The sequence below is a fragment of the Pandoraea sp. LA3 genome (assembly GCF_022696215.1).
Taxonomy (GTDB): Bacteria; Pseudomonadota; Gammaproteobacteria; order Burkholderiales; family Burkholderiaceae; genus Pandoraea; species Pandoraea capi.
Genome location: NZ_PTPY01000034.1, coordinates 1 through 230,686, shown reverse-complemented (window position 1 = coordinate 230,686; position 230,686 = coordinate 1). Strand labels below are relative to the sequence as shown.

Below are 230,686 nucleotides of genomic sequence, written 5' to 3'. Positions count from 1 at the left end.
CGCAGGTACGGCCTTCGACTTCACCGATGATGTTCATCACTTCCGCGACGTTGGCCTTCGGACGACGCTTGTCGATGATGGCCAGGTCGCAATGCAGTTGCTTGGCGAGCGCACGGGCACGAACCACGCCGCCGACGTCCGGCGACACCACCAGCAGGTTTTCGTGATTCTGCGCGCGCACGTCCTGCAGCAGCAGCGGCGAAGCGTAGATGTTGTCGACCGGGATATCGAAGAAGCCCTGAATCTGGTCGGCGTGCAGGTCCATCGTGATGATGCGTTCGACGCCTGCGATTTGCAGCATGTTGGCCACGACCTTCGCCGAGATCGCCACGCGCGCCGAGCGGGGGCGACGATCCTGACGGGCATAGCCGAAATACGGAATGGCAGCGGTGATCCGGCCGGCAGAAGCGCGCTTGAGCGCGTCGACCATGATCATCAGTTCCATCAGATTGTCGTTGGTCGGCGCGCACGTCGACTGGAGGACGAAGACGTCCTTGCCGCGCACGTTTTCCTGAATTTCGACTTGGATCTCACCATCCGAGAACCGGCTGGCCATGGCTTTGCCGAGCGGGATACCGAGTGTATCGACGACCGCTTGGGCCAGGGCGGGATTGGCGTTCCCGGTGAATACCATCAGGTTATCACTACTCATCTGGCTACCTGCGGGACGTTTGGATGCTGAGACTTTACGACAGAGAAATTGGCAGGGGAGGAAGGACTCGAACCCTCGTATGCCGGAATCAAAATCCGGTGCCTTAACCAACTTGGCGACTCCCCTACACTAACCGATGCCTTCGCTGCGTCGTAGGAAACGCAACAAAGTAAAACCCTTTTACGCGAAGGCGAACATTGGATGTTCGGCCAGGCTGGTGGTCACTTGACCGATCCAGCGCTCCGGCAATCGCTTGTATGCCGCTTCCGCTTCTACCTTCGTGTCGAATGCTGCAAACACGCTGGCGCCGGATCCTGTCATACGTGCAGTGGTGAAGGTTCTGAACCAGTCAATCACAGCAGCGACTTCCGCGTATTCTCGAGTGACAACCGCCTGCATGTCGTTACGGAAGATTTCATCCGTTTCGAACACGTTTTTGTTGGCGTGCTCAAGAAAGAACGCCATTGTGACGATCTTCGTATCCCTTGTCAACAGGGGATCCGTAAATATTTTGTTGGTGGCGACGTGCGTGCGCGGGTTGACCACGAGGAAATGCCGCTGCGGCAACTCGACCGCCTGCAACTGCTCGCCCAGCCCTTCGGCGAAGGCGTTGCGGCCGAAGACGAAAAACGGCACGTCCGCGCCGAGTTTGAGGGCTAGCGTCTGGAGTTCTTCTCGCGGCAGATCGAGTTGCCACATGCGATTGAGCGCCAGCAGCGTCGTGGCGGCGTCCGAACTGCCGCCACCGATGCCGCCACCGGCCGGAAGACGCTTCTCGATACCGATATCCACCCCGAAGCGCACACCGCAGTGAGCTTGCAGCAAGCGTGCCGCGCGCACGGTCAGGTCGGTCTCCGGCGGAACGCCCGGCAGCGGATTCGTATGCACGATCTGTGCGTCGTCGCGCCGCTCGAAATGCAGCGTATCGGCCCAATCGATCAACTGGAAGACGGTTTGCAGTTCGTGATAGCCGTTGGGCCGGCGTCCTACGATATGCAGGAACAGGTTCAGCTTGGCCGGGGCGGGGCAGTCACGCAGGATTTCGTACATGGCGTTGCAAGAACAAAAACGACTTGAATGAATTGGGGGCGGGCGTTTGTCTGTCGCTTATTCGTCGATCACGAGACGTACGGCGAGCGGCGCACCACCCACCTCGCGCGACAGATCGACGCGTTTGACGCGCAGCGGCGTGCCGTCGAAATACGCCTGATAGTCGATCGTCCAGCCGTCCTGCTTCAGATGCGAGGGACGTTGCGTCTGCGGATCGCGTTCGATGCTTGCCTGCGAGCCCGGCGCTCCCTGCATGCGCAACCAATAACGCATGCCGCCGACGGGGAGAGCGAAGCCGAGCGCATTACGCATCACATCGTCGAGACGCGCACCGGTCAAAGGCGCCTTGCCGGGCAGTTCCAGCGAGGCGCTGCGAGGATTTTCACGCACGATCGCCTGTGTCTGGCCGAGCGGGTCGAGCAACTGGAGCGTCGCATTGTCGCCGCTCTGCTGCCAGTCGAAATTGCCGTAGGTATTGCGCGGCTCGCCGTTCTGTTCGTAGCGCACCGAGAAGCGGCCGCGATAGTGTTCGACGCTCGCGCCCGCAGTCGGCTCGACCGGCGTGGGCGGCGCGAGGCTCGCACATCCCGTGGCGACCACGGCAGTCGAACATGCCAGCGCGAGCGCGGCGGCGCGCGACCACTGCGACCACCGTGACCATTGCGACCGTTGGGACGATCGCGGCAGCCGGGCCGACAAGGAAGACTTCACCGTCATGAGCATCCCGTGCATTCGATGCATTACGGTGCGACGTTGTAACGCTTCATGGTCGAGCGCAGCGTATCGTCGTCGCTATCGAGCTTGAGGGCTTCGCGCCAGGTCTTGCGCGCTTCGTCCTGCTGGCCCGATTCCCACAGCACCTCGCCCAGATGCGCGCCGATTTCGGCTTGCGCCTGAATGCCATAGGCGCGACGCAGCAGTTCCAGCGCCTGTTGCTTGTCGCCCAGCCGGTACTTCACCCAGCCGAGGCTATCCATGATGTACGGGTCTTCCGGCGAGAGCGACGACGCCTTTTGCAGCAGCTTGAGCGCTTCCGGCAAACGCGTATTGCGCTCGGTCAGCGAGTAGCCCAGCGCGTTGTAAGCCTGTGCATTCTCGGGCTGCGTCGTCATCACGCGGCGCATGGCCTTTTCCATCACGTCGTAGTGCTTGTTCAGTTCGGCCACCATGCCGTACTGATAGAGCAGGTCCGCATCGTCCGGATGATCCTTGACTTCGACGGCGAGCAGCTTCTCGGCGTCGTCATAGCGCTTTGCCTTGACGAGCAGGTCCGACTCGGCACGCTTGAGCGCGAGCTGCTCGCGCGGGTCGCTCGACTTGATGCCATGCAGCAGCGCGCGGCCTTCGTCGACCTTGCCCTGATCGGCGAGCAACTGGGCGCGGCCGATCTGCGCGGGCAGATAGGCGTTGCTGTCTTCACGAATCTTCGAGAGCCACTTGTCGGCCGCCGGGTAATCCTTGCGGTCCTGCGCGATCTGCGCGAGGTAGACGTAAGCCTGCGCACCGTCGGTGTTCTGTTGTTCGGCTTCCGTCGCGTATTTCTGCAAATACTGCTCGGCCTGCGCCGGATGATTGGCGTGCAGGTTGAGCAGCGCCAATGCCATGAGCGTCGACAGTTCGTGCGGGTAGCGCTTCTCGAGCGTCTCGAACTGTTTCTGCGCGGCGTCGAGCTGGTTGTCCGCCAACAGCAGCTTGGCGTAGGCGAAGCGGGCTTCCTTGGCGTCCGGATTACGATCGAGGAACGTTTTCAGGCTGGCGATGGCGCCGCTGCGCTCCGACGGTCCCATCTGCCCATAGAGCAGGGCGGCCGCTTCGTAATCGGGTTTGAGCTTGAGCGCGGTTTCGAGCGAGGTGCGCGCACCGGCCGTGTCACCGGCGTCGAGTTGCGAACGGGCGATGGCCAGTTGCGCTTCGGGGCGCTGCATGTCGTTCGCCAGCATGCGCTTGAGCGAGTCGATGCCCGTGGCGCGCTCCGGACTGCGGGCGATCATCTGCTGCAATTCGAGGATGGCCTGACCGCGGCGCGCTTCCGGCACCTTGTTCAGCTCGTCGACGAGCAGCGGTTCGGCTTCGGCCAGATGGCCGGTGCCGACTTCGAGGCTCGCAAGCAGTTGCGACGCCGGACGCCACGTCGGATCGAGCTGATGCCACAGCTTCGCGGCGACGAGCGCATCGCCGAGCTGGCGCGCACCGAGCGCGATCTCGACGGAGCGGCGCGCCATGCGCGGATCCTTCGTCCGGTTGGCCAGCGCGATGTAGGTATTGAAGGCGGGTGCGAGATTGCCTTGTTGCAGGCTCAGTTCGGCGGCCAGCACTTCAAAGACGATCTCGCTGGTGAGCGCGACGTTCGGCAGCTTCTCACGGGGGACGTTCGCGTTCGGGGCGACGTCTTCGCTATCGACGTCGGCACTCGCACCGCTCGCAGCCTTCGGCGCGCTTGCCTTGGCCGGGGCCGCAGGCGCAGCAGCCGGCGCCGGCTGTGCGGTCTGGGCGAAGGCGTTCGAAGATGGCAGAAATGCCATGATGGCGCTGGCGCAGGTCACGCCGAGCGCCGTGGCTCCGGCCCACGCCCCGCGGGCCAGGGCGCCACGCAGGCGCAAAACCACGGGTGCCGCAGTCTGGGCAGCGGCAGGAATGGACTGGAATCGGGTGTTCGGCATAGGGATCCACGGCAGGTTTCGAGCGATTGTAGCGCGCCCGATACAATAGAGTCTAAATCCTCAGCAAACGTTCGCAGGCATGCCTGAACTCCCAGAAGTCGAAGTCACCCGCCGCGGTATCGTGCCGCACGTGGCGGGCACTCGTATTGCGCGTATCGACGTTCGCAACGGCGCGTTGCGCTGGCCGGTACCCGACGGGCTCGATACCCTTTTGCGTGGCGAAACACTCGTCGGCGTGACCCGTCGCGGCAAGTACCTGCTGCTCGAATACGCGCCCGGCTGGCTGCTCGTGCACCTGGGCATGACCGGGACGCTGCGCGTCATGCCCGAGCCGATGTCGTTGCCGGCCGCCGGTGTGCACGACCACATCGATCTCGTCTTCGAGCGATGCGCGCTTCGCTATCGCGACCCGCGTCGCTTCGGCGCGGTGCTCTTCCATCCCCGTTCGGCGGGCGACGTGCTCGCGCATCCGCTGCTCGCCGGTCTCGGCGTCGAGCCGTTGACGGACGCCTTCGACGGCGCGCTGCTGTACGCGGGCACGCGCGGGCGCACCGTTGCCATCAAGCAGGCGTTGCTCGCAGGCACGAGCGTCGTGGGCGTTGGCAACATCTACGCCTCGGAGAGCCTGTTCCGCGCGGGTATCAACCCGCGCATGGCGGCAGGCAAGTTGTCCCGCCCGCGCGCCGAGAAGCTGGCGCAGGCCGTCAAGGTCGTGCTCGCGGCGGCGATCGAGAAGGGCGGCAGCACGTTGCGCGACTTCGTCGGGAGCGACGGCCAGAGCGGCTACTTCCAGCAGGAGTATTTCGTCTACGATCGTGCCGGTCAGCCATGTCGTGTCTGTGGCACGACGATCCGTCAGATCGTGCAGGGGCAGCGATCCACGTTCTTCTGCCCGCATTGTCAGAAATAATGCCAGCGTTCGCGGCGAGTTGAGTCGGCGCCATCTGCCCTCATCTTGCGCGTGACGCAACAAAATAGCGCCCCCAAAGCCCCCCATAACCCCATGAAAGACGCCTCCCACGACATCAAGACCGGCACGCTCGCGGAGACCTTCGCCGAGCGCCTGATCGCCTGGCAGGCCGAGCACGGCCGTCATGATCTGCCCTGGCAGAACACGCGCGACGCCTATCGCATCTGGCTGTCCGAGATCATGCTTCAGCAGACGCAGGTCGCCACGGTGATTCCGTACTACGGACGATTTCTGGAGCGCTTCCCCGACGTCGCCGCGCTGGCCGGTGCGCCGCAGGACGACGTCATGGCGCTCTGGAGCGGCCTCGGCTACTACTCGCGCGCGCGCAACCTGCATCGTTGCGCGCAGGTCGTCGTCGCGGAGCATGGCGGACGTTTCCCGTCCGATCCGCAGACGCTCGCGACACTGCCCGGCATTGGCCGTTCGACGGCCGCCGCCATTGCCGCTTTCGCCTACGACGCGCACGCCGCGATTCTCGACGGCAACGTCAAACGAGTGCTCGCGCGGGTATTCGGCATCGAAGGATTCCCCGGCACGCCGAAGATCGAGCGGGAGATGTGGGCACTGGCCGAATCGCTGCTGCCAGCGAGCGGATTGCCGGCTTACACGCAGGGGATGATGGACCTCGGCGCTACGCTGTGCGGACGCGGCAAGCCGCGCTGTGGCGAATGTCCGTTCGATGGCGATTGCGTCGCACATTCGACGGGGCGCGAGCGCACGCTGCCGACCGCCAAGCCGAAGAAGGCGCAGCCGGAGCGCTATGTGGACGTGCTGGTTATTCGCGCGGGCGAGCGGGTGCTGTTCGAGCGGCGTCCCGACAGCGGCATCTGGGGTGGCCTATGGAGTCTGCCGGAGCTCACACCGCCGACCGACGCGCGCGACGCCGACGATGCGGTGCTGCGCCAACGTCTGACGGGCCACGCGGCGGCGCTCGGCGCGAAGCTTGGTCCGGTGCAGTCGGTCATGCCGTTGCATGGGCTCACGCACGTCTTCACGCACTTCAAGCTTCACTTGCGCCCGTGGTTGGTGACGCTGTCGACATCGTCGACGCCAACGCTTGCGGACGATGCCAATCGTGCATGGCTGGATGGCGCAGGGCTGGCAGCGGCCGGTTTGCCGTCGCCGATCCGGAAGATCGCCGACGCGCTTTGCCTGAACACGTCGGAAGACGGTCAGTTGTCTTTGCCGGCCTGATGCGTGAGCCGTACATCGCCGGCCGCTGACAATGGGCCGGCGAATCTGGATCGGGGATTGGTGATCGGTCGAATCAGTCGAATCGATTGAATCAGCGAATGCCGACGTCGCCTACGACTTCGCCTCGGAAGGCGGCGCGAGTTCGCGGTGACGCACGAGCACACTGGCCTCGTTGCGGAAGCGCGCGCCCAGTGTCTCGGAGATGAACACCGAGCGATGCTGGCCGCCGGTGCAGCCGATCGCGACCGTCAGATAGCTACGGTTGTCGCGCATGTAACTCGGCAACCACTTCTGCAAATAGGCGGCGATGTCGTTGATCATTTCGTCGACTTCGGGAATGGCCGACAGGAAGTCGATCACCGGCTGATCGCGTCCGGTCAACGGACGCAACTGCATGTCGTAGTAAGGGTTGGGCAACGAGCGAACGTCGAACACGAGATCGGCGTCGAGCGGCACGCCATGCTTGAACCCGAACGATTCGAACATCAGCGTGAGGCCGGTCTGATCGTGCTGAACGAATTCGCGAATCCAGCGGCGCAGCGCACTCGCGCGCAGATTGCTGGTGTCGATCTGGTGACCGAGTTCGGTCACGCTGCTCAGCATCTCGCGTTCTTTCTCGATGGCTTCGACGAGCGAGCCGGTCGCCGAGAGGGTGTCGTCTCCCGTTACCGATAGTGGATGCCGGCGACGCGTCTCCGAGAAGCGCTGCACCAGTGTCTGCGTGGTGGCATTGAGGAAAAGTACACGCACATCGTGGCCGAAGCGTCGCAGTCCGCCGATGATCGGCGGCAGTTCGGCGAGCGAACTACCGCTGCGCGCGTCGATGGCGACCGCGAGGCGTGAGTAATTCTGCGTGCCGAGGTAGATGGCGAGTTCGGGCAAGAAGCGCGACGGCAGATTGTCGACGCAGTAATAGCCTGCATCTTCAAGGACGTTGAGCGCGAGCGACTTGCCGGAACCGGAGACGCCGGTAATCAGTACGATCTTCATGACATTTCCCGAATACAACCATCATGGTAAGCGATTGTGTCCTTCGGGTGTCGAGCCGCCAAAAACGAGAACGTTCCATTGGATTTCTCTGCATATTCGAGAAATCGGGGCCGTTCAACGAAAACGGCGCCCGTGAAGGGCGCCGTCGGGCAATGCGCAATGCGTGAGATCTCAGGCAGCCGGCGCGTTCGACAGACATTGCTTCATGAATGCCTTGCGATCGTCGCCCTTCTTGCCGGACGCTTGCGTGTTGCAGGTCTTCATCTTTTCCTGCTGGGTCTGCTTGGCTGCCGGGGCGGCACCGCCTGCCGACAGACACTGCTTCATGAACGCCTTGCGGTCGTCGCCCTTCTTGCCGGTGGCTTGCGAGTTGCAAGCCTTCATCTTGTCTTGCTGCGAATTGGTTGCCTTGGGGGCGGATGCCGGTGCGGCGGCCGTCTGGGCGAACACGGGCGATGCGAGCAGCGGGGATGCCAGGAGCAATGCAGCGAGTGCTTTCTTCATGATCGTCTCTCCATAAGGTCGTGACGCACGGGCACAGGGATGGACCGCGTAGCGATTACAACATGATAGAAAACGCGCCGCAATCGCGCGGCGTTGACAGAAAAACGCAAAAGTTGCGGTATACCCGGAGGGTTTGGGGCACTTCGACGGGAAACCGGGGGAGGCGCTCGACACCGGACTGCCGACGCACGCCACCCCGCGGGGAATCAGAGCAGCTTGCCCTGCATGCCGTCCGGATCCTGCATGGCCTGGCGTTGGCGCTCCATGAAGTCCTTGAGCGTATCGATGCCGCGCAACTGCAAGATCGTGTTGCGCACGGCGGCCTCGACCAGCACGGCGAGGTTTCGCCCGGCCGCCACTTGCAGGATCACCTTGTTGATCGGCAGGCCCAGCACGTCGACCGTCTGCGCTTCGAGCGGCAGGCGCTGGAACTCGCCATCGGGGCGGCGCACCAGTTGCACGATCAGTTTGAGCTTCATTTTGCGGCGTACGGCCGTCTCACCGAAGATCGTCTTGATGTCGAGCAAGCCCAGGCCGCGGACTTCCAGCAGGTTTTGCAGCAGCGGCGGGCAGCGACCTTCCACGAAATCGGGGCCAAGTCGCACGAAATCGACGGCATCGTCGGCCACCAGGCCGTGTCCACGGCTGATCAGCTCAAGGCCGAGTTCGCTCTTGCCCAGACCCGAATCGCCGGTGAGCAGCACGCCCATCCCGAGAATATCGATGAAAACGCCGTGCATCGTGCATCGCGGGGCAAACACGCGGGAGATGTACAGGCGCAGGCTGTCGATGACCGACGCCGTGGACAGCGGCGTGGTGAACAGCGGCGTCGAGGAGCGAGTACAGCGCAGCACCAGATCGGGCGGCGCTTCCAGGCCGTCTGCCACCACGAGGAACGGCGGTTCCAGTGCGATGACTTCACCCATATGACGCTTGCGGTTCTCGTCCGTGAGGCGCTGGTAATAGCGCAACTCGGCCTCGCCGAGCACCTGAATCCGGTTCGGGTGGATGAGGTTCAGGTGACCCACGAGGTCGGCGCTGGAGGTGGCCGTAGCCACGCTCTCGGGCGTGAATCCGCGCTCCCACCCCTCATGGCCCGTGAGCCACGACAGACGCAGCGTCGCCGCGTTGTCGTCGAAAATGCTTTGCGCGTTGATGCCGGTCAGTTCCACCGCGTCGCCTCGTTCGGTTGGATGTGAGAGCTATTGAAGTCGTCTGTGTTCGCGGCGGTTCGTACCGGATGGCGCCCGGATCAGGGCTGCCAGTTCGCGAGTGCGGTATGGATCTCGTTCGCGCTCGGGGCGTTGATCAGTGTCTCGCGCATTGTGCGGTCGGAAAGCAACTGCGCAATTTCGGACAAGATCTCGAGATGCTGCTGCGTGGCCTGTTCGGGCACCAGCAGGAAAAACAGCAGGGACACCGGCTGGCCGTCAGGCGCTTCGAAAGGAATGGCTTCTTCGAGGCGGATGAATGCCGCCATCGGATGCTTCAGCCCTTTGATGCGGCCGTGCGGGATCGCGACCCCTTCGCCGAGTCCGGTGGAACCCAGACGTTCGCGGGCGAACAGGTTGTCAGTGACCGTAGCGCGCAGGAGCTGGGCATTCTTCTCGAAGAGAAGGCCGACTTGCTCGAAGACGCGCTTCTTGCTGGTGACGGACAGTCCAAGCAGGATGTTGGACTCAGGTAAGAGTTTGAATAAACGGTTCATCTTGTAATGCGGGCGAACGCTTAGTCGCCCTCCAACCCCCGATTGACCTCGCATTATAGACCACCCGCCGCCGTGCTCGCGGAGTGACACCGAACTGGGCCGAACCATACAAAAGGGGCCGTACTACGGCCCCGCGGTGGGTGTTGCCAGACTTACGAGAGACGGATATACGCTCGGGTGGTTCCTTGCGGGTTTTCGTCAGTGTCAGTCAATGCGATGACCACGCCTGAACCGAGCTTATTGCAGCGGTTCCGCCTCAGGAGGGAGTTGGTGGTGCTTGATAGCCTCGCGACCGTGATCCTGAACCTTGTCCTTGTACTGCACTACCTTGCGGTCGAGCATGTCGATCAGCTTGTCGATGGCGGCATACATATTCTCGTCACACTTCTCGACGAAAATTTCCTTGCCCTTGAGATTCACCGTGACGCTCGCGTTCTGGCGTCCCGCTTTCTCCTTGGACTTGTCGACAGAAAGGATCACCTCGACACTAATGACCTGATCGAAATGCCGCAACACGCGTTCAAGCTTGTTGACGACATATTCTTTCAGTGATGCCGTGACTTCGAGATGATGTCCACTGATCTGAAGATTCATAGCTGCTCTCCTTGCTGAAATGCCGAAGTGCACGCCGCGTCATCGTTGACGCTGGCTGGCATGAGCGCGAGCCATTGACGAGACGCAATGTCGCACTGCGGCGTTATGCCCCAGTCGCCAACATGGCGCACCAGGACTGTCCTACAAAGATTTGCGCAAGTTCACTGCGGGGATTCGCATGGCCTCGCGGTATTTCGCGACGGTGCGCCGCGCCACCACAAAACCTTGCTCTGCCAGCAGTTCCGCGATTCGGCTGTCGGAAAGGGGGCTCTGCGGGTCTTCTGCTCCTATGAGTTGCTTGATGAGTGCGCGGATGGCGGTCGATGACGCAGCGCCTCCGGCTTCCGTTGCCACGTGTGACCCGAAGAAGTACTTGAGCTCGAAGGTTCCAAATGGAGTGAGCATGTACTTACTCGTCGTCACCCGTGAAATCGTGGATTCATGTAAACCCAGCGTATCAGCAATCTCGCGTAAAACCAAGGGCCGCATGCCGATTTCGCCATGCGTGAAGAAGTTCTTTTGACGCTCGACAATGGCCTGCGCGACCCGCAGGATCGTGTCGAAGCGTTGCTGGATGTTCTTGATCAGCCAGCGCGCTTCCTGCAACTGCTGTTGGAGGTTGCCGGTGCCCGGATCGTTCCGGTTGTTTCGCAGAATCCGCGCGTACATTTCGTTGATACGCAGACGCGGCATGACTTCCGGGTTGAGTTCGGCCGTCCAGCCGCTTCCCTGCTTGCGTACCAGCACGTCCGGCACGACGTAGTCGGCCTGCGGCGAGCCATACGCCGCGCCCGGGAACGGGTCCAGCGAGCGGATCAGTTGATGGGCGGCGCGCAGGCCATCCTCGGTCACGCCGAGCAGGCGGCGCAGGCGGGTGTAATCGCGCGCGGCCAGTAATTCCAGGTGATCGGTGACGATGCGAAGCGAGAGCGTACGCACGCTGCTGGCGGGCAGACGCTGAAGCTGCAACCGCAGGCATTCCGCCGGGCTGCGGGCACCCACGCCCGCCGGATCGAAGCTTTGCAGGAGGGCGAGCGCTGCGTTGATCTCTTCGGTCTCGAGCGCCAGTTCTTCGGGCATTTCCGCCTGAATTTCGTCGAGCAGGGAGCCGAGATAGCCGTCTTCGTCGAGCGACTCGATCAGAAACTCCACCAGCGCGCGGTCGCGCGGACTGGCCTTGGTCAGGCGCAACTGGGCCAGCAGATGTTCGCGGAGGTTGGGATGGTCGACGTGCAGTTGCGGGCGCGCGTTGTCGTCGTCGTCCGATGCGCTGCCCGAGCGGGCAAAGTCGTTCAGGCTCCAGTCGCTGCCGTTGTCCTGGGCGTTGTCGTCGAAGCGGGCCTCGCCGTCCAGCTCACGGGCTTCGTCGTGACCATTGGCGGGTTCCGCGCTGTCGTTCGAACTACTGGACGACGAACTCCGCTCGTTGCGCAGCGACCCGTCGGTACCCACACGCACCGAGCCGGCGAGCCAATCGTCCTCGCGTTCGAGCATCGGGTTCTGGGTGAGGGCGTGCTCGACTTCCTGCTGAAGTTCGAGCGTCGACAGTTGCAACAACCGGATCGATTGCTGCAACTGCGGCGTGAGGGTCAGGTGCTGCGAGGTGCGGAGTTGAAGAGTCGGTTTCATAGCGTGTCTCGCCTTCATTGTAGAGGCTTTGTCACGCCAACGGAACCGGCCTGACCTCCTATCGGAGGCAGGGTTTACATGCGAAAAATTTGCTTTACATCCGGAAATTTTCGCCCAGATACACGCGACGGACGCTTTCGTCCGCGACGATCTGGTCAGGTGTGCCGGCGGCGAGCACCGAGCCTTCGCTGATGATGTAGGCGTGATCGCAGATGCCGAGCGTCTCACGCACGTTGTGATCGGTAATCAGGACACCGATGCCACGGTCCTTCAGGAAGCGCACGATGCGCTGAATTTCCAGCACCGCGATCGGATCGACGCCCGCGAACGGTTCGTCGAGCAAAATAAAACGCGGCTGCGTGGCCAGCGCACGCGCGATTTCCACGCGACGACGCTCGCCGCCCGAGAGCGACATGGCCGGATTCTCGCGCAGATGGCTCACCTGAAGCTCGTCGAGCAGCGATTCGATACGGCGCTCGATTTCGTCGCGCTTGAGCGGCTTGCCGTTCGCATCGACCTGCAATTCGAGCACGGCGCGAATGTTGTCTTCGACCGTGAGCTTGCGGAATACCGACGCTTCCTGCGGCAGATACGACACGCCCATGCGGGCGCGCTCGTGAATCGGCAGTTCGCTGATGAGGTTGCCGTCGAGCTGAATTTCGCCGTCGTCGGCGGGCACCAGACCCACGATCATGTAAAACGACGTGGTCTTGCCGGCACCGTTCGGTCCGAGCAGTCCGACGACCTCGCCGCTCTTCACGTCGAGCGACACGTCCTTCACGACGGTACGCGCGCCGTACTGCTTCTTGAGCGAGCGTACGACGAGTGCGCTCGGCTTGCCGGCGAGGCCCGCGCCCTGATTGATGGTCGAGGCGTTGCTGCTGGCGGTGCTGTTGGCAGAATTACTCACGCGGATTCCCGATGGACTTGGAGGGCGACAGCGGCGACATATCGCCCTTGGGGGCTGCGGCCGGCTTGCTCGCGCCAGGCGGCGTTGCCTGCGCACCCGTGGCATTGCGCGGGGCGAGGGTGGCGCGCACACGGCCGTTCGGATTGTTGGCGTTGACCTGATCCGAGCCGCTGTTGGCGGTGTAGACCTCATTGTAGGTGTCGTACGTGATCACGCTGCCGTGAATCTCGTCGAGCACTTTGGTACCGCCGGCCAGACGCTTGAGCGTGGCTTGCGTGGTGAGCGTGGCGACTTCGGTCTTGCCGTTGTAATAGATCGTCTGGCCCCACCCGTCGATGTATTCGTCCATGCCGTCGCGCTTCTGACGCATGTAGGCGAGCGGGCCGCCCGGCTTGTAGTAAGCCGTGGCGTACTGATAGCCCTCCGGATCCTGAGTCACTTCGACGCGATCGGCCTTGAGGAGAATCGTCCCCTTGGTCATCGTCACGTTGCCCGTGAAGATGTTGACCTGCTTGAGGTCGTCATAGCTCATGTGATCCGACTCGATGTTGAGCGGCTTGTCGCGGTCGGCGCGTTCGGCGTGGGCGAGCGGCGAGGCCAGCGCGCCGAGAACGGCGAAGGCGGCGGCCAGCGCGCGCAGGGCACGAAGCGTACGCAGGGACGAGAAGGCGGGTCGCAGGTGAAGGCGATCGGTCATGGGGTCTTGGAGCCCTGTTTAGTCTGAGGTGGCGCGCTCGGCGCGGTGGGCGCAGCGGACTGACGGGGAGGCGGTTTTCCGCCCAGCTCCGCCGGCTGGATCGTGCCGTGGACATTGCCGAGCAATTGTACGGCGCGCGTGATGTTATTGAAAATCATGCCATCGCCGTACATCACGGATGCCCCGCGGAACAACTGCACGGGCTTTTCGGTACGCACGATGTCTTCATTCACGAGCACCTGAAAGTGCTCGGAGAGCGCGCGCATTTCCGGGTCGCGCGGTCCCGGCTGACGCACCACGACAGCGTCGTCGTAGAGATCGACGATCGACATGTCAGCGTTGAGCGTGCCGCGCTTGCTCGTGGCGGTCACCTCCGGCTGATCCGGGGTAAAGGCGCGCACGGCCGGCATCGTCATGGCCGTCGTCTGATCGTCTTCGAAGTGCGTCATGTGAACGGCGTTGACACGGTACTGCGTCGTGCCGTTCGGCGACAACATGGAGATCACCATGTCGTCGGCATAGTAGTCGGGGATGTGTTGCTTCACGTACGGCGCGCGATCGGCGTCCGAGGGCAGCGTGCGCTGCACCAGCCAGTACGTGCCCGCTGCCAGCCCCGCCAGAACGACGATGGCAAGCAGCGTAGACGGAGAGACGCGTTGAATGGCCATGAGTGGATCGGTTCCCTCGACGCGTCAGGCGAGCGCTTCGGCGAGCAGGGCGTCGTAACGCCCCTGCGCGCGCAGGATGAAGTCGCACAGTTCGCGCACGGCGCCTTCGCCCCCGCGCGTGTCGGCGATCCAGTGGCAGCGCGCCTTCACTTCGGCGTGCGCATTGGCCGGGCAAGCCGCGAAGCCCACGCGCGTGAGCACCGGCAGATCGGGCCAGTCGTCGCCGATGTGGCCGCACACGTCGGCCGTCACGGACACCTTGGCGCACAGGTCCTCGAACGCGGCGCGCTTGTCGTGCACCCCTTGGTAGACGTGTGCGACGCGCAGGTCCGACGCGCGTTTGGCGACGATGTCGGACTGACGTCCGGTGATGATGGCCGTGACGATACCGGCTTCGGCGAGCAGCTTCAGGCCGTGCCCGTCGAGCGAATCGAACGTCTTGATGACTTCGCCTGCCGGGCCGTAGCGCAGGCCGCCGTCGGTGAGCACACCGTCGACGTCGAACACCATGACGCGCAGACGCGCCGCCCGTGCGGTGGCGTCGTTAGCGTCGAATGGCGTGATGCTGGGATGACTCATGGACGGGAAACTCACACGACCTTGGCGGCGAACAGGTCGTGGACGTTCAGCGCACCGACGAGGCGGTCGTTCTCGGTCACGAGCAGTTGCATGATGCCGAAGCGCTCCATCAGCTCGGCGGCTTCTGCGGCGAGATGGTCCGGGCCGATGGTACGCGGGCCGGCCTTCATGACGTCGGCCAGCTTCAGCGAAGTGAAATCGAGCGTACGCTTGAACAAACGACGCAAATCGCCGTCGGTAAAGATACCGACGACCCGGTCATCGGCGTCCACGATCGCGGTCATGCCGAGGCCTTTGGCGGTCATCTCGATCAGCGCGTCGGAGAGATTGGCGTCGGAGCGCACGCGGGGGATGGCGTCGCCGGTGCGCATGACATCGCGCACGAACGTGAGCAGACGCCGGCCGAGCGCGCCGCCCGGATGCGAGCGGGCGAAGTCCTCGGCGCCGAAACCGCGCGCGTCGAGCAGCGTGACGGCGAGGGCGTCGCCCAGTGCGAGGGCTGCCGTGGTGCTGGCCGTAGGCGCAAGACCAAGCGGGCACGCTTCCTTCTCGACGTGGGCGTCGAGATGCACGTCGGACAGGCGTCCGAGGCTGGAGGCGGCGTTGCCGGTCATGGCGATGAGCTTGGCGCCGATGCGCTTGATCATCGGCAGGATGCTGACCAATTCACCCGTTTCGCCCGAGTTCGACAGGGCGACGACGACGTCGTCGGCCGTGATCATGCCGAGGTCGCCGTGGCTGGCCTCGGCCGGGTGTACGAAGAAGGCGGGGGTGCCGGTGCTGGCGAAGGTGGCGGCAAGTTTGCGGCCGATATGGCCCGACTTGCCCATCCCGGTGACGACCACGCGTCCCTTGCAGGCGAGCAGAAGCGAGACCGCTTCGAAGAAGCTGTCGTCGAGGTGCGCGGACACGCGTTCGATGGCGTCGGCTTCAGTGCGCAACACCTCCCGGGCGACCTCTAGTGCCCGGCCTGGATTGATTTTCGCTATCATGCGCGGAGTATATCAAAACGGACGTGGCGTCGAAGGACAGCCGCGCCACGCCTGGCCCAGCGCCTTTCGGGACATCGCCTGAAGCGGCCAGGTTTCCGCTCCAGGCGTGACATCCAGACGTAATCTGGCATGTGTCTTGCATGAGATGTGCCAGACCCATGCACGACAAAACACCCCGCTGACAACGTATCACTCAGGAAACCGACCCTAGCTGATGGCATCGCCGCTCGAACTCACTCTCGTCCTGTTGTTTGCCGCCTGCGTCGGGGTGGTGCTGTTTCGCATGCTCCATCTGCCGCCGATGCTGGGCTACCTCAGCGTGGGCATCGTCATCGGCCCGCATGCGCTGGGTCTGGCCTCGGATTCGCAACGCGTGCAGTACCTGGCGGAGTTCGGCGTCGTTTTCCTGATGTTCTCCATCGGCATCGAGTTTTCCTTACCGAAGCTCAAGAGCATGCGGCGGGTGGTCCTCGGGCTGGGCGTGTCTCAGGTCCTGGGGACATTGCTCGTGGCCGTCGGGCTGGGCGCGCTCGTCAACCTCTTCTGGTCGTTTTCCTGGCAGGCGTCGGTGGCGCTGGGCGGCGCACTGGCCATGTCCTCGACGGCCATCGTCACGAAGATGCTCGCCGAGCGGCTCGAACTGGAGACGGAGCACGGCCGCAACATCATGGGCGTGCTGCTGTTTCAGGATCTGGCCGTGGTGCCGCTGCTGATCGTGATCTCCGCGCTCGGCGGCAACTCGAAGGCGCTGGTGCTGGCGCTGTCGCTCGCGGCGCTCAAGATCACGGGCGCGCTCGCGCTGCTGCTCTGGTTGGGCCAGAAGCTGGTCGGCCGCTGGTTCCACATCGTGGCGGCGCGCCGCTCGCAAGAGCTGTTCATGCTGAATCTGCTGCTGCTCACGCTCGGACTGGCTTACATCACGGAGCATCTGGGACTGTCGATGGCGCTGGGCGCATTCATCGCGGGCATGCTGATCGCGGAGACGCCGTTTCGCCATCAGGTGGAAGACGACATCAAGCCGTTCCGTGACGTGCTGCTCGGCCTGTTCTTCATCACGACGGGCATGCTGCTCAACCCGACCATCGTGCTCAAGCAACCGTTGCTCGTGCTGCTGTTCTTCGTCGGGCCGCTGATCGTCAAGTTCACGCTCATCGCCGGTCTCGCGCGTCTGTTCGGCAGCCCGCCGGGCACGGCGATCCGCACCGGTCTCGGGCTTGCGCAGGCGGGTGAATTCGGTTTCGTGCTGCTCAATCTGGTGATCGACCGCAATTTGCTCGACCCGTCGCTCTCGCAGGCGGTGCTCGCCGGCATGCTGCTCTCGATGCTGTGCGCGCCGTTCCTCATCATCAACGCCGATCGCATCGCGCTTCGCTTCGTGGCGAACGAATGGATGATGCAGTCGTTGCAGATGACCAAAATCGCCACGCAGAGCATCAAAACCTCGGGCCACGTCATCATTTGCGGTTACGGCCGGTGCGGTCAGAACCTGGCGCGCATGCTCGAACAGGAGGGCATCGGCTATGTGGCGCTCGATCTCGACCCCGACCGGGTGATGGAAGCCGCCAGTTCCGGCGAAACGGTCGTGTTCGGCGATGCGGCGCGGTGCGAGGCGCTCGTCGCGGCGGGGATTCACCGCGCGGCGGGGATCGTGGTGACGTACGACAGCACGCCGGCGGCGCTCAAGGTGCTCGCCCAGGTGCAGGCGCTGGAGCCGACGCTGCCCGTGGTCGTGCGTACCGTCGACGACACGCATATCGATGACCTGATTGCGGCCGGGGCGACCGAAGTCGTGCCGGAGATCGTGGAGGGCAGTCTGATGCTCGCGTCGCACGCGCTGGTGCTCATGGGCGTGCCGATGCGCCGCGTGTTGCGCCGTGTGGCACAGGCCCGTAACGAGCGCTACAGCCTGCTGCGCGGCTACTTCCACGGGCTGGACGACGAAGACGAAGACGGCGAGCGCGAGCAGGTGCGTCTGCAATCGGTGCCGCTCACGCTCAATGCCGACGCGGTGGGCCGCACGCTCGGCGAGCTTCGTCTCGACAAGCTTGGCGTGACGGTCACGGCGATCCGCCGGCATGGCATTCGCGGCGTGGAGCCAGTGGCGGAGACGCGTCTGATGGCTGAGGACATCGTCGTGCTGCGCGGCTTGCCCGACAAGCTCGTCGAAGCGGAAATGCGCTTGCTCGGGCGGGAATAGTCAGCAATCGTCGGTAATCGTCAGCAATACGGGAATCGGTAGGGACATCGGGCCTTTTTGGCATAATGTGGCGTGTTCCCTATCAGTACCCAAAGAAGGATCCCCGTGCAGATCGACGAGTCCCCTGCCGCCTATATCAAAAGCCAGATCCGCACCGTGCCGGACTGGCCCTCGCCCGGCGTGCAGTTTCGCGACATCACCCCGTTGCTCAAGAACCCGCGCACCTTGCGGGTGCTCATCGATGTGTTCGTGCATCGCTACATGGCGCAGCGGCCTGACTACATCGCGGGTCTCGACGCACGCGGCTTCATTCTCGGCTCGATCCTCGCGTACGAGCTGAACATCGGATTCATTCCCATTCGCAAGAAAGGCAAGCTGCCGTATCAGACAGTTGCCGAAGAGTACGAGCTGGAATACGGCAGTGCGACGGTCGAGATTCATGCCGACGCGTGCGGTCCCGGCGACCGCGTGTTGCTCATCGACGATCTGGTCGCCACGGGCGGCACGATGCTCGCGGGCAAGAAACTGCTGGAGCGGCTCGGTGCCACGGTCATCGAAGGCGCGGCCATCGTCGACCTGCCGGAACTGGGCGGATCGCGCCTGATTCGCGACGCCGGTCTGGAGCTCTTCCTGCTGTGCTCGTTCGAAGGGCATTGAGTCGTGCCTGCCCCGGCCATGGCCCGGGTCATGCCTTGATCATTGCCCGGGAACGCCTTGGTTATTGCTTTGGTTATGGCCTTGGTTATCGCCGCAGTTATCGCAATACCCAACCCAGACGCTGTCTCCTGAAACTGCCGCCGGCTTGCGATTTCGCTGCCGAACTCGCCTCCGGCCCCACGATCTGAACGCTCCGATGCCCAATCTCTGGTTGTTCCTGCTGACCTCGGTGGCGATCACGCTTGCGCCGGGCCCCGACAACATGCAGGTCATCGCGCGCGGCATCGCTCAGGGGCGTCGTGCGGGTCTGGCGGCGGCTGCCGGTTTCACGTTCGGCTGCCTCTTTCACACGACGATTGCCGCCGTCGGTCTGGCAGCCGTGCTGCGCTCATCGCCGTGGGCATTCGAGGCGATCAAGCTGGCCGGTGCGGCGTACCTGATCTGGATCGGCATCAAGGCGTTGCGCGCGCGCGGCGCGCTGGCGCTCGCGAACGACGCCACGCCGCAGCCGCTCATGGCCGTGTTTCGCCAGAGCGTGTTCGCGAACATGCTCAATCCGAAGGTCACGCTGTTCTTCCTCGTATTCCTGCCGCAGTTTGTCAGTGCCGATGCGGTCCATCCGGGCTGGCAGATGCTGTTGCTCGGCCTCGTGTTCATGGGGCAGACCATCGTCGTGTTCAGCGCCTACGGCTGGTTCGCAGGCGTGCTGGGCACGTGGCTCAAGCGTCGCCCGGCCGCGGGACGCTGGCTCGATCGCGTGGCCGGTGCGATCTTCATCGGTCTGGGCCTGCGCGTCGCGTTGCAGGGGTAAGGCGGTGCGCGCCCGCACTCGCGACGCGTCTGTCGCATCTCCCGGGTGCTGAAGTCCGGTCCTCAAGAATTCGCAGTTCAATCGTTTCACTGACATTGTCCGATCATGCTCGCCGAACAACGCCAACAATACGTGCTTGAACAACTCGCCAAGACCGGCGCGCTCGCCATCAGCGATCTGGTGCGGGAGTTGGGTGTCTCGCGCGAGACCGTGCGACGCGACCTCAATACGCTCGCCGCCCGTGGATTGCTGCTCATGACGCACGGCGGCGCACTGGCGGCCGATCGCAGCGAGCCCGACTGGACGCTGCGCGAGAACGTCAACGCCGTGGGCAAGCGCGCCATCGGCGTGCGCGCAGCGGAACTGGTGCCCGACGGCGCGTCGGTGATCATCGACTATGGCACGACCACCCGTGCCGTGGCGCAGGCGCTGCTCTCGAAGCATCGCCTGCGCATCTACACGAACGACTGGCAGATCGCGCGTTTGCTCGGCCGTCACCACGACAACCGCGTCACGCTGCTCGGCGGCGAGTTGCAGGACAACGAAGACGCCGTGCAGGGCTGGGACGCCATCAACCAGATCGCCCAATACCATGCCGACTTCGCCTTCATCGGTGTCGGTGGCGTGACGGAGGACGGTGGCATCACCGACTTCAACCGGGCTGCGGCCGAACTGCGCGCGCGAATGTTGTTGTGCGCGAACGTTGCCGCCGTGGTCGCGGACCACACCAAGTTCGGACGGGTCACCCCGGTGCGCATCCGCCATTTCGAAGCCGCGCGCTACCTCATCAGCGACGCCGCGCCGCACAAGAGCATGCTGGCCCAACTGCGTGCGCGCGGTCCGGAACTGCTGATCGCCTGACGCTGGCCGACGCGCACCAACGCGCCGCAACCCGCCAGAATCTCGGCATCGGCGAGCGCGCCATACGTCGCCACACCACGCCACACGTCGCCAAGACGTGTGCGCTTCACCGCAAAAGTCTCGTCGTCTATACCTTTTGGGAAGCCTTGCGGCGCGGCCTTTTGCTGCCGTTTCTCCAGTCAATACACGTGCGGCGGTTTTTCAAAAATATGTAGACAAAGTGCCTTCGTCGCTCGAGGAACGGCGCTGCACAATCTCATCCCTCCTGACGGTCCCGTCGGCGTTGCGAAGTCCCTCGCGCGCCCGGAAACATTGGCAACTCGTTGAGTAGATAAGGGTTTTCGCCATCCCGGAAAAAGCTGATCGATTGTCACTGTGTTGTCATCCGCGCTTTTTAGACTGCGTTCACTTTTGGCACAAATTGCCACAAAACAGCTAGTCGAGCGATGCGGCACCGACACCCCGGGTGGGGATGTCGCCAGCCATCGGGCATCGGGGCCGACCGGCAATCTGACTGACAGGTGAACCGTGGACGAAGCGATTCGAATCGAGCGACTGACCAAGACTTTCGGCAGCGGCCGTCGTGCTCTGGACGAAGTGGCGCTCAAAGTCATGCCGGGCGAAATGGTCGCCCTGATCGGAGCGTCGGGCTCGGGCAAGTCGACGCTGATGCGTCACATTGCGGGCTTTGTTCCGGCCGACCAGCAGCCGGGCAGCATCGAGATTCTCGGTCGCCCGATTCAGCGCGACGGACGCATCGTGCGCGAAGTGCGTCAGATCCGCCGCGACATCGGCTTCGTCTTCCAGCAGTTCAACCTCGTTGGCCGTCTGCCGGTCATCACCAACGTGCTGACGGGCCTGCTCGCCCGCGTGCCGCTGTGGCGCAGCCTGATGTTCCGCTTTACGTCGGCCGAGCGTCAGGCCGCACTGACGGCGCTTGCGGAAGTCGGCATCGCCGATCTGGCGTTCCAGCGCGCGAGCACGCTTTCCGGCGGTCAGCAGCAGCGCGCGGCGCTCGCTCGCACGCTCGTGCAGGGCGCAAAGATCATTCTCGCGGACGAACCGATTGCGTCGCTCGATCCGGAGTCGGCACGCAAGGTGATGGACATGCTCGCGCGCATGAATCGCGATCACAAACTCACGGTCGTGGTCTCGCTGCACCAGGTGGACGTGGCCATGCGTTACTGCGTGCGCACCGTCGCGCTGCATCAGGGGCGCGTGGTGTACGACGGTCCGTCGTCGGCGCTCACGCCGGACCTGCTGCGTCGCCTGTACGGCGTGCAGGCGAGCGAGTTGCTCAACGAATCGACGGACGAAGCGGAAGGCGCCGCCGGCGACGCCAGCGCGAAGCCGGCCGAGGCCGAAGCCCCGTTCCTGACGTCGATGTCGCTGAGCCTTTCCTGAGCCTCGTGTGCGTCTTACTCATTTCGTCTCAATCCGTCTCAATCCGTCTCAATCCGTCTCAAACAGCCGTACTCAAGCCTTAGCCAAGGCCTTATCTGACCAGGAGCTTGCTCTCATGAAATTGTGGAAATCCCTGCTGGCCGGCGCGGCCATGATCGCCTCGGTGGCGGTGGTACACGCGCAGGAAATCAACTTCGGCATCATCTCGACCGACTCCAGCGCCGCGCTGCGTCAACGCTGGCAGCCGCTGATCGACGACATGGAGAAGCAAACGGGTCTGAAGGTGACGCCGTTCTTCGCCACCGACTACGCCGGCGTGATCGAAGGCATGCGCTTCAACAAGGTGCAGCTCGCGTGGATGGGCAACAAGGGCGCGATGGAAGCCGTGGACCGCTCGCAAGGCGAAGTCTTCGCGAAGATCATGTACGCCGACGGCACCGAGGGCTACTACTCGCTGCTGATCTCGAACGCATCGAGCCCGTACAAGACGCTCGACGACGTGATCAAGAACGGCAAGAAGATCAACTTCGGTCTGGGCGATCCGACCTCGACGTCGGGCACGCTGGTGCCGGGTTACTACGTCTTCGCCAAGAACAACATCGATCCGCGCACGTACTTCAAGACGGCGCGCAGCTCGAATCACGGTGCGAACCTGATGGCGGTCATCAACAATCAGGTGGACGTGGCGACGAACAACACCGAAGAGCTCAACAAGCTCGAAGCCACGCAGCCGGAGAAGGCCAGGCAGGTTCACGTGATCTGGAAGTCGCCGCTGATTCCGTCGGACCCGCTGCTGTGGCGCAAGGACCTGCCGGACGGCACGAAGAAGAAGATTCGCGACTTCTTCCTCGCTTACGGCAAGGACGCGCACGAGAAGGAAGTGCTCAAGAACATCTACAACTACGGCGGCTTCCGCGCCTCTTCGGACGCGCAACTGCTGCCGATCCGTCAGCTCGAACTCTTCAAGCAGAAGGTGCAGCTTGAGCAGGACGCCAATGTCGATGCGACCAAGAAGAAGACGCAACTGGCCGACCTCGACGGCAAGCTGGCAGCGCTCGACAAAGAACTGAACAAGACGAAGTAAGCAAGGCTTGTGATGACAGATGGTCGACCGGCAACGGTCGGCCAGCTTAATTTCCTCACCGGCGGTGTCCGAGCCGGTACGACTCGTGGTACTCGACATGAACACCAGCGCATCTATTACTGCCAATGGCCGACTGCCGGGCGAGCCGCCCAAGCGTTCGTGGCTCTCTCTCATCAGCTGGGGCATCTTTTTTCTGGTCCTGGTGTGGTCGTGGAGCGGCGCCGACATGCGTCCGCTCGATCTGATTCGCGATTCGGGCAACATGAGCCAGTTCGCGCACGATTTCTTCCCGCCCGACTTCCACGACTGGCGGGTGTACGTCCACGAGATGATCGTGACGATTCACATTGCAGTCTGGGGCACGGCGCTCGCGGTGGTGTGTTCGATTCCGATGGGGCTGCTCAGCGCGTCGAACATGGTGCCGGCGTGGGTCTACCAGCCGGTGCGTCGCGTGATGGACGCTTGCCGCGCGATCAATGAAATGGTGTTCGCGATGCTCTTCATCGTGGCCGTCGGTCTCGGTCCGTTCGCTGGTGTGCTCGCGCTGTGGGTGCACACGACGGGTACGCTCTCGAAGTTGTTCGCCGAGGCGGTCGAAGCGATCGATCCGCGTCCGGTCGAAGGCGTGCGTGCCACAGGCGCTCGCGCCATCGACGAGATTCTGTACGGCGTGCTGCCGCAGGTCATGCCGCTGTGGATTTCGTACACGCTGTACCGCTTCGAGTCGAACGTGCGCTCCGCGTCGGTGGTGGGCATGGTCGGCGCCGGCGGCATCGGCGTGGTGCTCTACGAAGTGATCCGCAGCTTCCAGTACGCGCAGACGTGTGCGGTGATGGTCATCATGGTCATCGTCGTGACGTGCATCGACGTCTTCTCGGCGCGCGTGCGCAAGATGGTGATCTGACGTTTCGCAAGTGGTGTCGTAGCGGTTGTCGTGTGGAAATGAGAAAGGGCGCTTCGGCGCTCTTTTTCGTTCCTGCGGAACAAGGCTCGCCGGCGCTGCGATACACGTGTGACCCAAAGAAAAAGGCCGCATCAGCGGCCTTTCTCATGAGATGACGTACGTGGGTCAGGCGATGCGCTGCCCGACCATATACGTTTCACGCGGAATCGGCGGCATGCCGGGGCGGGTCGCCACGCGCACCATGTCGGCGCGCAGACCCGGTGCGATGCCGCCGCGATCCGTCAGGCCGGCCGATTGCGCCGGGTTCCACGACACCGTGCGCATGGCCTTCGACAACGTCCAGCCGCAGTCGGCATGATCGTTGTGCAACTGGAACGCCGCTTGCAGCAGGCTCGCCGGCACATAGTCCGACGACAGGATGTCGAGCACGTCGTTGCGCGCGAGTTCCGCGGCCGCCACGTTGCCCGAGTGCGAGCCGCCACGCACCACGTTCGGTGCCCCCATGATTACGCCGATCGACTTCTCGTGGGCTGCGCGGGCGGCCACCAGCGTCGTCGGGAACTCGGACAGCGCCACGCCGTCGCGCTCGGCTTCTTCCACGTGTTCGAGCGACGTATCGTCGTGGCTCGCGAGCGGCAGGCCACGCGCACGGCTCATCTCGACGATGGTGCGACGATGCGGGATCGCATACTTCTCCTGCTGCGCCTTCAGATCGGCAAGCATCGCGTCCCATTGCGCGTCGGGCACCTTGCCGTTGCGTTCGTGATACTGACGATGCAGCACCGGATCGTGCCACTGACGCTGTCCCGGCGTGTGATCCATCACCGACACCAGACGCAGCAGCGGGTGATCGCACATGTCGGCGAACGTGTCCGCCGCGTCCTGCGTGGCGATCTCGCAGCGCAGATGCAGAAAGTGATCCGCACGGAATAGCCCGGCGGCAATCGTGTCGAGCAGCGCCTGACCGCACTCGGCCTGCACCTTGCGGCTGCGCAGGCCGGAGGCGTCGCGCTCGCCGATCACCAGCGAATCGAAGACCGTGGTGATGCCGGCGGCTGCGACCTGCGCGTCGTGAATGGCGAACGCGGCGTGCGTATTCCAGTACACCCCGGGGCGCGGCGCCAGATGCTTTTCCAGGTTGTCGGTGTGCAACTCGACCAGACCCGGCACCAGATAGTCGCCTTCCCAGTCGATGGCCTCGGCGGCCTGCGTGGTGCCTTCTTCCACCGAGTGGATGAGACCCTCGCGCACTTCTACGACCCCTGTGAAGGTGGTATCGGGCGTGACGATGCGAGCGTTCTTGATAAGCATGGACAAACTCCGGGGGATCAATGAGCGGGACGAAGCACGGGACGCATGGCGAGCGTGCGCGTCGCCACTTCGTCGCGGGTCGCCTCGTCGTGGAAGATGCCCACGATGGCGCTACCTGCGGCACGGGCTTCGGTAATCAGTTGCGAGACCACGGCGCGGTTCTGGGCGTCGAGCGACGCGGTCGGCTCGTCGAGCAGCAGCACGGGGGCGGCGGCAATCAGCCCGCGCGCGATGTTGATGCGCTGTTGCTCGCCGCCCGAGAACGTCGCCGGCGCGAGCGTCCAGAGGCGCTCGGGAATGTTCAGGCGCGCGAGCAGGTCGCGCGCACGCCCCGTCGCATCGGCTTCGCCGTGGCCCAGACGACGCAGCGGTTCCGCCACGATGTCCAGCGTGCTCACGCGGGGAATCACCCGCAGGAACTGGCTGACGTAACCGAGCGTCGCGCGACGCACGGACAGGACTTCGCGTGCGGTGGCGGTCGTGATGTCGACCCAGCGCTCGCCCTGTCCGGCATCGTGACGAATCTCGATGCGGCCCTCGCCGGCGAGGTAGTTGCCGTACAGACAGCGCAGCAGCGTGCTCTTGCCCGAGCCCGAAGGGCCGACGAGCGCGACACATTCGCCGCGCCGTACCGTCAGATCGATACCTTCGAGCGCGGGAATCGCGGCGCCGCCCTGCGCGTGCAGGCGGAAGGTCTTGTGCAGGCCCTGCGCCCGCAGCATGACGTCGTCCTCTCGCGTGCCGAGCGTGAGCGCTGCACCGCCGAGCGAGGTGGTGGATGGGGCGGAAGTTGCCGAAGTGGTCGAGGTGGCCGACGGCGTGAATTGAGTTCCGGAGTTCATACGGGCAGCACCGAGGAGACCAGCAATTGCGTATAGGGATGTTGAGGATCGTCGAGAACCTGATCGGTCAGCCCGGCTTCGACCACGCGGCCCGCCTGCATCACGATGAGGCGGTGCGCAATGAGTCGCGCCACACCGATATCGTGCGTGACGATGATGGCGGCAAGATGAAGGCGCTCCACGAGCGAGCGCAGCAGGTCGAGCAGACGCGCCTGCACCGAGACGTCGAGACCGGCGGTCGGCTCGTCCATGAACACCAGGCGCGGTTCGGTGACCAGATTGCGCGCGATTTGCAGACGTTGTTGCATCCCGCCGGAGAACGCGCCGGGCATTTCGTCGACCCGTGACGGATCGAGTTCGACCTGCGCCATCCAGTGACGCGCCTTCTCGCGAATGTCGCCGAAGTGACGTGCGCCGACGGCCATCAGACGGTCGCCGATGTTGCCGCCGGCGGAGACGTTCATGCGCAGTCCGTCACGCGGGTTCTGCTCGACGAAACCCCACTCGGTGCGCAGCAGGCGGCGCTTGTGCGCTTCGTCCAGCGCGCACAGATCGTGCAGCGTGCCGTCGGTGCCGCGATAGTGCAGCGAGCCCGCGTCGATCTCGTGGCGCAGGGCGAGCGCGTTAAGTAGCGTCGACTTGCCCGAGCCGGACTCGCCAACGACGCAAACCACTTCACCCGGCCACAGATCGAAGCTCACGTCGGCGCAGCCGATGCGATCGCCGTAATGCTTGCCCAGCCCCGCGACCTGGAGCAGCGGCAGCAGCGGCTCGTCCATCGGCGCCGCAGCGCGCAGTGCCGTATCAATGACCGCGTTCATGCGTTCTCCTTTGCGGCTTTCGACGCGTGGGCGGCATGGGCGGCATGCGCGACGTCGGCCATGCTGGCCGAAGCACGATCACCGCAGTAATCGCTGTCCGAGCACACGTACATGCGCGTGCCTTCGTCGTCGGTGATGACTTCGTCGAGGAAGCTGTCGGTCGCACCGCACAGGGCGCAATGCGCGTCCCACTTCTGTATCTCGAACGGGTGATCGTCGAAGTCGAGACTCTCGACCGACGTGTACGGCGGAATCGCGTACAGACGTCGTTCGCGTCCCGCGCCGAAGAGTTGCAGCGCCGGGTTCATATGCAGCTTGGGGTTATCGAATTTCGGAATCGGTGACGGCGACATCAGGTAACGGCCGTTGACGATCACCGGATAGTCATAAGTCGTGGCGATCGCGCCGTGACGCACGATGTCTTCGTACAGACGTACGCGCATGAGGCCGTACTCGCCGAGTGCGTGCAGCTTGCGCGACTCGTTGATGCGCGGCTCCAGGCGATACATGGGTTCGGGCATCGGCACCTGAAACACGAGGATCTGACCGTCGTGCAGCGCAACTTCGGGAATGCGGTGACGGGTCTGGATGACGGTGGCTTCCGACGTCTTCGTCGTGGTGGCCACGCCAGCCGTGCGCGCAAAGAAGCGGCGGATGTTCACGGCGTTGGTCGTGTCGTCCGCGCCCTGATCGATGACCTTGAGCGTGTCGTCCGAGCCGATCACGGCGGCGCTGACCTGAATGCCGCCCGTGCCCCAGCCGTAAGGCAGCGGCATCTCGCGGCTGCCGAACGGCACCTGATAGCCGGGAATCGCCACGGCCTTGAGCAGGCTGCGGCGAATCATGCGTTTGGTGTGCTCGTCGAGGAACGCGAAGTTGTAGCCGTCGGTGGTGGCCGATGCGCTCCGGGTCGCGGTGTCGGGGGTGTCGTGCAATGTGGCGGCGGGGTTCATGCTGCCTCCTGAGTGTTCTGGACGGCAGGCGTGGTGACGCTGCCCTCGGTCCGGGTTCCTTCGGTGCCGGTGCCCGTGTCGTTGGCATCGCCTGCGTCGGTATGGCTTCCCTCGACATGGCTGCCGTCGATCTGCGTGCCGTACTTCGCCGCGTGCTCGGCGCGCAGGCGGCGTACCAGCTCCAGCTCGGCCTGGAAGTCGACGTAGTGCGGCAGCTTCAGGTGCTGCACGAAGCCCGACGCCTCGACGTTATCGCTGTGGTACAGCACGAATTCCTGTTGCTGTGCGGGCGAGTTGGCTTCGTCGCCGAGTTCCTTCGTGCGCAGCGCACGGTCGACGAGCGACATCGCCATCGCCTTGCGCTCGTTGTGACCGAAGGCCAGCCCGTAGCCTTGCGTGAACTGCGGCGGCGTTTCCTGATTGCCGCCGAACTGCGTGACCATCTGGCATTCCGTCACGGCGATTTCACCGATGTCGATGGCAAAGCCGAGTTCTTCCGGCTCGATTTCAAGCGAGACGTGGCCCAGACGAATCTCGCCCGCGAACGGGTGGTCGTTGCCGTAGCCGCGCTGCGTCGAGTAACCGAGCGCGAGCAGAAAGCCTTCGTCGCCGCGCGCGAGGTTTTGCAGACGCGCCGTGCGCGAGGCCGGCGTGAACAGCGGCGAATGCACGAGGTCGTGTGGTTCGGGATCGCTGCTGTCGGTGCTCAGCGCTTCGAGCAGACCGTCGCGCTTCATGATGTCGGTGATGCGCGTCGTGGCGGCGATGGGCGGCACGTCGGGGATGTCCGACGCATTGTGTGAGTCACCCGTGGCAGCCAGTGCTTCAGTCGCGGCACGTGAGGGCGCCGGTGTCGTCGCGCTCGTCATGTCACCCGGCAGCGGGGCGTCCGACGTGACTCCTTCTGCCAGCAAGGCGAAGTCGAGCAGACGTTGCGTGTAGTCGTATGTGGCGCCGAGCACCTGACCGCCGGGCACGTCCTTGAACGTGGCGGAGATGCGGCGCGACAGGCGCATCGCGGCCGTGTCGATGGGCGTCGTGGTGCCCAGGCGCGGCAACGTCGTGCGATAGGCACGCAACAGGAAGATCGCTTCAACGAGGTCGCCCGCCGCCTGCTTGATTGCGAGTGCCGCGAGCGTTTCGTCGTACAACGCGCCTTCGCTCATCACACGCGAGACGGCAAGACGCATCTGTTCACGGATTTGCGTCACGGTGAGCGCGGGGACGTCGGGATTGCCGCGTCGCGCTTTGGCGAGCAGGTCCCACGATTGTTCGATGGCGCGCTCGCCACCTTTGACTGCGACGTACATCAGCAAACCTCCACGTGCGTGGTGCGCGGTAACCCGAGCACCGAGTCGCCTGCGACGATCAGCAGATCGAGACCGGCGGGAAAGCGCGGTGCAAGGGCGGCGCGGGCCTGCCAGAAGGCCGCCGTCAGACCGCCGACGGTGACGTCCGCGTGTGTCTGAATACCTGGGCCGCGCAGGCGCAGACGCAGCGCGTCGTTATTCGTGGCGCCTTCATGACCCTCATGAAGCGCGGGCACATCGACGATCAGCGTGGCGCTGTGCTCCGGCGACTCGGCCGTGCCGAACGCGAAGCGCTCCAGCGCCGGGCAGTTCGCGGGATCGGTGAGCAAAGCGAACTGGGCCGTTGCCAGCCCTGCTTCGTCGCCGAGCAGCGGCGCGCCGGTGTGAAAGCGCAGCGCGCTCGACACTTCGCCGAGCGGCGCCTGCAACCACACCGGTGTCGTGGCGTCCGCCAGCGCAAGGAGGATGGCGCGTGCCGCGATGCTGGCTTCGTCACTATGGGCGAGCCGCCCGCCGACACTGCGCAACTGGCCGGGGCGCGCGAGCGCATCGAGCACCGCGCGGAAGACGCCCTGCGCGTCGTGGACCGGATCGTCGAAACCGGGTTGCAGATTCGACCAGTCGGGAATCGTTGCCGTCAGCATTCAGGCCTCCCGGACCATGGTGAAGAATTCGACGCGGCTGGCAGCCGCGTCGGCATCGTTCTGCGCTGCGGTGGCAGCCAGACGTTCGGAGATGGCGGTGAGCGCACCGGCCGCGAGCACACTGCGGTGCTGGGGCATCTGCATGAGCGCGTCCAGACGCGCCACGCGCACCGCGCGTTCGGCATCGCGGCCGAGCACGTAACCCGTGCCGACCACGCCGTCCTGCTGACGCAGCGTGCAACGCGTGACGGTCGTCTCGCCGAGGTTGAAACGGTCGCCGCTGCCGCCTACGCGGCCCTGCACCAGCACGAGGCCGGTCTGCGGCGCACGCAGCCAGATGAAGGACGGGGCGTCGGGGCAACGGGCGATGGCGGCGTCGAGTTCGTCGCGCGTCGCGCGTGCAAACAACGCGAGCCACTTGGCGCGGTCGGCCCGCTGTTGCGGGGCGCCGCCGTCCTCGTCACGCGTTGTGTCGGAAGATGTGATTGGCATAATTGTCTAGTCGTATAGACGTGTGTATGATCGCAATAACTTCAGTGGGGTACTGCTCGCGGCCTCATTACAACTTTCCGGGGTGTCAATTTGATGACAGCACAACTCGAACGGGGCGGCGGCGTTGCGGTCTGGCGGCAGATCGCCCAGATCCTTGCGACGGAGATCGGCGAGCGCCGTTACGGCGAAGGCCTGCCGGACGATCGTCTACCGAGCGAGACGGATCTCGCGGTCCGCTTCGGTGTGAATCGCCATACCGTGCGACGCGCCATCCTCGGGCTCGCCGAGCAGGGGTTGGTCAACGTCGAACACGGTCGCGGCACGTTTGTGCAGGCGGCCGCGATCGGTTACGTGATCGGGCGGCGCACGCGCTTTACCGAGAACCTCTCGCAGAACAACCTGAAGACGGCACAGCAGATCGTCTCGGCGCACAAGCTCAAGGCCGAGGGGGCCGTGGCGAAGGCGCTCGGGCTGCGTGTCGGCGCTCCCGTCTATCGACTGGAACTCACGCGACGTAGCCTCGACCCGCAAGGCATCGAACTGCCGCTCGCGTACAGCGAGAACTGGTTTCCCGCAACGCGCCTTCCCGATTTTCCCGATGTCTTCGCGCAGCACGAGTCGATCAGCGCCGCGCTCGCCGTCTTCGGTGTGAAGGACTACACGCGTCGCGAGAGTCGCATCGGCGCACGTATGCCCGATGCGGACATCGCGCGGCACCTTGGGATCAACCGTCAGCAACCGGTGCTGAGCGTGGAAAGTACGGATGTGGACGAAGCGGGCAACCCGATCAAGTACGGCATTGCCTACTTCCCGGCAGACCGCATGCAACTCGTAGTGCAAGGAGGGACCGAATGAGCGAGGTGAGCGCCATGACAAGCGCAATGACCGAACAGGTGCGGGGCGCGCTCGACCTGAACGTCGCCCGTTTTGCGGTGTACTACGCGCCGCCACCGGGCTCGTGCTGGTGGAACGAAGGCAGTCGCTGGCTCGGCCGCGACGCCATCACCGGGCGCGAACTGCAAGCGCCGAACGTCCCCGGCCTCTCTCGCGCGCTGCATGACCTGAGCGTTGACCCGCGTCGCTACGGCCTGCACGCCACGCTCAAGGCGCCGATGCGACTCGCACCGCAGGCGCAATTGAGCGATCTGGCGGGCATCGCCACGGCGGTGGCCGCACGTCACGCGCCGTTCGATCTGGTCGTCCATACGGACGTGATCGGCACGGAGAATGGCAAGCGTGCGGGGTTCGTAGCGTTGCGTCCGAAAATCGGGAGCGATGGCGAGAAGGCGGTCAACGCCGTGGCGGCCGACTGCGTCGAAGCGTTCGACGCCTTGCGTGCGCCGCTCACCGACGCTGAACTGGCCCGACGCAATCCCGAATTGCTGACGTCCCGGCAATGCGAATACCTCGCGCAATGGGGCTACCCGTACGTGTTCGACGAGTTTCGTTTTCATGTGACGTTATCGGATCGCGTCGATGCCGCCGATGCCAACGTCATCACCGACTGGTGGCAACCTCGCGTGGACGCCCTCGGACCGATGCGCGTCGACAGTCTCGCCATCTTCGTTCAGCCGACGCCGGGCGAGCCGTTCCACGGCTTCGAGCGTTTCGCATTCGGGAAAGCCGCATGAATCACGCACGTCTGTACTACGTGATGGGGCCGTCCGGCGCGGGCAAGGATTCGCTGCTCGCGTATGCGCGCGCACGTCTGGACGGCGCGTCGACGAGCGACGTGCCGGTGCTCTTCGCGCATCGTTACATCACGCGTCCCCCGTCCGAAGGCGAGAATCACGTCGCCTTGTCGCATGGCGAGTTTGCGTTGCGGCATTCACTGGGATGTTTCGCGCTCGACTGGGAGAGCCACGATTGCCGATACGGCATCGGGATCGAGATCGATGCCTGGCTGGCTGCGGGGGCGAACGTCGTGGTGAACGGCTCGCGTGCGTTTCTCACGCAGGTCGTGGCCCGCTACAGCGAGCGGTTGCATCTGGTGGAGATTCGCGTCGACCCGGAGGTGCGCGCCCAGCGTCTGGCTAGCCGTGGGCGCGAGACCGGCGATGCGCTCGACAAGCGCGTCGCGCACAGCGTGTCGTGGACGCCGCCCGACGGCATCCCGTTGTCGGTGTTCTCCAACGACGGGGCGCTGGCTGAGGCGGGGGAGCGTCTTATCGGTTTGCTGACGAAGCAGCCCATCGGCTGATTGCGAGATCGGGATAGGGCATAGGGGATAGGGCGCAATGCCCCGTCCGCCGGGCGTGTCGCTTCCATGACGGTGATGTGAATGTGGCGTAGTGTGTCGTTATTTTGCAAATTATTGCAAAATGCGCACACTTTGCGTAACCTTCACTTCACCGCATACGACATTGCCCGACCGGCGCGCTGCGACGTCACGTTCGCCGCTGGCACGGGCGCCTCCCGGAGCCTTCCATGTCATCAGTTCTGCCCACACATGCCCGCGTCGTCATCGTTGGCGGCGGCATCGTCGGTTGTTCCGTCGCGTATCACCTTGCCAAGCTAGGCTGGTCGGATGTCGTGCTGCTGGAGCAGGGGCAGTTGTCATGCGGCACGACGTGGCACGCCGCGGGGCTCGTCGGTCAACTGCGTTCGCAGGAAAGCATGACGAAGCTCATCCGCTATTCCACGAAGCTCTATAGCGAGCTGGAAGCCGAGACGGGGCTGGGGACGGGCTGGAAACAATGCGGTTCGCTGTCGGTGGCGCGCAGCCACGAGCGCATGACGCAACTCAAGCGCACGGCGGCCGTGGCGCGCGCCTACGGCGTGCAGTGCGACGTGATCTCGCCGCGCGAAGCCGGTGAGCTGTGGCCGGTGATGCGCACCGACGATCTCGTCGGTGCCGTATGGCTGCCCGGAGACGGCAAGGCAAATCCGACCGATCTCACACAGGCGCTCGCGCGCGGTGCGCGCAGCCGTGGCGTGCGCATCGCCGAGAACACCTGCATCACGCAGATTCATACCGCGTCGCCGAATGGCATTCCCACGGCGACCGGTGTCTCGTGGCGCAACAAGGCGGGCGAGAGCGGACGCATCGACGCCGAGATCGTCGTCAACTGTGCGGGACAGTGGGCGAAAGCCGTGGGGCGCATGTGCGGCGTGACCGTGCCGCTGCATTCGGCCGAGCACTACTACATCGTGACGGAGCGGATCCCGGGCGTGCACACCGACCTGCCGGTCATGCGCGATCCGGACGGCTACATCTACTTCAAGGAAGAAGTCGGCGGTCTCGTGATGGGCGGTTTCGAGCCGAACGCCAAACCGTGGGGCATGAACGGCATTCCCGAGAATTTCGAGTTTCAACTGCTGCCCGACGACTGGGATCAGTTCGAAATTCTCATGGAGAACGCGCTGATCCGCGTACCAGCGCTGGAGACCGCGCAGATTCGCCAGTTCTACAACGGCCCGGAATCGTTCACGCCGGACAACAACTTCATTCTCGGTGAAGCCCCCGAGCTGCGGAATTTCTACGTGGGCGCGGGCTTCAACTCGATGGGCATCGCCTCGGCCGGCGGGGCGGGCATGGCGCTCGCCGAGTGGATCGTCGCGGGCGAGCCGACGATGGATCTCTGGCCCGTCGATATCCGCCGTTTTGCGGGATTCAACGGCAACGACACATGGCTGCACGATCGCGTGAAGGAAACACTCGGCCTGCATTACGCGATGCCGTGGCCGAATCGTGAGCTGGATACTGCACGACCGTTCCGTCGCTCGCCGCTCTATGCGACGTTGCTCGCAAAGGGCGCGTGTTTCGGCAGCAAGATGGGATGGGAGCGGCCGAACTTCTTCGCGCCGTCGCCGGAACAGGCGACCATCGAGTACAGCTTCGGTCAGCAGAACTGGCATCCGTGGAGCGCGGCGGAGCACCGGGCCTGTCGTGAGGCTGTCGCGCTGTTCGACATGAGTTCGTTCTCGAAGCTGCTCATCAAAGGCCGCGACGCAGAGCGCGTGTTGCAAACGCTGTGCAGCAACGATGTCGCCGTGCCGCCGGGACGCACCGTCTACACCGGCATGCTCAACGAGCGCGGCGGCTACGAATCGGATTTCACGCTGACGCGGCTCTCGCCCGACCGATACCTGCTCGTGACCGGATCGGCGCAAACCACGCGCGACATGGATTATCTGGAGCGTCGCATCGAGGGGATGGCTGGCGCGGCGGGCATCGATGGCGATCATCCTCATTGCACCGTCGTCGATGTCACGGGCCAATACGCCGTGCTGGCGCTCATGGGACCGCATTCGCGCGCGTTATTGCAGCAAGTCTCGAAGGCCGACTTCTCGAACGAAGCCTTCCCGTTCGGCACCAGCCGCGAGATCGATCTCGGCTACGCTACAGTGCGCGCGACCCGTCTGACCTACGTTGGTGAACTCGGCTGGGAGTTGTACGTGCCAGTGGAATTCGCCGTCGGTGTCTACGAGACGCTGCATGCGGCGGGCAAGGCGTTCGGACTGAAAGACGCGGGCTACTACGCCATCGACTCGCTGCGCATCGAGAAGGGTTACCGCGCGTGGGGACGGGAACTGACGCCGGACACGAATCCCGTCGAAGCCGGGCTGACGTTCGCATGCAAGCTCGCGAGCGGTATTGCCTTCACCGGACGCACGGCCGTCGAACTTGCCAAATCCAAGGGCGCGCGACGCCGGCTTGTCAGCGTGGCACTGGACGAGGCGAGCGACAAGATGCTGTGGGGCGGGGAGGCGGTGCTGCGCGACGGGCGACCGGTCGGGTTCATCTCCTCGGCGGCGTTCGGACACACGATCGACGCGCCCGTCGGCCTGGCGTTCCTCACGAACCCGGATGGACCGGTGACGGCCGATTACGTCGAGACCGGCCGGTACCAGGTCGATCTTGCCGGGGAACTGCTCGACGCGCGGGTGCAGTTGCGTGCGCTGTACGATCCGAAGGGCGAGCGCGTGAAGGCGTAGACCCCTGCCACGGGCGAACTCGCCGCCGCTTCTGTAAAATGCCGCTTTTGCCTCGTTTTCGCGCGCCGGGGTCTGGCGCGCGTCCGGTCTCTGACGTATGTCTTTTGCTTGTATTGCGGCGGCGCGCCGCTTCGACGACCGAGCGCATCTGCCGCTCGTGATCGGTTCGCAGCGTTATGGGTGGATTCGCCGTAGCGACGTCGAGTCGCTGTGCCGTTGGCCCGACGTGTTCGAGATCAGCTCGCTGGCGGTGCGGATTCATCCGCGACACGACTCGTGCGAGGCTCGCACGGCCGCACTTGCGCCCGTGATCGAGACGCTCGCCGCTGAAGGCCGCATCACCGGCTGGCGCAACGAGCGTTACGCCATTCGGCAGCGTCTCTACGACACACCGCTCGCCTGGATCGAGCGGGCTGCCTCGCGCTTTTTCGGCACGCGCACGTTCGCCGTGCATGTGAACGGTTACGTGCCGACGCGGTTCGTCGGCGAGGCGCCGAAGATGTGGATTGCGCGACGCAGCGTGCTCAAGGCGACCGATCCCGGCTGTCTCGACAACGCGGCGGCGGGCGGAATCGGCAACGGGATTGGCGTGGGCGACACGCTCGTCAAGGAGTGCTGGGAAGAAGCGGGTATTCCGGCATATCTGGCGAACGAAGCGCGGCCGGGCCGCACACTGCACATCCTCGCGGAGATTCCGGAGGGCGTGCAGTCCGAGCAGATTTTCGTCTACGATCTTGCGCTGCCGCGCGGTTTCGTCCCCGAGAATCAGGATGGCGAGGCGAGTGCGCACTGGTTGTGCTCGGCCGGGCGCGTGCGCGAGGTGATCGCCAGCGGCAAGATGACCGTCGATGCGAGCCTCGCGAGTCTCGACTTCCTGTTGCGTGAGGGCGCGATTCGCGCGAAGGATTGCGCCGGGATCGAGGCGCTGTTCAAGCCGGCGGACGAGTAGCGGGACAAAGATGGCGGCGAATGCGGCGAGGTCCAGCGAGAGCTCGCCACGTCGCCTGATGGGCTGTCGTGTCTCGCGATGCCCCGACAAGTCCTGACGAGTATGGCGTCGTCAGCGGGGACCGTCTGAACCTGCCGGCCATCGACCAAATTCAAGCATTCACGAATTTCAACACTGCAACGACATTGCAAGCCTTTGCCCAGGAGCAATCATGGCACCGATCGAAAATAGCTACATTCTGAAGTTGTCCTGCCCGGACCGTCCCGGCATCGTCCACACGGTGGCCGGTTTCCTGGTCGAGCGCGGCGGCAACATTCTCGACTCGGCGCAGTTCAACGATCGCTTTACCGGCGGCTTCTTCATGCGCGTGCATTTCCAGCAACTGCCGGGACAAACCGATCTGGCGACGTTGCAGCACGACTTCGCGCCGCTCGCCGAGCAGTTCGAGATGCAGTGGGAACTGGTCGATGCGTCGATCAAGCCGCGTGTGCTGCTCATGGTCTCGAAGATCGGTCACTGCCTGAACGATCTGCTGTTCCGCTACAAGACCGGCCAGCTCAACATCGAAATCCCGGCGATCGTCTCGAACCACAAGGATTTCTATCAACTGGCAGCGAGCTACAACATTCCGTTCCATCATCTGCCGCTGATGAATTCGACGCCGGAATCGAAGGCCGCGCAGGAAGCCAAGGTGTTCGAGCTGGTCGAGGACAACAACATCGACCTCGTGGTGCTGGCGCGCTACATGCAGGTGCTCTCGAGCGATCTGTGCAAGAAGCTCGCAGGCCGCGCGATCAACATCCACCACTCGTTCCTGCCCAGCTTCAAGGGGGCGAAGCCTTACTATCAGGCGTTCGACCGTGGCGTGAAGCTGATCGGGGCAACGGCGCATTACGTGACGTCCGATCTCGACGAAGGTCCGATCATCGAGCAGGAAGTCGAGCGCGTGGATCACACCATGGACCCCGAGCAACTGACGGCCATCGGTCGCGACGTGGAATGCGTGGCGCTCGCGCGTGCCGTGCGCTTTCACGCCGAGCACCGCATTCTGCTCAACGGCCACAAGACGGTGATCTTCCGTTGATGACGGCGAGGCCGCGTGGCGTGACGTAGAACGCCGCCTGACCTCATAGCGCATAAGCGAGAACGCCCGGGATGTCATGTCCCGGGCGTTCTTGTTTTATGGACGTGAGGCGTCCGATGATCGACGTCAGGAGGCGATCAACCTCATCGCTGTGCCACGACGCCACTACGCCACTACGTGGCGAGTGAATTCAACGCGACAAGACGTGTGATTGAGGACACCTCGCGGTGTGATGTTCGCAGGTGACGATCTCGCTGCGGGTTACGTACGCTGCGCCAGTTCGCTGCCCGCGTCGCGCGACAGGCGCGCAATCGAGATCGTCGAGCTGACGGCAACGAGCCCCACGACCAGAAACGCCCATGGGAAGTCGACGTTGGTCACATGATCTCGTCCGTGCAGCCACGATGACGTCTGCAATACCGCCGCACCGATCGTAATGCCGAGCGTGAGCGACACCTGCTGCGCGACACTGGCAAGGCTCGTCGCCTGACTCATGCGATGCGCCGGTACGTCGGCGTAGGAGATCGCGTTCAGACTCGTGAATTGCAGCGAGCGGAAGCAGCCACCGAAGAGCAGCGTACCGAGAATCACCAGATGCGAGGTCTGCGCGGTGAAGAGACCGTAACCGCCGATGGTTGCCGCCGCGATGAGCGCGTTCGTCATCAATACGCGACGGAACCCCCAACGCTTCAGAATGCGCAGCGAGAGTGTCTTCATGAACATCGCCCCGGCCGCAGAAATGAAGGTCAGCGCACCGGACTCCAGCGGCGTCATGCCAAAGCCGAGTTGCAGCATCAGCGGCAGCAGAAACGGCGTTGCGCCTACACCGATTCGAAACAGCGTGCCGCCCGCGACACCTGCGCGGAACGTGGGGATACGAAAAAGATCGAGTCGCAGCAGCGGGTGCGCAAGCCCCTTCGCGTGACGCAGATACGCCGCGAGCAACGCCGCACCGACCGCGACGAGTGCAAGCGCCAGAGGCGTCGGAATCAGGTGGCGACCGATGGTCGACAGTCCGAGCATCAGGATGGAAAGACCGAAGCCCGACAGCAGAAAGCCCTTGACGTCGAGCGGCGGTACCTCGTCTTCATAGAGATCGGGGATGAACTTCGTCGCCAGCACGAAGCCGAGTACGCCGATGGGAATGTTGATGAAGAAGATCCAGCGCCAGTGCCAATACGTGGTGATGAAGCCGCCGAGCGGTGGCCCGAGCACCGGGCCGACGAGGGCGGGGATCGTCAGATAGTTGAGCGCGCGCACCATGTCGCGCTTCTCGACGGACTTGAGCAGCGCCAGCCGCCCCACCGGCACCATCATCGCGCCCCCGATACCTTGCACGAAGCGCGCAATCACCAGTTCGGGCAGATTGGTCGAGATGCCGCAGCAGATCGAGCCGAGCACGAAGACACCGATGGCGGTGCGAAAGACATTTCTCGTGCCGAAGCGGTCAGCGATCCAGCCGCTGACGGGAATGAAGACCGCGAGGCTGATGAGGTAGGTCGTCAGCGCGAGCTTGAGCGTGATCGGACTCTCGCCGAGATCCTGCGCGATCAATGGCAACGAGGTGGACAACACGGTGGAATCCATGTTCTCCATGAACAGCGCACAGGCGACGATGAGCGGAACGAGCATGAGGCATGATGTCGCCATCGCGGCGACGGGAGTAAACGGGTGACAAACGAAGCCCGCCCGAAGGCGGGTATGGACAACGGCAGGTAGACCGTCAGTCGGACAATCCACCGGGCAATCGGGCAATCGGGCAGTCAGACAGTCAGACAATCGGCCGGACAGTCAGTCGTACGGTCCGTGGAACCGTCAGTCGAACAAAATGAGCGGGAAGGCTTACGAGCGTTATAGCAAATTTCAATTCCGCTCGTCTCGTCCACGCGCAAAACCAGAAAGCATGCGGTTTCCCGAGGCGTGCCTCTCGTCCCACGTCGTTTTGAGAGGCGGAATGCCGTGTTGCGTTGCGATACCTTGTTGTGTCTGGCGAACCCGTGGGGGTGTAACGGTCGGCGACGGTCAGTGCGATTCGAGAAAGTCGCGCAGGACATGCAGATGCGTAGGCGTGTCGTCGTCGACGAGACGATGCGCAGCAGTGAGCAACGTGACGGGGCCCTGGGCGAGACGTTCGCGCAGTTCCGCGAGCATCACATTGTGTTGGGCGTCGAGTGCCGCAAGCTCGTCGAGAAAGCGCTGACGGAACTCGTCGAACTGCTCGGGGTGCTGGTGAAACCACTGCCGCAGGGGCGTGCTCGGGGTGACGTCTTTCGCCCAGAAATCGATCTGCGCCTTCGCCTTGGCGAGTCCGCGCGGCCACAATCGGTCGGCGAGTACGCGTTGCCCGTCAGCGGGATCCGGCGCGTCGTAGGCGCGCTTCAGACGGATGTCCAGACGCCTGGCGCTGCGCTTGCGCGCGGGCTTGGCGGTCGCCGCAGCCGTCGCGGTCGTGGTCTTGGCCTTGGCCGATGATGCGGTATCAGTCGCTTTCGATGACGGCATGAGGGGGGCAGCCTCCGGATGGGGCGCGCGTTGTGATGTCAAACCCGGGTATGAAACCCGTGCGTAACACCGGTGTGCGATATCCGCGCGCGACACCCGCAAGCTTACCGGAGGCCGCCGACGCAAGCGAGCCCCGGCCCTTTTTCTGCGTCAATGGTTCACATCAACGGTCCACGTCAATGGACTGCGTCAACGGCATGCGTCAAAAGCGCCAGTTGACGTTGCCGAACACCGAGTTGTCGCTGACCTTGCCGCCGAACTGTCCGGCATAGCTCACGCCGAGGGTCACGGCGCGGCCAACGAACGCATCGACCCCGGCGCTGACGACCGCCGCGTCTCGCGCTATCGGCACGCCCGCCACCGTAAAGCCCGCCGACGTGCCCGAGAACGCCAATCGCATGTCCGGCGCATTCGCCCCATAAGCGTGACGCCACCCCGCCGACAGACGCAGCCGACCCGAGGCGGCGACGCCCATCCCGATGCCGAACGGGATTTCCCCACGCAGGCCCGCCGTCGAGAACGTGATGCCCTGCGTCTGCGCGTCGGCATGCAGCGCGGCGATGCTGCCGGACTCGTCGAACGCGTCGGTGCGCACGCGGGCATAAGCGACATTCGCGAACGGCTCGACGCTCACACGTCCCGCATCCATACGCCACGCCGCTTCCCCGAAGACTTGCCACACGGCAGCGTCATATTTCGCGCGGGCCGTTTGCGCGACGGCGCCGATCGCGATCGCACGCTGCGAACTGATTTGCTGCCAGCCATAGGCACCTCCGAGGGTGGCGCCAAGGCGCCCGAAGCGACGGCTCACATAAGCGCCGATCTGCGCATCGTTGCTGTTGCCCGAGGCGCTGGCGCCGGTATTGAACGTGCTGTGCCCCAGACCGCCGAAGGCGCCCGCGCGCCATGCGTCGGCGAACGGCGCATCGACCCCGGCCAGCACGCCCATGCCGCGCCGATGCAGCGTTGCGGCGCCTGAGCCGCCATCGGCGACGGATTTGTTGCGCATCTGGCTGTCGTTGCCGTAGATGGATGCCCAAGCCTGTGTCGCACGATGTTGCGACCGGCAGTCGCTGTTGCCGTCGCGGCCGGCTCCCGACGATGCCGATGCGTCGTTGGCGTCATCGGGCATACGGTCGCCGCCTGTCGAAGACGTCTCGCAGTCCAGCGAAAGCGAAAGACCGTCGCGTAACCGCTGTGAGACGGCATCGCGCGCGATTTGCGTTTGTCCCAGCAGCATCGACGATATCGACGCGTGCAAGCTTCCATCGAGACTCTCGAACGCGGCAGGCGCGGTGGCGGCCGTGAGGCCAAGCGCGGCCTGATACAGCGTGTTGCCGGTCCCCAGTGCCGAGACGGCGGCGGCCACAGCGCGCTGATTGGGTGTCACGGCACCGGCGGGCAACGGTGTACCGTTGGGCGCAAGCGTCAACAGGACGGAGGTCGGCGTGTAGCTGATCTGCGGCGTGAGATAGAGAAGATTGGTCGACGTTGCCGCAAACTGGCCGGAGACGCCCCCGGTCGCCGAGACGATGACGGCATTGACGGCATCTGCCGGTTGCGTTCCCGGCGCGGCGTTCACGATGAGATTGCTGCCACTGACTGAGGCACTTCCCGTGGCATTGACCTGACTCGGCGCGGTGCCGGGTGCGGCGTTGACTTGCAGGGTGGCGCCCGGTTGAAGCGTCAGATTGCCGCCGACCCCCAGCGTCGCGCCGGGGGTGCTGACCACGATCTGGCTGCCACCAGCACCTGTCAGCGGCCCTGTCTGCGCGCCGCCACCCGTGCCACCGGCGCTGGTTGGGGGCGGTGTTGTCAATGTAGCCCCGGTTTGCACCGTCACGGGAGAGTTGGGCAGACCACCGATGTTCAGCGTGCCGCCCGCAACGGTCGTCGGCCCGGTCAGCGGATTTTGCGTCCCTAACGTCAGTGAACCGCTGCCGGTCTTGGTGAGTCCGCCTGAGCCGGACACGCTGCCGGGGAAATTGCCTGAGCCCACCGACACCGAGCCGCCGTTGACGGTGAGACTGCCTTGCGTCGTGCCGTTCAACGAGGGCAGCACGACGTTCACGCCTTGCGTCACTACGTTCCCTTGCGAGAGGGTCAGGCCGCCGCCGGAAGGGCTGCCGAGGCCTGTTGGCGAGGTCACGGTCACGTTGCCGCCGTTTACCGTCGTGCCGCCGGTATAGCTGTTGTTGCCACCGAGCGTGATGCCTCCCGGGACACCGGTGCCGTTCAGCGAGATTGCACCGCCGCCAGAGATGGGGCCGTCCAGCGTGAGCGGTGTCGTCCCGGCGATCGTGAGCGTTGTGCCATTGCCTACGGCGATGCCGTTGCCAAGCGTGACGGATGCGCCGACCGGCGACGTCGCAGACAGCGTGCTGTTCCCCCCAACGGTCAGCCCGCCAGTGCCGAGCGCGGTGCTGTTGCCCACGGTCAACGTGCCCGCGTTCAATGTCGTGCCACCGGTGAACGTGTTGGCGCCGTTCAGCGCGGTCGAGCCGGTGCCGTTCTTGATCAGTCCGCCGGTGCCGGACACCGTGGCGCCGATCACGTGATTGCCGTTGTCGCCAGTGCTCAAGCCGCCGCTACCCAGCACCAGTTGCGTGCCAGTGTCCGCGTCGAGCGATGCGAAGGCGAGTGGGGCAGTCGATGCCGACGCATCGAACGTGGTCCCGGCGTTGCGCAGCGTTAATCCTGCGCTTTGACCGACTTGTCCCGAAGCGCCGAGGGCGAGCGTGCCGCCTGTCACCGTCGTCGTCCCTGTGAACGTGTTTTGTCCGCCCAACGTCACGGTGCTTGTGCCTTGCTTGGTGATGCTTCCTGCGCCGCCGATCACGCCGTTGAAGGCGCTGTTCGCGTTGCCGCCAAGCGTGAGCGATTGTCCGCCCAGTGACACGTTCGTGCCTGTGCCACCGGTGAGACCTGCAATCACGATGGGCGAGGTGGCTTGTGAGAGGTCGAGGGCAGTACCGGTGGCGAGCGTCACGTCGTTCGCGCCCGAGAGCGTGCCACCTGCGCCGATGGCGACGGTGCCCTCAGCCACGGCGATGCCGCCGGTGAACGTGTTCTGTCCACTCAGCGTTTGCGTTCCTGCCCCCGCCTTGACGATGCCTCCGGTCCCGGCAATGCCCGCCGTCAGCGTCTGGTTCGTCCCATTGCCGAACGTCAGCGTATGACTTCCGAGATTGACGCTGCCACCGGTGCCTGCCAGTGTGGCGAGCGTCTGGTTACCGGCCGCGCTGACATCGAAGGTGGCATTTGCGCCGGTGATCGCGACACTCGCGCCGTTTGCCAGTTGGCCCGTCGCGCCGAGTGCGAGCGTACCGTCGGCAATGGTCGTCGTTCCCGTGAACTGCTGTTGCCCGAGCAGCGTTTGCGTGCCGCTGCCTTGCTTGACGATACCGCCCGTGCCACTGATCGTGCCGCTTACAACGTGACTCGACGCATCGCCGAATGTCAGCGTGTTGTTTCCCAACGTGACGTTGGTCCCTGCCTGAGAGGTGAGTGCGCCGATGGTGCGATCGCCATTCGCGGTGGAAATGTCGAGCGTGGCCCCCGCGTTCTGCAAGGTGACGGCGCCCGACGGCGCCAGCGTGCCCGCACCGCCCAGCGCCAGCGTGCCCGCCTGCACGACCGTGCCGCCGGTGAAGGTGTTCGTGCCGGTCATTGTCTCGACACCGGTCCCCACCTTCACGAGGCTGCCGGTGCCCATCACACCGCCGCTGTAGGTTTCGTCGAGTCCGCTTGCGCCGACCTCCAGCGTATTGCTGCCCATATTGATCGCGCCGCCTCCGGTCAGCGCGCCAAAGGTCTGTGTGCCGTTACCCGCTGACAGATCGAAGACCGCGCCGGTATGGACATCGACGACACCCGCCGCGTTGAGGCTCGCGCCGGCGCCGAGCGCGAGCGTCCCGGCGTTGACGTTGGTTGCGCCCGCGTAGGTGTTTTGCCCGTTGAGCGTGAGCGTCGCGCCGCCGTTCTTCGAGATGCCGCCCGCACCGCTGATGGCGCCATTGAGTGTGAGATCGTGGGATCCCACGACATCGAGGTCGCCGCCTAGCGTGATCTGGTTGCCGAAGGTCGTCGCTTGCGTCGCATCCAGCGACGTGCCTCCTGCAAAGCTCACCGTGCCGGTGCCCAGTGCCGTGTTGCTGCCGACAGCGACGCCGCCCGCCTGCACGCTCACGCCCCCCGTAAAGTCGTTGCTGCCCGAGAGTGTCTGGACACCGCTGCCAAGCTTGACGAGGCTGCCGCCCGCGCCGTGAATGTCGGACGCTAACGCACTGCCGGAGGCATCCGCCAGCGTCAGCGTCGTATTGCCGAGATTGATGGCGCTGCCGGCCACGCCGTTGATCGTCGCGGCGGTCTGATTGGGGCCGGTCGAAATATCGAGCACCGCTGTTGCACCGGTGAGCGCGGCATTCTTGCCACCCAGTTGTGTGCCGTTGCGCAATGCGAGCGTGCCCGCGTCAATGCTCACATCGCCGCCCAGCGCCGCACCGCCACTCAGCGTTTGCGTGCCACTCCCCTGTTTGACGAGATTTCCTGTGCCGTTGATCGCACCGCTGAATGTCGCATCGGCTGCGCTGCCGAAGGTGAGCGTTTGCGTGCCGATGTCGACAGTGCTGCCCGCTGCACCGGCGAGCGAGCCGATCACAGGTGTCGTGGCGGCGCTGACGTCGAACGTGGCGCCGGAGGCCAGCGTCACGTCATTGGCACTCGAGAGTGTGCCGCCATTGCCCAGCGCGAGCGTGCCGCTGTTTACACCGACGTTGCCGGCAAATGTGTTCTGCGCACCCAGCGTCAGCTTGCCGCTGCCATCCATGATGAGCGAGCCCGTGCCCGAAATTGCGCTGGCGAGCGTGGCGTTATCGCTGTTGCCGACGGTGAGCGAACTACCGCCGCCGAGCACGACGCGGCCCCCGGTGCCTGACAGATGGCCCAACGACTGATTGCCCGCCGCACTCAGATCGAACACCGCCCCAGCCCCGGTCAGCGAGACGTTGCTGCCCGGTGCGAGCGTCGCGTTCGCGCCGAGGGCCAGCGTGCCGTCGGCAATCGTCGTCGCACCGGTGTATAGCTGCACGCCGAGTAACGTTGTCGTTCCACTGCCTTGTTTGACGAGACCGCCACTGCCACTCACGATGGCCGCGACGCTGTGACTGGTCGCATCGCCGAACGTCAGCGTGTTGGTGCCGAGCCGAATCTGTGTGCCGGCGTCGGCCGTGAGCGCACCGATGGTTCTCGCACCATTGGCGCCCGAGACATCGAACGCCGATCCGGCATTGGTGAGGGTGACGGCACCCGTCGGGGCAAGCGTTCCGGCACCGCCCAGCGCCAACGTTCCTGCCTGGATGACGGTGCCGCCGGTGTAAGTGTTGAGTCCCGTGAGCGTCTCGGTGCCGGTGCCGATCTTCACGACTGACCCCGTCCCCGTGAGGCTGCCGCTGAAGGTGTCGTTGCCCGCACCGCCGATTTCGGTGACGAGTGCCCCGATGTTCACCGTGCCCGCGCCATTGATCGTACCGATCACTTGCGTTCCGTTCCCGGCGGACAGGTCCAGCGTTGCGCCGCTCGCGACATTGACCGACCCGGACGCATTCAACGACGCGCCCGCGCCCAGCGCCAACGTACCCGCGCTGATCGATGTCGGCCCGGCGTAAGTATTGCTACCGCCAAGGGTGAGTGTCGCCGTACCCGACTTGGTGAGGCCGCCCGCGCCGGAGAGTGCGCCGTTCAGGGTGAGGTCATGCGTGCCGAGTACCGACAGCGTGCCGAGCAAGTTAACGTTGTTGCCGAGCGTGACGGCCTGTGTGCTGTCCAGCGTGACGTTATTGCCGAATGTGGCAGTCCCCGCCCCCAACGCGAGATCGTTGCCGACGACCAGACCCCCCGAGCCGACGCTGACGCCGCCGGAGAAATCGCTTGCTCCCGCGAGCGTTTGCACGCCAGGGCCTGAGACGATGAGTGCGCCGGTGCCGTGAATCGCGCCGGCGAATGCCGCGTTGGTGGCGTTGTTCAGCGTGAGCGTTTGTCCGCCGAGCGAAATCGCGCTCCCCGCCACACCGTTGAGCGTCCCGATGGTCGACGCGCCACCGCTACCGATATCGAACACGCTGTTCGCGCCGCTAAGCGTCAGCGCGTTGCCGCCTTGCAGTGCGGCACCACCGCCCAATGCCAGCGTGCCGTCGGCGATGTCGATACCCCCGGCGTAAGTTGACGTTTGCGTCAGGGTCTGCTTGCCAGCCCCTTGCTTGACGAGGTTGCCTGTCCCCGTGAACGTGGCGCTCAACGTCTGGTCGGTACCGTCGCCGAACGTCAACGTGTTGGTGCCGAGCGCGAGCGTGCCGCTGCCCGACAACGCCCCGATCGTCTGCGCAGCAGACGCGCCACTGATGTCCAGCGTCACCGCCGGACTGTTCACGCCGTTCAGCACAACGGCACCTTGCGCCGCGAGTGAGCCACCGCTGCCGATGGCGAGCACGCCGTCGTTGATCGTCGTGCCGCCGGTCCAGTTGCCCGAGCCATTCACGGTCAGCGTCGCCGGCCCCGACTTCTGCAATGCACCGCTGCCTGTCACTGCGCCGGTCAACGTCAGATCGGCACTGCCGAGAATGGCGGATGTGCCGCCAAGCGTGATGTTGTTGCCGAGGGTCAGGGCTTGCGTGGTATCGAGCGTGGACTGATCGCCGAGGGCGAGGGTGCCCGTGCCGATGGCGCTTGCATTGCCCAACTGCAAGCCACCAGCGGTGACTGTGACCCCGCCCGTGAAGTCGCTCGCACCGCCGAGCGTCTGCACGCCGCCGCCTTGCTTGATGAGTGCGCCGGTGCCGTGAATGCTGCCGTTGAACGTTTCGCCCGTGCTGTCGCCGAACGTGAGTGTGTTGGCACCGAGCTGGACCTGCGCCGCCCCGCCGCTGAGCGATCCGATGGTCTGGGCACCGGCGGCGCTGATGTCGAGCGAGGTCGAGCTATCGCCGAGCGTCACCGCGTTCTGAGACGACAATCCGCCCCCCGCACCGACCACGAGAGAGCCGCCCCCGACTACGATGCTCCCGGTGAATGTCTGCTGCGCGGTAATGGTCTGCGCGCCCGCGCCGAACTTGACGATGCCGCCACCGGTGCCGGTGATCGATCCCGCGAAGGTCTGATCGGTGTCGTCGCCGAAAGAGAGCGTGTTGTCACCCAGATTGATCGTGCTGCCCGACGCTCCGGAAAGCGCCCGGATGGTTTGATTTTCACCGCCGCCGATATCGAGCGTCGCACCGCCGGCAATGCTCACCGGATTGGCCGACAGCGTACCGGTGCCGCCCAATGCCAGCGTTCCTTGTGCGATCGCGATCTGCCCGGTGAACGCATTCTGGCCCGTTAGCGTCTGGATGCCCGTGCCCTGTTTGACGATGCCGCCCGTGCCGCCGATGCTGCCGGCGAAGGTCTGGTTGGTCGCATCGCCAAGGGTGAGGGTGTTGCTGCCGAGGGTGACCTGACTGTTTGCCGTGCCGCTCAGTGCACCGATGCTGACGGGGCCGGCGCCACCGACATCGAATGTCGCTCCATCGGCGAGCGTCACGGCATTGTTGCCCCCGAGGGTGTTGTTGCCTTGCAGGGCGAGCCGCCCTGCCGCGATGTTGATGCCGCCCGTGAACGTTTGTGCGCCGGATAGCAGCAACGAGCCGGTGCCTTGCTTGACGATTCCCCCCGTGCCCGAGATCGTGCCGCCGTATGTCGAGTTACCGGCGTCGCCGATCGTCAGCGTCTGACCGCCGATCAGGACCGTGGCGCCGGAGACGCCCGACAGCGCGCCGTAGTTCATGCCGCCCGCATTCGAAAGATCCAGCGTTGCGGTGTTGCCGGTGAGCGCGAGCGGCGAGGCGTTGGCGAACGCGCCGCCCTGAAGCGTGAGCGTGCCTGCGCGCACGGTGATGCCGCCGCCCGCCGAACTCGTGCCCGTCAGCGTCACGGTGCCGGCGCCTTGCTTGACGATGCTGCCGCTGTTTCCACCGCCGCCGGTGAAGACACCCGCAAATGACTGATTGGTGGCGTCGCCGAAGGTCAGCGTATTGGCGCCCAGCGCGACCGACGTATTGGCGACGCCCGAGAGCGCGCCGATGGTCTGCGCCGATGCCTGACTGATGTCCAACGTGGCGCCACCGCCCAGCAGCGACACGACGCCGGTACTTGCCAACGATCCCCCGGCGCCTAGCGCGATGCCGCCCGCGTTGATCGTTGTGCCGCCGGTGAACGTATTGGCCCCCGTGAGTGTCTGGGTGCCGGCATTGGTCTTGACGATGCCGCCCGTACCGCCGATCGCGCCCGCAAATGCGCTTCCGGTGCTGCCGCCAAGCGTGAGATTGTTGCCGCCAAGTGCGATCTGCGTGTTGCCGACACCGGCAAGGTTCGTGATCGTTCTGCCGCCATTCGCGCCCGACATATCGAAGACAGCGCCCGCCCCCGATAGCGTGAGTGGCGTGCCACCGGTTTGCAGCATCCCGGCGCCTGCCAGCGCGAGCGTGCCCGCCACCACGTTGACGCCGCCGCTGAACGTATTTGCTCCGGTCAGCGTGACCGTCTGTGCCCCTTGCTTTGCGAGACTGCCGCCGCCGCTGATGGGCCCGGACAACGTAAGCGCGGCACTTCCCCCTAATGTCAGCGTACTGCCCGCGCCGATGGCCATCGCGTTGGCGAGCGTGACCGGCGCACTGGCATCCAGCACGCCGGTCGTGCCGGACACCTGAACCGCGCCGCTGCCCAGCGCGGCGTTGCTGCCAGCAACCAGCGTACCGCCGGTGAGCGAAGTCCCGCCCGCATAGTCGTTGGTGCCCGCGAGCGTCAAACGTGCGGTACCCGAGAGCGATACGCCTCCCGTGCCGGTGACCGTGCTGCCCAACGTCAGGGGATTGGTGCCGGAGACCGCCAGGCCGTTGGCACCGAGCGTGGTCGGCAGCGTAATCGTCAGTCCCGCGCTGGCAGCCTGCATGGCGCCGCCGTTGACGGTCAGCGTCCCCGTGCCGAAGCTACCGGCGTTGTCGAAAATCGCGAGTCCGCCGTTGAGGGTGGTCGACGTGACGGACAGTGGCCCTTGAAGCGTCCAGGTGCCGCCGTTCACTGTCGCACGTGAGAAGTTCACGTAACTCGTGCCGCTCAGTGTTCCGGTGCCTGTCGTCGTCGCGTTGTTCGCGGAATTGCGAAGCACCAGCGAGTTGTTGCCGCCTGCACCGCCGTCCACGACGCCCGTTGCCGCGAAACCCAGATTGAACCCGGTGACGGGGAGGGCGCCGAGGCCAGGGCTTCCGCCGTCGTTGAATGTCGAGCCCGTGACCGCCGTATAGGTGTTGGTGCTGTTGGCGCCGAGCGAAACGCTGCCGCTCAAGGTGCCTTCGTTGCTGAACGTGTTCCCTACGCCTGGGGTGCCGTTCGGCGCAAATGCGATCCGTCCGAGCACCGTGCCGGTGTTGGAGAAGTTGACGGCCGCGCCGCCATACGCGGCAGCGACCGGCGCGCTGCCATTGCCGGTGAGCGACACGCCGAGAATCGGCGTGGCCCCGAGCGTGCCGTTGTTACTGATGTTGGTGGTGCCGCCGGTCGCGTTCTGCACCGTCAGCGCGAGTCCCGTCAGCCCGGGAAGATTCACGCCAAGCACACCGACCGTGCCGCGCATGAGCGCGTTGTTCGTCACCGTCTGCGTGCTGCCCCCCGCGCTTCCATTGCCGACGACGGTACCCGTCGCGAGAAGTCCGATGCCACCGAGTAATGCGGGATCGATGGTGCCGCCGTTGATCAGCGTGACGTTGCTTCCGGTGAGTGTCAGCGCCGTACCGCCCACGCCGAGCAACACGCCTACGCCCGCACCACTGTTCACGTTCACCTGCAAGTTGCTGGCCGAGTTGGCGTAAGACGGCGCCAGCGGATTCGCGGCGCCGCTGCACGTCACCACATTGCCCGCTGCCGAGCACGCGGCCCACGACGGCGTGGAAGACAGCGCCCCCAGTAACGCAATGCACGCGAGGCATACGCGAGTGAGTGAGACCGACATGGACGCGCCGATACGGCTGCCGGCGCGGCGCACGCGCGAGGCCGGTGCACCAGCGCTTTGCCGAGCCGTTTCCGGCACAGGGACGACGTCGATGCGGCAATGCCGCCAGACCAATCGATAGAGATGCTTGTTCATCGTGCTCGGGTTCCCAAAGGCGTGGAGTGCAGAAAGGGCGGGGCGCGCGATGGCGGCACACCCATGGCTGGCGGCATTCGGGGGGAGACGATGGCGGCGGTGGCTCGTGCGATCGGGGCGTCAGGCAGACGCCATCGATCCCCGTTTTCCAACGCCCGACCAGGGGCTAATGCACGGCAAATGTGCGGGCCATTCTAGGAAGCACGATGGGAAAGTGCCCGTGCGCCGGACGTGACGAGCTGCATCGAGTGACAAACATCGACGCCGGATTTGGCAGGGGAATCAAGGCCGTGCGCGACCTTGTCGTGAGGGAGACGACGCCCTTGCGGCGCCGGGAGAATCGCGAAGTTTCGGACGATTCCCTAAAGCACTTGAACCACCGAGAGGGGCAATGGCGAGTGACATCGCAGGTCACTCGCCATGCATCGATGATCGATGGAATCGCGCAGTATGCGCTACGCAGCTCGCGTCAGCGGCGCCACCTGACGAATGCCGAGCGACGCCAGCGACTGCGCGATCGCCGTGACGACATTGCGCATCTCGTTGTCGTCGATGGCGCCGATGCATCCCACGCGGAACGTTTCGATCTGCGTGAGCTTGCCCGGATAAAGGATGTACCCGCGCTCGCGCACTGCGGCATAGAACGCCTTGAAGTCGTACTTGCTGTCGGCTGGTGCATGGAACGTCACGATGACGGGGGCTTGCACGTCCGCCGCGAGAAACGGCCGGAACCCGAGTGCGGCCATGCCGTCCACCAGCGTGCGGCAGTTCGCCCGGTAGCGCTCACCGCGTACCGGTTGACCGCCCTCGGCGAGGAATTGATCGACGGCGGCACGCAGCGCCGCGACCACGTGCGTGGGCGGCGTGAAGCGCCATTGCGTCGTCTTCTGCATATAGACGTACTGGTCGTGCAGATCCATCGCCAGCGAATGGCTGTTGCCGCCACTCGCCTCCAGCACCGACTTCTTCACGATCACGAAGCCCATGCCGGGCACGCCTTCGAGGCACTTGCCGCTCGCGGCGATGAGCGCGTCGAACGGCATCGACCGGGCGTCGATCTCCACCGCGCCGAACGAACTCATTGCGTCGACGATCAGCCCCTTGCCGTGCTTCTGGCACACGCGCGCGATCTCCGCGAGCGGGTTGAGTACCCCGGCGCCGGTTTCCAGATGCACCTGCGCCACGTGCGTGATCGACGGATCGCGCGAGAGCGCTTCGTCGATGGCGGCTGCACTGGCGGCCTGATCTTCGGGGATGGGAAGGGCGACGGCGTCGCGTCCGAGATAGCGACAGATCTTGAGGATGCGCTGGCAGTACGCGCCGTTGTCCGGCACCAGAATGCGGGCACTGCGGGGCGTAAGCGTGCCGATGGCCGCTTCGACCGAGAACGTCCCCGAGCCTTGCAGCGGCACGCAGACATAGTCGTCGCCCCCATGCACCACGCCCACGAGGTCGCGGCACAACGAGGCGGTGATCTGGTTGAACTGGGCGTCCCACGATCCCCAGTCGCGCAGCATGGCCTGTCGGGTGGCCGGCGACGTGGTGAGCGGGCCGGGGGTGAGCAGAATCGGTTCCTGACCGAGAATCATGACCGTCTCCTATCGAACGAATGATGAAACCAATGAAACGAGTTGGCGAAACATCGGATATGCACAAAATTCCATGACAACACCGGCATCAATCCCCCTTGCGTGAGGTCATGCCCGAAGGGCGCCGCCACGCCTGCGTGTAGCGCTCCACGAGGATCTGCACGCCGTGATAGAGCAGACACACCAGCATCGAAGTGAGTACGACGAGCGTGGCCATCGCCGCCGCAGGGCCGATGGAGCCGGTCTCGTCCATGTTCACGATGGCGACCGACGCGAGCGAGGTATCGGCCGAGTAAAGGAACACGACCGCGGAGACCGTGGTCATGGCGTTGACGAACAGATACCGGCTGATGTCGATGATCGACGGCAGGCAGATCGGGGCGGACACGCGCCAGAACGTCCGGTAGAACGGCACCTTGAGCGACGCCGACACATACTCGAATTCCGGATCGATCTGCTTGAGGGCCGTCACCGCCGTGAGATGGCTCGACGAGTAGTAATGCACGACGTTGACGATCACCAGAATGGCCAGCGTGCCGTAAAGGTTGTGCAGCGGATTCGCCTCGGAGACAAAAAAGAAGATGTAGCCCAGACCGAGCACCAGCCCGGGCACGCCCATCGGCAGCACGGCCATCATGCGGATGAAGCCGCGTAGCCATGCCATGCCGCGCGTCTTCTCCAGCAGATAGGCGATCACGAAGATGGCGGCCGTGCCCCAGACGGCGCACCAGAATGCCATCTGCAAGCTGTTGACGTACGAATCCACGGCGCCGCTTTCGATCAGGCCGAAGCGATAGTGACCCAGCGACAGGCTGAAGTTGTACGGCCAGAATTTCACGAACGATGCGTACACCGCCATGCCGAGAATCGCGAGCATGATGGCGGCCATGCCCCAGCACATCGCCGCCATCAGCCAGTCGAAACCGCGCGACGGCTTCGGCACGTAAGGCACAGCGCGCGCCGAGAGCAAGGCCTGTTGCTTGCGTTGCACGACAGCGTCTACCAGATACGTGATGCCCACGGGCACCAGCAGCACGAGCCCGACCACGGCCCCCTTGGAGAAATCCTGCTGGCCGATCACCAGTTTGTAGATGTCGGTGGCGAGCACATTGAAGTCGCCGCCGATGACCTTGGGAATGCCGAAATCGGAAATCGCATACGTGAAGACGATCATCGCTGCGCTGATGACACCGTACTTCGCGCCTGGCAGGGTGATGGTGAAGAAGCGTCGCACCGCGCGCGTGCCGAGGGCGTCCGCCGCTTCGTAGAGCCGGGCGTCGGTGAGCGAGAGCGCGGTGATCAGAATCATCAGCGCGTGCGGGAACGTGGCGTTGACCAGCGACATGACGATGCCCAGCGGTCCGTAGATATCGACGTCGCCCATGAACGGACGCAGCAGCCCCTGATTGCCGAACCAGAAGATGAAGGAGATCGCGGGCAGCAGCGTGGGGCCGAGAATTGGAATCAGCGCGATGTTGCGCAGCAGCGTCTTGTGACGGATGCAACTGCGCGTGAGCGCGTACGCGAAGATGAAGGCGAGCGGCACCGTGATGCATGTCGTCACCATCGAGATCCACACGCTGTTCCAGATGGAGCCGAACAGGGCGGGGGAATGGAAGTACTCGCGAAAGTGCCGCAGGCCGACGAAGTGCCCGTCGTTGTCCTGCACGCTCTTGACCAGAATTGCGGCCATCGGTGCGAGCAGGAAGAGCACGCCGGCCGCCGCCGCGATCAATAGCAACGCCTGCGCGAGACGATCGGTCCAGTGCGAGGCGAGCCGCACCGGGCGCACCGCCGAGGGCGGCGGCCGGTCGGCCGTCGTGGGTGATGCGGATGAAGCAGGCGTTTGCGGCGCGCCGGTCAATGTCGAGGATACGGAACTCATCGTGGCTACCCCTGACGGAAGACGCGCACGGCGGCGCTCGGCACCGCGAAGCGCAGCGCGCCGCCGGTGGCCGGTTGCAGGGCCTGCATGTCCGCAGGCGAGAGGTCGGCATAGAGCGGGTGATCGCAGGCCTGCATGCGCAACGTCACGCGCGAGAATGCCCCGAGGAATTCGATCTTCTCGACGGCGCCGTCGAACAGATTCGCATCGTCGTCGAGGTCGTCCAGATCGCGCACGCGCACGTCCTCCGGTCGGAAGAAGACACGGATGTCCTCACCGGCACGGCATCCGTTGAGCGTGCCGCATGTCAGTTCGTATTGCCCGACGCGCACGCGTCCTGCGTCGCCAAGTCGCGCGGGCAGGATGTTGGTCTTGCCCACGAAGTCCGCGACGAACGGCGTTGCCGGATGCTGATAGATCTCGCCGGGGGTGCCGATCTGTTCGATCACGCCCTGATTCATGACGACGATCCGGTCGGCCATGGACAGCGCTTCTTCCTGATCGTGCGTGACGAGAATCGTGGTGATGCCGAGCCGCTGCTGCAACGCGCGGATCTCGCTGCGCAGACGCACCCGCACGCGCGCATCGAGCGCCGAGAGCGGTTCGTCTAGCAGCAGCAGGCCCGGCGACGTGGCAAGTGCGCGTGCGATGGCGATACGTTGTTGTTGGCCGCCGGAAAGCTGGCCGGGGAACTTGCTGCCGGCATCGGGCAGCCCGACCATCGTCAGCAACTCGGCCACACGCGCTTCGCGCTCGGTGCGAGGCGCCCGGCGATTCGTCAGGCCATAGGCGACGTTCTGCGCCACGCTCAGATTCGGAAACAGCGCGTACGACTGGAAGACGATGCCGTAATCGCGCTGCATCGGCGGCAGCCGTGAGATGTCCCGGCCGTTTTGCGACAGCGTGCCCTGCGTCTGCGCTTCGAGCCCCGCAATGATGCGCAGCAGCGTGGTCTTGCCGCAGCCCGACGGGCCGAGGAAGCAGAGCATCTCACCGCGTCTTACGGTGAGGTGAATGTCATGCAGCACCACGGTGTTGTCGAACCGCTTGTGGATGCCGGCGAGACTCAGATACGTACTTTGGCGAGGATCGTCGCTCATTCGGGGGACCTCCTGCGTTGTCACGTGAGTGCGGGGGCGTTCGTTTGCGCTGCCGCGCAAGGCAGTGCGGGCAGCGCGACGCCAGACGTCACTTCTTTTCCGATTTCGCGCCGTAGCGCTTCTGCCACTCGGACAGCACCGACTCGCGGCTCTTGGCGATTTCCGTGAAGTCGTTCTTCACCAGCAGATCGGGGTAGTTCGCAGGGATCGTCTCGAACTTCCTCGCGACGCCCGGGTACGCCACGATCGCCCAGTCTTTCGCATACATCTCGTTCGCTTCCTTGCTGGCGAGCCAGTCCATGTAGCGCTTGGCGGCGTCGAGCTTCTTAGTCGTCTTCACGATGCCCGCCGCTTCGATGTCGTAGCCGAGACCTTCCTTCGGGAACACGAGATCGATGGGGGCGCCGGCGGCTTTCGTGCGATGCGCGTTGAATTCGAACGAGATGCCGATGGGGTACTCGCCCGCGCCGGCATCGCGGCAGGGCTTGGAGCCCGAGTGGGTGTACTTGACGATGTTCTTGTCGAGGGCGTCCATGTACTTCCAGCCGCCTTCCTTGCCGAACATCTGCAACCACGCGGTCACATCCAGGAACCCGGTGCCTGACGTCGCTGGATTCGGCATCACGATCATCCCTTTGTAGATGGGCTTGGCGAGGTCTTCCCAGGACGTCGGCTTGGGCAAATTGCGCTTGGCCGCTTCGACCGTGTTGAAGCAGACCGTGGCGCCCCACACGTCGAGGCCGACCCACGACGGCGGATTCGCCTTGTCGCTGTACGCACGCGTGAGCTGATCGAAGCCCTTCGGTGCGTACGGCGTGAGCAAACCTTCCTGCTTGATGAGCTCCAGACTCGACGCGGCGAGTCCGGCAATCACGTCCGCCTGCGGGTTGGCCTTCTCCGCGAGGACCTTCGCCGTGACCACGCCGGTGGAGTCACGCACGTACTTGATCTCGATGTCCGGATTCGCCTTCTGGAACGCCTCGGCGTAAGGGCGCATCACTTCGACTTCCCATGCCGTGTAGACGGTCAGCGTGGTCTTGGCGAGCGCATGACCGGCCTGTGCGGCACAGACGAGGCCCGTTGCGAGAACAGCGGCGGCGCGCATGGCACGGCGCAAGGATGAGTTCATGGGTGGCTCCTGTGGGTCGCGATCACGGTCGCGTTGTGAGTACGGGCAAAGCCTTCTTTGAGGCGATTTTTTGCATTTTATTGGCAAATTATGTCGTTTTCTTGAAACCCTTGGCTTTTGTCATCTATTCGTCAAATACCTCCAATAGTATGGAAATCATTGATTCAGATAGGGTTTTGTCGTTGCCGCAACCGACTCACCCCGACGGTGTTGCAAAATCTGTCTGCAAAGTCGGATGTGTTTTGTTGACAATCTACAAATCGCTGTGCTTGAATGTCAACAACAAAAATAATCACGTGATGCCACAAATTGCCACGCGGCGCTATCCGGCGAAGCGATGGCGAAGGATGCCCCCGAAGTGCCGGGCGTCGCGTGATGGCGCAAGCGTTCAGAGATAAGGAAGACCGGTATGACCCCGAAGCCCACGTCGCCCACGGCGATCGAGTTGTTGCAGAGCCAGTCGCTCACCACGCTCGTCCAGCACGAGATCGAGCGCCAGATCATGGCGGGCACGCTTACGCCGGGTACCAAGCTCAACGAGATCGAGGTGGCAGGAAGTCTCGGCGTGTCGCGTGGTCCCGTGCGTGAGGCGTTTCGCGCGCTCGAAGAGGCCGGGCTGCTGCGCACCGAGAAGAATCGCGGCGTGTTCGTGCGTGTCATTTCGCTCGAAGAGGCCGAGGAGATTTACGCGCTGCGCGGCGTGCTCGACGAATACGTCGCGCGCACCCTGGCGGAGTCGATTACGTCCGAACAACTCACGCGGCTGCGCGAGTCGGTGGAAGCCATGCACCACGCGGTGGAAGCGGGCGACAGCGAGGCTTATTACCAGTTGAATCTGGCGTTTCACGACACGCTCGTCGAGATGGTCGGCAACCGCAAGTTGCTCGAGACCTACCGGCGTCTCGTGAAGGAACTGAGCCTGTTCCGTCACGAAGCGTTGACGGGCGATTCGTCCGCGCCGCCGAAGTCGGAGCGCGAGCACCGCGACATCGTGAGCGCGATTGCCTCGCGCGATCCGGAGCGGGCCACGCAGGTCACGCGCGATCACCTGGTGCGCGGCCGCACGCGGATTCGCGAGATGCTGGCCCGCGCGCCGGGAACGAGCACGCAGGCGAAGGCCGGTTGAGTGTGACTGAGCGTGACTGAGGGTGATTGAGCGTTCGACGCCAACGCTCTCGAAGATTTTGCAGGTTTCGCAGATTGCATGACTGATATTCCGGCCGCACGCGGCGTGTCGCCAGACGCGCAACGCCCGCCACGGTCAATCGAGTTGTTCTTGAGGAGAACCGACGTGAACCAGCCCGCACAGATTCAAGTGAACGGCCGTCAATACCGCTTGCCGCAGCAGCCGACCGTCATCGTATGCGTCGACGGCTGCCAGTTCGAGTACATCGAAGCTGCCGCCGCTGCCGGCGTCGCCCCTTATCTGAAGCGCCTGCTCGCCGAGGGCGCCGTCTTCAAGGGCGATTGCGTCGTGCCGTCGTTCACCAACCCGAACAACCTGTCGATCGTGACCGGCGCGCCCCCCGCCGTGCACGGCATTTGCGGCAACTACTTCTTCGATCCGTCGGCCGACGGCGGACGTGGCGCGGAAGTCATGATGAACGACCCCGCCTATCTGCGCGCCGGTACGGTGTTCGCCGCGGCCGCCGACGCGGGGGCGAGCCTTGCGGTCGTCACGGCCAAGGACAAGCTGCGCAAGCTGCTCGGCTACCGCATGAAGGGCATCTGCTTCTCGTCGGAGAAGGCCGATCAGGTCACGCTCGAAGAGAACGGCATCGACGACGTGCTCGGTCTGGTCGGCATGCCGGTGCCGGACGTCTACAGCGCCGAACTCTCGGAGTTCGTGTTCGCAGCGGGCGTGCGCTTGCTGGAAACGCGTCACATCGACCTGATGTATCTCTCGACGACGGACTACGTGCAGCACAAGTGGGCGCCGGGCACCGAGGGTGCGAACGCCTTCTACGCGATGATGGACAAGTACCTCGCGCGCATGGACGAACTCGGCGCGGTCATCGGCCTCACCGCCGATCACGGCATGAACGCCAAGCATGATCCGAAGACCGGCCAGCCCAATGTCATCTATTTGCAGGATCTGCTCGACGACTGGCTCGGCAAGGGCGTGGAAGCGGGCGGCGCGCGCGTGATCCTGCCGATCACCGACCCGTATGTCGTGCACCACGGCGCACTGGGTTCGTACGCCACGATCTATCTGCCGAAAGACGCGGACCGCGACGTCATCCGCGCGCGCATTGCTGCGCTGCCGGGTATCGAAGTCGTGCTGACCAACGCTGAAGCCTGCGCGCGCTTCGAGCTGCCGCCCGATCGCGTGGGCGACCTCGTGGTGGTGAGCGATCAGTCGGTCGTGCTCGGCACGAGCGCGAGTCGTCACGACCTGTCGGGTCTCACGGTGCCGCTGCGCTCGCACGGCGGCATCTCGGAGCAGACCGTGCCGTTGCTCTTCAATCGCAAGACCGACGGCATTCCGGGTAAGGCGCGACTGCGCAATTTCGACATCCTCGACGTGGCCCTCAATCACGTCTGATCTGATGCCGGCCCGAATGCAATGAAATGAGAGCCAGGGGCGCGCGAAACCCGCAAGGTGTGCGCCGCCCGGCCCCTGTCCCGTTGGAGACGCTGTGGAGAACCCCATGAACGCGCCGCACAAGCTGCATCCCGAGTTCCGCGCCGAAGCCCTTCGCATCGGTGGCGAGAAAGTGACCCGCGAACGGATCATCGAAGTGTTCAATCCGTATTCGGGCGATCTGGTCGGCACCGTGCCGAAGGCGTCGCTCGACGACGTGCGTCGCGCGTTCACGATCGCCAAGCAGTACCGCTCCACGCTCACGCGTTTCGAGCGCGCCAATGTGCTCGATAAGGCCGCGGCGTTGCTGCGCGCCCGCACGGCGGAAGCGGCCGCCATCATCACGATGGAGTCGGGGCTGTGCAAGAAAGACGCCGTCTACGAAATCGGCCGTGTGGCCGACGTGCTCGGCTTCGCAGCGGGCGAGGCGCTCAAGGACGACGGACAGGCGTTCTCCTGCGATCTCACGCCGCACGGCAAGAAGCGTCGCGTGGTGACGCAGCGCGAGCCGCTGCTCGGGGCGATCTCCGCGATCACGCCGTTCAATCACCCCATGAATCAGGTGGCCCACAAGGTGGCCCCCTCGATTGCGACGAATAACCGGATGGTGCTCAAGCCGTCCGAGAAAGTGCCGCTCTCGGCGTACTACCTGGCGGACACGCTGTACGAAGCCGGCCTGCCGCCGGAAATGCTGCAAGTCATCACGGGCGATCCGATGGAGATTGCCGACGAGATGATCACGAACGAGAACATCGACATGATCACGTTCACGGGCGGCGTGTCGATCGGCAAGTACATCGCGTCGAAGGCGGGCTATCGCCGTATCGTGCTGGAGCTGGGGGGCAACGATCCGCTGATCGTGATGGAGGATGCCGATCTGGAGCGCGCCACCGACCTCGCCGTGCAGGGCTCTTACAAGAATTCCGGGCAGCGGTGTACGGCCGTCAAGCGCATGCTCGTGCATCGCGACATTGCCGCGCAGTTCACCGAACTCGTGGTGGAGAAGACCCGGGCGTGGAAGTATGGCGACCCGGCTGACGGCGACAACGACATGGGCACCGTGATCGACGAGGCGGCCGCCCGTCTGTTCGAGGCCCGCGTGAACGAAGCCGTGGCGCAGGGCGCGCGTCTGCTCGTGGGCAATCAGCGCGACGGCGCCCTGTATTCGCCGACGGTGATCGATCGCGTCGATCCGAAGATGACGGTCGTGCGCGAGGAAACCTTCGGCCCGGTCTCGCCGATCCTGACCTTTGGCAGCATCGACGAGGCCATTGCCATGTCCAACGGCACTGCGTTCGGCCTGTCGTCGGGCGTGTGCACGAACCGGCTCGACTACGTGACGCGTTTTACCAACGAGTTGCAGGTCGGTACGGTGAACGTCTGGGAGGTGCCCGGATATCGCATCGAACTGACGCCGTTCGGGGGGATCAAGGATTCGGGTCTGGGCTACAAGGAAGGGGTTCAGGAGGCGATGAAAAGCTTCACGAACACAAAGACCTTTACGCTGCCATGGGGAATCTGAGGCGGATTGCCCTCGGACCGGGAGCGGATGCGGCGGCGGTGTGCGGCCGAAAAGCCATGGCTGGCGAGCCGTCGGCCGCGTCTGTTTCCCTTATGCAACAAGGCTTAGCAGAAGGCGCGCAAAAATTGTGACAAATTCATGACACGATTGTTGCGCTGGTCAATTTGGTGTACGGTGTACCGATTGGGGATACGCATGACGCGTGAACTTCATACGCATCCCGACGCCAGTGTTGGACTGACGCGGGATGCCGGTTTGGCAAACCACTGCTCGCGTCATGTTGGCGGCGCGAAGCGCTGCCTGTCCCGTCGACAATAAGATCACGGAACACTGGCATGCTGACACTGCTCAATCTACTTTCCGGCGTGGCGATGCTGATCTGGGGTACGCACATCGTGCGTACCGGGGTCCTGCGCGTCTACGGTGCCGATCTGCGACGCATTCTGTCGCACAGCATTTCGAATCGCTTCCTTGCGTTCGCGGCGGGTGTGCTCGTCACGGGCCTGGTGCAGAGCAGTAACGCGACGGCGCTCATCGTGTCGTCTTTCGGCGCACAGGGTCTCATCGCGTTGGCGCCGGCGCTGTCCATCATGTTGGGCGCCGACGTCGGCACCGCCCTCATGGCGCGGATCCTGACGTTCGACCTGCACTGGCTGTCGCCGCTGCTGATCTTCTTCGGCGTCATCTTCTTCCTGTCACGCAAGCAGACGCGCGCTGGCCAGCTCGGCCGCGTGTCCATTGGCCTTGGTCTCATCATTCTGGCGCTGCAACTGATCGTGGGCGCGACCACGCCGATGACCGAAGCGGCGGGCGTGAAAGTGCTGTTCGGCTCGCTCACGGGCGACGTGATGCTCGATACGCTGATCGGCGCGCTGTTCGCGATGATCTCGTATTCCAGTCTTGCCGCCGTGCTGCTGACGGCCACGCTCGCGTCGTCTGGCGTGATCTCGCTCAAGGTGGCCCTGTGCCTCGTGATCGGTGCGAATCTGGGCAGCGGCATGCTGGCCATGCTGACGTCGGCGGGACAGAACGCGGCGGGTCGTCGTGTGGTGTTCGGCAGTCTCATCTTCAAGTTGATCGGCTGCCTGCTCGTGCTGCCGTTCGTCGACTATGCGCCGATGCTCGTGAGCTGGCTGTCGGACGCACCGGCACAAGCCGTCGTCAACTTCCACGTGCTGTACAACCTGGTGCGCTGCGTGGTGAGTCTGGCATTCACCGTGCCGATGGCGCGCCTTTGCGTGCGTCTGCTGGCCGAGAAGCCGGAAGCTGACGGCGTCACGCGCCCTCGCCATCTGGACGAAAGCGCGCTGGAGATGCCGTCGCTGGCGCTGGCCAACGCCACGCGCGAGACGCTGCGCATGGGCGACATCATCGAGCAGATGCTCAATGGCCTGCTCGACGTCATCAAGAGCAATGACGTGGCGCGCGCTCGCGAGACGCGACGGCTGGACGACGACGTCGACCACCTCTACACGGCGGTGAAGATGTACCTGACGCGCGTGTCGCGCGAGAACCTCAGCGAGCCGGACAGCCGTCGCTGGACGGACATCATCTCCCTCACCATCAATCTGGAACATGCGGGCGATATCATCGAGCGCATGGTCGTCGAAGTCGAAGAGAAGAAGATTTCGCACAAGCTGTCGTTCTCCGAGGCGGGGTTGCAGGAGATCTGCGACATGCACGCGCGGCTGGTGACGAACCTTCAGCTCGGGCTGTCCGTGTTCCTGAATACCGACCTCAAGAGCGCGCAGCGCCTGATGGCGGAGAAGGAGAGCTTCCGGGATCTGGAGCGCGCGTATTCGTACACGCACCTGAATCGTCTGGCAGGTCAGTCGGTGCAGAGTATCGAGACGAGTTCGCTGCATCTGGACATCATCAGCGACATGAAGCGCCTGAATTCGCTGTTCTGCTCGACGGCTTATCCGGTGCTCGACGACGCCGGCGCGCTGCGCAAGAGCCGCATGCGCGACAAGCCGAAGGACGGCAAGGACGCGAAGGAAAGCAAGGATCTGAAGGCGCCGAAGGAAGCCAAGGCGTCGAAACTGGCGGCGCTTGCCGAAGTCGCGACGGCCGCCGCCGGTTCAGCAGCAAGTTCTCGCGACGACAACGAGAGTTCTCACGATGGCCCTGAGCCTGCCGGACATCCGCACCCTGTTCGATAAATTCGGTTCGATCGCGTACAGCGGCGAGCCTGTCACCCAACTGGAGCACGCGCTGCAAAGCGGCGCGCTTGCCGAGAGCGAGGGCGCCGACGAGGCGCTCGTCGCCGCCAGTTTCCTCCACGATCTCGGCCATCTGCTCAATCTTCAGGGCGAAACGCCCACCGAGCGCGGCATCGACGATCTGCATCAATACTTCGCATTGCCCTTTCTGAGGCCGCTGTTCGACGACGCGGTGCTCGACCCGATTCGTCTGCACGTGGACGCCAAGCGGTGTCTGTGTGCGATCGATGCCGATTATTACGGCAAGCTGTCGGCGGATTCGGTACGCAGTCTCGCGTTGCAGGGCGGGGTCTTCACCGACGAAGAAGCGCAGACGTTCCTCGCGCGCGAGCATGCGCCGGCGGCGCTGCGACTGCGTCGCTGGGACGACCGTGCAAAGATCGCCGGCATGCAGACGCCATCGCTGGATCACTACATGAAGGTGCTGGAGCGAGTGACGTTGCAGTAGGCGTTGATGGGCCGCAACCCAGCCGTGCCAATGGGAAATTCCTGTTCCTTGTCGAGCGCACTTCGGATTCGAAATGTCTCCGGATGTTTCGCAAAGTGATGCGGTTGATGAGTGACAAACTGAAGTCTCCTATCGTTGATGGAGGCTTACCATGAAGTGCGAATCCCAGACGACGGCAGCCGCCGCAGTGCCACTCCAGCCGGTAGAGCCGGCAACGCCTGCTCCGGTACCTTCGGACGGCTTTGCCGCGACGTTGGACACTACCCGAAACGCCGCGGGCGGTATTCCCTGGGACAGCGATGGTCCGCAGGACTCGCCACCCAAGGTGGAAGATGCATGGCCCCGTTGGAACGACAATCCCCGCAGCGCTGAATGGGACCTCGTTCTGGCGAGCGAAAATCGTTCCGAGGCGTGGTCCAGCCTTGTCTCGACCGTTGAGCAGACGCTCAACATGGATCCTCATTACGCATTGGCGCTGGATGTCCGGAGCATGGAACCCACGTCGAATCGCCTGCGCGCATGGGAGCGGTTGCTAAGTGACGTATGCCGCGCAAGTGCCGCCGCTGCCAGAAAAGTCTGGAGGGAATCACCGCCGCCGGGGTTTTTCGACAGCGGGGACGTGGCGCAGGCGCTGGCACTGCTGGAGGCGGCCGAAGCGCGGCATAACGGCTAAAGGCATTGCCTGCGAATGAGATGGGCGTCTTCAGGCACCTTCGGCATCTTGTCATTGTGTCGGCGTAGACCCATCAAACGACGAGGGCCACCCGGGCAATGTGCCGGGTGGCCCTCGTGCTATCCGATTACCCCGCCAGCGCCATCGCCTCGATCTCCACGGCGACGCCGTGACTGAGTGCCGGCACGGGCACCACGCAACGTGCCGGTTTGGCGTCGCCTGCCCATGCCGCATAGACCTCGTTGAAGGGGCCCCAGTCGTCGACGTTCGTGATGTACACGCGCACTTGCACCAGTCGGCTGATGCTCGATCCGCAGGCCGTCAGGATCGTGGCCACGTTGTCCAGCGCCTGCTTCGCCTGCACCGCGAACGGTGCACCCACGAGACGCTCGCCCTCCGGCGTGATCGGCAACTGGCCCGACACGAACACGAAACCATTCGCACAAACCCCATGCGAATAGTGGCCGCGCGGCGGTTGCATGGTCGGCACGATCACCGATTCGATACCTCGTTCCTGCGTGCTCATACGGTCTCCCCGAGCGTAAGTTTGGCGAAGCGCGCCAGATCGACGTTGCCGCCGGACAGAATGACGCCCACACGTTTGCCGCGAACGTCGACCTTACCCTGCAATGCCGCCGCCGCCGCGAGGCATCCGGTCGGCTCCACCACGATCTTCATGCGGCTCGCGAAGAACGTCATCGTCTTCACGAGTTCGTCATCGGTCACCGTGAGGATGTCGTCTGCCAACGCACGGATCACCGGGAACGTGTACTGGCCGAGATGCTGTGTCTGTGCGCCGTCGGCAATTGTGCGAGGCGTGTCGATGTGCACGATCTCGCCCTTGCGCAAGCTCTGCTGGCCGTCATTGCCCGCCTCCGGCTCCACGCCGTAAATCTCGATGTTCGGGTTCAGGGCGCGCGCCGCGACCGCACATCCCGACAGCAATCCGCCACCGCCGACGCACACGAGCAACATGTCCAGTTCGCCGGCATCTTCGATCAACTCCTTGGCGGCCGTTCCCTGACCGGCCATCACATGCGGATGGTCGTACGGCGGGATCAACGTCATGCCGCGCTCGTCTGCCAGACGTTTCGCCAGCACTTCACGATCTTCCGTGTATCGGTCGAACAGAATCACCTCCGCGCCATAGCCGCGCGTGGCGTCGATCTTCATTTGCGGGGCGTCCGTTGGCATGAGGATGACCGCGGGCACGCCAAGCTCGCGCGCCGACAGCGCAATCGCCTGCGCATGATTACCCGACGAGAACGCCAGCACGCCACCACGTCGCTGCTCTGCCGTGAATTGCGAGATCGCGTTGTAAGCGCCGCGGAACTTGAAGGCGCCCATGCGCTGGAAGTTTTCCGCTTTGAAGAACAGGCTCGCGCCGGTCATGGCGTCGGCGGTACGCGAGGTGAGCACCGGCGTGCGGTGTGCGGCCTCGCGAATCCGGTCGTGTGCTGCGACGACGTCACCGTAGGTGATCGCCAGCGTGGGGGTCGTCATGATGTGCCTTTCGGGTCGGAGAGGTAGGTGTAGACGGTCGAGCGCGCAATGCCCAGCGTACGCGCGACTTCGGCGTGCGCGTGGCGCAGATCGAGCAGCCCGCGTGCTTCGAGCAGACGGATCGCTTCGCGGCGCTGCGCGAGTGTCAGGCCCTGCGGCGTGGCGTTGCGCTGCGCCGCAAAGTCGGTAATGAGCGGGGTGATGTCGTCCAGCCGCCGGGTGGAGAGCGTTTCGCTGACAGACGCCGGGGCCTGATTCGGCACGTTCACCAACTGCTGAATGCTCGAAGCCGCCGCCGCGAGCATTGAGATGTCCATGTTCAGGCAGATGGCCGCGACATACTCGCCGTTGCTGTTCTTCAGCCCGATGGACGTACTCTTGGCCGGGCGCCCGTCCGGGAACCGGTTCGCATAGTTGGCGATGACTTCGGGGAAGGCCGGATCGGCGATACGGGCGAGGCCCATTTCCGTGACGGCATCGCCCGGCTCGCGGCCCGACAGATTGTTGGCGATGGCCACGATCGCGTGATCCGGGTCGGTCAGGTCGTGCAGCACCACTTCGACGAGCGGTGCGAACGTCTGGCCGAGCGCTTCGACGATCTTGCGCCCTTCACGCAGCAGCAGCGTGTTCTCGTCGAGCTTGCCCGTGGCAGGGGATTTGGCGGATTTCATGATTTGACATTATGTCACTGGATGACGAAATGTCAAATTGACGTCAAAAAAACGCCCGACGCCCGTTTGCCTCCTGACGGGAGGCACCGGACAGCGGGCGATCCGTTCAGACGAGTTCCTTTTCCGCCAGTTCGCTCTTCAGATAGCCGTAATAGATCGGCGCGGCGACCAGCCCGGGTAGTCCGAACGCCGCTTCCAGCACGATCATCGCCAGCAGCAGTTCCCACGCGCGGGACTGGATCTGCGTGCCGACGATCCGGGCATTCAGGAAGTATTCGAGCTTGTGGATGACGATCAGGAAGACCAGCGCCGAAATCGCCACGTACAGCGACATCGACAAGCCAAGCACCACGATGAACGTATTCGAGATCAGATTGCCGACGACCGGCAGCAGACCGACGACGAACGTCACGACGATCATCGTCTTGCGCAGCGGCAGGTGAACGCCGAACAACGGCAAAATAGCGATCAGGAAGATGGCCGTGAACAGGGTATTGATCGCAGATATCTTCAACTGCGCGAAGACGATGCGACGGAACGCGTCGCCGAACAGCGTGACACGGCGTGTGAGCGCAGCCGCCAGTGGGCGCATGTGCTGCACCGGCCGGATCGTCGAGAGCGCCACGAGCGCGCCCAGCACCAGCCCGATGATGATGTGTACCAGCGAGTTGAGCGCTTCCTTGCCGACGAACGACACCTCCTGCGTGTGATCCTTCAGGAAGCCGGTCATGGCGTCGTGAATGTCCTGACTGTCTGCCGGCAGCCGGTCCGTCAGCCACATGGGCAACTGGGCGCGCGCCTGTTCGAGCGCTTCCATCATCTTGCCGTTGATGTGCTCCAGATGCCCTGCGTCGCTGCGGAAGAAGGTGATGACGCCGAAGACCAGCGCCGTCATCAGCGCGACGATGACGGCGGAGAGTAACGCGACAGCGACCAGCCGGGCGCGCTCGCTGGAAATGCGCAATTGCAGGCGCGGCCCCAGCAGGTGAACGAGCTGATAGACCACCATGCCCGCGAGCACCGCAGAGAGCAGATGGATGCTGAGAATCAGCCAGAGAGCCACGGCGGCGAAAACATAGCTCGCCAGTTCGACCCAGAAGTTCCGGTCCGGAGTCCAGCCAGAGCGCGGTTCCATGAGATGACGTCCTTAAAAAAACCGTCTCGCGATAACGCCCGTGGGGGCGGGACGGTGCAACGTGAATCGTTACATCGCGTCCGTGTCGCCCCTGCGTTCGCCCTGCCAGCGTCGTTCGCTCGACGGGTTCCTGCGTCCTGATTACTTCCCGCGCTTGAGCAGCGGCGCGAGATACTTGCCGGTAAAGCTGGCCTTGCTCGCCGCCACTTGCTCGGGCGTGCCTTGCGCAATGATCTGCCCGCCGCCCGCGCCGCCTTCCGGCCCGAGATCGATCACCCAGTCCGCCGTCTTGATCACGTCGAGGTTGTGTTCGATGATCACGACCGTATTGCCCTGATCGCGCAGCCGGTGAATCACCGTGAGCAGCAGTTCGATGTCGTGGAAGTGCAGACCTGTGGTCGGTTCATCCAGGATATACAACGTGCGGCCGGTATCGCGCTTGGACAGTTCGAGCGAGAGCTTTACGCGCTGCGCTTCGCCGCCCGAGAGCGTGGTGGCCGACTGACCGAGCCGGATGTAGCCGAGACCGACGTCGAGCAACGTCTTGAGCTTGCGCGCCACCACAGGCACCGGCTTGAAGAACTCGTGCGCCTGCTCGACCGTCATGTCGAGCACTTCGGAGATGTTGCGTCCCTTGTACTGGACTTCCAGCGTTTCACGGTTGTAGCGCTTGCCGTGGCAGACGTCGCAAGGCACGTACACGTCCGGCAGGAAGTGCATTTCCACCTTGATGACGCCATCGCCCTGACACGCTTCGCAGCGTCCGCCCTTCACGTTGAACGAGAAACGCCCGGGGTCGTAACCGCGCTCCTTGGCCGCAGGCACGCCCGCGAACAGTTCGCGGATCGGCGTGAACAGGCCCGTGTAAGTGGCCGGGTTCGAGCGCGGCGTGCGTCCGATGGGCGACTGGTCGACGTTGATGACCTTGTCGAAGTGTTCGAGCCCGTCGATCTGCTCATACGGCGCGGGTTCGGCCGACGAACCATAGAGATGGCGCGCGACGGCGTGATACAGCGTGTCGTTGATGAGCGTTGACTTGCCCGAGCCCGAGACGCCTGTCACGCAGGTGAGCAGCCCGACCGGCAGATCCAGGTTGACGTGCTTGAGGTTGTTCCCGGTGGCGTCGAGAATGCGCAGATAGTCTTCGCCCGGCGCACGACGCTCCGCAGGCACTTCGATACGACGCGCGCCCGAGAGGTACTGCCCGGTGAGCGACTCGGCCGATTGCTCGATCTGTTCGGGACTGCCCTGAGCGATCACCGTGCCGCCGTGAATGCCCGCACCCAGCCCCATGTCGACGACGTAGTCGCTCGCGAGAATCATGTCTTCGTCGTGCTCGACTACGATCACCGAGTTGCCGAGGTCGCGCAGGTGCTTGAGCGTGCCGATGAGACGATCGTTGTCGCGCTGATGCAAGCCGATGGACGGCTCGTCGAGCACGTACATCACGCCCGTGAGCCCCGAGCCGATTTGCGACGCGAGGCGAATACGCTGTGCCTCGCCGCCCGAGAGCGTGTCGGCGCTGCGTTCCAGCGAGAGGTAATCGAGGCCGACGTTGTTGAGGAACGTCAGGCGCGCCACGATTTCCTTCACGATCTTGTCGGCGATTTCACGCTTGGCGCCATGCAGCACCAGTTCATGGAAGTAGCCGAGTGTCTCGCGCAGCGGCAGGTTGCCGATCTCGTAGATCGCGCGTGCCTGCTTGTCTTCGCCGACCTTGACGAAGCGTGCCTCGCGGCGCAGGCGGCTGCCTTCGCAATCCGGGCAGGCGCGGTTGTTCTGGTACTTGGCGAGTTCCTCGCGCACGGCGATCGAATCGGTTTCGCGATAGCGCCGCTCCAGATTCGGGATGATGCCTTCGAAGGCGTGCGAGCGAACGGAGGTGCGTCCCTTTTCGTTCACGTACGTGAAGGGAATTTCCTGCTCGCCGGAGCCGTACAGCACGATCTTCTGCGTGTCTTCCGGAAGCTCCTCGAACGCTGTGTCGACATCGAAGTCGTAGAACGCCGCGAGGCTTTGCAGCATCTGGAAGTAGAACTGGTTGCGTCGATCCCATCCCTTGATGGCGCCGGAGGCCAGCGAGAGTGCGGGAAAGGCCACGACGCGCTTCGGATCGAAGAATGTCATCTGGCCCAGTCCGTCGCAGGTCGGGCACGCACCCATCGGGTTGTTGAACGAGAACAGACGCGGCTCAAGCTCCTGCAACGAGTACGAGCACACCGGGCAGGCGAACTTCGAGCTGAAGACGTGTTCCTTGTCCGTATCCATTTCCAGCGCGATGGCGCGTCCGTCGGCCAGACGCAATGCCGTTTCGAAGGATTCCGCCAGACGTTGCTTCAGATCGGCGCGCACCTTCACGCGGTCGATGACCACGTCGACGGAGTGCTTCTCGGTCTTCTTGAGCTTGGGCAGCGCTTCGATGTCATACACCCGCGCCGTGCCCTCGTTGGCCGCACCGCCACCCGAGCGAATGCGAAAACGCACGAAGCCCTGCGCCTGCATCGATTCGAACAGGTCCGCGTGCTCGCCTTTGCGATCGACGACGATCGGCGCGAGGATCATGAGCTTGGTGTCTTCGGGCAGGGCGAGCACGGCGTCGACCATCTGCGAGACGCTTTGCGATTCGAGCGGCAGGCCGTGATCCGGGCAATAAGGCGTGCCCACGCGTGCATAGAGCAGACGCAGGTAATCGTGAATTTCCGTGACCGTGCCGACCGTCGAGCGCGGGTTGTGCGACGTGGCCTTTTGCTCGATGGAGATCGCCGGCGACAGGCCTTCGATCAGATCGACGTCGGGCTTCTCCATCAGTTGCAGGAACTGACGCGCGTACGCCGACAGGCTTTCGACGTAGCGACGCTGACCTTCCGCGTACAGCGTATCGAAGGCGAGAGACGACTTGCCGGAGCCCGACAGGCCGGTGATCACCACAAGCTGGTGACGCGGCAGGTCGAGACTGACGTTCTTGAGGTTGTGGGTGCGAGCCCCACGAATACGGATGGTTTCCATTGACGTTTCCGGGTCGTCGCCGAGGAATCCGCGCGGCGAATTGTCGCGGGGCGGTTTCCGGCCCCCAAGCGCCTGAATTTCCCGGGACGCTGGAGTGCGTCGGCACGGCGTTGGCCGGGCATCGACGTGGCTGGCGCACAGCATGCGGCGGGAGCGGTCGGGCGGGCCGCTGGGGGGAAATCCGGGCGGCTAAACCTGCTAATATACCTAAGTTTGATTGCCGGGGCTGATCCCTGCTGACGGGCTGTCTCGGGCAGCCATGCGGCACGGGGTTCAGATGGGGACGAACCGCCCGATTTCCAGAGGTGCGCGTCCAACCGTCATCCGCCCGTCCCCCGTGGGATAGACGTCGGCCGCCGGCGAACCCGATGCCTGTCTGCCGGGCCGCCGACGAACCGGACGTCCGGGCGCAATCATCGGACGATTCCGAGGCCCCACGCGCTTTTTTCATCTCTCAGGACGTAATGTCGACTGATTCCGTGACTTCCGCTTCTCCTGCCTCGACACGCGGCCGAGGGGGCCGCATGACCCCGCTAGAAGTGCGCGCCAGCGCGTCGCTCGCGGGGATTTTTGCATTGCGCATGCTCGGTCTGTTCCTGATCATGCCCGTGTTCTCGGTCTTCGCGCAGACGATTCCGGGCGGCAACGACACGTTTCTCGTCGGGCTGGCCATCGGCATCTATGGTCTGACGCAGTCACTGCTCTACATCCCTTACGGCTGGGCATCGGACCGGCTGGGTCGCAAGCCGGTGATCGTTTTCGGTCTGATCGTGTTCGCCATCGGCTCGCTGGTCGCGGCCATGGCGCATGACCTGACGTGGATCATCATCGGTCGGGCGATTCAGGGCGCGGGAGCGATCTCGTCGGCGGTCATGGCCTGCGTGGCGGACCTCACGAGCGATGCGAACCGCACCAAGGCGATGGCGATGATCGGCGGCAGCATTGGCGTGTCGTTCGCCGTCGCGATCGTGTGCGCGCCGTTCCTCTATCACTGGCTGGGCATGAGCGGCCTGTTCTCGGCCATCGGCATTCTGGCGGTGCTGGCGATTTTCGTGGTGCTGTGGGTGGTTCCTACGCCACCGGTGCATGCAAAAGCAGGGCCTGCGCCGTTCTCGGAAGTGCTGCACAACCCGGAGTTGCTGCGTCTGAACTTCGGCGTGTTCGTGCTGCATGCCACGCAGACGGCGCTGTTCGTGGCGATGCCGCGCATGCTGGTGGCTGCCGGATTGCCGGTGGCGCAGCATTGGGAGGTGTATCTGCCGGTGATGGGGCTGTCGTTCATTGCGATGGTCCCGGCGATCATCGCGGCGGAAAAGCGCGGAAAGATGAAGGCGGTACTGCTCTCGGCGATTGCGCTGGTGGCGGTGGCGCAAGTGGCGCTGGGCGGATTGCCGCCGACGGTGGGTGTGATTGCCGTGGTGCTGTTCGTGTACTTCCTGGGGTTCAATGTGCTTGAAGCCTCGCAGCCGTCGCTGGTGTCCAAACTGGCGCCGGGACAGCGTAAGGGGGCGGCGGTCGGGGTGTACAACACGACCCAGGCACTGGGCCTCTTCTGCGGTGGCGCACTAGGGGGTTTTCTTATGACCCACTACGGTCAAAACGCAATCTTCCTCAGTTGCGCGGTCGGCGCGTTCGTGTGGCTTATAATCGCCGCACCGATGAGGACGCCAGCGCCTCGTCAATCCTGATCGGATTTCAGCAATACCGGAGAAAGATTTATGGCATCAGTCAACAAAGTGATCCTGGTCGGCAATTTGGGCGCCGATCCCGAAGTCCGCTACATGCCGAGCGGCGATGCGGTCGCGAACATTCGTCTGGCGACGACCGACCGTTACAAGGACAAGCAGTCCGGCGAGTTCAAGGAAATGACGGAATGGCACCGCGTGTCGTTCTTCGGTCGCCTCGCGGAAATCGTCAACGAGTACCTCAAGAAGGGCTCGTCGGTGTATATCGAAGGCCGTATCCGCACGCGCAAGTACCAGGCGCAGGATGGCACGGAACGTTACAGCACGGAAATCGTGGCAGACCAGATGCAAATGCTGGGTGGCCGCGGCGGTAGTGGCGGCGGTGAAGGCGGTGGTGGCGGTGGTTACTCGCGCGGTGGCGATGAAGGCGGTGGCGGCGGCTATTCGCGTGGCGGTGGCGGTGGTGGCGGCGGCGGTGGCCGTCAACAAGCCCCGGCCAAGCAATCCGGCGGCGGTTTCGACGACATGGACGACGATATTCCGTTCTAATTCCTGCCAAGTCCGTTATTGGTTAGTTGAGGCCCGTATCCCGTTTGGGATGCGGGCTTTTTCTTTGCCAACACTTTTTTTACCCGCGATGAACGAGCACTGCGAGTCCGAGCGCCAGCGCAGACACGGTTGCCGAGACAAGCAACAAGGCAAGCAGGTGCGCGAAGGCGAAGCGTAGCGGGGTCATGTCGACTGTCCCTCGGGAAGGGTATGCAGCAATGGCTGGGACAGATGCACGACCTCATACGCGATGGCGACATCGCTGGGCCTCGCCTGCGCATGTTCGGCCAGCAAATATCGCGAGACACGCCAGTTCAGCGTATCCAGTGACACCACGGCAGCCACGACGCCGGGGCGAGTCACCGCCGCCTTGTTTTGCACCACTTCGGCGGCAAACACTTGCCCCAGATCCGCGTCGCGCGCGATATCGGACGTCTCTTCGAAAACAAACTGCGTCTGCTGTGCACGACCCCGGTGTGCGTCGAGTACAAGACGCGTCTCGATCTGCGCCCGTCCGAAGCTGTTGGTGACGTTGCGATAGCGATCGGCCAGCAGGAAATCGGCAAACGCCTGATCCGAGCGCCACAGGTAGAGCGAGGAATAACTGTTCTCGATCGCGCCGTGCTTGCCCGCCTCGCGGAGCAGGAACCCCTTGAAGTACAGCTCAGGTGCGGCATCCCACAAGGCGCCACGCGCTTTGCCGCGGGTGCGGATGGCGTTCAGATCGTAGTCGGCGGGCAAGCGATGCAGATAGTGAGCGGTAAGCATATGGAAACCCCGGAAAAAGACATCGAGTGCTTACCGTAACGAAAGATCATTCATTGAAAAATAGAATGATCTATATTTCAGTCATTGCAATCTGAAATGAATTGACGCATGAAGACGCTGGACATCGAAGCCGTACAGGCCTTTGTGCTGACCGCCGACCTGCAAAGCTTTACGCGTGCTGCCGAAGTGCTCGATACCACGCAATCGGCCGTCAGCCTGAAGATCAAGCGACTGGAGGACGGCTTGGGGCGCAAGTTGCTGGAGCGCACGCCAAGGCGTGTCCGGTTGTCAGCGGACGGGAGCGCTTTTCTGAGCGGGGCCCGAGCGCTCGTTGCGGCGCATCAGGGCGCCATGACGGCGTTTGTCCCCCGGCAGCGGCAATTGCTGGTGGGCATCAGCCATCACATTGTGGGCGCCGACTTGCCGCAACTCCTGCGGCACATCGGCGACGCCGAGCCGGGCCTGACGCTCGACGTCCGTATCGCCGCCTCCCGCGAACTGCTGGAGGCCTTCGATGCCGGCACGATAGACGTTGCAATCGCGCTTCGTCATGACAGCCGGCGTCAGGACGGCAAAGTCATCTTGCGCGAGACCTTCGGGTGGATGGGGGCGCCAGATTTCGAGCGTCGCGCCAACGAGCCTTTGCGTATCGCGACACAGCCGGCGCCTTGCAGTGTGCGTGCGATGGCCGTCAATGCGCTGGACGCGGCAGGCGTCGCCTGGACCGAGGCGTTTGTGGGTGGGGGCGTCAATACCGTAGGGGCGGCCGCTTCGGCCGGGCTGGGTGTCGCGGCGTTGGGGCGTCGGGTGGCTCCGCGAGGAACGGTGGACCTCGCGTCTCGTCTGGGTCTCCCGGCGCTTCCGTCGAGAGATGTCGTGCTGTACACGAGTCTGAGAGATCCACAGGTTAAAGGGGCGCTGCATGCGCTGACGGTGGCCCTGCGGTCGACGACACAACCCAAACGCCAGACATGAAAGCACAACGACCTCAATGCCCTGGCGACGCAAATCCCGCTTGCCCGATTTGCTCCGGCATCTGCGGCACGCGTCGGAAGCGGGAGCTGTCATAGCCCATCGCGTCGAAGCGGGCGAGCAGGGCGCGATAGGTGACGTCGTCCATCACCGGTTCACGGGAAAAGATCCAGCCGAGCGACTTGTCCGGGTAGCCAAGCAGCGTGTAGCGATAGTCGGGGTCGACGTAGAGCGTGAGTTGGGAGACGTAGATCGGCCAGAAGAGCCGGACTCGCCAGTGCCCGCCGCCACTCCCGGGCACGACGCTGTCGACGAACTGGTAATGACGCTCGGGCTGATCGAAGCCGTTCTTGCGGCCATAGTAGTGATCGTCGATCTTGCCGTCGTCGCGCAACACCCACTCTGCGCGGCTACCGACGAAATCGCGCTCGGCGAAATAGGGGATGTTCGCAATCACGTACCAGCGCCCCATGTATTTCGGCAAATCCACCGGCACCGGACGAAGCGGAACCTCTGCACGAGGGTTGGGATTCGGCGGGGATCCGGAGCATGCCGCCAGCATCACGCCCGTCATCGCCGCACCGATAAGGCGAACGACGCACATTAGCGTGCGTCGCCAAAGGCGCCCGCCACGATTCGGGGCGTATCTCACTCGACCAGGGTCTCCGAAGGCCCCTAAATCCCTGAAGGCGCTGAGGTTCATGAAGGCGGCACGCGGCATATGAATTCTCCATGAGGTCGTGGGAACCCCATCTCACTGTGATGGATACGGATGCCGCACCGGTGCGGATGCACGAAATCGGAGAAATGTGTGTCTCACAACAGCCCCACGTGCATCCGTTTGTCCGCCGCGCCCGTATTCAGTCGTGTGCAGGGAGCAAACGGCTTCTGTTTCACCCTGCCTGTCGCATTCCCCACCGCATGTCACGTCTGGATCGCCAACCGTCACAAGGAGCGATGATGGTGAACGCTTTGTTTGGCCGCCTGCTGATGGTCTTGCTGGCGGGGCTATCGCTCAGCGCTTGCAGCCCTCTCGGTCTTGTCGACGCACTCACGCCGCGCGAGACGTACCGTGCTATCGGGGCGGTTGCGTACGGCGCGTCGGAACGACAGCGGCTCGATGTCTATCTGCCATTGCCGCAGGGCGCGGTGCCCACTAGCGCCATACCGGTGGTGGTGTTCTTTTACGGAGGGAGTTGGCAGAACGGTGACCGCGCGGACTATCGATTCGTCGGCGAAGCGTTGGCGTCGCGCGGATTCATGGTGATCGTGCCCGACTATCGCACTTATCCGGAGGTCACGTTTCCGACTTTCGTCGATGATGCCGCGCTGGCGGTCCGTTGGGCGCGGCGTCACGCTCGCGAGTATGGTGCCGATCCCGAGCGCCTGTTTCTCATGGGACATTCGGCGGGCGCACAAATCGTGGCTTTGCTTGCAACCGATGCCACGTACTTGCGTGCCAATGGATTGCGTCAGTGCGAAATCGCCGGTGTGATCGGGCTCGCAGGGCCTTATGATTTTCTGCCGCTCCGGAGTCAGGTGCTGGGCCGCATATTTCCGGCATCGGTGCGACTCGCGAGCCAGCCCATTCATTTCGTGACGGGCGAAGAACCCCCGATGTTTCTCGGTGTCGGCGACACCGATACCGTTGTCGACCCGGGCAATACCGAGCGCTTCGCAGAACAGTTACGCAGCCATGGCAGTGAAGTGCAGGTACACCACTACCCGGTCGGCCACGCGATGATGATCGGTGCGGTGAGCGCTCCGCTCAGAAGCGTCGCGCCTGTGCTGGACGACATCGTCGCCTACCTGAATTCTTCCGCAGGGCACGCATCCGCTGACCGGTGTCGCTCGTAATAGAGAAGGCTTCCGCTTTGCGAAGCGCCATCAAACAGGTGATGAAATGGAGACTCGTTATGCCACCGGATTTCTGCCGGTGCTTGTGGCAACGTGCTGTGCGCTCGGCGGGGCGATCCATGCGAATGCCGCGCCGATGGACAACGAGAAGACGGTCATGGTCGGTGGAGCGCCCATGTACCCCTCGAAGAACATCGTCGAGAATGCGGTGAATTCCAAAGACCATACGACACTTGTCGCCGCCGTGAAAGCCGGCGGATTAGTCGATACGCTGTCGGGCCCCGGGCCTTTCACCGTCTTTGCGCCGACGAATGAAGCGTTCGCAGCGCTACCGGCAGGGACCGTCGACACGTTGTTGAAACCCGAGAACAAACCTGCGTTGGTCAAGGTACTTACATATCACGTCGTACCGGGAAGATTGTCAGCTCGGGACCTGATGAAGGCCGTCGACGACGGTCACGGCATGGCGTCGCTGAAGACGGTGGAAGGCGATTCGCTTATCGTGAAGAAGGACGGCGGGCACCTTAGCGTGACGGACGACAAAGGCGGCGTGGCCCACATTTCGATCAGCAACGTCATGCAGTCGAACGGCGTGATTCATGTCGTAGACAAGGTCTTGTTACCGTAAGACCTCATGTCGCACCATGGTTGGCGTTCCGCGATGCTTGCGTTCGCCTGTCTCGAAAGTACGGGGACGTTAGTTGACGATGTCCCCGTATGCGCTGTGCCGACACATTCGCCGTTGTCCGGCGACAAAACGAAACAAATCTCATCGAGACTCGACACCCTGTCGGGGCGGGTCTCCCTACCATTCGTGCAGACACCTTCGGGCCCTACCCGGATCGACACGAATGAAGATTCTTTACACCAACTTTCACGTCGGCTGCGGCGGCGGGCAAGACACTTACGTACGGGAACTCGCGCTGGCAATGCGGCGCGACCATCAGGTCACCATCGCTACACCCCCCGGTAGCTGGCTCGGTGAGCAGGTCGCACGACTGCCCGGCATTACCGCCGTCAGCATTGATTTCAAGCCGCGCTGGCACAGCTTCTGGCGTGAGACGTTGCGCCTGCGCCGCCTGATCCGCGACAACCAGTTCGACGTCGTGCATGTCAACGGCTCTCCCGATCATCGTCAGGTCATGCTCGCCGTCGCTGGGCTGGCCACCCGGCCCGAGATCGTCTTTACCAAGCACAACACGTATTCCGCCCACTCGCTCGGCAACCGGCTGCGCGCCCGGTTCGGTACGTCCCGCACGATTGCGGTGAGCGAGTATGTCCAGTCGATGCTCGAACGCGATTCGTCCTATCCGAACATCGTCGTCGTCAAACACGGGGTGCGTGCGCCGCGCACAGAGCCGCTCAGCGAGGATGAACGTCTGCGCCGCCGGGCCGCGCTGCTCGGCGCGAAGGACGATGACAGCATCGTGCTCGGCAGCGCGGCCGGCACCGGCGCGGCGAAAGGCTGGGCCGATCTCGTGACGGCACTGACCTTGCTGCCGGAAGCGACCCGCCGTCGCTTTCGCGTCTGGCTCGCCGGTACCGATCCGAGCATCGAACAACGCGCGATGGTCGAGCAATGCGGGCTCGATGCGCAGGTCCTCTTCACGGGGTCCATCAATCACGTGCATCACCTGCTTGCCGCGACCGATGTGGCGTTCGTGCTGTCGTATCACGAGAGCCTCTCCTACGCATGCCGCGAAGCCATGGCTGCCGGATGCGCCAGCCTCGTGACCAACGTCGGTGGCCTGCCGGAAAACGTCACACCGTGGGTGGACGGCTGGATCGTGCCCCCGCGCGATCCGCACGCGATTGCCAACGTCCTCATGCATATCGCGGACAAACCCGAACGCACGCGACATATGGGGCATATGGCACGGCAAAAAGGGGCGACGGAATTCGACTTCGACGATTTCGTCGCAGCCACGCACGCGGTGTATGTCGATGCGGTGTCGTCGCGCATGGCACCGATGGCACCGATGGCACTGACGGCATCTATGGAAGCGCATCGCAACAGCATCGCAAGCCCGCAGCGACGCAAACGGCGCACCGTAAAGCAAGCCGCCTGAGACCGCTCGCATGGCGCTTCCGATCCTGATGTACCACCAGATTCGCGTGGTCCCGTCGCGCGACGATCCGCTGCGCGGCCTGTGTGTCGATCCTGATACCTTCGCGGTGCAGATGTCATGGCTCAGGCGCCTCGGCTATCACGGTCTGAGCATGCGGGAGTTTCAGGCTCACCGGCGAGCGCAGGGGCGTGCGCGCGTGTTCGCCATCACGTTTGACGATGGCTTCGTCAGCGTCTTCGATAACGCTATGCCAGTACTGGATTCGTTGGGCTTCTCCGCGACCTGCTATTTCGTGGCGGGGCGCCTGGGCGGATGGAACGACTGGGACGCGCACGCCGGTCCGGCGCCCGAGCCGCTGATGTGCCGGGACCAACTGCTGACGTGGATGCGGCATGGGCACGAGGTCGGTGCACACACGCTCAACCACGTGTCGCTGCCGGATATCCCGCAGGCGGATGCCGTCGACGAAATCATCGGCGCCAAACACCGGCTCGAGACGACGTGCGCGACCAACATCGAAGCGTTTTGCTACCCCTATGGGAATGTCACCCGTGACGTGCGCGACATCGTCGAGCGCGCAGGGTATCTGCACGCCACCACCACGCGACGCGGCCGTGTCGCGCCTCACGACGATCCCTTCCTGCTGCCGCGCGTGGCCGTCGCACCGGACGTGGGGGCCTTGCGCCTCCTGTTCAAATGCCTGATGCGCTAGGCGATCACCGTTTCACCATGCCCGCGCCGGCTACCGTCGGCAGGTTCGCGACGGATCAGCGACGCGCGAAACGCACGCTTCGCGGCAAGGATATTTCCCAAACGTAATTCGCGGATACTGTGCGGCGCCACGTGCCGCCCGTCCGGTCCGTTGGGTGAAACGGAAAACGGGTATTCTTGCGTCTTTTCCCAGCCCCCCGTAAGCCATGAGCCGTTTCCCGAATCTCCAAAAGCGCCACCGGGACGGTTTTCGCTGGCTGGGTCTGTGCCTGCTGACCGGCACTGTCCTTGGGGGGCTTTGCGCTCCGATAGCAAAAGCTGCGTCGGGCGTATCGGCGGGGCAAGGTGCCAACGTCGCCCCGGCGCTCGCCACCTCCGCTGTCCCCGTCTCGGCTTGGGCTGCGCCTGCATCGCAAGCTACGTCAGCGGGTTCGGGCTCTGCCTCCGTGTCAGCGCCTGCTGGCAGCACCGTTTGCCGCGTGCAAGGCGGCGCTCCCGGCCGTCCCTCCGTCGGCCTGGTGCTGTCCGGTGGCGGTGCACGCGGCTACGCGCATCTCGGCGTGCTCAAGGTGCTCGAAGAGAATCACATCCCGGTGGATTGCGTTGCGGCGACCAGCATGGGCGCGGTCGTCGGCGGGCTTTACGCCAGCGGGCTCAGTGCCGAGGAGATGCGTGCCCGGCTGGAGCATGTGAATCTCGCGGACATTGCGTTCGACGTCACCGATCGCAGCGATTTACCCCAATCGCAACGCGAAGACGAACGCTACTACGTCGACAGCTTTTCCCTCGGTTTCGGACGTAACGGATTCCAGCTTCCGTCGGGTCTGGTCCACGGCAACAAGCTTCAGGCGCTGTTGCAGGAGTGGACGCCGGCCATCGGTGGCTCGGTGTCGTTCGACAAGCTTCCCGTGCCGTTTCGCGCGATAGCAGCCGATTTGCAGACGGGACAGATGGTGGTGCTCGATCACGGTTCGTTGCCGCAAGCCATCCGCGCGAGCATGGCGTTACCCGGTCTTTTCTCGCCGGTCGATGTCGGCGGCCGTACGCTCGTCGACGGTGGCATCGTCAGCAACCTGCCGGTGGAAACGGCGCGCGCGATGGGGGCGGACATCGTGATCGCCGTGGATATCGGTTCGCCGCTGCGTCCGCTGGATGCGCTGTCGTCCCCGGCGGATGTCTTCCAGCAGATGGTCGGCATTCTGATTCGCCAGAACGTCGCTCGCCAGCGCGAACAACTGCACGCGAGCGACGTGCTGATCCAACCGGATCTGGGGCGTCTGACCTTCACCGATTTCGAAAACGCATCGCAGGCGATCGCTGCGGGGGAAGCGGCCGCGCGGGCGGCGCTGCCGAAGCTGCGTCAACTTGAATTGAGCCCGGCGCAATATGCCGTCTGGCGCAGCGCGCATTCGACGATGCAGAGCCCGGCGGTGCGCATCGCGAAGGTCGAAGTCCATTCGCGCGGGGTGGTGCCGGCTGAGAAGATTCGCGCCGCGCTGCATGTGAAGGAGGGTGACGTATACGATCCTGCCGTCGTCAACAAGGACCTTCTCGCGCTCGTCAATGAAGACGATTTCGAGAGCGTCACGCAGCAGTTCGTCGACGAGAACGGACAGAACAAACTCGTCATCACAGCGCAGGAAAAGCGCTGGGGCCCGAACTTCCTGCTGTTCGGGCTGGGGCTGTCGGCGACGTCGAAGGAGGAGGGCAGCTTCCGTCTGCATCTCGGCTATCGTCGTCCGTGGCTGACGAGCAGCGGCCTCGAAGCACGCGTGGACACCACGCTCGGCAGCGACCTCGCGGAACTGCACGCGGAGTTGCGCCAGCCGTTCGCGAATCCGTGGGGCGCGTACATTGCGCCATATGTCGACGTGCAGCGCCGTCACGCGAATCTGTACGACGACTCGGTCGAGGTCAAACTCACCCGCTACCGGCTGACGACCGAGCGCGCCGGGGTCGACATCGGTTTCCCGGTCTCGACGCTGGGCGACTTCCGTATCGGTGTGGCCTATGCGCATGGCACGGCTGTGCCGCAATACAACCTGCCTATCGGCGACGATGACGACGACGATCCGGGCGCGTACCGGCAACTGCTGTTCCCCGACATCTCCGGACGACAACTGAGCGCGCGCGCCCGGTTGGTCATCGATCAGCTCGACGATCCGCAATTCGCGCGTCGTGGTTACTTCACCGAGTTGCGCGCCGAGCGTTCGCTGTTTGCGGGCAGCAACAGCTACACGGAGGTGTATGGCAAGGGCATGGTGGCGATGAGCTACGGGCGGCACAGCGTGAGCGCCACGCTGGAGGCAGGCAACAACTTCGGCGGCGTGAACGTGACGAATCCGTTCGGCTTTACGCTGGGCGGCTTCCAGCATCTGTCGGCGTATGCGGCCGACCAGTTGGCGGGCAACTCGATGGCGTACGGCAACATCACGTACATGAATCGCATTGCGTCGTTCACCGCCTCGCCGATTCGCCGGTTGTTCGTCGGCGTGAGTCTGGAGGCCGGTAACGTCTGGTCGGCTGATGACGCCTTTGGCAGCGGTACGCTCAAGCGCAGCGTCACGCTCTTCACGGCGCTGACGACCTCGTTCGGTCCGATCTACGTCGGTTTCGCGATGGCGCCCGGAGGACGCAACAACCTCTACTTCCAGTTGGGCCGCACGTATTGACGGGCGACGCCGGCGTATGGCGCGGCGACCGACAGCCGGTCAGGCCGCGTCAGAGAGCATTAGGGGGCGTTAGGGCGCGTTAGGGCGCGTCAGGATGCGAGGCCGGGAGCGAAGTCGCAGAGGTTGACGCGGTCACGGCAGGCCACCGGATTTCGAAGCGCGCACCACCGAGGCGCACGGGGTCGGTCGCGGCGACGTTGCCGTGGTGCGCCCGCATGACCTGCTCGGTGATGGCCAGCCCGAGGCCGTAGCCGCCAGTGCGACGATCGAGTCGCACGAAGGCGTCGAAGATCTTCGCGCGATCGGCCGGCGCGATGCCGGGGCCGTCGTCTTCGACGTAGATCTCGATGTTGCCGTGCCGCAAGGCCATGCCGACCTCGATGCGCGATCTTGCGTAACGACTGGCATTGCGCAGGAGATTGCGCATTGCATACGACATCAGCCGTTTGTCCATGACGACCTGACACGACGCATCGAGCTGACACGCGGGCGTAATCTCCCGTTCGGCATAGAGCAGTGTCGCGTCTCGCACCTGATTGGTGAACCAGTGAGCCACAGACGTCGCTTCGAGATTCGACTGGAGCGAGCTGTATTCGAGCCGTGCGAAGGTGAGGCTCATGTCGATCAGTTCGTCGAGTTCGGTCACGTCCTGATCGATGCCGACCAACGCTTGCTGACATGCGTGCGGCTCGGACGTCGGGTCACGCAGAATTTCCAGCGCGAAGCGCAGCCGCGCGAGTGGCGTGCGCAATTCGTGGGAGATGCCGTTGGTCAGATCGCGTTGCGTGGCGATCAGTTTCTCCATGCGCTCGGCCAGCGCGTTGAGCGTACGCGCCAGAGGGCCGATGATCACGCTGTACGACTCCTTGGCGCGGGTGTGAAAACGTCCGCCGCTAAAGTCGATGGCGCGCTCGCGCACCATCACGAGATCGAGCCAGACCGGGCGCATCCAGCGATACGCCACGAACGCGGGCAGCAGCAGCGTGCTCAGCACGCAAGGCACCACGAAGTGCGACGCGCTCAGTGCACCCTCCCACGCGCTTTGGGGCAAGACGATCCACAGCAGCAGCGCGGGCACGGCGAGCACCATCAGACAGAGCTGAAGCAGCTTCGAGTACGTGCGCACATACAGGCGCGACCAGCTTGGCCGCCGGTCGGCGCGTGTGTCTGTCCACGATCGTCGGAATCGCAGCCACCGCAGCCGGCAGTAGCGATAGGGCTGGAGTTTGTGGGTCTGCATCGTCAGTGCCGGCGAGGCCGGTCGTGAATGAGGTCGAGATTGAGGTCGTGAGGTAAGTCGTCAGCGAAGTTGCGCCGGGTCAGTCCCAGCACGACTTGTTGAGTTGGTAGCCTTTGCCGCGCACCGTCAGAATGCATTGCGGCGCCGCCGGATCGTCGTTGAGCTTGCGACGCAGCTTGTAAATACCGCCGTCGACGGACCTGTCGATCCCGTCGAACTCGACACCACGCAGTTGCCGCACCAGCGCATCACGCGTCACGACTTCGCCTGCGGAACACGCCAGCGCCCAGAGCAGATCGAATTCGGCCGACGTCAATTCGGGCTGCTTGCCGTTTGGTAGCGTGACCGAGCGGGTACCGCGATCGATACGACACTTGCCGAGCAGCAGGCTTTCGGGCTGATTAATGTTCGGCGCGAGATGCTCGTTGCGTCGCAATTGCGCCTTGATGCGGGCGAGCAGCACACGCGGTTCGACCGGCTTGTGGACGTAGTCGTCGGCACCGAGTTCAAGGCCGAGCACCTCGTCGAATTCCTCGTCGCGCGCCGTCACCATGATGACGATGCCGCGATACTGCGCGCGGGCTTCGCGGCAGATCTCGAAGCCGTCCTTGCCCGGCAGGTTGACGTCGAGAATCACCAGATCGGGACGCCGCCGCAGAATCGTTTGCACGGCCCGCGCGCCGTCGAGCACGCACTCGACCTGATAGCCGTGCTTCTGGAGATAACCGCTAATCAGTGCGGACAGACGGGCGTCGTCTTCGACGAGGAGAATTCGGGCAGACATTTGGGAGTTTTCACGAGATGTCGGGAGTGTAACGGCTTCGTGCGCGCCGGTATGGCAAGTCGACAAAACTCGACAATTCTCTATGGCAGCGTTGTCCCGATTTTGTTAAGCACTCCCTTAAAAGAAAAACCCCGAAGGCCGGGGCCTGTCGGGGTTGGGAGCGCGGCGTTGGAGGCCGTCGCGCCGGGGCGTTAGATCGTTACGTCGTTACGTTGTTAAGTCGTCGCAGCGAAGCAAAGCCACTTACGCTTTCGAATTGGACGAATCCGATTGAGCGAGGAGCAGCAGGAAGCCGCCGGCGATGGCGATGTTCTTGAAGAAGTTGTTCAACTGGCCGCTGAACTGCGCCGGGTCGGCGGCCCAGAAGCGGTGTCCGATGAAGGCCGTCGCCACGGTGTAGATCGCCAGGCCGAGCGCGAGCGGCTTGAGACGCCAGCCCAGAATCAGGGCGATGGCACCGCCGGCTTCGATCAGGATGACCAGCACGGCGACGACTTCACTGAACGGCAGGCCGATGGCCGCGAAATAACCGACGGTAGCCTTGAAGGCCATAATCTTGCGAATCCCGGCGATCAGGAACAGGGCCGACATCAGCACCCGTGCAACCCACTGAATATTGAAACGCTGCATGGCGATTGTTCTCATCCAAAAGCAAATGTCACCCGACGAAGATGTCGGCAATCCGTATTGACTCGTGCCTGTCGGCGTTCGTGCTGCCACAGGTGGCGCTCATCATATCGACGCGCTGCGCCGCACAAAATACGCGCTCCGGAAATTCAAAGTTGCATGGACGGAACAATCGGCACACCACCTTTGTGGTGCGAAGCGTGGTAGTCGGCCGCCGATGCCATGCGCCAAAGGCGGCCTTTGCCATGCGCTCGGCGCTCAATTCGCGGTGTCGGGGGCGAAGGTGTTTCGGTAGGCGAACAGGCCGGGCGTGCCGCCGGTCATCACGAACAACACGTCGGTATTCGTGCCGAAGCGACCGGTCTCGATATCGTTGAGCAAGCCGGAGAAGGCTTTGCCTGAATACACGGGGTCGAGCAGCAGACCTTCGGTGCGTGCGAGTCGCTGCACGGCTTCGATCATCGCGGTGGTCGGCAGGCCGTAGCCGTCGCCGCGATAGTTGCCGTCCACGATGACGTCCGACGCGGCGTCGAAGGGGGTGTCGCTTGCGCCGAGTAACGCGAGTGCGTCTTCGACCAGTTGCACGGTTTTGGCGAGCGTCGTCGGCTGATCATGGAGCACGGAGTACGCGCGCACGATCTTGCCGCGTCGTGCAGCAATCTGAAGACCGGCCGTCAGACCGGCATGCGTGGCACTGCTGCCGTTCGGTACTACGATGTGACCGAACTCGATGCCGTTCGCGGCTTCGTAATCGAGAATTTCCTGTGCGCAGCCGACATACCCTAGCGTGCCCAGCGGCGACGATCCGCCTGTTGGGATGACCATCGCTTTGCGGCCGCTCGCCGACAATGTTTTCGCTCGCGCGTTTGCGATGCCCATCGTGTCGCTGCCCGCAGGCAGAAACGTCAGCGTTGCGCCGAGAATCCGGTCGAGCAGAACGTTGCCGTTTTCGCGGTAGTCGGTCTCGTGTTTCGGCACCATGTCTGCGAGCAGCAGTTCGCAGGAGAGTCCCAGACGTGCGCAGGCGGCTGCCGTCAGACGCGCATGATTCGACTGCATCCCGCCCATGGCGATGATGGTGTCGACGTTCGTGGCGAGCGCCTCGCCCAGCAGGAACGAGAGCTTGCGCAGCTTGTTGCCGCCTCCGCCGGTGTCGCCCAGATCGTCGCGCTTCACGAAGATACGGATGCCGCGCGCCTGCGCGCTACACGCCTGTTCGAGCCGCGTGAGACGCGCAATGGGCGTTGGCTGGCTCATCAGGGAAATGGTGGGGAATTTATCGAGTGCCGATTGCAACGAAGAGATCATGCTGCCTCCTGACGCTGGCGGTCTTCAGCACGCCCGGCGTCGATGTGGGTGACTGCGGTTTGGGGGAGTCTGATGTTTTATGTCGCGTGCCGGATGCCGGAAAGTCAGGGGGAACCGGGCGGAAAGCGCGTCCAACGCGTCGACCTGAAAAAGTATACGGAATATTGAAATTGTATAATCGTCGGGTTCTTCATTCTCGCCTTGATCCACCTTTTGCCTGACGAGCTTCCGTGACCCGAATCGCCCACACCGATACTGCCGATATCGTCGATAGCCCTGATACCGCATCGCTCTCGACCGCAGAGCGCGCCTATGAGGCGATTCGCCGGCAGATCCTCTCGGGCGAGTTGCCGGAGGGGGCGCCGATTCGTCAGGACGACATCGCGGCGCAGATCGGCGTGAGCAAGATTCCGGTGCGTGAAGCGTTGATGCGTCTGCAATCCGAGGGTTGGGTATCGCTCAAGCGCAATGCCGGCGCCATCGTCTCGCCGCTCACCGTCAACGACTGCGTCGAGATGCTCGACATGCGCATCGCGCTCGAATGCCGCGCGCTGGAACTGGCGGTGCCGAACATGGCGCCGAGCGATCTGGCGCTGGCCGAACAGTTGCTCAAGCGTTATGCGAAGGCGGATACGCCGCAGTCGTGGAGCGATCTTAACCTGGCGTTCCATCAGGCGCTTTACGCCCCGGCGAATCGCCCGCGTCTGGTCGCCACGGCACAGGCTGCGCAAGAACGCATGGGACGCTTTCTTCGCGCCCATCTGTCCGCCGTCAACGATCACCAGCGCTCGACCGACGAACACATCGCCATTCACCGCGCCTGCGCTGCTGGCGACACGAAAACGGCCGTGCGCCTGCTTCGCAAGCACCTCGAACAGACGCAGCGAGAGGTGATGGCGTTCTTCCGATTGAGCGGGAAGGTTTAGAGCGACATCCCTCGTTTCCTATGCGCTTTTCATGCTTTTCGTTCGCCCAAAATCGTATACGAAAATAATAAATAATATACGGACTCATTTTTGATCGCGTATAGTCCATGTGACCGGGGTCATGCGTACCCGGCTGTTCGGGCAGTCCCGCGCGGGGCTTCGGGCCCGTCATCTGTCTCGCCTGTCGTCTGCCAGCGAGGCGCTGCGCGCGCCCGCACTGCGCTGTAGAGCACATCCAGGACACCTCGCCGCTGTGTTGTTTTCCAGGGCTAGGACTTTCCCTGATCCGACGCAACCCCTGATTGCCGGAATCGAAAAACTGGGTGTAATGTCTTTACATGTATATACAACACAGGACGAACTACTAATCAACATCCATCAGGAGGGTTTCATGTCCGAGTCCAAGAGTCTTCAGGGCGCTGCCGTCTGGCGCGGTGCCGAAATGGCGAACAACGACCGTTGGGTCAAGACGTTCCCGGCGCAGGTGCTGGCGCAGATCGACGCCGCGATCGCACTGACGCGCGACATCGACTGGCGCGACATCAATCGTCAGAACTTCCCGTTGCCCGATGCCGGCGCGTTTTTCGACGATGTGCGCGAAGAACTCGAAAACGGCTCGGGCATGGTCAAGATTCGCGGCCTCGACGTGAGCCGCTACAACGCGGAAGAACTCCGCCGCATGTGGTACGCGCTGGGCGCGCATCTGGGCACGCCGATGTTCCAGAACTACCGCGGCGAAGTCATGCGCGAGATCAAGGACGAAGGCATGGGCGTCGGCGCCAAGCTCTATGGCGCGACGGTCGACAGCTCGGGCAAGCCATTCCTCTCGTCGGGCGCCCGCACGCTGTCGCCCGGCCAACTGCGTTTCCACACGGATCGTTGTGATGTCGTCGGCCTGCTGTGCGTGCGTCAGGCATCCGAAGGCGGCGTGAGCAAGCTGGCCAGCAGCGCCACCGTCTACAACGAGATGCTCAAGCGCCGTCCGGACCTGCACGCGCTGCTGTGCCAGCCGATTCCGCGCAGCCGCTTCGGCGAAGAAGCCGGTGGCGAACACGTCGCCTACGACCTGCCCATTTTCGGCGTGCGAGACGGCAAGCTGACGAGCCACTTCTCGCTCACCTATATTGAGAACGCGCAGATGCTGCCGGGCGTGCGCAAGCTCAGCGACGCCGAGCACGAAGCCATTCAGATGCTCATGGCGCTGGCCGAAGAAGAATGCTTCCAGATGCGCTTCGCGCCGGGCGACATTCAGTTGCTCAACAATCACATCGTGTACCACGGCCGCACCGCCTTCGTCGACGACGTGAAGACGGGGCAGGACCGCATGCTCATGCGTCTGTGGCTGTCGATGCCCAACTCGCGCGCCCTGCCGGAGGATCACGCCGTGCTGTGGGGCGATGTCGGTGCCGGCAAGCCGCACGGCGGCATTGCACAACCGGCGGCCGCACTGCCCGCCAATTTGTCCGCAGCCGCTGCCTGAGCTCGCCACCTGAGCCCGACGCCTGACCCTAACCCTGACGTTCGCGCCCCCGAACCCCACACTCAAGACGCAAGGAGAGACTTCCCCATGAACCCGATCGAACGGCAAGACAAGAAACGCGCAACCCGCAAGACGACCCCGCTGCGCATGCTGCTCATTCCGCTCATGCTGGGCGGCCTCTGCGCGATGTCGACGACGGCCGCCGCCGCGCCCGACTACGGCAACTGCCAGGTCACCGGCACGCGTGGCTCGATCAAGCTCGAAACGGTCACGCCGGGTGCGCTGTCGGTGCGTCCCGTGCTGCCGGCCCCGGGCTGGTGGAACGGCGACTCGCCCGACACCATCAAGGACGGGTTCGAGTACTGCATGGCCGCGAACATGGCCTACCGCGCAGGTCTGGATCGCGTGATCGTCGTCAATCGTTCGTTTGCGCAAGTGGTGACGGGGCAGGCAAAGGGCTTCGATATCGCGCTGAGCGAAATCACCATCACGGACGAGCGCAAGAAGGTCGTGAACTTCACCGACCCGTACTTCAACTCGGATCAGGGCATTCTCGTGAAGACGGGGACGAAGGTCGATCGCGAGAGCATCAAGAAGATGCGTCTGGGCGTGAAGCAAGGCACCACGATCCTGCCGTATCTGACGGACAAGGTGAAGGTCGCCGAGCATCCGAAGGTCTACACCGATGCCGCCGCCATGTACGCCGCGCTCGCCGCCGGTCAGGTCGACGCCGTGCTGTACGACACGCCCAACGTGCTGTCCATCGCCAAGAAGTCAGAAGGCCGCTTCGAAGTCGTCGGCCGCTACGACACGAGCGAGCAGTGGGGCGGACTCGTCAACAAGGACTCGCCGAACCTCGCCGCGTTCAACAAGCTGATCGCCGAGATGAAGAAGGACGGCACGTTCGACCGTCTGGCCACACAATATCTCGTGCCGAGCCTCGGCGCCGATCCCGCCAAGCTGCCGATCCTGACGCCGTGAGGTCGCCACGACCATGAGCCAATCCACTCAAAAGGCGCCGGGGGCGATCCTCGGCAGCATGGGCCGGGAGCGTCGCCTGAACATCGGCGGCATGCCGTCGGCGCCCACGGTGCTATGCCTGTGTGCGTTGCTGGGGGCGGCGATTGCCGTCGCCAGCAGTGTCTACACGATCGCCGCGCTGCGTGATGGGCTGCTCGCCAACCAGTTGAACGGCTGGTGGGTGCCCGTAGGCACTGTCGTGCTCGGTCTTGCGTCGCTGCTCGTGCTCGTGCCGCTCGCGCGTGGTTTTGCGCGCTATCGGGACTTCGGACGCGCCACCTCGCGTCGCGACATCGTCGCGGCACGGGTGGCCAGATCCGAGGCGAGCGTGCAAAGCTGGATCACGCTGGGTTACACGCTCGCGCAACTGATCGTGGTGCTCGCGTTGCAGTTTGTGCTGGCGAACAATCTGGCGGTGGCGAAGACGTTCTTCCTCGTGCCGCTGATCGTCAACACGTTCCCGCTCGTGCTCACTGCCTTCTGGGTGAACGTGAAGATCTTCCTGATCGCGGAAGTCTTCGTGCTGATCTGGGGTCTGATCGTGGCACTGGCGATGTTCGCACCCGGCAATGCCGGCAAGCCGCTGCGCTTCATCGCCACGGCCTACGTCGACATCTTCCGCGCGATGCCCGCCGTGCTGGTGATCTATCTGGTTGGTTTCGGTCTGCCGCTCACCGGCGTGCCGATCCTGAAGGACCTGTCGCTCACCACGTATGTCGTGATTGCGCTGACGCTGACCGTCGGCGCCTACGTCGCAGAGATCTACCGCGCCGGGATTCAGGGCGTGCACTGGTCTCAGGTGGCGGCGGCGCGCTCGCTCGGCCTGTCGTACACGCAGACGCTGCGCTTCGTGGTGCTGCCGCAGGGCATCCGGCAGATCATTCCGCCGCTGCTCAACGCGTTCATCGCCTTGCAGAAGGACACGGCGCTGGTCAACGTGGTTGGGGTGATCGATGCGTTCAACCAGTCCATGGTGATTGCGTCGAACCACTACAACCTGTCGGCAGCGACCACGGTGGCCATTCTCTTCATCATCATCTCGGTTCCGCAGGTGCGTTTCGTGGAACGGATGGCAAAACGCGACCGCGCCCGCATGCGCGCCGGCGGCGTCTGAGGAGCGAACGACCATGTCATTCATCGAGATTCGCGATATCGCCAAGTCGTACGGGGACGTTTCCGTCATCAACGGTCTGGCGATGACCGTGGAGGAGCATCAGGTGGTGTGCCTGATCGGGCCGTCCGGTTCGGGCAAGTCGACGTTGTTGCGCTGTATCAACGGGCTGGAATCGATCGACGCGGGCGAGATCCTCGTGCACGGTGATCGCATCACCGGACCGGGCGTGGACGTCAACTCGCTGCGCCGCGACATCGGCATCGTCTTCCAGGGCTACAACCTTTTTCCGCACATGACCGTGCTGGAGAACGTGACGCTGGCGCCGATCCGTGTGCTCAAGCAACCGAAGCGTGAAGCTGAAGAGAGGGCGATGGCGTTGCTCGAACGCTTCAGCCTCGCGCACAAGGCCAACGAGTACCCGGATCGCATGTCGGGCGGGCAGCAACAGCGCGTGGCGATTGTGCGCGCGCTGGCGATGGACCCGATGGTGCTATTGCTCGACGAAATCACGTCGGCACTCGACCCGGAGCTGGTGTCGGAAGTGCTCAACATCGTGCGCGATCTGGCGCACGAGGGCATGACGATGCTGCTGGCGACGCACGAGATGGGCTTCGCGCGCGAAGTGGCTTCGAAAGTCTGCTTCCTGTGCGACGGCGCCGTGTGCGAGGAGGGGCCGCCGGAGCAGATCTTCGGCGATCCGCAACAGGAGCGCACGCGCGCGTTCTTGCGCAGCATTCGCCAGGCGAAGCGTCTGTAAAAGAGACCCCCTCGAACGTTCATGTGCGAGGGGGTTTTTCTTTGCACGGGGACTTCCGACCTGCGATTCAGGCCGGGCAGGGGCCGGTCGATTCCCGCAGGATCAGGCGCGTTTTCACGGTGCTGACCGATGCCGGTTGTCCGGCGCGTTTGCGCAGGAAGATGTCGACGGCGGACTCGCCGAGCGAGTGTGTCGGGATCGCTACGGTCGTCAGCGGTGGCTCCAGCAGCGACGCCAGCTCGATATCGCCGACTCCCACGACCGACACCGATTCACCGACCTTCAGTCCGCAGCGGGTGGCGGCGCGATACACCAGCGGCGCGAGCAGGTCGTCGTCGCAGACGAATGCCGTGGGCGGCGCTGCCTGAGACAGCACCGCTTCGATGGCGGCCGACGATGTCGTGCCGAAGGGCAGCTCGATTTCCCATCGCGCGTCGTACGTCAGCCCGTGCGCCTGTAATCCTTCCCGGTACGCCCGCGAGCGCACGCGAAACGTGTTCGCTTCCAGATCGAAGCCCACGCGGGCAATGCGTGTGTGCCCGAGCGACGCGAGATGATCGACCATCTCGCGCACGATGACGTCGGACGGAATGAAGACGTCGGCCGCGTCAGGGGAATCGCCGTCGACCACGACCACGGACGTCGGCATGATCTCCAGCGCGCGCGCCGTCCACGACGCCTCCCAGAAAATCATGCCGTCGAACGCATGCGCGTCGAGACTCAGCAGCAGGCGCTCGGGATCGTTGCCGTATTCGCCCGTGTTGATCAACACCGTGGCGTAACCGTTGGCGGCCGCGCTGCCGATGATCGACTTGAGCACCGCTGCGAAATACGGGTTCGACACGTTCGGCACCCCGAGTGCCAGCAGCTTCTGCGTGCCGAGCTTCAGCCCGCGCGCCGAGGAGTTCGGTCGATAGCCCAGCGTCTGGGCCGCCTGAAGAATCTGGTCGCGCCGCTCGGGCGTGATACGTCCCTCGGCCTTGCCCGAGAACACCAGCGATACGGTGGACTGGGAGACCCCGGCCAGACGGGCGACGTCGCGGCTCGTCGGCCGCTGAGCCGGTGTGGCTTCCTTCTTGTCGCTCATTGCGCTCATTCGATGCGGAAAATTCAGAATTTCCGGTTTAGTGGTTAAAATCCGTCAGTCATACGTATGACATGATCCGAAATGCATACTTCGACGCATTCGCAGTGTAATGGGAAACAGCAATGAAGCGTCGTACCTTTCTCGCCGGCACCGGACTTCTCGTGGGCGCACCGGCGGTCGTGATTCGTCAGTCGAGCGCGCGCGCCCTGGCGCACGGCACCGCGTTTCCGTTCTCGGTCGCAAGCGGCGATCCGACCTCGGACGCCGTCGTGCTCTGGACGCGCCTGGCGCGCGACACCACGGACACGAGCCCCGTCGCCACGCAGCCGGTGAGCGTCGAGTGGATGGTGGCAACCGATCGCCGCATGACGAAGGTCGTGCGACGCGGCGTGGCGCTCGCGCAACCCAGGTACGGCCACTCCGTGCACGTGGACGTCGGCGGCCTCTCGCCCGATCGCGAATACTGGTACGCCTTTCGCTGCGGCGGTGAACTCAGCCCCGTGGGCCGCACGCGGACGTTGCCGTCCGAGCAGGCCGACATCGCGCGCTTCCGGTTCAATGTCGTGTCGTGTCAAAACTGGGAGCAAGGGTATTTCGATGCTTATGACGGCATGGCCGCCGATGATCCGTCGTTCGTGATGCACGTGGGCGACTACATTTACGACGTGAGCCGTGGCGGCGGCGTGCGTGCTCACGAACGTCAGGCATTGCCGATGACGCTCGACGACTATCGCCGCCGCCACGCGCTTTACAAGACTGACGCCGCATTGCGACGTGCGCATGAAAGCTTCCCATTCGTGCTGACGCTCGACAACCACGACGCGCTCGAAGACAACACCACCGATGTCGCCATGCTCAAACGCCGCGCCGCCGCCTATCAGGCGTGGTACGAGTTCCAGCCAGTGCGTTATGCACCGTTGCCGGCCTCGCCCGCCATGCCGATTCAGCGCGGCTACGACATCGGCAATCTGATGCGTCTCACCCTGCCCGATACGCGTCAGTTCCGCGACTCGGAGACCCCGTGTGCGGCCGAGTCCGACGGCAAGTTCGCCTTCGGCGTCTACGAGCGCGCCTGTCGGCAGAGCGAAGCCGCCGAGCGCTCGATGCTCGGCAAGGGGCAGGAGCTCTGGCTGGCAGACCGGCTGCAAAAGACGACAGCGCAATGGAACGTGATCGCCTCGACGGTGAAGATGACGCCCTTCGACATGCGTCACAATGGCGAGCTGTATCGTTACCTGCAATCGTGGGACGGCTATCCGGCCGAACGCAATCGCATCCTCGATCAGATCGTGGCAGCCAGAGTGCCCAACCCGGTGTCGTTGTCGGGCGACATTCACTCGTACATGGTGTCGTCCGTCGTGCGCAACGTGGGCGATGATCCGCGCACCGCGCCGATGACCGAACTCGTGGGCACGTCGATCAGCGCCTTGTGGCCCGAGCCGCTGGCCCGGCCAATGATGCAGGGCATGCCGGACAATCCCCACGTCAACTATTTCGAGAGCGAGCAGCGCGGCTATATGCGATGCACCGTAACGCGCAACGAACTTCTGACCGATCTGCGAACGATCGACTTCACCGACAAGCCGGGTGGCGCCGTCCGGACGAGCAAACGCTTCGTCATCGAGAACGGCAGGACCGGCGCACTGGAAATCTGACCCTCATGATGCCTTCCGACAATCCGCTGTTGCAGGCCTTTCATCCGCATGGCGACACCATCGCTGCCGTACTCGACACGATGGGCGTGCAGGCCAGCCAGCAAGACAGCGACGACGGCTCGCACGACTGGTCGCATCTGATCCGTGTCTGGAAACTGGTGAAAGAGATCGCCGCCGAGGAGCCCGGGCTCGATCTGGAGATGCTCGCGGTCGCCACGTTGCTGCATGACTGCGTGGCGGTGGAGAAGACCGATCCGCGCCGCTCGCAAGCGTCGCGCCTGTCCGCCGACAAGGCCAGCGACGTGCTGCGTACGATGGGCTGGGAAGCGGCGCGCATCGATGCCACTGCCCACGTCATCGAAGCGCACAGCTTCTCGGCGGGCATTCCCCCGCGTTCGCACGAGGCTTGTGTGCTGCGCGACGCCGACCGTCTCGATGCCATCGGCGCCATCGGCATCGCTCGCACGTTCTATGTGGCAGGGCGCAACGGCTCGCGGCTGTACGACCCCGTCGATCCGTTCGCGGCCCATCGTGAGCTGGACGACCGCCGCTTCGCACTCGATCACTTCGAAACGAAACTGCTGCATCTGGCCGATGGCCTCATGACCACCACGGCGCAGCGCATCGGCGAGCGGCGTGTGGCCACGATGCGGGCGTACGTCGATTTGCTGCGCGAGGAAATCTCTCCCGACCACTAACGGTAAATGCGCTGAATCGTCGGGCGACGGATCGTCCGACGCGAAAACTCCACCACGTCGACGAATGAGAATTCGTCAACCGTTGTTCATTTAATTAGTTATGCGAAATATCATGATGAAGATGCCGATTGCGGCAGGTCTGCTGCTGGGCGCTGTCTGCGCGATGCCGTCGGTCGCGATGGCACAGAGTTCGGTGACGCTGTACGGCATCATCGACACCAGCCTGCAATATGTGAATCACGCGGGCGGCAAGCAGAGCCAGATATCGATGGTGACCGGCAACGGCCTCGGCACGCGCTGGGGCCTGACCGGCACCGAGGATCTCGGTGGCGGGCTGCAATCCGTCTTCAAGCTGGAGAATGGCTTCGATTCGACCAACGGGCGCCTGCTGCAAGGCTCGCGCGAGTTCGGCCGTCAGGCCTACGTGGGGCTGACGAGTCGTGAGTGGGGGGCGGTGCTGATCGGGCGTCAGTACGATCCGCTCGTCGATCAGGTGCTGCCCACGCAGGGCAACTTCTTCGTGGCGGGTTACTGGACGGCCCCGGGTGACGTCGACAACTCGCAGAACACGGCGCGCGTCGGCAACTCGGTGAAATGGACGAGCCCCGTGTGGCGCGGCGTGCAGATCGAGGGGATGTATGCGTTCGGTGGTGTGGCGGGGGCGACCGGCTCCGGACAGACCTACAGCGCGGCGGGTTCTTACACCTTTGGACCTGCGCGCGTGGCAGCCGGATACCTGCACGTCGACAACGGTAATGCCGGTGCGGTGGCGCGTCCGTCGAGCACCACGGACTTCTTCTTCGTCAGTGCCGTGAACCGGGCCTATGCCAGCGCGAAGTCCATCGACATCTATCGTGCCGGGGGACGATACACGTTAGGCAACGTGACGCTCGGCGGCTACTACAGCCAGTCGTACTACAACGCGGATGCCGCATCGACATTCAAGACGACGCAGCGCTACGACAGCTATGCCGTCTATGCCGTGTGGCAGATTACGCCCGCCCTGGCGGCGCAGACGGGCTACGACTACCTGAATGCCTCGGGCGATTCGTCGGCGCATTACCATCAGGTCAGTGCCGCCGTTGATTACAGTCTGAGTAAGCGCACCGATCTCTTCTGTGTGGTGACCTATGCGCATGCTTCCGGCTACAACGGCATCGGCCCGGCGCAGGCGGCCATCGCCACTGTGTATGTGGATGCCGGGGTGAATTCGCAGATGTACGTCACGGCGGGGCTGCGGCACAAGTTCTGAGTCGGCACGCTGCATTCCGTCAATCCACCCACCGCCAATCTGCCCGCGCCGTCGCAACGCTCAGTCTGCGACGGCGTCCAGCGGCACTTCCAGTCCGACCTTGACGTTGCTCATCGAGACCAGCGTCTTGAAGCGCTTCACGTTGTTGCTCTCGAAGAAGAGCGTGCGCGTGAGCGCCGTGTACTGCGCCATGTTCTGCACGACCATGATCACGACGAAGTCGCATTCCCCCGCGACGTAGTAACACTGCTGCACCTGCGGGCACGCCAGAAAGCTGCGTTTCATGGCGTCGAGCAGATCGAGCCGCTCGTTCTCGACCTCGACCTCCGTGATGATCGTGAGCGGATAGCCCACGCGCTCGGGATCGACCAGCGACACCGTCTTGCGTGTCACGCCTTCGTCGGCGAGCTTCTTCAGCCGCCGGTTCACCGCTGCGGATGACAGATTGACCTGTGCGCCCAGCGCGTGCTGGGGCGTCGTCGCATCTTGCTGAATCGCCGCGAGCAGGGCGATGTCGTAGCTGTCGAGGCTCATGGGGCGCAATAAAAGTTCGCTTGAGACGGCAAAAACGCGTGAATCGTACGCGTTGCCCGGAATATTATTCAGGCTGTCCGATGATACTCCGCTAGCGGCAACGTGCCGCCTCCCGGCGTCATCCCGGCAATATGCGCTTCCCGCTTTTCGTTTCACGCTTTTCCATACCTACAAGAACGACCGACCGCCTCATGTCCGACACGAAAACCCCCGCCCTCCGTCTGAACGGCCCCGTCCTGCTGCAACAACTGCGTGACCTCGGTGACATCGGCGCCGATCCTGTCGCGGGCGGACGCACGCGCGTCGCCCTTTCCGACGACGAGAAAGCTGGCCGCGATCAGGTCGTCGCCTGGATGCGTGAGCTCGATCTCGACGTGCAGATCGACCGCATCGGCAACATCTTCGGCACGCTGCCGTCCGCGAAGGATGCATCGGGGCAGATGCCGCGTCCGTTGATGATGGGCTCGCACATCGACACCGTCATCAACGCCGGTGCGCTGGACGGTTGCTACGGGGTGCTCGGCGGTCTGGCCGTCGCCCGCGCGTTTCGCGACGCGGGCATCGTGCCCTCGCGCCCGATCACGGTGGCAGCGTTCACCAACGAGGAGGGCGCACGCTTTCACCCCGACATGATGGGTTCGCTGGTCCACGCCGGCGGTCTGCCGGTGGAGGAAGCGCTCGACGCCATCGGCACGGACGGCGCGCGTCTGGGCGACGAACTCGTGCGCATCGGCTACGCCGGTGACATGGCGCCGGGCACGCTCGTGCCGCACGAGTACCTCGAACTGCACATCGAGCAAGGCCCGATCCTCGAAGCGGAGGGGCTGGAAATCGGCGTCGTCGAGAACTTGCAGGGCATCTCGTGGCAGCAGATCACCGTGCAGGGCAATGCCAACCATGCGGGCACGACGCCGACGCGTCTGCGTCACGATGCGGGCTACGTGGCCGCCGCGACGGTGGCAGAACTGCGCCGCATCGCTGTCGAATCGGGCACGACGCTCGCGACCGTCGGCACGATCAAGTTCGAGCCGGGTGTCATCAACGTGATTCCGCGTCGTGCCGTATTCACTGTCGACATGCGTGATCCGGACGAGCAACGCCTGAGCGAGAGCGAAGCGCGTCTGGCCGATTTCCTGATGAAGACGGCGGCGGAAGAGGGTGTGCGTGTCTCGACCGAGCGCTTCGCACGGTTCCAGCCGGTGGTCTTCGATGCGGCACTGGCAGACGCCATCGAAGCCAGCGTCAAGCGCATGGGCCTGTCGTACAAACGCATGACGTCGGGCGCCGGGCACGATGCACAGATGATCGCGCGCATCGCGCCGGCCGCCATGATCTTCGTGCCCAGCCGGGGCGGCATCAGCCACAACCCGCGCGAGCATACCGACGACGATCAGCTCGTGCGCGGCGCCGAAGTGCTGCTCGATGTCGTCGCGCATCGTCTTGGCGCCGCGCCGGCGTGATGTCGTTTGCCGTCACGTCACCCCATCGTCTTTTCTGAACATCCCGCAACACCGGAGCCCCCCATGCTTTACGTCAATCCTCACGCCACGCGTGCGCCATACCCGGCCGATCTTCAGGACATCATGAGCATTGCGCGTGCGCAGCAAAGCCGCGAGTGGCTGGCGCATTGGGACGGGCTCGCGCCCGGCAGCACGCCGCTGCGCACGTTGCCCGGTCTGGCCGCGTCGCTCGGCGTGCGCAGCATCCTCGTGAAGGACGAGGCGAAGCGATCGGCGCTCGGCAGCTTCAAGGCGCTCGGCGCGCCGATTGCACTGGTGCGTCTGCTGTTGCGCGAGTTCGGGGCGCAGGAGTTCACGGCGCAGTCGCTGCTCACGGGGGAGCACCGCGAAGCGCTGCGCGGCTTCACCGTCATCAGCGCCACGGACGGCAACCACGGTCGTGCGCTGGCGGCCGCAGCGCAGCGCATCGGCTGTCGCTGCGTGATCGTGCTGCACGCCCATGTGAGCGACGAACGCGAGCAGGCGATTGCTGCTTACGACGCCGAGATCGTGCGCATCGCCGGGAACTACGACGCATCCGTCGAAGAAGCGGCGGCGCTTGCCGCCCGTCATGGGTGGCACGTGGTTTCGGATACGTCCTACGATGGATACGAAGTCATTCCGCGCGACGTGATGCAGGGATACGGCACGGTGGCGGCGGAGGTCTCGGAAGCGCTCGACGACGACGCGTCGCGCGCGGGCGCTGCCAGCCCCGTGACGCACGTCTTTCTGCAAGGCGGCGTGGGCGGGCTGGCCGCCGGGATCGTGAGCTATCTTTGGGAGCGTTGGGGGGTGTGGCGTCCGACGTTCGTGGTCGTCGAGCCGGAACAGGCCGATTGCCTCTATCAGAGCGCCATCGCAGGGAAAGCGGCCTCGGCGTCGGGGTCGGTCGATTCGGTGATGGCCGGACTGGCGTGTGGCGAGACGTCGCCGCTCGCCTGGCGTTTCCTGCAACCGTCGGTGGACGCGTTCATGACCGTCACCGATGCGCAGGCGGTCGATGCCATGCAGCGTCTCGCGCGCGGCAGCGACAGCGATGTGCCGTTCGTCGCGGGAGAGTCCGGCGTGGCCGGGCTGGCCGGACTGGCGCTGGCAGCGGCGACGCCCGCGATGGCGGCGGCGCTCGGGCTGACGGCCGACTCGCGCGTGTTGCTCATCAATACCGAAGGCGCGACCGCACCGTCTGTGTATGCGGGGCTTGTGGGCGAGTCGGCAACCGACGTCGAGGCGCGTCAGCAGGCTTGGCTCGCACGCTGATAACGACATCATCAAGATCATCGACATCACGGGAAAAGGGCAATCGGCCATGAGTCAGGACATCGCGCAGGACACCTATTTCGCCAAGGCGCTCACCGGCTGGCGGCATGCCTTCCATCGGTTGCCGGAGACGGGATTCGAAGAGGTTGCCACGTCGCAGACGGTCGCGACGATTCTCGAGAGCCTCGGACTGGAGGTTCACCGCAACATCGGCGGCACGGGCATCGTGGCGAACCTCCGCGTGGGGACGGGTGGCGGCGCCATTGGCATTCGCGCCGACATGGACGCGTTGTCGATTGCCGAGCAGGCGCCGGGGCGCGATTACGCGTCGCAGGTGCCCGGCAAGATGCATGCGTGCGGGCATGACGGTCACATGTCGATGGTGCTTGGCGCGGCGAAGTTGCTCGCCGAGTCGCGTGACTTCAACGGCACGGTGCGCTTCATCTTCCAGCCCGCGGAGGAGCATGGCCGCGGCGCGAAGGCGATGATCGCCGACGGGCTGCTCACGCGCTTCCCCATCGATGCGATCTACGGCGTGCACAACATGCCGGGGATTCCGGCCGGACGGATCGCCACGCGCACCGGCGGCATCATGGCGAGCGAGGACAACTTCGTCATCCGGATTCGCGGCAAGGGCACGCATGCGGCGCGTCCGCACATGGGCATCGACCCGCTGGTGATCGGCGCGCAGATCGTGGTGGCACTTCAGACCGTGGTATCGCGCAGCGTCGATCCGGGGCTGTCGGCGGTGGTGTCATGCACCGAGTTCATCACGGACGGCATTCGCAACGCGATTCCGACGAACGTCGTGATCAAGGGGGACACGCGAAGCTATACCCCCGACGTTCAGCAGTTGCTCGAAGCGCGCATGCGCGAGATTTGCATGGGCGCGTGTGCGATGCACGGTGCGCATTGCGAGTTCGAGTACACGCATGAATTTGCACCGACGGTGAACTGGGCCGATAACACGGCGCTCGCCGTGCGTGCCGCGAAGGCGGTGGCGGGGGAGGCGGGCGTCGATGACGACGTCGCGCCGATGATGGCGTCGGAAGACTTCGGCGTCTTCTTGCAGCACGTGCCGGGCAACTTCGCATTCATCGGTAACGGCAGCGGCGATGTGCCGGGCGCGATCCCGCTGCACAACGCCGGCTATGACTTCAACGACGCGATTCTGCCGCTCGGCGCGCGTTACTTCGCGCAGATCGTGCGCGACAGCCTGCCGCGCTGAACGGGTGTTACGGGGCTGTGTCGTGCTCAGCGCACCGGCGTGAGCGGCACCGTCCCGGCGTTGATGACGGCGTCGGGCAGCTCGCGCACGGCTTCGAGCGTCTTGCGGATGTGCGCGGCGAGCAGCGCGGCGGCTTTATCGGCGTTGCGCGCGAGGCAGGCGTCGAAGATCGCCCGATGCTCCTCATGCACGTCGCGCGGCACCGGACGATGCGTGATCGACAGCCGTCGATACCGCTCCGACTGGCGATACAGAATCGCCAGAAAGTGATGCAGCCAGCGCGACGGACACGCACGGATCAGCACTTCATGAAACGCCCGGTTGCGCACTTCCCACTGGGCGAACTGGCCGCCGTCGCCGGTCTTGCCATCCCCCAACCGCTCTTCGGCGAGCGTGAGCAGGTGAAACGCGCTCGTCAGATCGGCTTCCCACGTGTCGTCCCCCAGCGCGACGGACTGGCGTAGCGCTTCCGTCTCCAGTTGCACCCGCGTCTCGGTGATGTCGATGAAGTCGGCCAGCGAGATCGGCGTCACCCGAAAGCCGCGATGGCCGTGCTGGACGACGAGCGCATCGGCGACCAGCAACGCGAGCGCCTCGCGCAACGTACCCGCCCCAACTTCGTAACGATCCTTCAGATGCTCGACGCGCAGCTTTTCGCCCGGCGCGAGGTGCCCCTCGACGATGTCGCTGCGCAGACGCATGTAAGCGCTCTGGGCCAGCGTGGCGTCGGCGGTCGGGGCGGCGGATGGGGTCGGGCTATGCATGCGGCGGACGGTGAGGTGGCGGGGACGATCGGGTTTCGGGATCGAGTCTTGGATCGGGTTTCGCGATCGAGTTTGGGATTATAGGCAGCTTCCGTCGAATTTTCGCAAAATCGACAAACAATCGAGATAAATAAAAATTCTCGAGAAAATGTTGACGGCCATCGGTCGCCGGATTTATCGTGTGCTCCATGCCGACGTCGCCCCTCTGTTGCGGGGGGGCGTGCGATGTCGTCCCGCAGCCATCCAGACAGAACGAGAGTGAGACATGAAGGATTTCCAGAACTTCATCAACGGTGAGTGGGTTTCCAGCGCCCGCACCTTCGAGAACCGCAATCCGGTCGACAACAGCCTGATCGGTCACGTGCACGAAGCCGGCCGTGCCGAAGTCGACGCCGCCGTGCGTGCTGCCCGCGCCGCACTGCACGGCCCGTGGGGCAAGATGACGGTCGCCCAGCGAGTCGAGCTGCTGCATGCCGTGGCCGACGGCATCAACCGTCGCTTCGACGACTTCCTCGCTGCCGAAATCGCAGATACGGGCAAGCCGCACAGCCTGGCGAGTCATCTGGACATCCCGCGCGGCGCCGCGAACTTCAAGGTGTTCGCGGACATGATCAAGAACGTGCCGACGGAGTCGTTCGCGATGACGACGCCCGATGGCGGCAACGCGCTGAACTACGGCGTGCGCACGCCGCGTGGCGTGATCGCCGTCGTCTGTCCGTGGAATCTGCCGCTGTTGCTCATGACGTGGAAGGTCGGTCCGGCGCTGGCGTTCGGCAACACGGTTGTCGTGAAGCCGTCGGAAGAGACCCCGGCCACGGCGACGCTGCTGGGCGAAGTCATGAACGAAGTCGGTGTGCCGGCAGGGGTGTACAACGTGGTGCACGGCTTCGGTCCTGAGTCGGCGGGCGCGTTCCTCACCGAGCATCCGGGCGTGAACGGCATTACCTTCACCGGCGAGACGCGCACCGGCGAAGCCATCATGAAGGCGGCGGCCAACGGCGTTCGTCCGGTGTCGTTCGAGCTGGGCGGCAAGAACCCGGGGATCGTGTTCGCCGACGCCGATTTCGACAAGGCCGTGGCGGGCATCACGCGCTCGGCGTTCGACAACAGCGGTCAGGTCTGCCTCGGGACGGAGCGCGTGTACGTGCAGCGTCCGATCTTCGATCGCTTCGTCGAGGCGCTCAAGACACGCGCCGAAGCGCTGAAGCTGGGCGATCCGTACGCCGAAGGTACGAACTTCGGGCCGCTCGTCTCGCAAGTGCATCGCGAGAAGGTGCTGTCGTATTACGAAAAGGCACGTGCCGAAGGCGCGACGGTCGTGACCGGTGGCGGTGTGCCCGACATGCCCGCCTCGATGAAGGACGGCGCCTGGGTCCAGCCCACGATCTGGACGGGACTGCCGGAGACAGCGTCTGTCATTCAGGAGGAAATCTTCGGGCCGTGCTGCCACATCGCGCCGTTCGATACGGAGGACGAGGTGATCGCGATGGCGAACGCTACGCCGTACGGTCTGGCGGCCACCGTGTGGACGTCGGACGTCAGTCGCGCGCATCGCATGGGGGCGGCGCTCGACGTGGGCGTGTGCTGGATCAATGCGTGGTTCCTGCGTGATCTGCGCACCGCGTTCGGCGGTGCAAAGCAGTCGGGCATCGGCCGCGAAGGCGGCGTGCATTCGCTGGAGTTCTACACTGAGCTGCGCAACGTCTGCGTGAAGCTGTAAGCGCTGTCGGCGTCGCCGGACGCCGGTGAGCGCCAGTGCGCGCCGTCAGCACAAACCATAGGGGCCTCGCCATTCGTCGCGCAAAGCGACGGTGGCCGAGGCCCTGTTGTCATGGCGGCAGTCTTATTTTCCCGTGGCTTCCATCGCCCGCGCCAGACGCGCCACGCCTTCTTCGATCGCGGTCACGGCAGGCGCCGCGAACGACAGGCGCAGCGACGCTTCGTCCGCATGCTCGGCGAAGAACGCCGTGCCCGGCACGAACAGCACCTTCTCGGCAATCGCATTCGGCAGCAGTTCGCTGGTCTTCACGGCGGCCAGACGCGCCCACACGAACATGCCGCCCTGCGGCGCGTGGAACTGAATCGCATCGCCCAGCTTGTCGCTGAGCGCACCACACATCGCTTCGCACTTGAGACGGTAAGCCTCGGTGATCTTCGGCAAATGGCGCGTGAGCGACCCCTCGGCGAGATACTCGGCGGCAACGGCCTGCGTCCACGGCACGCTGCACAGATCGACCGTCTGCTTGGCGACGACACAGCGACGCGCAATCTCCGGCGGCGCGACCGTCCAGCCCACGCGCAGCCCCGGCGCCACGATCTTCGACAGGCTGGAGAAGTGCACCACCCAGTCGCGCGAGCCCGGCACTTCGGCCGTCAGGCCGAGCATCGTCGGCACCGCCTCGCCTGCGAAACGCAGATCGCCGTACGGATCGTCTTCGACGATCACGAAGTGATATTCGACGGCGAGTTTGAGCAGCGCAATGCGGCGCTCGCGCGAGAGCGTTGCGCCCGTCGGATTGGCGAACGTCGGCACGGTGTACAGCAGCTTGGGCACGGCGATCTTGCCATCGCGCAGCAGCGCGCTCAGATGATCGACGTCCAGGCCGTGCGCATCGACGGGCACCGTCACGATCTTCGCCTGTTGCAGACGCAAGGCCTGCAACGTCGCGGGATAGGCGGGTTGCTCGGTCACCACGACATCGCCCGGCGCCACCATCACGCGCAGCAACAGGTCGAGTCCTTGCTGCGAGCCTGTCGTCACCAGCAGTTCTTCCGAGGCGCATGGCGAGCCGCGTTGCGCCATCAGGGCGATGAGCTGCGCCTTGAGCTCGGCGAGGCCATCGGTCGGGCCGTATTGCAGGCAGCGCGTCGGCAATGCGAAGGCGCGCGCCTGAGCGGCCGCGAGACCGTCGACATCGAACAGATCGCTCGCCGGGTAGCCGCCTGCGAACGAAATCATGCCGGGTTCGGCCAGATACTTGAACAGTTCGCGAATCGGCGAGCCGGCCGGATTGGCGAATGGAGAGGTGAATGCGTACATGAGAGCCTCGCTATTCAAAGCGTGACGTGAGAGTGCGGTCGGGGAAGCGGTGGTGCCGGACGCTTGAACACGTCCGGCACGGGCAGAATCGGTGGCAGATGCCGGGCGTCGGGCTGGGCCGGTTGCCGCGAGGATCGCAGGGACCGCCATGTCCGACGCCGGAGCGCTGCCAGCGCGACTTACTCGATCGAGAAGTCGATGCCTTGCGCGAGCGGCAGGGCGGAAGAGTAGTTCACGGTGTTGGTCGCGCGGCGCATGTAGCCCTTCCACGCGTCGGAGCCCGACTCGCGGCCGCCGCCGGTTTCCTTCTCGCCGCCGAACGCGCCGCCGATTTCCGCGCCGCTCGGGCCGATGTTGACGTTGGCGATACCGCAGTCGCTACCGGCCGACGAGGTGAAGCGCTCGGCTTCGCGCAGGTCGTTCGTGAACACGCACGACGACAGACCGTGCGACGACGCATTGTTGGCGTCGATCGCCTGAGCGAAATCGCTGTACTTGAGCACGTAGAGAATCGGCGCGAACGTTTCCGTCAGCACGACTTCCGTCTGCGACGGCATTTCGACGATCGCGGGCGTCACGTAGAAGCCGCCTTCGTTGCCCGTCACGGTGTGGCGCTCGCCGCCCGTGACCTTGCCGCCTTGCGCACGCGCTTGCTCAAGCGCACTTTGCATGCGCTTGAAGGCGCCTTCGTCGATCAGCGGACCCATGAGCGTGCCGCGTTCCAGCGGGTTGCCGATGGCGACCTTGCCGTACAGCGTCTTCAGACGCTCGACGGTCTTGTCGTACACGCTCTCGTGCACGAACAGGCGGCGCAGCGTGGTGCAGCGCTGACCGGCGGTGCCCACGGCCGAGAACAGAATGCCGCGCAGGGCGAGTTCCGGGTTGGCGCTTTCGGTCACGATGCCGGCGTTATTGCCACCGAGTTCGAGGATCGAGCGACCGAAGCGGCGCGCGACTTCCACGCCGACCTTGCGGCCCATTTCCGTGCTGCCCGTGGCGCTCACGATGGCAGAGCGCGGGTCAGCGACGAGCGCCTCACCCACGTCGCGACCGCCGATGACCAGCGCCGTCAGGCCTTCCGGGGCATCGCCGAATTCGGCGATGACTTCTTCCATCAGCTTGTTCACGGCGAGTGCGGTCAGCGGCGTCTTTTCCGACGGCTTCCACACCACGGCGTTGCCGCACACGAGTGCCAGCGCAGCGTTCCACGACCACACGGCGACCGGGAAGTTGAAGGCGGAGATGACGGTGCAAACGCCCATCGGGTGCCACGTCTCGGCCATGCGGTGGCCCGGACGCTCCGAGGCGATCGTCAGACCGTACAACTGACGCGACAGGCCGACGGCGAAGTCGCAGATGTCGATCATTTCCTGCACTTCACCCAGACCCTCTTGCAGGATCTTGCCGGCTTCGAGCGTGACCAGTGCGCCGAGTGCCTGCTTGCGCTCGCGCAGCTTTTCGCCGAGCAGGCGAACCAGCTCTCCGCGACGCGGGGCCGGCACGTTGCGCCATGCGGTGAAGGCGGTCTGCGCGCGGGCGAGTGCGGCCTGCGCGTCGGCCACCGATGCGCTGGCCACACGGCCGATGAGTTCGCCGTTGATCGGCGAATGCACGGCGATGTCGCCGGTCTCGGCCAGTTTGGCAATGCCCAGTTCGTTGAGGATGGAAGTCGCGTTCACGTGGATACCCTTATGGAATTCGGTGTTGGTTACTTGGCGTTGGCCGTCATCTTGAAAATGCCCTGCGCGTTGCCTGCGTCGAAACGCAGATCGAGCTTCCAGCAGCGCCTGGTATTGTCGTACTCGCGATGACGCGTGATGAATTCGTAGAACGAACCCGGGACTTCGCGCGTGACGAGCTCACCGTTCGCGGCGCGGAATTCGCGACGCACGGTGTCGGCACGATAGGCCGTCTGAAACACGCGACCCGAGCGCGAACGCTCGACTTCGGGCTTCATCGGGCGGCCCTTGGCCTTCTCGGCGTCCGAGAGGGCGAAGACGTCTTCCACGCGATCGGTCGCATGGTTGAAGGCGTTGCCTTCGGTGGAAATCCAGGCCATTTCGGCAGATTCCGCCAGCAGCAGTTCGTAATCGGCCTCGCTCGGTACCTCGTGCTGACGCGCGAACGCGCCCACGATCACCGGCAGCAAGGCCTGTGCGGTCTCCAGCGGCAGCGTACCGTCGCGCTCCAGTTCCCACAGTTGGCCGACGGCGGCGGGCGTGAGCGGATCCTTCGACGTGCCGACCACGCGCGATACCGCTTGCTGGAACGTCTCCGAGAAGCGCTCCGGATGCAGTTCGCTCACGAAGAATTGCGAGATTTCGTCCGGGCAGTCTTCGTGGGCGTAGGCGCGGCCCGTCATGCCCAAGCGATCGAGCGGATAGCGGCCGTTGAGCTTGAAGCCCAGCGGACGCAGGATGCGCGTGAACGCGGATTCACCCGGGGGCAGGGCGCCGTTCTGATCCCAACGCACGGTGCGCAGCGCGCCATGATCGAAGTACACGCCACCGCCGGCAGCAATGGTTTCTTCGGTGTAGGTCCGGCCGTTCGCCGAGCGCTCCAGCAGCCCTTCGAACAGGGCCATGTTCATCGCCTGCGCCAGTTCGGCGCGGGTGACGCTGCCGAACTCGAAGTCGGCCAGGATCGACGGGGAATTGAGCGTGGCGAACAGCGCGTCGGTGCGGGCCTTCCCGATCAGGGAAACCAGCAACGACTCCACATTGGCATTGCGCATCGGTGTGTCTCGCAGGGTGGACGCCATGGGGAGCGGCGTCTCAGGGTGTCAGGGCATGGCACGGAGCGCCATTGCTCCCCGCCATCTTGCAGTGACTGCATTATTGGAACGGATGCGTCGCGCGTAAAGCGAGATAAAATTGCCACTTGATGCGTTTTTGGAATCAACATGCGCAAGTTCAAGACCCCCGGCACGGCGGCGCTGCTCGCCTTCGAAGCCGCCGCCCGGCACGAAAGCTTCACCCACGCGGCCCGCGAGCTGTTCCTCACGGAAAGCGCGGTGTCGCGCCAGATCGCCACGTTGGAGACGCAACTGGGCGTGCGTCTGTTCGTACGCGCCAAGCAGCGTGTGGTGCTCACGCGCGCGGGGCGTCTGTATGGCACGCAGGTGCGTCGTACGCTGGAGCAACTGGATCGCGACACGCTCGCCATCATGGCACACGGCAGCGGGGGCGGTTATCTGGAGCTGGCGGTGCTGCCGACGTTCGCGTCGGAGTGGTTGATTCCCCGAATGAAGGACTTCGACGACCGGCATCCGGACGTGCGCGTGAATATGGGCGTTCATACCGATCTCTTCACGTTCGACGAGACACACTTCGAGGCGGCGATCCACTTCGGCCAGCCCACGTGGCCGGGCACGTCGTCGGACTATCTGTTCGGGGAGGAAGTGGTGCCGGTGTGCCGTCCGTCGATATTGAAGGGACCGGTGCGCACGGCGGCCGATTTGCTGACGTATCCGTTGCTGCACTCGACGACGCGGCCGAGCGCCTGGACGCAATGGTTTGCCGAGCAGCGCATCGAGGACCACCGGGCGTTGCAGGGCGTGCGCTATGAGCTGCATACCATGCTGATCGCCGGTGCGGCGGCGGGGCTGGGCATTGCGCTGGTGCCGAAGTTTTTCGTCGAAGGCCAACTGGCCACGCTCGGGCTCACGATCCCGTTCGATGTGAAAAGCGTGGCGGAATCGGCCTATTACCTCGTCTACCCGACGGAGCTGACCCACGGGCAGCCACTCAGTGTGTTCCGCGAGTGGCTGCTCGATCAGGCGAAGGCCTATCGACCGACGTACCGGCCGGATTATCGACCCGTGTAACGTCCCGGCTTGTGCCACGCCACGACCATCGCGCTCATGGCGACGGCCGACACGGCGGACCAGCCGACACGTCCCGCCGGAATCGTGGTGAGCGACACGAGCAGAATCGTCGTGTCGATGCACACCTGCGTGATGCCGGCATTGATGCCCCGCTGGCGTTGCAGCCACAGCGTGACGATGCCGGTGCCGCCCACGCCTGCGCCATGACGTGCCAGCGCCAGAATGCCCATGCCGCATAGCGTGCCGCCCACGAACGCCGCGAACAGCGGGTTGATGAAGGCGATGTCGACCGTCTGCGGCATGGCCGCGAGTGCGAAGGTGATGCCGAAGCTCGCGATCGCCGATTTCAGCGCGAAGCGCGCGCCCATCGTGAAATACGCGAACAGGAAGAACGGTATGTTCACCAGCGTGAAGATGGTGCCTACCGGTAGCGGAAAGACGTAAGAGGCGAGCAGCGCGATGCCTGCCACACCACCGGTCACCAACCCGGCAGCCTTGAGCAGCACCAGACCGACCACCACGAATGCCATGCCGATGACCATCGCATAGATGTCTTCGAGCACGGAGTGCGGCACACCGATTGTGTCGGCTGTCGCGATGGCACCGGATACGGTGCCCGAGTCGTGTTTCATGATCTGTAAGTCAGGAACAACAAGACGGCGCGAACGACTCTCCTGGTGTCGTCACGCGCCGCCGGCGATTTCCCGCGTCGCTGTCTCGGGCGACGCGCAGCTTCACAGCTTGTAATGATTGTCCGTACTGAAACCTATCACGCCAGAATTAGGCGACGTGGTGGACCCACTGGAACGGATCGGCAACCTTGCCACGCTGAATGCCCGTGAGCTGATCGCGGATACGCTTGGTGACCGGGCCTTCGCCGCCGTCGGCGATGTTGAATTCGCCGTTGGCATGACGCACCTGACCGATAGCCGTAACGACTGCGGCGGTGCCGCACGCGAACGTTTCCTTCACGCGGCCGCTGGCCGCATCGGCTTGCCACTGCGAGAACTCATACGGCGTTTCGTTGACCGTGAGGCCTTCGCGGCGAGCCAGTTCGATGATCGAGGCGCGCGTGATGCCCGGCAGGATGGTGCCCGAGAGCGGCGGCGTCTGGAGCGAGCCGTCGTCCATCACGAAGAAGACGTTCATGCCGCCGAGTTCTTCGATCCAGCGGTGCTGGGCCGCGTCGAGGAACACGACCTGATCGCAGCCCTTGGCGCTCGCTTCGGTCTGCGCGATCAGGCTGGCGGCGTAGTTGCCACCGCACTTGGCCGCGCCCGTGCCGCCGGGCGCGGCACGCGTGTACTGGTCCGAGACCCACACCGTGACGGCCGACTTGCCGGGCTTGAAGTACGGGCCGACCGGGCAGGCGATCACGCAGAAGATGTACTCATGCGCGGCGCGCACGCCGAGGAAGCTTTCCGAGGCGAACATGAACGGGCGGATGTAGAGGCTGCTGCCTTCCGAGCCCGGAATCCATGCACGGTCGATGTCGACCAGCTTTTCCACGGCTTCGAGGAACACGGCTTCCGGCAGATCGGCCATCGACATACGTTGCGCCGATTCGCGGAAACGCCTGGCGTTCGCCTGCGGACGGAACAGCGAAATCTTGCCGTCTTCGCCGCGATAGGCCTTCATGCCTTCGAAGATTTCCTGCGCGTAGTGCAGCACGGCGCAAGCCGGATCGATCTGGAACGGACGACGGGCTTCGACCTTCGCGTCATGCCAGCCTTTGCCTTCGGTCCAGCGGATCGTGACCATGTGATCCGTGAATACACGGCCGAATACCGGATTCGCCAGCGCGGCGGTGATCTGGTCGGCAGGGGTCGGGTTGGCGTGCGGCTCCACGACAAAACGCAATTGGTTGTCAGCGCTCATGTTTCTTCAGTGTCTCGGCAGAGGTGGCTTCAGTCGTAAGTGCCGTTAACGTAAACGGCAAGATCGCGATATTTTCCTCCTTTCGGGGCCTGCCTGTCGACTGAATTCACCGCTTCCCCCGTCACGAGGGCATTTTGGCGGTAATTGCGCTGAAAATTGTCGGAATTTGGCTGATTTTCGCAATAAATATGCGTCATTCGACGGGGTTTGCGGTGTCTTTCGTCGGCCCGAATCCCCGCCCGCCCTGGAAATTATCGAGGCGTAAGAGAGTGTAAAAAAACATTTCAGGTCACAGAGCCGTGGCACTCGACATTTACCATCGAAAGCGGATGATGACGGGAACACGGCAAGCAGCGCTGAGATGGCCCCGGACGATGGTCTTGATGACCGGGATGGCGCCACGACCCGCAGATGTTCCCGCCCGATGACAGCAAAGGGAGAGGAGACGGATGAAGTCGACAACGATTCGGATGTTGCGCGCCTATCTGCTTGTGGCCTCGCTGGGTGCGGTATGCATCGACGCCTGCGTCGTGATCGCCATGCTCGTGTTCGATGTGCCGCAGCGCATCTTTACGTCCGGTGACTTCCGGATCGCGATGGCCGGTTCACTGCTGCTGTTGATGCTGGCGGCGCGCTCGGTGGCGTCGGCGGCCTATGAGGCCGCGCTTGCCAGTCGTCATGCCGAAGTCGAGAAGGCGAACCGGCGGGGCAAGGCCGCCAGGGGTGCAACGGTCGTGGTGCGCGACGATTGCCCCCACCGGTTGCTCGTACTGCTTCACGTGCGCATCCACCGCCAGCAACTGGCGATGGTCGCGGCTTAAGAAACGATAACGCAGGTTGTCGCTCAGGCGGCCTGACCGTCCACCAGATCGCACTCGCGCGGCGGACGCGTCATCGCCGCCCATTCCTTCACCGCCGGGTGCAGGAACTGACGGCGGGCATATTCGGCGAGCGCTGGCGGCACGACATCGTCGTTGTACACGAGACGGTTGAGCATGACGGCCAGATCGATGTCGGCGATGCACCACTTGTCGAACAGCGACATGCGGCCGTCCGGCAACAGACTCTGGGCGATGGCGATCAGCTTGCTCGCCGCGGCATAACCGGCATCGCTCAACGGCTGATCGCTCGGGCCATAGAAGATCACCTGCGTCGAACGTTCTTCACGCAAGACGCCCAGATCGCTTCGCACCCAGGCCTGCACCTGACGCGCACGCGCACGCTCGCGCACGTCCGTGGGGTACACCGGCACGTTCGGCGCAATCGTTTCCAGGTATTCGTCGATGGCCGACGATTCGGACAGCATGAAGTCGCCGTGCACGAGCGTAGGCACGCGGCGCGTGATCGACATCCCGGCAAAGCCGCTCTCGTGATGCGCGCCCTGATCGAGATCGACGGTGCGCAGATCGAACGGAATCCCTTTCTCGCGCAGCGTGACGAAAACCGACAGTGCGTAAGGGCTGGTGAACTGTGCGTCGACGTAGAGCGTGAACGGTGCGGGGGCGGCTGACACGGTGAACTCCTGTAAGGAAAATGCGGGTGCGAAATCACCCGCAGATGCCTATGTTGCCGTACGCGCGTGGTGCTAAGCTACTGCACAAATCGATGGCGAGCTGTGATCTGTGTTCACACCTCGCGCAGGTCCGGCGTCCCGTCATCCGCCCCTATTTTTTCCGTCCTCCATGACTTCCGAACACCGCTCCCGCCCACCGCTGGCAAATCTCGAGACCGTGTGTCTCGTAGCGCACCATGGCTCGTTCACGGCGGCTGCCGAGGCCAGCGGACTGACGCACGGCGCGATCAGCCGACGCGTCGGCGCGGTCGAGAACTGGCTCGGCTGTGCGCTTTTCGACCGACACGGGCGAGGTGTCAGTCTCACATGCGATGGCCAGCGTTTTCTCGGGCGCATCGAGTATGCCTTCGACGTGATCGACGCGGCCGCCGATCAGTGGCATCAGGCACGCAAGGCGCCTGCGGTGCGACTGAGCGTGGTGCCGTCGTTCGCCAAACTCTGGCTGCTCGAACGCCTGCAATCGCTCCAGGCGGGACAGCCGTTCATCGACATTCAGGTCACCACCGAGCATCGCAACGCCGATGTCAGCGCCGGTGAGGTCGACATCGCCCTGCGATACGGCCGGGGCGGCTGGGCGAGCGTCGATTCGGAGCCGTTGCTGGGCGAGACGCTGTACCCGGTGGCGTCGCCGGAGGTCGCGCAACGGCTCAAGGGCGCGAGCGCGTCGGAGATGCTGGCGATGCCGCTGCTGCACGACTCCGACCTGACGGGCTGGCGCGCGTGGTGCGGTGCGCAGGGTGTGTCGCTGCGCCCGCGTGCGCGAGACCGGCGCTTCGAGGATTACACGGTCGTGCTCGCTGCCGCCGAGGCGGGGCTGGGCATTGCGCTGGCTCGGGCGCCGCTCGCGCATGACTGGATTGCACGTAGTCGTCTCGTGCGACTGTCGGACTTCGAAGTCGCGTGCCCGTTGCAGTACCACGTCGTGACGGCCAAGCGCGAGAAGCGGCCGGAGGTGCTGGAAGTGATCGCGCGTCTGCACGCGGCCGCGCGCACGTAAATACCATGAACGCGTCGCAGCGCATGGGCGGGGTTTCCCGCACTGCGCGCGCCGCAGGTCGTTGCCTAAAATGCGGGACGCTTTTGGCAGAACTGCACGGCTGGGGATGAACTTACGCTCGCTCGATCTGAATCTGTTGCTCGTGTTCGAGTCGCTGCTGCGCACGCGCAGCACGACGGTCACGGCCGAGGAACTGAACCTCACGCAGTCGGCGGTGAGCAATGCGCTCAAGCGTCTGCGTCTGGCCTTCGGCGATCCGCTGTTCGTCAAGACACCGCAGGGCATGCTGCCCACGGACTTCGCCGCTTCGCTGGCCCCGCCGGTCACCGAGGGGCTGGGGCTGATTCGCGGCGCTGTCGAGGCGCCGCAGGACTTCGTCCCTGCCAAAGCGCAGCGCACATTCCGTCTCTACCTCAGCGACATCGGCCAGTTGATCTTCATTCCGAAGCTCATGGCGACGCTCGCCGTCGAAGCGCCCGGCGTGCGCATCGTCACGGTCGACACTACTCCGCGTGAAGCCCAGAACGCCATGGCGATGGGCGATATCGACCTCACACTCGGGTTGTTCACGCGCTTCTCGTCGGGCTTTCATCAGCAACGGCTCTTTCGCGAGCATTACGTCGCACTCGTGCGCGGCGCACATCCTACGATCCGCGGCGAACTGACGGTCGAGAACTTCCTGAACGCGGCGCATGCGGTGTATCGGCCGACGGCCGGGCATCACGATGTTTTCGAGACGGCCGTGGAGCAGTGGTTTGCGCGCTCGGGGCATCAGCGTCACGTGGCGCTGCGCATGGCGCATTCGATGGGGCTCTCCGCGCTCATCGCGGCCAGCGATCTGGTCGTGTGCGTGCCGACGCGGCTGGGGCGCGCGCTCAAAGGCGCCGCCGATCTGCAAACCTACGCGCTGCCGTTCGACAGTCCCGAGTTCGACATCTCGCAACTCTGGCACGAACGCTTTCATACCGACGCCGGCCATCGCTGGCTGCGCAGCACGATCTTCCGCCTGTTCCACGGCGAAGACTGACGCGCGCATCCGCTTCATCGCGTAGCGCCTCGCTCGCTGCGCACTTACCCGAACGCCATGACTGCCTCGCTTCTGCGGCTGCGGCCTCGCACGTCCCGATGCTGCACCCTCAATTCACGACGTAAATACCGCGCATTTACGCAATTTGTTGGCGTCATGAGACGCCGGTCCTTATCGTATCTCTCACGACATTGAAGTCATCGGACGCCTGTCCGTGACACGAACAATATCCGCAGGAGACAAGCGGTGATCAATCTGCACGACATTCGTTACGTGCGGCTGGGCACTCGCGACCTGGAGGGTGCGACCCGTTATGCGCGCACCATTCTCGGGTTGCAGGAAGTGCGTCGCGAGGCCGGTTACGTATTCCTTCGCAGCGACAGCCGCGATCATTCGGTGTGCTACTTCGAGGGCGACCCCGCCGACCACACGGTGGCGTTCGATGTTGCCAGCGACGCACATTTCGACGCCGCCGCCGCGCAGCTCGACGCCATGCGTATCGAGTTTCGCCGTGGCACGCGTGACGAAGCCGACATGCGCCGCGTGGCCGACTTCCTGACGTTCCGCGACCCGACCGGCAATCAGATCGAGCTGGTGCTGCGTGCATCGCAGACCGGCCGTCGCTATCACGGCGAGCGCGACGCGGGCATCGAGTCGTTCAGCCATGTGGGGCTGTGCACGACGGATGCGCGCCGCGATGAAGCCTTCTGGACGAGCGTGTGCAACGCCCGTGTATCGGACCGTATCGGCGAAGCACCGCTGCTGCGCATCGACGACGTCCATCACAAGATCGCGCTGTTCCCGGCCAGCCGTGCGGGCATTCAGCACGTGAATTTCCAGGTGAACGGCATCGACGACCTGATGCGCTCGTGGTACTTCCTGCGCGAGCAGGGCGTGCCGATTCGCTTCGGTCCGGGACGTCACCCGACGTCGCACGCGATGTTCCTGTATTTCGCCGGGCCGGACGGCATGGTCTACGAGTACTCCACGGGCGTGCGCAAGATCGCCCCGGAAGACGAAGCGACGTATGTCCCGCGTCAGTTCCCGTTCGATCCGACCGGGTTCTGCATGTGGGGCGCGAAGCCCGAGATTCCCGAGTTTTCCAGCTGACGCTGCGCTTGCCATTCCCCCGAGAGTGTTCCCATGAAACAAGCAACATTCGACGCCGCCGTTGCGCCCGGCGCTGATCCTCTCAGTGCGCTCAGTGCGCTCGACCGCGCAGTGCGCGTGGCTGCGCGCACGCTGGCGCGTGCCGGACTCGCGCATGCCTACGGTCATTGCAGTGCGCGTCTGGACGCCGATCGCTTCGTCGTCTGCGCGGCACGGCCGATGGGGCTGCTCGGCGTAGGTGAGACGGGGACCGTCGTGCCTATCGACGGCCCGCTGCCCGACGGCGTGCTCGGCGAGGTGCGTCTGCATCAGCACATCTATCGCTCCCGTCCGGAGATCGGTGCCGTTGCCCGCACCATGCCGCCGAAGACGATGTCGCTCTCGACACTGCGTCGCACGCCGCGTGCGCTGCACGGGCCGGGCACGTACTTCGCACCGGGCGTGCCGTTGTGGGACGACCCTCAACTGATTCGCTCCGACGAACAGGCCGCTGCGGTCATCGACACGATGGGCACGAACGCGGCCGTCGTCATGCGCGGCAACGGTGCGGTGGTCGCCGCCGACACGCTCGAAGCGATGGTAGCCCTCACGTGGTACCTCGAAGACGCCGCGCGCGTCGACCTCGACGTGCTCGCACTCGAAGCGACGCTGCCCGCTGCCGTGCTGAGCGGTGACGAATGCCAGGCACGCGCCACGCGCTCGGGACGCATCATCGAGCGCATGTGGGAGTACCTGTCGGCGGGCGATCCGGAGCTGCCCGCCGCCGTCGCATCACAACCCGGTTCTTGACGTAATCGCCCCCAACCGGCGGCGGGTGACATTGCGACGCGCGATGGAAAGGCATTGCGCCACATCGCACGACGTAGCACGACAAAGAGCGTCACGGACAAACATAGACGCCACACCCGCTGCTCAGCCTGCGGCAGTCGCCGCACAGGAGACAGACATGGAAATATCCGCTTTGATGAACCGCAGGGGCATCACGCCGTTTCAATGGCGTGTGATCGCCCTGTGCTTTCTGATCGTCACGCTGGACGGCTTCGATACCGCTGCCATCGGTTATCTCGCTCCGGCCATCCGCAGCGAATGGGCGATGGCCACCACGAGCCTTGGCACGGTGTTCGGCGCCGGGCTGGGCGGGCTGATGCTCGGTTGCTTCATCTTCGGCCCGCTCGCCGATCGTATCGGCCGCAAGCGCGTGCTGATTCTCTCGGTGGTCCTGTTCGCGCTCGGCAGCGTTGCGTCGGCCTTCGTGCATAGCCCGACCGAACTGGCCGTCATGCGCTTCCTCACCGGGATCGGACTGGGCGGCGCAATGCCCAACGCCATCACGCTGAGCTCCGAATACTGTGCCGAGCGCATGCGTTCGCTGCTGGTGACGGCGACGTTCTGCGGCTTCACGCTGGGCTTTGCCATCGGTGGCGAGATCGTGGCGCAGACGCTGCCGCATATCGGCTGGCGGGGTGTGCTGATCGCTGGCGGTGTCGTGCCGCTGCTCGTCGTGCCGGTGTTGATGCGCTGGTTGCCGGAGTCGATGCGCTATCTCGCGGCGCGCGGCGACCGGGCGGACCAGTTGCTGGCGATTGCGCGTCACATCGATCCGCAGGTCGCGCGCATCGATCCCGAAGTGACACCCGCCGGTGCCGTCAATTCGGCGGTGGGGGGATTGTTCGCACGTCGTTACGTCGTGGGCACGCTGCTGCTGTGGGCGACGTACTTCTGCACCCTGTGCGCGTTCTATCTGCTCACGAGCTGGCTGCCGCTGGTCGTGAAGGACTCGGGATACACGCTGGCGGAGGCCGCACGTATCGGCGCGATGCTGCCGCTCGGCGGCACGGTTGGCGCGGTGATGATCGGTTTCGCGATGGATCGCACGAGTCCGTACCGCGTGCTGGCAGCGTCCTACGTGATGGCGGGCATCGCACTGTGCGTGCTCGGTTCGGTAACGCATCAGGCGGGCTGGCTGATGGTGGTTGTCTTCCTGGCGGGCTTCGGCGTGGCGGGCTCGCAGACCGGCGCCAATGCGCTGACGGCGGCGTACTACCCGACGCCCTCGCGGGCGACCGGTGTGGCGTGGGCGCTGGGCGTGGGACGTCTGGGTTCCATCCTCGGATCGAGCCTCGGCGGTGTGCTGATCGCCACGGCGGCGAGCACGGCGCAGGCCTTTCAGATCGTCGCCATCCCTGCGTTTCTCGCGGCGGGGCTGATGCTGGTGATGCGTCGTCGCGTGGGACGCGGCGCGTCGTCTGCCGCATCGACGGCGAACCCGGCGGCAGGGACCGTCTGACACGTCTGACAACGGTTCAGGACGAAGCTGTCGAAGCGCCGCATTCGACAACCTGATCGGCAAGCCTTCGTCCAGGAGAAGTTCCCGCTGCATGGACCGTCCCCCGACGGCCGTGCGGCGGCGCTGCAAACTGACCGGTACAGGTCAGGCCACCACACGTATCCAGGAGACATCACCGTGATCCACAAGGGACTGCCTGCGCTCGCGCTGGCTGCCGGCCTCGCATTGGCCACCACTTCCGCTTCGGCCCAGAGCGTGACGCTCTACGGCATTCTCGACACCGGCATCGAATACATCTCGCACGCCGGCGCCAACAACAGCTCGCTCGTTCGCATGCCGGCCAATACCGGATCGTTGCCGTCGCGCTGGGGTTTGCGCGGCGACGAGGATCTCGGCGGCGGCCTGCATGCGCTGTTCATGCTCGAGAACGGCTTCAACGTGCGGGCAGGCGATCTGAATCAGGGCGGCCGTCTGTTCGGACGTCAGGCGTGGGTCGGGCTGTCGAATCAGTACGGCACGCTGTCCTTGGGACGTCAATATTCGATGACGTTCTGGGTGATGACGGACGCGGACATTCTCGGCCCGGATCTTTATGGCAGCGGCTCGCTCGACAACTACATCCCCAACGCGCGCAGCGATAACACGGTCGCGTACAAGGGCGTGTTTCACGGCCTGACCGTGGGCGCGACGTACTCGTTCGGGCGCGACAGCGGCGGCACCGGTAACTCGCCGGGACAAGGCACCTGCGCGGGCCAGACCCCGGGACAGATGACGGCCTGCCGTCAGGTCTCCGCCATGCTGAAGTACGACACGGCGTGGTTCGGCGTGGCAGGTGCTTGGGACGAGCAACGCGGCGGCGCTGGCGCGGCCGCGAGCTTCTTCAACGGTGCGGCGGCCGTGCCGCTCACGAGTTCGTCCGACAAGGACACGCGCTGGCAGTTGAACGGCTACGTGAAGGGCGGTAACTGGAAGGCGGGCGGGGGCTGGTTGGGGCGTCGCGTGCAGACCGCGTCCGCGGCTGTCGCGGACGTGAATTCCGACATGTTCTACATCGGCGGCCTGTATCAGTTCACGCCGACGTTCGCGGTGGACGGCGAAGTCTTCCGCATGCTCAATGCGCGCCAGAACGCGCGGGCGACGATGGCGACGCTGCGCGGGACGTACTTCCTCTCGAAGCGCACGGCGGTGTACACGCAGGTCGCCTGGTTGGGCAACAGCGAGCATGCGGCGTACTCGGTCAGTTCCGGCGGTGCGGGCGGATCACCCACGGCGGGCACGAGTCAGTTGGGCGTGAACGTGGGCATGCGTCATACGTTCTGACGTCCGCCGCTCGATCGCCGATGTCAAAGCAAAACGGCGCACCGTAGAAGGTGCGCCGTCTTGCGTTTGGACCGCCCCGTCGATTACAGCAGACCGGCTTCGGCGAGTTGCGCGCGACGCGGGTCGCCCTGACGCGAGAGCATCCAGCCGGGGTACTCGCTCGGCAGTGCGCTGGCGGCATTGATGGCCGTGAGTTCGTGCTCGTTCAGCGTGACGCGCGTGGCGGCAATGTTGTCGTCGAGCTGATCGGCACGCTTGGCGCCGATGATGACCGTCGAGACGACCGGCTGGGCGAGCAGCCAGGCGAGTGCGATCTGCGCGACGGACACGCCCTTCTCGGCGGCGATGCCGCGCATGACGTCGATCACATCGTAGGCACGATCCACGTTCACCGGCGGGAAGTCGAAGCTCTGGCGGCGTGCACCGGCTTCGGCCTGACCTTCACGCGTGTACTTGCCGGAGAGCAGGCCGCCGGCGAGCGGGCTCCACACCATCAGGCCCACGTTCTCGCTGCGCAGCATCGGGACGATTTCGCGTTCGAGATCGCGTCCGGCAACGGTGTAGTACGCCTGAAGCGAGGCGAAGCTCGCGAGATTCAGCCGTGCCGAAATCCCCTGTGCCTTGGCAATCTGCCATGCGGCCCAGTTCGACACACCGATGTAACGCACGTGGCCCTGACGCACCAGCGTATCGAGCGCGCTGAGCGTTTCTTCGATGGGCGTGACCGGGTCGAAGCCGTGCACCTGATACAGATCGATGTGATCGAGTTGCAGGCGCTTGAGGCTGGCCTTGATGCCGTCCATGATGTGATAGCGCGACAGGCCGCGCGAGTTGCTGCCTTGTGCGCCGGTCACGCCGAACACCTTCGTGGCGACGACGACGCTGTCGCGCGGCACCTTGAGGTTGCGCAGCGCCTGACCGGTGAGGGTTTCCGACTGGCCTTCCGAGTAGACGTCGGCGGTGTCGATGAAATTGATGCCTGCGTCGAGCGCGCGGCCGACGAGGGCGTCGACATCGTTCTGCTGCAATTGGCCGATCTTGCTCCACATGTCGCCTTGTCCGCCGAAGGTCATCGTGCCGAGGCACAGTTCCGAGACGAAGAGGCCGGTGTTGCCGAGTTTGCGTTGTCGCATGGCATCGCTCCATTGAAATTGCCGCCCGTCGCAGGTGGCCGCCAAAGGAAGGTGACGGCATGCACGGGATGGGAGGCATTATGCGTCGCGGGGCATCAGGCAAGCAGTACCCGTTCCTGCACATTTCCTGCCTGATTCTGCAAGGGGGGCGTCGGGACGTCGGCGTCTTGCGGCCTCATGCTCCGGCAAAGCGTTGTCGAACATGGCGGGAAGGTGACAAACACCTGTCTACGTGAGATGGCCTGATGACGGGGTGGGCGAGCAGAACTTGCCGAATCGTCCGAAATTTCTGCCTGATCGTGTCAATGTGAGGCCGGAGGATCAGGCAATTTTTTCCGGTAGGCGTATGCTGTCGCGAATGGAGGCCGGGATGTCGCAATGCGGCGTCGGTAACCGGTGCGGATCGAGGACACCGTCATGCATCTCGTTAAAACATCGCCTCGCGAGGCACCGCCGCCGCGTGAGTTTTCCGACGACCCGTCGCACGCGGCGCGCGCCGAGCTGGTGCAATTGCTCGAACGTGCGACGCACGGTCTGGAGGGCACATCGCCGACGGCGGTCGAGGGCTTGCTCGTGCATCGCGTGTTGCACCCCGGGGGGCCGCGTCCGGCATTGCAGCAACCTGCGTTCGCGGTGATTGCGCAGGGCGAGAAGCGCTTGCAGATCGGCGAGGCGCATTACGCCTACGATCCGATGCATTACATGGTGTCGTCGGTACATCTGCCTGTTGTGGCGCAGGTGTCCGGGGCGAGCGAACAGTCGCCGTATCTGGGCATGCGTCTCAATCTGGTCGCCGAAGACGTGACGTCGCTCATTGGCGACGAGCATCTGCCGCCCCCGGCACCCGCGCCGTGCGGGCGAGGGTTGTACGTCAATCGACTGGATGCGGCGTTGCTCGACGCGGTGTTGCGGCTGTTGCGATTGCTGGAAACGCCGCGCGACATTCCGATTCTTGCGCCGATGATCAAGCGCGAGATCATCTATCGGTTGCTGATGAACGGGCAGGGCGTGTTGCTGCGTCAGATGGCATTGCAGGACAGCCAGATGAACCGCATCGCGAATGCCGTGCGCTGGTTGCGCGACCACTATGCGCAGCCGTTGCGGGTGGAGGCGTTGGCGCAGGAAGTGCACATGAGCGTGTCTTCGTTGCATCACCATTTCAAACTGGTGACGGCGATGAGCCCATTGCAGTATCAGAAGCAGTTGCGGTTGCAGGAAGCGCGCCGACTGATTTTCGTCGCGGATATTGCGGTGGCTGCGGCGGCGCAGGCGGTGGGTTACGAGAGCGCCTCGCAATTCAGTCGCGAATACGCCCGCGTCTTCGGTGAAGCACCATTGCGCGACAAACGGCGCTGGCTACAGGACGGGGATGTGGGGGCGACGCGGGGGACGTGAAGCAACACGGTCTTTGGGACTTCACGGCCACATTTGCGCGTTGTGATAAATGCGCAGCACGCGCACACGCGTAGGCAACGGTCGATAAGCCGCGATATATGGCGTTCGGGTGATGACGAGTTCTCGTGTTCCCGGCACTCTTCCGGGGCGACCGGCGCTGGGGAAACGCAACAACGTCAAGAGTTGTTGATCGATTCGTGAATCGATCCATATCGCGGCGTTTGGACTGCGTTCTTCGACAAATTCGTAGATATCGCTTCGGTCTTGAATTGCATGTGGGGACCACTCTAATCTCACGTCCTACCTTTTGTTCGTCATGCGCTTTCGTGTGGCATCACGGCGCGCCGCGAAATGCGATTCAACGTCATCGTGCGGAATCGCCGGGCGCGCGTCTTCCAGCGCTTCCAGTACCTTTTGCTTGACCCAGGCGTCATAGGCCGTTGGGTCTGCAGCGAAGCCGAAAGGTAGCGCACCTTCATTCGCAATGCGCGTAAGCAAAATCCGAACTACGTCGGAGACTGTCAACCCCAGCTTGTCGAGTACGACCGTTGCGCGTTCCTTAAGCACAGGATCGATGCGCGTTTGCACTAGTGCACTGGCTGCCATGAGGTAACTCCAGAGTGATTTGATCGCCTGAAATTGTAATTCAATTGAATGACAACCAAGGCTCGACGCGCTACCGTTGTTGCGCCGATTGGTGATCGGAGTGCGATCTGCGCTGGCTTCAATCCCCCAACCTATCCAGCATGGCCTTCGTCACCCGCTGTTGCGCGGCCGTTTCGTAGCCGGACCACGGGTCTTCTTTCAGGGCCTTCAGGTGCGCCATAGCGTTGCGCACATTCCATGCGTCAGCGCCTGACAATTCGGATAATTCCTCCCATTTCACCGGCATCGAGACGGCCATGCCTTCTCGGGCGCGGGCGGAGTAGGCGCAGACCGTCGTTGCGCCTCGGTAGTTGCGCAGATAGTCGATGAAGCACTTCCCCACGCGATGCCTGGGGCCCATCGTCGCGGTGAACCGATCCGGGAACACTTGCGCCATGCGTTTTGCGACCGCTTCCGCGAAACCCTTCGCCACCTCCCATTCGTGACGTCGCGCCAACGGCGTTACGACATGCAACCCCTTGCCGCCGCTGGTCTTCACGAAGGCGACCAGACCGAGTTCGTCGAGCAGGCCGCGAATCAATCGCGCGCCTTCCACAATCTGTTCGAACGCCACGCCCTTGCCCGGATCCAGATCGAAGATCACGCGATCCGGACGCTCGATCAGATCGCTGCGCGCATTCCACGTGTGGAACTCCACCGTCCCCATCTGCGCGGCGCCCACGAGTCCCCTGGCGTCGTCGATCTGCATCAACGGCGCATGATCGGGATCGAGCGCCGGATCCAGCATGTGCACGCCGGTCATCGTCTTCGCCGCATGCTTCTGGAAGAACATCTCGCCACCGATGCCCTCGGGGGCGCGCAAGACCGCCACAGGCCGGTCCGCCAGATGCGGCAACATCCAGCGGCTCACTGCGTCGTAATACTCGGCGAGCTCGATCTTGGTCACGCCCGAATGCGTGTCCATTACGCGCTCGCCATGGGTAATCTTCACCGGGCGTCCGGGGACGTTCGATGGCGCGGTTCTCGGCATGGAAGGTGTCTCCTTTGTCGTGTTCGCGGCGCTGTGGGGGCGGGTTTCCCGTCGGATGTCCTTAGCCGGCTTGTCGGTTCGCATGGCGACGAACGAGGCTTGTCGCACGTGGGCGTCGCGTGTCCACTCGGCGAAGCGGACTTCGGCGACCAGCGTGGGACGCAGCCAGTGCACGCGCGCCGGACCGCCGGGGCGCGGCGCGGGCGAGAGCGGGGGATCGCGCGTCTCGATGGCGGCGAATTGCTCGCGCATGCGCTTCAGCGCCCGCGTATCGAAGCCGGTGCCGACCTTGCCCGCATATCGCAACGTCTTGCCCTCGTCGTCGTAATAGCCGAGCAGCAGCGCGCCGAAACCCTGGCGTGTCCCCGTCGGCTCGGTAAATCCCAGTACCACGAACTCCTGACGCCGGAAACACTTGAGTTTGCGCCACGCCTCGCTGCGTCCCTCGATGTAGGTCGAGTCGTCGCGCTTGACCATGATGCCTTCCAGACCCGCCTCACATGCGCTGTGCCAGAGCGATTCGAGATCGCCTGACACGGGTTGCAGCACACGGACGGCGTCAGTCTGCGCATCCGTCCCCGTATCCGTTTCGCGACTCGCTTCGAAGATGGCCGCCAACATCGCCTGACGCTCATGCAATGGTTTGCCGCGCAAATCCTGACCGTTGCACCACGGCAGATCGAAGACGTACGTGACGATGTCGCTTTGCGCGTTTTCATCGAATGCGCGTTGGAGCGCCTGAAAGTCCGGCAAGCCGTGTTCGTTCGTGACGATGGCCTCACCGTCGAGCCATGCATTGGGCATGCCGCGTTCTCGCAAGGCTCGCAACATGTTGACCGTTGGCGCGAAGCGATGCGTCCAATCTTGTCCCGAGCGCGTGAAGACATGAATGTCGTCTCCCGCAATGCGGATGAGCACGCGATAGCCGTCCAGCTTGATTTCCGCATGCCATCCGTCGGATGACGGCGCGGCATCGACGAGCGTTGCGAGCATCGGACGCAGTTCGGCGGGAGGCTGCGCCGATGACTTGCGCGCCGCAATTTTCGGCTTTGCAGGCGAAGCCGGTCTTGTGGCGGTGGGCGACGCCGCATCGTCATGCCGATGGATCAGCAACCACTGCGGTTGACGCGCGGGTTTGTCGGTGCGAACGAGCGTCCAGTGTCCGGTCAGGCGCTCGCCATGCAAGGTGAACGACAGCTTGCCGTTCGCATAGTCGCGCGCGGCGTCGCCATCGGGCGTCCAGGTGCCGGTGTCCCAGATATCGACATGTCCGGCGCCGTAATTACCTGCCGGAATGCCGCCCTCGAAATCCGCGTAGGCAAGGGGGTGATCTTCGACTTGCACCGCCAGACGCGAACGACTGACGTCCGGACTCGGCTGCTTCGGCAGCGCCCACGATCGCAACGTGCCATCGAGTTCAAGGCGGAAGTCGTAGTGCAGATGACTTGCATTGTGGCGCTGGACGACGTAACGCAACGCGTTCGCGCGCGCCGCTCGTTTGCCGCGAGGCTCCGGTGTCGCAGAGAAATTGCGTTTCGCATCGTAGGCGGCCAGCGGATCGGCGGCGCGCTTGGAATTGACGGCTTTACTGCGCTTCGGCGTTGTTGTCGTTGCCGATGCACGGTCGCGGGTGGCGTCTCTTGGCATGGTCGCGCTCTCCCGGCTCATTTGGATTTCGCAGACCTGGCGCTGGACTTGGCACGTTTGGACGTCGCCTTCGCCGGACTCCCGCTGGCTGACTTCTTTGCCGTCTTTTTCGCTGTCGTCTTATCCGGCGATGCCCGGGCTCTGGATTTCGGCTTGGCGGCGGAGGTTTTCTCTTCGACATCCTCCGCGTCGACAGCGACTGCCTCGCGTTTGCCCTTCGTCCCAAGACTTTGTCTGAGCAACGCCATGAGGTCGGTCACATTGCCGTTGCTTGCGAGCTTCGGCGCACTCGCTTCGATCTGTGCGACTTCGCGTGTCTGACCGGATGCAATCTTTCGGTCGATGAGCGCCTTGAGGTCGTCCTGAAACGTGTCGTGATAATCGCCCGGACGCCAGGGCCCCGACATTTCGTCGATGAGCCGGATCGCCATGTCCAGTTCGCGTTCGCCCGGCGCCGCGAGTTTGCCGAGCTTGTCTTTCGTGAGTCCGACTTCGGCCGGGTCGCGCATTTCGTCCTGCCATCGCAGCGTGTCGAGCACGAGCGCGTCGCCAGCGGGGGCGAGCACGGCCAGATGCGCGCGCGTGTGCATCACTACGCGCGCGATGCCGAGCTTGCCCGCCCGGATCAGGGCGGCGTGCAACAGCGCATAAGCTTTCGCGCCGCCCCGTTCGGGCACCAGGTAGTAGGGGGTGTCGAGATACATGAACGACACGTCGGTCGCATCGACGAAGGCCAGAATGTCGACGGTCTGTGTCGCTGCTGGATTCGCCGCGCGAATCTCATCGTCGCTGAGCACGACATAGTTACCCTTTTCGTATTCGTACCCATGCACGATCTGATCGTGGGGCACTTCCTTGCCATTTTCCTTGTTGACGCGTTTGTAACCGACGGGCGACATCGTCCGCTTGTCGAGCCAGTCGAGATCGAGCTTGTGTGTCGTTGAAGCGGGGAACAGGGTGACGGGGACATTCACCAGCCCAAAGCTGATGGCGCCCTTCCAGATCGCGCGAGCCATAGACACTCCCATGCGCCCATTGTGGGGTTCGATGCGGGTTCAATAGCGAGATTGCGAATAACGCAGACACATCGCGAGGCATGCGGTCTTGCCAGTATAGGCGGCGACGCCGCGCCGAAGGTCTCTCCGATGGCGACCATTTTGAGTTTGCCGCCCTATCTTTGCGATTGCACCGCCATCCACAGGTTCCCTCGCATTGATTTTCTCAATGCCTATGCAGCACGCGTAAGGATTCCTTGATGAAACGAAGCCGGATCGCAGCCATCCCATAAGGATCGATGTAGGCAAACACGAATTCACCAAACAACGGAGGGAGGTTGCGATGGCGATGATCGTGGCAGGACGTTTTACAACGTTTGATCAGGCGAATCTGGTGGCGAGCCGTCTCTATGACCGCTCGTTTCGACCGTCCGACGTGTCGGTCTTCTTTCTGAACCCTACCGGGCAGCATGCGACGTTTCCCGTCGGTGGCGACGTGAATGCCGACGCCGCCGCACGGCCAGCCGGCAAGGGCGCTGCGCAGGGCGTGATCGCCGGGGGCGCGTTCGGGCTGGCGTTGGGTGCGCTGCTCTTCATCACGGTCTGGCGATTCTGGCTGGTGCCGGTCGTCGCGATGATGGCCGGTGCCTATCTGGGCGCGTTTTTCGGTGCCCTTGGACGCATGCGCAGCCGCGAGCGCGTGTCGGCGCGAGAGGCCGGCATGCGAGATGCGGGCGTGATGCTTGCCACGCACGTGAGCGAGGCGACGGCCGATACGGCGATTGCCGTGCTGCGCGATGCAGGCGCCGCAGAGATCGAACAGGCGAACGGTGTGTGGGAGCGCGGTGAATGGCGTGACTTCGACCCGGTGCAGCGGGCCCACGGTGTGCAAGGTGACGACGTCGACGCCGCACATGCGGAGCCGACAGTGGGTGTGGCCGCGAACGACCATCGCACGGCGTCGCGTCGCGAGCCGGAGGATGCCACGCGCCAAAAGCCTCGCCGTACCGACTGGCTGTAGAATCGCCGAACGCAGTCGCGCTATGAAGTCGCTCGCCGAAGTCGCTCAATGAACGCTCAGGAGGCTGACCATGCTGTCGATCCACACCGGTTTCGTCGTATGCCCCACCTGCAAGTCCCGTTTTGCCGTGGCGGCGAGCGAGCCGACGGTGCAGGCGCTCCACGACTATCTCCATTCGGAAGCCGAGGTGAAGTGTCCGACCTGCGAGACCGTCTTCACCACCGGCAGTGCGCGAAGCAGCATCGAGTTCGAGCCCGTCAATGACGGCGTGACGCTCTCGCCGTCGCCCGAACGAAGTATCGACGGGCTCGATAATCACTGACGGATGTCAGCCGCTCACAGCGGCGTCATCACCGCCTCACCCGCCTGATAACGGCGGGTATTTTCCAGGAACATCGCAATCGTCGCGGCTTCCGCTTCAGGGGAGCGGCCAGCCACGTGCGGGCTCAGCACGACGTTCTGCAAGTCGATGAGCGCGGCAGGCGGCGATGGCTCGCCTTCGTACACATCAAGCCCCGCGCCGGCAATCACGCCGTTGCGCAATGCGTCGGCCAGTGCTGCCGTATCCACCACACTGCCACGTCCCAGATTCACGAGGAAGCCATGCTTGCCGAGTGCGCGCAGGACGTCGGCATTGACCATGTGATGCGACTCCGCGCCGCCCGGCGCTGTCACGACGAGAATGTCGGCCCATTCGGCCAGCGCCGGCACGCTGTCGAAATACTGGTAATGCGCGGGCAGATCGTCGCGACGACTCCGGTTTCGGTAGCCGATCTGCATGTCGAAGCCTTCGCCGCGCCTGGCGAACTGACGTCCCACGGCACCCAGACCGACGATGCCGAGCTTCTTGCCCGCAACGCCCGGTTGCATCGGCAGGGCATCGCGCCAGACACCCTTGCGGCACGCGGCGTCGTACTCGGGGATCCGGCGGATCGCCGCGAGCAGCAGTGCGAAGCCCTGATCCGCCACGGTCGGTGCATTGGCCCCGGCACCGTTGACGGCGACGATATTGCGCGCACGCATGGCGGGGACATCCAGATTTTCATAACCGGCGCCCAGCGCACTGACCAGCTCCACGTTCGGCAGATGCGCCAGCTCGGCTGCGCTCATGCCGCGCGAACCGTTGGTGAGCACGAAGCGCGCACGTTCGCCTTCCGGTCCCCAGCCTTCCGGCGTGGGATGGTGGCTCGGGCGGTAGATCACGTCGAAACGGGTTTGCAGTTCGGACAACTGCTCGGGATGCATCGGGATGATGACCAGCAAGGGGGGCAGCGACACCTTCAATCTCCGTCGGGGGAATTTGGATTGACGGCGCCGGGGCCGCGCAGGCCGCTCGCGTCGCCGTCAGTCGACACTCTATCCCGATCCGCGACGCTTTGCGCGCTGACGTTCAGGTAGCCGCTTCGACAGCCAGCACCGCTTGCCGATGACGCAGACGCCCGAGCGTGAGCATCGTCAGACCGGCGAGCACGGCCGGTACGCCGATGGCCGCGAAGAGCGCGGGCATCGACCAGCCCATCGCGAGCATCGAGGCCCCGCCGACCGAACCGACCACCGAGCCCATACGTCCCACGCCGTTGGCCCAGCTCACGCCGGTCGCACGGCAATCCGTCGGATAGAACTCTGCCGACAACGCATTCGCGCCGACCTGACCGCCGGAGACACAGAACCCGGCCCAGAACACTGCCACCGACGCGAGCACCGGGGAACTCGCCAGCGGTCCGACAGCCGCCACGCAGACGCCAGCGAGCACGTAAGCCGCAGCGAGCACGTAGTGCGGATTGAAGCGGTCCATCAGCCAGCCGAGCACGATCGCGCCCAGCGTGCCACCGACCTGGAACATCGCCGTGACGATGGCGGCATTGCGCAGCGTGAGGCCGTTCGTGCGCAACAGCGTCGGCAGCCAGCTCGACAGCAGATAGATCACCAGCAGGCTCATGAAGAACGTCACCCAGAAGAGCAGGGTGCCGCGCAGTAACTCAGGCTTGAAGAGATGGCGCACCGGCGACGTGGTCAACGGCTTCGTCGCCACGTTGAATGTTGCTCCACGCAGATCCTCCTGCGGGGCAATGCGTTGCAGCGATGCGGCCACGCGTTCCGGGGACTTCCCTGCCATCACGAGATAGCGCACCGATTCGGGCAACGCGCGCATGAGAACGACACCGAGCACGATCGGCATGACGCCGCCCACGATCAGCACCGAGCGCCAGCCGAATGCCTCGATCAGTCCGGCAGACGCGAGACCGCCCAGCGCCGAGCCGAGCGTGAAGCCGCAGAACATCGTCGTCACGAGAAACGAACGGCGCGATTCAGGGCAGTACTCGGACGTGAGCGTGATGGCATTGGGCATCGCGCCGCCGAGACCGAGCCCCGTCAGAAAGCGCAGCGCGATGAGTTGCCATAGTTCCATCGACCATGCCGAGGCCAGACTGGCGACGCCGAAGAACAGCACCGAGAAGATGAGAATGGTCTTGCGCCCGAGCTTGTCGGCGAGCGGCCCGAACAGGAAAGCGCCGGCCATCAGGCCAGCGAGGCCTGCACCGAACAGCGGTGCGAGATGTGCGGGCGTGAGCGACCATTCGGTCCGTATCGCCGGTGCGATGAAGCCGATGGCGGCCGTGTCGAAGCCGTCGATGGCGACGATCAGGAAGCACAGGACGACGATCATCATCTGGAACGGCGAGATGCGGTGCCGGTCGATGAATGCCGTCACGTTGATGGGACTGACTGGCATGGGTTGTCTCCTCTAAGGTGCCAGACGCGGCGCGACACCGTAGTGATGTCGCACCGCAGGACCCCGCGCGATGGTTTTTTTGTCCGCTGCGGGGTTGATGCCGGGGATGCTCGGGGTGGGGCTATGCGCTCATGCCGCCACGCCGTTTGCCGTCACGCAATCACGCATTCGGCAGCCACGGTGTTTGCGACAGGCAGTTCTCGGCGCGCCAGCCGTGCAGCCATTGCAACGCGTCGTAGAACTGTGTCTGCGTGCGGCCTTGCCAGAGCGAGTTACGCACCCAGCGGTCTACGCCCTTGGCGTGGTAGACGCGTCCCATGTCGCGCGCGCCGTAAAGCACGCGGGCGGTGCGGGGAATACGGGCGTGTTCGTAACGGCGGAAGGCTTCGGTGAAGTCACCGTTCGCAGCGGCGTAGGCGGCGCCGAGCGTGACGGCGTCTTCCAGTGCCTGACACGCGCCTTGTGCGATGTACTGCGTCATCGGATGCGCGGCGTCGCCGAGGATCGTGGCGCGTCCGAAGCTCCACTGCTCGACCGGGTCGCGATCGGCCGTGGCCCAGCGTCGCCACGAGGTCGGGCGGTCGAGCATCTGGTGCGGCAGCGCGTCGATGCCTTCGAAGTACGACAGCACTTCTTCCTTGCTGCCGTCGCGCACGCCCCAGACTTCCTGCTCGCGGCTGTGGAACGTCACCACGAGGTTGTATTGCTTGCCGCCGCGCAACGGGTAGTGCACGAGGTGGCAGTGCGGACCGGCCCACACGACCGGCGCGTTGACCTGCAAGTCCTTCGGCATGTTCTCGACGTCCACCACGGCGCGATACACGACGTGACCCGTCACGCGCGGTTCGTCGCCGATCAGTGCTTCGCGCACGGCAGACTTCACGCCGTCGCAGCCGATCACGGCATCGGCCGTGTGGCGCTCGCCATGCTGATCCGTGACGGTGACACCGTTCGCATCCTGATCGAGCGAGACGACGCGGGTTGCCGTGCGGAACTGAATCAGCGGATTGCGCTGCACGGCTTCGAGAATCGACAGATGGATGTCGGCGCGATGGATTACGGCGTACGGGTTGCCGAAGCGCTCGCGATAGGGCGCTCCGACGTCGACCTCTGCGATGACGCTGCGGTCGATGGCGTCGCGCAGCGTGATGTGGTCGGTGAAGACCGAGCGTGCGCACGCGGCCTCGCCAACGCCGAGCGCATCGAGCGCGGCGAATGCGTTGGCGGCCAACTGAATGCCTGCACCGATCTCGCCGATCGTCTCGGCCTGCTCCAGCAGTTCGATGTGCACGCCCTGATTGGCGAGTGCCAGGGCAGCGGCCAGACCGCCGATGCCCCCGCCTACGACGAGCGCTTTGGGTTGATGGGTTTGCGTCATGCTTGTCTCCTCGGGCACTTTCCGCCCTTCCTGCCTTTCATCTACGGCGTGCGGCCGCTTGCGGGCCGACGACGCCGAGTTTGTGCCGCGTCATGTTCAGGCCGTGTAATCCGGCTGACGATCGGGGGCTGCCGAGACGAACGCCGGGTGCGTCGCCGCCTTGGCATACACCGCCATCGCGCGCGGATAGGTCGACAGATCGCAGCCCATGCGTTGCGCGTTGGCGATCTGCGGAATCAGGCAGACGTCGGCCAATGTCGGCGCGTCGCCGAAACACCATTCGCCGTGACCGTACCTGACGAGCAGACGCTCGACACCGGCCATGCCCTCCGCCACCCAGTGCCGATACCAGGTGTCCTTCTGCTCCGTGGACAGGCCCAGCGGGCCTTGCAGATACTTCAGAATGCGCAGGTTGTTCACCGGGTGGATGTCGCAACTGATGAGCATCGCGAGTTCGAGCACACGGGCTCGCGCCTCGATGTCTTGCGGCACCAGACGCGTCTCGGGATACTTCGCGTCGAGATAGTCGACGATGGCGAGCGACTGACCGAGCGCGAAGTCGCCGTCGACGATGGCGGGCACCGTGGCCGACGCATTGACCTCGTCGACGTAGGGCGCGGCACGGTGCTCGCCGACGCGAATGTTCACCGGGATGGTGTCGAACGCAATGCCCTTGAGCGCGAGCGCAATGCGAATGCGATACGACGTCGAGCTATTGAAGAAGCTGTAGAGCTGCATGACGATGCCTCAGACCACACGCACCGTGATCTCGCCGAGTCCCTCGACGGCCGTCACCATCGTCTCGCCTGCCTTCACCGGACCGACGCCTTCAGGCGTGCCGGTGTAGATGAGATCGCCCGGTTCCAGACGGAAGAATTGCGAGAGATACGATACGGTCTCGGCGACCGACCAGATGAGGTGCGTCACGTCGCTCTTCTGCTTTTGTACGCCGTCCACCGTCAGCGAGATCGCGGCCTTTTCGACATGACCGATGCTCGACACCGGATGGATCGGGCCGATGGGGGCCGAGGCGTCGAACGCCTTGCCGATCTCCCAGGGACGGCCCATCTCGCGCATTTTCATTTGCAGGTCGCGACGCGTCATGTCCAGACCCACGGCATAACCCCACACGTGCTCCAGCGCCTGATCGAGCGGAATGTCCGAACCGGCCTTGCCGATCACGGCGACCAGTTCCGCTTCGTAGTGATAGTTGCTCGTCTGCGCCGGGTACTTCAACTCCAATGTGTCGCCATAGGCGACCGGCAGCACGGCGTCGGCCGGCTTGCAGAAGAAGAACGGCGGTTCACGGTCTGGATCGAAACCCATTTCGCGGGCGTGAGCGGCGTAGTTGCGGCCGACGCAATACACGCGACGCACGGCGAACTGATCGTTGCTGCCGACAACGGGAATGCCAACGACGGCGGGCGGAGTGAAGACGTAGGACATGGTGTTTGACTCGTCGAATCAGAGAGAGGACAGAGAGAATGTTGACCGCGCACCGCTCGCATTCGTCGAATGCATGGCGGGGCGCAGGGTCGTCGTTTCGTTGACGTGTGCCGCTCAGGTACGCGATTCGCGCAGCAGATTCAACGCGGCGAGCACGGGGCGGTCGGAGTAGCTGAACAGCACGGCGTCTTCCAGCGCGGCGAGTTGTACCGGCGCCCATGACGGCACGACAAAGTGATCGCGCGGTTCGAACTGGAAGACTTCGTCGCCGATGCGCACGGTGCCGCGGCCCTCGACGACCGAGAAGACGGTGGCGTCGGTGCTGCGGTACGTCTTGCCCTGGAAGCCGGCGGGCAGGTACTGCATGAACGTCGCCATCGTCGGCATCGGCCAACCGCCGGTCGCCGGATTCACGTAGCGCAGCTTGATACCGTCCCACGGATCGAGTTCGCCGTTGCGGTACAGCGTGTCGAGCGCTTCGCGCGAGCGCGCGTACGGATAGCTGAAGATCGGCGACGTCGGGTCGCTGACTTTGTGATGCACCGGCAGCATGTTGAACCCGTAGCGGGCGAAGCTGTCGCCTTCCGGGCGCTGCACGGGTTGCTGCGATTCCGGGTAGTTCTCGGCGAAGCCGGCGTCGAAATACTGGACGAGCGGAATGTCGAGACCGTCGAGCCACACGACCGGCTCACCGTCCGCCGGATTGCCGTGGTCGTGCCATGTCCACGACGGCGTGATGATGAAGTCGCCCGGATGCATGGTGGTGCGCTCGCCGTTGACGGCCGTCCACGCGCCGCGACCTTCCACGATGAAGCGCAGGGCCGATTGCGTATGACGATGGCTCGGTGCGATCTCGCCCGGCAGGATCAGTTGCAGCCCGGCGTAAAGCGAGCCGGTGATGCTCGACGAGCCCGGGGTGCCGGGGTTTTGCAGAATCAGAACGCGGCGCACGGCTTCTTCGGCGCTGATGACGCGTCCCGCTTCCATCACCAGCGGGCGCACTTCGTTGTATTTCCAGATGGCAGGCACCACGCGCGGACGCGGCTGGGGCGGCACGAGGCTGTGCAGCGATTCCCACAGCGGGGCCATGTGGTTGTGACCGATGTGTTCGTAATAGGCGGCGCGTTCTGCACTCGGGGCGCGGTCGGACATGCTCGTCTCCATATTGGAAGGGGCCCGGTCTGCTTGTCTGGCAAGCGCAGCCATGCGGCGGTGCCGTGGCTTTCGGGTCTATGGATAGCGTTATACTCGGCGAGACATATTCTTTGAAATGAAAAAATCATCGGATCCATACGAAAAATCGTATGACTCGGGTGGTTTTGGGGTGCCGCACCGGCATCTGGAGACGACGCATGGATTGGACCCATCGTTTGCGTCTGCGCAACTTGCAGATGCTGCTGACCCTGGCGGAGACCGGCAACATGAGCCAGTCTGCGGCGTTGCTCAACACGACACAGCCCGGGTTGTCGAAGTGGCTGAAGGATCTCGAGGACGACATCGGCCTGCCGCTGTTCGAGCGACAGGCGCGGGGGTTGCGTCCGACGGCTTACGGGGAGGCGCTGATCCAGCACGCTCGCCGCATCGAGGCGCAACTCGACACCGCACGCGACGATCTCGACGCCATGCGCGAGGGCGGCAGCGGGCTGGTCGCGATCGGCACGTCGGGGGCGTCGTCGGCGGACACGGTGCCGCTCGCGGTGCTGTTGCTCTTGCAGCGCATGCCGCGCGTGCAGGCGCGGGTCGTCGAAAACACGATGGACCGGCTGATGAACCAACTGGCGCATAGCGAGATCGACATCGTGGTCGGACGCTCGGCGCCGGAATTGCAAGACCGGAATGTACGCACGGAGGCGTTGTATCTGGAGCCGTTGCACTTTGTGGCGCGTGCGCGGCATCCGGTGTTTTCGCGCGCGTCGGTGGATTGGTCTGACATCCGGCAATATCGATGGGTCGTGTGGCCGCGCGGCACGCCGATTCGCAACGCCTTGGAGGCGGCACTGGCGGAGGCCGGGTATCCGCTGCCGAACGACACTGTCGAATCGAATTCGACGATTCTCAACCTCACGCTGCTCAACAACAGCGACATGATCGGTCTTGCGTCTCACCGCACCGCGAGTCGTCTGCAAGCGCTGGGCGCACTGCGCATCGTGCCGCTGCGTCTCGCGGGGTTCGGCGGCGTCTCGATGTACTGGCGCGACGACGGCGCGAACCGCGCAGCAGTCGCTGAAGCACTCGAATGCCTGCGCTCGGCCGCCGCCCGCTCGACGGGGGATCTCGTTGAAGGGATCGAAGGCGATGGGTGAGGGCGGCGGGGAGCGAAAAATGAGCAAACGGCGGCGGCCCCCAAGCCGCCTCGAAAGTGCGGCGGCGCTGTTGAGGTCACCGCACGAGTTCGTGAATGGTTTCGCCTAGTCGACGCATGAAGCGGGTGAAATCAGTGGCCATCTCGCGATTGATCGGGCGCTTCGCCTGAAGGAAGTGGTGGACGTCTGCTTCGTGGGCGATGGCATTTCTTCTTCTTACTACCTCGTAGAGAAATACACGCACGGTCGCTTCGTCTTCTCCCATCGCCGACGCGATTTTCTTCCACTTGCGCTTCTCGTGCCAGATGTAGCTGAGTCCGTCGACGACCTTGTCCGGGTGCTGGAAAGACATTGCACGCAGTTTGTCGCGAATGGTTTGAGAGAAGATGTTGCTCCGGGGAGCGTCTTCAACTCCTTTCAATTGGGCAACGACACCGAGTGGAATAGGCTCGTCGAGATACTTTGGCGTGGAGGTTCGGTTGCCGGAGTAGATATCGATAATCCCGATGTGAATGATGTCGTGCATGAGTTTGTCGAACGCGCTGACAGAACAGACGATCTTCGAACGAAGCAGATCGTCGAGACTCTTCTGTCCCCGCATGTTCTCCACCAGGAAGTCATAGAACGCTGCGAAGGCTTCAACGTCGTCCATATTGGATCGAAAGGCGGCGAGAGCATCATGCATGGTTCAGTAGCGAGGCAAGGTCCGCCGCGACGGATTCAAGTTGGATGCGAAGATGGTCGCGTTGCATCTTTCCATGTGCTATCGATGCGCCAAACGCGTCGATGTCTGAATCGGAAAGCGCAAAAGCCGGGATGCCAACTTCCAGCGACCTCCTGTGGAGTTCGCTGTAATCCTCGATTTCACCAAGACGGAACCCCTCCGTCAGTAGACTGGGCGGATACTGTTCCAGTGGGAAAGTCATTCCCTTTGTCGACAGATGGGGAACAAAGTCGTTGGAAATTGCGTATCTGATTTTCTCGACATCCTCGAACGCTGGCCTTTTTATCGACCCGGTGTAATCGACAATTGGGCGGTTCAATATTCCGCCAAACTTCGGTGTCCCGTGGCCCAACGGGTATGCCGTTCTTGCGAAAGCTCCCATCGAATTTTTCTTCCAGTTGATCCATCGGGCGAGCACGTATTTCAGCGTGTGCAGCGTTTTCACCGCGAAAGGATCGGGTGTGACGGGGACAACGAAAACATCGCTATGCATAAAGAGGTTCGCACTGACGCCACCGAACCCGGCCGGGACATTGATCAAGGTGAAGTCGATGTCGTATTTCCGTTCGCACAAGGAAATCAAATGGTGGAAAGCACCCGGTGTGTTCTCCATCGACTCGAATCTCGCATTGGCATCCTGCACAAGCGTGAGTTGGAAGTCGCATTCCGCCAGATTGGCGTGTCCCGGCAATAGGCGCAAATTGGGAGACTCAGGCGGCGCAGGGCAGTCGATTTCGCGAATGAGAAAGGCGTCCAGCTCGAATGCCGCACGCGTTGCATCTTTCAGATTGTGGCGACATGTGGTTTCTGCGCGGTAGTGCTGGTCGAAACCCTCCCGCAGAACAAGGCTGGTCAAATCGCATTTCGGGTCCGCATCGACGAGCAGAACGCGGTAATTCTCGGCCAGCAGCCAGCCCAGGTGATAAATGAAACTGGTATTGCTAATGCCGGCGGTGTAGTTAATCGGTACCAGACGCTTCGCCATTTTCGTCTCCTGCATGGGTGAGCCGGGAAGCGCGATGGGATGCCCATCGAACGTTTCCGAATGGTGTTTGAACCGAGGTTGTCGTGATCGGGGGTAGGTCATGTCGAAGTGTGGTCTGCGAAACGGATGCACAGTCTCGCAAGAATCTCCAAGGGCCACTGACACTCGAAGAGACACAAGCACATCGGAATCGCATAGCTTTCAATGGCTTAGCGAAACCCGGTCAGACCCATTTATCCGACGTTCCCCAAGTCTTGCGCGTCGCCCGCACAAAGCCGCATCCCAAACCCCAAAGCGCATCGACTGGTTTGCTACACTTGCCGCCTGTCGAAGTCACTCTCTCGGGGCGTCAATGATTGGCCGCATCTCCGGCACGCTGCTGGAAAAGAATCCGCCGCACATCCTGGTCGACTGCCAGGGCGTGGGCTACGAAATCTCGGTGCCGATGAGCACCTTCTTCAACCTGCCGAACGTCGGCGAGCGCGTCACGCTGCTTACCCAGTTCATCGTGCGCGAGGACGCCCAACTGCTGTTCGGTTTCGGCTCGCCGGACGAGCGCAACACCTTCCGCGAACTGCTCAAGATATCGGGCGTTGGCGCACGCACGGCGCTGGCGATTCTGTCGGGCATGAGCGTGGCAGATATCGCGCAAGCGGTGACGCTCCAGGAGTCGGGGCGTCTGACCAAGATCCCCGGCATCGGCAAGAAGACCGCCGAGCGCCTGCTGCTCGAACTCAAGGGCAAGCTCGGTGCGCAACTCGGCACCGTGGCCGGCGCGGCCGTGCCGCACGACCACAAGAGCGATGTCGTCAATGCACTGCTTGCGCTCGGCTATTCCGACAAGGAAGCGCTGGCCGCAGTCAAGTCCGTGCCCGACGGCACGACGGTGTCCGACGGCATCAAGCACGCGCTCAAGTCGCTCTCGAAGGCCTGAGACGGCCTGAGCTTCCTGCGCGTGTATACGCAGTCATGTTGCGCGAACGCGCGACAAACGTGGGATGGTAGCGAGGAGACGGTATGCAACTGCGATGGCTCGAAGACTTCGTCGAACTGGCCCGCACGCGCAGCTTCACGCGGGCGGCGGAGAACCGGTTCGTCACGCATCCGGCGTTTGGTCGACGTATTCGCGCGTTGGAGGAGTGGGTCGGCACGCGACTCGTCGAGCGCAGCAAGCCGCTCGAACTGACGGCGGCGGGCACGGTGTTTCTCGACGCTGCCACCAATGCGCTCGATATTCTTCACAGCGCCCGCACGCAGTTGCAGGACGCCGCGCCCACGCTCGAAAACAACCTGAGAATCGCCACCGGACGTACGCTCGCCGCCACGTTCTTCCCCGATTGGTACGACGAAACCGTCTCGCGCATCGGCTTCTTTACCGCCACGCTGTCGACGGGCGGCGCAGAGGAAGCCATCCTGCGACTTGCGGCCGGTGAAGTCGATCTGCTTATCGTCTATTCCAGTGCGCACACGCGTCTTCTCATCGACCAGGAGCGATTCGACTGGTTGAGCGTGGCGCGCGAAGTGCTGGTGCCGGTCAGTGCGCTCGATGCCAAGGGCCGCGCCAGATACCGGCTCGCAGCCGGTCCGGCGTCGATACCGTGGCTGGCGTTCACCCGGACATTGACGCTGCGGGCGGTGCTCGCGCGCCATCTGGCCGAGATGCCGAATCGTCCTACGCTCAAGCCCGTCTATCAGGCGGATTCCTACGAAGCGATTCTCGCGATGGCGCGACGCGGTGCCGGCATTGCCTGGCTGCCGCAGCGTCTCGTGGCCGACGACGTCGCGCGCGGCACGCTCGCCATCGTCGGCGGCAAGGACTGGCAGATCGGGTTCGACATCGCGCTCTATCGGCGACGGCACCAGCCGCACCCCGTGCTCGACGCCATCTGGGAGGCCGCGAAGCTGGCTGCCGGGGACGACGTCTGACGTTCAGGATGAAACGGGAAGGGCAGGGAAAGCCGGGGAGGAGATCAGGCCGTCACGTGGGCGCCGGAGCGCGCCACGCGAGGTAAAGCGTCGAGGTACTGATGTGTCGGCGAAGGCGCGGCGCGAAAGTTCGCACCTCCGCCGTCAGGATCAATGTTCGTGATGCAGGTACTTTGCCTGACGCGGCAGGCGCAGGCTCACCAGGAACGCCAGCACCATCATGCCGGTGACGTACCAGTAGAACGTCGGCTCCATGCCCGCTTTCTTCAGGCCGAGCGCCACGTATTCGGCCGAGCCGCCGAAGATGGCGTTGGCGACTGCATAGGCCAGGCCCACGCCCAGCGCACGCACTTCGATCGGGAACATCTCGGCCTTCACGATACCGCTGATCGACGTATAGAAGCTCACGATAGCCAGCGCCAGGCAGATCAGCACGAACGCGCTCGTCGGGCTTTGCACCGTCTTGAGCGCCGTGAGGATCGGCACCGTGCAAATCGCACCGAGGCCGGCGAACAACAGCATGTTGTTGCGACGGCCGATCTTGTCCGAGAGCATGCCGAAGATCGGTTGCATGCACATATAGACGAACAGGCAGCCCGTCATGATGTAGCTCGCCGTCTTGATCGGCATACCGGCCGTGTTCACCAGATACTTCTGCATGTAGGTGGTGAACGTGTAGAAGATCAGCGACCCGCCGGCGGTGTAGCCGAGCACCGTGAAGAACGCGGCCTTGTGGTGACGGAACAGACCGGCAATCGACCCGGCGTCGCGGTTGTTACGGCTCGCGCTCGTCGACGTTTCATGCAGCGTGCGACGCAGCATCAGCGCCACCACCGCCGTGATCGCTCCGACCACGAACGGGATACGCCAGCCCCACGCCTTGAGTTCGGCTTCGCTGAGCAACTGCTGAAGAATCACGACCACGAGCACGGCGAGCAACTGGCCGCCGATGAGCGTCACGTACTGGAACGACGAGAAGAAGCCGCGACGGCCCTTGAGCGCCACTTCACTCATGTACGTCGCCGTCGTGCCGTATTCCCCACCGACCGACAGGCCTTGGAGCAGACGCGCGAGCAGCAGCAGCGCCGGGGCCCAGTTACCGATGCTGGCGTAAGTCGGCAGTGCCGCGATCAGCAGCGAGCCGAAGCACATCATCATCACGGAGATGACCATCGAGTTCTTGCGGCCGTTACGGTCGGCAATGCGGCCGAAGATCCAGCCGCCGATGGGACGCATCAGGAAGCCGGCCGCGAAGACGCCGGCAGTGTTGAGCAGTTGGGCCGTCGGGTCCGAACTCGGGAAGAACGCCGGCGCGAAGTAGATCGCGCAGAAGGCATAGATGTAAAAGTCGAACCACTCGACCAGATTCCCCGACGACGCGGCCACGATCGCGAAAACGCGCTTGCGGACTTCTTCGGGAGTGGGGGGCGGGTTGCTGATTCCTGCGTTGGCTGTCGCTGTCTCTCTCATTTCTACTGGCGATGGGGGCATCGCATTGATAACTACGTTTGCAACATGACGCTGATGCGCTTGCTCGCCTCGCAGGTCCTTCACATGCGAAGGAACAAGCGAATCGCGTCGCGGGGGCGGGCCAACTATAGCGGTTGTCAGCGGGGGCAGACAATGCCCGCGTGACAGATCGATTATTGTGAATATCGCAACAATCGATCGAATTGTTGCGTCGCAGCATGGTGATGAGGCCCGCCCGGCGGACGTTTGCGTGAGACGACGAGCGTTTCGGCTAACGGGACGAGGCACGCGAAATACACCGGAAATTCGAGAAATATTCTTTCGGGTGGGACGTTGCCCGGGCAGGTTTGAGCGCTTCCTGGAGGCTTATGCTCCGTCGCCACGTGCATTTCTTCCGGGCATTCATAAGCTTTTCGATAACAAATGCTTAGCCGCGCGCGGGGTGGCCGGTAGCATGGGATGCCGCTCCATCCTGAAGCCCTCGCCCCCAGGCGCGAGGCGCCATCCCCCGAAGTCATGCAAGGCGATACGTTATTGATCAAGTCGGGCGGCGTGGCCGCGCTGACCGAATGGCAACACCATTTCGCGCGGCTGATGCCGGGCCTGCGCGTCTATGGCTGGGACGACCCGTTCGTCGACGCCCGCAACGTCAAATATGCGCTGGTCTACCAGCCCGATCACGGACGTCTCGCCCATTACCCCCGTCTGCGCCTGATCCTGAGTGCGGCGGCGGGCGTCGATCACATCCTGGCCGACCCGGCACTGCCCGCCAACGTCCCCATCGTTCGCATGGTGACGGACGAGACGCGCGAGCGCATGAGCGACTTCGTGACGTTCGCGGCGCTGGCCATCGTCCGGGACATGCCCGCGCTCGTCGCGGCACAGCGCGACGGCCGCTGGGCGAACGAACTGACCGGACGCCTTGCGCGCGACACACGTGTCGGTGTGCTGGGGCTGGGCGAGCTGGGCAGTGCCGTTGCCACCCGCCTGTACGCCAACGGCTTTCGCGTGAATGGCTGGTCGCGCACGCCGAAGCGGCTCGCCGGGGTGAACGTATTCGCCGGCGACGCGCAACTCGATGCGCTGGTCGCCGAGACCGACATCCTCGTCAACCTGCTGCCCGACACGCCCGCAACGCGCGGCATTCTCGGACGCAAGCTGTTCGCGCAGTTGCCGCCCGGAGCGAGCGTCATACAGGTCGGTCGTGGTGCACATCTCGACCGACAGGCGTTGCTCGATGCGCTCGACAGCGGTCGCCTGCGCTCGGCTTTCGTCGATGTGTTCGACGTCGAGCCGCTGCCGCCGGGCGACACGCTGCGCCATCATCCGAAGGTATTCGTCACGCCACATATCGCGTCGACGGTGTCGTACGCGGCACGGGCGCGTCAGGTGGCGGAAGTGCTCGGTGCGCATCGGCGCGGCGCACCGCTGCCATTCGTCTATGACGCCGCACGAGGGTACTAAGTCATGTCTCCCGCCTCACCCGCCCCTGCGTCTTCCATACGGACGTCCGATAGCGAAGAAGCCGTCGCGCTGGCACGCGGCGACGATGCCTACGAGCGCATCCGTCACGACGTGCTGACGTGCGAGATCATGCCGGGTGCGGTGGTGAGCGAGGCGGAGTTGATGCGTCGGTACGGCATTGCACGCACGAGTTGTCGTGTGGCGCTGGTACGACTGGTGCATGAAGGCTTCGCGCGTGCGATTCCTCGTCAGGGATATCGCATCTCGCCGGTGACCCTCGCTGACGTCGAAGAGATCTTCACCCTGCGCGCCCAGCTCGAACCGATGGCGGCGCGGCTCGCGTGCGGCAACGTCGACACCGAACTGCTTGCACGACTGGACGAAGCCTGCGAGGCGCCGTTCGCCCACAAGCCCATCGACCACCAGATCGAGTGGTTCCTGCACACGAACCGCAAGTTCCATCTGACGATAGCGGCCGCCAGCGGCAATGCTCGCCTGTATCGGACGCTGGCCGGATTGATGGACGACATGGCGCGTCTCGTGTCGCTGGGCTTCGGCGTGCAGGGCGTGCGCCCGCGTATCGAACACGACCACGAGAGCATCATCGGTGCGCTCGTGACAGGCAATGCGCCGCGCGCGGAAGCGCTCGCGCGCCAGCACATCGAGACCTTCCTTGCGCAGACGAAAGAACACGTGTTCGCGAGTCTGTCGGCGTCTGGCACGTGGCTGCCGTACCTGTCGATCGCCGATCTGCGCAAATGATCAGGCGGCGGTGAGCACCTGAGCGTCACTGCCAGTTTCCCGCGCGCGCCCTGGAATCGCGTCGAGCAGTGCGCGCGTATACGGATGCGACGGCGCACGAAAGATCGTCGACGTCTCGCCGTACTCGACCACGCTGCCTGATTTCATGACGGCGAGCGAGTCGCACAACTGCGCCGCGATACGCAGGTCATGTGTGATGAAGATCATCGACAGCCCCAGCTCCGCCTTGAGCCGCGCAAGCAAACGAAGCACCTGCGCCTGTACGGAGACGTCGAGCGCCGACACGGGTTCGTCCGCGACCAGCACCCTCGGGCGCATCGCCAATGCCCGCGCCAGCCCGATGCGTTGACGCTGTCCGCCCGAGAACTCATGCGGAAAGCGATCGAGCGCATCGGCGCTCAGGCCGACCAGCTCGAACAGTTCAAGCGCATGCGCATGGGCCTCACGCGCTGGCTCGCCGCGTGCAATCGGACCCTGCGTGACGATGTCGCCCACGCGACGTCGTGGGTTCAGCGAACTGAACGGATCCTGAAACACCATCTGAATGTCGAGTGCCGTGCGCCGCGCGTCGGCGTCGAGCGAGCCGGATGCCAGATCCGTGTCGCCGTAGAGAATGCGTCCCGCGTCGGGTGTCATCAGCCGCAGGATCGAGCGCGCAAGCGTCGATTTTCCCGAGCCGCTTTCACCCACGATGCCGAGCGTCTTGCCGCGTCCGACGTCGAGGCTGACGTCGCGCAGTGCCGCAGTGTGTGCCTGCGCCTTCTTGCCGAGCCAGCCATGCTTCGCGTAGGTCTTGCGCACCTGTTCGATGCGCAGCACCGGCGGCGTGGCATCGTTGCGCTGGACCGGGGAGGCATTGGCTGCCGAGGCCGATGGCAATGCCGGGACCGCTGCGATGAGCGAGCGTGTGTATTCATGCGACGGACGTGTCAGGATCGTCTGCGCTGTGCCTTGCTCGACGATCTCTCCATGTCGCATGACGGCCACGCGATCCGCGATCTCGGCCACGACACCGAAGTCGTGCGTGATGAACAGTACGCCAGTCCCTTTGCGTTGCTGAAGCTCCCGAATGAGCGTGAGAATTTGCGCCTGCGTGGTGACGTCGAGCGCTGTCGTTGGTTCGTCTGCGATCAGCAGTTCGGGTTCGAGCGCGAGCGCCATCGCAATCATCGCGCGCTGACGCTGTCCGCCGGAAAGCTCGTGCGGATAGCGTTTCGCTGCATCGTTGGGGGACGGAATGTGCACGGCTTCCAGCCATTCCAGCATGCGCGCGCGAATCGCGCTGCCGGGCAGCCGGGTGTGCGTGCGATAGACCTCTGCGATCTGGTCGCCGATGGTGCGCAGTGGGTTGAGTGCGGTCATCGGCTCCTGAAAGATCATGCCGATGCGCGCGCCGCGCCAGCGGCGGCGCTCGGCTTCGGGCAACGTCAGCAGATTGCCCGCGCCCTCCCAGGCGACGCGTCCGCCACTGACTTGCACGCCGGGCGGCAGCAGGCCGAGCAGGGCACTCGCGGTCATCGACTTGCCCGAGCCGCTTTCGCCGACCATACACAGGATCTCGCCGCGCGCGAGCGAGAACGAGACGTCGTGAAGCGCATGCGGGCGATCGGCATTGGGCGGCAGATCGAGCGTGAGGTGTTCGACGTCGAGCAGAGTCGTCATGGTGACTGTCCGTAAGGGTCGCGAGGGTCGCGAGGGTCGCGAAGGAAGTGGCGGGAGCGTGTTCTGACCGATATCAGAGGCGCTGTCCGCCGCTCGCGTCGATGGATTGGCCGGTGATCCAGCGGCCAGCATCGCTGGCGAGGAAGGCCACGATGTCCGCAATGTCGCGCGGCTCGCCCACACGGCCGAGTGCGACCGTTTGCGCGATGACCTGACGCGCCACCGGGTCGCTCGCGCGCTTGTTCAGATCCGTGGCCGTCGCCCCCGGCAGCACGGCGTTCACGGTGATGCCACGGGCGCCGAGATCGGCGGCAAGCGACAGCGTCAACGCTTCCAGCCCGGCTTTCGCTGGTGCATAGACGCTCATTTCCGGATAGGCCGCTCGCGTGCCCATGGAGGAGACGTTGACGATGCGTCCGCCGTCCTTCACATGCCGGAGGGCATGCTGGATAAGGAAGAAAGGCGACTTGAGATTGACTTGCAGGACACGGTCGAAATCCTCGGGCGTCACCGCATCGATGCGAGCGCGCAAACCGACACCCGCATTGTTCACGAGGATGTCGAACTGCGGCGGCAGGTCGTGCGCGGTCAGTGCGCCGATGAAACGTTCCACTAGCTGCTGCGCGCCATCGGCAGACGCGAGATCCGCCTGCACCGCGAAGGCCCGCGCGCCGCTGGCGACGAGTTGTGCGACCAGTGTTTCGGCGTCGGCGGATGCCGCGTTGTAATGCACGCCGAGTGTTGCGCCGCGTGCCGCCAGCGCGATGGCGATGGCACGGCCAATGCCACGGCTGGCGCCGGTGACGAGCGCGACCTTCCCGTCGAGACGGATCGGATCGCTGGATTCGGTGAGAAGACTCATGACGCATGGGCTCCGGTGAGCGTGAGAGCGTTGGCACGGCCGTCGCTCCACCCTTGGGAGGCTTCGAGCGTGCGCGCCTGCAGCAGCAGGGCATGACGGTCGACCTTGTTGGTCCCCGCCCAGGGCAGTTCGGTGACGAAAGCCACGCGGCGTGGATGCTGATACGCCGGACCGTTGGCGAGCGCGTGCTGCTTGAGATCCTCAGCGCTCAGCGTGCTGCCGGGCTGACGCACGACGAAGGCGACCGGCACGGCGGCACGTTCCTCGTCGGGCAACGGCACCACGCTCGCCTGACGCACCTCCGGATGCGCCTCCAGCAACTTCTCGACTTCCACCGGATAGATGTTCTCGCCGGCGCAGACGAACATGTCGTCGGCGCGTCCCACGAAGTAGAAGAAGCCGTTGGTATCGCGTCGCATGACGTCGCCGCTGTAGTACCAGCCGTCGTCGAGCACCTGTGCGGACTTCTCGGGCAGTCGGTGATAGCCGTGCATCACCGCCGGGTTGCGCATGCACAGCACGCCCTGATTCGCGTCGGGGCCGTCGACGAGCTTCACCGCGTCGGGCGAGAGCGGATAGCCCAGCGCGAGCGGTGGCAGCGGGATGCCGTCAGGATGCGGACCGAAGATGCTCGGCCCCGCTTCCGTCGTGCCGTAACCGTGATGGATATGCGTCTCCGGGAACGCCGCCTGAATGCGCGCAAGCAACGCCGTGCTCATGGGGGCGGAGCCGAGCATCACACGCCTGAGCGACGAGACGTCGCGACCGGCGAGTGTCTGCGAATCTTTGACGAGCCGCGCGAACATCGTCGGCACGGCCGTCAACACGGTGATGCGATAGCGCTCCAGCGCGTCGACATAGGACGTCACATCGAACGACGGCAGGATCACCAGCGTTCCATTCACGGAGAAGGCGCGCTTGGCCATGAACAGCCCGTTCATGTGGAACAGCGGTTGCGCGAGCAGATAGCGCTCCGTCGACGGATGCTCTGGCCGCACATAGGTCGCGCCCAATGCCCACAACTGACCGGTGTGCGTGAGCGGTACGCCTTTCGGTTTGCCGGTGGAGCCGGACGTGTAGAGCATCTGGGCGACGCGGTTGTCGTCCGGCCGCACGGCATCGAAGTCGGCCGGCGGAATCTGTGCGGCGAAGCCGTCCGGCCCCGCATCGTCGAAATCGATGACGGGCACGCGTGCGGCGAGCGCCTCGTGCCGCGCGCCATCGACGAAGGCCAGCGAGATACCCGCATCGTCGATCACGTAATCCAGGATCTCGCGCGATTGCTTGATGTTGATGGGCACCGCGACGTAGCCCGCGCGCATGATGCCGAAGTAGGCGATGAGGTATTCGGCACGATTGAGCGAGGCGATAGCGACGTGTGCGCCGTCGGGCAACCCGCGAGCGCGCAATGCCGTGGCGACGCCGTTGGCCAGACGGTCGATGTCGGCGTGCGTGTAAGTGCGCGGATGCGTGTCGTCTCGCAGGTCGACGATGGCCGTCGTCTCGAGACTGAGGGTTCGGTCGACGAGGTCGCCGAGGTTGTGCCAGCGGTGAGTCATAAATTTGCGTCGGGCAATAGGGGCAATAACGGCAATAGGGGGCAATGCGCGAGGGCGCGATGTTCAGCGTTTCTTCCGTAGCGCGGGATTCAGGGCGTCGTTCAGCCCGTCGCCCACGAGGTTGAGTGCAAGTACGGCGAGCATGATGGCGATGCCGGGTTCGGCGCACAGGTACCAGGACGAGCGGATCAGCGTGCGGCCCTCGCCGATCTGGCGTCCCCAACTCGCGATGTTCGGATCGCCGAGTCCGAGAAACGACACGACGGATTCGTAAAGAATGGCGCCCGCCACGACCAGCGTGCCCATCACGAGCACGGGTGGCAGTGCGTTCGGCAGCACCTCACGCAGCGCGATACGCCACGGCGAAAGCCCGACAGTGCGGCATGCCTGCACGAATTCGCGCGACTTGAACGACAGACACTCGGCTCGTGTGAGACGCGCGATGGCGGGCCACGAGACCAACGCCACGGCAATGATGGTGTTCTCGATGCGCGGGCCGAGGATGGCGACGACCGTGAGCACGAAGACCACGTTGGGCACGATCTGGAACAGTTCGGTGAAGCGCATCAGCACTTCGTCGATCCATCCGCCCCACCACGCGGCCATCGCACCGATCGATACGCCGATGACCGTGGCGGCGACACTCGCCACGAGGCCGATGGCGAGCGTTGCGCGTGCACCGTGGGCGAGCATGGCGGCGATGTCGCGCCCGAGCGCATCGGTGCCGAGCGGGTATTGCCATTGCTCGAAGGGCCAGATCTCCGGCGCGGCCACGATACGCAGCGGATCGCCGGGATACCACCAGCCCGCACACAGCGCGACGATCACGATGACGGCGAGCAGCAGCGCACCGGCGACGGCACCGCCGTGGCGCGCGAACTGACGCCACGCATGGGCGCCGCGCCGTGCGGCGCGTGGCAGGTCGGAGGCGTTGCGCGTGGCGAGCGCATCGAGAGCGGGTTCGGCGGAAGACGTCATAAGGCAAGCCAGTTCATTACGGGAAAGCACGATACGGGCCGAGGTTTCACACGCCATGCGTGCGGATGCGCGGATCGAGTCGCGTGTAAATCAGATCGACGGCAATGTTCGCGACGATGACGAGCGCGGAACTGAGCACGAGCAAGCCCAGCACGACCGGGTAATTGCGGCTCATCACGCTGTCGAACAGCACACCGCCGATGCCGGGCCAACTGAAAACCGCCTCCACGACGATGCTGCCGCCCAGCACCGTGCCGAGTTGAAGGCCAAGCAGCGTGACGACCGGCAGCATCGCGTTGCGCACCATGTGTCGCGTGATCACGGCGCGTCGGGTGAGACCCTTGGCCTGTGCGGTGCGCACGTGATCCTGACGGGCCACTTCGAGCATCGATGCCCGCATGACCCGCGCGTAAGTCGCCGCGTAGAAGAGGCCGAGTGTGAGTGCGGGCAGCGCGAGGTGATGCAACACGTCGAGCGAGGCATGCCACGCGCCGATGAGGCCGGTGCCGTAGTCCATGCCGATGGTGGTCATGCCGCCCACGGGGAACCAGCCGAGCTTCACCGAGAACAGGATGATGAGCATGATCCCGAGCCAGAAGCTGGGCGCGGCGAAGCACACCACGGCGGCAATGGAGACGAGCGTATCGCGCCACGTGTTCACGTTCACGGCGGCGATGACGCCGGCCGCCACGCCCACGACCACGGCAATCAGCAGGCTCGCCAGCATCAGCACCAGCGTGGCGGGCAGGTGCGCCATGATCACGTCGAACACTGGCAGGTTGTGACGATACGAATAGCCGAGATCGAGATGCACCACCGAGTTGATGTAGTGCAGCAGTTGCTGCCATAGCGGCTTGTCCATGCCATACGTCACGCGCAACCGCTCGATCAGTGCGGGATCGGTCACCTGTTGCTCGGCGGTCATCACGTCGAGCAACGTGCCGGGCACCGACTGGATCAGGCAGAAGTTCATGACGATCACGCCGAGCAGCAGCGGCACGGCCTGAACGATGCGGCGCAATAGCAGACGCGTCACCATGGCAGTCGGCTCCTTACGAGGCGAGCCAGACGTCGGCCAGCGCGTCGCCCTGCACGTTGGCGCTGGTCGTCGCGTTGCGAACGTTGGTGCGCGAGAGCGTGAACGACTCCATCTCGACGAGCGGCACCAGCGGCACGTCGGTGGCGGCCAGTCGCGCAAAGTCGTGCGCGAGCTTCTGACGCTTCGCGTTGTCCGTCTCCACGGTGAGCTTGTCGACGAGGGCGTCCATCGCCGGGTTCGAGTAACCGGTCGCGTTACGGAACGCGGCGCCCTTGACGATGCCGTCGGTCGTAAAGAACTGCGTCACGACCGGCACGAGTTCCAGCGGCGCGGTGAAATTCGAGACGGCGATGTCGTAGTCGTAATCGCTGTAGATGCGCTTGAGCGCGGTGGCGCGGTCGAGTGAATCGAGCTTCACGGTGATGCCGATGTCCTGCAACGCCTGCTTGAGGTACTGGCCGAGCTTGGCGTTCTCCTCGAACCACGCGGCGGCGACCAGATTGATCGTGAAGCGCGAGCCGTTCTTGCGCGGCAGGCCGGCGGCGTCGAGCAGCGCATTGGCCTTGGCGGGATCGAACGGGTACTTCGGCACGTCGTCGGTGAAGAACAGCGGGTTGGTGCGGAAGATCGGCGAGACGGCGGGCTTGCCGCGTCCGAAATAGATCGTGTCGATGATGAACTTGCGGTCGATGGCGTGCAGGATCGCCTGACGCACCTCACGACGTTTCACGTGCTCGCGGCGCTGATTGAACTCGACGGTCACCGTCCACGCCGCGTTCTCGTAGCCACGCGTGTCCACGGCGATCTTGCCCGTCTTCACAAGGCGATCGATGTCGCGTGCGGGTACTGGGTTGGAGAAGGCCACCTGCAATTCGCCCGTCTCCAGCGCGGCGGAGCGCGATGCGGGATCGCCCCACCAGCGGATGATGAGCTTCTCCGGATAAGGCTGCGCGGCGTTCCAGTACTGCGTGTTGCGCGTGTACGAGACGTAGCTGCCGCGTACCCACTGACCATACTTCCACGGTCCGGTGCCGACCGGGGCGTTGTTCAGCGGATTCGTGATGATGTCCTTGCCTTCGTACAGATGCTTCGGCACGACCACCTGATACTGACCGGCCAGGATCGACTTGAAGAAGAACTCCGGCACCGGGGTGGAGAATTCCAGCTTGACGGTGTGCGCATCGGTCGCGCTCACGCGCTTGAGCGACTTCAGCGCAACGCCCGCAGCGATGGGCTTCCAGTGCTCCTGCACGTTGTACACGACGTCGTCGGCCGTGAACGGCTTGCCGTCATGCCACAGCACGTTCTTGCGCAGTGTGACGGTGTACGTCTTGAAGTCGGCCGACGCGCGAACGTCCGTCGCGAGGACGGGCTGGAACGCGAGCTTCTCGTCGATCTTGAGCAGACGTTCGAGAATCTTCGTCGACGTCATGAACGGGCTGGACCCGCCGCCGCCCGGCACGAAGAGCGCTTGCGGTTCCAGTCCGCCCCAGCTCGCGACGAGCGTGCCGCCAGAACGTGGTATGCGCGGCGTAGCGTCTGCCGCGAAGGCGCGTGTCGGCGACACCAGCCAGCCGGCCGTGCCCGCGAGCGTGGCGGACGTGGCGGCCAGCGCGCCGGTCGCACTGCGATAGAGAAACTGACGACGGGACAGACCCCGGGACTTACGCATGGTGAACTCCGGAAAAACACGGCGCCGGTGCGATCTTGCAGGCGCCGTCAAACGGACAAGCGGACGAGCGGTCCGGTGAAGCGAATCAGGCAGGCGGCAACGTGGCGTAGCTCGCCCGGCCGATGGCGACGAGCGCGCCTTGCGCGTTGAACAGATCGACGTCTGCCACACCGATGCTCTTGCCGAGTCGACGGACCCGCGCAACAGCGCGCAGGTCGGTATCGATGGCCGGGCGCAGGTAGTCGACGCGAAAGTTGACCGTCGGCAAACCCCGGCCGACGAGCATGCCGACCGCGAAGTCGCCGACCGTGTCGATCACGGCAGCGAGCGGGCCGCCATGCCACTGACGTGTGCCCTTGCCGCGCTCGAACGACGCCTGAAAGGGGATCTCGACTTCGATGATCTGCGCGTCGTGATCGAGCGAGACGACGCGCATGCCGAGCCAGGCGATGAACGTCGAGTTGTCGAAGGCTTGCTGAACCTGTGCGACCGAGAGGGTTTGGGTCGTCGTGCTCATGCGCCCACCAATACCTTGCCGACGATCTGGCGGTTTTCCAGCGAGGCGAGTGCCTGGGCGCCGTCTTCGAGCGGCCACTTCTTGTCGACCAGCACGCGCAGCTTGCCGCTCGCGACGAGGTCGAGCAGTTCATGCAGGTCTTCGCGCTCCCAGCCGTTCGAGCCGCGAATCTGCAACTCGAAGGTCCAGATGAAGCGCAGGTCTTCCTTGGGATCGAAACCGGCGGTAGCGCCGCACGTGAGCACACGACCGCCCTGACGCAGCGTGCGCAGCGAGCGCGTCCAGGTGTCGCCGCCGGTGAAGTTCACGACCACATCGACGCCGCCGTTGTTGGCCGCACCGCGACGTCGCGCGGCCTTGCCGTAACGCGTGCGGATCACCTCGACGAAGTCTTCTTCGGTGTAATAGATGATGTCGTCCGCGCCCAGTTCGCGCAGGCGCTCGCCTTTCTCACGCGAACCGGCGCAGGCGATGACTTCCGCGCCCGCGAGCTTGGCGAGCTGAACCGCGCACACGCCCACGCCGCCGCTCGCCCCGAGGATCAGCACGCGCTCGCCGGCCTTGATCTGACCGATGCGCTGCATCATGCGCAGCGCGGTTCCGTAAGCGACGGGAAGCGCTGCCGCGTCGTCGAACGAGACGCCGTCCGGCAGGCGCACCAGTTGATGCTCGGGCACACGGCACAGTTCGGCCAGACCACCGTGCGTCGTCTCGCCGACGAGGCCGCCGGTTACACGGTTGATCGGATCGACCAGCACGCGATCGCCGACCGACCAGCCCTGCACGCCGGGGCCGATGCTGGCGATTTCCCCCGCGACGTCGAGGCCGATGATGACCGGGAACGGCAGCTTGATGCCAGGCATGCCGCGCCGCGTGAAGACGTCGTGATAGTTCAGCGACGACGCCCGCACGCGCAGCACCACTTCGCCTTCGCCCGCAACGGGGTCCGGGAAGTCGGTTTCGAGTTTCAGCGCGCTGTTGTCGCCGTGTTCACGCAATACGATGGCTTTCATGTCGGTTCTTGAGTCGAATTCAGAATGAGCGAGCCCCTCGGGCAGACGCCGATCCTTGTTGAAAAACGGAGAGGGTGAGGCGGTGTCAGGCGCTCATGCGCGTCCGTGACCTGTTCGCCTATTGACCTATTCGCGCGTGGCGAGGCCTTGCAGCGCCTGCGCCGTGATCTGCAACCCGTGCGTGAGCACACTGCTGCGCCACACGGACGACACCGGCACGAAAGCGTCCAGCACGTCGGCGCGCAGTTGGCGATCACGCACCGGATCGGGATTGGCCCCGGCGCGCGAACGCAGCCATTGGTCGAGGCGGTTGGCCTGACTGGCATTCGAGCCGCGTGTGCCGAACTCGACCACTGCGCCGATCACCGGACGTCCCTTCGCAAACTGCTCGACACCCCGGAATACCAGCCCCTGATAGTCCGGACGTTGCAGTCCATGCGGGCGCTGATTCAGCACGCGCTCGGCGCCCCACCAGCGGGCGGCCTCGCGTTGTGCGTCGCTGTCCTCGGCGTTGAAGCACAGGAAGAACGGCTCGCCGTATTCCCCGATGCCCGTGTGCCAGTCGATCAGGCCGATGCGCTGTGCCTGCGACAGCTCGCGCTCGACAATCGTCTGCAACGTCACGTTCGACCATTCGCGCGCGCGTCCGCCGTAGATGAGGCCGTCGGCGTGTGTGTACTGACCGCTCGCGAGCGTGTTGAAGAGGGCGTCGGGACCGTGTTCGGCGCGGAACGCGTCGACGGCGCGTGCACTCTGCGCCAGTCCTTCTGTCGTCCACTCGGCAGGAATGAGATGGTCGTGCAGCGACGCGTAATGCGGATTGACCGGATGCGGCCGGTCGTGGTCGATGAAGTTGCGGTTCAGGTCGACGTTGTTTTCGGTCGTGCGTGTGGTGTGCGCGAAACCGTACGGATTGATCGCATGGACAAAGGTCACGGCGACATCCGGCGCCAGCGTTGCTGCCGCGTGTGTGAGCCATGCGGTCTGCACCGCCGATCCTGCGCCGCCTTCGAGGCCGTGCGTGCCGCTGATGGCGAGCAACTGGTGCGGCGCATGCGCCGTACCCAACCGCGCTACGTCGACCGTCAGATCACTGCCGTCCGGTGCTTTGGCGCTCGGATGGACATAGGTGCTCAGGTCCGCGCCTGCGCGGTCAGCCGCGCTGCGAAAGCGCTGACGTGCGTCGGCATAGTCGACGCCGAACGCCTGCCACCATGTCGGTTGCGTGCTCACGGCGTGTCCCCTTCGACGAACTGAAGCGCCACGTGGAAGCCGTCGGCGGCGGCCACCAGCACGGAGCCGTCGTCGAGCGTCGTCCACGGCACGCCGTTCTCGCGCAGCGTGGCTTGCGTCTGTGCGAGGGAGCGCGTGCGCAGGATGAGCGCGACGCTGCGCTCGCTGCCGTCGTCCGTCGTTTCGACCTTGCCGAAGCGTTGCGCGGCTTCGATGGGGGTGACGAAGTGCACGCGAGCGCGCCCTGCGGTGAACGCATACCCCGTCTCGCCGGCGGCGGTGAGGATGCCGGGACCGAAGACGCGATCGTAGAGCGCAGCGGTGACCGCGGGATTCGGCGACGCGATCACGAAGCCGACGATGTCCGTCGCGCCGTTCGGATGATCGCGCCATTCGTCGCGCCAGACATGCTCGGGCGTGAAGTGATGGCAGAAGAACGTGCGGCCATTGCGCACGAGTTCGGTGGCCAGCCGCACGGTGCGAAAGCGGGCGTCTTGCGTGGTGCCGTCCGGCAGACGCACCGGGCGGAAGAATTCGGCGGGCGTTTCCACGCCGATGCCGCGTTCCTGCAACGTCGCGTAAAGGCCGTGCGAATCCTGCGTCTTGAAGACGAGCCCCGTCAGGCCGAGCGGCGCTTGCGTGACGTCGGGGCGTGCGGTCGACTTGCCCGCCTCGAAGCCGAGCAGTTCGAGATAGTTTTCCCCGAAGATCGCCAGATGGTTGCTGGTGCCGAGCGAGTGATGACCGCGCTCGGTCAGGGCGAAGCCCAGACGGCGGTACGTATCGACGGACGCTTCAAGCTCGCCTTTGACGTTGATGACGACGTGATCGAGCACCGGTGCGGGAAGCTGACTCATACCTGATCTCCAGAATGTTGGCGTGGGAACGAAACGATGGAGGCAGGGTACACAAAGGAGGACGCAAGCGGTGCAAGCGCGACGGCGGCGGCAAGGCACACGCCCGGGACAGAACGACTGGACACGACAGCTCCCGACAGAGAAAGGACGACGCGTCCATTCTAGAAGCGTGCCGCTGTACGCCCAACTGATGCTTTTTGCTTTGCTTAGTGCCGGGCGTGCGGTCGTGAGGCCCTCACGTGCGCCGGGGGCCGAATGTCGGGCGCTCAGCCTTGTTTTACGGGCTTTCTCACTTGGTGAGACGGCGCTTTCGAGGCAGATTTCGGGTCTGAGGCGCCGCGCGTCTCCAGATGATCGACGAGATGGTCGGAGAACGCCTTGACCTTCGCGGTGAGCTCACGCCGTGAAGGATAGACCAGATAGAGACCGGCTTGCGTATCTCTGGTATCGCCGACGTTGAACGGCAGGTTGAGCAGCCTTCCGTTCGCGACGTCGTCGTCGCAAGTATGCGCGGGCAGCACCGCCGCTCCGGCACCATGCAACGCCAACTGCCTGAGCAGGGCGAAGCTGTTCGTCGCAACGGCGTAGTCGGGTTGTGGCGGGTGCGGCGGGTGCGTTGGAATGCGCGCAGTCGAACGCGACAATGCCGGCGACCCCGCGCGCGGGCGGAAGATGAGTTGCGGGATGTCGTGCGTGGCGCTCGGCGTGTCGTCTTTGCTGACGCGCTTGCTCCGCGACTTGCCGAACGCGGGGCTGGCGAAGCGCGCGAAGCCGAACGTGGCGATGCGTCGCGCAATGACGTGATCCCCGCCGGGGTTGCCGCCGCGAATCGCCATGTCGAGATTGTCGTCGACGAAATCGCTCACGCTGTCGTCGACCAGCACGTCGAAGCGAACGCGGGGATGCATGACCCGAAACGTCGTGATGGCGACGCTCAGTGCATCGAACGGGAAGTCGAACGGCACGCCGATGCGCAGGGAACCCGTCAATGCCCGATTGGCCGATGGACTGGCGGCGCCAGTCTGCTCAGCGTCGCGCAACGCCTGAATCGCGGGCGCCGTGCGTTCGAAATAATCGCGGCCATCGTCGGTGAGCGCGATGCGGCGTGTCGTGCGACGCAGCAGGACAACGCCCAGATGGGCTTCCAGCGAGGCCACGCGAGCGCTCACCGTCGAGCGGGGAATATCGAGGGCGCGCGCCGCTGCGGAGAACGAGCCGCGTTCGATCACGGTCACGAACGCCAGCGTTCCATTGAGATCCATCGAGATTGATTGTCCATTTGATTGGCAAGTCCTGCCAATTTTAGACGTCTTTTCTCGCAAGTGAGAGATCGCCAGAATGAAGGCATTCCCCCTGACACGAAGGAGTCGTCCGTTTCATGCAATCCGAATTCAATCCGCACGTCGATACAGTGTCGTTCGCCAACATGGATGTCCGCCTCATCGCAGGTGTGCACGATCGCGGCGAGCATCACGAGCGCGATCTCACGATCATGGACATGACCGTCAATCCGCAGGGCGGCGCGCCGATGCACCGTTCGCTCGATGAAGAGAAGACGTTCGTGCTCACGCATGGACGTCTGCGCTTTACCGTCGGTGACATGACGAGGGAAGTGATGGCGGGCGACGTGGTGAACGTCGCGAAGGGCGATGTGCACGGCTTCGTCAACGAACAACTGACGATCGCGCGCATGTTGCTCGTGTCGACGCCGGCCTGTCACGACGCGTTCTTCCGCGCCATGGCGGCGCTGCCCGTGCCGCATGACCCGCAGGCCGTGCGCGAGGTATGTCAGACGTTCCGTCAGGAGATCGTGGGTCTGTGAGGTGACGTCAGTCAGCGAGCCGGTTCCGGGTTGGATGACGGTCCGGCGCGCCAACCTTTCGCGACGTACCGCGATCAGCGGTCGAAGGGTACCCCGGCAGCACGCAGGCGTCGCATGGCGCTGTCAAGGTGAGCGCGAGCGCTGTGCGGATCGCCTGCGCGCATCTCGGCGGCGGTGCGTCGCGCGATGGCTTCCGGCACGGCGCGAAGCTCGCGGCCCGTGCTCATCGCCTTGCACTGCACTTCGCAGGCGCGCTCCAGATAGTAGAGGTCGTCCCACGCTTCGGCGATGTTGGGTCCGGCCACCATCACCCCGTGATGCTTCATGAAGACGATGTCCGCGTCGCCCATGGCGGCGGCAATGCGGTCGCCTTCCTCGTTGCCCAGCGCGAGCCCGTTGTAGTCGGTATCGACGACGGTGCGTCCGTAGAACTTGAGCGCTGTCTGTCCCGCCCACACGAGAGGGTCCCCTTCACTCATCGCGAGTGCGGTCGCCCAGGGCATATGCGTATGAAACGCAGCGCGCACGCGCGGGTTCGCCTTGTGCAATCGGGCATGGATGTAGAACGCCGTGGCTTCGGGAACCCCGTCGCCCGCGACGACGTGCCCTTCGACGTCGCATACGAGCAAGCTCGATGCGGTGACCTCTTCGAACGCCAGCCCGAAAGGATTGACGAGGAACCAGCGGTCGCTGCCTGGCAGCATTGCCGAGAAGTGATTGCAGATGCCTTCCTCGAAGCCGTGCATGGCGGCGAGCCGGAAGCATGCCGCGAGTTCTTCGCGGGCGGTGCGCACGGCGGGTGAGTCGAGATCGACGTCGTGGTCGAGGCGACGCGAGGTGTCGCCCGCGTTCAGTGAGAGCGTATGCGCCATGTCAGTCTCCACGTGAGCGACGGTACGCTTGCGCCTGCCGTCGCATCCGGTGATTGCGAGTCTTCTGCATCGTTTTCCGAGTAGCTTCCGGATTGGCTTCCCGATTACCAGCCGAACGCGTCGAACAACGGTACCACGGCATCGAGCGTGGCGACGGTCGCGTCCGGCGTGTAGTCGGGCAGCGGACGACGGCCCGTGCCACGATCCACCCAGACGCAGCGAAACCCGATGTCGCGCGCGGCCGCATGATCGAGATGCGGGCTTGCGCAGATGTGGACGACCTCGTCCTTCGTCACGCCAAGCTGCTCGTGGGCGTAGTCGAAAAGACGCCGGTTCGGTTTGTATGCGCCGGCCTGCTGCGCGGTGATGACGCGATCGATATGCCCGCCCAACTGCGCGACGTTGCCCGCGATGATGTCGTCGTCGGTGTTGGAGACGATGCACAGGCGGTAGCCGCGCGCCCCCAGCGCCGCGAGCGTCGGCACGACTTCGGGGAACGGCGGCATCGCGGAGATGTTGCCCGTCAGCACTTCGATGTCCTGCGGCGAGGCTTGCAGCCCCAGATCCTGCAACGCAAGGCGCAGCCCCTCGCCGGCAACTTCACGGAACGCGCGATGGGGCGGCGTTTGTTCGAGCGTGTGTTCGTGGTGATCGAACGTCGAGATGAGATCGGCCGTGCCGATGTTGTGCCCCGGCTTGCTTTGCAGAATGCGGGTGACGGCGTCGCGCAGGCCCTCGTCCCACTGGATGAGGGTGCCGTAGCAGTCGAAGGTGAGCCACTGCGGGCGCGGGCTGTTCTTCAGCGATTCGGAGGGTTGCGACATGACGTGGCTCCATAGCGAGGAAATGGATGGGATGCCGTCAGCGTAGTCGGATCGCCGCATATTCTGAAATTAAATTAAAATGTGACACTTATCGAATATGTAAATATGGTGCTGCCATGCTGGATCTCGGCCTGCTCAAGACCCTCGTTGCCGTTGTGGACGAAGGCAGTTTCACGCGCGCAGCGGAACGGGTGCATCGCACGCAGTCGACCGTGAGTCAGCAGATCCGGCGGCTGGAGGACGACGTCGGCCGCCAGTTGCTCATGCGCGATCGCTCCGGCGTGAACGTCACCCCGACGCTCCACGGCGAACTGCTCGCGCAGTACGCACGCAAGCTGTTGGCGCTCTCGATGGAAGCCGTCGATGCGATGGAAAACGACAGCCGGGTATCGACGGTGCGTGTCGGGCTGCCGGAAGACATCGACGCTCGCCGCATGGCCGAGATGCTGTCGCGCTTCGTGCAGAGCCACGGCGACATTCGTCTGGAGATCGTGGCAGGGATGAGCACCGATCTGCGCGAGCGTCTGGGTGCGGGCGATCTGGAGCTTGCGCTCGTGAAGCGCGAGCCGGGACAGGGCGACTGTCTGATGGCGTGGCCCGAGACGCTGGTCTGGGCGATGGGAAGCCATGCCGACGCTGACGACATGGTGCATGCCCCCGTGCCGCTGGCGCTGTTTCCCCAAGGCTGCATTTACCGACAGCGGGCGATCCGGAGTCTGGATGCGGCGCAGCGTCCGTGGCGCATGGCCTTTGGCAGCCACAGCCTCACGGGCATTCAGGCGGCGGTGTCATCCGGTCTCGGGGTGTCGGTGTTGCCCGAGACCGTGTTGTTGCCGGATCACCGGGTCTGCGAGGCCTTGCCACCACCGCCGCCGTCGGAAATCGCGTTGGTGGATGGCGGCGGCCCGGCATCGGCGTCGCGCCGTGCGCTGGCGGACTTTCTCGCCGTGACGGTGGGCGAGACGTTGGGCGTCGTGTCGGCCAGCGCCTGATCGACACCACATCGGGGAACGTTCAGGAGGAGCGTGATACCTGTGCGGCGCGCGTTTCGGGCGTTTCGCGGGCCTCGGCGCGTCCCATGCTCAGGTGCACGGCCAACGCGCACAGCACGGCGAAGACACCCGCGCCGAGGAATGCGCCGCTGAAGCCGCTCGCGTAAGCGTTGCGCCCGGCGTCGAGCAGCGCCTGACTCAGCGTCGCCGGATACAGATGCAGCGCCTGCGTGAAATCACCGGCGGAGATCGCGTCGGCAAAGTCCATGCGTGTGGCGACGTCACCCTGCGTGGCGCCCACCAGCGCCGGAACATGCGCGGCGACGCTGCGATGCACGCCCGCGCTCAGCACCGCGCCCAGTGCGGTGTATCCGAGCAGAATGCCGGAGAAGCGGAACGTCGTACTGATGCCCGAGGCCATCCCCGCCCGGTCCCGCGCAATCGTCCCCATGATGGCCTTCTGGGTCTCGCCGTTGAGCAAGCCGCCACCGCTGCCGAGCACGAACATCGCCACCATCAGCGGTAATGCCGAATGCCCGAGTCCTTGCGCCGAGACGTACGCCATCGCGGCATTACCCAGGCCGGTCAGTGTCAGCCCCAGCACGAGAATCCGATGGGACGGCAGATGCGACGAGAGTCGTTTGCCGACCTGCGGCAGCAACAGCATCGCGACCGCGAACGGCAGCATGGCGATGCCGGCGCCCAGCACCGTTTCACCGCGCGCGTTCTGAAGAAACTGCGGCAGCAGCGAAGCCATGACCTGCGCGCATGCGGCGTAAGAAAACATGGCAAGCGTTGCGCCTGCGAACGGCCACGAGCGGAACAGCGACAGGTCGAGCATGGGATGCGCGCGCGAGCGCTCCACGGCAGCGAAGATCGCAAAGAGGATGGCCCCGGCAGCGAAGCGCGTCAGAATGCCGGGGCTGCTCCAGCCGGCGGCAGGCGCGGCGATCAACGCCCACGTCACACAGAACATCGCACTCGCGAAGAGTGCGATGCCGGGCACGTCGATACGACGTTGTCCCTCGGCTTTCGACTCGGGCACGATGCGCACGACCGCCAGACCGAGCAGGGCGCAGATCGGTGCGTTGACGTGGAACGCCCAGCGCCATCCGAGCGTGTCGCCGATTACGCCGCCGATGAGCGGAGAGAGCACCATCGTCAGTCCCATCACCATGCCCCACAGTCCCCACGCGCGGGCACGCGCCTCTTTCTCATGGAAGCCGTGGCCGATGATGGCGAGCGCGGGCGCCAGCAGGAACGCAGCCCCGATGCCTTGTGCGGCGCGCGCGAGATAGAGCCACTGTGCCGTCGGCGCAAGACCGCAGGCGAGCGACGCGAGCGCGAAGCCGGTGATGCCGCAGAGGAATACGCGGCGTCGGCCGAAGCGGTCTGCGATGGACCCGGCGGGCAGGAGCAACGCGGCGAAGCACAGCACGTACGCGCCGATGACCCATTGCACTTCGGCGAAGCTCGCGTGCAGTTGCGCCGAGATGGTCGGCAGCACGACGCCGACGACGTTGGTGTCGAGCACCGTCATGGCGCAGCCGGTCGAGGCGGTGAGCAGGAGCGCGAGGCTGCCCGTCGACGAAGACGGGGTGTCGGGTGAGCCAGTTTGAAGTTGCGTTGTCATATCGAGATTCGCAAGGGCGAGTGTGTCGAAGCGTGTGTGCATTCGATCACGCGAGGGGGCGACGCGTCATTGCCGGGCGTCGGCAAACTTATTAGGTTGAACCTAATGAAACGAACAATGACGTCCGGAGCGCCGCGCGGTAGCATGGCTGACAACGCATAACAAACTGTGGGGATTCCGGTGGAATTACGGCACTTTCGCTACTTCGTGACGTTGGCGCAGACGCTGCATTTCGGGCGCGCGGCGCAGGCGCTGGACATTGCCGCACCCACGCTGACCGTGCAGATTCAGGACATCGAACGCATGCTGGGGGTGCAGTTGTTCGCGCGAAGCCGTCGCGACGTGCGTCTCACGCCCGCTGGCGAGATGTTCCTGCTCGAAGCGAAGCAGGTGCTCGCTCAGGCCGAGCACGCCGTGCAGGCGGGGCAGCGCGCCGGACGCGGCGAGACGGGGCGTATCGAGATCGGTTACATCGGCTCGGCGGTGTTCTCGGGCGTCTTGCAGACGCAACTCGCTGCCTTCCGGCAGGCGTGGCCGGGGGTGATCGTGACCGCGAAGGAAGTGTCGCAGCACGAGTCGCCGGCGATGCTCGTGGACAACCGTCTCGACGTCGCGCTGGTCCGCATGCCGATCAACCTGCATAACCGGCATCGTGCACACGTCCTGTTCCGGGACAGTTTCTGCGTGGCGTTGCCTGCGGGGCATTCGCTGGCGAATCCGTCGGGCGCGGTGGATGCCGAAGCGCTGGACGGCGAGCGTTTCATCAATCCCGAGCAGACGCTGGGGACATTCGAAGTGGCGCGTCGCGGCGGATTCACGCCGATCATCGGTTCCGCGCCGGGATCGTTGATCGCGGTCTTGACGGCCGTGGCGTTAGGCGAGGGCGTGGCCATCGTGCCCGACGTGCTCGTCGGCGCGACGGCGATCCCCGGCGTGGTCTTCAAGCCGTTGGCGGGTCCGCCGATTCATTCTGAAATCTCCGCCATCTTTCGCAGCTTCGAGCCGTCGCTGGCCGTGACGAAACTCATCTCGCAGATTACGCGCACGGCAGCGGTCACGTCGTACGCCTTGTTCGATCAGTGAGCGTCGTGCGCCGACCGACCTGTCGTCACGTCTGCTGCGTCTGTGAATGACATTGCGCCAGCAGATCCAGAAACAAATCCAGCGCCCGCGTTCTCGGGCGTGACGCCTCCGTAATCGCGCTGATCGCGTTCTCGTATTCCGGCCCGGCGGGTACCCGCACCAACGCGTGGCGCTTCGCGAACGATCCCGCGTAGTACTGCGGCAGCAACCCCACATAGTGTCCCGACAGCACCAGCATCGCCACCGCCTCCAGTCCCGAGGCCGTCGGCCCGCGCGTCAGTCCCAGCGTGTTGAGCGCTTCATGCACGAACGGCTGTGTCCGATAGACGAGCGGTAGTGTCGACGCGTCCTTGACCCGATGCTTCGCCACATACAACTGATGACGCTCGATAAACAGCGGCTGATAGTGAAACCCCGCTTCACGCCGGTACATCCCCCGTATCGCGATCTGCACACGGCGCTCGCGCAGCGCGAGATCGAGTTCATTGAAGGTCATCACCGTCAGCTCGACTTTCACATCGGGCGCCTGCGTCTTGAGCGCATCCAGCGCCTCGGGGATGTGACAGCCGACATCCGACAGGATGTGCTCGACCATCCCGATGGATAACGTGCCTGACAGCACGCCACGCACGGCATCGATTTCCGGACGGATCCGCTCCAGCGACTTCAGCGCGTCGCGCGCCAGTTCCAGCGCGACCTTGCCCGCATGCGTGAGCACGAAGCCGGACGGCCCGCGCTCGCACAGGCGCGTGCCAAGCGTCTCCTCGACTTCACGGATATGTCGGCTGATCGACGCCTTCGACATGTTCAACTGCTTCTCAGCCGCCGCAAAACCGCTCGCCTGCGCCACTGCGCAGAAGATGCGCAACGAGCGCAAGTCTCGCTCACTGAAATCCCGATTTGCCATCACCCACTCCTCGCACCCACTCCTCGATGACTCCCGCCCGTCCACGTCCGAACGCCTGCCGAACACCAAGCAAACCCCCGCCACTCGCGCACTTCAAAAGGTTTCATTTTTTGAAACCATACCAATAAAAAAATCATTTTTCATGATCTTTTTGCCCGCATACATTGAATTACAGAGGCGCATCGAACCGGGCACTGCCGGAAGACGCCCGTCAGCTACCCAACCCACATGACGCGAGGCAAGCAATGAAGACCTGGTCCAGACGATCCTTTGTAAAGGCGGCGCTTGCATCGAGCGCCGCAGTGACCCTCCCGGCCCTGCCCACGCTGGCCTTCGCCGAAGGCGGCACGCTCGCCGATATCAAGAAGCGCGGCAAGCTGACGGTCGGTACCGAGGCCGCTTACGAACCGTTCGAGTTCGTGGAAAACGGTCAGGTGGTCGGTTATGGGCACGACGTGCTCGAACTCATGGCCGCGAAGCTCGGCGTGAAGCTCGAACAGATGAATTTGCCGTTCCAGGGCCTGTTGCCCGGCCTGATGTCGCACAAGTTCGATTTCGTGGCGACGAGTGTGGGCATCACGCCGGAGCGCGCCAAACGTTTTGCCTTCAGCCAGCCGGTCGGCGTGGTGCGCTCGGTGTTGATGGTGCGTGTCGACGAAACGGCGATCAAGGGCGATATGGACATCGCGGGCAAGACCATCGGCACGCAGATGGGCTCGTCGTCGCAACCGGTGGCCGACGAGTTCGAAAAGGAACTCAAGGCGAAGACGGGCAAGGGCTATGCGGGTACGCGCCTGTTCCAGGCGTATCCGGATGTCTCCAACGCGCTCGCCAACAAGACCATCGACGTGGCGCTCATGCCGTCGAACATCGCGGCAGTGCAGATGCGCAAGCAACCCAACGCGTTTCGCATCGCCGGCACCATCGGTCAGCCGAAGTTGCTCGCGTGGGTGGCAAACCCGAACGATCTCGAAATCCGCAAGTTCATCAACGATTCGCTCGACGAGTTCCGTGCCAACGGCAAGCTCGCCGCATTGCAGCAGAAGTGGTTCGGTGGCCCGATGGACACGCCGCGCGAGAACTATCTGCCGCAAGGTGCGATTTGACGTCCGCCGCCATGTTCGCCGGGCTAGGGATGTCTGACATGGGCGGCGTGATCCAACCGTTTCTCGAAGGCGTCGTGTCGGGAACGGCGATTACGCTGGCCGCCTCGGCAGGGGCCTTCGTGATCGGTCTGGGTCTCGGGATCGTGCTGCTGCTCGCGCGCATCTCGCCGATTGCGCCGCTGCGCGCATTCGTCGTGCTGTGGGTCAGCCTGATTCGCGGCACGCCGGCGCTGATCCACATGTTGATCGCGTACTACATGGTGCCCGCGCTGCTCGATATCTCGATCTCGCCGGTGACGGCCGGTGTGGCGGCGCTGGCGTGCAATACGAGCGCCTACATCGTCGAGATCCTGCGCGGTGCGCTCGGCACGATCTCGTACGGGCAACGCTCGGCCGCGTACGCCATGGGCATGCGCGCGACGCAGGTCTGGCGGCACGTGCTGCTGCCGCAAGTCATCTATCGCGCCATTCCGCCGCTCACCAGCGAGTTCACGATTCTGCTCAAGGCGTCGTCGCTGATGTCGATCATTGCGGTGCCCGAACTGGCGACCGTCGCGCGCAACGCCACGTTGCAGACGGATCTGCCGTTGCAGGTCTTCGCGATTACGGCGGCCGTGTACTTCGTGCTTCTGTTCTGCATTTCGGCCGCGTCGCGCGTTTGCGAGCGCCGGGTCTCCAGGATGCTGCCCCATGGCCATTGATTTCTCCATCGTCCGGGAAGCCGTTCCCGTTCTGCTCGAAGGCCTGCGCATCACGGCGCTGGTGAGCGTCATCGGCATCCCCATCGGGGTCGTGGTCGGGATCGTCGCCGCCTATGCGGCGCAGTCGCGCACGCTGCTGCGTCCCATCGCGCTCGGCTACGTCGAGCTGGTGCGCAACATCCCGTATCTGATCCTCGTCTATCTGTCGTTCTTCGGGTTGCCGAAGCTGGGGGTGAGTGCCTCGGCGATGACGGTTGCGGTCGGCTGCACGGCGTTCTACACCGGCGGGTATTTCTGCGAAATCCTGCGTGCGGCATTGCGCAGCGTGGCGCGCGGACAGACGCATGCGGCGCTCTCGCTCGGCATGACGTACTGGCAGACGCAACGACACATCATCGCGCCGCAGTTGTTCGGCTTTCTGATTCCGCCGACGACGAGCCTCGTGATCATGATGTTCAAGGACTCGGCCATCTTCTCGGTGATGAGCCTGCCCGAGATGACTTACCAGAGCAATCTGCTCACGGCAAACACATTCGCTTACGTCGAAGTGCTCGGCACGACGGCGTTGATCTACTGGCTCAGCAGTGTCTTGCTGGCCGGTGTCGGGCGACGTCTGGAAACCGTTGTCGGGCGACGTACCCGCACACCTGACGTCCCCGCTTTATCGACACTCCCCGCCAAAGGAAAAGGACAACTCTCATGACGACTTACACCGTTGCCCCGCGCACTGGTCATCCGACGCTGCTGTACTCGGAGCTCGATCTCGACATCGATAACCTGAAGGCCGACATCGCCGTGCTCGGCATGCCATACGGCGCACCGTACGCTGCCTCCGACTTCAGCAACGATCAGACGAATGCGCCGTCTGCGATTCGTCAGGCGACGGATCGTGTGGTGCGTCGTCCCGAGCACTACGACTTCGATATCGACGGCCCGCTGCTGCAAGGCCGCAAGGACATTCGCTTCGTCGACTGCGGCGACATCGTTCCCGATCTGTCGAAGCCGGGCGAGCACTATGCGCGCGCCGAAGCTGCCGTGCGCCGCATTGCCGCCGGTGGTGCGATGCCCATCGTGCTGGGCGGCGATCACGGCATCACCACGCCGGTGCTGCGCGGTCTCGACCAGAAGGGGCCGATCACGCTCGTGCACATCGACGCGCATCTGGACTGGCGCGACGAAGTCAACGGCGTGCGCGAAGGCCTGTCGAGCCCGATCCGTCGCGCTTCCGAAATGGCGCACGTCGATCGCATCATCCAGATCGGCCTGCGTGCGCAGGGCAGCGGCCGTCCGCAGGATCTCGCTGCGGCGCGCGAGTACGGTGCGGAGCTGGTCACGGCGTACGAGTTGCACGACATCGGCATGGACGCCGTGCTCGATCGCATTCCCGACGGCGGCAACTACTACCTCACCATCGACGCGGACGGCCTCGATCCGTCGACGATGCCGGCGGTCGCCGGTCCGGCGCCGGGCGGCGTGACCTTCGTGCAGGCGCGCAAACTGATCCACGGTCTGGTGCGCAAGGGCCGTGTCGTCGGCATGGACATCGTCGAGATTCAGCCGGAGAAGGACGACGCCAACCTGATCTCGTGCGTGACGGCCGGCCGTCTGATCCTCAACCTGATCGGCGCGTCGATTCGCGCGGGACACTTCGACAAATGAGCAACGCACAACCGATCATCGACATTCGCGGCGTCGACAAGTGGTACGGCGCGCACCACGTGCTCAAGCAGTGCTCGACGCATGTCGGCAAGGGCGAGATCGTGGTGGTGTGCGGACCGTCCGGTTCCGGCAAGTCGACGCTGATCAAGACCGTCAACGCGCTGGAGCCGTTTCAGAAGGGCGACGTCGTGGTGGCAGGAACGTCGCTCACCGCGAAATCGACGGACCTGCCGAAGCTGCGCAGCAAAGTCGGCATGGTCTTTCAGCACTTCGAGCTGTTCCCGCATCTGGACCTCACGCGCAATCTCACGCTCGCGCAGCAGATCGTGCTGGGGCGCGATGCCACGTCGGCGCGCACCAAGGCGCGTGCGCTGCTCGATCGCGTGGGTCTCTCGGCGCACGCGCACAAGTATCCCGGCCAGTTGTCCGGCGGTCAGCAGCAGCGTGTGGCCATTGCGCGGGCGCTGTCGATGGATCCCATGGCGATGCTGTTCGACGAACCGACATCGGCCCTCGATCCGGAGATGGTCAACGAGGTGCTCGACGTGATGGTCGAACTCGCCCGCGAAGGCATGACGATGATGGTTGTCACCCATGAGATGGGCTTCGCGCGACGCGTGGCGCATCGCGTGGTGTTCATGGAGGACGGCGCGATCATCGAAGACAGTCCGACGGACGTGTTCTTCAACGACGCCGCCAGTCCTGCCGCCAAACGCTTTCTCTCGAAAATCCTCGCGCATTGAGCGCAGGACACATCGCTTTCAGACACGAGACAACATGACGCACACTCGAATCCGTAAGTTCAACACGCGTGAGACCTACCCGGAACAGAAGCTCGACAACGATCTTTGCCAGGCGGTGATCGCGGGCAACACCATCTATCTGCGCGGACAGATCGGTCAGGATCTCGACACCCGTGAGTCCGTCGGTATCGGCGATGTCACGGCGCAAACCGAAAAGGCGATGGCCAACGTGAAGATGCTGCTCGACGAATGCGGCAGCGAGCTCGCGGACATCTGCAAGGTCACGGTGTACATCGTCGATCCGCGATATCGCGAAGCCGTCTACAACGTGATGGGACGCTGGCTCAAGGGCGTGTTCCCGGTCTCGACGGGTATCGTGGTGCAGGCGCTGGCGCGCCCCGAGTGGTTGGTGGAGATCGACGTGACGGCGGTGAAGCCGACCGCTTAAGCCTTGCGCTGACGGTGCGAAACCAAATGGCCGGCGGACAACCGTCGGCCATTTGCATTGTGTGGCGAGATGTGAGGTAAAAGGCTAGGCCCAGGCTTCAGAAGCGGCGTTTGACGTAGACCGTCGCGCCGAGATCCTTCTGACGAAGAATCGGGATTTTTGCGCTCGCGGAAACGGTCCAGTCTTCCGTCTTCAGCGAGAGTCCCCGCTTGGGATCGGAGCCGAGTTTGTCGTCCGCGTTGTTCCATTGCACCAGCGACAACTGTGGCGACTGGTTCGGTCCGATGCTCAGATAACTTCGCGAGGCTTTGGCCGCAGCCGCCGCATCGGCGGCCGGCGTCGACTCGATCCAGTCGGCGGGACGATGGTCGTTGGGATGCACCGCGCCGTTGATCGCTTCGATACGCGTGTAGAGGAAGGCGTTGGTATCGGCTTGCGACATTCGGTCGACGCGCTGCGCTGTCTCCTGGCCTTCCCGGCCGAACGGATAGAGCGTGACGGGAACGGCCGGAACCGCTGCGACGGAAACAGGCGCGGGCGGTGGCGGGACATATACGGGTAGCGGTGAGGGCCCGAGATTGGCCATCATCATCTGTTCGGATGAACCCGAGTCGGCGCCATCGGCCATCGCCACGCCGCTAAGCGTGAGGACACAGGCGCCTATCATCCATTTGTTCAGGCACGTCATGGACATGCCTCCCGTGAAGGAATGGAATCGCTATTCCACTGGCCCCATTTTTACCTTCGTACGGCGCACTTCCTGCATCTGCCGGGCTCCGATGAAACCCTGGAACTTGGCATTGCGAACCGTCTTGAGCGGTCTCCATGCGCCGTATGCATTTAGGAAGTGTAGTCAGTCATTTGCAGACCGCTACCCCAATTTCCACCGGGGGCAGGCCGTAGGGGCGGATCGCGACCCGCTCAAGCCCGCCGGACATACCCGTAGCGCGTGCCACGTCCCGGAGGCTTCGGGTATATCCCGACGGTTCGCCCGGGCTCCTTTCCGGAGGATCCGGCGATTACGACGACTCGTCGCGTGCCTTCAGCCATAGGCCGAATTCCTTCATCACTTCGACCACCGGGCGCAGTCGCTCGCCATCTGCCGATAGCGCGTATTCGACCTTGACGGGGGAGGTCGGATATACCGTGCGCGTAATCAGCCCCGCGTCTTCCAGCGCGCGCAGATCCAGTGTCAGCATGCGCTGCGAGATGCCGGGAACGTCGCGACGCAGATCGTTGAACCGCTTCGGGCCGTCGAGCAGATACGACACAAGCAACAGGCGCCAGCGTCCCCCGAGAATACGCATCGATTCTTCGACCGAACAGCCGGACAGATTCTCTTTCATCGCACACTCACATCTTTAAAAGTAAGTATATTTTTTGTACTTATGTGACATTTTAATGCCTTCTTCACTTTTTATACCGAATGCCTAGAATGGTGCCGGTCGCACGCAATCCGGGCTGTGCGCCATCACGACGCTAATGCGTCGGACTTGTCGAATCTATTCGGGGAACATGAATGAAGCTCTACTACGTGCCGGGTGCCTGCTCGCTGTCGACACATATCGTGCTCAATGAGTTGGGCGACGACTTCTCGCTGGTGAAGGTCGACTACAAGACGCATACAACGGAGGACGGGAGCGACTTTTTCGCGTGCAGTCCGTTCGGTTACGTGCCGCTACTCGAACTGGAAGACGGCACCCGGCTGCGTGAAGGACCCGCCATCGTGCAATATCTGGCGGATCGGAAGCCGGCGTTGGGGCTTGTCCCGGAGAACGGATCACTGGCGCGTTACCGGCTTCAGGAGTGGCTCAATTTTCTGAGCACGGAAATCCACAAGGGCTTTATTCCGCTGCTCTATGCCGTGCTGGCGGGGAAGTACGCGACCGAGTCGGCAAAGCCGAAGCTCGCCCATCGCTTTGCATGGATCGACGCACAGTTGGCGGGGCGGGCGTATCTGATGGGCGACACCTATACCGTGGCCGATGCCTACCTGTTCACGCTGACGCAGTGGGGACAGGCGTCGTGGCTCGACTCCGTCTACAAGGCGGACATTCACTTCGACGATCTGGCGCATCTGCAACACTGGTACGAGCGCGTGCGTGCGCGCCCGGCCGTGTGCAAGGCGCTGGAGGATGAAGGACTCAAGGTGACGAGACGCGCCGCATAGTTTCCATCGTCACGACGTTCGGGCAGGTGTCGTCCCCCAGAGGCCCGAGTGCGATCACGCTATTGCGCAGGCAACCCCGCAACGCCCGCCAGCCCGAACCATTCCCTGAAGGCATCCGTGCATTCCGCGCTCGTCTCGGCAGCACGATCGAGCATGGCTTGCTCCTGCGCGTGGACGGCGGCTTGCCAGTCGGTCTGGCTCGCGATGGCTTGCGCGAGTTCGGCGGCGTCGAGCATGGCGAGGTTGACGCCGACACCCATCGGCGGCGTCACGTGCGCGGCGTCGCCGATCAGCGTGAGACCGGGCGTGGCAGGCCATCGCGTGCCCACCGGCAGGCCGACGATGGGGCGGATGGCTGCGATACGGTCGGCGTCTTCGATCAGCGTCAGCAGTGTGGGCGACCAGCCGGGAAAGCGCGCGAGAAGGTCCTGTTTCGTGAGGTTGGCGAGCGCCTTCTCGGGGCGATCGGTGTCGTCGGCATGGGTGCGGAATGCGGCATAACTCCGGATTACGGCGTTGCCGTTGCGCTGTGCAAAGAGCGCCGTTCCCGTCGCTTGCCCGGTGCCCAGCGACATGAGCGTACCGTGTCCGACCATCTTCGCAATCGCAGGATGACGGCGGTCCACATCGGTCATCCACAACTCGACGAACGTCACCCCCGAATAGCCCGGACGGACGTCGGTGAGTGCGGCTCTGACGGCCGACCCTGCACCGTCTGCCCCGATGACGAGATCGCATTCGTGTGTCCGTCCATCGTGAAGACGCACGACGCAGCGTCCGCTGGGCGTCCGGGTCACCTGTGCGATGCGCGCCCCCCATACGACCATTCCGGCAGGCAGCGGCGTGAGCAGCAGTTCGCGCAGCACGAGGCGGTCGATCTCGGGGCGATCTCCCGTGCCTGGCGCGGGGATGTCTTCGAGCAGCACCGCGCCCGTGGCCCAGTCGATGTCGCGCAGTTCCTGATCGTCGTGGCGGGCGATGGCCATGAAGGCGTCGAACAAGCCTGCCTTTTTCAGCGCGAACTGGCCGTCCGGCACGTGCAGGTCGAGCATGCCGCCCTGATCGCGCGACGTGACGGAAGCATCCGCTTCGAAGACGGTGACGTCGAAGCCGTCCCGATGAAGCATGTTGGCGGCGACCAGACCGGCGGGCCCTGCACCAGCGATGACGATGGCGGGTTTGTGCGACATTTCGATTCCCTTGATTCGTTTCATGCGCGCCACGTCGGTGGCGTTTCAGCACGCACTCTATCGGTCGCCGTGGTTGATCCGTTATCCGCATAAGGTCAAAATATGCTGAAAATCGGCCATCCTCCTGCGACCTCCACATGCCCAGCCCGACCGCGAAAACCACGACGCATCGCGCCGTTCTGAAAGGCTTCGGTCTGGATGGCGAGCGGCTGCACGGCGTCAGTCGCCTGAACCGGTGGCACCGGCATCCGCAGGGGCAACTGATCTACATCGCCGCCGGACATTTCCACATCCGCACCGAATTCGGCGCATGGCTGCTACCGCCGAAACGAGCCGTGTGGATTCCACCGGATCTGATGCATTGGGGCGAACTCAAGGGCGTGAGAACCGGCGCGAACATCCTGCTCGCGCCGGCGTATTGCGCGACGCTGCCCGATCGTCCGCAAGTGTTGTCCGTCGGGGCGTTATTCGAAGCGTTGATCGAGCGGGTGGCGGCGTGGCGCACGGAAACGGCGGCGTCGCCGGAGGACGAGCGCGTCGTGGCCGTGCTCATCGATGAAATCCGGGCGGCGCGGCATGAGCCGCTGCATCTGCCGATGCCCAGCGACAAGCGGCTGCTGAAGATGACCGAGCTCGTGTTGAGCGAGCCGGGGCGGGAGCACTCACTGGAAACGCTGTCGTCGATGGCGGGACTTTCGATGCGCACCGCGCGACGGCTGTTTGCCGCGTCGGTCGGCATGACGTTATCCGAATGGCGTCAGCAGGCGCGGCTGATGCGCGCCGTCGAGATGCTCTCCGAAGGCGAATCGGTGTCGAGCATCGCCGATGCGTTGGGCTACGCGAGTCCGAGCAATTTCATTGCCATGTTCCGCACGGCGTTTGGCGTGACGCCGGGCAAATACGTCGGCATTGGAAGGACCGGCGCTTAAACCGAATCGGCGGGCGTCGCGTTGCTGTCGTGCACGTGGAACGTGGCGGGCACACCGAGGTTCGTCAGGTGATCGACGAACTGCTGCAAGTGCCGGCTCGTCGGTTGGTAGTGGCCGCTGGTGCGCGATACGTCCGTGACCTTGCCGTTCTCGATACGGATGTCGCCCGCCGCGGCGACGGGTTGTCCCGCAAGAAAGCTCGAATGGTGAAACAGCCCTTTCCTGAAGGTCTTCGACAAGTAGATGTCGCCGTGCCTGTCCATCACGAAGATGGCGCGCTCCGGGGTTTTGCCCGGGCGACGCGATGCGTCTCGCGTATCGATGGGACGGCCGTCGGCGCCGATCATCAGGCCGTCTTGCACGGAGACCTTGAACTGGGACCGCTCGGCGGGCTTCAGGTACATCACTTTCGATTCGAACGACACCCCGCGGTCTTCACCGGCATGGCGGCCATCCAGCGGCTGAAGGTGCTTGAAAAGCGTGGGACGATCGCTGACTTCCGTTTCGACACGCGCTGCGCCGAAGACCGTCAGGTTGTTGTGATCGAGACCGGGAGCAAGCCGGTTCGGACGTCGCGCGCCGGGTGACTCGGATTGGGGCAGCGGTTCCGGCTCGACTTCCTCGATGACGATCTCGATGCTGCAATCGCTATCCGAGTGATCGACGGCATCCGGCGAGGGACTCGGCGAGCGTCGGGCCCTGACCGGCAGGCCGCTCAACAGCGGGTTGGCCGCCGCCGGCGTGGGAAGTCCCAGTGAGGCAGGGGCATGCGTTGCGCCGGGCCGGGCCTGCGTGGGCGGCGTGACCTGGAGGGACGGGAGCTGCAACCCACGGTTCGGAATCTTTTGCATATTCGCTCGAATGACTGACGTGCGGCATCGGTGCGGCATCATTGCGACGTCAGTGCCACATCACGCCGCGCACCCCCGAAGCATGCAACCGGCATTTATCGATGGCGGTGGCAGGAGCGCAGTCATGGCGACGCAGGCGAAGCCTGCGGCCAGAAGCAAAGCGAGCGGAAAAACGAACGAAATCAGCTTATTCGGCAGGCGCGACGCTCACGCCCGCGATGCCGTGACGCTGCATGGCGTCTGCCACGAAGCCCTCACGCTTCATGTCTTCCACGAACGTCTTCAGATAGGCCAGTGCGGCTTCGCCGCGCGTGATCGGCACACCCATGGCCTGACGAATCACCATGAAGCGTTCGTTGAGCAGGCGGTAGCCGCTAAGGTTCGCGACATCCTGCTCCAGTTGCTGCTTCACACCGGCCGCCACTTCGCAGCCCATATCGATGAACGTCTTGATGACGGTCGGCGACGTCGGCGCACGCACGATTTCCGCATGTTGCAGTTCGCGCGAGAGGAACAGGTCGTAAGCGCTGCCTTTACCGACGACGACACGCGTGCCGGCCTGATCGACATCGGCGTTCGTCTTGACGGGCGACGCGTCGCGCACGAGGTAATAACCCTCGATGAGGACGTACGGCGAGGTGAAGCCGATGGTCGCCGCGCGACGCGGATCGATGGCGAAGAAACCGACGTCGGCCTGCTCGTTCGTGACCGCCTCCACCGATTTGCCTGCGGCGTCGACCACCACGAGTTCGAGATCGACGCCCAGCCGTTTCGCCAGCGCACCGGCCAGATCGACGGAGATGCCGACCGGTCGGGACTGGGCGTCGGTGCCCGCGAGAATCGGATTGCCGAGGTTGATGCAGGCGCGCAGTACGCCGGTCGGTGCAAACGCTTTGAGAAGGGTCGGGTCGGGCGTCATGATGGGCGTCGGAAGTCGGGGGAAGGGATCAGGGTTCGAGCAGACCGGCGATCTTGCCGATGGCGTCGATCGTGTGTTGCAGGTGAGCGTGCAGCAATGCGGACGCATCTTCGTTGCGCTCGCGCGCCAGCAATTCGAGAATTTCCAGATGCTGCTGCGCGTGGGGACGGTAGCGCGCACGATCCTGCATCGAGCGGTACGAGAGCAGACGCCGTACGCGTGTGACGCGTCGCATCGTGTCGACGAAGAACGGATTGCCCGAGGCTTCGACCAGCGACTCGTGAAAGCGCACGCCGCGCTCATGCAACTGATCGGGCGTGTCGGTCTCGATGCCGCCATCGAGCAGATGGCGTTCCGCGGCGCGCAGACGTTCGAGCACCTTCGCATCGAGCCGGTAGCCCGGCTCCAGCAGTGCCGCCGGTTCAAGCGCGAGTCGCAGGCGATACGTCTGGATGAGGCTGTCGGGCGTTGTCAGCATCGACGAAAACTGCCAGCCGTAGCCGGGTTTGCGCTCGGCCCAGCCTTCGTCGCGAATGCGTCCGAGCACGGCGCCCAGTTGTGTCGTCGTCAATCCGTAGCGCGTGCGAATCAGTTGTTCGGAGAACTCGCCGGGCAACTGGCCGCGCAGCAGGTCGTCCGCGATCTGGAAGTAGGTGCTCGTGACGATGTCGGTCTCGTCGAGCCCGAGCGATTGCGCAGCGTCGACGTCCGATGTCGGCACCGGTTGTGCCACGAAATATCCCCGATTGCGCTCACGTACCAGAACGCCCTTGTCGTGCAGCAGCGCGAGCGCTTCGTTGATCGGCGAGCGGGAGATCCGCAGCTTGTCGGCGAGCATCTGCGCGGGCAGATGCTGACCGGCCTGCATGCCTTCGGCCTGAATCAGATCGACGATTTGTGTGGCAATGGAGCGCTCGGATTTCATCGCGAAGAAGTCGGGACCGGCATGCAGCACCTCGCCATCATGCATCCCCGGCGTGTTGCGCCAGTGTCCGTTGCAGAATCGACGGAATCACTCCGCCTTGTCGCAGCAGCGCAATTTCGAGGCGCGTTTCGACGGCAGCCGTGGCGGTGAAGCGCTCGCTGCGGCCATCGGCGCGCTCGATGCGCACTTCGACGGCGCCGCGCGGCGAGATCGTCTCGGCGTTGGCGGCGATGTGGATCGTGTCGTTCGGACGGATGGCCAACGTTACCGGGTCGATGCCTGCGGGAAAGCGCAGCGGCAGAATGCCCATGCCAATCAGGTTGGAACGGTGAATACGCTCGAAGCTTACCGCAATTACCGCGCGAATCCCCAGAAGACGCTGCCCCTTGGCCGCCCAGTCACGCGAAGACCCCGTGCCGTAGCGCGCCCCTGCCAGCAACACGACCGGATCGCCCGCCGCTTGATAGCGTTGCGCCGCTTCGAAGATCGGCATGACGTCGCCACTCGGCCCGTGCACCGTATGCGCGACCGGCAGGTCGTCGGCCAGCAGGTTCGCCAGCGTCTTGCTGTAGAACGCGGCGCGCACCATCACTTCCCAGTTGCCGCGCCGCGAGGCGAAGACGTTCAGGTCGTTGCGGTCGTCGCCCTTTGCCACGAGGAAGTCGGCGACGTAGCTTTGCTTTGGAATCGCGCTGGCTGGCGAGATGTGGTCGGTCGTGACATCGTCGCCCAGCGCGAGCAGAGGATAAGCCGTGTAGTCGCCCAGTTGCGTGCCCGCATCGAGGGAAGCGAAAGGCGGACGCCGCAATGCCGTCGAGTCGGGGTCCCAGGGGAAGCGGGCGGACTGGGGCGCGTCGAGGCTCGACCACATCGGGTTGCACGACGCGATGGCGAATGCCGACTTGAAGTCCGTCGGGCGGGTGCCCGACGCAACGAGGGCATCGACTTCCTCACGCGTGGGCCACAAGTCCTTGAGGTAGATGGCCGTGCCGTCGGCCCGGGTCTGCACCGGTGACGTGCTGAGGTCGATGGCGGCCGATCCGGCGAGCGCGTACGCAATGACCAGCGGCGGCGACATGATGAAGCCGAGGCTCAGGTCAGGATGCACGCGTCCCGGGAAGTTGCGATTGCCCGAGAGCATGGCGACGGGCGACGCCGTCTGTTCCGCGATGGCCTGTGCAATCGGCGCGGACAGCGGCCCCGAGTTGCCGATGCAGGTCGTACAGCCGAAGCCGACGATGTCGAACCCGACGGCGGCGAGATCGTCCGTGAGTCCGACACGTTGCAGATAGTCGACGGCAGCGGGGGAGCCGGGCGCCAGCGACGTCTTCACCCAGTCGGCGACGCGCAATCCCAAGGCTCGCGCACGACGCGCCACCAGTCCCGCCGCGATGAGTTGCGCAGGATCGGACGTATTCGTGCAGCTCGTGATCGCCGCAATGGCCACCGGCCAGACGGGCAGTGAGGTCGAGGTGTGCGAGGGTTGTCCTGCGACTTCGCGAAGGGCGTCGCCGGTTTTCGCGTAAGGCAGCAAATCCTGCGGACGGCGAGGACCGGCGACGTGCAATGCGACGGTAGCGAGATCGATCTCGATCACGCGCGTGTAGCGCGGGGCGTTGTCGGCGTCGAACCAGAGGCCGGCGCGGCGATAGAGGGTTTCGACGGACTCGATCAGGGCTTCGGCGCGTCCGGTGGCGCGCAGATAGTCGAGCGTGCTGTCGTCGACCGGAAAGTAGCCGGTGGTCGCGCCGTATTCGGGGGCCATGTTCGCAACGACAGCGCGCTCGCCTGCCGTCAATGTCGACACCCCCGGGCCGAAGTACTCCACGAACTCGCCCGACACGCCGATGTCGCGCAACGCTTTCGTCACGCGCAATGCGAGGTCGGTGGCGGAGGTGCCGGCAGGCAGACGTCCCGTGAGCTTCACACCGATGACGTCGGGAATGCGCTGCATGACCGGCATGCCGAACATGACCGTCTGGGCTTCCAGCCCGCCGACACCCCAGCCGAGTACACCGATGCCGTTGATCATCGGCGTGTGGCTGTCGGTGCCGATGAGCGTGTCGGGAATCAGCCACGTCACCCCATCGACCGTGCGCTGTGTCGCCACGGTGGCGAGTTGTTCGAGATTGATGGTGTGCATGATGCCGGTGCCCGGCGGGTTGATGTGCACCCCGTCGAGCGCCTTCGATGCCCAGCGCAGAAAGCGGTAACGCTCCGCATTGCGGCGCATCTCGATTTCGAGATTGAGCGTGGCCGCATCGGCCCGGCGCGTTTGCTCCACGGCCAGCGAGTGATCGACGGATACATCGACACGCAGCGTGGGATTCAGGACGGCCGGATCGACGCCGGCCTCGGCCAGCGCGTCGCGCATGGCGGCAATGTCCACGAGGGCCGGTGTGCTGGTCGTGTCGTGCATGAGCACGCGCGTGGGCTGAAATGCGATTTCCGCTTCGCTGGTGCCCTGCTCAAGCCAGCTCAACACACCCGAGACTGCGGCCTCGCGCTCAGCGCCGTCGAGATTGCGCACGGCGTTCTCGAGCAGCAGTCGCAGCACGACCGGCAGACGCGGCAGCACATCGCCGAACATCGTCGGCAAATCCACGAAGCGATAGGGCGTGCCGTCCAGTTCAAGCGACGTGTGCGGGGGAATGAGGGCATTGTTCATGCCTCGAATATTGCATTTGTTTTTGTAAAAATGCAATGATACAAAAAATCACCCTTACCGGCAGGTCATCCACCCGCCAGGGCTTTGGGCACGACATAGCGTGCGCCGTCGTATTCAAGGGTGACGTTGGCGCCCTTCGACGTGCTCTCCTTGCTCGCGCAGTCGTTGCGCGTGGGCTTGTTCGTCGTGGTCGTCGTCTTCTGACTCACGATCAGTCTGGCGTAGCCGTCTTTCCCGGCAGGGCCGACGGAGACGGCGCGAGACGTATCGTCGAAGCTGCCTGCGCAATTGCCGTCCCATTCGCCGCCACTCGATTGCGTGGCGAGGTTATCGACGACCTTGCGCAGCTTCGTGCCATCGACGACGTAGAGGCTGAGCGCCGTTTGCGAGAACGGGTTGACGCGCGAGGACCCTTCGAAGGTGGTGCGTATGCCGAACGCCAGCACCTGAGCGGTCAGCCGCCACGGGGCAGTGTCGAGCGCGATGCCGCGCAACATGACGGCATCCGAGGTGATCGCCGCCTTCTCGAAGCGGTGTGCCACGATCTTGCCGCTCTGGCTGTCGGCGACGATCACTTCGACGTCGTAGACCTTGTCGTCGTCGGTACTGCCGGGTTGCGGCATCGGCAGGACAGCGAGCGTCTGTGCCGGGTTGGCCGGCCAGACCTTGCAGGTGGCGAAGTCCGTATCGACGGTGCGCCCCGGTTGTAATGCCTTGGTCCATTCGCCGAAGCGGTCCTTGCAATCGGCGCGAGAGTCGGCATGGGCGAGCAGTGGCAGGCAGAGCAGGGCAGCGGTGAGGATTTTGCGCATGAGGGAGCGACGACCGGTCGAGTTGGGCAGGTCTGCCCATTCTAGCGGTGCCGCTCGCCCGCACGTTTCGATGGAGAGTCAGTCTGACGGACCCACGAACTCCTGTGCATCGAAGACCGTGTGAAAGACCGTACCGTCGAACATCTCCATGAGCGTGCGCGACTCGGCCTGGCTTTCCAGCCGGGCCGGTGACGCCAGTGCGGCGTCGATGTCTTCCTGCGTGTCGAAGCGGATCGCGATGCCGAGCGGCAGGTTCAGGTCGGCGGCGTCGGTGTGTCGCTGCCGCAGAATCCTGACTTCCTTCGCACCGGGAAAGCGTGTCCAGAGGGGAACCAGCTTGTCTTGCACATGGCGTGCGAAATCGGCTTCCCTGCCGGCCTTGATCTGCCCCCGGAAGAACGCATAACGGATCAGCATTGAAATGTCTCCTGATGTGGGGGCTTAGCCGCGTCCCACGAAAGGCATATGACTGGCCATGACGGTCATGAACATGACGTTGGCCTCAAGCGGAAGGCTGTCCATGTAGAGCACGGCGCGCACGACGTTGTCCATGCCCATCCGGGGTTCGACCATCGTGGTGCCGTTGGCTTGCAGCGTGCCTTTCGCCATCAGCTCGCTCATGTCGCTGACGACGTTGCCGATGTCGATCTGACCGCACGCGATATTGAACGGACGGCCATCGAGCGACGTCGCCTTCGTCAACCCGGTAATGGCGTGCTTGGTGGCGGTATAGGGCGCGGACTGTGGACGTGGTGCGTGCGCGGAGATCGACCCGTTGTTGATGATGCGTCCGCCCGGAGACGATTGCTTTTTCATCAACCGGAATGCGCCCTGCGTACAGAGAAACGCACCGGTCAGATTGACGTTCACCGCCTGCATCCAGTGGTCGTACGAAACGTCTTCGATGGAACGCTGCGGGGTAAACACGCCCGCGTTGTTGAAGAGCAGGTCGAGCCTCCCCCATTGCGATTCCACTGCGTCGAACAGTCGATGGACCGACGCCGGGTCCGCCACATCGCAACTGACGGTCAACACCCGTTGCTGCGCATCGGCACCGGCTTCGGCCGCCACGGCTTGCAGTGCTTGCGCGTTGCGCGCGGCAAGCACCACGCGATAACCCGCCGCCAGCAACCCGAGCGCGACACTCTTGCCGATGCCTGCACTCGCACCTGTCACCAGCGCGACTTTTTCATTCATGCCACTCATGTTCCTCTCCCGATGTCTGACGTGTCATAGGCTGCCTACGATACTCAATTTGACCATCCGCCGTCGATCACATGGATCGCGCCCGTGGTGAATGCCGATTCGTCGGAGGACAGATAGGTCACGAGTGCGGCGATCTCGTCGGCGCGGCCCACGCGTCCGATCGGCTGGCGCGCGATGAACGCCGCACGCACCTGAGCGATGTCCTGCCCGGTGGCGGCGGCCTGAGCGGCAATGCGATCGTTCAGCGAGGGAGATTCGACCGTGCCCGGGCAAATCGCGTTGCAGCGAATGCCCGCAGAGACGAAGTCGGCCGCAAGGGCTTTCGTCATGCCGATGACTGCCGCCTTGGAGGCGCCGTAGACGAACCGGTTCGGGACCCCTTTCACGCTGGAGGCCGCAGACGCCATATTGATGATCGAGCCGCCCTTGCCGGATTCGAGCATCGCGGGCAGCAGCGCCCGAATCATGCGGTACATCGATTTCACGTTGAGATCGAAGCTGAAGTCCCAATCCTCTTCCGAGCATTTGAGAATGCTGCCGTCGTGTACGAATCCTGCACAGTTGAACAGACCGTCGACACGGCCGATGCGCGCGGCGAAGGCAGCCACCGCTTCACTGCTGCGCACATCGAGGTGCGCGGTGTGCAACTGGCGGCCGGAAGGTAGCGCCGAATGCAGACTGGCCAGACCGGCTTCGTCCACATCCGTGGCCCAGACTTGTGCGCCTTCTGCGGCGAGCGACAGTGCGCAGGCGCGGCCGATGCCTTTGGCGGCAGCCGTCACGACAATCGTTTTATTTGCGACGCGATGACCCGTGTTGCCTGTGTTACCCATGTTCGACATTTCCATGACGGTGGCGATATTTCAGTGACGGTGGCGTGGCTTACACGGCGTCGCGCAGATCCGTGAGGTCGCGACCTCGCGTTTCGGTCGACAGCGCAACACCGACGAGCGTGAGTGCGGACAGCATGGCGGTGTACACCCCCATGACCCAGAAGCCGCCGCCAGCCAGCCCGATGAGATAGATGCCGAGAATGGGGGCGAGGCCGCCGGAGAGCACGGCGCCGATTTCGCGCGAGAGGGCGACGCCGGAGTAGCGATAGCGATTGCCGAACAGTTCGGCAAAGTGCGAACACTGCGCGCCGAGCATGCTGTTCGATCCGATCGCGAGACCGCCGAACATCGCGATGGCTACCAGAGCGGGGGTGCCGGTGCCGATCATCCACCAGGCCGGGACGGCCCACAGGAGCATGAAGATCGCGCCCCAGCGATAGACGGTCTTCCGGCCGAACGTGTCCGAGAGGGCGCCGAAGAGCGGTGTCGTGATCACGCTCGAGAGCGTGGCGATCAGGGCGCATGTCGTGCCCACGCGGGCCAGATCGCCCGGCGCCATGCCGTGTCGCGCGGCCACCGTCCCGCTCAGATACGCGATAACGATCGTGGTGTAGATGGTGGAGCCACCTTGCTCGGCCAGTCGCATCAGCACGGCGGCGAAGATGGGACGGCGCGCTTCCTTGATGACAAGTCGCATCGGCGACTTCACCACTTCCTTCTTGCCTTCGAGTGCCGCGAATGCCGGGCTTTCACGAAGACGCAGGCGAATCCAGATGGCGATGCCGATCAGCACGACGCTGGCGAGAAAGGGAATGCGCCATCCCCACGCCAGCACGGTCGCCTGATCCATGAAGTACTGCATGACGCTGAACGTCGCGGTCGCAATGCCGAAGCCCGCGAAGATGCCGACGAAGGGCAATGCTGCGAAGAAGCCGCGTTTGCGCAGCGGTGCGACTTCCGCCATCAGCGTGGAGGCACCCGCTTGCTCCGCACCCGCGCCGAATCCCTGCGCGAGGCGCAACAGCACCAGCCCGATGGCGCCCAACGGCGTTGCCGGCAAGAGTCCGACGAGCGTGGTCGAGATGCCCATGATGGCAATCGTCACGAGCAGTACAAACTTGCGCCCCTTCCGGTCTCCGAGCGAACCGAAGAACAGTCCCCCCAGCGGGCGAGCCAGAAAGCCCACGCCGTAAGTCGCAAAACTGGCGAGCAACCCCGCGTTGGCATCGAGTGTTGCAAAGAAGACGTGACTGAAGATCAGCGCCGTAGCGAGACCGAAGATGGCGAAGTCGTAATACTCCAGCGCACTGCCGACCGCACTGGTCAGAATGGCGCGACGGAGTTGCTGTGCGGATACCGGTGTCGTTGGCGATGCCTCGCTTTCGCTTCGTCCGGACGAACTCAGATACGCGCCTCCGTGTGCAACGGATGCGACTGATTCACTGCGTGACGGCATGTCTTTGTCTCCTAATGGCTGCATGATCGGCGCCTGTCTCCTTGCCTGCTGTCTCAGGCAACAGTCGCATCTATGGCGGCGCGCTCGCCAGCGAGTCAGCCAGCTTGTTATCGCGCTTTTTTTCCGAAACGCCTTACCAACGTACGCTTGTTGGGTTAGACTTGGTTACCGGTAACCAACGCGCAAAATCTAACACGAGGAGACGCAAATGCACAAGGAAGAGGTACTGGTGGTTTCCCCTTATCCGGAAGCCGACATGGCGTTACTGGGGAAGCAGTTCACATTGCACGTGTTGCCGGGCGCGGCCGACCCGCAGGCCCTGATCGCCAGTGTCGCGCCCAGAATCCGTGCCGTCGCCACGAATGGAGAAGTCGGCGCCGACGCTGCGCTGATCGACGCCCTGCCACAACTCGAAGTCATCGTGTCGTATGGGGTCGGGGTGGATGCCATCGATCTGCGGCATGCGGCGTCACGAGGGGTGCGGGTGACGAACACGCCCGACGTGCTGACGGAAGACGTTGCCGACATGGGCATGGGACTCATGCTCGCGGCGGCGCGCGAGATCCCGCAGAACGATGCGCTGGTGCGCTCGGGGCGATGGGGCAACGCGACGATCGGGCTGGCCACGCGAATGTTCGGCAAGCGTCTGGGCATTTTCGGCTTGGGCCGGGTCGGACGCGCCGTCGCGCGCCGGGCGGAGGCGTTCGGCATGCAGATCGCTTACCACGACCGGGCCAGATTCCCGGACGTTGCCTACGCCTATCACGCAAGTCCGGTGGACCTCGCACGGGACTCGGATTTTCTGATGGTCTGCGCGGCGGCCGATCAGATCCCGCGCGGCGTGTTGAGCCGCGAGGTGCTCGACGCGCTCGGCCCGCAGGGATATCTCATCAACATTGCGCGCGGCAGCATCATCGACGAACCGGTGTTGGTCGATTACCTGATCGCGGACCGTATTCGTGGCGCCGCGTTGGACGTGTTCTGGAACGAACCGAATATCGACCGTCGTTTGCTGACGATGCCGAACGTCGTGCTGCAACCGCATCGTGCGAGCGCGACGGTCGAGACACGCGGCGCCATGGCGCAACTCGTCCGGCAGAACCTGAGTGCGTTCTTCGCCGGCATGCCCCTGATGACCGAGTTCACGTCTCACCTCGCCGCAGCGTGAGCCTACAGACTTCAACGACTTCCGACATTCACCTATGACTCAGTCCAAACATCCGATCTCGCAGATGGCCAATGCGTCGGCAACCGGCGCGCAAGACGATGGCGAAGGCAAGGCACGTCTGCGCAGCCGTCGCTGGTTCGACGATCCCTCCGATCCCGGCATGACGGCGCTCTACATCGAGCGTTACATGAACTACGGCATCACGCGCGAAGAACTCCAGTCCGGCAAGCCCATCATCGGCATTGCGCAAACCGGGTCGGATATTGCGCCGTGCAACCGGCATCACATCGAACTCGCCAAACGGGTGCGCGACGGGATTCGCGACGCGGGCGGCATTCCGCTGGAGTTTCCCGTCCACCCGATTCAGGAGACTGGCAAGCGACCGACGGCGGCGCTCGATCGCAATCTCGCGTATCTCGGCCTCGTCGAGATTCTCCACGGGTATCCCATCGATGGCGTCGTGCTGACAACGGGGTGCGACAAGACCACACCGGCGTGTCTGATGGCGGCGGCGACCGTGAACATCCCGTCGATCGTGCTCTCGGGCGGGCCGATGCTCGACGGCTGGTGGAAGGGCAAGCTGGCGGGATCGGGGACCGTGATCTGGGATGCCCGCAAGCGTCACGCGGTGGGCGAGATCGACTATGAGACGTTCATGGACGAAGTGTCGTCGTCGGCACCCTCGGCGGGCCATTGCAACACCATGGGCACCGCACTGTCGATGAATTCGCTGGCCGAAGCCCTCGGCATGTCGTTGCCCGGCTGCGCGGCGATTCCGGCGCCGCATCGCGAACGCGGCTGGATGGCGTATCACACGGGGCGGCGCATCGTGGAGATGGTCGCCGAGGACCTGCGTCCGTCGGACATCATGACGAAGGGCGCATTCGAGAACGCCGTCGTGGCGGCGGCGGCGCTGGGGGCGTCGTCGAACTGTCCCATCCACATGGTGGCGATTGCGCGCCACATGGGGGTGGATCACACGCTGGAGGACTGGCAGCGTCTGGGGCCGAGTATTCCGTTGCTCGTCGATTGCCAGCCGGCGGGGCGTTTTCTCGGCGAAGCGTTCCATCGCGCCGGTGGCGTGCCGGCGGTGATGCGCGAACTGAGCCGGGCGGGCAAGCTCAACACGGCGGTTCGCACCGTGACGGGCAAGACGCTGGCCCAGGATCTGGCGGCCGTCGAAGCGCCGGATCGCGAGGTCATTCGGGCATACGAAACGCCGCTCAAGGAGGCTGCCGGTTATGTCGTGCTTTCCGGCAATCTGTTTGACAGCGCCGTCATGAAGATCAGCGTCATCGACGACGCGTTCCGCAAGCGTTTCCTGTCGGACCCGGCACACCCGAACGTGTTCGAGGGCCGTGCGATCGTGTTCGAAGGGCCGGAGGATTATCACGCGCGCATCGACGATCCGTCGCTTGATATCGACGAGCGTTCCGTGCTGGTCATCCGCAACTGCGGTCCGGTCGGGTTCCCCGGCGGCGCCGAGGTCGTGAACATGCAACCGCCGGCGGCGCTCATCAAGCAGGGGATCACGGCGTTGCCGACGCTGGGCGACGGGCGACAGAGCGGCACGTGTGCGACGCCGTCGATCCTGAACGTCTCACCGGAAGCGGCCGTCGGCGGAAATCTGGCGTTGCTGAAGACGGGCGACCGGCTGCGCATCGACCTCACGCGCTGTCGGGTCGACGTGCTGATTTCCGACGACGAGATGTCAGGGCGCCGCGAGGCCTTCGTGCCGCTCGAACTGCACAACAAGACACCCTGGGAAGAGATCTATCGATCCATGGTCGGCCAGCACGGCACCGGGGCCTGTCTGGAGCCGGCGGTGCCGTATGTAGACATCGTCAGAACGCGAGGCGAGTCTCGCCACAATCACTGAAGTCGTTCGGGCGAGGTCAGGCGAGATCAGGCGCTTTCGCGGGCGATGATCTCGTACGGAATCCGTACGAGGCCGGGTATGTCCTTTTGCTCCGGACGTACCCGGGCAATTTCGCGGCGGGACGTGTTGGGCATTTCCGACTGGTCGAGCGCGGCGAGCAGCGACTCTCCCGTCGAATGGCCGATGCCATAGGCGTCGACAGACACCGTGGTGATGGTCGGATAGCAGTGACGCGAGAGTTCGAAGTCGCCGAAACCGGCCACGGCGACATCGCCGGGCACGGACAGCCCGCGACGATGGCAGGCCATGATGACCCCGAACGCGTGAATGTCGCTCGTGCACATGATCGCGTCGGTATCGGGCCAACGGCTCAGAATTTCCTCCAGCGCAGCCCCGCCGTGGCCCATCGCGGCACCGTGGGCCATGTCCGTGGTCCATTCCGTGTGCGTGATCTCGCGCGGTGCGTGAATGCCTGCATCTTCCACCGCTTTCAGATAGCCGTCGCGGCGCGCCACGCCACGCAAATCGAGATGGGAGGCACTGCTCACGAACGCAATTCGACGATAGCCTCGTTCGTACAGGTATCGCATCATTGCCGCCGCGGCATCGGCGTTGGAAAAGCCCACGACGCGGTCGATCGGGCGAGCGGGAATTTCCCACATCTCGATGACGGGAATCCGTGCCTGCTTGAGCATCGCCCGCGTTTTTGTCGTGTGCTTGCCGCCCGTCACGACGATGCCCCGGGGCTGATGACTGAGCAACGCGCGCACGAGTTCTTCTTCCCGGTCCAGCAGGTATTCGGTGTTGGCGAGCAAAAGGCGCAGATTTCGTTGCTCGACGACATCGTTGATGCCGCGTGCGGTCTCCGCGAAGTTCGAGCTGGAGAGCGACGGCACGATCACGGCGATGACGTTGGTCCGGCCCGACGAGAAAGCGCCGGCCACGGCGTCGGCGACGTAACCGGTCTTGCGCACGGCATCCATCACGCGCGTGCGGATGTCGTCGCTGACATGTTGGCCTGTCAGCACGCGCGACACGGACATTTTGGAGACGCCGGCCAGTTGCGCGACATCGGCCATGCGCACCGGCTCGCCGGACGGCAGAGAATCGGGTTTCGAACTCATCTCACGAAGCAGACAGATAATCGAGTGACATCAATTTCGTCATGATACTTGCTTCGTCGCCGATGCCCGTGGACCGCCGCGCCGGTTCGATGCGTCGGCGGTATCGCGCGCGGGTTGTCGTCGTTAAGACGCGGGATTCACGGGTTGCCGAGGACCAGCGAGTTCCTGTCGATGGCGTCGATCGACGTCACGCCGGTCAGCGTCATCGCCACGCGCATTTCCTTGGCGAAGATGTCCAGCATGTTCTCCACGCCGCGTTGTCCGTCTGCGGCCAGGGCGTAGGCGGTGGCGCGCCCGAGCAGGCAGCCCTTCGCGCCGAGCGCCAGCATGCGAACGACGTCCAGTCCCGAGCGGATGCCCGAGTCGGCCAGCACGGTGAGGTCGTCACCAACGGCATCGGCAATGAGCGGCAGCGCCTTCGCCGTGGACAGCACGCCATCGAGCTGGCGGCCGCCGTGATTGGAGACCACGATGCCGTCCGCCCCGAAGGTCACGGCGTCCTTGGCGTCTTCGGGGTCCAGAATGCCTTTGATGATCATGGGGCCTTGCCAGAAATCCCGAATCCATTCGAGATCCTTCCAACTAATCGACGGATCGAAGTTGTTGCCGAGCCACCCGATGTAGTCTTCCAGCGATACCGGCTTGCCCAGGTACTTCGACACGTTGCCCAGATCGTGCGGACGGCCGGTCAGGCCGACATCCCATGCCCAGTGGGGGCGCGTCATCGCCTGAAGCATTCGGCGCGACGCGGCAAACGGCCCGGACATCCCCGAGTGGGCGTCGCGATAACGCGCGCCGGGCGTGGGCATGTCGACGGTGAAGACAAGGTTGCGGACACCGGCGTCACGGGCGCGCTCCAGCACGTTCTTCATGAAGCCGCGATCCTTGAGCACGTACAACTGGAACCAGATCGGTTGCGGGCTTTGGGCTGCGACTTCCTCGATGGAGCACACGCTTACGGTCGAGAGGCACAGGGGGATGCCCTTGCTCGCGGCCGCTTTCGCGACCTGGACTTCCCCGCGTCGCGCGAACATCCCGGTCAATCCGACGGGCGCCATGATGATCGGCATCGCCAGCGGCTGACCGAACAGGGTCGTATTGAGGCTCAGGTTTTCGACGTTGCGCAAGATACGCTGGCGCAGCCCGATGCCGGCCAGATCGGCCGTGTTGGCACGCAGGGTGTGCTCGGCGTACGCACCGCCGTCGATATAGTCGAACAGAAAACGTGGAAGCCTCGATTTGGCCGCTGCCCGGTAGTCGGACGCCGAAGAAATGATCATGACGCGATTCCCCATCGAATATTTTTGAGTTCGAGCCCTGACGGCTCGGGACACTGCGCTGGACGGGCATCAAGATACGGCAACCGATACCCCGATAAAATGACTTTTCGTTCTGATATTCAGTCGGATTTGGAATAGTTATGAATCTGAGAGCATTACGAACCTTCGTCGAAGTGGTACGCCAGGGCGGGTTCTCGCAGGCGGCCGAAGTGGTGTCCCTGACGCAGTCTAGCGTCAGTAAGGCCGTCAGGACGCTCGAAGACGAGTTGGGCGTGCCGTTGCTCAGTCGTATCGGGCACCGCAGCGAGCTGACGGATGCCGGGGAGATCGTCTATCGCCGGGCGCTGTCGCTGTTGGCGGAGCGTCGCGACATGATCGACGAGATCGACGATCTGCGGGGGCTCAAGCGGGGCACCTTGCGATTGGGACTGCCGCCGGTGGGATGCGGCGTGCTGTTCGCGCAGATGTTCGTGACCTATCGCGAACGCTATCCCAACATCGACATCGCGTTGACGGAGCATGGCAGCAAGCGTCTTCGCGAGTGCCTGGAGGACGGGGAGGTCGAACTGGCGGCGCTGCTGCTGCCGGTGGCCGATCATTTCCAGTATCAGGCCGTGCGCAAGGAACCGCTGGTCGTGGTGCTCCCCGCGGGGCATGCGCTCGCCAAACGAAAATGGCTCGATTTCACGGCGCTGGCGGACGCGCCTTTCATCCTTTTCGAAGCAGGTTTTGCGCTGAACGGCATCATCATGGCCGCGTGTGAACGAAAAGGCGTGGTGCCGCGCGTGACGGCCAGAAGCGGGCAAATCGATTTCATCGTGGATCTGGTCACAGCGGGACTGGGCGTGGCCTTCCTGCCGCGCATGCTGGCGCTCAAACATCGGCATCCGGGCATTGTGCTGGTTCCGTTACGCGAGCCGCAGACGGACTGGCACATTTCGCTGGCATGGCGCAGTCACACGCACCTGTCTTCGGCCGCGCGTGCCTGGCTGGAGCTGGCGCGGGAGGTGCATGGGGGGCCTGCGGCGACCCTCTGACCCCAATCAGCACCCAATCAGCACCCAATCAGCACCCAATCAGCACCCAATCAGCACCTCTGCGTGCCGAAACGGCACGAAGCGGCATTTTCCGCCGCCTACACTCCGCTTCCTGAGACTGGCAGACGGCCCGGCGTGCGCACGCGCGCTTCCGGGCGTCGACATATCGATTTTCAACGCCAGCGATCCAGAGGAGCAGGCATGACCGGTAACACCAAACCCCATAACCCGTGGCGCGAAATCTGCGCGGCGAGTATCGGCAACGCACTTGAGTTCTACGACCTGCTGATCTATGGCTATTTCGCCATCGTGATCGGCCAGTTGTTCTTCCCCTCGCACGACGCGACCACCTCGCTGCTGCTCTCCGTGGGCACGTTCGGGATCTCGTTCGTCACGCGCCCGCTGGGCTCGATCATTCTCGGCAGCTACGCCGACCGCGCTGGCCGCAAGGCGTCGCTCACGGTGTCCATCGGCCTGATGATGGTCGGCACCGCCATGATCGCGTTCGCGCCGACCTACGAGCAGATCGGCATCCTCTCGCCGCTCATGATCATCGTCGCGCGCATGCTGCAAGGCTTCTCGACGGGCGGTGAGTTCGGCGCCGCCACGGCATTCATGGTCGAGCACGCCGATGCCAAGCGTCGCGGTTTCTTCGCGAGCTGGCAGATGTCCACGCAAGGTCTCGCGACGGTGCTCGCCGCCGGTGTCTCCGCACTGCTGAGCCTGCTGCTCACCGCCGATCAACTGAGCGCATGGGGCTGGCGTATTGCCTTCGCCGTGGGCCTGCTCATCGGACCGGTCGGCCTCTACATTCGCCGCAACATCGACGAGACCGCCGACTTCAAGAAGCTCGGCGAGAAGCAACGCGAGAAGTCGCCGCTGCGCGAAGTCTTCGGCCGTGACCGCGCCAACATGCTGCTCGGCGCCGGTGTGGTTGCTGCGGCCACCGCGTTCAACTACGTGCACAAGCTGTACATGCCGACGTACGCCGTCAAGCAACTGCATATCCCGGCGACGTCGTCGTTCATCGGCGCGGTCGTGACCGGCGTGATGCTGATGATTGCCGCGCCCGTCGTGGGCCACATGTCGGATCGCTTCGGCCGTATTCGCGTGATGCTCTGGGCGCTCATCGCCGTGGGTGCGACGACGTACCCGCTGTTCGTCCTGCTCAACCGCTACCCGACGTTCCAGACGCTGCTCTTCGTGCAGGCGCTGGTTGGTCTGCTCATCGCCGTGAGCCTGGCGCCGCTGCCTGCGCTGCTCGCCGACATCTTCCCGACGAGCACGCGCGGGACCGGACTGGCGCTGTCGTACAACTTCTCGGTGACGCTGTTCGGCGGCTTCGCCCCGCTGATCGTGACCTGGCTGATCGACGCTACGCATAACAAGCTCGCCCCGAGCTTCTATGTGATGACGACGGCCGTGCTCAGCATCGCCGCCGTTACCGCGCTCGGCCGTCGCGTGCGAGCCGGCAAGATTGTAGGTGTGACGCACGGGTCGCCGCGCGCCACGAAGGCCTGAAGCGTGCCTGACGCGCATTCGCACCCCCATCCGATGCACTGATTTCAGCCGCAACGACGACGTCCGCCTCTCCCCTTGCGCGACGTCGTCACCTTTTTTGTGGCATCCCTGCGGAGCACTATCCATGACCACGCTCGAAGCGATTCGCGCCGCCTTGCCGGCGTACCCCATCGAAGTCTCGTTCCCCGACATCACCCGTTGGCGCGAGGGCAATACCGGCATCGACTATCTGCACACGTTCGATAGCGGCAAGCCCGGCAAGCACGTGATGATTCTCGCGCTCACCCACGGCAACGAAGTCAGCGGCGCGATTGCCGTCGATTCGCTGCTGGCGTCGGGCCTGCGTCCCGTTACGGGGCGCTTGTCGCTCGGTTTCGGCAATGTGGGCGCCTACGAGCAATTCAGCGCCGAGAACGCCGACGCCACGCGTTTTCTCGACGAAGACATGAACCGGGTCTGGACGGCGTCGACGCTCGACGGCGAGCGTCAAAGCCGCGAACTGACGCGCGCACGCGCCATGCGTCCGTTCATCGATACGGTCGATCTGCTGCTCGACATTCATTCGATGCACGAAGCCTCGGCGCCGCTGATGATGACCGGCCCGCTGGAGAAGGCGATTGCGCTGGCCGCCGAGCTTGGCACGCCCGAGCACGTGATCATCGACAAGGGCCATGCCAATGGCACGCGTATGCGCGACTACGGCGGCTTCGGCGATCCGGCCAGCCCGAAGAACGCACTGCTCATCGAAACGGGCCAGCACTTCGCCAGGAGCGCACGCGATGTGGCGCTCGACAGCGCCGCGCGATTCCTGCTGCATGCGGGTGTGGTCGCGCAGGCAGACGTCGCGCAGTTCCTGACGCAAACGACCGGGCCGCAGAAGTTTGTCGAGATCACGCAGCCGGTCGTGGCGCGTTCGATGGACTTCCGTTTCTCGCAACCGTTCACGGGGCTCGAAGTGATCGAGAAGGCCGGCACCGAAATCGCGCGCGACGGCGATGAGGTCATCGTCACGCCGTATGACAACTGCGTGATCGTGCAGCCGTCGATGCGTCATCTCGGCGTGAATGTGACGATGATGCGTCTGGGACGTTTGCTCGATCGCTAAGGCGTCTTGCAGGCGCCGGATGGCGCCGAAATGCATGAGATGTCGCGTGGGCCGGTATTGCACCGGCCCATTTTTTTCGTCCGCGTTGGTCTCTGCGCATTGCGAATGCTGACGGGCGTGGACGTCGTGGTTTCCGGGGACGTACGCCGTGGCGTCAGAACGTCCCGACCAATGAGCCGACGACGATGACGGCGACGAGCGCGATCAATGCGCTCACGATGCTCGTCATGACGATATCCAGATAGCTATCACGATGCGTGCTGCCACACACCGCGAGCAGCGTCACCACGGCGCCGTTATGCGGCAGGCTGTCGAGTGTGCCGGATGCGATGACCGCCACACGGTGCATCAGCGCCGGATCGATGCCGTGCTGTGCGGCGAGACTGACATACGCCGGGCCGAGCGCGTCGAGGGCGATCGTCAGGCCGCCGGACGCCGAACCCGTGATCGCCGCGAGCAGGTTCGCGGACAGGGCGAGCGAGACGAGCGGGCCGCCATCGATGGACAACACCCAGTCGCGCACGAGTTCGAAACCCGGCAGTGCGGCAATGACACCGCCGTAGCCGACGAGGCTCGCCGTGCACATGATTGGCAGCACGGAGGCATTGGCGCCGGCGTCCATCGTCTTGCGCAGTGCGGGCAGACGTCGCCATTGCAGTATCACCAGCACGACGATGGCGCTGGCCAGTGCCACGCATACGCCCCAGACACCCGCCACGCTCTGCAACGTAATGCCGCCCCATCTCGGCTCGGCGAGGAAGCTGGCGTCGAGCCGGGGGAAAACGATCACGTTCATCACGAAGTTCGCGCCGATCACCACGATCAGCGGCAACGCCGCGGTGAGGATGCCCGGCAAGGCGTCGCTGCGGTGTCCCTGCTCGATTTCGGCCGGATCGAACTCGCGCGCCACGCTGGCACGCTCGCGCACCACGGTCGGGTCGGCGGCTTTGTCCCAGACTTCCGTCTGCGCGTAGCCGTGGCCGGCGCTACGCGCTTGCGCTTCACGCCATGTGAGCCACCACAGGCCCACGCCGAGCATGATCGCGGACGCCATCAGCCCCAGTCCCGGCGCCGCGAACGGCGTGGTGCCGAAGAAAGGCATGGGAATCGCGTTCTGGATGGCAGGCGTGCCGGGCATCGCCGACATGGTGAAGGTCGATGTGCCCAGCGCGATCGCTGCGGGCATCAGCCGCACCGGAATGTTCGCCTCGCGAAAGAGGGCGTGTGCCATGGGCGCGAGTACGAAGAACGCCACGAACAGGCTCACGCCGCCATAGGTGACCAGCGCGCCACCGAGCACCACCGCGAACATCGCGCGACGTGCACCGAGTTTGTCCGTGAGGAACGCGGCGATGGCCCGTACCGCACCGCTGTCTTCCATCAGCTTGCCGAAGAGCGCGCCGAGCAGGAACAACGGGAAGAATTGCGCGACGAAGCGCGCCGCGTTCTGCATGAATGTTTGCGTCCAGTGCGCGAGAATCGGCTCGCCGGAGAGTGCGGCCGCGAGCATGGCGGCCGCAGGGGCGAGCAGCAGGACGCTCCATCCGCGATAGGCGAGCCAGACGAGTAGCGCCAGGCCGATCAGAATGCCGGCAAGCTCCATTCAGAGGGCCTCCTGGAACGGATCGAGGTCCAGCGACGACCGGCGGCCGAGATCGGCACCGTGCTCGCGCAGGAAGGTATCGGCGCAGCGGCGTCCCTCGTCGCGCAACATCACGAGGAAATCCCATTCGGCCGAGAGCTTCGACGAGTAGCCGAGCGTCGTCATCATGCTGCTGGCAATCCGGTGCATACGCATTTGCGCCCAGCGCTTGCCCTCCTCGCTCCCCGCATCCACGACCTTACGCAACACCGCAATCATGCGCAGTTCCTTGAGCAGCGTGGCGTTGAACGAGACCTCGTTCACGCGGTTCAGGATCTCGCGTGCGGAGCGAGGCACTTCGTGACGCTCGACCGGATTGACCTGCACGAGGATCGTGTCGCACGACACCGTTTCGCGCACCAGCGGCGTGATCGACGGATTGCCCGCGTAGCCGCCGTCCCAGTAGGGTTCGCCGTCGATTTCGACGGCGCGATAGAGCATGGGCAGGCAGGCCGAGGCGAGCAGCACGTCCGGAGTGATCTCGGCGTTGCGGAAGACACGGCCGCGTCCGGTGCGCACGTTGGTGGCGGTGATGAAGAGTTGGATGGGGTTCGTCTGACCGGCTTGGGAGATGCCGTCGAAATCGATGTGATCGGCCAGCAGACGACGCAGCGGATTGAATTCGAGCGGCGACAGATCGTATGGCGAGACGACGCGCGCGGCCAGATCAAAGAACATGAAGAACGGCGAATTGTCGAGCGACCAGCGGCCTAGCACGATGTCGAGCGGTGTGCGGCGCAACGGGCTGAATCGGCCCGCGTGGGCGACGTCGCGCCAGAACTGTTCGAGGGCGCCGCGTGCCGCGTCGGGACCGCCCCGGGCGTAGCCGGTGGCCAGCACGGCAGCGTTCATGGCGCCTGCGGACGTGCCCGAGATGCCTTCGATGCGAAATGGCGCGTTGGCCGTGTCGTGCGAGATCGCTTCGAGCAGACGGTCGAGCACCCCCCAGGTGAACGCGCCGTGCGCGCCACCGCCCTGAAGGGCGAGATCGATCGGGAGTGCGGTGCGGCCAGTGGCGCGCGCACCAGATGGCGTGCGGGTCGCGTTAGCGGTGCGGGTGGCGTGCTGCGCCCGCTTGGGGGATTGGGAGCGTGGCATAGTCCCTCGGCGATGCGGCACTGCACAGATAGGCGCTGGCCGCGGGGTTCGTTACGAGAGTACGGTTGCAGGGGGTACGCAGTTTGCGCTGCAACATGACCACTGTCTCAGATAAATATGAATTGGGCAACCTCGCGTCGAGTCGCCTTGGCGTCTTGGTGTCGACATGGCGGGATGTGAGCGGTGACGTCGTGCGCGTGCCTTGCGCACCGTAGGGACGGAATGACGCAATGTTCATGCCGAGCAGCGATGAAGGGAAGAACGCTGCCGTATCCGCCGATGGGAACGATGTGAGGGTTACGGGTTTGCGTAGGCGTCGATGTCGTCTTCGCTGCTCGTTTCCGCCTGCAACGGCCTGCCGCGCCGCAGACTCAGTTGCGCGAGCACGTCGGCGTGCTGGTTGCCCCAGCGGTACAGCATCTCGATCGGTTCGATGAACAGCTCGCCAAGCGGGGTGAGCGAATACTCGACCTTGGGCGGCACGACGGCGTACACCTCCCGGTGAATCAGCCCGTCGCGCTCCAGTTCGCGCAGCGTCTGGGTGAGCATCTTCTTCGAGATCCCCGGCAGCCGACGCTGCAACTCGCCGGTGCGCGTGGTGCCGCACTGCAATGCGTAGAGGACCATGCTCGTCCACTTCACGCTGAAGAGCTCCAGCACGCGACGCGGCACGCAGGTTTCCTCGAAAACGAAGGGTTCGCGATTGTTCATGGTAACCAAATGGTGACTATTCAACTAAAAGGTGCCTACTGGGGATTTCGACCCTTCGTCACTATACTTTGTGGCGATAGTGCGCGTCACCCCATGTGAGTGATCCCGGAGTCGACGGCGGGGCGATGCGCACAAGCTAACGGAGAACCCCATGAGCAGTTTGTCGAAGACAGCCCTCTCGTTGCTCGATCTGGTGCCGGTGCGCGCCGGCGGCACGGTGGCCGAAGCCCTGAAACAATCCACGGAACTCGCCCAGCACGTCGAACGTCTGGGATTCACGCGGTTCTGGCTGGCCGAGCACCACAACATGGACGGCATTGCGAGTTCGGCGACCTCGCTGCTGATCGGTCACGTGGCGGACAAGACGTCGCGTATCCGGGTGGGCTCTGGCGGCGTGATGTTGCCCAACCATCCGCCGTTGGTCATCGCGGAACAATTCGGCACGTTGGCGGCGCTGTACCCGGGCCGCATCGATCTGGGGCTGGGGCGCGCGCCCGGCGCGGATCAGGCGACGATGCGCGCATTGCGTCGTGACCGGCTGGGCAATGGCGACGACTTTCCCGAGCAAGTGGCCGAGCTGCGTGCGCTGCTCGCACCGGCCCAGCCTGGGCAGCGGCTTGTCGCGACGCCGGGCGCCGGGAGCGATATCCCGGTCTGGCTGTTGGGATCGTCACTCTATTCCGCGCAACTCGCTGCGCATCTGGGACTGCCCTACGCGTTCGCGTCGCACTTCGCGCCGCGTTTCCTTTTCGACGCGATCCGAATCTACCGTGAGCTGTTCCGCCCGTCGGCGGTGCTGGACAAGCCGTATGTCATGGTCGGTGCGCCGGTGATTGCCGCGCCGACCGATGAGGAGGCGGCATTCCTGGCGACGTCGTCGCAGCAGAAGATTCTGGCGCTTATGCGCGGACAGAGCCTGAAGTTGCAGCCGCCCGTGCACGACATGGACGCGCGTTGGGATCCGGCCGAGCAGCACTCGGTGGAAGCGTTCCTCGGCGTGGCTGTCGTGGGGGGGCCGGAGCGCGTGAAAGCGGGCTTATCCGATCTCGTCGAGCGCACGCAAGCCGATGAGCTGATGCTCGTCACCGATATGTACGACCCGGCGCTGCGCTTGCGCTCGTGCGATATCGTGGCGTCCGTCTGGAAGGATTGAGACGCCAGCGAGCGCGGCTTCCGTAACGCTTCGACGCTACGATATCGCACGATTACCGGAAGCGCCCGATAGAAAATGGCGAGAGGTCGATCGTCGGCCGCTCGCCGCTCACCAGCCCTGCGATCGTGCGCCCCGTGGACGCGGCGGCCGTCAACCCGACGTGCCCGTGTCCGAAGGCGTAGAAAGCGTTGGGCACCTTCGATGCGGCACCGAGCACCGGCAAAGAGTCAGGCGTGCTCGGACGGAAACCCTGCCAGCGCGCGCCCTCGACCGACTGCGTCGACTTCACGCCTTGCACCGCGCGGGGGAACATTTTGTGAAGCTGGCCCAGCAGCAGATCGGCACGTCGCCAGTTCGGCGGCGCCTGAAGACCTGCGAGTTCGACCGTCCCCGCACCACGCAGGCGACCGGCCATCGGCGTGGCGAACAACTTGCCCTCAGCCCACATCACCGGGCGCGACGGCACTTCGTCAGGTGCCGGGATTTCCACGTGATAACCACGCTCGGTATCGAAGACGATGCTGTCGCCCAACTGACGTACGAACGGTGCCGACCAGGCACCAGCGGCAACCACGACCGCGCTCGCGGCCTCGCGTCCCTTGTCGGTGTGCACCGCAACGGCGTGTGCGCCGTTGGTCTCGATCGCCGTAGCACCGGCATCGACGACACGACCGCCACGCGCCACCACCTGCGCCGTCAGACGGGCAAGCAACGCGCCGGGATCGGACGTGTGCCCCGTCTCGCTGATATAGCGTGCGCCGATGAAATCGTTGGATAGCGTCGGCTCGAATTCGCGCAGTGCGCTCGCATCCAGCGTTTCGATTTGCACGCCGTTGTCACGGCGCAGCGCCATGCCGCCTTCGTCGCCCGTCATGCCGCTCTGGCTGGAGTAGGCGATCAGGTAGCCGCGACGCGTGACCAGATCGTTGGCATCGGCGTCGTCGAGCAGTGGCTGATAGGCGTCGAGCGCCGGGCCGAGCAGGGCGCGCAACGCGCGGGCCTGTGCGGCAACTCGGGCCGGCTGACTGGCCGCGACGAAGCGCGCGAGCCACGGCACCATACGCGGCAAGTAGCGCCAGCGCAGCACCAGTGGTCCATCCGGTTGCATCAGCCAACCCGGCACTTGCCACAGCACGCCGGGCATGGCGATAGGAACGACCGACGAGCCATTGATACAACCGGCGTTACCGAGAGAGGCGGCCTGTCGCGCCGATTGCCGATCGACGATGGTGACGCGGTGCCCGGCACGTTGAAGATAGGCGGCGGTACATACGCCGACCAAACCGCCCCCGATAACGACGACGGGATGCGAATCGCTCATGAAGCCGTCCTGCAAAAATTCGGAAACGCCTAGTGTACTGCCTCGCGCATCTACAACCGAGCGCTTCGTAGTTTGCCGCCGATCAGATCATTTCCAGCGGCCGCTTGCGCGACGGCGCCTCGAAGTGATGATCGAGCAGCGAGAGTTCTTCGGCCGTCAGCGCGATGTCATGCGCCGCCCGGTTGGCGCGGACGTGCGCTTCCGATCCGGCTTTCGGGATGGCAATGACGCCCGGTCGGCTCAACACCCAGGCGAGCGCAATCTGCAACGGTTCGACGTGACGTTTGCGGGCGATGTCACCCAGAACGCCGCTCGTCGGCAACCGGCCCTGTTCGATGGGGGAGTACGCCATCATCGGCAGCTTTCTGGCGGCGAGCCACGGCGCCAGATCGTACTCGGGGCCGCGTCGCGAGAGATTGAACAGCACCTGATCCGTGGCGCATGCGTCGCCGCCCGGCGCGTCGAACAGCTCCTCCATGTCGTCCGTATCGAAGTTGCTCACGCCCCATTGGCGGATCTTGCCGGCGTCGATCAGGGCTTCGAAGCCGGCAATCGTTTCTTCGAGCGGTACGTCGCCACGCCAGTGCAGCAGATAGAGATCGATGCGATCGGTCTGCAAGCGGGCGAGACTTCGCTCGCAGGCGGCGATCACACCGCGTCGCGACGCGTTGTGCGGATAGACCTTGCTCACGAGGAACACTTCGTCGCGCAGCCCGTCGAGCGCTTCGCCGACGAGACGCTCCGTCGCCCCTTCGCCGTACATTTCTGCGGTGTCGACGAGCGTCATGCCCAGCGAGACGCCAAGCCGTAACGCAGCGATTTCTTCGCGGCGCCGCTCGGGCTTCTCGCCCATCATCCATGTGCCCTGACCCAGCGCCGGCACGGTGTCGCCCTGAGGGAAAGTGATGTTTCGCATGATCTGTCCTCCTGGATTTTTGTGATCATTATCAGCCTGCAAGTCGAGCGATGACCAGTGCCTTGAGGGCTTCGCGCAACACTTCGAGGTGCCGTCCTATCTTTTGACTCGGATTCGTCCTAGGCACGGTACGGACATCTCCGCTTTTGCATTCGTACCCTCGATCTCTCGGATAGTTCACAAGCTTTTTTCCGGAGCGCGGCGATAAGCTGGCTTCGCCGATGCACATTGCAAATGTTGCTCCGCAGCGAGACGGCTCGGTGATGGCTCCCGCGATGTGCATCGGCTCGCGATGTCGGTTCCGACGTGTTGGATTGTTGCGACGAAAAAAAGAAAGCCCCGCGAACGGGGCTTTAAAGGCCGGCCGGAGGCGCGCCGGCCAAGGAGGTCATCGATGAAGCGCGAAGCCCTTGCGGGCAAGCGCCGAGGGCATATTGTCGGCATGGTTCGTCTGGCCATGGGAAGGAGGAATCCGAATGTCGGTAGCGAATTCGAGTAACAAAATGTGACGATTTGCGACCTTTTCGTGACATGGGACGACCGCGATAATGGGAGATACCCCCCAAATAGCAGAGGAGTCCCCACGAGATGGCCAAAGCGATCAAGTTCAACTCACTCGGCCCGTCGCTCATGTCAGTCGAGCGTTACGCACCGCCAGCGATCTTTTTTCATTGGGCGATCGCGTTGCTGATCGTGGTTGCCTATGCCGCGGTGATCACGAAGGGATACCTGCCCAAAGGGAGTGCGCCGCGTGCGCTGGCGATGACGATTCACGAATGGGCGGGGATTGCCGTGCTGGTGTTGGCGGTGCCGAGGTTGCTGTGGCGACTTGTCAAAGGCGCACCTGCGGCGTTGCCCGGTCAGGGATGGCTGGTGCGTGCGGGGTCGTCTCTCGTGCATTTGTTGCTTTACGCGTTCCTCTTCGCGCAGCCGGTGTTGGGCTACCTGACGTTAAACGCAGGTGGGCATGTCCTCACGATTCCGGGGCTGGATATCGCGCTGCCGCAGTTCGTGGGGAAGGACGTTGAACTGCGCCGCTCCATCAAAGAGATTCACGAGACGCTGGGAAGCGCGTTTTATTGGGTGATAGGCCTGCACGCCCTGGCGGCGCTATGGCACCACTACTTCCGTCGCGACGACACGCTGCGTCGCATGATGTAACGCCAGTTGTCCTGTCGACCGAAAGCGGGCGACGTGCAACGCCGTGAACGACGTTGCACATCGCGGATGCCCTCAGCCGGCGCTTGCCGAACCAGCGCCAGCCATCGATCAAAACGCGAACCTGACACCCGCGAACACACTGCGCCCGTCACCCGGATAGAACACGGCAGTGTTGGCGGTCCGGGCATCGGTCACGGTGCTGAAGTCCGAGACGTAGCGCTTGTCGGTCAGATTGCGTGCGTCGACGTAGAACGTCACGCCGCGTTGCACCAGATACGACGCCTGCAAGCCGATCAGCGTGTACCCGGGCACGCGCATCGTGTTGGCATAGTCGACCCACGCGCCGGTCGGCACCCAGTCCAGCGATGCCGCAATCTGGAAGCGGTTCGTGAGCGCGTAACCCAGGGTCGTGCGCAGCACTTGCGTCGGCACGCCGGCGATGCGGTTGTTGCCGTATTGCGGATCGTCGCGGAAACGGAAATCGCTGTAGTTCCAGATTTGCGACAGCGTGATGCGATCGCCGGTGGCCACGACGTTCTTTAACAAATCGACAGATGCACCGACTTCAAGGCCTTGCAATACCGTCTTGTTCGCGTTGAACGTGGACGCCGGAACGTCAGGGTTCGTCGTGTACTGAAGCAGTTGATCGCGCACGAGCGAGCGGTAGGCGGTGACGTCCCACGCTACGCGATCGAGCTTGCCTCGGGTGCCGGCTTCGATCGTCCACGCATGCTGCGAAGCCAGCGGCACGAAGCGCGATGTCGCCCCGAAGGTTTGCGAGAGGTCGGTGAAGTCCGGCACGTCGGCGCTGCGCGTCACGTCGATGAAAGCCTGGATGTCTTTGCGCGGCTCCCAGATCAGGCCGATCTTCGGGTTGACGCCGGAGTAGGCGGCGCTTGTCGACCGGTAATTCGCATCCCCCGGCAGACCCCCGTAGTCGATGTACTGACGAACGTCGCGATAGGCCTTGGCGCCGACCATCAGGCCCAGCGTGGGCAGGAAGAACAGACGGTTCTCGAAATACGCTTCGTAGTTGTAGGCACTCTGACGGGAGTCGAGCGTTTGCGCGCCGCGATTACCGTTCACGTTCACATACTGATCCGCCTTCGTGTTGCCACCGAAGAAGCGCGCGCCCACGATCAGGTCGTTGCGCATGCCCGCAAGCGTCAGGTTGGCGGTGTAGCGCGGTGCGACGCCGTAGGTCCAGCCGTCCTGATCGATGACCTGGAAGATCGGGTGGTACAGGCTCTTGTGAATGACCCACGAGGCGATGTCGAGTTGGCCGACGTCGAACCGGATGGTCGTCAGGTTGCCGAGCCGCTCGGTGCGGGTGTTACGCGCCTGATCCCCGGAGACGGCCGAAGCGGCGGCCTTCGTGGGATTGTTGAGCGCGTCGAACAGAGACAACGTGCCGGGCAGCTTCTGATCGACGATGTACGCGCCGAAGAAGAATCGCGTCTCCACGCGTGGCGAGAACTTATAGCCGATGTTGGCGTTGATCTGGGCGTAGTTGCCTTTGGCGTGGTCACGGTAACCGTCCGAGCGGTTGAGCGTGACGGTGGCCAGCGCGTCGAGCGGTCCGAAGATTCGCGACATCTGGCCACTGGCCCGCACGGTGCCGAAGCTGCCGCCTTCGAGACGGAACTGGTTGGGCGCCTCTGCGGTGTAGGCCGTGGGGGTCACAAAGTTGAGTGCGCCGCCGAGCGTCGTGGCGCCGTAGGTGAGGCCGTTGCCGCCCTTGTAGATCTCGGTCGAGCGCAGCCCCATCGGGTCGATCTGGTAGTAATCGCCGCTGCCGTCGGCCGAGTTCGTTGGAATGCCGTCTTGCAGGATTTCGAGGCCACGGACATGGTAGCCGCGTGCAATGCCCGAGCCGCGAATCGACACGCGCAACTCCTGGCCATACCGGTTCTGCACGAACACGCCGGGACTGTCCTTCAACACGTCGCGCAGGTTGAAAGCGTAAGTGTTCTGGTAGCTGTCGGCGTCGACGAAACCGACCGAACCCGCCGTCTGGAAAAGGTTGGCCCTCTGCTCCTCGACGCTCGGTGACGTGAGCGATTCCGCGGGCGCTACGACGTTTGTGGCGGGCAACGTCGCCACGGGGGCAGCGGCGCTTCCCGGAGCGGCCGGGACGGTCGTCTGCGCCAGTAGTAGCGGGGACGCTTCCGTCGGCGCAGCCGCTGCTGCGCCGGGTACGAACGCGGTCGTGTAACTGTCAGTGTGTTTGCCGGTGTGCGTCGAGGCGTGCGTCGCATCGACGGCGACGCTCAGACCGGTGGTTGCCGGATCGTTAGTGAGTGCGTGTGCGGTGCTGCCCAGCGAGGCCAGGGCGAGCGCGATGGCCGTTTGCAACGGCTTCTGCGTCGTGGAACGTGACATGAATGTCTCTCTCGCGACCGTACGACGGTCGCCTGATGAACGTGGGGTGACGAGCGCAACTGATGTGTCCCTGGCAGGCGCGGCATGCGGCACATCCACGCGGGATGCGCGCACGACAACGCGAGCTATCGGAACTCAGTGCGCACGACAGACGCCACCGGCATCGACAGGCAATGCGCGGAGGCAGTAACGATCAGGCGGAGAGAGACGGCGGGGCACGCGCTAAGGCGTCGGAGAAACGGGCGCGCGGATCGTGCGACACCGGTGCCCGGGGGGCGGCAGCGATGCCAGTCTGCGCGGCAGGCGGGGGGGTATGAAAATCGGTTGTGACGAGCGGTTGATGCGCCCAGAGCGCGCAATAGCCGCACTTTTCCCAGTGGTCTTCGGAGGCGAGGGAATGGTCTGCGCCACCGTGGCTGCTATGCAGGCCCGCCGGTTGGGCCTGTGCGGGCGGCGCCTGGGCGTCGTCGTGACCAGTGTGCCCGTCGTGCGTCGGCTGACGTTGGGCGTCAGCACGCGGCGTGGTCTTCGTCCCGAGCGCCGTTTGTGCCGTTTGCGTGCCCTGCACCGTGCAATAGACCGCAAACGGGTCCTGCTGCATGGCGGCACGCCATTGCGCAATCGCAGGCATGAGCGCGGCCAGCAGGATCGCCAGCAGGGCGATCCCGATTGCGACGCGATGCTGACGGAGCTTGCGCATGCCTTGGCCGGGTTCAGGGAAATTGGCGAAACCGAAGGCGTCGCGCGATGACGCGATAACGTGATGACGCTATCGGATAAGCGCGGCGCTCAGGGAACCAGGCATTGTAGGTGCTGTCGTCTTGCGGCGTAAATGCTTTGCGTTCGCATGTAGGGAGGACGCGACAATTTGACGCATCGACGCCCGGAACCAAAAAAGAGGGCGCCACGGCCCCCCAGCGCGTGGCGCCCTACACCGGCTATCAGAACTTCATCCCGACACCGACGCCGACGATGAGCGGATCGATGTGAAGGGTGCCGAGATCAGTGCCTGCGAGCGAGGTATCCGTCTTCATCCAGATTTTCTTGATGTCGATGTTGAAGAACAGGTTTTTCGTCATCTGAATATCGACCCCGGCTTGCAGGGCCGGACCTACGCTGTGGTTCTTGATGTCGATGGGCGTGCCGCCCGCGTTCAGATTGCTATTCCAGAAGCGCGTGTAGTTGATCCCCGCGCCGACATACGGACGGACCTTGCCTGCGTGATTGAAGTGGTACTGCAACAGCAGCGTCGGCGGCAGGACGTTGACACCGCCCAGATGCCCGAGGTTCGACGTGAGCTGGTGACGCGACATGCCCAGAATGAGTTCGACGCCGACGTTGTCGAGAATCATGTACGTGAAGTCGAGCTCCGGCACGATGGCATTGTTCACCGTGACGCCGAGCGTCGGCAGCACGCTGCCGCTTGCGTGGGAGTCGGGCATGATGCCGATCGCGCGCACGCGGGCGAGGATGTCTCCGGCGTAAATGCCTTGTGAACTGTCCTTGATGAAGCCGAAGGTCTTCGGGGTGTCGGGCGTGGGGCTTTGCGCGGCGGCCGGTGCGCTGAACAGGCCGGCCCCGGCAACCAGTGCGGCTGCGATGGCCGCGGCGCCGAGTGAGTGCTTCATGATGTTTTCCAAAGTCGTGAGTGAGCACGAGCGATGGTAGAAGCCTGCGGCGTTGCCGAATTTGATGCGCGTCAAGCAAGGGGAAACGCGAGCGCCGTGTGCGACAAACTGTCGCGAACGCGGTGAGGTGCGGCGTTGTGACACGTGATTCCGACCCACGACAATGTCATGGCGATGGTCGACGTGTGTCGGCGAGAGACATCGGTCCCGGCCGATGCCGACACGGCCCTCATCGCTCGTCCGCCGGGCAGGCCTGCCGGTTTTGGTAGGATGCGGACTTTGCCACGCTGTCCCTCATCGTGAAGCGCCCGATTTCGTCGCTGTTTTCATCGTTGTTGCAGACCGTCGCCCAGGCGGGCCGGTATGGTCTGCGACTGTTGCAGCCGCTGCATCCTTACGCCGCACGCGGCTGGTATCACCTGCGTCACCCCACGCGCCGCGGGGTGCTGATCGCCATTGCCGCGTTGCCGTGTCTGCTCGTCGCCTACACGCTGATCCTGATTCCGTTCACGCCGAGCATTCGCGATATCCGGCGCGCGAAGATCGACCAGCCCGCGCAAGTGTTGTCTGCCGACGGCAAAGTACTCGCCGAATTCCGGCCGTCGAATCGCGAATGGGTGTCGCTCAAGGATGTGTCGCCCAATGTCGTGAAGGCGCTGGTGTCGACCGAAGACCATCGCTTCTACGAGCACCACGGCATCGACCTCAAGCGCACGGCAGGGGCGGCGCTTCGTACGTTCTCCGGCGATCGTCAGGGCGGCTCGACGATCACGCAGCAGCTCGCGCGTAATCTGTACCCCGACGATATCGGTCGTGCCCCGACGCTGACACGCAAGATCAAGGAAGCCATCACGGCCCTCAAGATCGAAGCGCTGTACACCAAGCCCGAGATTCTCGAGACGTACCTGAACACGGTGCCGTTCCTGTACAACGCGTACGGCATCGAAATGGCTGCCCGCACCTACTTCGACAAGTCGGCCGATCAGTTGGATGTCGTCGAAGCCGCCACGCTCGTCGGCATGCTCAAGGGCAACAGCTACTACAACCCGGTGATCAATCCCGAGCGGGCGCTGCAACGCCGTAACACCGTGCTCGCGCAGATGGTCAAGTTCGGCGATCTCGATGCGTCGAAACTCGCCGCGCTGCAAAAGCGTCCGCTGCGCATCGACTTCGAGCGTCAGACGGAAGAACCCGGCCCCGCGCCGCACTTCGCGCAGCAACTGCGCAAATGGCTGATCGGCTGGGCGGATCGCAACGACTACAACATCTACTCCGACGGTCTGGTGGTGCACACCACCATCGATTCGCGTTTGCAGACGATGGCGACGCAGGCGCTCACGCGTCAGGCGAATCAGTTGCAGACGATTGCCGATGCGAACTGGTCGGCGCGCGGCGGCTGGCGTGACAGCACGGCACTCGTGCAGACGTTTGTGAGGGAGTCGGCGGAGTATCGCAACGCGGTTGCGGCGGGTGAAGCGCCTGAAGCGGTCATGAAGCGCCTGTTCGCCGACAAGACGTTCATGCAGAACCTGCGCGCGACGAAGACACGTTTGCAGGCGGGGTTCCTCGCTGTCGATCCGCGTACGGGGGAGATTCGTGCGTGGGTGGGTAGCCGCGACTTTACGACGGACCCGTTCGATCACGTTCAGCAGGCACGTCGCCAGCCGGGATCGACATTCAAGCCGTTCGTCTACGGCGCGGCGTTTATCAAGGGCCGCTCGCCGGATGACACGATCGTCGATCAGCCGGTCGAAATCCCGCTTGCCGGGGGCGAGATCTGGCGTCCCAGCGACGACACGGCCCCGACCAACAGGCCGATGAAACTGAGCGACGCGCTGGCGCAGTCGCGCAACACTGTCACGGCACAGTTGATGCAGGATGTCGGACCGTCACGTGTCGTCGGGCTGGCGCGTGCGATGGGCGTGCGCGAGAGCAAGCTCGACCCGGTGCCCTCGCTGGCGCTCGGCACGAGCCCGGTCTCGCTCAAGGAGATGGTGGCGGCTTACGGCACCATCGCGGACGGCGGCGAGTATCGCGAGCCGACGATGGTGACGGAAATCACGAACAGCGAGGGCGAGGTGCTGGCGACGTTCTCGCCGGCGCGTCCCGAACGCGCGCTTTCGAGGGACGACGATTACACGTTGCTCGATACGATGCGCGGCGTCATCAATCGCGGCACGGGCAACGCCATTCGCACGCGATTCGGCATTCGTGCCGACGTCGCGGGCAAGACCGGGACGACGCAGAACAACACCGATGGCTGGTTCATCCTCATGCAGCCGCAACTGGTGGCCGGTGCGTGGGTCGGGTTCAACGACAGTCGAATCACGTTGCGTAGCGACTATTGGGGGCAGGGGGCGCACAGCGCCTTGCCGATCGTGGGGGACGTATTCTCACGGGCCCTGCGTGCCAAGGTCATTGACGGCAGTGCGAAGTTCGACGCGCCGGATAACCACCATTGGTACAGCGATCTGTGGACGCGTGCTTCCGACTGGGTGACAAGCCTTTTCGCGAAAAAGCCGGAGCCGAAGACCAAGGCGACGGTGAAGCGTCCGGCGGCGCCTGCACCGGCGCCCGCGCCAACGAGTCCGACGGTGTCGACGCCGGAGGCCGCGAGCGATAGCGGGCCGCTGCCGGTACCTGTCGCGTCGGCGGTACTGGCGCAGCCGGAGTATCAGGCGCCCGCCAGCGCACCGTATGGCAACACGATTCCCGGTGTGCCGGGGGAATGGAACGGCCCGGGCGGCGCGTCGGCATCACCGTCTCCCGCCTCGAACGCCGCATCCGAAATCCAATAACAGTTATGCGACATTCTCATGACTGGCCTGTTATGGCTTGCGCTATATTCATGAATATATAGCGGTGACCGAATGCGTCTGCCGCAGCCTTTGCGCCATGGACGGTGCAGAGTGACCTGGGGGAGACACGGGCATGTTCATCCGGCAGTTGAGTTATCTCGTAGCGCTCGCGCAGGCGCAGCATTTCCGGCGTGCTGCCGAACTGTGCAACGTGTCGCAGCCGACGCTCTCCGGCGCGATCCGGAGCATCGAGGAGGAATTCGGGTTGCCGATCGTGCGGCGCGGTCGTCGTTTCGAAGGCTTCACGCCGGAGGGGGAGCGGGTGCTGGCGTGGGCGCGTCAGGTGCTGGCCGACTGCGAGGGATTGCGTCAGGAGGCGAGCGCCAGTCGTCGTGAGGTCACCGGATGCCTGCGCATCGGTGCGATTCCCACGGCGTTGCCGCTGGTGCCATTGCTCACCGATGCGTGCCTGCGCGACTTCCCCGGCATGCGCCATGAAGTCTTCACGCTGTCGGCCACGCAGGCGCTACGACAACTCTCCGAACTCGATCTGGATGTGGGGCTCAGCTATCTCGACGATCCGCGTCTGCGCGAGTTCGAGACCATCTCCCTGTTTCGCGAGCGTTACGTGCTGATTGCCCGTGACGAGTCGGCGCTGGCCGGGCGCACGTCATTGTCATGGCACGAGGCCGCGAAGCTGCCGCTATGCCTGCTCACGGGCAATATGCAGTGCCGTCAGGGGATCGATGCGGCGCTGGCGAGGGCGGGCACCTCGGCGTCGCCACGAGTCGAGACGGATTCGCTCATGGCGTTGTACGCGCACGTGCGATGCGCCGGTCTCTTCAGCATCGTGCCGCACAGCGTGCTGTGCCTGGCCGAGATGCGCGACGAGCTGCATGCGGTACCGCTGCAACCCGCGTTGCACCGCGAGATCGGCCTGATTCTGCGCGAACGGCAACCACGTCCCCCGTTGCTGGAAGCGGCTGTTGCGTCGTTCAGAGCGGTGGACTTGCAGACGCGACTCGATGCCTTGCTGACCGTCTGACGTGACGAGCGGGTGACATGGACCTCATGCCGCGCCCTGGAACCGGCGGGCAGGGCCGTGCCCGGGCCATGAGTGCGGGCATACAATGCCGCCATGACGCTCATCATCCGAAACGAAACCCCAGCCGATATCGATGCCGTCCACGCGCTGACGATCGCCGCATTTCGCGACGCACCGCACACGGCACATACCGAACAGTTCATCGTCGCAGCCCTTCGCCGCGAGGGGCAGTTGACCGTGTCGCTCGTGGCGCTCGATCGCGACACCGTTATCGGTCACGTCGCCGTATCGCCGGTAACGATTTCCGATGGCAGTGCGCATTGGTACGGCCTCGGGCCGATTTCCGTCGCGCCTGACCGGCAAGGCGGCGGCGTCGGCAGCCGGCTCATGCATGAGGCGCTCGATGCGCTGCGTCGTCTCGGCGCCTCGGGCTGTGTGGTGCTTGGCGACCCTGCGTACTATGGACGATTCGGATTCCGCGCCGAGCCAGGCGTTTCGCTCCCGGGCGTGCCTGCCGAGTATTTCCAGATCGTCGCGTTCGATAACAACGTGCCGTCGGGAACCGTGCGTTATCACGACGCCTTCGATGTCACGGCGTGATGGCATCGAACGTCGCTGTCTGCGTGCGGGCACGTCGTGAAAATAGCGCTTGACCTCAAGTCGGCTTGAATTGGCACACTCGATGACGTGCGCGATACCGGACGGACGCCGGAACGTCATGGGGATCGACTGACGTCCGTTCGGCGTGCACCTCAAACACAGGCTTCATGAGGTTTGCCAATGACCGATCCACGCAACGAATCCATCGCCGCAGCCAACCCTGCCCCCATCACGTCATCCAACCGCGATCAGTCCGAGCTTTGGAACGGGCGGTCGGGCAACGTGTGGGTGAACAATCGCGCCGTACTCGACCAGATGTTCGTGCCGCTCGCGAGATTCCTCATCGACCGCGCTCGCGACGTCGCGCAGCACACGCCGTCGGGGCGCATGCTCGACGTCGGTTGTGGCACCGGGGGGACGACGCTGGCGCTCGCCAACGCGTTGGGACATCCGTGGCAACTCACCGGGGCGGACATTTCCGCACCGATGATTGCCGAAGCGCGCACTCGTGCGGCGCATGCACGTTCGCCGGTAGCGTTTGTGTGTGCCGACGCGCAAACGCACGTATTCCCGCCCGCGCACTTCGACGTCATCGTCTCGCGACTCGGGGTGATGTTCTTCGACGATCCTGTGGCGGCGTTCAGCAACCTGCGTGCGTGTGCACGGCCCGGGGCATCGCTGCATGCCCTCGCGTGGCGTAGCGCCGACGACAATGCGTTCATGACGGTCTCCGATCGCGCCGCCAGACCACTACTGAGCGACTTGCCACCGCGACGGGCGGGCGCGCCGGGGCAGTTCGGTTTTGCGGATCGGGAGCGCGTCTCCGGCATTCTGACGTCTGCCGGTTGGACCGATGTCACGCTCTCGCCGGTGGACTTCGAGTGCACGTTCGCGCAGGCCGATCTGCGGGATTACGCGTCGCAGGTCGGTCCGGTCGGCCTGGCACTGACGCGGCTGGCACCGCCGGATCGTGAACGGGTCGTCGATGCGATCGTCGAGGCCTTCGACCCGTTCGTGCGCGACGGCGTTGTGCGATTCACGTCCGCCTGCTGGCACCTCTTGGCCCTCGCCAACGATTGATAGGTCTCGCCGATCAACCGATCAGCCGGAACGATTTTCCAGACGAAACACATACACCGATCATTGGCCTCAATGCAGCGACGCCGGCATGCGCCGCCAAGCAGACATCTTGCAAATAACCATTCAGGAGCGAGACACCATGGCCAAGATTGTTTGTGTTCTGTACGACGACCCCGTTACCGGATACCCGAAGACCTACGCCCGCGACGATCTGCCGAAGATCGAGTGCTACCCCGACGGTCAGACGCTGCCGACGCCGCGCGCCATCGACTTCCAGCCGGGCGCACTGCTTGGCAGCGTGTCGGGCGAGCTGGGCCTGCGCAAGTACCTCGAATCGAACGGCCACCAACTCGTGGTGACGTCGAGCAAGGATGGCGACAACAGCGTGCTCGATCGCGAACTGGCCGATGCCGAAATCGTGATCTCGCAACCGTTCTGGCCCGCTTACATGACGGCCGAGCGCATCAAGCGCGCCAAGAAGCTGAAGATGATCGTGACCGCCGGTATCGGCTCGGATCACACCGATCTTCAGGCAGCGATGGAGCATGGCATCACCGTCGCGGAAGTCACGTATTGCAACAGCAACAGCGTTGCCGAACACGTGATGATGACGACGCTCGCCCTCGTGCGTAACTACCTGCCGTCGTACAACTGGGTGCTCAAGGGCGGCTGGAACATCGCCGATTGCGTCGAGCGTTCGTACGATCTGGAAGGCATGCACGTCGGCACGGTTGCCGCTGGGCGTATCGGCCTGCGGGTGCTGCGTCTGATGAAGCCGTTCGGCACGCATCTGCACTACCTCGATCGCCACCGCCTGCCGGAGTCGGTCGAGAAGGAACTGAACCTCACGCACCACACGAGCCTGGAGAGCCTCGCGAAGGCTTGCGACGTGGTTACGCTGAACTGCCCGCTGCATCCGGAAACGGAGCACATGATCAACGCCGACAGCCTGAAGCACTTCAAGCGCGGCGCTTACCTGATCAACACGGCACGCGGCAAGCTGTGCGATCGCGACGCAGTCGCTGCCGCCCTCGAGAGCGGTCAGCTTGCAGGCTACGGCGGTGATGTGTGGTTCCCGCAACCGGCACCGGCCGATCACCCGTGGCGCACCATGCCGCATCACGGCATGACGCCGCACATCTCCGGCACGAGCCTCTCGGCGCAAACGCGTTACGCCGCCGGGACGCGCGAAATTCTGGAGTGCTATTTCGAGAATCGTCCGATCCGCAACGAGTATCTGATCGTGCAGGGCGGCAAGCTCGCCGGCGTGGGCGCGCACTCGTACAGTGCCGGTAACGCCACGGGCGGCTCGGAAGAAGCGGCACGCTTCAAGAAGTCTGCTTAACAGGCCGACCTGACGTCCGCAGGTGCGGACGTCGAACCTACCGGTTCACCTGCATCACCGTATCAATCACTGTACTGACCACCGTACCAACGCTATGCAGCAACGCGGTACTTGTGCAGTTTTGTAATTCTCTTCTTGCTGTTCCTGTTGTACCCGCCGGGTCGTCGGTCCGACGTCCGGCGGGGTTTTACCTCCTCGTGCAACATCGCGATCTCAAGCCGGCCATCTCATCGATGCGCCGGTTTTTTTTCGTGACGCAGATCGCGATATCGCAAGGCGTGGCGCTCAGGCGGGGCGCTTCGGAATGTCCAGCCCGCGAATCACGGCCGGGCGGGCGACGAATGCCCCGAGCGCACGCTGCACGTGCTTGAACTGATCGAAGCCGATCAGCTCGCCGGCTTCATAGAAACCGACGAGATTGCGGATCCACGGGAACGTGGCGATGTCGGCAATGGTGTACTCGTCGCCCATGATCCACTGGTGATCGGCCAGACGCGCATCGAGCACGGCGAGCAGACGCTTCGATTCGGCAACGTAGCGGTCGCGCGGACGCTTGTCTTCGTACTCCTTGCCGGCGAACTTGTGGAAGAAGCCCAGTTGCCCGAACATCGGGCCGACGCCGCCCATCTGGAACATCACCCATTGCAGTGTTTCGTAGCGCGCGGCCGGATCGACGGGCAGCAGCTTGCCGGTCTTCTCGGCGAGGTACCAGAGGATCGCGCCCGACTCGAACAGCGGCAGCGGCTTGCCGCCGGGGCCGTTCGGATCGAGGATTGCGGGAATCTTGTTGTTGGGGTTGAGCGACAGGAATTCCGACGAGAGTTGGTCGTCGGTCTGAAAGCTCACGAGATGGACTTCGTACGGCAGCCCGATTTCTTCGAGCATGATCGATACCTTCACGCCGTTGGGCGTGGGCAGCGAATACAGTTGCAGACGTTCCGGATGCGCAGCAGGCCACTTGCGCGTGATCGGAAACTGGGACAATTCGGCGGACTGATCGGACATGGGGATCGACGCATTCGTGTAAGCGGCCGACAACACCGCGGGACGCCCAATATAACGCCAAGCGCCCGGACGTGCTGACGAGTCGATCGGGCGGGTCGTCGCGTCTTGCTACGTCCGACGGGCCTCGCTACCGCCGCGCCCGCCTGCAACATCAGGATCCCTTTCATGACAGACGTGAGCGAGGTTTCGTGAATGTCACTCATTTGCGCGTCAAAAATTCTCACCTTGCAACTGCGCTCACCGACGCCTTAAATTGAAAGCCTTCGCCGCCGTTGGTCAACGTGCCGACGTGCGAAGTCCTGTCACACTGGCCGGCCGTTGGTTTTGCTGCGATTTGGGCTGAGCGGCTGAGTTTCCCGCTGCTGTTTCTCGCCGTCATTTCATGCGGTAATTTCGCGCAGTGATCTCACGCGGTAATTTCACGCAGTAATTTCAATTACGCCGCGCTGTCAGTCGTGTCGTGACGTGGCATTCCCCGCCTTCACCGGCGCCACGTCGCGACCCCTCGCTATCGTTCTTAGGTTCTATCGCGCACTGCGCAAGGATGACACCATGAGCACGTTCAAGACGAAGGATGGCACTTCGATTTTCTACAAGGACTGGGGCAGTGGCCGCCCGGTCGTGTTCTCCCACGGCTGGCCGCTCAGCGCCGACGCCTGGGACGCCCAGATGCTGTTCCTGGTTCAGCACGGTTTTCGCGTGATCGCGCACGACCGTCGCGGCCACGGCCGCTCCGACCAGCCGGGCACCGGCAACGACATGGACACTTACGCCGACGACCTCGCGGCACTCGTCGAGCATCTCGATCTGAAGGACGCCACGTTCATCGGCCACTCCACCGGTGGCGGCGAAGTCGCTCACTACCTCGGACGTCATGGCACGAAGCGTGCCGCACAGGCCGTGCTCATCGGCGCCGTGCCGCCCGTCATGGTCAAGTCGGACAAGAATCCCGGCGGCCTGCCCATCGCGGTATTCGACGAAATTCGCACGAACGTCGCCGCCAATCGCTCGCAGTTCTACAAGGATCTGGCGGTGCCGTTCTACGGCTACAACCGTCCGAACGCCAAGCCGTCGCAAGGCGTGATCGATGCGTTCTGGTTGCAGGGGATGTGGGGCTCGCACCTTGGCCAGTATCTGTGCGTCAAGGAGTTCTCCGAGGTCGATTACACCGAGGACCTGAAGAAGATCGACGTACCGACGCTGGTGCTGCACGGCGACGACGACCAGATCGTGCCCATCGACGATTCGGGCAAGCTCACGGCGCAGATCGTCAAGAACGCCACGTTGAAGATCTATCCGGGTGGCGCGCATGGCATGTGCACGGTCGAAGCGGACAAGGTGAACGCCGATCTGCTGGCGTTCCTGCGCAAGGCGTCGTGAAGCGTCGGAATGCATGATGGATGACGCATAAAAAAAGGGACGGCAGTTGCCGTCCCTTTTTCGTCAGCGTTCGATCGGTGTTCCGTCGACGCCCGGGTCATTGCCTTGACCGGGTTTCCCCCGTTCCCGCAGATCCTCAGCCGTTCAGCACCTTGGCGATGCTCTCGGCCACCACGGCAACGTTGCTCTCGTTCAGACCGGCCACGCACATACGGCCCGAGCGGATGAGGTAGACGCCATGGGTTTCGCGCAGCACATCGACCTGTGCGGCCGTCAGACCCGTGTAGGTGAACATGCCGCGCTGTTCCAGATAACGCGTGAGCATGTTGTCCGGCACGTGACCGCGCAGACCTTCATGGATGGCGCCGCGCATGCGGGTGATGCGCTGGCACATCGCCGAGAGTTCGTCTTCCCACGACTTGCGCAGCTCCGGCGTGCTCAGCACCTTCGCGACGATCTTCGCGCCATGCGTCGGCGGGTTGCTGTAGTTCGAGCGCACGGCGCTCGTCAGTTGACCCAGCACACGGTCGGCCGCTTCCGACGATTCGCAGATGACCGACAGGCCGCCGCAACGCTCGCCGTACAGCGAGAAGTTCTTCGAGAACGAATTGGCGACGAAGGCCGGCAGACCCTGACGCGCCAGTTCGCGAATCACGAACGCATCGGCGTCGATGCCCGAACCGAAGCCCTGATACGCCATGTCGACGAAGGGCAGCAGTTCGCGCTGCTTGATCACTTCGATCAGTTGCACCCATTGCGCGTCGTTCAGATCGACGCCGGTCGGGTTGTGGCAGCACGCGTGCAGCAGCACCACGCTGCGTGCCGGCAGCTTGTCGATGGCGTCGACCATCGCTTCGAATTGCAGGCCGCCGGTGGCTTCGTCGTAATACGGGTACGTATTCACGGTGAAACCGGCGCGCTCGAAGATGAAGCGGTGGTTGTCCCACGTCGGATCGCTCACCCACACCTGCGAATCCGGGAAGTAGCGCTTGATGAAGTCGGCGCCGACCTTGAGTGCACCCGAGCCGCCGAGCGTCTGCACGGTGGCGATGCTGCCGTTCTTGCGCGCCGGCGAATCTTCACCGAACACCAGACCTTGCACGGCGTCGCGAAAGTTGGCGAAACCGGCCATCGGCAGATACGGCTTCGGACCGACTTCGGCCAGCAGCAGGGCCTCGGCCTGACGGACCGCATTCATGACCTGCAGACGTCCGGCGTCGTCGTAATAGATGCCGATGCTCAGGTTGACCTTGTTGGTACGCGGATCCTTCGCGAAGTTTTCGTTCAGCGAGAGGATCGGGTCACCGGGATAGGCATCGATGTGTTCGAACATGGCAGTTCCTGAAAAAACGAAAGAAAGTCGGTGATGCGGGCGCATAAGCGCCGGGCCAGCCCCTGCCCGAGCGCGGTGCCGGTCATGGACTGCGGAGGACGTCGGACGCAGTTTGGCGTCCGGCGTCGTCGGTTGCCTCAAACGACTGATGATACCGCTAGTGCGGCACTGCCGGGTGCGCCCCGGGCGGCAGACGCCCGGAGCGGCATGGGGTGACGCGTTGACTGATATTTAACGCGTTGCGCTGACCGGAACCGGGGCGGCGCCGTTTTTCTGACGCAGGCGGTACCCGATGCCCAGCGCGACCAGCCACACCGGAATCAGATAGACGGACAGGCGCAGATCGGGGATCAGGTACATCACGACCAGAATCCCGGCGAGGAACGCGAGGCAAAGGTAGTTCGTGAGCGGATAACCGAGACTCCTGAAGATCGTGGTCTGCCCGGCGCGCGCCTTGGCACGGCGAAACGCGAGGTGAATCACGCTGATCATCGCCCAGTTGATGATGAGGGCCGAGACGACCAGCCCCATCAGCAGTTCGAACGCCTTGCCCGGCATGAAGTAGTTGATCACCACGCACACGGCGGTCGCGGCGGCAGACACGCCGAGCGCGGCCAGCGGAATGCCTCGGGAATTGACCTTGAGCAGCGCGCGCGGCGCATTGCCCTGACCGGCCAGACCGTAGAGCATGCGGCTGTTGCAGTACACGCCGCTGTTGTAGACGGACAGGGCGGCGGTGAGCACCACGGCGTTGAGCACGTGCGCGACGAAGTTGCTGTTCAGCTCATGGAAGATCAGCACGAACGGGCTGCCGCCGGTCACGACTTTCTCCCACGGGTACAGCGAGAGCAGCACGCCGAGCGCGCCCACGTAGAAGATCAGAATGCGGTAGATGACCTGATTGGTGGCGCGCGGAATGGTGCGCGACGGATCGTCCGCTTCCGCTGCCGTAATGCCGACCAGTTCGAGCCCGCCGAAGGAGAACATGATGACGGCCATCGCCATGACTAGACCGGACACGCCATTCGGGAAGAAGCCGCCGTGTTGCCACAGGTTGGCGACGCTCGCTTCGGGGCCGGCGTTGCCGGAGAAGAGCAGGTAGCCGCCGAACCCGATCATGCCGACGATGGCGGCGACCTTGATGATGGCGAACCAGAATTCCATCTCGCCATACGACTTCACGCTGGAGAGATTGATGGCGTTGATGATGCCGAAGCACACGAGTGCCGAGACCCACGTGGGAATCGCGGGCCACCAGTACTGCACGTAGATGCCGACGGCGGAGAGTTCTGCCATCGAGACCAGCACGTACAGCACCCAGTAGTTCCATCCGGACACGAAGCCCGCGAACTGACCGCAATACTTGTTGGCGAAGTAACTGAACGAACCGGCGACGGGTTCGTCGACGACCATTTCGCCGAGCTGTCGCATGATGAAGAAGGCGACGATGCCGGCGATGGCGTAGCCCAGCAGAACGGAGGGGCCGGCGGTCTTGATGGTTTGGGCGATGCCGAGAAAGAGGCCGGTGCCGATCGCGCCACCTAGCGCGATCAATTGGATGTGACGATTCTTCAGGCCGCGGTGAAGCGAGCCGTCTTGTGCTGCATTGGCGGACATGTCGTTCCTTACCCTATCGTTACCCTGCGGCGCGGTGCTTTGCGCAATGCTCTCTTTTCGTTCGGTCGGAACGAACCGGCACCGTTGAGCCGCCACGGCGCGGCGCTTATGACGCCGTCACCGTGTCCTTTGGGATCGTCCGCGCAATCGCGTGTGCGGACGACCACGTCTGCCCCGGAACTCAGACCTTGAGCGTGCCGCGTTCGATCTGGTCGCGTTCGAGCGATTCGAACAGCGCCTTGAAGTTGCCTTCGCCGAACCCGTCGTCGCCTTCGCGTTGAATGAATTCGAAGAACACCGGGCCGAGCAACGTCTTCGAGAAGATTTGCAGCAGCAGACGCGGCTTGCCGTTCTCGGTCGTGCCGTCGAGCAGAATGCCGCGCGCCTTGAGCTCGCCAACCGGCTGACCATGACCCGGGAGACGGGTTTCGAGCGCATCGTAGTAGAAGTCGTTCGGCGCGGTCATGAGGTCGACGCCTGCCATTTGCAGGTTGTCGATGACCTGGATCAGATTGTCGGTGAGGAAGGCGATGTGCTGAATGCCTTCGCCGTTGAAGGCCATCAGGAATTCTTCGATCTGGCCGCTGCCCTTGGCCGATTCCTCGTTCAGGGGAATGCGGATTTTACCATCGGGCGCCGTCATGGCCTTGGACGCCAGGCCCGTGTATTCGCCAGAAATGTCGAAGTAACGGATTTCGCGGAAGTTGAACAGCTTCTCGTAGAAGTTGGCCCAGTAGCTCATGCGGCCACGATAGACGTTGTGCGTCAGGTGATCGATGAGGCGCAGGCCGTGGCCGACCGGATGACGGTCGACGCCTTCGAGGTATTCGAAATCGATGTCATAGATCGACTTGCCTTCTTCGAAGCGGTCGATCAGATACAGCGGCGCGCCGCCGATGCCCTTGATGGCGGGCAGACGCAGTTCCATCGGCCCCGTCTCGATCTCGACGGGCTGCGCGCCGAGTTCCAGCGCACGGGCGTACGCCTTGTGCGAGTCTTTGACGCGGAATGCCATGCCGCAGGCGCTCGGGCCATGTTCGGCCGCGAAGTAGGCCGCTTCGCTGTTCGGCTCGCGGTTCACGATGAAGTTGACTTCGCCCTGACGGTACAGCAGCACGTCCTTCGAGCGGTGCCGCGCGATGAGCGAGAAGCCCATCTGTTCGAAAATCGGTTCGAGGACATTCGGCGTGGGGGAGGCGAATTCCACGAATTCGAAGCCCATCAGTTGCATCGGGTTGTCAAACAGGTCGGCCATGATCGTCTCGGCTTGGTGAAGTGATTTGCAGGGATGACGGTTGACCTCACAAGGGAGAAACAAAATTGTGTTTGCCTGACCGATGGGTCGGGATATCACAATTCGTTCGTTCCGGGTGTTGGAACCCTTGCCGTTTCTCGCTTTGTGAGTGACTTTGCGTCATTTCATGAGGGGCAGTGTAAGTGCGCCGGGACAAAATAGGATTTCGTAACTGTGCTAGGGAAACCCTAGGTTATGCACTAATATTTCTGCATTGGCATTCGATGGGAAATAAAAGTGCGTGACATTGAGATGGACCGGATTGACGTACGTTTGTTGGGGATCTTGCAGTCTCACGGGCGGATTTCGAATCTCGAACTGGCCGAAGCGATCAAGCTGTCGCCGGCGCAGACACTGCGCCGTCATCGCCGTCTCGAGGAACTGGGCGTGATCAAGGGGTATGACGCCCGGCTCGACGCACAGCGCCTCGGACTCGGCGTGGTTGCCTTCGTCCACGTGACGATGGAGCGCGGCCATATCCGCGACCTGTCGAACTTCAAGGGACTGGTCGCGGAGCTGGCGCAGATTCAGGAGTGCTTTTCCGTGACGGGCGACATCGACTACGTGCTCAAGGTCGTGGCCCGCGATCTGAAGGCGCTGTCGGACTTCCTGCTCGATACGCTCATGCGCATTCCTGGCGTGAGTGCCGTGAAATCGAGCGTCTGTCTCGATGAAATCAAATGCACTTCTGCCGTGCCGCTGGAGGCGCGGTGAGGTGATGTCGAGGGAGGAGGCGACACATCATGGTTGACAGCGTCCGAAAATCTGTGCTCTCATGTGCCACATGATCACCGCGCAATTCTCCCTCTCGCTACGACTACTAGCCCGCTCCACCGGGCTTGGTCCGTTGCTGCGCGCGTGCATCGTCTGAATTCCTCACTGAAGCACCGCTGATTTTCCCCAGTTACGCCGACCTGAGCCCCGGTTCATCCAACCGGAGGTCGTAGCTTATCTGCGTCTGTGCGTCGTCCGGTTGACACTTTTGCTGACAATCGAGACACCGCCATGTTGAAGAACCCTGCTACGAAGTACCGCCCGTTCACCCCGGTCAACATCCCCGACCGACAGTGGCCGGGCCGCACCATCACGCGTGCTCCGATCTGGATGAGCACCGATCTGCGCGACGGCAATCAGGCGCTCTTCGAGCCGATGGACGCACAGCGCAAGATGCGCATGTTCAAGACGCTCGTGGCGATCGGTTTCAAGGAAATCGAAGTGGCGTTCCCGTCGGCCTCCGACACCGATTTCAACTTCGTGCGTGAGCTGATCGAAGGCGGGCACATCCCCGACGACGTCACCATCGAAGTGCTCACGCAAGCCCGCGACGACCTCATCGAGCGTACGTTCGCTGCCCTCAAGGGCGCCCCGCGCGCCATCGTCCACCTCTACAACGCCACCGCGCCGGAATTCCGTCGCATCGTGTTCAACCTCGACCAGCCGGGCGTGAAGGCGCTGGCCGTGTCGGCGGCGAAAACGATCAAGCGCTGCGCTGACGCCGCCCCGGAAACGCATTGGACGTTGCAGTACAGTCCCGAGACGTTCACCGGCACCGAGCTCGAATTCGCCAAGGAAGTTTGCGACGCCGTCTTCGACGTATGGCAGCCGACGCCCGAGCGCAAGAGCATCGTCAACTTGCCTGCGACCGTCGAAATCGGCACGCCGAACTACTATGCCGACCAGATCGAGTGGATGCACCGCAACCTCGCGCGTCGCGATTCGCTGATTCTCTCCGTGCACCCGCACAACGACCGCGGCACGGCCGTGGCCGCCGCCGAGCTGGCCGTGATGGCCGGTGCCGACCGCATCGAAGGTTGCCTGTTCGGCAACGGCGAGCGCACCGGTAACGTCGATCTCGTCACGCTCGGTCTGAATCTGTACACGCAAGGTGTCGACCCGGGCCTCGACTTCTCGAACATCAACGAGATCGCCCGCACGTCGGAAGAATGCACGCAGTTGCCGGTGCACCCGCGTCATCCGTATGTCGGCGACCTCGTGTTCACCGCGTTCTCGGGTTCGCATCAGGACGCCATCAAGAAGGGCTTCGCCGTGCAGAAGCCGGATGCCATCTGGGAAGTCCCGTATCTGCCCATCGACCCGAGCGACCTCGGCCGCACGTACGACTCGATCATTCGCGTGAACAGCCAGTCGGGCAAGGGCGGTATCGCGTACTTGCTGGAGCAGGCCTATGGCGTGCAGATGCCGCGTCGCCTGCAAGTCGATTTCAGCTCGGCAGTGCAGCGTCACACCGATGAGACGGGCGCGGAAGTGAGCGCCTCGCAGATCTGGGAACTGTTCCAGAGCGAGTACGTGTCGGCGAGCGAGCCGGTCGCGTACGTCGGTCACACGCTCTCGGAGCGCGACGGCCGTCAGCACATCGCCGTGACGATCGACATCCACGGTCAGCGCACGACGGTGTCGGGCGCCGGCAATGGTCCACTCGACGCGCTGATGAACGCCATGCGCACCCCGGTTCGCGTGCAGCACTACGAGGAACGCGCGCTGACGCAAGGTGCCGATGCACGCGCCATCGCGATTGCGGAAATGTCGGGGGAGACCATCGTGGGCAGCGCTTTCGGCGTGGGCATCGATGTCAACCTGACGACGGCTTCGATTCGCGCCGTGATCAGCGGCATCAACCGCGCTTACGGTCGTAGTGATGCCGAGGCACAAGCCACGTTCTTCGACGCAGTGATGCGCGACGTCGCGAAGGCCGTCTGAGCCGCGCGAACGTCAGAGAACGACAGGAAGGACTGAAGGAGACCTAGGGCAGAGACGCCCCACCCGGCACTGATCGTGCGGATGAGACGTCGGGAGCGGCGTGGCGAGACTTACCGGATCTCGCGTGCGCTCCCGGCCCTGAAACATCGGCGGTGAGGTTGTCTTACACCGCTTCGATGGCGATAGCGATGCCCTGGCCGACCCCAATGCACATCGTACACAGCGCGAAGCGTCCACCCGTGCGCTTGAGCTGATACATCGCCGTCGTGACCAGACGTGCGCCGCTCATGCCGAGCGGATGGCCCAACGCAATGGCGCCACCGTTCGGATTGACGCGCAGATCGTCGTCGGCCACACCGAGTTGTCGCAACACGGCCAGGCCCTGGCTCGCAAACGCTTCGTTGAGTTCGATGACGTCGAACTGATCGAGCGACATACCGAGCCGCGCGAGCAGTTTTTGCGTTGCGGGAGCCGGACCGATGCCCATGATGCGCGGTGCCACCCCTGCCGTCGCCATGCCCAGTACCCGGGCACGCGGCGTCAGGCCGAAGCGCGCCGCACTCGCCTCGTCTGCCAGCAGCAGTGCGCAGGCGCCGTCGTTGACGCCAGAAGCGTTACCGGCGGTCACGGTGCCATCAGGGCGTACCACGCCCTTGAGTCTGGCGAGCGCTTCCATGCTCGTCGCACGCGGATGTTCATCGCGATCCACAATGATCGCTTCGCCCTTCTTCTGGGCGATGGACACCGGCGTGATTTCCTCGGCCAGCGTGCCGTTCGCCTGAGCGCGCGCGGCCTTCTCCTGCGAGCGCACCGCAAAGCGATCCTGATCTTCACGGCCGATGCTGAAGTCGGTCGCCACGTTCTCGCCCGTCTCGGGCATCGAATCCACACCGTACTGCGCTTTCATCAGCGGATTGACGAAGCGCCAGCCGATGGTCGTGTCGTAAATCTCCGCCTGACGCGAAAACGCGCTCGCCGCCTTGCCCATCACGAACGGGGCACGGCTCATGCTCTCCACGCCGCCGGCGATCATCAGGCCCGCTTCGCCCGCCTTGATCGCGCGCGCCGCCGTGCCGATGGCGTCCATCCCCGAGCCGCACAGGCGGTTGATCGTCGCGCCCGGCACGTCTTGCGGCAGGCCCGCCAGCAGCGACGACATGCGCGCGACGTTACGGTTGTCTTCACCGGCCTGATTGGCGCAGCCGTAGATCACGTCGGCCACTTGTGTCCAGTCGACGTTGGCGTTGCGCGCCATGAGCGCCTTGAGGGGGATGGCGCCGAGATCGTCGGCACGCACCGACGACAGCGCGCCGCCGTAGCGACCGATGGGGGTGCGGATTGCGTCGCAGATAAAGACTTCACTCATTGGTTTACTCCATTAAGTAGCGCCACACCGCTCAGGCGTTGCAGTTCGTCGAACGACAGCCCCTCGACCATGTCGATGACACGCAGTCCATCGGACGTCACGTCGATCACCGCGAGGTCGGTGTAGATGCGCGTCACGCATCCCACACCCGTGAGCGGATACGTGCACTGCTCGACGATCTTGCTTTCGCCTTGCTTGGTCTGATGTTCCATCATCACGAAGACCTGCTTGGCACCGCTCGCGAGGTCCATCGCGCCGCCGACGGCCGGAATCGCATCGGGTGCGCCGGTGTGCCAGTTGGCGAGGTCGCCGGTCTTCGAGACCTGGAACGCGCCGAGCACGCAGAAGTCGAGGTGGCCGCCGCGCATCATCGCGAACGAGTCGGCGTGGTGAAAGAACGCGCCGCCCGGTTTGAGCGTGACGGGTTGCTTGCCGGCGTTGATGAGGTCTTCGTCCTCTTCGCCCTTGGCGGGGGCCGGGCCCATGCCGATCACGCCGTTCTCGCTCTGGAGAATGATCTCCTTCTCGGCGGGCAGATGATTGGCGACGGCCGTGGGCAGGCCGATGCCGAGGTTCACATAAGCGCCGTCAGGAATGTCCTGGGCAACACGGGCGGCCATCTGGTCGCGGGTCAGTCGGTTCATGTCTTGCTCCGGTTCAGATGGGGATCAGGCGCGCGCCGCGCTTGGGACCGCGACAACGCGCTGCACGAAGATGCCGGGCGTGACCACGGCTTCCGGATCGAGGTCGCCGAGTTCGACGACTTCGTCCACCTGAACGATGGCGCACTTGGCCGCCGTGGCCATGATCGGGCCGAAGTTGCGGGCGGTCTTGCGATACACGAGGTTGCCCCAGCGGTCGCCCTTGAGCGCCTTGATGAGTGCGAAGTCGGCGTGAATCGGCGATTCGAGTACGTACGACTTGCCGTCGATCACGCGCGTTTCCTTGCCTTCGGCCAGCAGCGTGCCGAAGCCGGTCGGGGTGAAGAAGCCGCCGATGCCGGCGCCGGCCGCGCGAATGCGCTCGGCGAGGTTGCCCTGCGGCACCAGTTCCAGCTCGATCTTGCCCGAGCGGTAAAGACCGTCGAACACCTGCGAGTCGGTCTGGCGCGGGAACGAACAGATGATCTTGCGCACGCGCCCGGCCTTGAGGAGTGCGGCCAGACCCGTTTCGCCGTTACCGGCGTTGTTGTTGACGATGGTCAGCTCGCGCGCGCCCTGTTCGATCAGGGCGTCGATCAGGGCCGACGGCATCCCGGCGTTACCGAAGCCGCCAATCATGATCGTCGCGCCGTCGTGAACGTCCGCGACCGCGCTGGCGAGCGAGTCGTAAATCTTGTTGATCACACGTGCCTCCTGGGCAATTCCATCATTTCCATGGGGTCGCGGGCGGATACCCGCGCCCTGCTGCCTGTCTCCCGGGCGATGGCGTCTTGTCCGGCGGCATCGTTCGGTTCACAATGTTCTTATAGCGAACAAATATTCGCTATAAGAACAGCGTAAGCGTTCCCTTGTCGGGCGTCAAGCGAGGGGCGTCCCGGAGACCGGCGGATGTGCACGCCGTGAGATTGCCTGTCTCGTGCGGTAGAACAGGCGACGCAAATCCTTTACGCTTGCCGTTCACGCGAAGATTGCCAACCCTCTGATACATGACCTCTCCCACGACCGGCCCTGCCGACCCCAACGAACCGACCGACCCGGCTGACAAGAAGCCGGGGGACTCCTACGTGCAGTCGTTTGCGCGCGGGCTGGCCGTGGTCAAGGCATTCAATGCGGCACGTCCGGCGCAGACGCTCTCCGAGGTGGCGCAAGCCTCCGGTCTCACGCGCGCCGGTGCACGCCGCATTCTGCTTACGCTCGAAGCACTGGGTTACGTGCGCAGCGAAGGGCGGCTGTTCCGTCTCACGCCGCGCATCCTCGACCTCGGTTTCTCGTATCTGACGTCGATGCCGCTGTGGAATCTGGCCGAACCGTTCATGGAAGCGCTGGTGCAGCAGGTGCAGGAGAGCAGTTCGGCCTCGGTGCTCGATGGCGACGATATCGTCTATGTGTTGCGTGTGCCGGTGCGCAAGGTGATGTCGATCAACCTGTCGATCGGCAGTCGTCTGCCGGCGTGGTGCACGTCGATGGGACGCGTGATGCTCTCGGCGCTGCCCGACGCCGAACTCGACGCCGTGCTGCGTCGCGCCGAGTTACGTCAGCACACCGGGCGCACCGTCACGGACATCGACACGCTGCGCGCGCGCATCCTCGACGTACGCGCGAAGGGATGGGCGCTGGTCGATCAGGAACTGGAGGAAGGGTTGATTTCGATTGCCGCGCCGATCCGCAATCGCGCTGGTCAGGTGATCGCAGCGATGAACGTGAGCGGTCAGGCCAACCGGACGTCTGCCGCCGAGATGGAGGCGAAGTTTCTCGCGCCGCTGCAACAGGCTGCGCAAAAGATTTCGCAGATGGTGGTGGTGTAACGTCTGCCAGTGGCGGACGTTGTCATGGCCGTCACCGCGGCGACACCGACAGCGTCAACGAAAAAGGGGCGCTCCATTTGGGGCGCCCCTTTCGCTTCACTGGCAGCTTACTGCGCAGCGGTGTCCCGCTGACCGAGCGCCCCGGCGCGTGCGAGACGTAGCGCCGAGAGCAATGTGTCGTGGTCGCCGACCTGATTGGCGAGCAAAAGAATCAGTTGGGCGTTGGCGGCCTGACTCTGTGCATCGTCGAGATCGCGATGCATGTCGATCAGCGCTTCGTAGAAATCGTCGGGGCGCGTCAGACGCGGTTGGGTATCCAGTGCCATGAAGTGTCTCCTTCCTGCCAAATGCTTGCGATTTGTCGCGTGATCGGTCACGAGGACCGACGCATCGCCGTGCTATCTCTCGTCATGCCGCGCATTGCAGCGGTGCCATTTGCGGCGCCGTGCGACCCAACGCGCGTTCGCGGGCCGCAGCAATCGCGCTCGCGTCAACCTTGCGCCAGCGTGCGCAGACGTGCTGATCGGGACGAATCAGATACACCGTGCCGGGTGCGGCGTCATAGCGCTGTGCGGCCAGCCCTTCCGAGTCGTGCCAGACGCTGTGTGTGTCATGCGCGTCGAGTGCAGCCTCGGCATCTGGCGTGACGAACACCGGCACGACGGGCACGTTGTCGCCGGCAAGCGCTTCAAGAGAAGCAAGCACCGACGCATCGAGCGACGACGGCGAGCCGAACACCAGCGCGACGAAGCGTCCGCCCAGGCGGGGCAAGAGCCAGCCTGCCTGCGCGTGACGCGAGAGCGGTGCATCGACGCACGCGGCCCCCGGCGTCATGCGCCCGGCGAACGTGTCGCATTCAGCGGTGTTCAACGTCGACTCTTGCAGCACGGCGGGCACGGACAACCGTCCGCTGTTGACCAACTGACGCGCAAACGCATGGTCGCGGGCGAGGGTGAGCACCGCGTCGCGGAACACGCGCGACACCGGGCTCTTCGGCGTGATGAAATCGGTCGAGCGTGTCGAGTTGCGGATGTTTTCGTCGGCCGCGTATTCGCGTTCACGGGCGTAGGTGTCAAGCAGGGCGTCGGGCGCGTGGCCCGCGAGCACGAGCGCGAGTTTCCACGCGAGATTCTCTGCATCCTGCACGCCGCTGTTCGCGCCGCGTGCGCCGAAAGGCGACACGCCGTGCGCGGAATCCCCGGCGAACAGCACGTGGCCGTGGCGGAAGTCGTCCATGCGCAGACAGGCGAACGTGTAGACGCTGACCCACTCCAGCGTGAATTTGGCGTCAGGGCCGAGCAGTGCCTGCACGCGGGGAATCACGCGCTCGGGGGCTTTCTCGGCGACGGGATCGGCGTCCCATCCCAACTGGAAGTCGATACGCCAGACATCGTCCGGCTGGCGATGCAGCAGGACCGACTGATTCGGATGGAACGGCGGGTCGAACCAGAACCAGCGCTCGGCAGGGAAGTCCGCCGTCATCTTCACGTCGGCGATCAGGAAACGATCCTTGAACGTGCGTCCGTGGCTGTCCACCCCGATGAGCTTGCGCACGGGGCTGCGCGAACCGTCGGCGGCGACCACATAGCGTGCGGTCGTCCGGTATTCGCCGTCCGGCGTCTCGACGGTGAGGGTGACGCTGGCGTCCGGCGTACCGGGCGTGCCCTGCTGCGTGAGACCGACGACCTTGTTCTTCCAGCGGATCTCGATGTTCGGCAACTCGCGTGCGCGCTCGAACAGATAGCCTTCGACGTAATACTGCTGGAGGTTGATGAAGGCCGGACGATGGTGCCCCGCTTCGGGCAGCAGATCGAAGTTGTAGACCTCCTGATCGCGCAGGAACACGCGGCCGACATTCCACCGCACGCCTTTTTCCACCATGCGCTCGCCGCAGCCGAGGCGGTCGAAGATATCGAGCGTGCGCTTGGCGAAACAGATGGCGCGCGAGCCGGTCGAGAGCGTGCAGTCATCGTCGAGAACGATCACGGACACGCCTTGCTGCGCGAGGTCGATGGCCGTGGCGAGGCCGATCGGGCCGGCGCCGACCACGATGACCGGATGTACCGCGTTCGCGCCGTTGTCGGACTGTTCCGCGCACGGCCGATAGTCGAACGTGAGGCGCTGGTAATCGATGCTGCTCATGCAAAGTCTCCATCGTCGGCACCGCACCGGCGGTTGCGCGCCGGCGGGTGACGTTTTTCTACTTCTGCTTTGGCTTGGTGCTTATCGTGTGCGGCGCGGCATTCGGGCTCGCGCCGGGGTTCGTGCCAACGAACTCAGTCCTGTCAGTCTTGCAGGGCGGCCCACATTTCCTTGTCGCGCTGTGCCGTCCAGATGCGCGGATGCGTGATGCCGGCCGCTTCATCGAATGCGCGCGTCACGTCGAACGGCAGGCAGTGTTCGTAGATGAACACGTGCCCGAACTTCGGATCCATCTTGCTGCGCGTGAGCGCCATCGCGCCCTTGAGGTCGAGCTTCTGTTCGACGGCCTGCTTGCCGGCTTCGAACAGCGTCGTCACGAAGTCCTTGGTGTAGGCGAGGCCCTTGGCGACTTCTTCAGGCGTCACGAGTGCCGGACCGCGTCCCGGCACCAGCTTCTCGGCGCCGAGTGCACCGAGCGCGTCGAGCGTGGCGGGCCACTCGGCCAGTTGGGCGTCGCCGGTGTAGCAGGCGGCGTCGTATTCGACGAGATCGCCCGAGAACAGCACCTTTTGCGACGGCACCCACACCACGGTGTCGCCCTTCGTGTGACCCGAGCCGAGGTGCGCGATCTTCACTTCGAGCTTGCCGAGGAACAGCGTCATTTCCTTCTCGAAGACGAGCGTCGGCCACGTGAGGCCCGGCACCGTCTCGACACCTGCGAACAAACGCGGAAAGCGCTCGATTTCCGACTTCATGTCGGCTTCGCCGCGCTCGACGATCATCTCGTACGTGCCACGGCTGGCGATGATCTGCTGCGCGCCTTCTTCGAAGTAGGCCGATGCGCCGAGCACACGCACGGCGTGATAGTGCGAGAGCACCACGTACTTGATCGGCTTGTCGGTGATCGTGCGGATCTTGGCGATCAGGTCCTGCGCCATGGCGGGCGTGGCCGTCGTGTCGACGATCATCACGCCGTCGTCGCCGATGATGACGCCGGAGTTCGGATCGCCCTCGGCGGTGTACGCCCAGGTGTTTTCCGACAGTTGGGTGAACGTGACCTTCTTGGCTTCCAGGTCGGCTTGCGAGGCGAATGCTTTGGCCATGCTTGTCTCTCTCTTATCTCGTCTGCGGGGATGGTGCTGCTGGATGAGGGCATCTTACGAAACGCCCAGAATATTTGTCAATGACAAATCTTATTGTTATTTGCTAATGTTGCGGCGTGAGCCATCGCGGGACGTTTTCATCGCGGGTTAAGCACGGGTTAAACGCGGGTTTACCCGGCGACGTTGGGTGAATAGGCGAGAGCCTGCGCGCCGACTTGTTTAAAATCTAGGCCATTTTTCCGAGGGAGCCTGTCTCCCAAGACTGCATGAACCGAATTCCGATGGACGGCGCGGCCGATGCCGCAAGCCAGTCCGAATCTGGCCAGCCGGGCCGTGGCTCGCGCGGCGTACAAAGCGTGGATGTCGCGGCGCGAGTGCTTCAGGCGCTGGCACAGGCGCGCCGCCCGCTGGGGCCGGGTGATCTGGCATCGCTTGCGGGTCTGCCGCCGGCGCAGGCGCATCCGTATCTGGTGAGCCTGACGCGGCTCGGCCTGCTCAAGCGCGATCCGATGTCGGGGGATTACGCCCCGGGCCCGATGACGTTGCGTCTCGCGCTGCTGCATCTCGAAAACGATTCGGCCTATCGCGCTGCGGTGCCCCGCGTGGTGACGTTCGCCCGCGAAACGGGTTTCTGTGTCGCGATCTGCACCAGCGCACCGCAAGGGCCGGTGGTCGTGCACGTCGAGCGCGCGGCGTTTCCGTTGCATGTGAACCTGCACGTGGGCTCGGTGATGTCGCTCACGACGACGTCGACCGGCCGCGCGTTCTGCGCCTTCACGCCGAGGGATCGATGGCCGCAGGCATGGCACGAACAGATGCCCGATTCGGTCGGGATGGCCGACGAGTGCAGGCGTTTCGACACGCTGCTCGACGAGACGCGTGAACACGGCATGTCGCGCAGCGTGAACGCGCCGAGTCCGTCGGTCAGCAGTCTGTGCGCCCCGGTGTTCGATGCGAGCGGACGTCTTCGACTGGCGCTCACCGCCATCGGTCCGACGGCGGCGCTCGATGTCGCATGGGACGGTGCGGCGGCTGGCAACCTGCGGGCGACGGCGGCTGCGATCGCGTCGCAGATCGATGCCTTGGGCGAGCGCGTGGAGTCGGTGTCATGAGCACGACCGCGAAACCGCAGCGCGGCATTCAGGCGCTGGAGAGCACGGGTATCTTGCTCGAAGCGTTGGTGACGGCAGGGCGTCCGTTGCCGCTCAACGCACTCGCACGCGAAGCCGGCATGGCGCCGGCAAAGGCGCATCCGCATCTGGTGAGTTTGCAGCGCGCGGGCTTGCTGTCGCGCGATGCGAGTGGCAATTTCGAAGCGGGTGGTCTGAGTCTGGCGCTCGGGCTGATGGCGTTGCAACGTCTCTCGCCCACCGGGGAGGCCGAGCCGGAAATACTCGCGCTCGCGCAGGCGACCGGGTTGTCGGCGGCCATGGCGGTGCTCGGGCCTGTCGGGCCGACCGTCGTTCGGCTGGAAGAGGCGATGCGTCCGCAGCACGTGAGCTTGCGCATCGGTACGGTGCTTTCGCTGGTGAACACGGCCATCGGACGCACCTTCGCGGCTTTCCTGCCCGAGCCGGTGCTCGACGGCCTGCTCGCGCAGGAGCCGGTGCGCATGGCGGGCTTGGGGGCTGAATCCAGCACTGAATCCAGCGACGATGCGTGCACGGTGAAGCCGCCTGCGGATTACATCGCCCGGTTGTCGACGATTCGCGATCAACGTTTCGACACGGCGCTGAGCAATCCGGTCCCCGGCATCGATACCATCGCCGTGCCGGTGTTCGATCACACGGGCGAGGTCACGCTGGTGCTTGCGCTGATGGGGTCGACGGGCAGCTTCGAGACAGCGTTCGACGCAGAGGCATCACAGGCCTTGCGCGCGGCGGCGCATCGGCTGTCGTGGCGATTCGGCGCGGTGGGGCGGATGGAGCGGGTGGCCCGGATGGACCGGGTGGACCGGGTGGACGATAGGGGCAACTGATCGGCGGTCGCGGATTCCGGTGCAGATGCCGATGTGAATGCGTCGGATCCCGAAATCGACGTATTTCCGCCACGCTCGCGAGCCGTGTGCGGTCGCGTCACGGGACGCACGGTAAGATGGACGCCAACGCCGTCCCCGTCACCCCGACCTGCCGCCATGACTGCTGCCCCGAATCGTGTGATGACTCGTGATTCCGTTCGCTTTGCCGATGGGCCGGAGGGCCGTCGAGTGCATGACGGCCCCCTGACGCTTCCCGCCATCGTGCAGCGGCGCATGCCATGGCGCACAGGCGTTGCCGCGCTGATCATCGCCGGTGTGCTGAGCGCCTGTACGACGTCAGCCCCGCCGCCGGGGGGTCCGGCAAAACCGCCTGAGTCGGCGGCTCGCATCGACGGCATGCCCGCAGACTGGACACTTGTCTCGACGGTGATCGTCAGTCGTCACGGCGTTCGTTCCCCGACGCATGCCCATCCCCCGTTAGACAAACTGAGCCCCGATGCGTGGCCCGGCTGGCCGGTGCCTGCGGGCTATCTGACGGCGCGCGGCGGTTCGCTCGCCGAGCGCATGGGACGGTACTACGGCGACTGGCTGCGCGCGCGCCGGGTGCTGCCCGATAACGCGTGTCCGGCGCCGGGCACCGTGTACGGCTGGGCCGATATCGATCAGCGCACGCGCGAGTCGGGCAATGCGTTGTTGCAGGGGATTGCGCCGGGATGCGACATGCGAACCTCGCATCAGGCCGATCTCACGACTTACGATGCCGTGTTCCAGCCGGTGGCGGCGGGCGACTGTTCGCTGGATCCGGGCGCGGCACGCGGCGCCATCGACGCGCGTCTGGCGCCCGACGGCGTGGCGGGCCTCAACAAGCGCTACGCCGCAACGATCGCGCGCGTGGGCGAGGTGCTGGACTACGCGCACAGTCCGGCGTGCGGCGCATCGGGTGACTGCAAGCTGGAGGATGTGCCAACGCGCCTGCGTGTGGAGGGCGACGGCAGCGGCGTGACGCTGCGCGGCGCACTCGGCAGTGCTGCGAAGGCGTCGGAAGTCTTCCTGTTGCAGTACGGCGAGGGGTTGCCGGATAACGCGGTCGCATGGGGGCGCATTCGTGACGACAAGGACTGGGCGCTGCTGCTCGAAGCCCACAACGCGCAGCGCGATCTGCTGAACAAAACGCCGTACCTTGCGACGACGAACGGCACGCCGCTATTGGCGACGGTGCTCAATGCGCTCACGCGCGCCGAGACGGCCGGTGCACCGCCGCCTGCCCCGGTACGCGGACCGACATTGCCTGTCGGCAACCGTGTCTACGTTCTCACGGGGCACGACACGAACATCGCCAACCTCGCCGGCATGCTGAAGCTCGACTGGCGCCTGACCGATCAGCCGGACAATACGCCGCCCGATGGCGCGCTGGTCTTTTCGCTGTGGCGCAATCCGGCGGGCGAGCCTTTCGTTCGTGTGGAGATCGTGTATCAGTCGATGCATCAGTTGCGTCATCTCACGGCGCTTTCACTGGATGAGCCCGCTAAACGCGAAACGCTGTCCATGGCCGATTGCAACGATGGGCCGGACGCCAAGGCGTGTAAGTGGTCGACGTTTGCACAGCGGGTCAGGACCTCGCTGTCGCCCGCCTGTCTCGAAGGCGTGAAGTAACGCGCGAAGTCAAACTCATGTAAGTGACCACGCAAGGGGGAGTCAGCGATGCACAAGATGATTCGAATCACGCCCGCCGCTGTCATGTCGTTCGTTGCTATGTTCACGCCGCCCGTATATGCCGACACGACGGTAAGTTCGACCTCCGAATTAGTGAAAAGCGAAAAGGCGATGCAGTATGTGTTTTCCGAGCGGGCGATGCTGGTGATGTACCAGCTCGGCGTTGAGGAGGACAAGAAATTCAATCTGCAAACGGACTGCAAATCGAAGTATCAGGTGAAGCCCGTCGGCGCGGTGCTGCTCAAGCCAGTGACGTTCCCCGACGGCGAACAGAACCCGAGATCGGGTGTTTGGCTCACGCGTTATCAACTGGCCCGCTGTGGAGACGCCAAGACCTACAACGCGGTATTCGTTGCCGACGCCAATGGCGGCAATCCGGCACCGACGCCGTTCTATCCGGGCAGTCCGCGCGGCGGTCCCGTGCTGGTTCAGGAGGCGGTGATGTCAGCCGTCACGACTGCGCTCGCCAAGTCGGGACAGTCCGGTTGCCGCAAGGTGGAGGCCTTCGACATGAAAGTGACGCAGCAGCCTCACGACGTTGTCGAAGGCGGCAGGACACTCAAGGGCGTCTGGCGTGAGCGTTGGACGTTCCGGGTCTGCGGGCAGATGGTCGACGTCGACATGACCTTTACTCCCGACACTGACGGCGGCGGAACCTCCTTCAAGAGCGAGTCGGTGAAGCCGGCGCAGGGCTAGCGTCGAGCTTGAGTGAGGGGCGCCGATGTGCCCTCCGTTGGCAACACTTGCGTATCGAATCCACTCAGGCGTAGTGCGCCACCCCATTGCCTAGCGACCAGTTCTCCTTCACGACCTCGACGAGGTTCACGAACACGTCTTCCTTCCGAATGCCGGGGTTCTCGGCTAGCAACGCGACGATGCGTTGAAACAGCGCCTTCTTCTGTTCCACGGTGCGCGTGTTGTTGGCGGTGATCTGGATGAACACGAGATCATCGCTTCGACTGACGTCGAGATACGACTTGCCGTAGCGGAAGTTGGCGGCGTCGTGCTCGGTCAGCACCATGAACTGGTCGTCGTCCGGCACGTTGAACGTCTCGCGCAGGGCGTTGTAGACACCGTCGAAGATGGCCTGGCGATAAGCCTCCGGCTTGCCGGAGCGCAATGCAATGTTGACGAATGGCATCGTGGGTTCTCCCCCCTTGTGGATTCATTTCATCTTAACTATGCTTTTTGCTTATTGATGATTATTTCAAAAATAAGCGCCTGAAATGATTGAGCGCCCTCTCGACCTCGATGCCGTCAAAGCCTTCGTCTGTGTTGCCGAGTTAGGCAGCTTCACGCGTGCCGCAGAGGCCATGCAGACGACGCAAGCCGCCGTCAGTCTGAAGTTGAAGCGACTCGAAGACCGGCTGGGTCTTCGGCTCGTCGAACGCACGCCCCGGTACGTGGAGCTTTCCGCAAACGGGGTGACCTTTCTCGAACATGCCCGCGAGCTGCTCGATGCGCATGATCGCGCGCTCGGCGCGTTTGCGGGCGCCCGGCAGCGGCTGACGATCGGCGTGAGCGATCACGTGGCCGGGCCTGAACTTCCCGCGCTGATCGCGCGAATGAACGCACAGGATCCGGAGTTGATGATCGAAGTGCGGATTGCGTCGTCGGGCGATCTGTTGCAGAGCTTCGACCGGCGCGAGCTGGATACGGTGATCGTGCGCTTGCATGCCGGTCGGGTCGACGGCGAAGTGCTTGCCGAAGAAAGCCTCGGCTGGTTCGCGGCGCCCCACTGGCAACACCGGGCGGACGAACCGTTACCGGTGGCCACGCTCGCTGAGCCGTGCGGTGTGCGGGCGATGGCGGCGCGATTGCTCGATGCCGCCTCGATACCGTGGCGCGAGGTCTTCGTCGGTGGCGGCATCCCGTCGGTAGCAGCCGCCGTCATGGCGGGCCTCGGCGTCGCGGCGATGGCGCCCCGGATGTTGCCCTTCGGCGCGCTCGACGTCGGCGCGAAACTCGGACTGCCAGAAATACCCCGGCTGCCCGTGCTGCTGCACACGCGTGTCAAAGCGGGGCGTGAGCACGATGCGTTGATCGCCCTGTCAGCGGCGTTTCGCAGTGTCGTGAGAGGGTAGTCGACTTACGTCGACGCCGGCACTCGGGACGACAGATGCTTCGCACGACGACATCGTCGACGCGATGCCTTGCCGCATGCTTCCCGGCGCGAGGCGCGAGGTCGGCGCCTCACGACATCTCAATGAATCGCCAGCGCGTTCGCCTGTGCGTTGGCGACGCCTGCCGCCACATTCACACCGATGTTGCCCGCCGCGCCCATCAGGGCACGATCGCCGAGCGAGGCGTTCATTGCGCCCGTCACCGTCGCCGCATTGCGAATCGTCTGACGGGTATCGACGGAAATGTTCGACGCGTTGGCCAGCACGATCTGATTCGACTGGACGTTGAGAGCGCCCGCAGCAACGTTCACGCCGAAGCTGCCGTGAGCGTCGCGCAGCGCATCGGCGCCGAGCGTGGCAACGGTGCCCGAGCGGCCGTTGAAGACCGCGTCGGTGGCGATGGTCTGGCGGGTGGAGAGTTGAACGACGTTGACGTCGTCGGGGGTAGCAGCGAAGGCGGGCGCGCAAACGGCGGCCAGCACCAGAGCACTCAGCAAAGCGAGACGCGGCATGTTGGTCTTCCCCAGATCGTCCGTTGGGACGGATATCTGGATAACGGCGCCCGAGGCGCTCGGGTTGAATGATTTTTTCGTGTACCGCGTACGCGTCGGGCAATCATTGTTGTGCCCCTGCGCCGACGTGTGCTGCACCGAAAGCCGCAGTCGTTCCCGTGACCGCTGCGGCGCGCATTCTCGCATGACGGCACGCCGCTGTGCCGTCATGCCTGCACGCCCGAATGCCGCTATCGGGCGTGCTTGACGCGCGAGATCAAGCCGGTTCTCCCGCGCCGTTCGCCAATCCTGCGGAATGGTTTTTTGACTGCGCTGCGGCCTGCTGCTGCACCGACGCCGATTTCTTGTGGTCGATGAGCAACACGGCAATCACGGCGATGACGGCGGGAATGGCGATCGCCATAAAGTTTTGCTGCAACGGCAGCGACATGCTCACGAGGATACCGATCACGATCGGCGCGAGAATCGCGCCGCTGCGACCCACGCCCGAGGCCCAGCCGATGCCCGTGCCGCGTGCGGCCATCGGGTAGAACTGACCGGCGTAGGCGTACGTCACGATCTGCGTGCCGATGGTCGACGCGCCCGCGAGTCCGACGAGCACGAACAGCACCGGCGCCGGCACCTTCACGCCGAGTAGCGTGATCGACACGGCGGCGAGCGCGTACATGCCCACGAGCACGTACTTGATGTTGAAGCGATCCGCGAGCCAGCCGCCGCCGATCGCGCCGAGCATCGCACCGAAGTTCAGCACGAGCACGAACGTGAGCGCGGAGCCCAGGCTGTAACCGGCACTTGCCATGAGCTTCGCGAGCCACGAGCTGAGCGCATACACCATGAACAGGCACATGAAGAACGCCACCCACAGCATGACCGTGCTGAAACCGCGACCGTCCTGAAACAGACGCGAGAGCGGGGCAGCCTGTTTGCGATCAGCGCTTGGCAGTGCGAACTGATCACCCGATTGCGCGACGTAGTCCGGCGCGAGACGGCCGAGCACTTGTCTCAGGGCGTCGAGGCGGCCGGTGCGGATCAGGAACGGCATCGATTCGGGCAACGCGCGCATCGCGAACGGCACGAGCAACGCAGGCAGACCCGCAGCGAGAAACACCGATTGCCAGCCATACGATTCGATCAGGCCCTTGCCGAGCAGTGCGGCCAGCATGCCGCCCACCGAGTAGCCCGAGAACATCAGCGTGACGAGCGTGCCACGCAGTCGACGCGGCGAGTATTCCGTCATCTGCGCAACGACGATGGGCATCACGCCGCCGATGCCGACACCGGCGAGAAAGCGCGTAACCGAGAAGCTGATGGGCTCGTGTGTGAGGCCGGCGGCCGCGGTGAAGAGCGAGAACATCAGCACGCAGATGGCGATGGCTTTGCGACGGCCGATGCTGTCGGCCACCATGCCCATCACGATCGCGCCGAACATCATGCCGAACAGGGCCGCGCTGACCATGAAGCCGGCGCTGGTCGCGTCGACGTTCATCGCTTTCATGATCGATGGCAGCGCAATGCCCGCCACCGCGAGGTCGTAGCCGTCGAAGATGATGATGAGGGCGCACCAGAGCAGGATGCGTCCGTGATAGCCATTGAAGCGCGCTTCGTCGGCCAGATGGTGTACGTCGATGTGTCGCATGCGGGTGTCTCCATAACGAATCCGCCCTCCGTCGAAACGCGGAGGGTTCTTTGGAATCTTTTTATGACCGACGCAAGCGGCACCGAGGCCGAGCCCCTTCGACGACCGGTGACCGGCGTCGATGAAGCAAACCACCTCTATGCACAACGGGGGTGGCTATTCATGCAATATTGTGCATGCAGTAAACGCGAAATGCCCATCGACTGCAAGGCAAATTTGCAGTGGCTAGGGTTTTACATGAGAAAACTAGATTCGTAAGTGCCTGTTTAATTGAGGTGGATGACAGTCTTCGGGGGAGGGAAAGTGGGGCGGAAAAAACTGACCCCCCCCCACGAAATAAATAAAAAAAATTAATTGATAAAAAAAACAGACGGG

The 230,686-nt window shown here is 64.1% G+C and carries 200 protein-coding genes, 1 tRNA gene and 2 pseudogenes (1 of these 203 cut by a window edge); 89 read left to right on the top strand and 114 right to left on the bottom strand.

Annotated elements, in window-relative coordinates:
- The 5 genes from C5N93_RS15220 to C5N93_RS15200 form a co-directional block, all read right to left on the bottom strand.
- On the bottom strand, positions 1-652 hold the 5' portion of the coding sequence (locus C5N93_RS15220; RefSeq protein ID WP_039395490.1) for a ribose-phosphate pyrophosphokinase. Its footprint begins 296 nt before the window's first position; 652 of the gene's 948 nt are visible here — the first part of the coding sequence; it begins with the start codon at positions 650-652; its stop codon lies off the left edge, out of view.
- Positions 653-701: 49 nt separating this feature from the next.
- Positions 702-778: transfer RNA gene (locus C5N93_RS15215), tRNA-Gln, on the bottom strand.
- A gap of 54 nt (positions 779-832) precedes the next feature.
- Positions 833-1,702 carry a 4-(cytidine 5'-diphospho)-2-C-methyl-D-erythritol kinase gene (gene ispE, locus C5N93_RS15210; RefSeq protein ID WP_242559918.1) on the bottom strand — a complete coding sequence of 290 codons (870 nt, stop codon included), beginning with the start codon at positions 1,700-1,702 and terminating at the stop codon, positions 833-835.
- A gap of 57 nt (positions 1,703-1,759) precedes the next feature.
- Entirely contained in the window at positions 1,760-2,419 is a 660-nt protein-coding gene (locus C5N93_RS15205) for an outer membrane lipoprotein LolB (protein WP_242559917.1), read from the bottom strand.
- Positions 2,420-2,442: 23 nt separating this feature from the next.
- Positions 2,443-4,362 (bottom strand): tetratricopeptide repeat protein, encoded by a 1,920-nt coding sequence (locus C5N93_RS15200; protein ID WP_242559916.1) that lies wholly within the window; start codon positions 4,360-4,362, stop codon positions 2,443-2,445.
- Between the two features lie 79 nt (positions 4,363-4,441).
- Here C5N93_RS15200 and mutM point away from each other — a divergent pair, with 79 nt between their 5' ends.
- Positions 4,442-5,272, top strand: a complete 831-nt coding sequence (mutM, locus tag C5N93_RS15195) for a bifunctional DNA-formamidopyrimidine glycosylase/DNA-(apurinic or apyrimidinic site) lyase (protein ID WP_242559915.1) — start codon at positions 4,442-4,444, stop codon at positions 5,270-5,272.
- Between the two features lie 93 nt (positions 5,273-5,365).
- Positions 5,366-6,526 carry an A/G-specific adenine glycosylase gene (gene mutY / locus C5N93_RS15190; protein ID WP_242559914.1) on the top strand — a complete coding sequence of 387 codons (1,161 nt, stop codon included), beginning with the start codon at positions 5,366-5,368 and terminating at the stop codon, positions 6,524-6,526.
- 111 nt (positions 6,527-6,637) lie between these two features.
- Here the strand turns inward: mutY and rapZ are convergent, their stop codons facing one another.
- The 11 genes from rapZ to C5N93_RS15135 form a co-directional block, all read right to left on the bottom strand.
- Positions 6,638-7,516: an RNase adapter RapZ gene (gene rapZ / locus C5N93_RS15185; protein ID WP_242559913.1), complete on the bottom strand. Its 879-nt coding sequence runs from the start codon at positions 7,514-7,516 to the stop codon at positions 6,638-6,640.
- 171 nt (positions 7,517-7,687) lie between these two features.
- Positions 7,688-8,020 (bottom strand): PsiF family protein, encoded by a 333-nt coding sequence (locus C5N93_RS15180; RefSeq protein ID WP_242559912.1) that lies wholly within the window; start codon positions 8,018-8,020, stop codon positions 7,688-7,690.
- Between the two features lie 206 nt (positions 8,021-8,226).
- Positions 8,227-9,192, bottom strand: coding sequence for an HPr(Ser) kinase/phosphatase (gene hprK / locus C5N93_RS15175; protein ID WP_039395509.1), 966 nt, complete (start codon positions 9,190-9,192; stop codon positions 8,227-8,229).
- Positions 9,193-9,272: 80 nt separating this feature from the next.
- On the bottom strand, positions 9,273-9,728 hold the full coding sequence (gene ptsN, locus C5N93_RS15170; RefSeq protein ID WP_139133022.1) for a PTS IIA-like nitrogen regulatory protein PtsN: 456 nt from the start codon (positions 9,726-9,728) through the stop codon (positions 9,273-9,275).
- A gap of 237 nt (positions 9,729-9,965) precedes the next feature.
- Positions 9,966-10,322, bottom strand: a complete 357-nt coding sequence (raiA, locus tag C5N93_RS15165) for a ribosome-associated translation inhibitor RaiA (RefSeq protein WP_242559911.1) — start codon at positions 10,320-10,322, stop codon at positions 9,966-9,968.
- A gap of 141 nt (positions 10,323-10,463) precedes the next feature.
- Positions 10,464-11,951, bottom strand: coding sequence for an RNA polymerase factor sigma-54 (locus C5N93_RS15160; protein WP_069340328.1), 1,488 nt, complete (start codon positions 11,949-11,951; stop codon positions 10,464-10,466).
- A gap of 94 nt (positions 11,952-12,045) precedes the next feature.
- Entirely contained in the window at positions 12,046-12,816 is a 771-nt protein-coding gene (gene lptB, locus C5N93_RS15155) for an LPS export ABC transporter ATP-binding protein (RefSeq protein ID WP_069340470.1), read from the bottom strand.
- A gap of 37 nt (positions 12,817-12,853) precedes the next feature.
- Entirely contained in the window at positions 12,854-13,558 is a 705-nt protein-coding gene (gene lptA, locus C5N93_RS15150) for a lipopolysaccharide transport periplasmic protein LptA (RefSeq protein ID WP_242559910.1), read from the bottom strand.
- A complete protein-coding gene (gene lptC / locus C5N93_RS15145) occupies positions 13,555-14,226 on the bottom strand; it encodes an LPS export ABC transporter periplasmic protein LptC (RefSeq protein ID WP_242559909.1) in 672 nt (223 codons plus the stop codon). The genes lptA and lptC overlap by 4 nt, the downstream gene beginning before the upstream one ends.
- Before the next feature lie 24 nt (positions 14,227-14,250).
- Entirely contained in the window at positions 14,251-14,805 is a 555-nt protein-coding gene (locus C5N93_RS15140) for an HAD family hydrolase (RefSeq protein WP_242559908.1), read from the bottom strand.
- Between the two features lie 11 nt (positions 14,806-14,816).
- Complete coding sequence (locus tag C5N93_RS15135; RefSeq protein WP_150721042.1) at positions 14,817-15,797, bottom strand: KpsF/GutQ family sugar-phosphate isomerase; 981 nt, start codon at positions 15,795-15,797, stop codon at positions 14,817-14,819.
- 214 nt (positions 15,798-16,011) lie between these two features.
- Between C5N93_RS15135 and C5N93_RS15130 the strand changes: the two genes are divergently transcribed.
- The 7 genes from C5N93_RS15130 to phnE all read left to right on the top strand — a co-directional run bounded on the left by C5N93_RS15130 (position 16,012) and on the right by phnE (position 23,715).
- Positions 16,012-17,994: a monovalent cation:proton antiporter family protein gene (locus tag C5N93_RS15130; RefSeq protein WP_242559907.1), complete on the top strand. Its 1,983-nt coding sequence runs from the start codon at positions 16,012-16,014 to the stop codon at positions 17,992-17,994.
- Between the two features lie 105 nt (positions 17,995-18,099).
- The gene (locus tag C5N93_RS15125) at positions 18,100-18,651 is read left to right on the top strand and encodes an adenine phosphoribosyltransferase (protein ID WP_150721044.1); all 552 of its coding nucleotides are present in this window, start codon (positions 18,100-18,102) and stop codon (positions 18,649-18,651) included.
- 196 nt (positions 18,652-18,847) lie between these two features.
- Entirely contained in the window at positions 18,848-19,462 is a 615-nt protein-coding gene (locus C5N93_RS15120) for a LysE family translocator (protein ID WP_242559906.1), read from the top strand.
- 105 nt (positions 19,463-19,567) lie between these two features.
- Entirely contained in the window at positions 19,568-20,323 is a 756-nt protein-coding gene (locus C5N93_RS15115) for a DeoR/GlpR family DNA-binding transcription regulator (protein ID WP_150565798.1), read from the top strand.
- 528 nt (positions 20,324-20,851) lie between these two features.
- Positions 20,852-21,727, top strand: coding sequence for a phosphonate ABC transporter ATP-binding protein (gene phnC, locus C5N93_RS15110; protein ID WP_242559905.1), 876 nt, complete (start codon positions 20,852-20,854; stop codon positions 21,725-21,727).
- 115 nt (positions 21,728-21,842) lie between these two features.
- Positions 21,843-22,811 (top strand): phosphonate ABC transporter substrate-binding protein, encoded by a 969-nt coding sequence (gene phnD / locus C5N93_RS15105; protein ID WP_242559904.1) that lies wholly within the window; start codon positions 21,843-21,845, stop codon positions 22,809-22,811.
- 97 nt (positions 22,812-22,908) lie between these two features.
- The gene (gene phnE, locus C5N93_RS15100; protein WP_069340318.1) at positions 22,909-23,715 is read left to right on the top strand and encodes a phosphonate ABC transporter, permease protein PhnE; all 807 of its coding nucleotides are present in this window, start codon (positions 22,909-22,911) and stop codon (positions 23,713-23,715) included.
- Positions 23,716-23,880: 165 nt separating this feature from the next.
- Here the strand turns inward: phnE and C5N93_RS15095 are convergent, their stop codons facing one another.
- The 7 genes and pseudogenes from C5N93_RS15095 to phnG form a co-directional block, all read right to left on the bottom strand.
- The gene (locus C5N93_RS15095) at positions 23,881-25,026 is read right to left on the bottom strand and encodes an alpha-D-ribose 1-methylphosphonate 5-triphosphate diphosphatase (RefSeq protein ID WP_242559903.1); all 1,146 of its coding nucleotides are present in this window, start codon (positions 25,024-25,026) and stop codon (positions 23,881-23,883) included.
- A 17-nt stretch (positions 25,027-25,043) separates the two neighbouring features.
- The gene (gene phnL / locus C5N93_RS15090; protein ID WP_242559935.1) at positions 25,044-25,748 is read right to left on the bottom strand and encodes a phosphonate C-P lyase system protein PhnL; all 705 of its coding nucleotides are present in this window, start codon (positions 25,746-25,748) and stop codon (positions 25,044-25,046) included.
- A gap of 116 nt (positions 25,749-25,864) precedes the next feature.
- The gene (phnK, locus tag C5N93_RS15085) at positions 25,865-26,635 is read right to left on the bottom strand and encodes a phosphonate C-P lyase system protein PhnK (protein WP_242559934.1); all 771 of its coding nucleotides are present in this window, start codon (positions 26,633-26,635) and stop codon (positions 25,865-25,867) included.
- 50 nt (positions 26,636-26,685) lie between these two features.
- Positions 26,686-27,642, bottom strand: a complete 957-nt coding sequence (locus C5N93_RS15080) for an alpha-D-ribose 1-methylphosphonate 5-phosphate C-P-lyase PhnJ (protein ID WP_277990319.1) — start codon at positions 27,640-27,642, stop codon at positions 26,686-26,688.
- Between the two features lie 143 nt (positions 27,643-27,785).
- Positions 27,786-28,952 (bottom strand): annotated as a pseudogene (locus tag C5N93_RS15075) (carbon-phosphorus lyase complex subunit PhnI); the annotation flags it as partial.
- The gene (gene phnH, locus C5N93_RS15070; protein WP_242559901.1) at positions 28,952-29,596 is read right to left on the bottom strand and encodes a phosphonate C-P lyase system protein PhnH; all 645 of its coding nucleotides are present in this window, start codon (positions 29,594-29,596) and stop codon (positions 28,952-28,954) included. The gene phnH and the pseudogene C5N93_RS15075, both read right to left, overlap by 1 nt.
- Positions 29,597-30,088 (bottom strand): phosphonate C-P lyase system protein PhnG, encoded by a 492-nt coding sequence (gene phnG / locus C5N93_RS15065; RefSeq protein WP_242559900.1) that lies wholly within the window; start codon positions 30,086-30,088, stop codon positions 29,597-29,599.
- Between the two features lie 93 nt (positions 30,089-30,181).
- Here phnG and phnF point away from each other — a divergent pair, with 93 nt between their 5' ends.
- The 6 genes from phnF to purU all read left to right on the top strand — a co-directional run bounded on the left by phnF (position 30,182) and on the right by purU (position 37,059).
- The gene (gene phnF / locus C5N93_RS15060) at positions 30,182-30,943 is read left to right on the top strand and encodes a phosphonate metabolism transcriptional regulator PhnF (protein ID WP_242559899.1); all 762 of its coding nucleotides are present in this window, start codon (positions 30,182-30,184) and stop codon (positions 30,941-30,943) included.
- Between the two features lie 14 nt (positions 30,944-30,957).
- The gene (locus C5N93_RS15055) at positions 30,958-31,719 is read left to right on the top strand and encodes a DUF1045 domain-containing protein (RefSeq protein WP_242559898.1); all 762 of its coding nucleotides are present in this window, start codon (positions 30,958-30,960) and stop codon (positions 31,717-31,719) included.
- The gene (gene phnN / locus C5N93_RS15050; RefSeq protein WP_242559897.1) at positions 31,716-32,288 is read left to right on the top strand and encodes a phosphonate metabolism protein/1,5-bisphosphokinase (PRPP-forming) PhnN; all 573 of its coding nucleotides are present in this window, start codon (positions 31,716-31,718) and stop codon (positions 32,286-32,288) included. Before C5N93_RS15055 ends, phnN begins: the two co-directional genes overlap by 4 nt.
- A 227-nt stretch (positions 32,289-32,515) precedes the next feature.
- On the top strand, positions 32,516-35,026 hold the full coding sequence (locus tag C5N93_RS15045) for an FAD-dependent oxidoreductase (RefSeq protein WP_242559896.1): 2,511 nt from the start codon (positions 32,516-32,518) through the stop codon (positions 35,024-35,026).
- Positions 35,027-35,123: 97 nt separating this feature from the next.
- Positions 35,124-35,975 carry a DUF4743 domain-containing protein gene (locus C5N93_RS15040; protein WP_242559895.1) on the top strand — a complete coding sequence of 284 codons (852 nt, stop codon included), beginning with the start codon at positions 35,124-35,126 and terminating at the stop codon, positions 35,973-35,975.
- Between the two features lie 211 nt (positions 35,976-36,186).
- On the top strand, positions 36,187-37,059 hold the full coding sequence (gene purU / locus C5N93_RS15035) for a formyltetrahydrofolate deformylase (protein ID WP_242559894.1): 873 nt from the start codon (positions 36,187-36,189) through the stop codon (positions 37,057-37,059).
- A 261-nt stretch (positions 37,060-37,320) separates the two neighbouring features.
- On the opposite strand, the gene C5N93_RS15030 is transcribed toward purU, so the two are convergent.
- The 7 genes from C5N93_RS15030 to C5N93_RS15000 form a co-directional block, all read right to left on the bottom strand.
- A complete protein-coding gene (locus C5N93_RS15030; protein ID WP_150721060.1) occupies positions 37,321-38,691 on the bottom strand; it encodes a DHA2 family efflux MFS transporter permease subunit in 1,371 nt (456 codons plus the stop codon).
- 390 nt (positions 38,692-39,081) lie between these two features.
- Complete coding sequence (locus C5N93_RS15025; protein ID WP_242559893.1) at positions 39,082-39,561, bottom strand: DUF488 family protein; 480 nt, start codon at positions 39,559-39,561, stop codon at positions 39,082-39,084.
- Positions 39,562-39,763: 202 nt separating this feature from the next.
- Positions 39,764-49,732, bottom strand: coding sequence for an autotransporter-associated beta strand repeat-containing protein (locus tag C5N93_RS15020; RefSeq protein ID WP_242559892.1), 9,969 nt, complete (start codon positions 49,730-49,732; stop codon positions 39,764-39,766).
- A gap of 455 nt (positions 49,733-50,187) precedes the next feature.
- Positions 50,188-51,321 (bottom strand): 2-aminoethylphosphonate--pyruvate transaminase, encoded by a 1,134-nt coding sequence (locus tag C5N93_RS15015; RefSeq protein ID WP_242559891.1) that lies wholly within the window; start codon positions 51,319-51,321, stop codon positions 50,188-50,190.
- 88 nt (positions 51,322-51,409) lie between these two features.
- Complete coding sequence (locus C5N93_RS15010) at positions 51,410-53,206, bottom strand: putative 2-aminoethylphosphonate ABC transporter permease subunit (protein ID WP_242559890.1); 1,797 nt, start codon at positions 53,204-53,206, stop codon at positions 51,410-51,412.
- Between the two features lie 5 nt (positions 53,207-53,211).
- On the bottom strand, positions 53,212-54,306 hold the full coding sequence (locus C5N93_RS15005; protein WP_242559889.1) for a putative 2-aminoethylphosphonate ABC transporter ATP-binding protein: 1,095 nt from the start codon (positions 54,304-54,306) through the stop codon (positions 53,212-53,214).
- 88 nt (positions 54,307-54,394) lie between these two features.
- Positions 54,395-55,435: a putative 2-aminoethylphosphonate ABC transporter substrate-binding protein gene (locus C5N93_RS15000; protein WP_242559888.1), complete on the bottom strand. Its 1,041-nt coding sequence runs from the start codon at positions 55,433-55,435 to the stop codon at positions 54,395-54,397.
- Between the two features lie 409 nt (positions 55,436-55,844).
- Between C5N93_RS15000 and C5N93_RS14995 the strand changes: the two genes are divergently transcribed.
- The 6 genes from C5N93_RS14995 to C5N93_RS14970 all read left to right on the top strand — a co-directional run bounded on the left by C5N93_RS14995 (position 55,845) and on the right by C5N93_RS14970 (position 62,884).
- Complete coding sequence (locus C5N93_RS14995) at positions 55,845-56,561, top strand: phosphonate utilization associated transcriptional regulator (RefSeq protein WP_150721067.1); 717 nt, start codon at positions 55,845-55,847, stop codon at positions 56,559-56,561.
- A gap of 165 nt (positions 56,562-56,726) precedes the next feature.
- Positions 56,727-57,980, top strand: coding sequence for a phosphonoacetate hydrolase (phnA, locus tag C5N93_RS14990; protein ID WP_242559887.1), 1,254 nt, complete (start codon positions 56,727-56,729; stop codon positions 57,978-57,980).
- A 106-nt stretch (positions 57,981-58,086) separates the two neighbouring features.
- Positions 58,087-59,541: a phosphonoacetaldehyde dehydrogenase gene (gene phnY, locus C5N93_RS14985; RefSeq protein WP_150721069.1), complete on the top strand. Its 1,455-nt coding sequence runs from the start codon at positions 58,087-58,089 to the stop codon at positions 59,539-59,541.
- Between the two features lie 335 nt (positions 59,542-59,876).
- Entirely contained in the window at positions 59,877-61,703 is a 1,827-nt protein-coding gene (locus C5N93_RS14980) for a Na/Pi cotransporter family protein (protein WP_242559886.1), read from the top strand.
- Positions 61,663-62,211: a phosphonate degradation HD-domain oxygenase gene (locus tag C5N93_RS14975; protein ID WP_242559885.1), complete on the top strand. Its 549-nt coding sequence runs from the start codon at positions 61,663-61,665 to the stop codon at positions 62,209-62,211. The genes C5N93_RS14980 and C5N93_RS14975 overlap by 41 nt, the downstream gene beginning before the upstream one ends.
- A 151-nt stretch (positions 62,212-62,362) precedes the next feature.
- Positions 62,363-62,884: a hypothetical protein gene (locus C5N93_RS14970; protein WP_242559884.1), complete on the top strand. Its 522-nt coding sequence runs from the start codon at positions 62,363-62,365 to the stop codon at positions 62,882-62,884.
- Positions 62,885-63,011: 127 nt separating this feature from the next.
- On the opposite strand, the gene C5N93_RS14965 is transcribed toward C5N93_RS14970, so the two are convergent.
- From C5N93_RS14965 to uvrA, 5 genes are all read right to left on the bottom strand, one after another.
- On the bottom strand, positions 63,012-63,410 hold the full coding sequence (locus tag C5N93_RS14965) for a RidA family protein (RefSeq protein WP_242559883.1): 399 nt from the start codon (positions 63,408-63,410) through the stop codon (positions 63,012-63,014).
- Positions 63,407-64,387 (bottom strand): threo-3-hydroxy-L-aspartate ammonia-lyase, encoded by a 981-nt coding sequence (locus C5N93_RS14960; protein WP_242559882.1) that lies wholly within the window; start codon positions 64,385-64,387, stop codon positions 63,407-63,409. The genes C5N93_RS14965 and C5N93_RS14960 overlap by 4 nt, the downstream gene beginning before the upstream one ends.
- Complete coding sequence (locus C5N93_RS14955) at positions 64,384-65,058, bottom strand: PAS domain-containing protein (RefSeq protein WP_242559881.1); 675 nt, start codon at positions 65,056-65,058, stop codon at positions 64,384-64,386. Before C5N93_RS14955 ends, C5N93_RS14960 begins: the two co-directional genes overlap by 4 nt.
- Before the next feature lie 106 nt (positions 65,059-65,164).
- Positions 65,165-66,193 (bottom strand): hypothetical protein, encoded by a 1,029-nt coding sequence (locus C5N93_RS14950; RefSeq protein ID WP_242559880.1) that lies wholly within the window; start codon positions 66,191-66,193, stop codon positions 65,165-65,167.
- Positions 66,194-66,334: 141 nt separating this feature from the next.
- Positions 66,335-69,199, bottom strand: coding sequence for an excinuclease ABC subunit UvrA (gene uvrA, locus C5N93_RS14945; RefSeq protein ID WP_242559879.1), 2,865 nt, complete (start codon positions 69,197-69,199; stop codon positions 66,335-66,337).
- Positions 69,200-69,723: 524 nt separating this feature from the next.
- Between uvrA and C5N93_RS14940 the strand changes: the two genes are divergently transcribed.
- Both C5N93_RS14940 and C5N93_RS14935 read left to right on the top strand, forming a co-directional pair.
- Positions 69,724-70,887: an MFS transporter gene (locus C5N93_RS14940; protein ID WP_069340290.1), complete on the top strand. Its 1,164-nt coding sequence runs from the start codon at positions 69,724-69,726 to the stop codon at positions 70,885-70,887.
- 30 nt (positions 70,888-70,917) lie between these two features.
- Entirely contained in the window at positions 70,918-71,433 is a 516-nt protein-coding gene (locus C5N93_RS14935) for a single-stranded DNA-binding protein (protein WP_242559878.1), read from the top strand.
- Positions 71,434-71,616: 183 nt separating this feature from the next.
- On the opposite strand, the gene C5N93_RS14930 is transcribed toward C5N93_RS14935, so the two are convergent.
- The gene (locus C5N93_RS14930; RefSeq protein ID WP_242559877.1) at positions 71,617-72,201 is read right to left on the bottom strand and encodes a DUF4865 family protein; all 585 of its coding nucleotides are present in this window, start codon (positions 72,199-72,201) and stop codon (positions 71,617-71,619) included.
- A gap of 108 nt (positions 72,202-72,309) precedes the next feature.
- On the opposite strand from C5N93_RS14930, the gene C5N93_RS14925 reads away from it, so the two are divergent.
- Positions 72,310-73,176 carry a LysR family transcriptional regulator gene (locus C5N93_RS14925; protein WP_242559876.1) on the top strand — a complete coding sequence of 289 codons (867 nt, stop codon included), beginning with the start codon at positions 72,310-72,312 and terminating at the stop codon, positions 73,174-73,176.
- Positions 73,177-73,189: 13 nt separating this feature from the next.
- On the opposite strand, the gene C5N93_RS14920 is transcribed toward C5N93_RS14925, so the two are convergent.
- Positions 73,190-73,777: a lipocalin family protein gene (locus tag C5N93_RS14920; protein ID WP_242559875.1), complete on the bottom strand. Its 588-nt coding sequence runs from the start codon at positions 73,775-73,777 to the stop codon at positions 73,190-73,192.
- A gap of 356 nt (positions 73,778-74,133) precedes the next feature.
- Here C5N93_RS14920 and C5N93_RS14915 point away from each other — a divergent pair, with 356 nt between their 5' ends.
- The 5 genes from C5N93_RS14915 to C5N93_RS14895 all read left to right on the top strand — a co-directional run bounded on the left by C5N93_RS14915 (position 74,134) and on the right by C5N93_RS14895 (position 80,482).
- On the top strand, positions 74,134-75,030 hold the full coding sequence (locus C5N93_RS14915; RefSeq protein WP_242559874.1) for an alpha/beta hydrolase: 897 nt from the start codon (positions 74,134-74,136) through the stop codon (positions 75,028-75,030).
- Between the two features lie 136 nt (positions 75,031-75,166).
- Positions 75,167-75,658, top strand: coding sequence for a fasciclin domain-containing protein (locus C5N93_RS14910; protein ID WP_242559932.1), 492 nt, complete (start codon positions 75,167-75,169; stop codon positions 75,656-75,658).
- A 223-nt stretch (positions 75,659-75,881) separates the two neighbouring features.
- Positions 75,882-77,099: a glycosyltransferase gene (locus C5N93_RS14905; protein WP_242559873.1), complete on the top strand. Its 1,218-nt coding sequence runs from the start codon at positions 75,882-75,884 to the stop codon at positions 77,097-77,099.
- Positions 77,100-77,109: 10 nt separating this feature from the next.
- Positions 77,110-77,811, top strand: a complete 702-nt coding sequence (locus C5N93_RS14900) for a polysaccharide deacetylase family protein (protein WP_242559872.1) — start codon at positions 77,110-77,112, stop codon at positions 77,809-77,811.
- Positions 77,812-78,256: 445 nt separating this feature from the next.
- Positions 78,257-80,482, top strand: coding sequence for a patatin-like phospholipase family protein (locus C5N93_RS14895; RefSeq protein WP_242559871.1), 2,226 nt, complete (start codon positions 78,257-78,259; stop codon positions 80,480-80,482).
- 79 nt (positions 80,483-80,561) lie between these two features.
- Here C5N93_RS14895 and C5N93_RS14890 read toward each other — a convergent pair whose 3' ends face one another.
- From C5N93_RS14890 to C5N93_RS14875, 4 genes are all read right to left on the bottom strand, one after another.
- On the bottom strand, positions 80,562-81,722 hold the full coding sequence (locus C5N93_RS14890; RefSeq protein WP_242559870.1) for an ATP-binding protein: 1,161 nt from the start codon (positions 81,720-81,722) through the stop codon (positions 80,562-80,564).
- 79 nt (positions 81,723-81,801) lie between these two features.
- Positions 81,802-82,506, bottom strand: a complete 705-nt coding sequence (locus C5N93_RS14885) for a response regulator (RefSeq protein ID WP_069340263.1) — start codon at positions 82,504-82,506, stop codon at positions 81,802-81,804.
- Between the two features lie 243 nt (positions 82,507-82,749).
- Positions 82,750-83,136 (bottom strand): DoxX family protein, encoded by a 387-nt coding sequence (locus tag C5N93_RS14880; RefSeq protein ID WP_242559869.1) that lies wholly within the window; start codon positions 83,134-83,136, stop codon positions 82,750-82,752.
- 255 nt (positions 83,137-83,391) lie between these two features.
- Entirely contained in the window at positions 83,392-84,441 is a 1,050-nt protein-coding gene (locus C5N93_RS14875; RefSeq protein WP_242559868.1) for a D-cysteine desulfhydrase family protein, read from the bottom strand.
- A gap of 230 nt (positions 84,442-84,671) precedes the next feature.
- Here C5N93_RS14875 and C5N93_RS28450 point away from each other — a divergent pair, with 230 nt between their 5' ends.
- From C5N93_RS28450 to C5N93_RS14850, 5 genes are all read left to right on the top strand, one after another.
- Positions 84,672-85,367 (top strand): GntR family transcriptional regulator, encoded by a 696-nt coding sequence (locus C5N93_RS28450; RefSeq protein ID WP_240493404.1) that lies wholly within the window; start codon positions 84,672-84,674, stop codon positions 85,365-85,367.
- A gap of 391 nt (positions 85,368-85,758) precedes the next feature.
- Positions 85,759-86,847: a TauD/TfdA family dioxygenase gene (locus C5N93_RS14865; RefSeq protein WP_242559867.1), complete on the top strand. Its 1,089-nt coding sequence runs from the start codon at positions 85,759-85,761 to the stop codon at positions 86,845-86,847.
- A gap of 87 nt (positions 86,848-86,934) precedes the next feature.
- Positions 86,935-87,828, top strand: coding sequence for an ABC transporter substrate-binding protein (locus C5N93_RS14860; RefSeq protein WP_240493403.1), 894 nt, complete (start codon positions 86,935-86,937; stop codon positions 87,826-87,828).
- 13 nt (positions 87,829-87,841) lie between these two features.
- A complete protein-coding gene (locus C5N93_RS14855) occupies positions 87,842-88,981 on the top strand; it encodes an amino acid ABC transporter permease (RefSeq protein ID WP_242559866.1) in 1,140 nt (379 codons plus the stop codon).
- 13 nt (positions 88,982-88,994) lie between these two features.
- A complete protein-coding gene (locus tag C5N93_RS14850) occupies positions 88,995-89,738 on the top strand; it encodes an amino acid ABC transporter ATP-binding protein (RefSeq protein WP_039402185.1) in 744 nt (247 codons plus the stop codon).
- A gap of 67 nt (positions 89,739-89,805) precedes the next feature.
- Here C5N93_RS14850 and C5N93_RS14845 read toward each other — a convergent pair whose 3' ends face one another.
- Positions 89,806-90,825 (bottom strand): LacI family DNA-binding transcriptional regulator, encoded by a 1,020-nt coding sequence (locus tag C5N93_RS14845; RefSeq protein WP_242559865.1) that lies wholly within the window; start codon positions 90,823-90,825, stop codon positions 89,806-89,808.
- Positions 90,826-90,947: 122 nt separating this feature from the next.
- Between C5N93_RS14845 and C5N93_RS14840 the strand changes: the two genes are divergently transcribed.
- The 3 genes from C5N93_RS14840 to C5N93_RS14830 all read left to right on the top strand — a co-directional run bounded on the left by C5N93_RS14840 (position 90,948) and on the right by C5N93_RS14830 (position 94,430).
- Entirely contained in the window at positions 90,948-92,480 is a 1,533-nt protein-coding gene (locus C5N93_RS14840) for an alkaline phosphatase D family protein (protein ID WP_242559864.1), read from the top strand.
- Positions 92,481-92,485: 5 nt separating this feature from the next.
- The gene (locus C5N93_RS14835; RefSeq protein ID WP_242559863.1) at positions 92,486-93,178 is read left to right on the top strand and encodes an HD domain-containing protein; all 693 of its coding nucleotides are present in this window, start codon (positions 92,486-92,488) and stop codon (positions 93,176-93,178) included.
- Between the two features lie 112 nt (positions 93,179-93,290).
- Positions 93,291-94,430, top strand: coding sequence for a porin (locus C5N93_RS14830; protein ID WP_347403308.1), 1,140 nt, complete (start codon positions 93,291-93,293; stop codon positions 94,428-94,430).
- Between the two features lie 60 nt (positions 94,431-94,490).
- Here the strand turns inward: C5N93_RS14830 and C5N93_RS14825 are convergent, their stop codons facing one another.
- A complete protein-coding gene (locus C5N93_RS14825; protein WP_069340255.1) occupies positions 94,491-94,964 on the bottom strand; it encodes an Lrp/AsnC family transcriptional regulator in 474 nt (157 codons plus the stop codon).
- Between the two features lie 191 nt (positions 94,965-95,155).
- Between C5N93_RS14825 and C5N93_RS14820 the strand changes: the two genes are divergently transcribed.
- The 3 genes from C5N93_RS14820 (at position 95,156) to C5N93_RS14810 (ending at position 98,948) form a co-directional block, all read left to right on the top strand.
- Positions 95,156-96,424 carry a Zn-dependent hydrolase gene (locus C5N93_RS14820; RefSeq protein WP_242559862.1) on the top strand — a complete coding sequence of 423 codons (1,269 nt, stop codon included), beginning with the start codon at positions 95,156-95,158 and terminating at the stop codon, positions 96,422-96,424.
- Positions 96,425-96,487: 63 nt separating this feature from the next.
- Positions 96,488-97,720, top strand: a complete 1,233-nt coding sequence (locus C5N93_RS14815) for a diaminopropionate ammonia-lyase (RefSeq protein WP_242559861.1) — start codon at positions 96,488-96,490, stop codon at positions 97,718-97,720.
- A gap of 49 nt (positions 97,721-97,769) precedes the next feature.
- The gene (locus C5N93_RS14810) at positions 97,770-98,948 is read left to right on the top strand and encodes a M20 aminoacylase family protein (protein WP_242559860.1); all 1,179 of its coding nucleotides are present in this window, start codon (positions 97,770-97,772) and stop codon (positions 98,946-98,948) included.
- Between the two features lie 26 nt (positions 98,949-98,974).
- Here C5N93_RS14810 and C5N93_RS14805 read toward each other — a convergent pair whose 3' ends face one another.
- Positions 98,975-99,712 (bottom strand): FCD domain-containing protein, encoded by a 738-nt coding sequence (locus C5N93_RS14805; RefSeq protein WP_242559859.1) that lies wholly within the window; start codon positions 99,710-99,712, stop codon positions 98,975-98,977.
- Positions 99,713-99,977: 265 nt separating this feature from the next.
- Here C5N93_RS14805 and C5N93_RS14800 point away from each other — a divergent pair, with 265 nt between their 5' ends.
- On the top strand, positions 99,978-101,432 hold the full coding sequence (locus tag C5N93_RS14800; RefSeq protein WP_242559858.1) for a 2-hydroxymuconic semialdehyde dehydrogenase: 1,455 nt from the start codon (positions 99,978-99,980) through the stop codon (positions 101,430-101,432).
- A gap of 123 nt (positions 101,433-101,555) precedes the next feature.
- Here C5N93_RS14800 and C5N93_RS14795 read toward each other — a convergent pair whose 3' ends face one another.
- The 3 genes from C5N93_RS14795 to C5N93_RS14785 all read right to left on the bottom strand — a co-directional run bounded on the left by C5N93_RS14795 (position 101,556) and on the right by C5N93_RS14785 (position 105,486).
- Positions 101,556-102,752: a PLP-dependent aminotransferase family protein gene (locus tag C5N93_RS14795; protein WP_242559857.1), complete on the bottom strand. Its 1,197-nt coding sequence runs from the start codon at positions 102,750-102,752 to the stop codon at positions 101,556-101,558.
- Between the two features lie 179 nt (positions 102,753-102,931).
- Complete coding sequence (locus C5N93_RS14790; protein WP_242559856.1) at positions 102,932-104,431, bottom strand: aldehyde dehydrogenase family protein; 1,500 nt, start codon at positions 104,429-104,431, stop codon at positions 102,932-102,934.
- A 29-nt stretch (positions 104,432-104,460) separates the two neighbouring features.
- Complete coding sequence (locus tag C5N93_RS14785; RefSeq protein WP_242559930.1) at positions 104,461-105,486, bottom strand: DUF1338 domain-containing protein; 1,026 nt, start codon at positions 105,484-105,486, stop codon at positions 104,461-104,463.
- A 168-nt stretch (positions 105,487-105,654) separates the two neighbouring features.
- On the opposite strand from C5N93_RS14785, the gene C5N93_RS14780 reads away from it, so the two are divergent.
- Positions 105,655-106,578: a LysR family transcriptional regulator gene (locus C5N93_RS14780; protein WP_069340246.1), complete on the top strand. Its 924-nt coding sequence runs from the start codon at positions 105,655-105,657 to the stop codon at positions 106,576-106,578.
- Here the strand turns inward: C5N93_RS14780 and C5N93_RS14775 are convergent.
- Positions 106,563-107,210 carry a YitT family protein gene (locus C5N93_RS14775; protein ID WP_150723469.1) on the bottom strand — a complete coding sequence of 216 codons (648 nt, stop codon included), beginning with the start codon at positions 107,208-107,210 and terminating at the stop codon, positions 106,563-106,565. The two genes, C5N93_RS14780 and C5N93_RS14775, sit on opposite strands and share 16 nt — an antisense overlap.
- Before the next feature lie 148 nt (positions 107,211-107,358).
- Complete coding sequence (locus tag C5N93_RS14770) at positions 107,359-108,456, bottom strand: branched-chain amino acid aminotransferase (RefSeq protein ID WP_150723468.1); 1,098 nt, start codon at positions 108,454-108,456, stop codon at positions 107,359-107,361.
- Positions 108,457-108,905: 449 nt separating this feature from the next.
- On the opposite strand from C5N93_RS14770, the gene C5N93_RS14765 reads away from it, so the two are divergent.
- Positions 108,906-109,277 (top strand): hypothetical protein, encoded by a 372-nt coding sequence (locus tag C5N93_RS14765; RefSeq protein ID WP_242559855.1) that lies wholly within the window; start codon positions 108,906-108,908, stop codon positions 109,275-109,277.
- Between the two features lie 23 nt (positions 109,278-109,300).
- Here C5N93_RS14765 and yfcF read toward each other — a convergent pair whose 3' ends face one another.
- The gene (gene yfcF, locus C5N93_RS14760) at positions 109,301-109,969 is read right to left on the bottom strand and encodes a glutathione transferase (protein WP_242559854.1); all 669 of its coding nucleotides are present in this window, start codon (positions 109,967-109,969) and stop codon (positions 109,301-109,303) included.
- A 169-nt stretch (positions 109,970-110,138) separates the two neighbouring features.
- Between yfcF and C5N93_RS14755 the strand changes: the two genes are divergently transcribed.
- The 6 genes from C5N93_RS14755 (at position 110,139) to C5N93_RS14730 (ending at position 116,770) form a co-directional block, all read left to right on the top strand.
- A complete protein-coding gene (locus C5N93_RS14755; protein WP_242559853.1) occupies positions 110,139-111,026 on the top strand; it encodes a LysR substrate-binding domain-containing protein in 888 nt (295 codons plus the stop codon).
- Positions 111,027-111,132: 106 nt separating this feature from the next.
- Positions 111,133-112,053 (top strand): LysR family transcriptional regulator, encoded by a 921-nt coding sequence (locus C5N93_RS14750; protein WP_242559852.1) that lies wholly within the window; start codon positions 111,133-111,135, stop codon positions 112,051-112,053.
- Between the two features lie 246 nt (positions 112,054-112,299).
- Positions 112,300-113,163, top strand: a complete 864-nt coding sequence (locus C5N93_RS14745) for a VOC family protein (RefSeq protein WP_242559851.1) — start codon at positions 112,300-112,302, stop codon at positions 113,161-113,163.
- A 33-nt stretch (positions 113,164-113,196) separates the two neighbouring features.
- A complete protein-coding gene (locus C5N93_RS14740) occupies positions 113,197-113,952 on the top strand; it encodes a class II aldolase/adducin family protein (protein WP_242559850.1) in 756 nt (251 codons plus the stop codon).
- Positions 113,953-114,109: 157 nt separating this feature from the next.
- Positions 114,110-115,450: an MFS transporter gene (locus C5N93_RS14735; RefSeq protein WP_242559849.1), complete on the top strand. Its 1,341-nt coding sequence runs from the start codon at positions 114,110-114,112 to the stop codon at positions 115,448-115,450.
- Between the two features lie 177 nt (positions 115,451-115,627).
- Positions 115,628-116,770: a porin gene (locus C5N93_RS14730; protein WP_242559848.1), complete on the top strand. Its 1,143-nt coding sequence runs from the start codon at positions 115,628-115,630 to the stop codon at positions 116,768-116,770.
- Positions 116,771-116,853: 83 nt separating this feature from the next.
- On the opposite strand, the gene C5N93_RS14725 is transcribed toward C5N93_RS14730, so the two are convergent.
- The gene (locus C5N93_RS14725; RefSeq protein WP_242559847.1) at positions 116,854-117,903 is read right to left on the bottom strand and encodes an aldo/keto reductase; all 1,050 of its coding nucleotides are present in this window, start codon (positions 117,901-117,903) and stop codon (positions 116,854-116,856) included.
- A 417-nt stretch (positions 117,904-118,320) separates the two neighbouring features.
- Between C5N93_RS14725 and C5N93_RS14720 the strand changes: the two genes are divergently transcribed.
- On the top strand, positions 118,321-119,298 hold the full coding sequence (locus tag C5N93_RS14720) for an AraC family transcriptional regulator (protein WP_242559846.1): 978 nt from the start codon (positions 118,321-118,323) through the stop codon (positions 119,296-119,298).
- A 21-nt stretch (positions 119,299-119,319) separates the two neighbouring features.
- Here C5N93_RS14720 and C5N93_RS14715 read toward each other — a convergent pair whose 3' ends face one another.
- From C5N93_RS14715 to C5N93_RS14700, 4 genes are all read right to left on the bottom strand, one after another.
- A complete protein-coding gene (locus tag C5N93_RS14715; protein WP_242559845.1) occupies positions 119,320-119,595 on the bottom strand; it encodes a type II toxin-antitoxin system RelE/ParE family toxin in 276 nt (91 codons plus the stop codon).
- 3 nt (positions 119,596-119,598) lie between these two features.
- The gene (locus C5N93_RS14710; protein WP_242559844.1) at positions 119,599-119,904 is read right to left on the bottom strand and encodes a type II toxin-antitoxin system RelB/DinJ family antitoxin; all 306 of its coding nucleotides are present in this window, start codon (positions 119,902-119,904) and stop codon (positions 119,599-119,601) included.
- Positions 119,905-120,022: 118 nt separating this feature from the next.
- Positions 120,023-122,581: a DNA ligase D gene (gene ligD / locus C5N93_RS14705; RefSeq protein ID WP_242559843.1), complete on the bottom strand. Its 2,559-nt coding sequence runs from the start codon at positions 122,579-122,581 to the stop codon at positions 120,023-120,025.
- Positions 122,582-122,598: 17 nt separating this feature from the next.
- Positions 122,599-123,597, bottom strand: coding sequence for a Ku protein (locus C5N93_RS14700; RefSeq protein ID WP_242559842.1), 999 nt, complete (start codon positions 123,595-123,597; stop codon positions 122,599-122,601).
- A gap of 322 nt (positions 123,598-123,919) precedes the next feature.
- Here C5N93_RS14700 and C5N93_RS14695 point away from each other — a divergent pair.
- Together C5N93_RS14695 and C5N93_RS14690 are read left to right on the top strand one after the other, a co-directional pair.
- Positions 123,920-124,450, top strand: a pseudogene (locus C5N93_RS14695) (hypothetical protein); the annotation flags it as partial.
- Positions 124,451-124,667: 217 nt separating this feature from the next.
- On the top strand, positions 124,668-124,919 hold the full coding sequence (locus C5N93_RS14690; RefSeq protein ID WP_150723456.1) for an MJ0042-type zinc finger domain-containing protein: 252 nt from the start codon (positions 124,668-124,670) through the stop codon (positions 124,917-124,919).
- 14 nt (positions 124,920-124,933) lie between these two features.
- On the opposite strand, the gene C5N93_RS14685 is transcribed toward C5N93_RS14690, so the two are convergent.
- From C5N93_RS14685 to gtdA, 6 genes are all read right to left on the bottom strand, one after another.
- Positions 124,934-125,875 carry a 2-hydroxyacid dehydrogenase gene (locus tag C5N93_RS14685; protein ID WP_242559841.1) on the bottom strand — a complete coding sequence of 314 codons (942 nt, stop codon included), beginning with the start codon at positions 125,873-125,875 and terminating at the stop codon, positions 124,934-124,936.
- A 112-nt stretch (positions 125,876-125,987) separates the two neighbouring features.
- Positions 125,988-127,331 (bottom strand): MFS transporter, encoded by a 1,344-nt coding sequence (locus C5N93_RS14680; RefSeq protein ID WP_242559840.1) that lies wholly within the window; start codon positions 127,329-127,331, stop codon positions 125,988-125,990.
- Between the two features lie 160 nt (positions 127,332-127,491).
- Positions 127,492-128,709 carry a 3-hydroxybenzoate 6-monooxygenase gene (locus tag C5N93_RS14675; RefSeq protein WP_242559839.1) on the bottom strand — a complete coding sequence of 406 codons (1,218 nt, stop codon included), beginning with the start codon at positions 128,707-128,709 and terminating at the stop codon, positions 127,492-127,494.
- 96 nt (positions 128,710-128,805) lie between these two features.
- Positions 128,806-129,447, bottom strand: a complete 642-nt coding sequence (maiA, locus tag C5N93_RS14670) for a maleylacetoacetate isomerase (protein ID WP_242559838.1) — start codon at positions 129,445-129,447, stop codon at positions 128,806-128,808.
- A 9-nt stretch (positions 129,448-129,456) separates the two neighbouring features.
- Positions 129,457-130,155: a fumarylacetoacetate hydrolase family protein gene (locus tag C5N93_RS14665; RefSeq protein ID WP_069340229.1), complete on the bottom strand. Its 699-nt coding sequence runs from the start codon at positions 130,153-130,155 to the stop codon at positions 129,457-129,459.
- 114 nt (positions 130,156-130,269) lie between these two features.
- The gene (gene gtdA / locus C5N93_RS14660; protein ID WP_069340228.1) at positions 130,270-131,307 is read right to left on the bottom strand and encodes a gentisate 1,2-dioxygenase; all 1,038 of its coding nucleotides are present in this window, start codon (positions 131,305-131,307) and stop codon (positions 130,270-130,272) included.
- 200 nt (positions 131,308-131,507) lie between these two features.
- Between gtdA and C5N93_RS14655 the strand changes: the two genes are divergently transcribed.
- The gene (locus C5N93_RS14655) at positions 131,508-132,458 is read left to right on the top strand and encodes a LysR substrate-binding domain-containing protein (protein ID WP_242559837.1); all 951 of its coding nucleotides are present in this window, start codon (positions 131,508-131,510) and stop codon (positions 132,456-132,458) included.
- Positions 132,459-132,534: 76 nt separating this feature from the next.
- Here the strand turns inward: C5N93_RS14655 and C5N93_RS14650 are convergent, their stop codons facing one another.
- Together C5N93_RS14650 and C5N93_RS14645 are read right to left on the bottom strand one after the other, a co-directional pair.
- Positions 132,535-133,110, bottom strand: a complete 576-nt coding sequence (locus C5N93_RS14650) for a hypothetical protein (RefSeq protein ID WP_242559836.1) — start codon at positions 133,108-133,110, stop codon at positions 132,535-132,537.
- A 25-nt stretch (positions 133,111-133,135) separates the two neighbouring features.
- Positions 133,136-134,167, bottom strand: a complete 1,032-nt coding sequence (locus C5N93_RS14645) for an AAA family ATPase (protein ID WP_242559835.1) — start codon at positions 134,165-134,167, stop codon at positions 133,136-133,138.
- A 352-nt stretch (positions 134,168-134,519) separates the two neighbouring features.
- On the opposite strand from C5N93_RS14645, the gene ruvA reads away from it, so the two are divergent.
- Together ruvA and C5N93_RS14635 are read left to right on the top strand one after the other, a co-directional pair.
- Positions 134,520-135,101 carry a Holliday junction branch migration protein RuvA gene (gene ruvA / locus C5N93_RS14640; RefSeq protein WP_069340224.1) on the top strand — a complete coding sequence of 194 codons (582 nt, stop codon included), beginning with the start codon at positions 134,520-134,522 and terminating at the stop codon, positions 135,099-135,101.
- A gap of 83 nt (positions 135,102-135,184) precedes the next feature.
- Positions 135,185-136,093, top strand: coding sequence for a LysR substrate-binding domain-containing protein (locus tag C5N93_RS14635; RefSeq protein WP_242559834.1), 909 nt, complete (start codon positions 135,185-135,187; stop codon positions 136,091-136,093).
- A 150-nt stretch (positions 136,094-136,243) separates the two neighbouring features.
- Here C5N93_RS14635 and C5N93_RS14630 read toward each other — a convergent pair whose 3' ends face one another.
- Positions 136,244-137,563 (bottom strand): MFS family transporter, encoded by a 1,320-nt coding sequence (locus tag C5N93_RS14630; protein ID WP_242559833.1) that lies wholly within the window; start codon positions 137,561-137,563, stop codon positions 136,244-136,246.
- A 459-nt stretch (positions 137,564-138,022) separates the two neighbouring features.
- Here C5N93_RS14630 and C5N93_RS14625 point away from each other — a divergent pair, with 459 nt between their 5' ends.
- Complete coding sequence (locus C5N93_RS14625; protein WP_242559832.1) at positions 138,023-139,027, top strand: glyoxylate/hydroxypyruvate reductase A; 1,005 nt, start codon at positions 138,023-138,025, stop codon at positions 139,025-139,027.
- Positions 139,028-139,030: 3 nt separating this feature from the next.
- Complete coding sequence (locus C5N93_RS14620; protein ID WP_242559831.1) at positions 139,031-139,789, top strand: GntR family transcriptional regulator; 759 nt, start codon at positions 139,031-139,033, stop codon at positions 139,787-139,789.
- Here the strand turns inward: C5N93_RS14620 and C5N93_RS14615 are convergent, their stop codons facing one another.
- From C5N93_RS14615 to C5N93_RS14565, 11 genes are all read right to left on the bottom strand, one after another.
- Positions 139,790-141,451, bottom strand: a complete 1,662-nt coding sequence (locus C5N93_RS14615; protein WP_242559830.1) for an ABC transporter ATP-binding protein — start codon at positions 141,449-141,451, stop codon at positions 139,790-139,792. It lies immediately after the preceding gene.
- A 73-nt stretch (positions 141,452-141,524) separates the two neighbouring features.
- Complete coding sequence (locus tag C5N93_RS14610; RefSeq protein ID WP_242559829.1) at positions 141,525-142,313, bottom strand: SDR family oxidoreductase; 789 nt, start codon at positions 142,311-142,313, stop codon at positions 141,525-141,527.
- Positions 142,310-143,872 (bottom strand): class I adenylate-forming enzyme family protein, encoded by a 1,563-nt coding sequence (locus tag C5N93_RS14605; RefSeq protein ID WP_242559828.1) that lies wholly within the window; start codon positions 143,870-143,872, stop codon positions 142,310-142,312. Before C5N93_RS14605 ends, C5N93_RS14610 begins: the two co-directional genes overlap by 4 nt.
- Before the next feature lie 63 nt (positions 143,873-143,935).
- On the bottom strand, positions 143,936-144,850 hold the full coding sequence (locus C5N93_RS14600) for an ABC transporter permease (protein ID WP_242559827.1): 915 nt from the start codon (positions 144,848-144,850) through the stop codon (positions 143,936-143,938).
- Positions 144,851-144,896: 46 nt separating this feature from the next.
- Positions 144,897-145,889: an ABC transporter permease gene (locus tag C5N93_RS14595; RefSeq protein WP_242559826.1), complete on the bottom strand. Its 993-nt coding sequence runs from the start codon at positions 145,887-145,889 to the stop codon at positions 144,897-144,899.
- Positions 145,890-145,902: 13 nt separating this feature from the next.
- Positions 145,903-147,561, bottom strand: a complete 1,659-nt coding sequence (locus tag C5N93_RS14590; RefSeq protein WP_242559825.1) for an ABC transporter substrate-binding protein — start codon at positions 147,559-147,561, stop codon at positions 145,903-145,905.
- 85 nt (positions 147,562-147,646) lie between these two features.
- Positions 147,647-148,078 (bottom strand): PaaI family thioesterase, encoded by a 432-nt coding sequence (locus C5N93_RS14585; protein ID WP_069340213.1) that lies wholly within the window; start codon positions 148,076-148,078, stop codon positions 147,647-147,649.
- Positions 148,075-149,091: a zinc-binding dehydrogenase gene (locus tag C5N93_RS14580; protein ID WP_242559824.1), complete on the bottom strand. Its 1,017-nt coding sequence runs from the start codon at positions 149,089-149,091 to the stop codon at positions 148,075-148,077. The genes C5N93_RS14585 and C5N93_RS14580 overlap by 4 nt, the downstream gene beginning before the upstream one ends.
- 126 nt (positions 149,092-149,217) lie before the next feature.
- Complete coding sequence (locus C5N93_RS14575) at positions 149,218-150,324, bottom strand: M14 family metallopeptidase (RefSeq protein WP_242559823.1); 1,107 nt, start codon at positions 150,322-150,324, stop codon at positions 149,218-149,220.
- The gene (locus C5N93_RS14570; protein WP_242559822.1) at positions 150,321-151,181 is read right to left on the bottom strand and encodes a VOC family protein; all 861 of its coding nucleotides are present in this window, start codon (positions 151,179-151,181) and stop codon (positions 150,321-150,323) included. The genes C5N93_RS14575 and C5N93_RS14570 overlap by 4 nt, the downstream gene beginning before the upstream one ends.
- Before the next feature lie 266 nt (positions 151,182-151,447).
- Positions 151,448-152,443, bottom strand: coding sequence for a LysR family transcriptional regulator (locus C5N93_RS14565; RefSeq protein WP_242559821.1), 996 nt, complete (start codon positions 152,441-152,443; stop codon positions 151,448-151,450).
- Between the two features lie 116 nt (positions 152,444-152,559).
- Between C5N93_RS14565 and C5N93_RS14560 the strand changes: the two genes are divergently transcribed.
- Positions 152,560-153,003 (top strand): cupin domain-containing protein, encoded by a 444-nt coding sequence (locus C5N93_RS14560; protein WP_242559820.1) that lies wholly within the window; start codon positions 152,560-152,562, stop codon positions 153,001-153,003.
- Between the two features lie 74 nt (positions 153,004-153,077).
- Here the strand turns inward: C5N93_RS14560 and C5N93_RS14555 are convergent, their stop codons facing one another.
- Together C5N93_RS14555 and C5N93_RS14550 are read right to left on the bottom strand one after the other, a co-directional pair.
- Entirely contained in the window at positions 153,078-153,875 is a 798-nt protein-coding gene (locus tag C5N93_RS14555; RefSeq protein WP_242559819.1) for an aldolase, read from the bottom strand.
- Between the two features lie 104 nt (positions 153,876-153,979).
- Positions 153,980-154,699 (bottom strand): haloacid dehalogenase type II, encoded by a 720-nt coding sequence (locus C5N93_RS14550; RefSeq protein WP_242559818.1) that lies wholly within the window; start codon positions 154,697-154,699, stop codon positions 153,980-153,982.
- A 116-nt stretch (positions 154,700-154,815) separates the two neighbouring features.
- Here C5N93_RS14550 and C5N93_RS14545 point away from each other — a divergent pair, with 116 nt between their 5' ends.
- On the top strand, positions 154,816-155,691 hold the full coding sequence (locus tag C5N93_RS14545) for a LysR substrate-binding domain-containing protein (RefSeq protein WP_242559817.1): 876 nt from the start codon (positions 154,816-154,818) through the stop codon (positions 155,689-155,691).
- Between the two features lie 22 nt (positions 155,692-155,713).
- Here C5N93_RS14545 and C5N93_RS14540 read toward each other — a convergent pair whose 3' ends face one another.
- A complete protein-coding gene (locus tag C5N93_RS14540; RefSeq protein ID WP_242559816.1) occupies positions 155,714-157,324 on the bottom strand; it encodes an MFS transporter in 1,611 nt (536 codons plus the stop codon).
- A 180-nt stretch (positions 157,325-157,504) separates the two neighbouring features.
- Here C5N93_RS14540 and C5N93_RS14535 point away from each other — a divergent pair, with 180 nt between their 5' ends.
- Positions 157,505-158,407: a LysR substrate-binding domain-containing protein gene (locus tag C5N93_RS14535; protein ID WP_242559815.1), complete on the top strand. Its 903-nt coding sequence runs from the start codon at positions 157,505-157,507 to the stop codon at positions 158,405-158,407.
- A gap of 25 nt (positions 158,408-158,432) precedes the next feature.
- Here C5N93_RS14535 and C5N93_RS14530 read toward each other — a convergent pair whose 3' ends face one another.
- Positions 158,433-159,314, bottom strand: coding sequence for a LysR family transcriptional regulator (locus C5N93_RS14530; RefSeq protein ID WP_240493399.1), 882 nt, complete (start codon positions 159,312-159,314; stop codon positions 158,433-158,435).
- A gap of 245 nt (positions 159,315-159,559) precedes the next feature.
- On the opposite strand from C5N93_RS14530, the gene C5N93_RS14525 reads away from it, so the two are divergent.
- From C5N93_RS14525 to C5N93_RS14500, 6 genes are read left to right on the top strand one after another with little or no spacing between them, the layout of a single operon-like run.
- A complete protein-coding gene (locus C5N93_RS14525) occupies positions 159,560-160,420 on the top strand; it encodes a transporter substrate-binding domain-containing protein (protein ID WP_069340203.1) in 861 nt (286 codons plus the stop codon).
- A gap of 29 nt (positions 160,421-160,449) precedes the next feature.
- Positions 160,450-161,121: an amino acid ABC transporter permease gene (locus C5N93_RS14520; protein WP_150723495.1), complete on the top strand. Its 672-nt coding sequence runs from the start codon at positions 160,450-160,452 to the stop codon at positions 161,119-161,121.
- A complete protein-coding gene (locus C5N93_RS14515; protein ID WP_069340202.1) occupies positions 161,111-161,824 on the top strand; it encodes an amino acid ABC transporter permease in 714 nt (237 codons plus the stop codon). Before C5N93_RS14520 ends, C5N93_RS14515 begins: the two co-directional genes overlap by 11 nt.
- Positions 161,821-162,780 carry an agmatinase gene (locus C5N93_RS14510; RefSeq protein ID WP_069340201.1) on the top strand — a complete coding sequence of 320 codons (960 nt, stop codon included), beginning with the start codon at positions 161,821-161,823 and terminating at the stop codon, positions 162,778-162,780. The genes C5N93_RS14515 and C5N93_RS14510 overlap by 4 nt, the downstream gene beginning before the upstream one ends.
- Before the next feature lie 14 nt (positions 162,781-162,794).
- Positions 162,795-163,523, top strand: a complete 729-nt coding sequence (locus tag C5N93_RS14505; RefSeq protein ID WP_139133031.1) for an amino acid ABC transporter ATP-binding protein — start codon at positions 162,795-162,797, stop codon at positions 163,521-163,523.
- 34 nt (positions 163,524-163,557) lie between these two features.
- Positions 163,558-163,971 carry a RidA family protein gene (locus C5N93_RS14500; protein ID WP_150723435.1) on the top strand — a complete coding sequence of 138 codons (414 nt, stop codon included), beginning with the start codon at positions 163,558-163,560 and terminating at the stop codon, positions 163,969-163,971.
- Positions 163,972-164,068: 97 nt separating this feature from the next.
- Here the strand turns inward: C5N93_RS14500 and C5N93_RS14495 are convergent, their stop codons facing one another.
- Positions 164,069-164,659 (bottom strand): hypothetical protein, encoded by a 591-nt coding sequence (locus C5N93_RS14495; RefSeq protein ID WP_139133016.1) that lies wholly within the window; start codon positions 164,657-164,659, stop codon positions 164,069-164,071.
- Positions 164,660-164,990: 331 nt separating this feature from the next.
- A complete protein-coding gene (locus C5N93_RS14490) occupies positions 164,991-165,317 on the bottom strand; it encodes a helix-turn-helix domain-containing protein (protein WP_242559814.1) in 327 nt (108 codons plus the stop codon).
- 173 nt (positions 165,318-165,490) lie between these two features.
- On the opposite strand from C5N93_RS14490, the gene gstA reads away from it, so the two are divergent.
- Positions 165,491-166,141 (top strand): glutathione transferase GstA, encoded by a 651-nt coding sequence (gene gstA, locus C5N93_RS14485; RefSeq protein ID WP_242559813.1) that lies wholly within the window; start codon positions 165,491-165,493, stop codon positions 166,139-166,141.
- Positions 166,142-166,200: 59 nt separating this feature from the next.
- Here gstA and C5N93_RS14480 read toward each other — a convergent pair whose 3' ends face one another.
- A complete protein-coding gene (locus C5N93_RS14480) occupies positions 166,201-167,331 on the bottom strand; it encodes an NAD(P)/FAD-dependent oxidoreductase (RefSeq protein ID WP_242559812.1) in 1,131 nt (376 codons plus the stop codon).
- Between the two features lie 137 nt (positions 167,332-167,468).
- On the opposite strand from C5N93_RS14480, the gene C5N93_RS14475 reads away from it, so the two are divergent.
- On the top strand, positions 167,469-168,260 hold the full coding sequence (locus C5N93_RS14475) for a helix-turn-helix transcriptional regulator (protein ID WP_242559811.1): 792 nt from the start codon (positions 167,469-167,471) through the stop codon (positions 168,258-168,260).
- Here the strand turns inward: C5N93_RS14475 and C5N93_RS14470 are convergent.
- The 9 genes from C5N93_RS14470 to C5N93_RS14430 all read right to left on the bottom strand — a co-directional run bounded on the left by C5N93_RS14470 (position 168,257) and on the right by C5N93_RS14430 (position 177,930).
- On the bottom strand, positions 168,257-169,111 hold the full coding sequence (locus C5N93_RS14470) for a hypothetical protein (RefSeq protein WP_242559810.1): 855 nt from the start codon (positions 169,109-169,111) through the stop codon (positions 168,257-168,259). The two genes, C5N93_RS14475 and C5N93_RS14470, sit on opposite strands and share 4 nt — an antisense overlap.
- A gap of 187 nt (positions 169,112-169,298) precedes the next feature.
- Entirely contained in the window at positions 169,299-170,030 is a 732-nt protein-coding gene (locus tag C5N93_RS14465; protein WP_242559809.1) for an ABC transporter substrate-binding protein, read from the bottom strand.
- Between the two features lie 28 nt (positions 170,031-170,058).
- Positions 170,059-170,955: a GntR family transcriptional regulator gene (locus tag C5N93_RS14460; protein WP_242559929.1), complete on the bottom strand. Its 897-nt coding sequence runs from the start codon at positions 170,953-170,955 to the stop codon at positions 170,059-170,061.
- A gap of 37 nt (positions 170,956-170,992) precedes the next feature.
- On the bottom strand, positions 170,993-173,623 hold the full coding sequence (gene acnA, locus C5N93_RS14455) for an aconitate hydratase AcnA (protein WP_242559808.1): 2,631 nt from the start codon (positions 173,621-173,623) through the stop codon (positions 170,993-170,995).
- A 65-nt stretch (positions 173,624-173,688) separates the two neighbouring features.
- Positions 173,689-174,435: a hypothetical protein gene (locus C5N93_RS14450; RefSeq protein ID WP_242559807.1), complete on the bottom strand. Its 747-nt coding sequence runs from the start codon at positions 174,433-174,435 to the stop codon at positions 173,689-173,691.
- Between the two features lie 78 nt (positions 174,436-174,513).
- A complete protein-coding gene (locus C5N93_RS14445) occupies positions 174,514-174,852 on the bottom strand; it encodes a hypothetical protein (RefSeq protein ID WP_242559806.1) in 339 nt (112 codons plus the stop codon).
- Between the two features lie 24 nt (positions 174,853-174,876).
- Positions 174,877-175,632, bottom strand: a complete 756-nt coding sequence (locus C5N93_RS14440) for an SDR family oxidoreductase (protein ID WP_242559928.1) — start codon at positions 175,630-175,632, stop codon at positions 174,877-174,879.
- Between the two features lie 53 nt (positions 175,633-175,685).
- Positions 175,686-176,474 carry an SDR family oxidoreductase gene (locus C5N93_RS14435; protein WP_242559805.1) on the bottom strand — a complete coding sequence of 263 codons (789 nt, stop codon included), beginning with the start codon at positions 176,472-176,474 and terminating at the stop codon, positions 175,686-175,688.
- A 49-nt stretch (positions 176,475-176,523) separates the two neighbouring features.
- Positions 176,524-177,930 carry an MFS transporter gene (locus C5N93_RS14430; RefSeq protein WP_242559804.1) on the bottom strand — a complete coding sequence of 469 codons (1,407 nt, stop codon included), beginning with the start codon at positions 177,928-177,930 and terminating at the stop codon, positions 176,524-176,526.
- Positions 177,931-178,138: 208 nt separating this feature from the next.
- Between C5N93_RS14430 and C5N93_RS14425 the strand changes: the two genes are divergently transcribed.
- Positions 178,139-179,098: a 2-hydroxyacid dehydrogenase gene (locus C5N93_RS14425; RefSeq protein WP_242559803.1), complete on the top strand. Its 960-nt coding sequence runs from the start codon at positions 178,139-178,141 to the stop codon at positions 179,096-179,098.
- Positions 179,099-179,162: 64 nt separating this feature from the next.
- A complete protein-coding gene (locus tag C5N93_RS14420) occupies positions 179,163-180,977 on the top strand; it encodes an IlvD/Edd family dehydratase (protein WP_242559927.1) in 1,815 nt (604 codons plus the stop codon).
- A gap of 26 nt (positions 180,978-181,003) precedes the next feature.
- Here the strand turns inward: C5N93_RS14420 and C5N93_RS14415 are convergent, their stop codons facing one another.
- Positions 181,004-182,101 carry a LacI family DNA-binding transcriptional regulator gene (locus tag C5N93_RS14415; protein ID WP_242559802.1) on the bottom strand — a complete coding sequence of 366 codons (1,098 nt, stop codon included), beginning with the start codon at positions 182,099-182,101 and terminating at the stop codon, positions 181,004-181,006.
- Between the two features lie 137 nt (positions 182,102-182,238).
- Positions 182,239-183,381 carry an FMN-dependent L-lactate dehydrogenase LldD gene (lldD, locus tag C5N93_RS14410; RefSeq protein WP_242559801.1) on the bottom strand — a complete coding sequence of 381 codons (1,143 nt, stop codon included), beginning with the start codon at positions 183,379-183,381 and terminating at the stop codon, positions 182,239-182,241.
- Between the two features lie 140 nt (positions 183,382-183,521).
- On the opposite strand from lldD, the gene C5N93_RS14405 reads away from it, so the two are divergent.
- The 3 genes from C5N93_RS14405 (at position 183,522) to C5N93_RS14395 (ending at position 187,044) form a co-directional block, all read left to right on the top strand.
- Positions 183,522-184,418, top strand: coding sequence for a LysR family transcriptional regulator (locus C5N93_RS14405; protein WP_242559800.1), 897 nt, complete (start codon positions 183,522-183,524; stop codon positions 184,416-184,418).
- Between the two features lie 201 nt (positions 184,419-184,619).
- Positions 184,620-185,939: an MFS transporter gene (locus C5N93_RS14400; protein WP_242559799.1), complete on the top strand. Its 1,320-nt coding sequence runs from the start codon at positions 184,620-184,622 to the stop codon at positions 185,937-185,939.
- A 124-nt stretch (positions 185,940-186,063) separates the two neighbouring features.
- Positions 186,064-187,044 (top strand): M14 family metallopeptidase, encoded by a 981-nt coding sequence (locus C5N93_RS14395; protein WP_242559798.1) that lies wholly within the window; start codon positions 186,064-186,066, stop codon positions 187,042-187,044.
- A 154-nt stretch (positions 187,045-187,198) separates the two neighbouring features.
- Here C5N93_RS14395 and C5N93_RS14390 read toward each other — a convergent pair whose 3' ends face one another.
- The 3 genes from C5N93_RS14390 to C5N93_RS14380 all read right to left on the bottom strand — a co-directional run bounded on the left by C5N93_RS14390 (position 187,199) and on the right by C5N93_RS14380 (position 190,495).
- Complete coding sequence (locus C5N93_RS14390) at positions 187,199-188,647, bottom strand: SLC13 family permease (protein ID WP_242559797.1); 1,449 nt, start codon at positions 188,645-188,647, stop codon at positions 187,199-187,201.
- Positions 188,648-189,784, bottom strand: coding sequence for a patatin-like phospholipase family protein (locus tag C5N93_RS14385; RefSeq protein WP_242559796.1), 1,137 nt, complete (start codon positions 189,782-189,784; stop codon positions 188,648-188,650).
- A gap of 297 nt (positions 189,785-190,081) precedes the next feature.
- Positions 190,082-190,495: a helix-turn-helix domain-containing protein gene (locus tag C5N93_RS14380; protein ID WP_242559795.1), complete on the bottom strand. Its 414-nt coding sequence runs from the start codon at positions 190,493-190,495 to the stop codon at positions 190,082-190,084.
- A gap of 151 nt (positions 190,496-190,646) precedes the next feature.
- Between C5N93_RS14380 and C5N93_RS14375 the strand changes: the two genes are divergently transcribed.
- Positions 190,647-191,648, top strand: coding sequence for an LLM class flavin-dependent oxidoreductase (locus tag C5N93_RS14375; protein WP_242559794.1), 1,002 nt, complete (start codon positions 190,647-190,649; stop codon positions 191,646-191,648).
- Positions 191,649-191,700: 52 nt separating this feature from the next.
- Here C5N93_RS14375 and C5N93_RS14370 read toward each other — a convergent pair whose 3' ends face one another.
- Together C5N93_RS14370 and C5N93_RS14365 are read right to left on the bottom strand one after the other, a co-directional pair.
- Positions 191,701-192,969 (bottom strand): FAD-dependent oxidoreductase, encoded by a 1,269-nt coding sequence (locus tag C5N93_RS14370; protein WP_242559793.1) that lies wholly within the window; start codon positions 192,967-192,969, stop codon positions 191,701-191,703.
- An 82-nt stretch (positions 192,970-193,051) separates the two neighbouring features.
- Entirely contained in the window at positions 193,052-193,885 is an 834-nt protein-coding gene (locus tag C5N93_RS14365) for an aldo/keto reductase (RefSeq protein WP_242559792.1), read from the bottom strand.
- 588 nt (positions 193,886-194,473) lie between these two features.
- Here C5N93_RS14365 and C5N93_RS14360 point away from each other — a divergent pair.
- Positions 194,474-195,046, top strand: coding sequence for a cytochrome b (locus tag C5N93_RS14360; protein WP_069340179.1), 573 nt, complete (start codon positions 194,474-194,476; stop codon positions 195,044-195,046).
- A gap of 108 nt (positions 195,047-195,154) precedes the next feature.
- Here the strand turns inward: C5N93_RS14360 and C5N93_RS14355 are convergent, their stop codons facing one another.
- The 3 genes from C5N93_RS14355 to C5N93_RS14345 all read right to left on the bottom strand — a co-directional run bounded on the left by C5N93_RS14355 (position 195,155) and on the right by C5N93_RS14345 (position 199,056).
- Positions 195,155-197,428, bottom strand: a complete 2,274-nt coding sequence (locus tag C5N93_RS14355; protein ID WP_242559791.1) for a TonB-dependent receptor — start codon at positions 197,426-197,428, stop codon at positions 195,155-195,157.
- Between the two features lie 193 nt (positions 197,429-197,621).
- Positions 197,622-198,128, bottom strand: a complete 507-nt coding sequence (locus C5N93_RS14350; protein ID WP_242559790.1) for a DUF2946 family protein — start codon at positions 198,126-198,128, stop codon at positions 197,622-197,624.
- A 241-nt stretch (positions 198,129-198,369) separates the two neighbouring features.
- The gene (locus C5N93_RS14345; protein ID WP_242559789.1) at positions 198,370-199,056 is read right to left on the bottom strand and encodes an OmpW family outer membrane protein; all 687 of its coding nucleotides are present in this window, start codon (positions 199,054-199,056) and stop codon (positions 198,370-198,372) included.
- A 368-nt stretch (positions 199,057-199,424) separates the two neighbouring features.
- On the opposite strand from C5N93_RS14345, the gene C5N93_RS14340 reads away from it, so the two are divergent.
- The 5 genes from C5N93_RS14340 (at position 199,425) to C5N93_RS14320 (ending at position 205,924) form a co-directional block, all read left to right on the top strand.
- Positions 199,425-201,854, top strand: a complete 2,430-nt coding sequence (locus tag C5N93_RS14340; RefSeq protein ID WP_242559926.1) for a transglycosylase domain-containing protein — start codon at positions 199,425-199,427, stop codon at positions 201,852-201,854.
- A gap of 133 nt (positions 201,855-201,987) precedes the next feature.
- Positions 201,988-202,899, top strand: coding sequence for a LysR substrate-binding domain-containing protein (locus C5N93_RS14335; protein ID WP_069340176.1), 912 nt, complete (start codon positions 201,988-201,990; stop codon positions 202,897-202,899).
- A 93-nt stretch (positions 202,900-202,992) separates the two neighbouring features.
- Positions 202,993-203,499 carry an N-acetyltransferase gene (locus C5N93_RS14330; RefSeq protein WP_242559788.1) on the top strand — a complete coding sequence of 169 codons (507 nt, stop codon included), beginning with the start codon at positions 202,993-202,995 and terminating at the stop codon, positions 203,497-203,499.
- Between the two features lie 180 nt (positions 203,500-203,679).
- Positions 203,680-204,579, top strand: a complete 900-nt coding sequence (locus C5N93_RS14325; RefSeq protein WP_242559787.1) for a class I SAM-dependent methyltransferase — start codon at positions 203,680-203,682, stop codon at positions 204,577-204,579.
- A gap of 139 nt (positions 204,580-204,718) precedes the next feature.
- Complete coding sequence (locus C5N93_RS14320) at positions 204,719-205,924, top strand: NAD-dependent formate dehydrogenase (RefSeq protein ID WP_069340173.1); 1,206 nt, start codon at positions 204,719-204,721, stop codon at positions 205,922-205,924.
- A gap of 285 nt (positions 205,925-206,209) precedes the next feature.
- On the opposite strand, the gene C5N93_RS14315 is transcribed toward C5N93_RS14320, so the two are convergent.
- Positions 206,210-206,929 (bottom strand): glutathione binding-like protein, encoded by a 720-nt coding sequence (locus C5N93_RS14315; RefSeq protein ID WP_069340441.1) that lies wholly within the window; start codon positions 206,927-206,929, stop codon positions 206,210-206,212.
- 552 nt (positions 206,930-207,481) lie between these two features.
- Here C5N93_RS14315 and C5N93_RS14310 point away from each other — a divergent pair.
- Positions 207,482-208,309 carry an alpha/beta hydrolase gene (locus C5N93_RS14310; protein WP_242559786.1) on the top strand — a complete coding sequence of 276 codons (828 nt, stop codon included), beginning with the start codon at positions 207,482-207,484 and terminating at the stop codon, positions 208,307-208,309.
- 136 nt (positions 208,310-208,445) lie between these two features.
- Here C5N93_RS14310 and C5N93_RS14305 read toward each other — a convergent pair whose 3' ends face one another.
- The 3 genes from C5N93_RS14305 to hppD all read right to left on the bottom strand — a co-directional run bounded on the left by C5N93_RS14305 (position 208,446) and on the right by hppD (position 212,514).
- Complete coding sequence (locus tag C5N93_RS14305; protein WP_242559785.1) at positions 208,446-209,642, bottom strand: amino acid aminotransferase; 1,197 nt, start codon at positions 209,640-209,642, stop codon at positions 208,446-208,448.
- Between the two features lie 231 nt (positions 209,643-209,873).
- Positions 209,874-211,259 carry an amino acid permease gene (locus C5N93_RS14300; protein ID WP_242559784.1) on the bottom strand — a complete coding sequence of 462 codons (1,386 nt, stop codon included), beginning with the start codon at positions 211,257-211,259 and terminating at the stop codon, positions 209,874-209,876.
- A gap of 181 nt (positions 211,260-211,440) precedes the next feature.
- Positions 211,441-212,514, bottom strand: coding sequence for a 4-hydroxyphenylpyruvate dioxygenase (hppD, locus tag C5N93_RS14295; RefSeq protein ID WP_069340440.1), 1,074 nt, complete (start codon positions 212,512-212,514; stop codon positions 211,441-211,443).
- Between the two features lie 276 nt (positions 212,515-212,790).
- Here hppD and C5N93_RS14290 point away from each other — a divergent pair, with 276 nt between their 5' ends.
- Together C5N93_RS14290 and leuA are read left to right on the top strand one after the other, a co-directional pair.
- A complete protein-coding gene (locus C5N93_RS14290; RefSeq protein ID WP_150721936.1) occupies positions 212,791-213,267 on the top strand; it encodes an Lrp/AsnC family transcriptional regulator in 477 nt (158 codons plus the stop codon).
- A gap of 291 nt (positions 213,268-213,558) precedes the next feature.
- A complete protein-coding gene (gene leuA / locus C5N93_RS14285) occupies positions 213,559-215,271 on the top strand; it encodes a 2-isopropylmalate synthase (protein ID WP_242559783.1) in 1,713 nt (570 codons plus the stop codon).
- A gap of 163 nt (positions 215,272-215,434) precedes the next feature.
- Here the strand turns inward: leuA and pcaF are convergent, their stop codons facing one another.
- The 3 genes from pcaF to C5N93_RS14270 are packed head-to-tail and all read right to left on the bottom strand — an operon-like array spanning position 215,435 to position 217,983.
- Positions 215,435-216,637, bottom strand: a complete 1,203-nt coding sequence (pcaF, locus tag C5N93_RS14280; RefSeq protein ID WP_242559782.1) for a 3-oxoadipyl-CoA thiolase — start codon at positions 216,635-216,637, stop codon at positions 215,435-215,437.
- Positions 216,634-217,281, bottom strand: coding sequence for a 3-oxoacid CoA-transferase subunit B (locus C5N93_RS14275; RefSeq protein ID WP_242559781.1), 648 nt, complete (start codon positions 217,279-217,281; stop codon positions 216,634-216,636). Before C5N93_RS14275 ends, pcaF begins: the two co-directional genes overlap by 4 nt.
- 24 nt (positions 217,282-217,305) lie before the next feature.
- A complete protein-coding gene (locus C5N93_RS14270) occupies positions 217,306-217,983 on the bottom strand; it encodes a 3-oxoacid CoA-transferase subunit A (RefSeq protein ID WP_150721940.1) in 678 nt (225 codons plus the stop codon).
- Between the two features lie 302 nt (positions 217,984-218,285).
- Between C5N93_RS14270 and C5N93_RS14265 the strand changes: the two genes are divergently transcribed.
- Entirely contained in the window at positions 218,286-219,104 is an 819-nt protein-coding gene (locus C5N93_RS14265) for an IclR family transcriptional regulator (RefSeq protein WP_242559780.1), read from the top strand.
- Positions 219,105-219,211: 107 nt separating this feature from the next.
- On the opposite strand, the gene C5N93_RS14260 is transcribed toward C5N93_RS14265, so the two are convergent.
- The 3 genes from C5N93_RS14260 to C5N93_RS14250 all read right to left on the bottom strand — a co-directional run bounded on the left by C5N93_RS14260 (position 219,212) and on the right by C5N93_RS14250 (position 222,349).
- Positions 219,212-219,430: a DUF2783 domain-containing protein gene (locus C5N93_RS14260; RefSeq protein WP_069340163.1), complete on the bottom strand. Its 219-nt coding sequence runs from the start codon at positions 219,428-219,430 to the stop codon at positions 219,212-219,214.
- 82 nt (positions 219,431-219,512) lie between these two features.
- On the bottom strand, positions 219,513-221,246 hold the full coding sequence (locus C5N93_RS14255; protein WP_242559779.1) for an FAD-dependent oxidoreductase: 1,734 nt from the start codon (positions 221,244-221,246) through the stop codon (positions 219,513-219,515).
- A gap of 143 nt (positions 221,247-221,389) precedes the next feature.
- Positions 221,390-222,349 carry an MBL fold metallo-hydrolase gene (locus C5N93_RS14250; RefSeq protein ID WP_069340161.1) on the bottom strand — a complete coding sequence of 320 codons (960 nt, stop codon included), beginning with the start codon at positions 222,347-222,349 and terminating at the stop codon, positions 221,390-221,392.
- A 266-nt stretch (positions 222,350-222,615) separates the two neighbouring features.
- On the opposite strand from C5N93_RS14250, the gene C5N93_RS14245 reads away from it, so the two are divergent.
- The 4 genes from C5N93_RS14245 (at position 222,616) to C5N93_RS14230 (ending at position 226,736) form a co-directional block, all read left to right on the top strand.
- Positions 222,616-223,461, top strand: a complete 846-nt coding sequence (locus C5N93_RS14245; RefSeq protein ID WP_242559778.1) for an IclR family transcriptional regulator — start codon at positions 222,616-222,618, stop codon at positions 223,459-223,461.
- On the top strand, positions 223,458-224,327 hold the full coding sequence (locus C5N93_RS14240; RefSeq protein WP_242559777.1) for an IclR family transcriptional regulator: 870 nt from the start codon (positions 223,458-223,460) through the stop codon (positions 224,325-224,327). Before C5N93_RS14245 ends, C5N93_RS14240 begins: the two co-directional genes overlap by 4 nt.
- 273 nt (positions 224,328-224,600) lie before the next feature.
- Positions 224,601-225,980: a histidine-type phosphatase gene (locus C5N93_RS14235; protein WP_242559776.1), complete on the top strand. Its 1,380-nt coding sequence runs from the start codon at positions 224,601-224,603 to the stop codon at positions 225,978-225,980.
- Between the two features lie 48 nt (positions 225,981-226,028).
- Positions 226,029-226,736 carry a hypothetical protein gene (locus C5N93_RS14230; RefSeq protein ID WP_242559775.1) on the top strand — a complete coding sequence of 236 codons (708 nt, stop codon included), beginning with the start codon at positions 226,029-226,031 and terminating at the stop codon, positions 226,734-226,736.
- Positions 226,737-226,800: 64 nt separating this feature from the next.
- On the opposite strand, the gene C5N93_RS14225 is transcribed toward C5N93_RS14230, so the two are convergent.
- Positions 226,801-227,181: a tautomerase family protein gene (locus C5N93_RS14225; RefSeq protein ID WP_242559774.1), complete on the bottom strand. Its 381-nt coding sequence runs from the start codon at positions 227,179-227,181 to the stop codon at positions 226,801-226,803.
- Positions 227,182-227,266: 85 nt separating this feature from the next.
- Between C5N93_RS14225 and C5N93_RS14220 the strand changes: the two genes are divergently transcribed.
- On the top strand, positions 227,267-228,124 hold the full coding sequence (locus C5N93_RS14220) for a LysR family transcriptional regulator (protein WP_242559773.1): 858 nt from the start codon (positions 227,267-227,269) through the stop codon (positions 228,122-228,124).
- Between the two features lie 119 nt (positions 228,125-228,243).
- Here the strand turns inward: C5N93_RS14220 and C5N93_RS14215 are convergent, their stop codons facing one another.
- Together C5N93_RS14215 and C5N93_RS14210 are read right to left on the bottom strand one after the other, a co-directional pair.
- A complete protein-coding gene (locus C5N93_RS14215; protein ID WP_242559772.1) occupies positions 228,244-228,675 on the bottom strand; it encodes a hypothetical protein in 432 nt (143 codons plus the stop codon).
- A gap of 256 nt (positions 228,676-228,931) precedes the next feature.
- Entirely contained in the window at positions 228,932-230,311 is a 1,380-nt protein-coding gene (locus tag C5N93_RS14210) for an MFS transporter (RefSeq protein ID WP_242559771.1), read from the bottom strand.
- Positions 230,312-230,686 lie beyond the last annotated feature (375 nt).

Bases quoted from the DNA above. Each gene is read 5' to 3' on its own strand.
- C5N93_RS14735 (WP_242559849.1), top strand. From the start codon at position 114,110: ATGGAAATATCCGCTTTGATGAACCGCAGGGGCATCACGCCGTTTCAA.
- lptC (WP_242559909.1), bottom strand. From the start codon at position 14,226: ATGGCCATTCAACGCGTCTCTCCGTCTACGCTGCTTGCCATCGTCGTT.
- phnE (WP_069340318.1), top strand. From the start codon at position 22,909: ATGAACACCAGCGCATCTATTACTGCCAATGGCCGACTGCCGGGCGAG.
- phnG (WP_242559900.1), bottom strand. From the start codon at position 30,088: ATGCCAATCACATCTTCCGACACAACGCGTGACGAGGACGGCGGCGCC.
- C5N93_RS14890 (WP_242559870.1), bottom strand. From the start codon at position 81,722: ATGCAGACCCACAAACTCCAGCCCTATCGCTACTGCCGGCTGCGGTGG.
- lptA (WP_242559910.1), bottom strand. From the start codon at position 13,558: ATGACCGATCGCCTTCACCTGCGACCCGCCTTCTCGTCCCTGCGTACG.
- C5N93_RS14635 (WP_242559834.1), top strand. From the start codon at position 135,185: ATGCAACTGCGATGGCTCGAAGACTTCGTCGAACTGGCCCGCACGCGC.
- C5N93_RS15040 (WP_242559895.1), top strand. From the start codon at position 35,124: ATGTCTTTTGCTTGTATTGCGGCGGCGCGCCGCTTCGACGACCGAGCG.
- gtdA (WP_069340228.1), bottom strand. From the start codon at position 131,307: ATGTCCGACCGCGCCCCGAGTGCAGAACGCGCCGCCTATTACGAACAC.
- uvrA (WP_242559879.1), bottom strand. From the start codon at position 69,199: ATGGAAACCATCCGTATTCGTGGGGCTCGCACCCACAACCTCAAGAAC.
- C5N93_RS15180 (WP_242559912.1), bottom strand. From the start codon at position 8,020: ATGAAGAAAGCACTCGCTGCATTGCTCCTGGCATCCCCGCTGCTCGCA.
- C5N93_RS14390 (WP_242559797.1), bottom strand. From the start codon at position 188,647: ATGGAGCTTGCCGGCATTCTGATCGGCCTGGCGCTACTCGTCTGGCTC.
- C5N93_RS15135 (WP_150721042.1), bottom strand. From the start codon at position 15,797: ATGATAGCGAAAATCAATCCAGGCCGGGCACTAGAGGTCGCCCGGGAG.
- C5N93_RS14625 (WP_242559832.1), top strand. From the start codon at position 138,023: ATGCCGCTCCATCCTGAAGCCCTCGCCCCCAGGCGCGAGGCGCCATCC.
- C5N93_RS14330 (WP_242559788.1), top strand. From the start codon at position 202,993: ATGACGCTCATCATCCGAAACGAAACCCCAGCCGATATCGATGCCGTC.
- C5N93_RS15005 (WP_242559889.1), bottom strand. From the start codon at position 54,306: ATGAGCGACGATCCTCGCCAAAGTACGTATCTGAGTCTCGCCGGCATC.
- C5N93_RS14805 (WP_242559859.1), bottom strand. From the start codon at position 99,712: ATGCATAGCCCGACCCCATCCGCCGCCCCGACCGCCGACGCCACGCTG.
- C5N93_RS14690 (WP_150723456.1), top strand. From the start codon at position 124,668: ATGCTGTCGATCCACACCGGTTTCGTCGTATGCCCCACCTGCAAGTCC.
- C5N93_RS15025 (WP_242559893.1), bottom strand. From the start codon at position 39,561: ATGCCGTCATCGAAAGCGACTGATACCGCATCATCGGCCAAGGCCAAG.
- C5N93_RS14215 (WP_242559772.1), bottom strand. From the start codon at position 228,675: ATGCCGCGTCTCGCTTTGCTGAGTGCTCTGGTGCTGGCCGCCGTTTGC.
- C5N93_RS14315 (WP_069340441.1), bottom strand. From the start codon at position 206,929: ATGTCCGATCAGTCCGCCGAATTGTCCCAGTTTCCGATCACGCGCAAG.
- C5N93_RS14880 (WP_242559869.1), bottom strand. From the start codon at position 83,136: ATGCAGCGTTTCAATATTCAGTGGGTTGCACGGGTGCTGATGTCGGCC.
- C5N93_RS14655 (WP_242559837.1), top strand. From the start codon at position 131,508: ATGGATTGGACCCATCGTTTGCGTCTGCGCAACTTGCAGATGCTGCTG.
- C5N93_RS14970 (WP_242559884.1), top strand. From the start codon at position 62,363: ATGAAGTGCGAATCCCAGACGACGGCAGCCGCCGCAGTGCCACTCCAG.
- C5N93_RS14250 (WP_069340161.1), bottom strand. From the start codon at position 222,349: ATGGCCAAAGCATTCGCCTCGCAAGCCGACCTGGAAGCCAAGAAGGTC.
- acnA (WP_242559808.1), bottom strand. From the start codon at position 173,623: ATGAACAATGCCCTCATTCCCCCGCACACGTCGCTTGAACTGGACGGC.
- C5N93_RS14795 (WP_242559857.1), bottom strand. From the start codon at position 102,752: ATGTACGCATTCACCTCTCCATTCGCCAATCCGGCCGGCTCGCCGATT.
- C5N93_RS14360 (WP_069340179.1), top strand. From the start codon at position 194,474: ATGGCCAAAGCGATCAAGTTCAACTCACTCGGCCCGTCGCTCATGTCA.
- C5N93_RS14765 (WP_242559855.1), top strand. From the start codon at position 108,906: ATGAAGTCGACAACGATTCGGATGTTGCGCGCCTATCTGCTTGTGGCC.
- C5N93_RS14610 (WP_242559829.1), bottom strand. From the start codon at position 142,313: ATGAGTCTTCTCACCGAATCCAGCGATCCGATCCGTCTCGACGGGAAG.
- C5N93_RS14850 (WP_039402185.1), top strand. From the start codon at position 88,995: ATGTCATTCATCGAGATTCGCGATATCGCCAAGTCGTACGGGGACGTT.
- C5N93_RS14740 (WP_242559850.1), top strand. From the start codon at position 113,197: ATGAAACAAGCAACATTCGACGCCGCCGTTGCGCCCGGCGCTGATCCT.
- C5N93_RS14720 (WP_242559846.1), top strand. From the start codon at position 118,321: ATGCATCTCGTTAAAACATCGCCTCGCGAGGCACCGCCGCCGCGTGAG.
- C5N93_RS14405 (WP_242559800.1), top strand. From the start codon at position 183,522: ATGAATCTGAGAGCATTACGAACCTTCGTCGAAGTGGTACGCCAGGGC.
- C5N93_RS14545 (WP_242559817.1), top strand. From the start codon at position 154,816: ATGCTGGATCTCGGCCTGCTCAAGACCCTCGTTGCCGTTGTGGACGAA.
- C5N93_RS14605 (WP_242559828.1), bottom strand. From the start codon at position 143,872: ATGACTCACCGCTGGCACAACCTCGGCGACCTCGTCGACCGAACCCTC.
- C5N93_RS14385 (WP_242559796.1), bottom strand. From the start codon at position 189,784: ATGCCACGCTCCCAATCCCCCAAGCGGGCGCAGCACGCCACCCGCACC.
- C5N93_RS14350 (WP_242559790.1), bottom strand. From the start codon at position 198,128: ATGCGCAAGCTCCGTCAGCATCGCGTCGCAATCGGGATCGCCCTGCTG.
- raiA (WP_242559911.1), bottom strand. From the start codon at position 10,322: ATGAATCTTCAGATCAGTGGACATCATCTCGAAGTCACGGCATCACTG.
- C5N93_RS14820 (WP_242559862.1), top strand. From the start codon at position 95,156: ATGTCCGACACGAAAACCCCCGCCCTCCGTCTGAACGGCCCCGTCCTG.
- C5N93_RS14775 (WP_150723469.1), bottom strand. From the start codon at position 107,210: ATGAAACACGACTCGGGCACCGTATCCGGTGCCATCGCGACAGCCGAC.
- C5N93_RS14395 (WP_242559798.1), top strand. From the start codon at position 186,064: ATGACCACGCTCGAAGCGATTCGCGCCGCCTTGCCGGCGTACCCCATC.
- C5N93_RS14460 (WP_242559929.1), bottom strand. From the start codon at position 170,955: ATGAAATCCGAGCGCTCCATTGCCACACAAATCGTCGATCTGATTCAG.
- C5N93_RS14840 (WP_242559864.1), top strand. From the start codon at position 90,948: ATGAAGCGTCGTACCTTTCTCGCCGGCACCGGACTTCTCGTGGGCGCA.
- C5N93_RS15000 (WP_242559888.1), bottom strand. From the start codon at position 55,435: ATGAACTCATCCTTGCGCCGTGCCATGCGCGCCGCCGCTGTTCTCGCA.
- C5N93_RS14900 (WP_242559872.1), top strand. From the start codon at position 77,110: ATGGCGCTTCCGATCCTGATGTACCACCAGATTCGCGTGGTCCCGTCG.
- C5N93_RS14955 (WP_242559881.1), bottom strand. From the start codon at position 65,058: ATGAAATCCGCCAAATCCCCTGCCACGGGCAAGCTCGACGAGAACACG.
- C5N93_RS14565 (WP_242559821.1), bottom strand. From the start codon at position 152,443: ATGGATCTCAATGGAACGCTGGCGTTCGTGACCGTGATCGAACGCGGC.
- C5N93_RS15130 (WP_242559907.1), top strand. From the start codon at position 16,012: ATGGCATCGCCGCTCGAACTCACTCTCGTCCTGTTGTTTGCCGCCTGC.
- C5N93_RS14325 (WP_242559787.1), top strand. From the start codon at position 203,680: ATGACCGATCCACGCAACGAATCCATCGCCGCAGCCAACCCTGCCCCC.
- C5N93_RS14355 (WP_242559791.1), bottom strand. From the start codon at position 197,428: ATGTCACGTTCCACGACGCAGAAGCCGTTGCAAACGGCCATCGCGCTC.
- C5N93_RS14375 (WP_242559794.1), top strand. From the start codon at position 190,647: ATGAGCAGTTTGTCGAAGACAGCCCTCTCGTTGCTCGATCTGGTGCCG.
- phnN (WP_242559897.1), top strand. From the start codon at position 31,716: ATGAATCACGCACGTCTGTACTACGTGATGGGGCCGTCCGGCGCGGGC.
- C5N93_RS14620 (WP_242559831.1), top strand. From the start codon at position 139,031: ATGTCTCCCGCCTCACCCGCCCCTGCGTCTTCCATACGGACGTCCGAT.
- C5N93_RS15015 (WP_242559891.1), bottom strand. From the start codon at position 51,321: ATGATTCTCGGTCAGGAACCGATTCTGCTCACCCCCGGCCCGCTCACC.
- C5N93_RS14680 (WP_242559840.1), bottom strand. From the start codon at position 127,331: ATGCCAGTCAGTCCCATCAACGTGACGGCATTCATCGACCGGCACCGC.
- pcaF (WP_242559782.1), bottom strand. From the start codon at position 216,637: ATGAGTGAAGTCTTTATCTGCGACGCAATCCGCACCCCCATCGGTCGC.
- ligD (WP_242559843.1), bottom strand. From the start codon at position 122,581: ATGCCAAGAGACGCCACCCGCGACCGTGCATCGGCAACGACAACAACG.
- C5N93_RS14480 (WP_242559812.1), bottom strand. From the start codon at position 167,331: ATGTCGCACAAACCCGCCATCGTCATCGCTGGTGCAGGGCCCGCCGGT.
- C5N93_RS14710 (WP_242559844.1), bottom strand. From the start codon at position 119,904: ATGGCAGCCAGTGCACTAGTGCAAACGCGCATCGATCCTGTGCTTAAG.
- C5N93_RS14475 (WP_242559811.1), top strand. From the start codon at position 167,469: ATGCCCAGCCCGACCGCGAAAACCACGACGCATCGCGCCGTTCTGAAA.
- C5N93_RS14865 (WP_242559867.1), top strand. From the start codon at position 85,759: ATGTCCGAGTCCAAGAGTCTTCAGGGCGCTGCCGTCTGGCGCGGTGCC.
- C5N93_RS14370 (WP_242559793.1), bottom strand. From the start codon at position 192,969: ATGAGCGATTCGCATCCCGTCGTCGTTATCGGGGGCGGTTTGGTCGGC.
- C5N93_RS14975 (WP_242559885.1), top strand. From the start codon at position 61,663: ATGGCCCTGAGCCTGCCGGACATCCGCACCCTGTTCGATAAATTCGGT.
- C5N93_RS14585 (WP_069340213.1), bottom strand. From the start codon at position 148,078: ATGAGCACGACGACCCAAACCCTCTCGGTCGCACAGGTTCAGCAAGCC.
- C5N93_RS14465 (WP_242559809.1), bottom strand. From the start codon at position 170,030: ATGACGCCCGACCCGACCCTTCTCAAAGCGTTTGCACCGACCGGCGTA.
- C5N93_RS14550 (WP_242559818.1), bottom strand. From the start codon at position 154,699: ATGTCGCAACCCTCCGAATCGCTGAAGAACAGCCCGCGCCCGCAGTGG.
- C5N93_RS14560 (WP_242559820.1), top strand. From the start codon at position 152,560: ATGCAATCCGAATTCAATCCGCACGTCGATACAGTGTCGTTCGCCAAC.
- C5N93_RS14430 (WP_242559804.1), bottom strand. From the start codon at position 177,930: ATGCCGTCACGCAGTGAATCAGTCGCATCCGTTGCACACGGAGGCGCG.
- C5N93_RS14510 (WP_069340201.1), top strand. From the start codon at position 161,821: ATGACGACTTACACCGTTGCCCCGCGCACTGGTCATCCGACGCTGCTG.
- C5N93_RS14590 (WP_242559825.1), bottom strand. From the start codon at position 147,561: ATGCGTAAGTCCCGGGGTCTGTCCCGTCGTCAGTTTCTCTATCGCAGT.
- mutM (WP_242559915.1), top strand. From the start codon at position 4,442: ATGCCTGAACTCCCAGAAGTCGAAGTCACCCGCCGCGGTATCGTGCCG.
- C5N93_RS14420 (WP_242559927.1), top strand. From the start codon at position 179,163: ATGGCCAATGCGTCGGCAACCGGCGCGCAAGACGATGGCGAAGGCAAG.
- C5N93_RS14235 (WP_242559776.1), top strand. From the start codon at position 224,601: ATGCCATGGCGCACAGGCGTTGCCGCGCTGATCATCGCCGGTGTGCTG.
- C5N93_RS14230 (WP_242559775.1), top strand. From the start codon at position 226,029: ATGCACAAGATGATTCGAATCACGCCCGCCGCTGTCATGTCGTTCGTT.
- C5N93_RS14495 (WP_139133016.1), bottom strand. From the start codon at position 164,659: ATGACGTGCCTGAACAAATGGATGATAGGCGCCTGTGTCCTCACGCTT.
- C5N93_RS15010 (WP_242559890.1), bottom strand. From the start codon at position 53,206: ATGAGTTCCGTATCCTCGACATTGACCGGCGCGCCGCAAACGCCTGCT.
- C5N93_RS14875 (WP_242559868.1), bottom strand. From the start codon at position 84,441: ATGATCTCTTCGTTGCAATCGGCACTCGATAAATTCCCCACCATTTCC.
- C5N93_RS14600 (WP_242559827.1), bottom strand. From the start codon at position 144,850: ATGACGTCTTCCGCCGAACCCGCTCTCGATGCGCTCGCCACGCGCAAC.
- C5N93_RS14345 (WP_242559789.1), bottom strand. From the start codon at position 199,056: ATGAAGCACTCACTCGGCGCCGCGGCCATCGCAGCCGCACTGGTTGCC.
- C5N93_RS15045 (WP_242559896.1), top strand. From the start codon at position 32,516: ATGTCATCAGTTCTGCCCACACATGCCCGCGTCGTCATCGTTGGCGGC.
- C5N93_RS14210 (WP_242559771.1), bottom strand. From the start codon at position 230,311: ATGCGACACATCGACGTACACCATCTGGCCGACGAAGCGCGCTTCAAT.
- C5N93_RS14925 (WP_242559876.1), top strand. From the start codon at position 72,310: ATGAAGACGCTGGACATCGAAGCCGTACAGGCCTTTGTGCTGACCGCC.
- C5N93_RS14860 (WP_240493403.1), top strand. From the start codon at position 86,935: ATGAACCCGATCGAACGGCAAGACAAGAAACGCGCAACCCGCAAGACG.
- C5N93_RS14225 (WP_242559774.1), bottom strand. From the start codon at position 227,181: ATGCCATTCGTCAACATTGCATTGCGCTCCGGCAAGCCGGAGGCTTAT.
- hppD (WP_069340440.1), bottom strand. From the start codon at position 212,514: ATGGCCGACCTGTTTGACAACCCGATGCAACTGATGGGCTTCGAATTC.
- C5N93_RS14220 (WP_242559773.1), top strand. From the start codon at position 227,267: ATGATTGAGCGCCCTCTCGACCTCGATGCCGTCAAAGCCTTCGTCTGT.
- gstA (WP_242559813.1), top strand. From the start codon at position 165,491: ATGAAGCTCTACTACGTGCCGGGTGCCTGCTCGCTGTCGACACATATC.
- C5N93_RS15055 (WP_242559898.1), top strand. From the start codon at position 30,958: ATGACAAGCGCAATGACCGAACAGGTGCGGGGCGCGCTCGACCTGAAC.
- phnH (WP_242559901.1), bottom strand. From the start codon at position 29,596: ATGCTGACGGCAACGATTCCCGACTGGTCGAATCTGCAACCCGGTTTC.
- C5N93_RS14320 (WP_069340173.1), top strand. From the start codon at position 204,719: ATGGCCAAGATTGTTTGTGTTCTGTACGACGACCCCGTTACCGGATAC.
- C5N93_RS14540 (WP_242559816.1), bottom strand. From the start codon at position 157,324: ATGACAACGCAACTTCAAACTGGCTCACCCGACACCCCGTCTTCGTCG.
- C5N93_RS14530 (WP_240493399.1), bottom strand. From the start codon at position 159,314: ATGGCAAATCGGGATTTCAGTGAGCGAGACTTGCGCTCGTTGCGCATC.
- C5N93_RS14335 (WP_069340176.1), top strand. From the start codon at position 201,988: ATGTTCATCCGGCAGTTGAGTTATCTCGTAGCGCTCGCGCAGGCGCAG.
- C5N93_RS14490 (WP_242559814.1), bottom strand. From the start codon at position 165,317: ATGAAAGAGAATCTGTCCGGCTGTTCGGTCGAAGAATCGATGCGTATT.
- C5N93_RS14915 (WP_242559874.1), top strand. From the start codon at position 74,134: ATGGTGAACGCTTTGTTTGGCCGCCTGCTGATGGTCTTGCTGGCGGGG.
- C5N93_RS14365 (WP_242559792.1), bottom strand. From the start codon at position 193,885: ATGCGAAACATCACTTTCCCTCAGGGCGACACCGTGCCGGCGCTGGGT.
- C5N93_RS14260 (WP_069340163.1), bottom strand. From the start codon at position 219,430: ATGGCACTGGATACCCAACCGCGTCTGACGCGCCCCGACGATTTCTAC.
- C5N93_RS14555 (WP_242559819.1), bottom strand. From the start codon at position 153,875: ATGGCGCATACGCTCTCACTGAACGCGGGCGACACCTCGCGTCGCCTC.
- maiA (WP_242559838.1), bottom strand. From the start codon at position 129,447: ATGCAGCTCTACAGCTTCTTCAATAGCTCGACGTCGTATCGCATTCGC.
- C5N93_RS15080 (WP_277990319.1), bottom strand. From the start codon at position 27,642: ATGAACCCCGCCGCCACATTGCACGACACCCCCGACACCGCGACCCGG.
- C5N93_RS15160 (WP_069340328.1), bottom strand. From the start codon at position 11,951: ATGAAACCGACTCTTCAACTCCGCACCTCGCAGCACCTGACCCTCACG.
- C5N93_RS14630 (WP_242559833.1), bottom strand. From the start codon at position 137,563: ATGAGAGAGACAGCGACAGCCAACGCAGGAATCAGCAACCCGCCCCCC.
- C5N93_RS14675 (WP_242559839.1), bottom strand. From the start codon at position 128,709: ATGACGCAAACCCATCAACCCAAAGCGCTCGTCGTAGGCGGGGGCATC.
- C5N93_RS14950 (WP_242559880.1), bottom strand. From the start codon at position 66,193: ATGGAACCGCGCTCTGGCTGGACTCCGGACCGGAACTTCTGGGTCGAA.
- C5N93_RS14920 (WP_242559875.1), bottom strand. From the start codon at position 73,777: ATGTGCGTCGTTCGCCTTATCGGTGCGGCGATGACGGGCGTGATGCTG.
- C5N93_RS14595 (WP_242559826.1), bottom strand. From the start codon at position 145,889: ATGGTGACGCGTCTGCTATTGCGCCGCATCGTTCAGGCCGTGCCGCTG.
- C5N93_RS14445 (WP_242559806.1), bottom strand. From the start codon at position 174,852: ATGCTGATCCGTTATGCGTTCTTCCGGGGGCAGATCAAGGCCGGCAGG.
- C5N93_RS14520 (WP_150723495.1), top strand. From the start codon at position 160,450: ATGTCTGACATGGGCGGCGTGATCCAACCGTTTCTCGAAGGCGTCGTG.
- C5N93_RS14650 (WP_242559836.1), bottom strand. From the start codon at position 133,110: ATGGACGACGTTGAAGCCTTCGCAGCGTTCTATGACTTCCTGGTGGAG.
- C5N93_RS15095 (WP_242559903.1), bottom strand. From the start codon at position 25,026: ATGCTTATCAAGAACGCTCGCATCGTCACGCCCGATACCACCTTCACA.
- C5N93_RS14415 (WP_242559802.1), bottom strand. From the start codon at position 182,101: ATGAGTTCGAAACCCGATTCTCTGCCGTCCGGCGAGCCGGTGCGCATG.
- C5N93_RS15200 (WP_242559916.1), bottom strand. From the start codon at position 4,362: ATGCCGAACACCCGATTCCAGTCCATTCCTGCCGCTGCCCAGACTGCG.
- C5N93_RS14245 (WP_242559778.1), top strand. From the start codon at position 222,616: ATGAACCGAATTCCGATGGACGGCGCGGCCGATGCCGCAAGCCAGTCC.
- ispE (WP_242559918.1), bottom strand. From the start codon at position 1,702: ATGTACGAAATCCTGCGTGACTGCCCCGCCCCGGCCAAGCTGAACCTG.
- C5N93_RS14700 (WP_242559842.1), bottom strand. From the start codon at position 123,597: ATGGCTCGCGCGATCTGGAAGGGCGCCATCAGCTTTGGGCTGGTGAAT.
- C5N93_RS14910 (WP_242559932.1), top strand. From the start codon at position 75,167: ATGGACAACGAGAAGACGGTCATGGTCGGTGGAGCGCCCATGTACCCC.
- C5N93_RS14780 (WP_069340246.1), top strand. From the start codon at position 105,655: ATGCGCAAGTTCAAGACCCCCGGCACGGCGGCGCTGCTCGCCTTCGAA.
- C5N93_RS14800 (WP_242559858.1), top strand. From the start codon at position 99,978: ATGAAGGATTTCCAGAACTTCATCAACGGTGAGTGGGTTTCCAGCGCC.
- C5N93_RS14300 (WP_242559784.1), bottom strand. From the start codon at position 211,259: ATGTCCGCCAATGCAGCACAAGACGGCTCGCTTCACCGCGGCCTGAAG.
- C5N93_RS14905 (WP_242559873.1), top strand. From the start codon at position 75,882: ATGAAGATTCTTTACACCAACTTTCACGTCGGCTGCGGCGGCGGGCAA.
- C5N93_RS14305 (WP_242559785.1), bottom strand. From the start codon at position 209,642: ATGTTCGAACACATCGATGCCTATCCCGGTGACCCGATCCTCTCGCTG.
- C5N93_RS14525 (WP_069340203.1), top strand. From the start codon at position 159,560: ATGAAGACCTGGTCCAGACGATCCTTTGTAAAGGCGGCGCTTGCATCG.
- C5N93_RS14615 (WP_242559830.1), bottom strand. From the start codon at position 141,451: ATGACGACTCTGCTCGACGTCGAACACCTCACGCTCGATCTGCCGCCC.
- C5N93_RS14240 (WP_242559777.1), top strand. From the start codon at position 223,458: ATGAGCACGACCGCGAAACCGCAGCGCGGCATTCAGGCGCTGGAGAGC.
- C5N93_RS14665 (WP_069340229.1), bottom strand. From the start codon at position 130,155: ATGTCCTACGTCTTCACTCCGCCCGCCGTCGTTGGCATTCCCGTTGTC.
- lldD (WP_242559801.1), bottom strand. From the start codon at position 183,381: ATGATCATTTCTTCGGCGTCCGACTACCGGGCAGCGGCCAAATCGAGG.
- C5N93_RS15205 (WP_242559917.1), bottom strand. From the start codon at position 2,419: ATGACGGTGAAGTCTTCCTTGTCGGCCCGGCTGCCGCGATCGTCCCAA.
- C5N93_RS14995 (WP_150721067.1), top strand. From the start codon at position 55,845: ATGACCCCGAAGCCCACGTCGCCCACGGCGATCGAGTTGTTGCAGAGC.
- leuA (WP_242559783.1), top strand. From the start codon at position 213,559: ATGTTGAAGAACCCTGCTACGAAGTACCGCCCGTTCACCCCGGTCAAC.
- C5N93_RS14380 (WP_242559795.1), bottom strand. From the start codon at position 190,495: ATGAACAATCGCGAACCCTTCGTTTTCGAGGAAACCTGCGTGCCGCGT.
- rapZ (WP_242559913.1), bottom strand. From the start codon at position 7,516: ATGAAGATCGTACTGATTACCGGCGTCTCCGGTTCCGGCAAGTCGCTC.
- C5N93_RS14500 (WP_150723435.1), top strand. From the start codon at position 163,558: ATGACGCACACTCGAATCCGTAAGTTCAACACGCGTGAGACCTACCCG.
- C5N93_RS14885 (WP_069340263.1), bottom strand. From the start codon at position 82,506: ATGTCTGCCCGAATTCTCCTCGTCGAAGACGACGCCCGTCTGTCCGCA.
- C5N93_RS14440 (WP_242559928.1), bottom strand. From the start codon at position 175,632: ATGAATGAAAAAGTCGCGCTGGTGACAGGTGCGAGTGCAGGCATCGGC.
- C5N93_RS14310 (WP_242559786.1), top strand. From the start codon at position 207,482: ATGAGCACGTTCAAGACGAAGGATGGCACTTCGATTTTCTACAAGGAC.
- C5N93_RS14815 (WP_242559861.1), top strand. From the start codon at position 96,488: ATGCTTTACGTCAATCCTCACGCCACGCGTGCGCCATACCCGGCCGAT.
- C5N93_RS14400 (WP_242559799.1), top strand. From the start codon at position 184,620: ATGACCGGTAACACCAAACCCCATAACCCGTGGCGCGAAATCTGCGCG.
- C5N93_RS14855 (WP_242559866.1), top strand. From the start codon at position 87,842: ATGAGCCAATCCACTCAAAAGGCGCCGGGGGCGATCCTCGGCAGCATG.
- C5N93_RS14825 (WP_069340255.1), bottom strand. From the start codon at position 94,964: ATGAGCCTCGACAGCTACGACATCGCCCTGCTCGCGGCGATTCAGCAA.
- phnF (WP_242559899.1), top strand. From the start codon at position 30,182: ATGACAGCACAACTCGAACGGGGCGGCGGCGTTGCGGTCTGGCGGCAG.
- C5N93_RS14450 (WP_242559807.1), bottom strand. From the start codon at position 174,435: ATGCGCAAAATCCTCACCGCTGCCCTGCTCTGCCTGCCACTGCTCGCC.
- C5N93_RS14435 (WP_242559805.1), bottom strand. From the start codon at position 176,474: ATGGGTAACACAGGCAACACGGGTCATCGCGTCGCAAATAAAACGATT.
- phnD (WP_242559904.1), top strand. From the start codon at position 21,843: ATGAAATTGTGGAAATCCCTGCTGGCCGGCGCGGCCATGATCGCCTCG.
- C5N93_RS14785 (WP_242559930.1), bottom strand. From the start codon at position 105,486: ATGCGCAATGCCAATGTGGAGTCGTTGCTGGTTTCCCTGATCGGGAAG.
- C5N93_RS14750 (WP_242559852.1), top strand. From the start codon at position 111,133: ATGAACTTACGCTCGCTCGATCTGAATCTGTTGCTCGTGTTCGAGTCG.
- C5N93_RS14725 (WP_242559847.1), bottom strand. From the start codon at position 117,903: ATGCGACAACGCAAACTCGGCAACACCGGCCTCTTCGTCTCGGAACTG.
- C5N93_RS14930 (WP_242559877.1), bottom strand. From the start codon at position 72,201: ATGCTTACCGCTCACTATCTGCATCGCTTGCCCGCCGACTACGATCTG.
- C5N93_RS14470 (WP_242559810.1), bottom strand. From the start codon at position 169,111: ATGCAAAAGATTCCGAACCGTGGGTTGCAGCTCCCGTCCCTCCAGGTC.
- C5N93_RS14940 (WP_069340290.1), top strand. From the start codon at position 69,724: ATGACCCCGCTAGAAGTGCGCGCCAGCGCGTCGCTCGCGGGGATTTTT.
- C5N93_RS14570 (WP_242559822.1), bottom strand. From the start codon at position 151,181: ATGAGTCAGCTTCCCGCACCGGTGCTCGATCACGTCGTCATCAACGTC.
- C5N93_RS14980 (WP_242559886.1), top strand. From the start codon at position 59,877: ATGCTGACACTGCTCAATCTACTTTCCGGCGTGGCGATGCTGATCTGG.
- C5N93_RS14835 (WP_242559863.1), top strand. From the start codon at position 92,486: ATGATGCCTTCCGACAATCCGCTGTTGCAGGCCTTTCATCCGCATGGC.
- C5N93_RS14770 (WP_150723468.1), bottom strand. From the start codon at position 108,456: ATGAGCGCTGACAACCAATTGCGTTTTGTCGTGGAGCCGCACGCCAAC.
- phnY (WP_150721069.1), top strand. From the start codon at position 58,087: ATGAACGCGCCGCACAAGCTGCATCCCGAGTTCCGCGCCGAAGCCCTT.
- C5N93_RS15030 (WP_150721060.1), bottom strand. From the start codon at position 38,691: ATGCTCGTTCCGCTCATCGTCGCCTGTGCGCTGTTCATGGAGAACATG.
- C5N93_RS14275 (WP_242559781.1), bottom strand. From the start codon at position 217,281: ATGAACCGACTGACCCGCGACCAGATGGCCGCCCGTGTTGCCCAGGAC.
- C5N93_RS14645 (WP_242559835.1), bottom strand. From the start codon at position 134,167: ATGGCGAAGCGTCTGGTACCGATTAACTACACCGCCGGCATTAGCAAT.
- mutY (WP_242559914.1), top strand. From the start codon at position 5,366: ATGAAAGACGCCTCCCACGACATCAAGACCGGCACGCTCGCGGAGACC.
- C5N93_RS15115 (WP_150565798.1), top strand. From the start codon at position 19,568: ATGCTCGCCGAACAACGCCAACAATACGTGCTTGAACAACTCGCCAAG.
- ptsN (WP_139133022.1), bottom strand. From the start codon at position 9,728: ATGAACCGTTTATTCAAACTCTTACCTGAGTCCAACATCCTGCTTGGA.
- C5N93_RS14965 (WP_242559883.1), bottom strand. From the start codon at position 63,410: ATGAGCACGCAGGAACGAGGTATCGAATCGGTGATCGTGCCGACCATG.
- C5N93_RS14935 (WP_242559878.1), top strand. From the start codon at position 70,918: ATGGCATCAGTCAACAAAGTGATCCTGGTCGGCAATTTGGGCGCCGAT.
- C5N93_RS14255 (WP_242559779.1), bottom strand. From the start codon at position 221,246: ATGAGCAGCATCGATTACCAGCGCCTCACGTTCGACTATCGGCCGTGC.
- phnL (WP_242559935.1), bottom strand. From the start codon at position 25,748: ATGCTGCGGGCGCAGGGCCTGCACAAGACCTTCCGCCTGCACGCGCAG.
- C5N93_RS14265 (WP_242559780.1), top strand. From the start codon at position 218,286: ATGACCTCTCCCACGACCGGCCCTGCCGACCCCAACGAACCGACCGAC.
- ruvA (WP_069340224.1), top strand. From the start codon at position 134,520: ATGATTGGCCGCATCTCCGGCACGCTGCTGGAAAAGAATCCGCCGCAC.
- C5N93_RS14830 (WP_347403308.1), top strand. From the start codon at position 93,291: ATGATGAAGATGCCGATTGCGGCAGGTCTGCTGCTGGGCGCTGTCTGC.
- C5N93_RS14960 (WP_242559882.1), bottom strand. From the start codon at position 64,387: ATGACGACCCCCACGCTGGCGATCACCTACGGTGACGTCGTCGCAGCA.
- C5N93_RS15120 (WP_242559906.1), top strand. From the start codon at position 18,848: ATGCCCAATCTCTGGTTGTTCCTGCTGACCTCGGTGGCGATCACGCTT.
- C5N93_RS14580 (WP_242559824.1), bottom strand. From the start codon at position 149,091: ATGAAAGCCATCGTATTGCGTGAACACGGCGACAACAGCGCGCTGAAA.
- purU (WP_242559894.1), top strand. From the start codon at position 36,187: ATGGCACCGATCGAAAATAGCTACATTCTGAAGTTGTCCTGCCCGGAC.
- C5N93_RS14425 (WP_242559803.1), top strand. From the start codon at position 178,139: ATGCACAAGGAAGAGGTACTGGTGGTTTCCCCTTATCCGGAAGCCGAC.
- C5N93_RS15140 (WP_242559908.1), bottom strand. From the start codon at position 14,805: ATGAGTCATCCCAGCATCACGCCATTCGACGCTAACGACGCCACCGCA.
- C5N93_RS14755 (WP_242559853.1), top strand. From the start codon at position 110,139: ATGACTTCCGAACACCGCTCCCGCCCACCGCTGGCAAATCTCGAGACC.
- C5N93_RS14515 (WP_069340202.1), top strand. From the start codon at position 161,111: ATGGCCATTGATTTCTCCATCGTCCGGGAAGCCGTTCCCGTTCTGCTC.
- C5N93_RS14845 (WP_242559865.1), bottom strand. From the start codon at position 90,825: ATGAGCGACAAGAAGGAAGCCACACCGGCTCAGCGGCCGACGAGCCGC.
- C5N93_RS15020 (WP_242559892.1), bottom strand. From the start codon at position 49,732: ATGAACAAGCATCTCTATCGATTGGTCTGGCGGCATTGCCGCATCGAC.
- C5N93_RS14810 (WP_242559860.1), top strand. From the start codon at position 97,770: ATGAGTCAGGACATCGCGCAGGACACCTATTTCGCCAAGGCGCTCACC.